The organism is Mycobacterium sp. 852002-10029_SCH5224772, from assembly GCF_001667315.1.
In the GTDB taxonomy this organism is placed as follows: Bacteria; Actinomycetota; Actinomycetes; order Mycobacteriales; family Mycobacteriaceae; genus Mycobacterium.
The window spans coordinates 1-178,380 of sequence record NZ_LZHT01000135.1 but is presented as its reverse complement, the minus strand read 5'-3'; the positions used below and the strand labels follow the sequence as shown (position 1 = coordinate 178,380).

Below are 178,380 nucleotides of genomic sequence, written 5' to 3'. Positions count from 1 at the left end.
GTCCCGGCACCGCAACCGGCGCCGGTGCGGGCAGTGGCAACGCGTCGGGATCGACCCACGGGGGCCGGGGAATTATGGACCGCTGCCCGGGCCTGCGCCGGGTGCGGCTGCGTCGCCTGATGCGGAACTTGGTCAAACGCCACCACCGGCGGAGGCGCCTGGAGCGGGAGCGGGTGGATAGATGCTGACGCGCTTCGTTCGGATCCAGCTGGCGGTTTTCGCGATCGCCGGGACTATCGGCGTGATTTCGATGGTCCTCTTCTACATCCAAGCGCCGACCCTGCTGGGCATCGGTCGTATGACGGTGACGCTGGAGCTGCCGGCCACCGGCGGCCTGTACCAGTTTTCCAACGTGACCTATCGCGGGGTTCAGCTCGGCAAGGTCACCGCGGTGGGTTTGACGCCGACCGGTGCGAAAGCGACGCTGTCGCTGAGCACTTCACCCAAAGTCCCCGCGGACCTGACGGCGGAGGTGCTCAGTGTCTCCGCGGTGGGCGAACAGTACGTGGACCTGCGGCCCAAAACCAATTCGCCGCCCTACCTGCACGACGGGTCGGTAATCTCCGTGCGCGACACGACGATTCCCCAGCCGGTCGCCCCAATGCTCGAACAGGTCAATGCCTTGGTCCAAAGCATCCCGAAGGCCAAACTCGGCCAATTGCTCGACGAGTCTTTCCAGGGCTTCAACGGTACCGGTTACGACCTGGGCTCACTGATCGATTCCTCGAATACACTGTCCCGCGACGCCAACGGTGTCGTCGACCGCACCCGGGCCCTCACCGAAGACACCGGGCCGCTGCTGGATACCCAGGCGCGCACCACCGATTCGATCAGAACGTGGGCGCGTAGCTTCGCCGGCATCTCGGATGTGTTGGTGAACAACGATTCCCACTTCCGAACCATCCTGCAGAACGGTCCGGACACTGCGAACGAAGCATCCCGGCTCCTCGAACAAATCAAACCGACGCTGCCGGTTTTGCTCGCCAATCTGACCACCATCGGACAGATCGGCATCACCTACCACCCCTCGATCGAGCAGCTGCTGGTGTTGCTGCCGTCGGGGGTTGCCATCGAGCAGGCCGCTCAGGGTGAAAACCATCCCGACGGTAGGGCTTACGGCGACTTCGCGGCCACGGTCGACGATCCACCTATTTGCACGGTCGGCTTCATGCCGCCCAACACCTGGCGATCCCCGGAAGACCTCAGCGACATCGACACACCGGACGGGTTGTATTGCAAACTCCCGCAGGATTCACCGATCGCGGTTCGCGGTGCCCGCAACTACCCCTGCATGGGTCACCCGGGTAAGCGCGCGCCTACCGTTGAAATCTGCAACAGCGACAAGCCGTACATGCCGCTGGCGATGCGTCAGCACACCACCGGGCCCTATCCATTGGATCCGAATCTGATTTCCCAGGGCGTCCCCCCCGATGACCGGATTACCGTCAACGACAGAATCTTCGGCCCGGTCGAGGGAACGCCGCTGCCCCCGGGGGCGTTGCCGCGCGGCGACGCGGCGGGGCCGCGGGGAGAAAATCCACCGCCGGGCACGGTGGGAGCAGCCGTACCCCCCGTGCCGTCGTCCGGACCAACGCTGGCGCCGATGTCGAGAATGTCGGCTGATATTCCGGCTTTTGCGCCACTCGATGTCGCTGCACCGGGCGAGCTTCCGGCACCACCGCCACCTCTGCTGGCGCCCGCACTAGAGCCCGCGCCACCGGATCAGGTCGACGGTGGACAGCCCCAGGCCGCACCAAGCTCGTTCGGAGCCAACGCATCTAAGCCCGCGCCCTCGGTCGTGGTGGCAAAGTACGATCCGCACACCGGTCGTTATGTCGGTCCGGACGGAAAGCTGTACCAGCAGTCGGATCTCGTCGCTCCGAACGCGCCCAAGACGTGGAAGGACATGCTTCCCACCTGAATCCGCCCCTGAGACGATACGGGCCGCGAAGCGGCCCAAAGGGGGCGCGACGATGAAGCTATGGCCGCCCGGTCAGGAGAGCTGGTCCAGGCGCAACGGCATCGCAACATCAAGCCACTGGTTTTGCCCGCAGGCACCGCTTGGGCCGACCGTCTTGTCCTTGCCCGAGAGGACTCGCGACCCGAGTTGCCATCCGCCATTGTCGTTTACGGGAAAGAAAAAGTAGGTCTGTACCCCGGTGAACGTGCTGCCGTCTTCGCACCGTTCCCAGTTCGGCACTTCGCGTCTCACCTTCCACATCTCCCCATCGTTCATGTAGAGGGGGGCGGTCCATCCCTGGTCGCTCGTCACCTGGCCGTGGCATTCCTGGGTCGAGTCGCACGTCGAACTGATGGTCCATACTTGGTAGACCGTCGGCTCACCCTTGTACTGATCGTTGGTCTGGGCATAATCGCCAATGGACGTGGCACGGAAAGTTCCGTTGATGGCCACGTCTTCCTTGGTTATCGCCAGGGCGGTGGGTGCAGTGCTCAAACCGCCGAATGCAGTGGCAGCCACCAGCGTTGCGGTGGTGATTGTTTTGACTGAACGCATCAGGTGCTCCTCGAAGCGCGTAATCCGAGAGTGCCTATGGCACCTTTTCGCCGTCGGTTGCGGCGTTCTCGAGCGATGACGTTACACCGCTTCGCCCGGCCCGGTAACGGTAACGGTGACAAGATCTGCCACGCTCACCCGGACGGAACGAACTTCGAGATCAGCCAGGAACCGTCGACTTTTCTCAGCGAGACCAGAATGCTGCTCTGCGTCTTCTCGGGATCCTTCTTTTGCACGCTTGCCGTGGTTTGGTCGACGAAAACCAGCACGGTGGCCGAATCGGGATGCAATTCCGAGACCGCGGCCCGAATCACCTTGGCGGTCGCCGTCAGTTGCCCCTTTTCCGCCGTCGGCGCGACGACATCGTCGCTGAATTTGCTGTAATAGGTCAGAAAGTCGCCGGTGAGATGGGATTTCGCGTTGTTGAAATCGAGGTTCAAATGTTCGTACGAATACGACAACGCCGCCACGGCACCATCTGAGGCCGCCTGGATCGCCCGGTGCGCCGCCGCGTCGCCGACCTGCTGATCCGGCCGATACAGAAAGAAGTACACGCCCGCGGCCACTCCCACCGCGGCAATGACAAACGTTGTCGCGACGATCGAACGCCACCTTGCCAAATACCGGCGGGCGCGACGCCGAATCGCTCTGAGCCGTCGCGAGCGTGCCGGTCCGTCGCTGGCGGGTGGGCTCGCGTTCTCCTCGGCTGGTGAAGTCTCCACGTCGTCAACCGCCTCGTCGGTGCCGTTCGGCGACGAGCCATGTTCTTCGGTCATCGCAGGAAATCAACTTTCGACATCTTGAGCTGGCCGCCGTCGCGGTCCAGGTTGACGCTGAGCCGAAACAAGGCCGGTGGCGGTTTGGCGTTATCCGGCCCAGTGGGAATGGTTTTCGCCGCCACCAGCACGACTCCAGAATTGTCGCTCAACGACTCGACGGCGACGGCTTCGATGCTGACCGTGGTGCCGATCTTCGTTTCCTCGGCCTTCTGGACTATCAGGGTCGACAGCACAGATAGCTGGTTCTTCTGGTCGCCGGTGGAGGCATCGATCGTGCGCTGGACATCCTCCTTGGCATGCTCGGGGTCAATCGACATGAATGCCGTGATCCCTTGCCGCGCGGCCCCACTGAACTCCGCGGCGAGTTGGCGATTATGCACCGCGATGTGATGCTGCCACAGCATGTAACCGCTCGCGGCCGCAGACGTGGAGAAGAGCACGATGCCGACGCCGACAGCTACTGTTTTCCGCCGCGGGCGCCGGAGCCACCCTGGACGGCGAAGCCGCCCACGGCGCCGCAACCGTAGCCGTTTCCGGGTCGACTTCGCAGGGCGCTGTTCGACCTCCTCGGCATCGTCGTCCGTGGCCCCGGTTTCGGCTGCCCCGCGCAGCCGTAAAAGGCGTACGCGAGCAGCCTCGGCGCGCGCTTCCGCCTTGGCAACTTCGTCTTCTGCGTCCGTTTCTGACGGGGCCGCTACGCCGCTGTCGGCCCCTGCGCTTGACTGTGGTTCGTCGGGATCGGTCACATCCCTCGGGTCACCACAATCGTCGGCGTTGAGCCCCTCCGGATCGTGCACGGAGAAGCAGCTTATCACTGGAACCTAGGCTCGACGCCGTCATCGGACGGCTGCCTTCGTGGCCCTTACATGCGGAAATACTCGGTCGCCGGGGGACCGGGCGGCGATGCGTTTGGGAGGGCCCGGCGCCGCCCACTGTTCGGTCCAAGTGATCTTCTCCAAGCAGGAGAATTTTCTTTTCACGTGTGGCAGAGTAATCGGGTGCGATCAATCGTGGCTCTGGTTGCCGCGTTGCTCGGCGCCGGTGTGGTGGCGGCACCGCCAGCCTCGGCCGGGCCGAGTATCTGCGACTACCCCGCCTGCACCCCGGGCATCATGCCCCATCAGGTTCTGGGTGCGCCGTGTGACAACACCACTTACTACGCCTTCGGTGTCGCCGACGGATACGTTTCCTTCGCGTCGGAGCCCGGGCGGTTGATGTTCTGCGGCTCGCCGAGGCGATACCAGCCTCGATGGTTCCGCTCACCGCCCATGGCGGGGGTCAAGGACGAAAACGCCGACTGCACGAACTATCTGAACTATGTCGCGCAGGCGCCCGATGGCCTGTTCCTGATCTGTATTGCTCACGACGGCATATCCAGCTGGGTCCGCGCCGACACGTAGCCCGCTTCAGTCGCGGGTTTCCCGAGGCAGACCGAGCAGTCTGCGGCTTAAATCGGTCACCCGATCGAGCAGTGTGTCGTCGTCGATGTCGGCGACCAGCGGATGCATGACCGCGGTGCTGAGCGCGCCGGAGAACATCGCCGCCTCGATCCGGCCGTCGAGACCCGCATCGCTCAGTAGCACCTGATACAGGCGGTCCATGAAAAGCTGAAACGGCTTGTGCTCGGCCAGCAGTCGGACGACGACGGGGTCGAATTGCAGCGTGCGCACCAGCCGGCGGTCGCGAACGGCCATCTCAATCACACCCACCAATAAGGCATCTCGTGCTTGCGGCCCGTCGTCGTAGGCTTCGGCCGCCTCGAGTGCCGGCGCGAGGCGGCCGAGTTCACGCTCGGTCACGGCGATGACGATCTGCTCTTTGGTCCGGAATTGATGGTAGACAGCAGCTTTCGTGATGCCGACGGCGTCGGCGATCATCTGCAGCGACGTACCGCTGACCCCGTGGGTGGCGAACAGGTCCAACGCGGCATCGAGCACCCGCGTCCGGGCCGCACTGTGCCCGATCAGCCAGAATTGCTCACCGGTGACCGGCTGCCGTGCTGTGCCCACCCACCGAGACTAGACGACGCTATTGACCAAGGCTAGCCGATCGGCTAGCTTCGCTGACTAGCCGTGTGTAGAAACCGATTTGGTGCGGGAGGCAGTGCCCATGTCCGACGTCGACGAAGGCGATGCACAAGGTCCGGGGTTGGTGCGCGCGGGGCTGCGACGGACCGATGGCGAGCTGATCCTGCTCTGGACGCTGCCGGTGGCGCTGCTCCTATGGATCGCCGGCTTTCTCCTCTTTCCCGGCTTCAATCCGCCGATGGCACCGTCGATGCCGGCGGACCAGGTCGCCGCGTTCTATCGCGATCCGGCGCACCTTCCGCAGATCCGCTACAGCATGATCGTGTTCAACTGGTTCGGGGTGTGCCTCGTCCCTATTCTGGCGCTGATCGTGCTGCAGATCCGCCGCATGGCGCATCGGACACCGATCTTCTCCTACGCGATGTTGGGTTGCGTGGCCGGCGGCCCGACGCTCTTCCTCGTGGCCAATGTCTGCTGGCTGTTGGCCGCCTTCCGCCCGGAACGCAGCCCCGAGCTGACCCAGCTGCTCAATGATTTCGGCTGGATGACCTTCACCATCCTGGTCCCGTTCCTGATCGGACAGAGCGTAATCCTGTCCCTGGCAATCTATTTCGATGACCAGCCGAGCCCGGTGCTCAACCGTTGGGTGGCCCACTTCAATCTTCTGGTGGCGGCAGCGCTGGTGCCCGCCGCCTTCGTCGGCGTGTCATTGACCGGCCCGCTGGCGTGGGACGGGTTCTTGTCCTTCTGGGTGAAGAACATCGCCATCGGCGTCTGGATCGTGGTGATGGGCGTGGTGTTGGGACAGGCCATCTATCGGGAGCGCGCCGAGAACGCCGGACGCCCAGACGAACTGGTCACCGCATGAGCGCGGTGATCGCACCGCCGGCGACGCCGGGCCCTGTGCATCAGCGGATCGCCTGGCATCTACGCCACAATCCCAAGCGCGAACTGTGGCTGGCGTGGTGGACGCTCGTCGTCTTCTACAACGTCTTCTTCCCGATGTTCTTCATCGTCGCGCAGGTCCAACCGCCGCCGCAGCCCACCTGGGACCACGCGATGCAGGTGCACTGGTTCTCCGAACGGCACCTCGGAATACCTTTAGGCTTCGGCGTCATATTCGTCATCAGCGGCATGATCGCGATCAATAACGCCCTCATCGCGTATTCGATGCGGCGCATGTCTGTCAGTCCGGCGTTCGGGTATTCGTATCTGATCATCTACTCGCTCAGTGCGGTTCCCGGCATGCTGTTGCTCTGTATCGCGTTGATCGTCGGCACGCTGCGACCCGACCGAGACCCCGCGGCGATCGAATGGCTCTACGACTTCGCCTTCCTGTCATTCGACGGCACCATGGGGGTGTTCCTGATCGGATCGCTGATCTGGATGGTTGCGATCCTGCTCGACAAGAATCGGGTGTTCCCGAAGTGGTTCGGCTACCTCAACCTGTGCAACGCGCTGACCGAGGTCGTCGTGGCACCGTGCTGGATCTTCCGGCGGGGAGTGTTGGCCTGGAATGGCCAGATCGCCTGGTGGCTGGACATGGTCGTGTTCGGCATCTACCAAGTGACCTTCATCGTCATGCTGTTCCAGATGATCCGCCGCGAAGACTTCGGTACCGGCCCCCTGCCCAACCGCGCCCGCAAAGAGGCGGCCGCACAATGACGGACGTCGCCGAGCGGAACAAGCGTGCCGTGCCGGGTCAGCCGGACATGTGGGCCTTCGTGTTGTTCGAAACGCTGGTCTTCACGGCGTATTTCGGCTTCTACCTGTTCTACCGTGCCCGACATGCCGAGCTGTTCTTGCAGTCCCAAGCGCACCTGGATGTGCGGATCGGGGTCTTCAACACGCTCGTTTTGTTGCTGAGCTCATGGTCGGTGGCGCGCTGCGTTCAGTCGGCCCGCGCCGGCGCCTACCGGGCGGCGCTCAAAGACGTGCACATCACGGCCGCGTTCGCCGCGGTCTTCCTCTTTTTCAAGGTGTTCGAGTGGGCCCGATTGGTCGGCAGCGGAAACGGATTCGACAGCAACGACTTCTTCACCTATTACTTCTTTCTCACCGGGATCCATTTCGTGCACCTGCTGATCGGCTTCGTCGCGCTCGGCGTCATCGTCTATCAAATCCGCAGGGCGGCGCGAAAAGCCCAAGGGCCCCAGGAGGCCCAGCAGCTCGTCGAAACCTGCGCAACCTATTGGCACACCGTCGATTTCCTATGGGTGCTCATCTTTGCGCTGCTGTACGTGGTGAGGTGATCGGAATCAAATTCAACAAGCGGCTGATGATCGTATGGCTCGTCCTCTCGGCGCTCACGCTGGCCTATCTCTGGATAGATCACTCCGCCTGCGGATTGCTCAAGTCCAGCGCGGTGGTGACGTCGAGCGTCATCGTGATCGCACTCGTCAAGGTGCGCATCATTTTTCGCGAGTTCATGGAGGTGCGAAACGCTCCGGTCGTGCTGTGCCGGCTCACCGATGCGTGGGTGGTGCTGATCGCCGCCGTCTTGCTCGGCTGCTACTTCGTCGGTATGCAGACCTGATTCAAGCCACAGGTGCGACCGCGTCGGCGGTCGTGAACGTCAGGTGCAGCTCGCTCAAACCCCGCAGGATGTACGTCGGCTCGTAGTTGTAGCGGCGCTCGGCGCTCGGCCCGTGGTGGGCCCCATCGATCTCGATGTGCGACATCCGATCCAGGAGACGCTCGATCGAGACACGGCCCTCGACGCGGGCGAGCGGTCCACCCGGGCACGAGTGCACGCCGCGGGCGAAGGCCATGTGCTCGCGCACGTTCTTGCGGTTGATGTCGAACTCGTGCGGGTTGTCGAACCGGCGCGGGTCGCGATTGGCGGCGCCGGGCAAAATCATCACCACGGTGCCCGCGGGGATGTCGACACCGCCGATGGTCGTGGCCTTACGGGCCAGGCGGGAATCGCTTTTCACCGGGCTCTCCATCCGCAGCGACTCTTCGATGAACGCGGGGATCAGGCTGCGGTCCTCGCGCAGCTGCTGCTGGATGTCGGGCCGGTCGCCGAGCACCTGCAGGGCGGCGCTGAGCAACTTGGCGGTGGTTTCCTGCCCGGCGGCGAAAAGGAAGGTGGCCGAGCGAACCACGTCGATGACCTCGGGCGTCGACCCGTCCGGGTACTTCGCTTCCGCCAGGAAGGTCAGCACGTCCCCGCGCGGCTCGCGACGCCGATCCTCGATGTAGTGACAGAACTTGTCGTCGAGCCATTCCAACGGGTTGATGCCGACCGACTCGTGGTCCAAGGCGCCCACCCGCGCGCCGGGGCGATCGGCACCCAGGACGGTGCGGAACTGCGTGTGGTCTTCTTCCGGGACGCCCAGCAGGTCGGCGATCACCAACGTGGCGAACGGCTTTGAGTACTCAGCGATGAACTCGCACTCACCGTTGTGCAGGAACTCGTCGAGCTGACGGTCGGCGAGGCGCCACATGAACTCCTCGTTCTGCTTGAGCCGGCTCGGGGTCAGCAGCTTGGCCAGCACCGACCGGGCCTTCGTGTGATCGGGCGGATCCATGGTCACCATGTGCTCGAACATGGGGAACGAACTGCGATGCTCGTCGATCTGTGCGCTGATGTCGTCGCCTTCCGGCGTGAACGGCAGCGGTGGGAACGGCCCGCCGAGCGCGACGATGTTGGAGAACGTCTCGGGATCCTTGTAGATCTCGGTGGCTTCCTCGTAGCCGGTGATGGCGACGACGCCGTAGTGCGGCAGGCGCAACACCGGGTTCTGACTGCGCAGGTAGTCGAAGTAAGGATGCGGATCCGGGACCAGAGTCGGATCGGTGAAGAAGTCAATCGAGTCGAAGTTGCTCATCGGAGTGCGTCCCCCTGGGCTGGGTTTACCGGTGGTGTTCGGCGGCAAGCGGTACCGCCGCGTGATTCAGAGATCCAAAATGTGCTGAGCACCTGCTTAGCATGGCGGTAATGTCAGGGTCAAGATGAGGGCGCCGCGCCACGATACGATCCGTGTGGTCGGCATGGGATGGCACACAGTACGGAGCAGGGATATGACATCTGCCCGCAGGATCGGGGCGCCGGACGCGAAAAATCGCGCCTTGTTGCTCGATGCCGCCGAGCAGCTGATGCTCGAAGAGGGCTATGCCGCGGTGACGTCGCGGCGTCTGGCGGGCCGGGCGGGATTGAAACCTCAGCTGGTGCACTACTACTTCCGCACCATGGAGGAGTTGTTCCTCGAAGTCTTCCGGCGCCGCGCCGAGGAGGGCCTTGCGGCGCAGACCCAGGCGCTGCGGTCGGATCAGCCGTTGTGGGCGGTGTGGCGGTTCGGGACCGATCCTGGGTTCACCCAGATCTCGATGGAATTCATGGCGCTGGCCAACCACCGCAAAGACATGCGAGCCGAAATCGCGTACTACGCCGAACGTTTTCGCGAGGAACAGCGGCAAGCGGTGGCCGACGCGCTGCAGCGCTACGGCGTGCAGAACAAGGACGTGCCGCCGGTGGTATGGACTGTGCTGATGACCAGCCTGTCGCGGTTCCTGGTGCTCGAACAGGCGATCGGCATGTCCGGTGGCCACGCCGAGACCGTGGAGCTGGTCGAAAGTTACCTGCGTCGCCTGGAAGGCGAGCCGCGGCCCATCGAAGGTATCCCGCAGACCTGGGTCGTTCACCAGTGCCGAAGCGAGCAAAGTACGCCTTTGGGTCCATCCTTGGATACGACGACGGATCCGTCTACCGCCAAGTCGCAGTGAAGGTTCGGCGCCCCGGGTTCGGTACCTGTGCTCGCCACGACCATCGCATACACGTCGGGTTTCGACAGGTCGAGCTCGTAGCTCCACGGCTTGCCCGGCGCGAGGTCGACGTCGACGTGCGGCGTGAACGAGTAGGGGTTGTGGCTGTAGTCGGCAAAAATGGCCGGCTCATGGTCCAGGTAGTAGATGCTGGTGTAGATCGGATTCTGCGCGGTGACCGTGTACTTGACGTGATGCATGACCGGGTCGTCGGCGTGTGCCCGGCCACTGCCCGCGAGGACACCGGCGGTCACTAAGAGGGAAGTCAACGAGACGGCGGACGCGACGTACGCCGCCGTCCTCAGGTTGATGGTCATGACGCTCCTCGGGCTGCCGGGCGGGATTTGGTGTTGCGGTTCATGACCCGTTCGGCGGCCTGCCAGTGTGGGTCGGCAACCCATAGCCGTGCAAAGGATGCTATCGCCTCGTCAGCAGGAACTCCCCGAATCACGCGCTTTATCTCCGCCGCCGGCCGGCGGGCCAGCGACCTCGCGATGGCTCGCCATCCTTCGTCGGGCGAGTCGAACACGCCGCGGGGCAACACCCGGTCCACCAGACCGATCCGCTCGGCATCAACCGCGCTGAGGGCGGTTCCCGAACCGGCCAACAGGAGCGCCTTGCTCTTCCCGACCAGCGCGGCCAGCCGCTCGGCTCCGCCCCAGGCGGGCATGATCTCCAGCTGCACTTGGTTGAACGCGATCTTGATGTCGTCGGCCGCCACCCTGATGTCGGCGGCGACAGCGACTTCGGCGCCGCCGCCGAATGCGTGGCCGTTGAGTGCGGCGATGACCGGCGCGGGGAAGTCTGCCAACTGGTCGCAGATGGAACGCATCCGCCGTGCCATCGCTGCGGCGTCCGCTTCGGTCCGCAGTGCGCTCAACTCCTTGAGGTCACCGCCGGACACGAAAGCGTGCTCTCCGGCCCCTTTGATCACCAGCGCTTCGGCGCCCGCCGCCGCGTCGAGCGCCTTCTCGAGTTGTTCCATGGTGTCCAGCGCGATGGCGTTGCGCGCGTGGGGGCGATCGATGGTGACTACCGCCAGCCCATCGTCGATCTCTAGGTCGACCATGCGTCATCGCTCCTCGGACAAGAAACCCGATATTGGCATTCTCTTTTCGCGAGAATAACATCATCGCTGCAGGCCCAAGAACTTTCGCCAGCCAGGATGGAGGTGATTCGGTGCGGAACCGAATCGTGATCGCCGCCGCGGCCCTTGCCGTGGCCCTTCTTGGGGCGTGTACGTCACGGTCATCACCCCAAATCTCGAGTTCGGCTTCAGTGACCGTCAACGGCCACGAGCGGAATTTTCACATCGTCAAGTGCGGTCAGAGGGAATGGACTCGGATGATCGACATCGGCAGCAATTTTGCCGGAGCCAAGGTCGTCGTCGACGAGAATGCGCAACCGGCGGCGGCCGAGTCTGTCCACATCCGGAACGTTGGCGGGTTCAGCGGGATGTACTCCCGGGGCGGCGACAGCAACGCCGACATGAGCATGACCGGTGACAAATTCACCGTGAGCGGCACCGCGAACGGCTACAGGACCGACAAACCCAGTGAACCGGCTACCGCGACGTTCAAGATCGTCGTGACGTGCTGACACCGCGCCGAACCGGGCTCGGCGACGCCCACGTTGCGGTTGGGCACCAGTAGAGAATAGTATTCTCACAAATCAAGAAGGAGGATTCCATGGGCCAGTTGTCCCACAAGGTGGACGTTCCGTTCCCGATCTTTGACGCGGATAACCACCTCTACGAGCCGCCGGAGGCGCTGACCAAGTTTCTGCCCAAGGAGTACAAGGACTACGTCCAGTACGTGCAGATCAACGGTCGTACCAAGATCGCCATCCGCGGCCAGATCAGCAACTACATTCCCAACCCGACCTTCGAGGTCGTCGCCAGGCCGGGCGCCTGGGAGGAGTACTTCAAGTACGGCAACCCCGACGGCAAGAGCAAGCGCGAGCTGTTCGGTGAGCCGATGCGCGCCATCCCGGCGTTCTTCGAGCCCGGCCCGCGCCTGGAGACGATGAACGAGCTGGGCCTGGACAAGACTCTGATGTTCCCGACCTTGGCCAGCCTCTTGGAGGAGCGTCTGCGTGACGACCCGCTCGCTATCCACGTCCTGGTGCACGCGCTGAACGAGTGGCTGGACGAGGTCTGGGGCTTCAACTACCAGAACCGCATCTTCACCACACCCGTCATCACCTTGCCGATCGTCGAGAAGGCGATCGAGGAGCTGGAGTGGGCGGTCAAGCGTGGCGCCCGCGCCATCCTGGTTCGCCCGGCTCCGGTCCCCGGCTTCCGCGGTCCGCGGTCGTTCGCGGTGCCCGAGTTCGACCCGTTCTGGGAGCGGGTTGTCGAGCACGACGTGCTGGTCGGCATGCACTCCAGCGACAGCGGCTACTCCCGGTACACCTCCGAGTGGGATGGCGCCGACCAGGAGATGCTGCCGTTCCAGACCAACGCGATGGGCATCCTCAACGAGTGGCGGCCGATCCAGGACTCGGTGGGGTCGTGGGTGATTCACGGCGCGCTCTACCGGCATCCCAAGCTGAAGGTCGCGATCGTCGAGGCCGGTTCGAAGTGGATGACCCCGTTGCTGGACGGCCTGGCCGAGGTCTTCCGCAAAGCGCCGGAGGCGTTCCCGAGTGACCCGGTCGAGATGGTCAAGAGCCGGATTCACGTCAGCCCGTTCTTCGAGGACGGTATCGACGATCTGGTCAAGCTGGTCGGTGTGGATCAGGTGCTGTACGGCTCGGACTGGCCGCACCCCGAGGGGCTGGCGGAGCCGACTTACTACATCGAGGCGTTGTCGCACCTGTCCGCCGAGGACCAGGCGAAGATCATGGGCGGCAACCTCGGTCGACTCGTCACGGTGTGACCCGCGCTGCGACGATCAAGGGCGCGAAGCGCCCGATGAGGAACAGCCCCAGATGACCGGGGCCGTTGCCGGGCGGCGACGATGCGGGACGTGAAGCGCCCTGAGGAGGAGCCGGCCAATCAGCCGTGGCAGACCATCCCCGAGATGGTCTTGAGCGCGGCGGACCGCTTCGGCGATGCGGAAGCAGTCGTCGACGGTCCGCTGCGCCTCACCTTCAGCGAAGTCGTCCAGCGGATACGTTGTGCCGCAGGGTCGTTCGCTGATCTCGGCATCGCCAAGGGCGACCGCGCCGCGATCTGGGCGCCCAACTCGGCGGAGTGGATCATCGCGGCATTCGGGCTGCTCACCGCGGGTGGCGTCCTGGTGCCGGTCAACACGCGGTTCAAAACCGAGGAAGCCGGCGACATCATCGCCCGCAGCGGAGTCAAGGCCGTCCTGGTGCAGAAGGGCTTCCTGGACCAGGACTACACCGCGCCTGCGGGGACTCCGGTCATCGATCTGAAGTCCGACTTCCTTTCCAGCGGTTCGCCATTCGAGCGGCCGGTGAGCGGCACCGACATCTCGGACATCATCTTCACCTCGGGCACGACCGGCCGCCCCAAGGGCGCGATGCTGAATCACCGCCAAACGCTGCGGATGTACGAGGAGTGGGCGACGCTCGCGGATCTGCGCGAGGGCGATCGCTATCTGCAGATCAACCCGTACTTCCACACGTTCGGTCTCAAGGCGGGACTGGTGACGTCCTTCCTGCGCGGCGCGACGATGCTGCCCGTCGCGGTTTTCGACGTCGAGACGGTGGTGGATCTCATTGAACGCGAACGCATCACGATGCTTCCCGGTCCGCCGACGCTGTATCACTCATTGCTGACCGTCGGCGACAAGTCCAAGCTGTCGACGCTGCGGGCCGCGGTGACCGGCGCCGCCGACATCCCGGTCGAACTGGTCCGTCGCATCCACGGCGAGCTGCCCTTCCAAAGTTTGATGACCGGTTACGGGCTCACCGAGGCCGGCAACGTCACGCTGTCGCGGCCCGGCGATTCCTTCGAGGATGTCGCCACTACCGCGGGCGTGCCGTGTGAGGGGGTCGAGGTGCGCATCGCCGACGACGGCGAGGTGCTGGTCCGCGGCTACGGCGTCATGCAGGGCTACCTCGACGATCCGGCCGCCACGGCCCAGGCGATCGATGCCGACGGTTGGCTGCACACCGGAGACCTGGGAAGTTTCGACGACGGGTCCGATGGTGGCGACCCGCCGCGCCCGGCCCCGCCGGGCTCGCAATCGCCACGTGGCCGGCTGCGCATCGTCGGTCGCAAGAAGGACATGTTCATCGTCGGCGGATTCAACGCCTATCCGGCCGAGATCGAGGGTTTCCTGCTCAACCACCCGGCAGTCGCGCAGGCAGCCGTCATCGGTGTCCCCGACGAGCGGATGGGGCAGGTCGGCAAAGCGTTCGTGGTCCGCAAAGGCGACGTCAGTGCCGACGAATTGATCACCTGGTGCCGCGACCGCATGGCCGGATTCAAGGTGCCGCGCACGGTACAGTTCCTTGATTCACTCCCACTCAATGCGACGGGGAAGGTGATGAAGGATCAACTTCGATGAACAACGGTGACATTCATTCGATGGTGATCGCGTCGGACTACCGTATCCCGGATCCGTCCCGCGTATGGCCGCTGCTGGAACGCAACAAAGCGGCGCTGGCCGACATCGGCGCGCACCACGTGCTGGTCTACACCTCGACCCACGACTTCGGCCGTGTCCTGGTGATGATCGGAGTCCACAGCCGTGAGCCGATCGTCGAGCTGCTGCGCTCCCGGGTCTTCTTCAATTGGTTCGACGAAGCAGGCGTCGACGACATCCCGGCGGTATTCGCCGGCGAGATCGTCGACCGGTTCATCGCCCAGCCGCCGAAAACCCCGGCGGCCCCCGGCGTCGTCGTGGCCGCCATCGCGTCCGTCAACGACGTCACCCTGCTGACCTCCGAAGTCAGCACCGCGATAGACAGATTCACCACGGCGGGAATCCGAAAAACCTGGGTATTCCAGGCTTTCGACGATGATCACGAAGTGCTGATCCTGCAGGAGTTCCCCGACGAAGAAAGCGCGCGGCAGTGGATCGACCACCCCGACGCCGCCGCGCAGTGGATGTCGGGAGCGGGCATCGGCGCCTACCCTCCGCTGTTCGTCGGCCGGTTCTTTGACATGATGCGCATCGAGGCGGACTGAGGATTCGCCGGTGTTCGTGTGCCTGTGTAACGGGGTCACCAGCCAGACCGTGACCGATGCCGTCGAGTGCGGGGCGTCGACCACCAACGAAGTCGCCCAGGCGTGCGGAGCGGGCACCGATTGCGGTCGCTGCCGGCGGACGGTGCAGGCCATACTGCGATCCTCCTCGCCAGAGCACACACCCAACTCGACCTGAGGCGAGCGGCGCCGCGTTGTCAGCGGCGCGGACTGCCATCCGGTGACGTCGGTCGGACGAGTTCGACGAGCAGGCGGGGAATCTCGAGCCGCGGCAGTACCACCTCGACGAAAACCATGCGGTCTTTGTGTTGGGCGGCGGCGGTCAACGCGTCGTCGAGTTCCCCGTACGTCTGGACCCGGAACGCCAGGTGATCGGTGACCCCCAGCGCGTGGGGAACGTCCGTCCACTTCCAACTGACGATGTCGTTGTACGGCGCGGTCTCGCCGTGGATGGCGCGCTCAACCGTGTAGCCGTCGTTGTTGACCACCACGATGACGGGGGAGAGCCCCTCGCGCGAGAAGGTGCCGAGCTCCTGGACGGTCAGTTGCGCGGCGCCGTCCCCGATGAGCAACACCGTCCGGCGGTCCGGATGCGCCACCGCGGCCCCCAGCGCGGCGGGCAGCGTGTAACCGATTGAGCCCCATAGCGGTTGACCGATGAAGGTGACTCCCTGCGGTAACCGGTGGTCGGCCATGCCGTAGAAGGAGGTGCCCTGGTCGGCGAGCACCACGTTGCCCGGTGTGAGGGCCCGACAAAGCCGATCCCACAACATCTTTTGGGTAAGGGGTTGTTCGCGCGGCGGGGGCGGCGGGGGCGGCTCGGCCGGCGGCAACGCCACCGGTGGCGACGAGATCTGGCGCCGGACCAGGATGGTGGCCAGTGCTTCCAGCGCGGCGCCCATCTCCAATGGCGCGAAGACTTCTCCGGCCACACTGCTTTGGTACTGGGCGACGTCGATGGTCCGGGCCGGGTCGACCCGCTGGCTGAAGAAGCCGCTCACCATGTCGGTGAACACGACTCCGGCGGTGACCAGCACGGGCGCCTCTTCGATCGCGGTGCGCACCGCCGGCGCGCTGGCCGATCCCGCGTAGATCCCCAGGAAATTCGGTGAGCTCTCGTCGAGCAGGCTCTTGCCCCACATCAGCGTGGCGTGCGGAACGACATCCGCAGAAAGCAACGCCTCGAGCTCTTTGATCGCTTGCAGGCGATGGACCAGCAAGTCGGCGAGCACGGTGAGCCGGTGGTCGCCGATGAGTTCGGTCGCGGCCTCGACGAACATCGCCAGCGCGCGGGGGCTGGTGCCACCGGTGTAGCGGGGCAGCGGAGCATCGGGCGGTTCGGTGGGAAAGCGGGCCACGTCGGCGGACAGCAGGATGTATCCGGGTCGCTTCTGCTCGCGCACCTCGCACAGCACCCGGTCGATCTCTCGGCGGGCCGTTGCGGGCATGAGATTGGCTTGAGCGCACGTGATTTCGCGGCTTACCCGGAAGAAGTGCTCGAAGTCACCGTCGCCGAGCGAGTGGTGCAGCGCCCGGCGGGTGCCCTGGGCGTCCTTGGAGGGGCCCCCGACAATGTGCACGACGGGCACCTGCTCGGCGAAGCTGCCCGCGATCGCGTTGGCCGCGGACAGCTCACCGACACCGAATGTCGTTACCAAAGCCGACATTCCGCGCAGCCGCCCATACCCGTCGGCGGCATACCCGGCATTCAGCTCGTTGGCGTTGCCGACCCACCGCAGGGTCGGGTGGGCGATGATGTGGTCGAGGAACTCCAGGTTGTAATCACCGGGGACGCCGAAGATTTCCGAGACGCCGAGTTCGGCGAGACGGTCCAACAGATAGTCACCGACGGTGTATGCGGGATCGGTCGCGGCATCAGTCACAGCCCCGACGGTACGCTCGGCCGAATCCATTCCGGGCGCGTCGCCGGGCCAGTATCGTGCGGGCCATGGCACTCAAAGAATCCCGCGACATCGTGATCGAAGCCAGTCCCGAGGAGATTCTGGACGTCATCGCCGATTTCGAGGCGATGCCGGATTGGTCGGAACCGCACCAGAGCGCGGAGGTCCTCGAGACGGGCGACGACGGGCGCCCCCGCCAAGTGAAGATGAAAGTCAAGGTCGCCGGGATCACCGACGAACAGGTGGTCGCCTACACCTGGGCGGACAACGTGGTGAGCTGGACGCTGGTCAGCTCGTCGCAGCAGAAGGCGCAGGACGGGAAGTACACGCTGATACCGCAGGGCGACAACACTCTGGTGAAGTTCGAGCTGCTCGCGGATCCGAATGTGCCGCTGCCCGGCTTCGTGCTGAAGCGTGCCGTGAAGGGGACGATCGACTCCGCCACCAAGGCGCTGCGCGAACGGGTGCTCAAGGTGAAGAAGGGCCAGTAATCACGGTGGGCGGCGGCGGCCCGCTGGCCGGGGTGAAAGTCATCGAACTCGGCGGCATCGGACCGGGCCCGCATGCGGGAATGATGCTCGCCGATCTGGGGGCCGACGTGGTGTGGGTGCGGCGGCCTGGCGGTCTCGAAATGCCGACCGAGGACCGTGACTTGCTCCACCGCGGCAAGCGCGTCGTCGACCTGGATGTCAAGACGCGGCCGCAGGCGCTGCTGGGCCTGGCCGCCAAGGCCGACGTGCTGCTGGACTGCTTCCGGCCCGGCACGTGCGAGCGGCTCGGTATCGGTCCGAAGGATTGCGCGGCGGTCAATCCGCGCCTGATCTTCGCGCGGATCACTGGCTGGGGGCAGGACGGACCGCTGGCGCGCACGGCGGGCCACGACATCAACTACCTGTCGCAGACCGGCGCGTTGTCGGCGCTCGGCTACGCCGACCGGCCGCCGATGCCGCCGCTGAATCTGGTCGCCGACTTCGGCGGCGGCTCGATGCTGGTGCTGCTCGGCATCGCCGTCGCGCTCTACGAAAGGGAACGTTCGGGCAAGGGACAGGTCATCGACGCGGCGATGGTCGACGGGGTCAGCCTGCTTGCCCAGATGATGTGGACGATGAAGTCCACTGGCGCACTGCGCGACCGACGCGAATCGTTCCTGCTCGACGGCGGCGCCCCGTTCTACGGTTGCTACGAGACCGCCGACGGCGGATACGTGGCCGTCGGCGCCATCGAGCCACAGTTCTTCGCGGCATTGCTGAAAGGGCTTGGCCTGTCACCCGAGGACGTGCCCGGCCAGCTCGACCGGGACTCCTACCCGCAGATGCGCGACGTCTTCACCACACGGTTCGCCAGCCGAACCCGTGACGAATGGGCACGGACGTTCGCCGGCACCGACGCGTGCGTCACCCCGGTGCTGACGTGGACCGAAGCCGCGACCGACGACCACCTGCGGGCGCGGTCCACGGTGATCACGGCGCACGGCGTCGACCAGGCCGCACCCGCACCGCGCTTTTCGCGGACCCCGCCAAGCCCGGTCGCGCCACCGCCGGCGACGACCACACCGCTTGACGAAATCAACTGGTAGACAGTCGATTACGCCGATCCATCCCATAACCGGGCTGGCGTTGCTAAATTTGATCTCAGTGGCCGTAAAAGCATCACGCGAATTTGTCGTCAACGCGCCGCCAGAAGTTGTCATGGAGGCGCTGACAGATGTCGGCGTCCTATCGTCGTGGTCACCCCTGCACAAACACATCGAAGTGATCGACCGTTATCCCGACGGCCGCCCCCACCACGTCAAGACCACCATCAAGATCCTGGGGCTGGTCGACAAGGAGATCCTGGAATATCACTGGGGCCCCAACTGGGTCTGCTACGACGCCAAAGGCACTTCGCAGCAGCACGGTCAGCATGTCGAGTACAACCTCACACCCGAAGGCCTCGGCCAGACCCGGGTGCGTTTCGACATCACCGTCGAACCCGGCCGGCCCATGCCCGCGTTCATCGTCCGGCGGGCGAGCGAAAGCGCTCTCGACGGGGCGGAAAAGGGATTGCGCGAATTGCTGATGCGCGGCAGCCCGTCAGCCGAGTCGGAATAGTCGTCGTCGGTGGTTTTCGGCCTCCGTCGGCAACGAAGCTGTTGTTAACTTGTAGGTAGTGGCCGTACAAGCATCGTCCGAAATCGTTATCGACGCGCCCGCAGATGTGATCATCGACGCGCTCGCCGACATGGACAACGTGCCGTCGTGGTCCGCGGTGCACAAGAAGGCGGAAGTCGTCGACAGGTATCCAGACGGACGACCGCGCCACGTCAAGGTCACCATCAAAGTGATGGGCATCGTCGACACGCAGCTGCTCGAGTACCACTGGGGGCCCGATTGGATGGTGTGGGATGCCAAAAAGACCATCCACCAACACGGCCAGCACGGCGAGTACAACCTGATCCGCGAAGGCGACGACAAGACGCGGGTGCGATTCGCCATCACTGTCGAACCGTCAGCGCCACTTCCTGAGTTCGTGGTCAGCCGAGCCCGCAAGAAAATCCTGCGCGCAGCGCTCGAGGGACTGCGAAGGCGCGTTATGGATGGTCCGCCTAGGTAACGGCGCGCAGGGCTCCCAGCCGCCTGATCGCCTCATCGAGCGTGTCGTCGCGCTTACAGAAGGTGAAGCGCACCAAGTGATTCCACACGTCGGCCGACCCGTGTGTGGCGTCCGGATCGCAGAACGCCGACATCGGGATGGCGGCGACCCCGACCTTTTCCGGTAGCGCCGCGCAGAACGCGGTGCTGTCGTCGTAGCCCAGCGGGCGCGGATCGGCGCACAAGAAATACGTGCCGGCGCTGTCGTGCACCTCGAACCCGATGTCGATCAGCCCAGCGGCCAGCCGATCGCGCCTGGCCTGCAAAGTGGCGCGCAGGCGGTCCACCCACGCGCCCTCCTTCTCCAACGCCAGCGCCACCGCCGGCTGGAATGGCGCGCCGCCGACATAGCTCAGATATTGTTTGGCCGCGCGTATTCCGGCGATGAGTTGTGCTGGGCCGCAAGCCCACCCGATTTTCCAGCCGGTGCAGTTGAACATCTTGGCCGCGCTGGAGATGGTGATCGTTCGCTCGGCCATGCCGTCGAAGCCGGCCAGCGGCACGTGTTGCCGCCCACTGGGGGAGGTGTACACCAAGTGTTCGTATACCTCATCGGTGATCACCAACAGGTCGGCCGCGACGGCGACCTCCGCGATGGCGGCCAGCTCGGTCGCGCTGAGCACTGTGCCGGTCGGGTTGTGCGGTGAGTTGACGATCAGCGCGCGGGTCCGTGGTGTCACCGCCCGGCGCAGCGCGTCGGCGTCCAGCGCGAAACCACGGCCGTGGGGGACCAGCGGCACGGTCACCCGCCGCGCGGAGGCCATCGCCACCACCGGCGAGTATGAGTCGTAGAACGGCTCGATGAGCAACACCTCCGAGCCGGGCTCGACCAGACCGATCACCGCCGCGGCGATGGCCTCGGTCGCCCCGACCGTGACCAGCACCTCGGTGTCGGGGTCGTACCCGATGCCGTATTGGCGCTGACGCTGGGCGGCGATCGCGTGCCGTAGCGGCGCGATGCCGATTCCCGGCGGGTACTGGTTGACGCCGTCGGCGATGGCCTCCTGGGCGGCCTTCAGCATGGCCGGCGGCCCGTCCTCGTCGGGAAAACCCTGGCCGAGGTTCACCGCACCGATCCGCGCGGCCAGCGCCGACATTTCAGCGAACACCGTGGTCGCGTACGGACGCAGTCGCGAGACCGTCATGGTCGTCGAGCTTAGGGCCCGGCGACTACGCGCGCCGGTGCGGCTGGCCGCACAGTCGGCGACGAATGTGAGGCTGGGCGCACACAGGGTTGATATCCGGGACCGTGCCGCTGACCAGCGGTGACCTGCTCAACCAACAGGTTGGCCGGGCCCTGCTGTTAGGGTGGCGGGGGACCTAGTCTTGAAGACGGGATTCGAACCCTATTCGCGAACAGGAAGTCGTCATGTCCGAAGAAGCTTTCATTTATGAGGCCATCCGCACACCGCGGGGCAAGCAACGCCACGGATCGTTGAACGAGGTCAAGCCCGTCAACCTGGTCGTCGGCCTGATCGAGGAAATGCGCACCCGGTTCCCCGACCTGGACGAGAACCTGATCAGCGACGTCATCCTCGGTTGTGTCTCCCCGGTCGGTGACCAGGGCGGCGACATCGCCCGCACTGCCGCACTAGTAGCCAAGCTGCCCGAGACCACCGGCGGCTTCCAGCTCAACCGGTTCTGCGCGTCGGGTCTGGAGGCGGTTAACCTGGCCGCGCAGAAGGTGCGTTCCGGCTGGGACGACCTGGTGCTCGCAGGTGGTGTGGAGTCGATGAGCCGGGTGCCGATGGGCTCCGACGGCGGCGCCTGGGCGCTGGACCCGGAAACCAACTATGCGGTCGGGTTCGTGCCGCAGGGCATCGGTGCCGACCTGATCGCGACCATCGAGGGCTTCTCCCGCGACGACGTCGACCGCTTTGCGTTGCGCAGCCAAGAGAAGGCCGCCGCGGCCTGGTCGGGCGGCTACTTCGCCAAGTCGGTGGTCCCGGTGCGTGACCAGAACGGCCTGGTGATCCTCGACCACGACGAGCACATGCGTCCCGACTCCACCCTGGAAGGTCTGGGCAAGCTCAAGACCGCGTTCGATGGTATCGGCGAGATGGGCGGCTTCGACGACGTGGCACTGCAGAAGTACCACTTCGTCGAGAAGATCAACCACGTGCACACCGGCGGCAACAGCTCCGGCATCGTCGACGGCGCCGCGCTGGTGCTGGTCGGTTCGGAGGCCGCCGGCAAGTCGCAGGGTCTGACTCCGCGGGCCCGCGTGGTGGCGACCGCCACCAGCGGCGCCGACCCGGTCATCATGCTCACCGGCCCGACACCGGCCACCCGCAAGGTGCTCGATCGCGCCGGTCTGACCCTCGATGACATCGACCTGGTCGAGATCAACGAGGCGTTCGCGTCGGTGGTGCTGAAGTTCCAGAAGGACCTGAACATTCCCGACGAGAAGCTCAACGTCAACGGCGGCGCCATCGCGATGGGCCACCCGCTGGGCGCCACCGGCGCCATGATCACCGGCACCATGGTCGACGAGCTCGAGCGCCGCAACGCGCGTCGTGCCCTGGTCACACTGTGCATCGGCGGCGGCATGGGTGTCGCCACCATCATCGAGAGGGTTTAGGGCCATGGCAGAGAACACTATTCAGTGGGATAAGGACGCTGACGGCATCGTCACCCTGACGCTGGACGACCCCACCGGGTCGGCCAACGTGATGAACGAGCACTACAGCGAGTCCATGCACAACGCCGTCGAACGCCTTGCCGCCGAGAAGGATTCGATCACCGGTGTGGTGATCACCAGCGCAAAGAAGACCTTCTTCGCCGGCGGCGACCTGAAGGGCATGATCAACCTCGGCCCCGAGAACGCCGGCGAGGCGTTCGACACCGTCGAATCGGTCAAGCGCGACCTGCGTGCCCTGGAGACCCTGGGCAAGCCGGTGGTCGCCGCCATCAACGGCGCCGCGCTGGGCGGCGGACTGGAGATCGCGCTGGCCTGCCACCACCGGATCGCCGCCGACGTCAAGGGATTGGTCGTCGGCCTGCCCGAGGTGACGCTGGGCCTGCTGCCGGGTGGCGGCGGGGTGACCCGCACCGTGCGTATGTTCGGCATCCAGAACGCCTTCATGAACATCCTGTCGCAGGGCACCCGCTTCAAGCCGGACAAGGCCAAGGAGATCGGCCTGGTCGACGAGCTCGTGGGCTCGATCGACGAGCTGGTGCCCGCCGCCAAGGCGTGGATTAAGGCCAACCCCGACTCGCACGAACAGCCTTGGGACAAAAAGGGTTACAAGATGCCGGGCGGCACCCCGGCCAGCCCGGGGCTGGCCGGCGTCCTGCCGTCGTTCCCGGCGTTGCTCAAGAAGCAACTCAAGGGCGCCCCGATGCCGGCGCCGCGGGCCATCCTGGACGCGGCCGTCGAGGGCGCGCAGGTGGACTTCGACACGGCCAGCCGCATCGAAAGCCGTTATTTCACTTCGCTGGTCACCGGCCAGGTTGCCAAGAACATGATCCAGGCGTTCTTCTTCGATCTGCAGCACATCAACGGCGGCGGGTCACGGCCCGACGGCATCGAACCGGTCAAGATCAACAAGATCGGCGTGCTGGGCGCGGGCATGATGGGCGCCGGCATCGCCTACGTGTCGGCCAAGGCCGGATTCGACGTGGTGCTCAAGGATGTCAGCCTCGAGGCCGCGCAGAAGGGCAAGGCCTACTCGGAAAAGCTTGAGGCCAAAGCACTCCAGCGGGGCAAGACCACCGAGGAGAAGTCCAAGGCGCTGCTGGACCGCATCACGCCCGCGGCGGACCCCGCCGACCTGGCGGGCGTCGACTTCGTGATCGAGGCCGTTTTCGAGAACCAGGAACTCAAGCACAAGGTGTTCGGTGAGATCGAAGACATCGTCGAGCCGAACGCGCTGCTGGGGTCGAACACCTCGACGCTGCCGATCACCGGTCTGGCGACCGGCGTCAAGCGCCAAGAGGACTTCATCGGGATCCACTTCTTCTCACCGGTCGACAAGATGCCCCTGGTCGAAATCATCAAGGGCGAGAAGACTTCCGACGAGGCCCTGGCCCGGGTGTTCGACTACACGTTGGCCATCGGCAAGACCCCGATCGTCGTCAACGACAGCCGTGGGTTCTTCACCAGCCGGGTGATCGGCACGTTCGTGAACGAGGCGCTGGCGATGCTGGGCGAGGGCGTGGCCGCGGCCAGCATCGAGCACGCGGGCTCGCAGGCCGGATATCCGGCGCCGCCGTTGCAGCTGTCCGACGAGCTCAACCTGGAGCTGATGCACAAGATCGCCGCCGCTACCCGCAAGGGCGTCGAGGACGCGGGTGGCACCTACGAGCCGCACCCGGCCGAGGCGGTGGTCGAGAAGATGATCGAGATCGGACGGCCCAGCCGTTTGAAGGGCGCCGGCTTCTACGAGTACGCGGACGGCAAGCGGACCCGCCTGTGGCCGGGCCTGAGCGAGACGTTCAAGTCGGGCAGCGCGGACATTCCGTTGCAGGACATGATCGATCGCATGCTGTTCGCCGAGGCACTCGAGACGCAGAAGTGCCTGGACGAGGGCGTGCTGACCTCGACCGCCGATGCCAACATCGGCTCGATCATGGGCATCGGCTTCCCGCCGTACACCGGTGGTAGCGCGCAGTTCATCGTCGGCTACTCCGGTGCCGGCGGTACGGGCAAGGACGCCTTCGTGGCCCGCGCCAAGGAACTGGCCGCCAAATACGGCGACCGCTTCCTGCCGCCCGCGTCACTGAGCTGAGTCCTGCCGCTTCCACGAGCAGACGCGAAAGCCCCCGAAACAACGAGGTTTCGGGGGCTTTCGCGGTGTGTCGTCCCGAAAGCTACCGGCGCCTTTGGAACAGGTAGTACCGAGCCGGGGTCTTCTCGGCGCGGTCCAGCTCGCGTTCCGCACCCGCCGACAGCAGCGCCCAGCTTTGGGCGAAGCGTCGTTCCATCTCGGCGTGATCGACGCCGCGCACCCCGACCCGGCCGCCGGGCACGAACGCGACGATCAGCAGTCGCGCATCGGGGGCGGCCACGGCGCTGATCTCCCGGACGTAGGCGTCGCGATCCGCGTCGCTCATGTTATGCAGGCAACCGTTGTCGACGATCAACTCGAAGTTCGCACCGATCCCGGCCTGGCTCAGCTGTGTGACGTCGGCTTGGACGAAGTCCACCGCCGCGCCGGCCGCGCCGGCCTTGGCCCGCGCCCGTTCGAGGGGCTTGGCCACGAAGTCGACAGCGGTGACCTTCCAGCCGTGCTGGGCGAGGTAGATCGAACAGTCACCGGTACCGCATCCGAGTTCCAGGGCGGACCCGGCGGGAAGCGCGGCGGCGTCGCCGGTTCCCTCGACCAGGTCCCGCACGCTTTGCGCGAGCGGATGACCGTCCCACGGGGTGAAACCGATGCGGTAAAAGATCCGAAACAGCGTCTGTTTGGCAGCCATAGCTCACCTTAAGCCGCGCGGCCGGTCACCCTCTATCGGGTGGCGGCGGCGATTCGGCGCCATTCCGCGCGCGGGAAGGCTCGTGGATCGGCGCGCAACACCTGGACGCAGACATGATCAGCGCCCGCGGAACGATGCTCGGCGACCCTGCCCATGATGGCGTCTTCGTCACCCCAGGCGATGATCGCGTTGAAGAGGCGATCGCTCACCTGCGACACATCCTCTTCGGAAAAGCCGCTGCGCAGCAGGTTGTTCGCGTAGTTGGGCAATGCCAGATACGATCGCAGCCAATCGGTTCCGATCTGGCGTGCCTCGTCGGCGCTGTCGGTCAGGATCGCCGTCTGCTCCGGCAGCAGCAGGGGGCCCTGGCCCAAAACCGAACGGGCAGAAGCGGTGTGGTCGGGAGTGACCAGGTACGGGTGGGCGCCTCCGGCGCGGCTCGCGGACAGCTTCAGCATCTTCGGTCCAAGCGCGGCAAGAACCCGCCGCTCGGTGGGGACCGGCCGCGGCGCGGCATCCAATCCGTCCAGGAACGACGCCGTCGCCGCCAGTGGTTTGCGGTAGCGTCCGGGCTGGCCGGCGTCGATCAGCGGGGCGTGGCTGACGCCGATTCCCAGCAGGAAGCGGTCCCCGTGCTCGGCGGTCAGCGTCGCATAGGATTCGGCGACGTCGCCGGGCGAATGCATCCACAGATTCAGGATGCCGGTGGCGATCACGGTCCGCTTGGTCGCGGCGAGCAGATGACCCACCGAGTCGAACACCGGCCCGCCGACGTCGGGTATCCATAGCGCGGTGAAACCGAGTTCATCGAGTTCGGCTGCCGCGTCGGCGGATTCGCCCGGGTCGCCGTAGCGCAGCTGACTGCTCCAGATCCCAACGCCCGTCAGTTCCATCTGATGCCTTCCCTTCGTGGCATGCGCGCCGCGGCTGCTCGGGTCCGCGGTCTACTGGACATGCTGTCAGACGTCACTTCCGGAGTATTCGGGGACCGGCATCGAATCGTGCATGCGGACGCCCTTGGTGTTCAGCTTGGCCAACGACCGGGACAGCGATCCCGGCATCGCCGAGATCAGTTGGGCACCACGGGTTAACGCCCAGACTCCAGTTCGGGAACGGGGGATGATGCCCTTGGCGGCGCCGCGGGCGAAGGACCGGCTGCGATGCACCGGTTCGCGCATCTGCAGTTCGTAGGCGGCGAAGGCGCGCAGGTGGTCGCCGTCGGCGCGGGCGAGTTCTCCGGCCAGCACGTAGGCGCCGAGGACGGCAAGACTGGTGCTGCCGCCCACCGCCGGGCCGGGGCAGTATCCGGCGTCACCGACCAGGGTGACACGGCGGCGCGACCACCTGTCCGTGCGCAGCTGGGTGATGGAGTCGAAGTAGAAGGTGGGCGTGCGCTCGATTTCGGCCAGCCAGCTGTCCACCTGGTCATGCATTCCGGCGAAGGCGTCGTGCAGTAACTCCTTCTGCCGCAACACATCATGGTGGTCGTAGTCCAATTCGTCCTGGCTCCGAAAGAGAAACACCGCCCGCGCGTCGTCCAAGTGATCCGCGGTGTAGATCCCGGCGAAGCGGCCGACACCGACGTGGCCGACCATCTCGCCGGGGCCGACCAGCGTCTTGGGTGCCGACACCACCGACAGATATCCGCCGAGGAAACGCGTCAGGCCGGCCTCCTCGCCGAAGGTGAGGTGCCGAACGTTGGAATGCAGGCCGTCGGCGCCGACGATGACGTCGAAGGCGCGTGCCGGGGCGTGCTCGAACGTCACGGTGCCGTCGTGTTCGATCGCGGTGATCGAGTCGCCGAACAGGTACTCGACGTCGTCGCAGGCGGCGTCGTAGTAAATCTCGCTGAGGTCGTCGCGCATGATTTCCAGGTGCCGGTCGGAACTGGCGGCGTAGATCTTGGTGAGGTCGACCTCGGTGGGCCGGCCCCGGCCTTCTCGGTACAACGCCAACCGGTTCGTTCCGGTGGCCAGAGCCTCGAGGCGCGGCAGGACGCCCATCTTCGCCGAGATCTCCATTGCGGGGCGGAACAAGTCGACGGCGTGACCGCCGGTCTTGCGCAGCGTCGGTGCGCGCTCGACGACGGTGACGTCGAAGCCGTAACGGGACAGCCAGTACGCCAGCACCGGGCCGGCGACGCTGGCGCCGGAAATCAGTATCCGCACGATCCACCTCCCGTACTTACTTAACGATCGGTAAGCATAGCATCCCGCTTACCGATCGGTAAGTCAGATAAACTCGGGAAGTGAGCAGGCCCCGATCAGACACGCGAGAGCGGATTCAAGAGGTCGCTCGCGAGCTCTTCTTGCAGCGGGGCGTGCAGCGCACCAGCCTGCAGGACATCGCCAACCAGCTGGGCATCACCAAACCCGCGTTGTACTACCACTTTCCGTCACGCGAGGACCTGGTGCGCAGCATCCTGGTGCCGCTGATCGACGAGGGCGAGCGATTCGTCGCCGACCACGAGAGCCGCGGCGATACCGACGCTCGCGAGTTACTAGAGGGCTATTTCGATTTCCACTACCGGCACCGCCGGGACCTGGTGCTGTTGCTGACCGAGTTGTCGACGCTGATCGACCTGGACCTCATCGACACCGTCCTCGCGTGGCGCGAGCGGTTGGCCAGGCTGGTGTTCGGTGAGACGCCGACGCTGGCGCAGTCCACCCGCGCGGTCGTCGCGTTCGGCGGTTTGCAGGACTGCTGTGTTCAGTTCCCCGATGCGCCACAGGAGGAGTTGCGCGAGAAGTCGGTCGCGGCCGCACTCGGCGCGCTGCGCGGATGAGGTCTGGCCGGGCTACAGTCCGTTGATATGCGCTTCGGTCTCTTCATTCCGCAAGGCTGGCGAATGGATCTCGTCGGCATCGAACCCGACAAACACTGGGCGGTGATGCGCGACCTGGCCGACCACGCGGACCAGGGCAACTGGGACTCGCTGTGGGTCTACGACCATTTCCACACCGTCCCGGTGCCCACCGGTGAAGCCACCCACGAAGCGTGGTCGCTCATGGCCGCCTACGCGGCCACCACATCGCGGATCAAGCTCGGCCAAATGTGCACGGCGATGAGCTACCGCAACCCGGTCTACCTCGCCAAAGTCGCCGCGACCGCCGACATCATCTCCGGTGGCCGCATTCAGATGGGGATCGGCGGCGGCTGGTACGAACACGAATGGCGCGCTTACGGTTACGGATTCCCGACGGCGGGCGTGCGGTTGGGTCGCCTCGACGAAGGCGTCCAGATCATGCGCGACGCCTGGCGCGACGGCAAAGTCAGCTTCGACGGCAAGCACTACCAGGTGGACGGCGCGATCGTCGCTCCTAAGCCCCTGCAGGACAGCGGAATCCCGCTGTGGATCGCGGGCGGCGGCGAGAAGGTGACCTTGCGTATCGCCGCCAAATACGCGCAGTACACCAACTTCACGCCCGAGCCCGACGCATTCGCCCACAAGTCGGAGGTGCTGGCCGGGCACTGCCGCGACGTGGGCACGGACTTCGACGCCATCGTGCGCTCGGTCAACGTCAACGCCGTCGTCGGGACGTCGGAGGCCGACGTCAAAGACCGGATGCAACGGGTGCGCGACCGCATGGTCGGGTACGTCGGCGAGGCGTCCGCGGATGCGATGATCGCCGGCACCAGCGGGCCGGACTCGGCAACGGGCACGCCGGAACAGGTCATCGAACGCCTGACGAAGATCCGCGACCTCGGGTGCGACTACGCCATCTGTTATTTCCCCGAGGCCGCCTACGACCGGTCCGGCATCGAGCTGTTCGAAAGCCAGGTCATTCCCGCGCTGACCTAGGAGATCCCAGTGCTTCGGCGCTCTACTGCGGACATTGGGGTTGGTTCATGAGGGTGGGCATCGTCGGCGGTGGCTTCGCGGGTTTGGCCGCCGCTATCGCATTCCGGCAGGACGATCACGACGTCACCGTGTACGAGAAGGCGGCCGCACCCTCCGCGATGGGTGGCGCCATCGCGCTCGCACCAAATGCGTTGACGTGCTTGTCGATTCTGGGAGTCAGACACAATGTGGTGACCGAACCGTGGTCCCGAATGGCAGCCACGGTGCGCGCCCGCGACGGCCGCATTTTGGTCAGACGCACCCTTGCGCAACTCGCCGGAGGCGATGAGTTCGCGACCGTGCCGCGCGCTCAGTTGATCGCCTGGCTGGTTGCCGCGCTGCCCTCACGGTGTGTGCAGTACTCGGCCAGTGTCAGCCATGTCGCCGCCGACGGCACGGTTGTGGTCGGCGGCAGTGGACAGCGGTTCGATCTGGTGATCGGTGCCGACGGTCTGCGAAGCATTGCGAAGAAGCTGCTGTTCGCGGACGCGCCGCCACCGCGCGCGACCGGCATCACCGGCTGGGCCTGGACAGTGGACCGCGAACTCGCAACCGGCTTTGGTCCGATCTGGGGCAGCACAGCGGATTTCGGAATCTTGCCGTTGGTCGACGGCCGCACCTATGTCTACGGCGGCAGCCGGCGACGGGACACGGACTTGCGGTCCTTCCTTGACTGGCCCCAGCCCCTGCCTGCACTGATCCAGGCCGCGACCGCGGACGAGATAATCACCCCGGAGATCTTCGAAGCGAGACGACCACGTCAACTCATCAGGGGCAGTGTCGTGCTCATCGGCGACGCCGCGCACTGCATGCGTCCCACATTCGGCCAGGGCGCCGCGCTGGCGATGGAGGACGCCATAACGCTGGCTCGCTATGGCGCGCCCGGGCTGGCGCGACGCCGGCTGCGCATGCTCGCGTTGTACGGCGCGTCAAAAGCGGGGTCACGATTCACGGCGCCGGGCAGCGCCGCCCGGGAAAGCGCTCGCAACGGGGCGCTTCGATTCATGCCTGACCCGTTGTTCGGCGCCCTGGCGGGCTCAGTGAGCCGGTGGCGCATCCCGCGCGCTACACGTCGCTGGTGACGTACCGCGTCTTGGCCGGGGGCGCCGCGAGCAACGGAGGAAGCTGCGTCAGCTTGCCTTCGCCGGCCCGAAACGCGCGGTAAGCCTCGTCGTGCTCGACCGTCTCCCAGATTTCGTAGATCAGCCAGTGCGCTTCGTCGTCCTCGTCGACGAGCACGTCGGTGCGGACGTTCCCGTCGAACGCGCGGGTGTCCAGCAGCGCCCGGCCCATCAGCTCGCGCCCCGCGGCGACCTCGTCGGGCTTGAACCTGAGCTCGAGTATCACGGTGACCGTCATGGCGCCAACATATCTTCCCGCCGCGGCCCAGCGGTGTTCGGCCGTTGTGCGATGACGAGAATGTGGTTTCCACTTTTCGGAAGGCTGTTATACGGTTTAGTGAGTTCTGTTGGCGGATTGTGGATGTCCTGGAGGATCCCTCGATGCAGAAGGCGCTAGCCCCCGAGATCTCTACCTGGCCGGATGAGAGCCCGCAGCTGATCGGCAGCCGATGCGGCAGCTGTGCGGCCACCACCTTCCCGGTGCAGCAGTGGTGCCCGCGTTGCAGCGCCGGCGAGATGTCCGACGTGTTGTTGCCGCGCCGCGGGACGCTGGTGGCGTGGACGACGCAGGGCTTCCCGCCCGGAGCCCCCTACCTCGGCCCGGCCGGCAAGGACTTCGTGCCGTTCGGCGTCGGCCTGGTTCAGCTCGATGACGTCATCCGCGTCGAAGGGCGGTTGACCGAGAACGACCCGGCCAAGCTGCAGTTCGGCCAGGAGGTTGAGCTCACCATGGTGCCGTTCGCCACCGACGACGAGGGCGCCGAAATCATCACCTTCGCGTTCCAGCCGGTCTAGGGGCGGGCGCCACCAAGCCATCCAACGGGTCGCCCCCGTCTACCCAGGAGGATTTGAGATGACCAACGACGTCGCCATCATCGGCGTGGGCCTCCACCCGTTCGGCAGGTTCGAGAAGACCGCGATGCAGATGGGCGCCGAGGCGGTGCAGCTGGCGCTCAAAGACGCCGGCGTGGACTGGAAGGACATCCAGTTCGGTTTCGGTGGCAGCTACGAGGTCTCCAACCCCGACGCGGTGACCCGCCTGGTCGGGCTGACCGGAATCACGTTCACCAACGTGTTCAACGCCTGCGCCACCGCGGCCAGCGCCATCCAGCAGACCGCCGACACCATCCGGCTGGGCAAGTACGACATCGGCATCGCCATCGGCCTCGACAAGCACCCTCGCGGTGCGTTCACCGACGACCCCGCCAAGCTGGCGCTGCCGCAGTGGTACGCCAACAACGGGCAGTTCGTCACCACCAAGTTCTTCGGCATGAAGGCCAACAAGTACATCCACGACCACAACATCTCCCAGGAGACGCTGGCGCGGGTAGCCAACAAGAACTTCCGCAATGGTGCGCTGAACCCGAATGCGTTCCGGCGCAAGGAAATTTCCGTCGAGGAGATCCTCAAGTCGCCCGCGCTGAACTACCCGTTGACGCAGTACATGTTCTGTGCACCCGACGAGGGCGCCGCCGCGGTGATTATGTGTCGCGCCGACATGGCCGAGAAATTCACCGACAAACCGGTGTATGTGCGCGCCAGTGAAATCCGCACGCGCACGTTCGGCGCCTATGAGGTGCATGCCACCTCGGCGCCGCTCGACGAGGATCCCTCGCCGACGGTGTATGCGGCTAAGGCGGCCTACGAGGAGGCCGGCATCGGACCCGAAGACGTCGACATAGCGCAACTGCAGGACACCGACGCCGGCGCCGAGGTGATCAACATGGCCGAGACCGGCCTGTGTGCCGACGGCGAGCAGGAAAAGCTACTGGCTGACGGCGCCACCGAGATCCACGGCTCGATACCCGTCAACACCGACGGCGGGCTGATCGCCAACGGCGAGCCGATCGGCGCGTCGGGGCTGCGGCAGGTGCACGAACTGGTGCGGCAGCTGCGCGGGGAAGCGGGGGAGCGTCAGGTGCCCGGCAACCCGCGCGTCGGGCTGGCCCAGGTGTACGGGGCGCCTGGCACCGCGTCGGCGACGATCCTGTCTCTGTAGCGCCCCGCCGCGCAGACGCAAAGGCACCCGAAACAACGGAGTTTCGGGTGCCTTTGCGTCTGCCCGAGCTAAATGGCCGGGCCGAGGAGGTCGTCGGCGTCGCGGATGATGTAGCCATAGCCCTGCTCGGCCAGGAAGCGCTGCCGGTGCGCCGCATATTCGGCGTCCAGGCTGTCGCGCGCCACCACGGAATAGAAGATGGCACCCCCGCCGTCGGCCTTGGGCCGCAGCAACCGGCCCAGCCGCTGCGCCTCCTCCTGGCGTGAACCGAAGGTTCCCGAAACCTGCACGGCCACCGCGGCTTCCGGCAAGTCGATGGAGAAGTTGGCGACCTTGGACACCACCAGCGTGTTCACCTCGCCGCGGCGGAAGGCGTCGAACAGCTCTTCGCGTTCCTTGGTCCGCGTGGAGCCCTGGATCACCGGGGCGCCCAGTTCGGCGCCCAGCTCGTCGAGCTGATCGAGATACGCGCCGATCACCAGGGTCTGCTCACCCTGATGCCTTGCCAAAATCGATTTGACCACAGCGATTTTGGTGTGCACCGTCGAGCACAGCTTGTAACGCTCCTCGGGCTCCGCGGTGGCGTACATCATCCGCTCGTTGTCGGTCATGGTGACGCGCACCTCGATGCACTCCGCCGGGGCGATCCACCCCTGCGCCTCGATGTCCTTCCACGGCGCGTCATAGCGTTTGGGGCCGATCAGGGAGAACACGTCGCCCTCGCGGCCGTCCTCGCGGACCAGCGTTGCGGTCAGCCCCAGGCGCCGCTTGGACTGCAGGTCGGCGGTCATCCGGAACACCGGCGCCGGCAGCAAGTGGACCTCGTCGTAGATGATCAGCCCCCAGTCGCGGCTGTCGAAGAGCTCGAGGTGCCGATACTCGCCCTTGGTGCGGCGGGTGATCATCTGGTACGTCGAAATCGTGACGGGCCGGATCTCCTTGCGCTCACCGGAGTATTCGCCGATCTCGTCCTCGGTAAGCGACGTGCGAGCGATCAGCTCGCGTTTCCACTGCCGCGCCGCGACGATGTTGGTGACCAAAATCAGTGTCGTCGCACCGGCTTTCGCCATCGCCGCGGCGCCCACCAGTGTTTTACCGGCGCCGCAGGGAAGCACCACCACACCGGATCCGCCGGACCAGAACGAGTCGGTGGCCATCTGCTGATAGTCGCGCAGGTGCCAGCCGTCCTCGGCCAGGCTGATCGGATGCGCCTCGCCATTGACATAGCCCGCGAGATCCTCGGCGGGCCAACCGATCTTGAGCAGCATCTGCTTGACCCGGCCGCGCTCGCTGGGGTGGACGATGACGGTGTCGTCGTCGAGCCGAGCACCGAGCATCGGTGCGATCTTCTTGTTGCGCAGCACCTCTTCGAGCACCGCGCGGTCCAGGCTTACCAGGGTGAGTCCGTGTGCCGGGTTCTTCACCAGCTGCAGGCGGCCGTAGCGGGCCATGGTGTCGACGATGTCGACCAGCAGCGGCTGCGGCACCGCGTAGCGGGAAAAGCTGACCAGGGCGTCGACGACCTGTTCGGCGTCATGGCCGGCGGCGCGGGCGTTCCACAGCGCCAGCGGTGTGATGCGGTAGGTGTGCACGTGTTCGGGCGCGCGTTCCAGCTCGGCGAACGGCGCGATGGCGGCCCGCGCCGCACCGGCCTGCTCGTGGTCCACTTCGAGCAGCACCGTCTTGTCGGACTGCACGATCAACGGTCCGTCAGCCATGGTCAGCGCCACTCCTCCTCATCGGTTCGCTCTGCATCGTCGTCGGCGTGCATACCATTATCGGCCGGAGGCCGACACCACCGACGTGATGCGGTGGATGGCGAAGTCGCGCAGCCTTCCCGACGCCGAATCAAAGGCCACCAGCTGACCGCCCCGGACGGCGATCGGCGACACGACGCGCTGGGTGGCCACGCCGGCCGCGTCTAGATAACCGATCACCAGGGTGTCTTGTTCCTTGGCCGCGCGCTGCAACAGGGTCATGGTGGCCGCGGGATCGACGCGGATATTGCCGAATGGTGCGGCGGTGACCTTGCGCAGGACCGCCACCACCGCGTTGAGGCCTTCGCTGTTGGGACGCCGCACGGGGCGGTACGGCCGGCGTTGCTGCGGCGCGGCCACCCGGGCGCCACGCGGCCGGACGTCGACGATGGCGCCCGTGGAGTCTTCGGCCGCCGGGGCAAAACCGGCGGCCCGCAGCGCGGCGAGCACCTCAGCGATCGGGGCCGGCGACACCGCCACCGTGGGGGCCAGGGCGCGCAGCTGTACATCCTCGGTTGCGGGTGCGGCCACGGCCTGGGCCAGCAGCGCCGGATCCTCGCAGCGCACGAACGATGCGGCCATGCCGATCCGCAACTGTCCATGCCTGCGTGCGACGTCGTCGATGAGGTAGGTAAGCCCTTGGGGTACCGGCGTTTTGGAATGTTTGGTGAAAAGTGAATGCATCCAGTCGCTGGTCTTGCCGACATCGAGCGCATGCCGGATGGACTGCTCGCTGACGCGGTACACCATCGCGGTGCCGGCCGATTCGACGGTGGCCACGGTGGCGAGTTGCTCGGCCAGGTCGCGCTGCAGCGGGCCGGGCACGACAACGGTCAGGTCCGCCTGCACCAAGAAATGATCGACCGGTTTGGGCAGCGCTCGGGTCATCGCGTCGACCGCGGCCTGCGGATCGTTGTCCGCGTCCAGCAGCGCCCGACCGGGCGTGCTGATCGCCCCGCGCCCCACCAGGCCCATGGCGTGGCTTTCGGTGAGCAGATCCCCGACGGGCCCGGGCTGTAACCGTTTGGCCCAGCGCGGACGCCGCCAGATCAACGCGGCCGATGCGTGCGCCGCGTCGACGCCGGCACCGGACGGGAGCTCGGACAGCATGCCGAGCAACAGCCGGCGATCCAGCGGTGCGGCCGTGGAGTACAGCGCATCAGTAAGGGCCCCATAGGGTTTGGCGTCGGGGCTGCGAGTGCCGATCAGCGCCGGCCGGCTGGGCAGATCGAGCCAGCTGCTGGCCAACAGCTGCCAGCGCTCGGCGGTGGAGAGCGCGCTGAACCGGTCGGTGGCGATCGTCGGCGCCCAGTACGGTGCCTCGCCGGAGAGGGGTTCGGGATCAGGCATGCCGCTGGCGATCAATCCGGCCGCGGCGGCGACTTCGAGGATCAGACCCAGCCGCGGCTCTTCGATGCCGGTCGCCTTGCTCAGCCGCTTGACGTCCCGAATTCCCAGCCCGCCGCTACGCAGCTCGGAAACCGGTGCGGCGGAAAGTGTTTCGAGCAAGACGTCGAGCTCCCGCAGCAGGTCGATGGCGGCTCCGGCGGCCGTCGCGTCGGCATCGTCGGGGGTGGTGGTCGACACCACCGGGTCGGGCGCGGTCAGCTGCATGGGGCCGGGTTGCTCGCCGCGCAGCACCTGTCCCACGTGGCGGGGCAGGATCACGGTCTCGGCGTCGATGCGTCGCAGCAATCCCATGGCCAGGAGCTGGGGCACCGGGCGGTCCGCGGGCGCTCCTGGCGCGGCGTCACGGGTGCGTCCCATCGGGGAACCTTCGAGGAGTTTCTCCAGCACGTCGCGCTGTGCCTGGTTGAGGTCGTCGATCAGGCCGGCGATCTGCTCGGCGGCGCGCGAGGTGTCCTCGAGGATGACCTGCCCCGGGTGCCACGGCATCACCGTCGCGGCATCCGGGGCAACCCGCAGCGCGGTCTCGCCCCAGACCAGGACGCGTTGCCGGAGGTCGTCGACCGCGTCGAGGACGTCGTCTTCGGAGGCGCGGTCGCCGATGAGCGCCTGCAGCTTCGCGGTCGGCACCGGTTCCGCGTCGGCCTGCAGCACCAGCAGCGCGTCCAGCACGGCGAGCCGCAGGAAGTCGAGGTCGTCGGTGGCAGCCTTGATCGACTGGCGGGCCTGGGCTCGTGCTGCCAGTGCGGCGATGCTGCCGGGCGGGGGCTGGGCGAGGTCCGGCCGTAATTCCAGCAGTCGGATCAGGCGCTCATCGGATAACTCGGCCAGCCACGACCCCAGCGGGATATCCGGGGTGTTGTCGGTCATCGCTGACCAGCGTAAAGCAGGGCACGGATACCGAGCAGACGGCGAAGAGGCGGCAGCGCAGCGACTCGAACCTACGGTCTTGCGCCGCGCGCTTGTGGGTCACCTGTCAGAATGGACCTCGTGGCTGACACTGCTGAGAGCAAAGCTCGCAAAACCAAGTACGTCGACAACGGCTGGCCGACGACGGACCCCGACGACCACGCGGTCAGTGAACTTGTGACCGACCGGACGGGTGCGCTGTCGCCCTTCGGCGAGCTGACGTTCCCGCTGCCCTCCACCGAGCTGCCCTACCTGCACCCGGTCACCGTCGTCAATCGGTAGGTCTCCACATGGCTAGGGCCTCTGAGGCCGCCAAAGCCTCGGCGACCTGGGCGCCGGGAGAATCGGGCTCGGGCGCGCTGTCACACGTGGACGAGCAGGGGGCCGCACACATGGTCGACGTCAGCGAGAAAGTGGCCACCAAACGGACCGCCGTCGCCGCGGGTGTCCTGCGCACGTCGGCGCACGTCGTGACGCTGATCTCGACCGGGGGCCTGCCCAAGGGCGATGCGCTGGCCACCGCGCGGGTGGCGGGTATCCAGGCGGCAAAGCGCACCAGCGATCTCATCCCGCTCTGCCATCAGCTCGCGCTGACCGGCGTCGATATCGACTTCGCCGTGGCGGAGTCGGACATCGAGATCACCGCGACGGTGCGAAGCACCGACCGCACGGGGGTGGAGATGGAAGCGTTGACCGCCGTTGGCGTCGCAGCCCTGACGCTCTACGACATGATCAAAGCGGTCGACCCGGCCGCGCAGATCGATGACATTCGAGTCCTGCGCAAGGAAGGCGGCAAAACCGGAATGTGGACGCGGTCATGAACACCCGATCGGCCCGCGTCATCATCGCCTCGACCCGGGCGTCGGCCGGACAGTACGAAGACCGATGCGGACCGATCATCGCCGAATGGCTGACGCAGCGGGGCTTTTCGCCCGTGCAGCCGGAGGTTGTCGCCGATGGGCCGCCGGTGGGTGATGCGCTGCGCAAGGCGATCGACGACGACGTCGACGTCATCCTCACCTCCGGGGGCACCGGCATCTCGCCCACGGACAGCACCCCGGACCAGACCGTGGCCGTCATCGATTACCTGATTCCCGGCCTGGCAGAGGCGATCCGCCAGTCGGGTCTGCCGAAGGTACCGACGTCGGTGTTGTCCCGCAGTGTGTGCGGTGTGGCGGGGCGGACCCTGATCGTCAACCTGCCGGGTTCTCCCGGCGGGGTGCGCGACGGGCTGGGGGTGCTCGCCGACGTGCTCGACCACGCGCTCGATCAACTCGCCGGCAAAGACCACCAGCGATGACGCAGGTCGTGCGCGCAGCCATAACAGAGCACCCGATTGTGCTGGCCGAGCATGAAGAACTCGTGGGCCACCAGTCGGCCGGCGCCATTGTCGGGTTCGTCGGCATGATCCGCGACCACGACGTCGGGCGCCGGGTGGTGCGGCTGGAGTACTCCGCGCACCCCTCGGCGAGCCAGGTCATGGCCGATGTGGTGGCCGAGGTGGCCGCGCAGTCCAGCGGCGTGCGCGCCGTCGCCGCCAGCCACCGCATCGGTGTGCTGCACATCGGGGAGGCGGCGTTGGTGGCCGCGGTCGCCGCCGACCATCGGCAGGAGGCGTTCAGCACCTGCGCGCAACTGGTGGACACCATCAAGGCGCGACTGCCGGTGTGGAAGCACCAGTTCTTCGCCGACGGCACCGAGGAGTGGGTGGGCTCGGCCTGACGCCGCAACCGTGCCCGACACGCCCCGAACAGGAGGGTTTTCGGGGCGTGCGGGGAATCTGTTGGTTGCTAGAGCCTCAGGCGTCGGACGGCGGTTGCGCCAGGGCGTCCAACGCGTCGTTTCCCTGAAGGTCCTGTGCCCGAATCGCTTCCCACAGTTGCTGGGTGTAGCCGGCGTCGGAGGCAAGCTCGGGCATGCCGACCGGGACGAAACCGTGGAAGTCCGAGTCGGCGACGGGCGCGTCCGCCGGAGGTGCGGGCGGCATCGCGTCGGCCGGGGGTTCAGGCGGCAGATCGGCCGGGGGCGCGGCATCCGCGGGGGGAGCCGGCGGCAGATCGGCGGGGGGCGCCGGCAGGTCTGCCGGCGGAGCGTCCGGCGGTGCCGGACGGTCAAAGGAGGCCAGCTGTACCGGGGCGGGCGCCGGAGCGTCCGCGGGCGGGGCCAGCGGCGCCGGTGCGCCGTTGAGGCCGGGCGCATCCAACGGCGCGTCCAGGCCGGCCGGGGCGGGCGCCTCGCGCGGGCTGGGGGCCGACAGCGGGCCGCCGCAGACGGGCCAGGCGCCGCGACCCTGGGTCGCCAGTACTCGCTCGGCGACGGCGATCTGCTGTTCCTTGGTGGCAAGTTCGGCCGACGGGGCGTATTGGCCGCCGCCGTGTGAGGACCACGTGCCGGCGCTGAATTGCACACCGCCGTGGTAGCCGTTGCCGGTATTGATGGCCCAGTTGCCGCCGGACTCGCAACGGGCTACCTGATCCCATTCGCCGTCGGTGGCCGCGGCCGCCTGGCCGGCTAGGGCGATGCTGCCGCCACCAAGCACTGCGCCGGTAAAGGCGATCTTGGCGACGTTGACACTGGATGCGGTGGGCTTACGGTGACGTCCGCTCATGCGCGCCGATCTATTCCTCTCTCGTCACGCGCCTGCGAGGTCAGCTGTCGGGTTCGGGTTGGAGAGGCCACCCGGCCGACGTAGTCGTCGAAGCGACGACGCCGGCTTCACCCCTAGGAGCCGCGAGCGGCCCCAGTCCGATCACGGTGGACCGGTGGGTCCCCCGTCTCCATCCATGAGTTGGTCGCCCCCGCCTATTGGATGGAGTTCGGCGCGATAGGGAGGGGAGGTCCGCCAATCGGGATGGCTGGCGAGCCTTCGGAGACCGTAACGGTTTCTGTTGGTCGCGTCACGTCTGGCGACACCTGGCGTTTCGCTCTCGCTCATCTGCGAAAACCGCAGCAACACACGGTGTTTGCGCAGGTCATCACACCCGAGATCGGAGCGTGACCGCGCCGTTATCGTTCCGTTACGTGATGTATTTCACAGTTTCAGCCGCCGGAGAATGGCGGCAGAACGTCGATCGTGTCGCCGGGCCGCAACGCCGTGGTCTCGTCGCGGACGGCGACCCCGTCGCACAGGTACGAGCTTCGGCTCAACACGGTGGCAAGCCCGGATCCTCGAACGGCGAGCCGCTCGACAAGCTCGCCGACCGTGGTGCCCGGGCGCACGATCAGGGTCTCCGCCTCGACGCCCGCGGCCGCGCGGGCGGCCGCGAAGTAGCGCACGCTCACCTGGATGCCGTTTGCCTGGACGGGGGTCTGGCCCATGGGGTTAGCCACCGATCGCACTCATCGGGCGGTCGGGCTGGATGAAGTTCGGGTCGTTGATGCCGTGGCCGGCCGGCTTGCCCCACATCGCGGTACGCCACGCGGCCTCGATCGCCTCGTCGGGGGCGCCGTTGCGCAGCAGCCCGCGCAGGTCGGTCTCCTCCTTGGCGAACAGGCAGCTGCGGATCTGGCCGTCGGCCGTCAACCGGGTGCGGTCACAGGTCGAGCAAAAGGCGTGCGACACCGATGCGATGACACCCACCTTGCCGCCCGGCGTGTCCCCGCTCTCATCGACCAGCCAGAGCTCGGCGGGAGCCGAACCGCGCGGGGCCGGGTCGGGCCGCAACTGGAAATGCGGGCGCAGCGCTGCCAGCACGTCGTCGGCGGTCAGCGTCTCATCGCGGCGCCATTGGTGCCCGGCGTCCAGCGGCATCTGCTCGATGACGCGCAACTGATAGCTGCGCTCGAGGCAGAACCGCAACAGCTGCACCACGTCCTCGCGTCCGGTCGCGGGATCGAGCACGGCGTTCACCTTCACCGGCGCCAAGCCGGCCTCGTGGGCGGCGGCCAGGCCGGCCAGTACGTCGTCGAGCCGGTCACGGCGGGTGATGGCCGCGAAATGCTCCCGGTCCACGCTGTCCAGCGAGATGTTGACGCGGTCCAGGCCGGCCTTGGCGAGCCCGGCGGCCCGCCGCGCCAGCCCCACGCCGTTGGTCGTCAGGGAAATTTCGGGACGGGGCGCCAGGCCGGCCGCCGCGGCGACCACCTCTTCGAGGTGGCGGGCCAGCAAGGGTTCGCCGCCGGTGAACCGCACGCTGGTGACCCCCAGCCGCGTGACCGCGATGTGCATCAGCCTGGCCAATTCGTCGGCAGTGAGCAGTTGCTCGCCCGGCAACCAATCCAGGCCCTCGGCCGGCATGCAGTAGGTGCACCGCAGGTTGCAGCGGTCGGTCAGCGAGATCCGCAGGTCCTTGGCGACACGCCCGTAGGTGTCGACCAGCGGGCCGGCCGACGGTGCCGGGCCGGCAACGGCGCGATCGCGGGCCGGGCCGTCGGGGCGGCTCCGAACCGTCGGGAAATTCAAGGCCGTCAGGGTCATGCGGCCACCGGTGGCGCGTGGTGAAGCGGCGAGTCGAGGGGAACGATCTCCTTGCCCAGCGGCATCAGCGACACCGGAATCAGTTTGAGATTGGCCAGCGCCAGCGGAATGCCGACGATCGTCAGCGCCATTGTCACCGCGCTGACCAGATGACCGATCGCCAGCCACAGCCCGAACAGCACCACCCAGAGGATGTTTCCGATCAGGGCGCCGGAGCCCGCCGTCGGCTTGTCGACGATCGTGCGGCCGAAGGGCCACAGCGCGTAGGAGGCGATGCGCAGCGACGCGAAGCCGAACGGGATGGTGATGATCAGCAGAAAGCTGATGAGCGCCGCAACGAAGTATCCGGCGGCCATCCAGAGGCCGCCGAATAGAAGCCAGATGATGTTAAGGATCAGGCGCATATCTCCTCCGCGGGTAATACCAAGCGTACCGACTGACCAATAACGGGGGTGCTCGTTGGGCACGCATCCGAGTAGGATCAGACTCTTAATACGGCGTCCTGCGCAGGCGGGACGCTATTGTGTTGCCTTTTTCTATTGATCCGTTAGACAAGCAGGTGAGACCAGTGCCGACCGGCAAGGTTAAGTGGTACGACGCTGACAAGGGCTTCGGCTTCCTGTCGCAAGAGGACGGCGAAGACGTCTACGTCCGTTCGTCGGCGCTGCCCGCCGGGGTGGAGGGGCTCAAGGCTGGCCAGCGGGTGGAATTCGGTATCGCTTCCGGACGCCGCGGGCCGCAAGCGTTGAGCCTCAAGCTGATTGAGCCGCCGCCCAGCCTCACCAAGGCGCGGCGCGACGCGCCTGCCGAACACAAGCACAGCCCCGACGAGCTGCACGGCATGGTCGAGGACATGATCACGCTGCTGGAAAGCACCGTGCAGCCCGAGCTGCGCAAGGGCCGCTACCCGGACCGCAAGTCCGCTCGGCGGGTGTCCGAGGTGGTCAAGGCCGTGGCACGGGAACTCGACGCCTAACGCGCCGAAACTCAGCCGATTTGCAGGCGATGGCTCGGTGACGAGCCGCAGATGGGGTACTCAACGTCCCATGACGGTCGTCTAGCAAGGAGGCTTCGATGGCACAGCAAGCGCAGGTCACCGAGGAACAGGCGAGAGCACTCGCCGAGGAGTCTCGCGAAACCGGTTGGGACAAACCGTCGTTCGCGAAGGAGTTATTCCTTGGCCGCTTTCCGCTGGAGCTGATACACCCGTTCCCCACGCCCAGTGAAGCCGACGAGACCCGCACCCGCGCGTTTCTCGACAGCGTGCGCGCATTTCTGGAGACGGTCGATGGGAGCGTCATCGAACGGGATGCGCAAATTCCTGACGAGTACGTGAAGGGTTTGGCCGACTTGGGCTGCTTCGGGATGAAGATCCCCGCCGAATACGGGGGCCTGGGCATGTCGCAGGTGGCCTACAACCGGGCGCTGATGATGGTGACGAGCGTTCATCCCAGCCTTGGCGCGCTGCTGTCGGCCCATCAGTCCATCGGGGTGCCCGAGCCGCTCAAACTCGCCGGAACCCCGGAGCAGAAACAAAAGTTTTTGCCGCGCTGCGCCGCCGGGGCGATATCGGCGTTCTTGCTCACCGAACCCGATGTGGGCTCCGACCCCGCCCGGCTGGCGTCGACAGCGACCCCCATCGACGACGGGCAGGCCTACGAACTCGATGGCGTGAAGTTGTGGACTACCAACGGTGTGGTCGCCGAACTGCTGGTGATCATGGCCCGGGTACCCCGCAGCGAAGGGCGCCGCGGCGGCATCAGCGCCTTCGTCGTCGAGGCCGATTCACCCGGAATCACCGTGGAGCGGCGCAACCAATTCATGGGCCTGCGTGGCATCGAAAACGGCGTCACCCGACTGCACCGCGTTCGTGTCCCGCGCGAGAACCTGATCGGCGCCGAAGGCGACGGCTTGAAGATCGCGTTGACCACGCTCAACGCCGGACGGTTGTCGATCCCCGCCAGCGCGACGGGCTCGTCGAAGTGGGCGTTGAAGGTCGCGCGCGAATGGTCCGGTGAACGTGTGCAGTGGGGCAAACCGCTGGCCGAGCACGAAGCGGTGGCCCGCAAGCTTTCGTTCATCGCCGCGACCAACTACGCGCTCGACGCCGTGCTCGAGTTGTCCGCGCAGATGGCTGACGAAGGGCGCAACGACATCCGGATCGAGGCGGCGCTGGCGAAGTTGTGGTCCAGCGAGATGGCCTGCGTGATCGCCGACGAGGTCATGCAGATTCGGGGCGGGCGCGGCTATGAGACCGCGGAGTCGCTGGCCGCGCGCGGGGAACGCGCCGTGCCCGTCGAGCAGGTGTTGCGCGACCTGCGGATCAATCGCATCTTCGAGGGCTCCAGCGAGATCATGAGGCTGCTCATCGCCCGCGAGGCGGTCGACGCCCACCTCGCCGCGGCGGGCGACCTCGCCAAGCCCGACACCGGGTTGCGGCAGAAGGCCGCCGCGGCGGTCGGAGCGAGCGGATTCTACGCAAAGTGGTTGCCGCAACTGGTTTTCGGTGAAGGGCAGCGGCCACGGGCATACCACGAGTTCGGTCCGCTGGCCTCACACCTCCGGTTCATCGAACGCTCCAGCCGCAAGCTCGCCCGAAACACTTTCTACGGGATGGCGCGCTGGCAGGCCAAGCTGGAGCAGCGGCAGGGATTCCTCGGACGCGTCGTCGATATCGGTGCCGAGCTGTTCGCGATGTCCGCGGCGTGCGTGCACGCGGAGTCACAACGCGCCGCCGATCCGGTGGTCGGTCAGCAGGCCTACGAGCTGGCCGAAACGTTCTGCGCCCAAGCAACCCTGCGGGTGGAGACGCTGTTCCGCGGGTTGTGGGACAACACCGACGGCAGCGATGTGCAGCTCACCCGCAACCTGCTGCAGGGCCGATACAGCTGGCTGGAGGCCGGGATCATCGATCAGTCCGAGGGCACCGGGCCGTGGATCGCGCATTGGGAAGAGGGTGCGTCGACCGAAACCAATTTGGCCCGCCGTTTCCTATCGGGTTAGTCAGCGCGCCGAACGTCGACTTGACGGGCGAAACTCCTGGAATCAGCACCAACGCGTCGACGTTGGGGATTGGGGCAGAATCGTCGTCATGGCCACCTACGTCGCCGGGACGGGCGACTTCACCCGTGACACCAACTACATCAACACTCGCATCACTGCCGATGGGCGCGACGGCTACCCGGTCGAGCCCGGGCGGTATCGGCTCGTCGTCGCCCGCGCGTGCCCGTGGGCCAACCGCGCCATCATCGTCCGTCGATTGTTGGGCCTCGAAAGCGTTCTCTCCATTGGTTTTTGCGGTCCCACCCATGACGAGCGCAGCTGGACGTTCGATCTCGATCCCGGCGGTGTCGACCCGGTGCTGAAGATCCCACGGCTGCAAGACGCCTACTTCAAGCGATTCCCCGACTACCCCAAGGGCATCACGGTCCCGGCGATCGTCGATGTACCGACCGGGGCTGTGGTCACCAACGACTTCGCGCAGATGACGTTGGATCTGTCGACGGAGTGGTCGGCCTACCACCGCGACGGCGCACCCGAGCTATACCCCGAGCGACTGCGCGCGGAAATCGACGAGGTGAACAAGCGGGTCTACACCGAGATCAACAACGGTGTGTACCGATGCGGGTTCGCCGGCTCGCAGCAGGCCTACGACGCCGCTTACGACCGGCTGTTCGCCGCCTTGGATTGGGTGAGCGATCGACTGACCGATCAGCGTTACCTGGTGGGCGACAGCATCACCGAGGCCGACGTGCGGTTGTTCACCACCCTGGCCCGCTTCGACCCGGTGTATCACGGGCATTTCAAGTGCAATCGCAGCAAGTTGAGCGAGATGCCGGTGCTGTGGGCGTATGCGCGCGACCTGTTCCAGACGCCGGGCTTCGGGGACACCATCGACTTCGTCCAGATCAAGCAGCACTACTACATCGTCCACGCCGACATCAACCCCACCCGCATCGTGCCCAAGGGCCCCGACCTGTCCGGCTGGCTATCCCCGCACGGACGAGAGAGATTGGGCGGCAATCCCTTCGGGGCGGGAATGCCCCCGGGCCCGCCCGTCGAAGGGGAGCGGGTACCCGCCGGCCACGGAGCCTGAGCCTTGACCCGGGCCTACCCGGTCGCCGCCCGTCGAGTTGTTGAGGGGAATTACGGCTTGAATTCGCCCCGCGTTTGGTGGCAATAACTCCACGCTCGGCGCTCAAGAGCTCAGAACGTCAGCCGCACAGACCATTCCGCGTGCGGGACATCGCGGAGCTCGCCTGCGGGGTCCACCGCCAACGTCAGCAACTGCACGACGATCCCGGCGAGGCGACCGCGATGCGGGTCGACTGGGGGAATGGTCACGGCGAGCCGGGTGCCCGGCCGAAAGATGGTGCTGGTGGTGTTCGTCGGATCGTCATACACCTGTACCAGGCGCCAGGGCGCCCGGTAGATGGCATCGGGCACCGAGAGCTGAATCGGATAGCGCTCGCTGACCTGGAGCTCACCCTGGGTCTGCGGCGTCTCACAGTCTTCGAGGTCGAGCACGTTGCAGTAGAGGTAAGGCCCCACCCGGGTCAGGTGGCCGTGGGAATACGCGCTGATCTCGGGGCGGTGCGGACCGGAGCGGCCGACCAGCAACCACGTGCCGACCCCGACGCCCACACAGACCAGGGCCACTACGCAGGCCAGCAGCACGGCTAGGCCGCGGCTGATTCGGGATTTCACTCGGCGACCACCGCCGGGTTGCCGAGACCGCGGCGCGTGCCCTCCTGCTCGACCATGATGGGCCTATTACCTCCCAGGCCGGGAATCAGCGAGTTACCGCGGAAGCTGACGAGCGTCTGCGCCAGGCCCAGGATGAGCAGGGCAGTGACCGCGGTGAAACCGACCCACAGTTCGGTGTACACCAGGACACCCACGGCGCCACCGAGGACCCAGGCCAATTGCAGCGTCGACTCCGAGCGCCCGAACCCCGATGCACGGGATTCCTCGGGCAGATCGTGCTGCAACGAGGCGTCCAGCGAGGCCTTGGCGATCGCGCTGGCCCCCGACGTCACCAGCGTGGCGATCGCGGCCAGCATCAGGTTGCCGGTCACCGAGGCCGCCAACGCGACCGCGCTCACCGCCAGCGTGCAGCGCACCACCAGTACGGCGGGCCTGCCCAGTTTCAGGCGCGCGCTGGTGAAGTTGCCGACGAAGTTGCCGATGCCGGCCGCGGCGCCGATCACCCCGAGTATGGCGATCTGCCCCCACCCGCTGGCGTCATGCGCTTTGGCGACGAATGCGGGATACAAGAACAGGAACCCCACCATGACCTTGATGGTGCAGTTGCCCCACAGCGACGTAATGATGTTGCGGCCCAACGGCTGCCGCAGCGTTGCGGTGGCCTGCTTGGGAACCTTCTTGAATTCTTCGGACCAGCTTCGGCGCAGGGGTTCGCTGTCCTGGCGGTAGCTCAACGTGGCGGGAACCTCACCGGCGGTCACCTCGACCCAGCGCGGAATCCGCATCGAGAGCAACGCGCCGGCGATCGACACCGCGATCACGACGAACAACGCCCCGGGCAGCTTGAACAGGTGGGTGCAGACGAATTCGACGCCGCCCGCGATGGCACCCCCGGCGATGGTGCCGCCCAGCAGGCCGAACATGGTCAGCCGCGAGTTGACCCGCACCAGGTCGATAGTCGGCGGCATCACCCGCGGGGTCACGGCGCTGCGCAGCACGCTGAACGACTTCGAGAACACCATCATGGCCAGCGCGCACGGATACAGCACCATCGACGGGTAGCTCCCGCTGGCGCCGTCGTAGTTCATGATCAGCACCAGCGCCAATGCCGTGCGAAGGGCGAACGACGCGGCGAGCGCGACGCGGCGGCCGTGCTGCAGCCGGTCCAGTGCCGGACCGATGAGGGGCGCGATCACCGCGAACGGCGCAATGGTGATCAACAAATACAGCGCGACCCGCCCCTTGCTCTCCCCGGTCGCCGCGGCGAAAAACAAGGTGTTGGCCAGCGCCACGGCCATCGCGGCGTCCACCGCGAAGTTGGCCACCGAGGGCCACGTCAGCGCCGTCAAACCCGACTTGTCGGCGCCGTCGGCCGTCGCGGCGCGCTGCACCATCCAGTACATGCGGGAACCCATTTCGCGGCTGCGCAGCGCCGCGGCGCGGGTGACGGTGATCCGCTCGCCGGGAGCGGGGCCGCTCGGCGGCGCGCTGCTGCTGCGTTCCGGTGCCGGCTGGTGGCCCAGCGGAGGTAGATAGCGGTTGGCGCTCGGCATCGGCGATGGGCGGCGTGTCCGGCGCTGAGCGCTGTCGCCGGCAGGATAGTTGGCCGCGCCCGGATGTTGTGCGGCAACGCCATTGGGGGCCCGGCGACCCGGCGTGGAGGCCACCCGGCCCGGATCGTCTTGCCGCCGCCCAGACACCCCCCGATTCTCCCCTATGCCGGCGACATGCGTCTGCAGGTAACGGGGCGTGGCTCGTCAACCTAGTATTGGAACCGCAATGCAGACAGAAGACAGCGTGACCAGACCCGTCGAGGGATCCTCCGTGGCGACCGCGGGCGAGTGGCCCGACGGGGTGGCGGCGGTGCTCACGGGCGCGGCAGACCAGGCCAAGGCCGCCGTTGTGGAATTCAGCGGGCCGGAGATGCTCGGTGACTACCTGGGCGTCAGTTACGAGGACCCGAACACCGCCACCCACCGGTTCCTGGCGCATCTCCCCGGTTACCAGGGGTGGCAGTGGGCCGTCGTCGTGGCCGCGTATCCCGGGGCCGATCACGCCACCGTCAGCGAAGTGGTGTTGGTCCCGGGGCCGACGGCGTTGCTGGCACCGGAATGGGTGCCGTGGGAGCAGCGGGTGCGGCCCGGCGACCTGAGCCCCGGGGACTTGTTGGCCCCCGCCTCCGACGATCCTCGGCTGGTTCCCGGCTACACCGCCAGCGGTGACCCACAGGTCGACGAGACCGCCGCCGAGATCGGGCTGGGTCGACGCTGGGTGATGAGCGGCGAGGGCCGCGCGGAGACGGCCGAACGGTGGCGCACCGGCGATTACGGTCCCGACTCGCCGATGGCGCGATCCACCAAGCGCGTGTGTCGCGACTGTGGTTTCTTCCTGCCGTTGTCGGGTTCCCTCGGGGCGATGTTCGGGGTCTGCGGCAATGAGCTGTCGGCCGACGGGCACATCGTCGACAAGCAGTACGGCTGCGGTGCGCATTCGGACACTCCGGCGCCGGCGGGCACCGGGTCACCCGCGTACGAGCCCTATGACGACGGCATGCTGGACGTCACCCAGCCGCCGGTCGAGCCGACCGCGCCAGCCGAGCCGTCGGAGTCGTCAGAAGACGAGCCGGAGTCGGTGACCGAACCGCTGGAAGCCGAGACCGAGACGCCGGAATCCGAGCAGGAGTCCCAGTCCGAGCCGCAGACCGAGACGCCGGACTAGCTTTGCTCCGCGGCGGCCTTGATGCGCGCCAATGAGGCGTTCATGCCGTCGAGCAATTCGTGCTCGAAGTTGTCGGTGCCGCCGAAGAGCGCTTTGACCGACAGGTTCGAAAACGCGGTGACACCGTTTTCGGCGTGGCGGCTCTCGATGACCCGGGTGCCCTCCCCGCTGGGTTCGAGCTCATAGCTCCAGATGGTGTTGTTGGTGTCGACGCGGAACGCGAGCTTTCGATCCGGGACGATCTCGACCACCGTGCAGGTGGTGGGCCAGAACATTCGGTTGCGGCGATTGAGGTTGAGGGTGCGGGTGCCCTGACGCACCGGGCCGAACGGCTTCATCCAACGGCACTGCGGGCTCCACTCCGGCATTCGGCGAAGATCGGAGATCAATTCCCAGACCTTGGCAACGGGTGCGTTGATGTCGACATGCGCTTGCAATAGCGGGGCTACCATCGGTCCTCCAACAGCTCAGCCAATCATTATTGTTCGAGGTAATTCTCGAGTCCGGCCTGCGCGCCGCGCGCACCGCGACGAGCCGCCGCGAGTTGCATCAAGAAGATGCTCGTGCCGAGCAACCCCACGCCCAGCCCGGCCAGCGTCACCGGGCGCCAACCGTGCAGGGAGGGCACCAGGAACGCAGCGGCCGCCGCGATGACCCACCCCAGCGCTCCGAGCGCGATGAACGGCCACGCGTGCACCAGCACCGCCGGCAGTGGCGGCGCCGCGCGGTTGTGGCGAGGTTCGGCGGACATCGCGATTAACATAGCCCGCCGCCGGTGCGGGCGCGTGGCCCACCCGAGTGCCGAAATGGGTGATCGAAAATCCCCGAGCAGACCGGGATGAGCGCGCAGCTAAGCGTTTCGATGAAATTCCGTGCGGTGTGGTGAACACCCGGTTGGTGTCCCGGTTTCTCAGCTTCCCGTGTAGCCTCGCGCCATGCCTGACAGCGATGCGCGGCTGGCCAGCGACCTGTCACTGGCTGTTATGCGGCTGGCCCGCCAACTGCGGTTCCGCAACCCGTCGTCGCCGGTGTCGCTGTCCCAGCTGTCGGCGCTGGCAATGCTGGCCAACGAAGGCCCGATGACGCCCGGAGCCCTGGCGATTCGCGAACGGGTCCGCCCGCCGTCGATGACGCGGGTGATCGCCTCGCTGGCCGAGATGGGTCTGGTGGACCGCGCGCCGCACCCCGTCGACGGCCGGCAGGTGCTCGTCTCGGTCTCCGAGTCGGGGGCGGAGCTGGTCAAGGCCAACCGTCGCGCCCGGCAGGAGTGGCTGGCCAAGCGGCTGTCGACGCTGGACGCCGACCAACGTGACATCCTGCGCAGCGCGGCCGATCTGATGTTGGCGTTGGTCGACGAAAGCCCGTGAGCGTCGGAGCCGATGCCGGCACTGTGCACGACGTCGACGACCCCGCCGACCCGAGGCTCGATGATTTCCGCGACCTGAACAGTGTCGATCGCCGTCCCGACCTGCCGTCGGGCAAAGGGCTGGTGATCGCCGAAGGCGTGCTGGTGGTGCAGCGCATGCTCGCGTCCCGGTTCCGCCCGCATGCCCTGCTGGGCACCGACCGTCGGCTCTGCGAGCTCAAAGACGACCTGGCCGGCAGCGGCGTGCCGTTCTACCGGACCTCCGCCGACGTCATGGCGCGGGTGGTCGGCTTTCACCTCAATCGCGGCGTGCTGGCGGCCGCCCGACGGGCACCGGAGCCCACCCTCGCCGAGGTGATCGACGGTGCCCGCACCGTCGCGGTGCTCGAAGGGGTCAACGACCACGAGAACCTGGGCTCGATTTTCCGCAACGCGGCAGGGCTCGGCGTCGACGCGGTGATATTCGGCAGCGGGTGCGCCGACCCCTTGTACCGGCGCGCCGTCCGGGTGTCGATGGGCCACGCGCTGCTGGTGCCGTATGCGCGAGTGACCTGTTGGCCCGCCGAGCTGATGACGTTGAAGGAGAACGGATTTCGGCTTCTGGCGATGACTCCACAGGACACGGCGTGCCCGCTGGCGGAGGCGATGACGGCCGCGCACGACGACCGGGTCGCGGTGTTGGTGGGCGCCGAGGGTCCCGGGCTCACGCCGGCCACCTTGCGGTTGAGCGATGTGCGGGTCCGCATCCCGATGTCGCGGGGGACCGATTCGCTCAACGTCGCAACCGCGGCCGCCCTGGCGTTCTACGAGCGGTCCCGGCTGGGTGACAGCGTGGGCCACGCGACGGCGAAAGGCACCGATGAACGGTCAGGCTAGGCTTCGGCTGGTGAAAGACGAGTCCGTGCCCTGGGCAACGGGTTTGACGGTGACCGCGTTCGTCGCGGCTGTCACCGCCGCGGCGATCGTGGTGCTCAGTCTGGGGTTGGTCCGCGTGCACCCGCTGCTGGCCGTCGGGCTCAACGTCGTGGCCGCCGGGGGACTGGCGCCGACCCTGTGGGGGTGGCGGCGCACCCCGGTTCTGCGCTGGTTCGTGCTGGGCGCCGGGGTCGGTGTGACGGGAGCGTGGGTCGCGCTGCTCGCCTTGGCGGCGGCGGGTCGCGCTTAGTGGTGATCGCGAGCGCGGCGTAGCCGGGCGAAGCGGGTCGCCATCATCGGTCTTAGTGGTGATCGCGAGCGCGGCGTAGCCGGGCGAAGCGGGTCGCCATCATCGGCCCTACCGCTGCCCGGCCGAGCGCACGCCGAGCAACACGTCTTCCCACGCCGGGATGACCGGCTTGCCCCGGCGGGTGTGCACAGGCTTTTCGTCCGGCTCCGGTACCGGCGCCTCCGCGACAGGCGGCTTCGCCGGCTCTTCGAAGTCCACGTGGGCCACCCGCGCCACCGGTCGCAGCGGACGCTCGAAGGTCGGATCGATCAGCGCGCTGGCCGCGTCGTCGATGGCGGTGACCGTTCCGCCGTGGGCGCCTGGAACGAAGCAGAAATGCGCGAGGTTGTCGGACCGTCCGACCTTCCACGCGAGCTGCACCGTCCAGCGGCTGTCTTCGTTGCGCCAAGCGTCCCAACTGAGCTTGTCGTGGTCGAGCCCCCGCGTCACCAAGGCGGAGCTGACGGTCTCCAGCAGGGTCAGCACGGCGGGACCGTCGGCCAGCATGGGGTGTGCGGCGGTTGCCAGCTCGGCGGCGCGGAACCGTTCCAGCAGCACGGGGTGAGCAAAGCGGCGGATCCGGGACACATCCGAGCCCGACGCCGCGGCGACCTGCTCGACGGACGCGCCGGCGCGGATCTTGGCCTGAATTTCCTTGGGGCTGAGCATATTGGTGACTTCAATCTCGAGCTGCGGTTGTTCGGGGTCCTGGGCTGCGTCGCGCAGAACGGCTCGCAGGCGGTCGTCGGCCGCCAGCGTGAACTGCTCCGCGGGATCTTCGCTCTCGCAGATGACGTATTTGCTGTCGGCATCGAGCCCAACCACTTTGAGTTCCCGCATGGCTATCTCCTCGCAGGCTCCGTGCAGGTCAGCGACGGACCCGTCACGGCGCACTTTAGTCCAGCGACCGCCCATCATCTGTGCTGACACGCTGGGCGGGCACGCGCCGATTGGCCCGGCGTTCGGTGTCTATTCGTCCGCCTCCTCGGCCGCCCGTGCCGGGCGGCGTCGGCACCGGACTAAAGCCGCTCGACCACCCAGTCGACGCACTGGGTGAGGGCGCTGACGTCGTCGGGATCCACCGCCGGGAACATCCCGACCCGCAGCTGGTTGCGGCCGAGTTTGCGGTACGGCTCGGTGTCGACGATGCCGTTTGCCCGCAGGATCTTCGCCACGGCTGCAGCGTCGACGTCGGCGACGAAGTCGATGGTGCCCACGACCTGCGAGCGCAGCGCCGGGTCGGCGACGAACGGGGTGGTGTAGGCCCGCTCTTCGGCCCACGAGTACAGCCGGCCCGAGGACTCCGCGGTGCGCTTGACGGCCCAGTCCAGCCCGCCGTTGCCCAGCATCCAGTCGACCTGCTCGGCCATCATCGCCAAGGTGCCGATCGCCGGGGTGTTGTAGGTCTGGTCCTTGAGGCTGTTCTCCACCGCGATGGGCAGCGACAGGAAGTCGGGGACCCAGCGCCCGGATGCGGCGACGGACTCGACGCGGGCCAGGGCGGCGGGGCTCATGACGGCCAGCCACAGGCCGCCGTCGCTGGCGAAGTTCTTCTGCGGCGAGAAGTAGTAGGCGTCGGTCTCGGTGATGTCGACGGGCAGGCCACCGGCACCGGACGTCGCGTCGATGACGACCAAAGCGTCACCGGATTCGGCGGGACGGCGCACCGGCACCGCGACGCCGGTCGAGGTCTCGTTGTGCGCCCAGGCGATGAGGTCCACCGAGGGATCGCTCTGCGGCTCGGGCGCGCTACCCGCATCCGACTTGATGACGACGGGATCGCCGACAAAGGGGTTCTTGGCCACCGCGGAGGCAAACTTCGAGCTGAATTCCCCGTAGGAGAGGTGCAGCGAGCGCTTGTCGATCAAACCGAACGCCGCGGCGTCCCAGAACGCCGTCGCGCCGCCGTTGCCCAGAATGACCTCGTAGCCATCCGGCACCGAGAACAGCTGGGCGAGCCCCGACCGAAGCCGGCCCACCAGATTCTTGACCGGCGCCTGCCGGTGCGAGGTTCCGAACAGCGGCGCCGCTGTCGTGGTCAGCGCCTGCAGTTGTTCGGGCCGGACCTTGGACGGGCCACACCCGAAGCGGCCGTCGCGGGGTTTGATGTCAGCGGGGATCTCGAGCTGGTCAGCCATGCTCATCAGGGTAGTGAGCCGCCCTGGCCGGGCGAGGCGGCGGGCCGACCGTGGGTGCTCGCCGCCACGGTAAAAAGCCTGCTCGGGGTGCGCCGAGCGTTTCACCCGCTGTGATCCAGGGCATACAAAATCGATGACCACTGGTCAGGTCACAGTGCGCCGGAGGGGTCTAGGAAATATCCGGTACCTCCGGTACTGTCTGGACATAGCACGTCCAAATGTAAACCTCGTTGAGGAGGCCTAGATATGGCTAGGACGCGATTGGTCCGGCGTTGGCGCCGCAACATGGAAGTGCGCGACGACGCTGACTACGTCAACATGCTTGCCACGCTGTCCGAGGGGTCGGTGCGGCGCAACTTCAACCCATACACCGACATCGATTGGGACTCACCGGAATTCGCCGTCACCGACAACGATCCGCGGTGGATTCTGCCGTCGACCGACCCGCTGGGCCGCCATCCCTGGTACCAGGCGCAGCCGGAAGAGCGTCAGATCAAGATCGGTATGTGGCGGCAGGCCAACGTGGCCAAGGTCGGCCTGCACTTCGAATCCATCCTGATCCGCGGCCTGATGAACTACACGTTCTGGGTGCCCAACGGGTCGCCCGAATACCGCTACTGCCTGCACGAGTCGGTCGAAGAGTGCAACCACACCATGATGTTCCAGGAGATGGTCAACCGGATCGGCGCCGACGTGCCGGGCATGCCGCGGATGCTCAAGTGGCTTTCGCCGCTGGTTCCGCTGGTGGCCGGGCCGTTGCCGGTGGCGTTCTTCATCGGCGTGCTCGCGGGCGAGGAACCCATTGACCACACGCAGAAAAACGTTCTGCGCGAAGGCAAAACGCTGCACCCAATCATGGAGCGGGTGATGGCGATTCACGTCGCCGAGGAAGCGCGACACATCTCCTTCGCGCACGAATTCCTGCGCAGGCGGTTGCCCGAATTGACCGCGAGGCAGCGATTTTGGACAGCACTGTATCTGCCGCTCACCATGAAGATGTTGTGCAGGGCAATTGTCGTGCCGCCCAAGGCTTTCTGGCACGAGTTCGACATCCCCCGTGAGGTCAAGAAGGAGCTGTTCTTCCGGTCGCCGGAATCGCGCAAGTGGCTCAGTGACATGTTCGGCGACGTGCGGATGCTGGCGTATGACACCGGCCTGATGGAGACGCGTTCCGCGAGGCTGATGTGGCGGCTGTGCAAGATCAACGGCAAGCCCTCGCGCTATCGCAGCGAACCGCAACGCCAGCACCTGGCCGCGGTGCCGGCCGCATAACGAGTCCGGTTTGTAGGTTTCATGCCGCACGTTATTACCCAGTCGTGCTGTAACGACGGGTCCTGTGTTTTCGCATGCCCGGTGAATTGCATCCACCCCTCACCGGACGAGCCCGGCTTCGCCACCGCGGAGATGCTCTACATCGATCCGGACGCCTGCGTGGACTGCGGTGCCTGCGTGAGCGCCTGTCCCGTCGGTGCCATCGCGCCCGACACTCAGTTGGATGCCAAGCAGCTGCCCTTCGTCGAGATCAACGCGTCGTTCTATCCGAAACGGCCCGAGGGCGAGAAGCTTCCGCCGACCTCGAAGCTGGCCCCTGTCATCCCCGCCGCCGAAGTGCGGGCCCGCCGCCGGCCGCTGACCGTGGCCATCGTCGGATCGGGGCCGGCGGCGATGTATGCCGCCGACGAACTACTCACCCAGCATGGCGTGTGCGTCAACGTCTTTGAGAAGTTGCCCACCCCGTACGGGTTGGTGCGGGCCGGGGTGGCGCCCGATCACCAGAACACCAAGAGGGTCACCCGGCTCTTCGACCGCGTCGCCGGCCATGACCGTTTCCGGTTCTACCTCAATGTCGAAATCGGCAAGCACCTCAGCCACGACGACCTGCTGGCTCACCATCACGCCGTGCTGTACGCCGTCGGCGCGCCCGACGACCGTCGCCTCGACATCGAGGGCATGGGTATGGCCGGTACGGGGACCGCGACCGAATTGGTCGCCTGGATCAACGGGCATCCTGAATTCGCCGATCTGCCAGTCGATCTCAGCCACGAGCGGGTGGTGATCATCGGCAACGGCAACGTCGCCCTCGATGTCGCCCGGATACTCACGGCGGACCCCGACGACCTGGCCCGCACCGATATCGCCGACCACGCGCTGGCGGCATTCCGCGACTCGGCGGTGCGCGAGGTGGTGATTGCCGCCCGGCGCGGCCCCGCCGAGTCGGCGTTCACGTTGCCCGAGCTGATCGGGCTCACCGGCAGCTCCGAGCTCGTGCTCAGCGCGGCCGACCACGAGCTGGTCGCGGCCGATCTCGCGGCGGCGTCGGATGCCTTGACGAAAAACAAGCTGGAAATCTTGAGCACGCTCGGCGACGCTTCGGCGCCGGCGTCACGCCCGAGGATCAGGCTGGCGTACCGGCTTACCCCAAATCGGGTGCTGGGAGAGCAGCGCGCGACCGGTGTGGAGTTCTCGGTCACCGGCACCTTGCCAAGGACGACAGCGGTGCGCCGCCTGAATACGGGTCTGGTGTTGACGTCGATCGGCTACCGCGGCAAGCCAATTCGTGATCTTCCCTATGACGAATCGTCGGCCGTGGTGCCCAACGACGGGGGGCGCGTCGTCGACCCCGTCTCCGGCGCGGCGGTGCCCGGCGCGTACGTCGCCGGCTGGATCAAGCGGGGGCCGAGCGGGTTCATCGGGACCAACAAGTCGTGCTCCTTTCAGACGGTGCAGGCCCTGGTCGCCGATTTCAACGCCGGCACGCTGACCGACTCGGCGGCCAAGCCCGAGGCGCTGACCGCCCTGGTGCACGCGCGGCAACCCGACGCCGTCGACGCGGCGGGATGGCGTGCCATCGACGCCGCCGAAATCGCGCGCGGCGGCGACGGCCGCCCCCGCAACAAGTTCACCGACGTCGCGGCGATGCTCGCGGCGGCAGGGACCGCGCAGCCGGCGCCGCCGCAGCGACGCCGGCTGCTGGACAGGCTGCTCGGCTAACCGGCGCCCTGCCCGGACATCGCCGCCGTGATCTCTTCCATGCTGACCTCGCGGACCGGCTGCCCCAATGACCAGTGGTGACCGAACGGGTCGGCGACCACGCCGTAGCGGTCACCCCAGAACTGATCCTCCAACGGCGCCACCACGCTGGCACCGGCGTCCAGCGCCCGCGCAAAGCTGGCGTCGACGTCGGTGACGGTGAGGTGGATGGTCACCGGGGTGCCACCCAGCGATGTCGGTGTCATCGACTTGCCACCGCACATCTCCGGGAAGTCGTCGTTAAGCATCACCGTGAAGCCGTTGATGCGCAGCGCGGCGTGCACCAGTTTGCCGTCCGGACGCGGCACGCGCCCTATTTCCTCGGCCCCAAAAGCCTTGACGTAGAAGTCGATTGCCGCGGCGGCATCGTCGACCACGAGGTGCGGGGACAGTGCGGGTTCGATCTTGATTGCCATGCTGGTTCTCCTTGCTGTCGGTTCCGTTGCCTGCCCGCTTAAGGCAGGTTCACGACTTATGACTGCGTCGGCGACGCAAACTCATCGCGACGGCGACCATTAAATCGCCGGGTACCGACAACCAGGGAGGCCTCAGGCGTTGGTGAGGCTGCGGTCCCAACCCTCGACGGATTCGGGACTGCGCGGAGCGGGGCCCACGTAGATGGCCGACGGCCGGACCAGCTTGCCGAGCCCCTTCTGCTCGAGGATGTGGGCGCACCAGCCCGCGGTGCGCCCACAGGTGAACATCGCCGGCATCATGGTTGCCGGCACCCGGGCGAAGTCCAGAATGACCGCGGCCCAGAACTCGACGTTGGTCTCGATGGCCCGGTCCGGGCGGCGCTCACGCAGCTCGGCGAGGGCGGCCTGCTCCAGCGCGACGGCGACCTCGTGACGCGGCGCGGCCAGCCGCTCGGCGGTGGCGCGCAGCACCCGCGCTCGCGGGTCCTCCGCCCGGTACACCCGGTGCCCGAAACCCATCAGCTTGTCGCCGCTGTCCAAGATCTTCTTGACCAGGCCGCGCGCGTCGCCGGTGCGCTCGACCTCTTCGATCATCGGCAGCACCCGCGCCGGCGCCCCGCCGTGCAGGGGGCCGCTCATCGCGCCGATCGCCCCCGACAGCGCCGCCGCCACGTCGGCGCCGGTGGAGGCGATGACGCGCGCGGTGAATGTCGAGGCGTTCATGCCGTGCTCGGCGGCCGAAACCCAGTAAGCGTCAATCGCTTCGACGTGGCGCGGATCCGGCTCGCCCTGCCAGCGCGTCATGAAACGGGCAGTGACCGTTTCACATTCGTCGATCACCCGCTGCGGTACGGCGGGCTGATAGATGCCGCGCGCGGACTGCGCGACGTAGGACAGCGCCATCACCGATGCCCGGGCCAGCTGGTTGCGGGCGGTGGCGTCGTCGGTGTCCAGCAGCGGCTTGTACCCCCAGATCGGGGCGAGCATCGCCAGACCCGCCTGCACGTCGACGCGCACGTCGCCGGTGTGGATGGGCAGCGGGAACGGTTCGGCGGGCGGCAGCCCGTGGCCGAACTTGCCGTCGACCAGGAGCGCCCACACGTCGCCGAACGTCACATGTTGACCCACCAGGTCTTCGATATCGACACCGCGATAGCGCAGTGCGCCGCCGTCTTTATCCGGTTCGGCAATCTCGGTGGTGAAGGCGACCACGCCTTCGAGGCCGGGGACAAAGTCTTCGGGGACCACAGTCATGCCGAAAATTCTCGCACCCCGCGCTCGGGCGGACGCTACCGGCCGGTAGCAACCGCCGGTAGCGTTGAGGCGATGGCAGGACCAGACCCCGAGCGCCGAAAAGAGCACCTGCACAGAATGCGTGTGGAATACGGATCGGCGGAAAAGGACGGCAGTTCAGATCTCGACGCGGACTGGCTGGACGACGGTTGGGTTTCGTTGTTGCGCAGCTGGATCGCCTACGCCGAACGGTCGGGTGTCGCCGAGCCCAACGCGATGGTCCTGGCGACCGTCACCGCCGACGGCAGGCCGGCGAGCCGCTCGGTGTTGTGCAAAGGCGTTGACGAGACCGGAATCACCTTTTTCACCAACTATGACTCAGCCAAGGGGGACGATCTGGCCGCGACGCCGTACGCATCGGCGACGTTTCCCTGGTACCAACTCGGCCGCCAGGTCCACGTCCGCGGCCCGGTGAGCAAGGTCACCGCGCAGGCCACCGAGGACTACTGGTCCAAGCGGCCGCGCGGGTCCCAACTGGGCGCCTGGGCATCGCATCAGTCGCAACCGATCGCCTCGCGGGCAGGCCTGCTCAGCCGGCTGGCGGAGGTGAGCGCGCGCTTCGCCGATCGCGAGCAGGTTCCGGTGCCGCCGAGCTGGGGTGGCTATCTCATCGCGCCGGAGGTGGTCGAGTTTTGGCAGGGGCGGGAAAACCGATTGCATAACCGCATCCGGGTCAGCGGCGATCGCGTCGAGCGCCTGCAGCCGTAGCGCGCCGACTGCTGACATGACCAGCAGACCCCACCCCGGACGGGCGCCGCGCCGCCATAACGACTACCTTCAGCTGTAAGCACCAAGTCAGGGGCAGCCATATCATCCGGAAGCGCGAAGGGGTTCTCGTGGCCGACACCGACGACACCGCCACTCTGAAGTACCCGGGCGGTGAGACCGACCTGGATATCGTCAGCGCCACCGAAGGTGCTGACGGCATCGCGCTGGGTTCGCTGTTGTCGAAGACCGGCTACACCACGTTCGACAACGGCTTCGTCAACACCGCGTCGTGCAAGAGCTCCATCACCTACATCGACGGCGACGCCGGAATCCTGCGTTACCGCGGCTACCCGATCGAGCAACTGGCCGAGAAGTCGACGTTCATCGAGGTGAGCTACCTCTTGATCTACGGCGAGCTGCCCAGCAAGCAGCAGTTGGCCGAGTTCACCAAGCGGATTCAGTTGCACACCATGCTGCACGAGGACCTGAAGCGGTTCTTCGACGGTTTTCCGCGCAACGCCCACCCGATGCCGGTGCTGTCCAGCGCCGTCAACGCGCTCTCGGCGTACTACCCGGATTCCCTCGACCCGACGGACAGCGAGCAGGTCGAGCTGTCCACGATCCGGCTGCTGGCCAAGCTGCCGACGATCGCGGCCTACGCGTACAAGAAGTCGGTCGGTCAGCCGTTCCTCTACCCGGACAACTCGCTGACGCTGGTGGAGAACTTCCTGCGCATGACGTTCGGGCTGCCCGCCGAGCCCTACAAGGCGGACCCCGAGATCATCCGGGCGCTGGACATGTTGCTCATCCTGCACGCCGACCACGAGCAGAACTGCTCGACGTCGACGGTGCGGTTGGTCGGGTCGTCGCAAGCCAATCTGTTCACCTCCGTCTCCGGCGGAATCAACGCGCTGTGGGGGCCGCTGCACGGCGGCGCCAACCAGGCGGTCCTCGAGATGCTCGAGCAGATCCGCGAAAGCGACGACAACGTCGGTGAATTCGTCCGCAAGGTGAAGAACCGCGAGGCCGGCGTCAAACTGATGGGCTTCGGCCACCGCGTCTACAAGAACTACGACCCTAGGGCCCGCATCGTCAAGGAACAGGCCGACAAGATCCTGGCCAAGCTCGGCGGCGACGACGACCTGCTCAGCATCGCCAAGGAGCTCGAAGAGGCGGCGCTGACCGACGACTACTTCGTCGAGCGCAAGCTGTACCCCAACGTCGACTTCTACACCGGCCTGATCTACCGCGCCCTCGGGTTCCCGACCCGGATGTTCACCGTGCTGTTTGCGTTGGGCCGGATGCCCGGCTGGATCGCGCACTGGCGTGAGATGCACGACGAGGGCGACAGCAAGATCGGTCGCCCGCGCCAGATCTACACCGGCTACACCGAACGCGACTACGCGACGATCGACGCGCGGTAGTCCTCTCGCCCCGCGAGCGTGCGTGTCTGTACGCCGACACGCCGCAAATGCTGTACACCCCCAACGTCAGCCCGACGCGAGCACTGCCATCGCGGCGTTGTGCCCGCCGATGCCCGACACCGCTCCGCCGCGACGGGCGCCCGAGCCGCACAACATGATTCGTTCGTGAGCGGTGGCCACACCCCATTGCCGCGCCGGGGTGTCCAGCGGGTCGTCATCGTCGGCGAACGGCCAGCACAGGCCGCCGTGGAAAATGTTGCCGCCGCTCATCCCCAAGGTGCGCTCCAGATCCGACGTGGTCGTCGTCTCGATGCACGGGCGCCCCTGCGCATCGCGCAGCAGCAGGCCTTGAATAGGTTCGGCCAGAACGGAATTCAGCGATGTCAGCACCTTGTCGGTGAGCCGGCCGCGCAGCGCGTCGGGGTCGGAGTAGCTGAACAGCGCGTGCGGGGTGTGCAGGCCGAAGACCGTCATCGTCTGGGCGCCCGAGCCGCGCAAGTCGTCTGACAGGATGCTGGGGTCGGTCAGGGAATGGCAATAGGCCTCGCACGGCAGGGGATTCGGCGTTTGCCCCGCGGCCGCCTGCGTGTAGGCCACATCCAGTTGCGTCCAGGTCTCGTTGACGTGAAACGTCCCGGCGAAGGCCTGCTCGGGCGTGACGGCGCGGTCGCGTAGCCGGGGCAACCGCCGCAGCACCATGTTCACCTTGACCTGCGAGCCGGCGGCGGCTGGCGGCGCTGCTTCGCCGAGTAGCTCCGCCAGCACCGTCGGCGTCACACCGGCGAGGACGAACCGGGCCCGGACCCGGTGCTCCTGCTGTCCGGTGCGATAACGCACCTCGCCATTCGGATCGACGGCGTAAACCTCTGCGCCGGTGAGTATTTCAGCGCCGTGGCCGACGGCGGCCGTGGCCAGGGCGGTGGTCAGCGCGCCCATCCCGCCGATCGGGACGTCCCAGTCGCCGGTGCCGCCGCCGAGCACGTGATACAAGAAGCAGACATTCTGCGTCAACGACGAATCGCCGAGGCGGGCGAAAGTGCCGATGAGCGCGTCGGTTCCCATCACCCCGCGAACCACGTCGTTGCCGACCGCGTCGGCGATGGCGTTGCCGATCGGTTCCTCGATCATGGCCCGCCAGGCGGCCGCCGCGGCGCGATCGGTCGCCACGACGCAGCGGCGGGCCTCCTCGCGGCGGCGCAGCGGTTCGAGCATTGTCGGCCACAACCGTTCGGTCACCAACCGGCAACGTTGGTAGAAGGCGGCGAAGCCGTCCGCGTCGTCGGCCGCGCCGATGGCGGCAAACGTCGCTCCGGGCGCCCCGATGAGCAGGCCGCTGCGCCCGCCGGTGGCGGGGTCGGGCGTGTACGACGAAAAGGGCCGCCGGGCCAGGCGCACCCGGGCGCCCAGGTCATCGACGATGCGGCTGGGCAGCAAGCTGACCAGGTACGAGTAACGCGAGACCCGGACCCCGACACCGTCGAAGGCGTGCGCCGAGACGGCCGCGCCGCCGATCCACTCCAGCCGTTCCAGCAGGCGTACCCGCAGGCCCGCCCGGGCCAGATAGGCCGCCGCGACGAGGCCGTTGTGCCCGCCTCCTACGACGATGACGTCTAAGCCGTCAACGCCGGCCGCGTGGTCGCTCAGCTCAGGTAACCCTCGACCTCGTCGGGCGGGCGCACCTCCGCCTCGCGCGGGTCTGCGCCGCTTTCGCGCAGTGCCCGGCGCTGCCGCAGCAGATCCCAGCACTGGTCGAGTTCGATCTCCATTCGCCGAAGGCGGTCATGTTCCTCCGACGTGTCGATGTCACCGTGTTGCAGCTGGGCGCGAAGCGCCTTTTCCTCGGCGACCAGGTCGCGGATGTGTGCCAGGGTGTCGTTGTCGGTCGGTTTGCTGCCGTTGGCCATCGCTCCAGTCTGCCCGACTCGGGAGACGGCTGACAGCCAGCGCAGCTAGCTGGGTCCGGGGAGTCGCAGCACCAGCCGCGCACCGCCCAGCGGGCTGCTTTCGAGCTCGGCAGTCCCGCCGTGCAGCTGGGCCTGCTGGGCCACCAACGCCAATCCCAGGCCCGACCCGGAATGGGAGGCCGTCGATCCGCGGGAGAACCGGGCGAACACGACTTGGCGCTCGTCCTCGGGCACGCCGCGTCCGTTGTCGTCGATGGCGATCTGCACGCCGACGCGGGAGCTGACCGCCGACAGCTCGACGCGGGTTGCCCCGCCATGCTTGACGGCATTGGCGATCGCGTTGTCGACGGCAAGGCGCAATCCGGCCGGTAACCCGACGATGATGCAGGTGGGCGAGGGCACCAGCGAGACGTCGAGCCCGGGATAGATCCGGGTGGCGTCGTGGGCGGCGCGGTCGAGCAGCTCGGTGATGTCGACCGGCACGTGATCGTCGGACGTCGACAGTTCGCCCTGGGCCAGCCGCTCGAGGGCGCTCAGCGTGGCCTCGATTCGCGACTGGGTGCGGATGACGTCGCCCAGCACTTCTTTGCGTTGGTCATCCGGCATGTCCAGGGTGGACAGCACTTCGAGGTTGGTACGCATCGCGGTCAGAGGAGTGCGCAGCTCGTGCGAGGACACCGCGGCGAAGTCGCGTGCGGACGCGAGCGCGTCCTTGGTCCGGTCCTGTTCGGTCCAGATGCGCTGCAGCATGCCCCGCATGGCCTCGGCGACCTCGACCGCCTCGGTGGCGCCGCGCACCGCCACCTGCGGCCGTTCGTCGGCGTCGATCGAACGGGCTTGCTGGGCCAGCCGCTTGAACGGCCGCACCGCGAAAGCCGCCAGGAGCCAAGCGAATACGGCCGCCGCGCCGATCGACAGCGCGCAGATCAGGATCACCCGGCGGTGCAGGTTGTTGATTTGGGCGATCGTGTCGTCATAGGTGGCGCCCACCTCCACCGTCGCCGGTTGTGGCGTGCGGACCTCCAGGGTTCGCACTCGATAGCGCACGCCGTTGATATGGGTGTCGGCGTAGCCCTCGGCCAGCGGGGGCAGCGTGACGTCGGAATTGGACTTGACCTCGCCGTCGCGCCGCACGGTGATGACGGTGTCCTGGTCGTTGGGGGCGCGCGGTATCTGGCTGAGCCCGCGCGGCAGGAAGGGGATGGCGAAGCCCGCCGCCTCGTCCAGGCGCCGATCCAGCCGTTCCTTCCAGGCGCTGGTGATGCCGAACCACACGACCGCCCCTGCGATCACCACCACGATCGCGGTGCCGATCGCCGTCGCGACCGCGACCCGGGCACGTAGCGACGGCGTACGGGTCAGGATCCGGGACAGGAAGTTCATGGCCGCTCGACCGGGTTACTGCATGCGCAGTACGAATCCCACGCCGCGCACGGTGTGCAGTAGCCGGGGGCCTCCGTTGGCCTCCAGCTTGCGGCGCAGGTATCCGATGAACACGTCGACGACGTTGGTGTCGGCGGCGAAGTCGTACCCCCACACCAGCTCGAGCAGTTGTGCGCGGGACAGCACCGCGGTCTTGTGTTCGGCCAGCACCGCCAGCAGGTCGAATTCCCGCTTGGTCAGGTCGACGTCGACGCCGTTGACCCGGGCACGCCGGCCCGGGATATCGACTTCCAGCGGCCCCACCGTGATGGTTTCCGACGAGGACGACGCGACGGAGCCCCGGCGGCGCAGCAGCGCCTTGACCCGCGCGACCAATTCGGCCAGCACGAACGGTTTGACCAGGTAATCGTCGGCGCCGGCCTCCAGGCCCGCCACCCGGTCGTCGACCGAGCTGCGGGCAGAGAGCACGCAGACCGGGACGTCGTTGTCCATGGCGCGCAGCGCGGTGACGACGCTGACGCCGTCCAGCACCGGCATGTTGATGTCGAGCACGATCGCGTCCGGCCGGGTCTCGGTGGCGCTGCGCAATGCCTCGGCGCCATCGACCGCGGTCGACACCTCGAATCCGGACAGCCGCAGGCCACGTTCCAGCGACGCGAGCACATCGGAGTCGTCGTCGACGACCAAGACCCGCGGTGAAGTAGCTCCTGTGTCCATGTCGCCCATTTTGCCTGATTGTTGCTTGCGGCTGTGGGAGGCGCGACCTGGGCGCGAGCTGGGCGCCACCTTGGCGCGAGCAGACACAAAGCACCCGACAGGCCGAGGAAAAGGGTGCTTGTGTGTCTGCTCGTGAAAGCTCAGGGCAGACCGATGTTGCGGTAGCGCTGCAACCGGGCTGCCAGCCGCTCGGCGGCGGGGATCCCGCGCAGCGTATGCACCTCCGCGGCGATGGCCCGCGACAATCGCCGCGAGAACTCGACCGGCTCGTCGGCGGCATCGGGGTGTTCCGCGACGACCACGTCGACGATTCCGGACGCCAACAGATCTGCCGACCGAATGCCTTGTGCCGCAGCGAGTTCGGCGGCGTGATCGGTGTCGCGGAAGACGATGGCGCTGGCGCCTTCCGGCGGTAGCGGCGCCAGCCAGCCATGCAACGCGGCCAACACCCGGTCGGCGGGCACCATCGCCAGCGCCGGCCCGCCGCTGCCCTGGCCCAACAGCACCGACACCGTCGGGGTATCCAGCGTCACCAGCTCGGCCAGGCTTTGGGCGATCTGGCCGGCGAGCCCACCCTGTTCAGCCTCGGCCGACAGCGCGGGCCCCGCCGTGTCGATCACCAGCACCAGCGGCAGACGCAACTCGGCGGCCAGCGCCATGCCGCGCCGTGCCTCGCGCAACGACGCTGGGCCTACCGTGCTTGCCCGGCCGCCCGCTATCCGCTGCTGGCCGAGCACCACGACGGGTTGGCCGGCGAATCTGGCCAGCGCCAACAGCGTGGTCGCCGCCTCTCCTCGGCCGGTCCCCGACAACAGCACCTCGTCGGTGGCGCCGTGCCGCAACAGAAGTCCGACGCCGGGCCGGTCGGGCCGCCGCGATGCCACCACGGAGTCCCACGCCGCGACGTCGGGCGTCGGTTCGGGCGGCGGCGGCGCGGGCAGTGGTCCGGCAGGATCGGCGACGACGGTCAACGCGCGGTCCAGCGTGCGGCGCAGCTCGTCGAGCGGGACGACGCCGTCGATCACGCCGTGCCGCTGCAGATTCTCCGCGGTCTGCACGCCCTCGGGAAAGGGCTCGCCATAGAGCAGGTGGTAGACGCGCGGCCCAAGGAATCCGATCAATGCGCCCGGTTCGGCGAGCGTGACATGGCCGAGCGAACCCCACGAGGCGAACACGCCACCGGTGGTCGGGTTGCGCAGATAGACCAGGTAGGGCAGGTGCGCCTGGGTGTGCAGCCGGACGGCCGCCGCGATCTTCACCATCTGCAAAAACGCGACCGTGCCCTCTTGCATGCGGGTGCCCCCGGAGCTCGGCGAGGCCAGCAGCGGCAGACCCTCCGCGGTCGCACGCTCTATCGCGGCGGTGATCCGTTCGGCCGCGGCCACCCCGATCGAGCCGCCCAGAAAGCCGAATTCGGAGACCACCACCGCGACCCGGCGCCCGCCGATGCGCCCTTCGCCGGTCAGCACCGATTCGTCCAGACCCGTAGCGGTCCGAGCGTCAGCCAGCTCTCGCGCGTAGGAGGCGCTGCGCGGCACCGCGAGCGGTTCACCATCCCAGCGGATGAAGGATTTTTCATCCAGCACCGCATCGCGTAGTTGACCAGCCGTGATACGACTCACGTGACGAGGCTATATAGGGTGGCTGCCATGATCGGTGTCAACCAGGCCGAAGCCGTTTTGACCATCGAGTTGCAGCGCCCCGAGCGCCGCAACGCGTTGAACTCCCAGCTCGTCGAGGAGCTGCGCGAGGCCGTGCTGAAGGCCGGCGACGGCGCTACGCGCGCGATCGTGCTCACCGGCCAGGGCACGGTGTTCTGCGCCGGCGCGGACCTGAGCGGTGACGCATTCGCCGCCGACTACCCCGACCGGCTCATCGAGCTGCACAAGGTGTTGGACGCGACCCTCATCCCCGTGATCGGCGCCATCAATGGCCCGGCCATCGGCGCCGGCCTGCAGCTGGCCATGCAATGCGATCTCCGGGTCGTCGCGCCGGACGCCTTCTTCCAGTTTCCGACGTCGAAATACGGTCTGGCCCTTGACAACTGGAGCATCCGACGACTGTCGTCACTGGTCGGTCACGGCCGGGCCCGCGCGATGTTGCTGGCCGCGGAAAGGCTGACAGCCGACGTGGCACTGCAGACCGGCATGGCCAACCGCATCGGCACGCTCGCCGAAGCGCAGGCCTGGGCCGCCGAGATCGCCGGCCTGGCCCCGCTGGCGATCCAGCACGCCAAGCGGGTGCTCAACGACGACGGCGCCATCGAAGAGGCCGGGCCGGTGCACAAGGAGCTCTTCGACAGGGCCTGGAGCAGTCAAGACGTCATCGAAGCCCAGGTCGCCCGCATAGAGAAGCGGCCACCGAAGTTCCAAGGGGCCTGACGAACCATGCGGGGGACGCTACGGCTGGTCGCCGGCACGGCGTCGCTGGCGGGCGGGGGTTGGCTGGTGCGTGCGCTGCACGGTGCACCCGATGCCCTCGGCGCCCACCCCGCTTCGATTGCCGCGGTGGCGGCCGGGTCCCCGCACTATCGCGACGGCGCCTTCGTCAACCTCGAGGCCGCCTCGGAAACCAAGATGGACCGCGAGCAACTGCGGCTCATCGCGTGGGAGCTGGTGGGAAACCGGGGTGGGAGCCGGCCCCGGGGGCCGATTCCGCTGACGGCGCCGGGAGTCTTCGGCTCGGATCCGAGCCGGTTGGCCGTCAGCTGGTTCGGCCACTCCACGGCGCTGCTGGAGATCGACGGCTACCGGGTGCTCACCGATCCGGTGTGGAGCGACCGGTGTTCACCGTCGGACGTCGTCGGGCCGCAGCGGCTGCATCCGCCGCCGATTCAGCTCGAGGGGCTGCCCGCCGTCGACGCGGTGGTGATCAGCCACGACCACTACGACCACCTCGACATCGACACGATCAGGGCGTTGGCCCGCACGCAGCGGTCCCCGTTCTTCGTCCCGCTCGGTGTCGGCGCCCACCTGCGCAGGTGGGGGATACCCGAGCACCGCATCGTCGAGCTCGATTGGCACCAGACCGCAAAGGTCGACGAGCTCACCGTGGGTTGCGTGCCGGCGCGGCATTTTTCGGGACGCTTTCTGGACCGCAATACGACGCTGTGGGCGTCGTGGGTCTTTCTTGGGCCGAACCATCGTGCGTACTTCGGCGGCGACACCGGCTACACCAAGAGCTTCGCGCAGATCGGCGCCGAGCACGGACCGTTCGACCTGACCCTGCTGCCCATCGGGGCGTACAACACGGCCTGGCCCGACGTGCACATGAACCCCGAGGAGGCGGTGCGGGCGCACCTGGATGTCACCGACGGTGGACTGCTGGTGCCGGTGCACTGGGGCACTTTCCGGTTGGCGCCCCACCCGTGGGCGGAGCCGGTCGAGCGGCTGCTCGCCGCTGCGGAGCCCGCGCGGGTGAACGTGGCGGTGCCCGCCCCCGGTCAGCGCATCGATCTCGCGGCCCCGGTGAAATCGAACCCGTGGTGGCAGTTCTGATTCCTGCGGCGCGCATCGTCACCGGGCTGGAGCCCATTGCCCGCCTCCTCCTCGCGCCGCCTGCGGCGCGCATCGTCACCGGGCTAAGGTCGCGCCATGACCAAACGCGCGGCCGCGGCCGCCATCTCGGTACTGCTCGGCTTGACGGGATGCGGCCCTGTGCAGCCGACCGCCGGGCCGTCGTCCACACTGTCTGACGTCCCGCCCAACCAGGTGTCCGGTCTGGCGATTCCCGCCGGCCGCATCGACGATGCCGTCGCCAAGGTCGACGGGCTGGTCGGTGACCTGATGAATAGCACCGGTGTCCCGGGAATGGCGGTCGCCATTGTTCACGGCGGGAAGGTGTTGTACGCCAAGGGGTTCGGCGTCAAGGACGTCGGCAAGGGGCAGGGGCAGGACAACAAGGTCGACGCCGACACCGTCTTCCAGTTGGCCTCGGTGTCCAAGTCGGTGGGTGCGACGGTGATCGCGCACGAGGTCAGCGACAACGTGGTCGCCTGGGACACCCCGGTGGCCTCCAAGCTGCCGTGGTTCACGCTGAGCGATCCCTACGTCACCAGCCACGTGACCATCGCCGACATGTATTCGCATCGCTCCGGGCTGCCCGACCACGCCGGCGACAAACTCGAAGACCTGGGCTACGACCGTCGTCAGACCCTCGAGCGGCTTAGGTACCTGCCGCTGGATCCCTTCCGGATCAGCTACGCCTACACCAACTACGGGATCACCGCCGGTGCGGAGGCGGTGGCGGCCGCGGCGGGCAAATCGTGGGAGGACCTGTCCGACGAGGCGCTCTACCGTCCCCTGGGAATGACGTCGACGAGTTCACGCTTCGCCGATTTCATCGCCCGTCCCAACCATGCGGTCAACCACATCAAGATCGCCGACAAGTGGGAGGCCCGTTTCCAGCGGGACCCGGATCCCCAGTCACCCGCCGGCGGCGTCAGTTCGTCGGTGAACGACATGGGCCGCTGGCTGATGATGTTGCTGAGCAACGGAACTCACAATGGCCAGCGGATCGCCTCGCCGGAAGCCCTGTTGCCCGCCACCAGCCCGCAGATAGTGTCGGCCCCCGCGACGACACCCAAGGCGCGCACCGGGTTTTACGGATACGGCTTCAACGCGTCGGTCGATTCCTCGGGCCGCACCGAATACAGTCATTCCGGCGCTTTCGATTTGGGGGCGGCGACGAACTTCGTGGTGATGCCCGCGGAGGACGTGGGCATCATCGCGCTCACCAACGGCGCGCCCTACGGCATCCCGGAAACGCTGACCGCCGAATTCATGGACCTCGTTCAGTACGGCCAGATCCGCGAGGACTGGGGTCCCTTGTACCAGAAGGCGATCGGCTGGCTGAACAATCCGGTGGGCTCGCTGGTCGGCAAGCAGCCCCCGGCCAACCCCGCACCGGCCAAACCGCTCGGCGACTACGCCGGCGTCTACGCCAGCGACTACTGGGGTCCGGCCGTCGTGACCGAACACGACGGCGCCCTGCACTTGGCGATGGGCCCGAAGAACCGGACGGTCACCCTCACCCATTGGGAGGGCGACACCTTCACCTTCCCGCTGACCGACGAAAACGCCCCACCCGGAACGCTTTCCAAAGCGGTGTTCTCCAATAACACCCTCAACCTCGAGTACTACGACTCCGAGAAGCTGGGGACGTTCGCCCGATGAGCGCATCGGTGATCAAAGGCCTGACCGATGCCGAGGTGGCGCAGCGGGTTGCCGACGGCAAGAGCAACGCCCTACGGAAACGCGCGACGCGCAGCATCCCCGATATCGTGCGGGCCAACGTGTTCACCCGCATCAACGCGATCCTGGGGGTGCTGCTGCTGATCGTGCTGTCAACGGGTTCGCTGATCAACGGAATGTTCGGCCTGTTGATCATCGCCAACAGCGTCGTCGGGATGGTGCAGGAAATCCGGGCCAAGCAGACGCTGGACAAGCTCGCGATCGTGGGTCAGGCGAAACCCTTGGTGCGCAGGCAATCCGGGACGCAGGCGGTGTCACCCGAAGAGGTGGTGCTCGACGACATCATCGAGCTCGGCCCCGGCGATCAGGTCGTCGTCGACGGAGAGATCGTCGAAGAGGCGAACCTGGAAGTCGACGAGTCGCTGCTGACCGGCGAGGCCGACCCGATCGCCAAAGCCGTTGGCGACGCGGTGATGTCGGGCAGTTTCGTCGTCGCGGGCACCGGCGCCTACCGGGCCACCAAGGTCGGCCCGGACGCCTACGCGGCCAAGCTGGCCGAGGAAGCCAGCAAGTTCACGTTGGTGAAATCCGAACTCCGCAACGGCATCAACCGCATCCTGCAGTTCATCACCTACCTGCTGGTGCCGGCCGGCCTGCTGACGATCTACACCCAGCTGTTCACCACGCACGCGGGCTGGCGGGAGTCCGTGTTGCGGACGGTGGGTGCCCTGGTGCCGATGGTGCCCGAAGGACTGGTGCTGCTGACGTCGGTCGCGTTCGCGGTCGGGGTGGTCCGGCTCGGCCAGCGCCGCTGCCTGGTGCAGGAGCTGCCCGCCATCGAGGGTCTCGCGCGGGTCGACGTGGTCTGCGCCGACAAGACGGGCACCCTGACCGAAAGCGGTATGCGGGTCGCGCGGGTCGACGAGCTCGACGTGGCCGGCCAGCCTGACCGGATCGCCGACGTGCTGGCCTCGTTAGCCGCAGCCGACCCGCGACCCAACGCGAGCATGCGCGCGATCGCCGAGACCTATCACGAGGCCCCCGGCTGGACCGCCACGGCGACAGCACCTTTCAAGTCGGCGACCAAGTGGAGTGGCGTGTCCTTCGAGGGCCACGGCAACTGGGTGATCGGGGCGCCCGACGTGCTGCTCGAGCCGGCGTCGGCGGCGGCCGAGCAGGCCGAGCGAATCGGGGCGCAAGGGTTGCGGGTCCTGTTGGTGGGCGCCGGTGACGTGGCCGTCGATCACCCGAACGCGCCGGGCGACGTCACCCCGGTCGCGCTCGTGGTCCTGGAACAGAAGGTCCGTCCCGACGCCCGTGAGACGCTGGATTACTTTGCTGATCAAGGTGTTTCGGTCAAAGTGTTGTCCGGGGACAACGCCGTCTCGGTCGGCGCCGTCGCGGACGAGCTCGGGCTGCATGGCCAGACGATGGACGCGCGCCAACTGCCCTCAGAACCCGCGCAATTGGCCGACACGCTGGACACCCACACCACCTTCGGCCGGGTGCGGCCGGACCAGAAACGCGCCGTTGTGCACGCCCTGCAATCGCGTGGGCACACCGTCGCGATGACCGGCGATGGCGTCAACGACGTGCTGGCCCTCAAGGATGCCGATATCGGTGTCGCGATGGGCGCCGGCAGCCCGGCTTCCCGCGCCGTTTCGCAGATCGTCTTGCTGGACAACAGGTTCGCCACGCTACCGTACGTCGTCGGCGAGGGACGGCGGGTGATCGGCAACATCGAACGGGTCGCCAACCTGTTCCTGACCAAGACGGTGTATTCGGTGCTGCTGGCGTTGTTGGTGGGCATCGAATGCCTGTTTTCCAAAGCGCTGAAGGCCGATCCGTTGCTGTATCCGTTCCAGCCGATCCACGTCACCATCGCGGCGTGGTTCACCATCGGAATACCGTCGTTCATCCTGTCGCTGGCGCCCAACAACGAACGCGCCGAGCCGGGGTTCGTGCGCCGAGTGCTGAGCTCGGCACTGCCGGGCGGGCTGATCGTCGGGACGGCGACCTTCGCCTCGTACCTGGTCGCTTACCCCGGTCGTCACGCCAGCTTCCAGCAACAGGATCAGGCGTCGACGGCGGCCCTGATCACCTTGCTGATGACGGCGCTGTGGGTGCTCGCGGTGGTCGCACGTCCCTACGAGTGGTGGCGGGTGGCGCTCGTAATCGCTTCGGGCCTGGCCTATGTGGTGATCTTCAGCCTCCCACTGGCCCGCAAGCAGTTCCTGCTGGATCCGTCGGACGTCACGGTGACCTCGACCGCGCTGGGAATCGGTCTGCTGGGCGCCGCCGCGGTCGAGGCCATGTGGTGGATCCGGGCCAGAATGCTGGGTGTACAGCCGCGGCTGTGGCGCTGACCACAGCGAACTCACCGGCAGCCGGTTTCAGCGGACAAGTACGATGCCGAGGAAAAAGGAGGGCGCATGGGATTCCTGGACAAGGCCAAGGATCTGTTGTCGCAGAACGCCGACAAGGTCGAGATGGCCATCGACAAGGCGGGCGAGTTCGTCGACGAGAAGACGCAGGGCAAGTACTCCGACACCATCCACCAGGTGCAGGAGCAGGCGAAGAAGGCCACCGGTGAGCCGGACGCGGGCGACCAGCAGAACTGAGCCATGGCCAAGCTTTCCGGATCCATCGATGTCCCGCTGCCACCCGAGGTGGCCTGGCAGCACGCCTCCGACCTGTCCCGGTACAAGGATTGGCTGACCATCCACCGGGTGTGGCGCAGCACATTGCCCGACGAGATCGAAAAGGGCACGGTCGTCGAGTCGATCGTTGAGGTCAAGGGCATGCACAACCGGATCAGATGGACGGTGGTGCGCTACAAGCCGCCCGAGGGCATGACGCTCGACGGCGACGGTGTCGGCGGGGTCAAGGTCAAGCTGATGGCCAAGATCGCGCCCAATGGGGACGGCTCCATCGTCAGCTTCGACGTGCACCTCGGCGGCCCGGCGCTGTTCGGCCCCATCGGCATGATCGTCGCCGCCGCCTTGCGTGGCGATATCAACCAGTCGCTGAAGAACTTCGTCGCGGTGTTCACCGGATCCGACCCGAGCACCAATGGGCATCGCTGATGGTCGGCGCCGATGAGTTTCCGACTCGGTAGCAGTCGATAGTGTGAACCCCTTTTTCCGGGGACACACCACCAGGAGGTGACCATGCCTATCCGTGACAGCGCCCCACTGGGGGCTCCATGCTGGATCGATCTGACCACATCCAACGTCGCCCGCGCCCAGCAGTTCTACGGCACGGTCTTCGGCTGGACGTTCGAATCCGCCGGGCCCGAGTACGGCGGATACGTCAACGCCGCCAAGGACGGCCATCCGGTCGCCGGCATCATGGCCAATCGGCCCGGTGCCGAGTCTCCGGACCGCTGGGTCACCTACTTCCACACCGCCGACATCCAGACCACGCTGTCCGCGGTCACCGGGGCCGGCGGTTCGGTGTGCATGGCGATGGAGGTGCCCGCCAAGGGCCACATGGGCCTGGCGACCGACCCTGCCGGCGGGATGTTCGGCTTGTGGCAGCCGCTGGAGCACCGCGGTTTCGAGCTCATCGGGGCGGCGGGCTCGCCGGTCTGGCACCAGCTGACCACGCGCGACTACGGTGCGGCCCTCGACTTCTATCGCGACGTCCTCGGCTGGCAGACCCAGCCCGTGTCCGACACCGACGAATTCCGCTACACCACAGCGCGGTTCGGCGACGAGCAATTACTCGGCGTGATGGACGGCGCCTCATTGTTGCCGCAGGGCGTCCCGTCGAACTGGGTGATCTTCTTCGGCGCCGAGGACGTCGACAAGACCCTGCGGCTCATCGCCGACAACGGCGGCACGGTGGTGCGCGACGCCGAGGACACTCCGTATGGCCGGCTGGCCGCCGCGAGCGATCCGACGGGCGCCCCCTTCAACCTGTCCTCGTTGCAGACCTGACGCCTCGGATGCCGCGGGACGGCATCGGAGTCGGTTAACCTCGCTACCATGACTCGCCGACTGCGACCGGGTTGGCTGGTGGCGCTTTGCGCCGTGGTGGTTTCGGCCAGCGCGTGGCTGCCGTGGCTGAGGACGGCAGTCAACGGTGGGGGCTGGGCCAACGCCATCGGAGGCGCCCACGGGAACTTGGAACTGCCCGCCGGGTTCGGGGCCGGCCAGCTCATCGTGTTGCTGGCGTCGACGCTGCTGGTGGCCGGCGCAATGGTGGGTCGTGGCTTGTCGGTGAGGCTCGCTTCGGTTGCCGCGCTGGTGATTTCATTGCTCATCGTGGCGCTGACGGTGTGGTACTACAAGCTCAACGTCAACCCGCCGGTGTCGGCCGAATACGGCCTCTACGTCGGCGCGGGAGGGGCGGTCTGCGCCGTGGCGTGCTCCATCGCGGCCGTGATCGCGGCGTTGGCCTCCGGGCGGTCGGGGCGCTGAACCGTCAGGGCGACGGGAACTCGTGCTTTCCCGAAGCGGCGCTGTTGTCGGGTTCGTTGACGCCGAACACGAAGGGCGCGAACACGATTTCGCGCCCGTCCGGGTCGCGGTAGGTCGCCGCGCCCGTCGCCGCCCAGTAGGGATGCTGATCCACGGGCTCGACGCCCGCGGCGAGTAGGCGGGCCAGGGCCGCCTGCTGCCCCTGGTGGTCGGGAAAATACAGGCAGAGCTGTTCGTGGTGGTCCACCGCGACGGCCTCGACGGCCTCCACGATTTCCATGGTGAGGTTCCAGCTGGGTAACCCGAAGATCGCGCCGTTGCTGCCGTAGCTGTCCTCGAACGTTTCGTAGAGCGGCAGCCCTACCAGATCGCGGTAAAACCGCACCGTGTCAGCGAAGTGCGAGGAGCGTCGCGCGAAGCGGATGGCACCGATCGGGGCCAACTGCAGCGGCCAATGCGTGGCGCGGTGATGTTTTGGTTTGTCGTCGCTCATCACAGTCCGATCGCATCCGCGGCCGACTCGGCCGTTCCCCAGCGCCGCAACTCCGAACCGGCCGCCCAGGTCGAGTGGGTGCCGCTGGAAATCCGTTCCGGCAGCGGGAGTTTGCACACCGGCCCGTCGCCCACGCGGGCGGCGTCGAACACCAGGCAATACGAGGCGTCGGTGTTCATGTCGGTGGTGAGGGTGACCAGGTAGCCGTCGTCTTCGGTGACACCGCCGAGGCGCGGTGCCATCGCGGTCTCGCTGCCGAAGACGCCGTCCCCGAACGAGAACCCTTCCTCGGTTCCGGTGAGCAGGTCGTGTTTGACCAAGCCGTCGAACAAGAACCAGCCGGGTTTCCCGGTGGCGGCATAGGCGTAGCGGTAGTCGACGGCCGCGTGGTCGGGGTTGATCGTCCCGAACTCGGTGATCGATTCCGAGAGCTGCTCTTCTCTCACTGCGCCGGTGACCAGGTTGAAACGCCACCGATGCAGCCGAGCCTGCAGGCGATCCAGGGCCAGGAATCGAAACAGCTTGTCCCACTTGGTTCCGCCAGCGTCCAGCGGGGAGGGATCGCCTTCGAAGAAGCCGTCCAGGACGATCTCGTCGCCATCCTCGTAGGCGTTGGTGAAATGCAGCACGAACGTGGGATCGGCCTCGAACCACCGAATGTCACCGCTTCCGCCGCGGCGCGGGATCACCGCGAACCGCGACGGAATGTCGGGATAGAAGCACGGCAGGTGCACATCGTGTTCGAGCAGCTGCGGATCCCAGAACAACGGGAAATCGTTGAGAATGACGTAGTTTTCGGTGAACGCCATGTCGTGGGGGAGCCGTGGCCCGGGGAGCGGGATGTCGACGTAGTGGGTCAGCTCTTTGCGCTCGTCGACGACCCCGTAATGCATGTACGGGGCTTGCTTGCTGTAGTTGAAGAAGAGAAGTTCACCGGTCTTGTTGTCTACCTTGGGATGTGCGGACACGCCCCACTCGCCGGGAAAGCGCCCGTGCCACGACTCCTTGCCGAGCGTGTCGGCCGAGTATGGGTCGATTCGGTACAGGTCGCCGCACTGGTAGAAACTGGTCAGCGCGATGCCGCGGTGCACGATGACGTCCGTGCTGGACGCGTCCTTCATCCTGGTACGTGCGCCCCACCCTTGCCGGCGTTGGGCAAGTTGCACGGGCTCAGCCAGACCCGGCCACAGCGGTCCGCCGGCCTCGTTCTCGGCCAGCCACCCGTCGGTGCGGATAAAACGGTTGCGGTAGAAGGCCTTTCCGTCACGAAAGCCAACCACGTGCACCATACCGTCCCCGTCGAACGGGTGATAGGTCTTCAGCGCGGGATGCAACGGGTTCTCGGTGTTACGCAGGTAGACCCCGTCCAGATCGCGCGGGATTTCACCCTCGACGGCGACAAGATCGTCGGCGTCCCATTCGGTGGTTTGCGGCCGCCATGGTCCCGTCCGGTAGGGGTGGTCGTCGTCCTCGGGCAGGGTGGACAGGAACTTGCCGACGATCTCCACATCCATCATCGGTTACCTTGGCTGACAACGAAACTCACGGTGGTGGCGGTGCTGCCGCCGAAATTGAGGGTGCCGAAGGTGTGCGCGCCGTCGATCTGATAGTCGCCGGCGGTGCCGCTCACCTGCCTGGCGGCGTCGAGCAACATCCGCACCCCGGAGGCGCCCACCGGATGCCCGCCGCCGATCAGCCCGCCGCTGGGGTTGATCGGCAGCCGGCCTCCGATCTCGATCTCGCCGTTTTCGATCGCCTTCCAAGACTCGCCCGGGCCGGTCAGGCCGATGTGGTCGATGGCCAGGTACTCGCTGGGGGTGAAGCAGTCGTGGACCTCGAACCCGTCGATGCCGTCGAGGCTGCACCGGGCGCGCCGCAGCGCGTCGAGCACCGCGGCGCGCACATGCGGCAGCACGTACGGATCGTCAACGGCGCGGTCCAGTTTCTGCCGCAGACCCAGCCCGACGGTGCGATGCCCCCAGCCGTCGATGCGGCCGACCGGGCGTGCACCGGGGTGATCGCGCAGATAGGCGTCGTTGACGAGCACCAATCCCGCGCCGCCGTCGGTCATTTGGCTGCAGTCGAAGCGTCGCAGCCGGCCCTCGGTGATCGGGTTGGCCGCATCGTCGTCGGTGATCGGGTCGGGTACGGACCAGCCGCGGGTCTGGGCCTTGGGGTTGCGCCGGGCGTTGGCGAAGTTGAGCTGGGCGATGGCCCGCAGGTGCGCGTCGTCCAATCCGTAGCGCCGGTCGTATTCGTCGGCAACCTCGGCGAACATGGACGGCCACAGGTACCGCGCGCCGGCGCCCTCGTGACCTGTCCACGCCGCCGCCCCCAGATGCTGGGCGGCGGCGTCGCCGGGCACCGTTTTCTCCAGCTCGATCCCCACCACCAGCGCGGTGTCGTAAGCGCCGGATCGCAGATCGGCCATCGCCGCCAGTGCCGCCACGCTGCCCGACGCGCACGCGGCTTCGTGGCGCGTCGCCGGGGTGTCCCAGAGGCCGTCGCACACCGTGGCCGGCATCGCCCCGAGGTGGCCCTGGCTTGCGAACATCTCGCCGAAGGCATTGCCGACGTGCACCACTCCGACGTCGGCGGCGTCGATCTTGGCCGAGGCCAGCGTGGCGTTGACGACCTCGGCGGTCAACGCGGCGAAGTCATGGCCTTCCTTGGTGAGATTGCGAGCGAAATCGCTTTGGTAACCGCCGAGAATCCACACACCGGACGAGCCCGCCATACGCCGACGGTACTCCGGGACGTGCGGGTTGTTGAGGCCTATCGGCGGGCCGGCGCCGGCTTGCGCCAATCCCTGGGAGGGCCGAAAAGGACGGCCCCGTCGGCTCTCGGGCTGAACCGACGGGACCTAGGCGGGCGCGAAGGCCGGCCGACGCACTCGCCTACTGTTGGATCATTTCCCCCGAGGGGTGCCGACAAACATGTGGCCTCAATCACTTTGACGCCTGGCGGCCGACGGCACCCGGCCCGGTTAACGACGATGCACCTCTTGCGGGTGTGCGCCGAGCCCCGAAGGCACCGCCGGCTGGAAGCCTGAGCTGGGGCGATGCGATGGGGTTGTCCCGACGCGCAGTGCTTGTGACAACGAGGGGTCAAGCCACATTGTGCGTCGCACCGGGTGGCGGCGTAAGCCGAATTGCGCATTCGCCGGGATTCGTTTGGCGGCCGTCCAGCAAAGCAGCCGAGACCTTTGGCGGTGGCTGGCGTCAACCTCAGTGAGACCGGCGGTCGCTTGTCAGGGTTGCCCGGCTCGTCGCGACCGGACGACATCCGTGGGTCGGGCGGCTGCGGTTCATCGTGACATCGCGTGGGTCGCCCCCCTGCCGAGGCAACTCCCCGGATGGCAAAGCAAAAAAACCGCTCGAGCACACCGTATCGGCCATCAGCTAATTGCGGGAGACCGCGATTCGGCGGCGGCTCGGTGCGTTGCGACACGGTCACGGATGCATACCTATCGGCTCATCGCTGGTCACATCTGTCCCGCAGATCACTATCGTCACATGAGCCAACTATGGACGTCGATGCGGTGTCCTACCCCTCGAAAGGTGTTACATGTCGGCGATTCTTCGAAGTGTGTCGCTATCGATGGCGTCGGCGGCCGCTATCGGATTCGTCCTCGTGGTGGGGCCCGCGCCTACCGCGAACGCAACGCCGTGCGGCGCTCCCGAAGCGAACGTCGAACCTCCTGCCGCGCAGCCGGCCATGCCCGCGCCTCAGCCTGTCGTCCAGCCGCCGACCGGGCGCAGGCCCACTCACACGAATGACCAGGCGCCGTTGCCGAGGCTGGGTCCGCTGATCTCTTCGTTGCTCAAGCCGGCGACACCGGGGCAGCGCTACTCGGCACCCGTCCACCCGCGGGCCGAGGGGCCGACGCCCGGACCCGGCCCCTCCGCGCCGCTGCAACAGCAAGCCGAAGTGTTGCCGCCGGGACCCAACCCGCCCGCGGTCCCGCAACCGCCGAATGCCAACCCGCTGCGGCCGAACGCCGCCCCGATGCCCCAGCCGCAACCCGAGCCGGGACCGCCCCCTCCTTCGATCGCGGGCGCCCCGACGTCCCTCGTGGACTGGGTGACCGGACCCGACGGACCCAACAAAACTCTGCAACGTTTTGGTATCTCCGGCACCGACCTCGGGATTGCCTGGGACAACGGCGATCCCGTCAACCGTCAGGTGCTGATGGCCTTCGGTGACACCTTCGGCTACTGCAAGGTGCACGGCCAGCAGTGGCGCTACAACACCCTGTTCCGCAGCAACGATCGCGACCTGTCCAAGGGAATCCACATCGCCGACGGCGTGCCGAACGACAAGTATTCCGGTTCGCCGGTATGGGCGCCCGGACTTTCCAAACAGGTCGTCAACACCATCCACAAGGCCGCGCACGAGACGGGAATCATCCCGACCGGGGCGATGTCGATGGGCAGAACGCAGTACATGAGCTACATGTCCATCCGCCAGTGGGGCCGTGACGGCGAATGGTCGACGAACTATTCGGCAATCGCGCGGTCCAACGACAACGGCCAGAACTGGGGGATCTTCCCCACCACGATTCGCACGGCCTCCGCGGATGCCATTCCGGGAGCAGGGTTTACGCCTGGAAACGAGAATTTCCAGATGGGCGCGTTCTTGAAGGGTAAGGACGGTTACCTCTACCAGTTCGGGACGCCGTCGGGACGTGGCGGCGCGGCATTCCTGTCGCGCGTTCCACCGAATCAATTGCCCGACCTGACCAAGTACCAATACTGGAACGGCGACAACGGCGGGCATTGGGTGGCGAACAATCCCGGCGCGGCGACGCCGATCTTCCCGGCGCCGGTGGGCGAGATGTCGGCCCAGTACAACAGCTACCTCAAGCAATATCTGGTGCTCTACACCGACGGCGGCAGCAACGACGTCATCGCGCGGACCGCGCCGGCACCGCAGGGGCCATGGAGTCCCCCGCAACCGCTGGTGTCCTCGTTCCAAATGCCCGGCGGCATCTATGCGCCGATGATCCATCCCTGGTCGTCGGGACGGGACCTCTACTTCAACCTGTCGCTGTGGTCGGCATACGACGTGATGCTGATGCACACCGTGTTGCCGTAAAAACGTCGCCGTCGAAGATACGATGGTCTGGTGAGAGGAGGGCGACGATGATCGCCTTGGAGTATCACGACAACTGTTGCGGCCTCGCTGATCCGCTCACTCCTCTCGCCGCGGCGGCGCTACCCGATGGCGTGCCTACCTCGTCGGCGGGCGAACTCCCCCGGCGGGAGGACGCTGACGGTGTGGATGCCCACACGGTGTTCGATGGGCACCGCCCGGATTACTGGACCGTCGGCAGGCCGGGGCTCCGAGACATCGAGGTGTGTATCGAGAGCGCCCGCGCGGACGGCGCCATCAGCTTGGGGCTGGTGGTCAACGGTCTGGATTGCAGCGGGCTCCCCATTGACCAGGCGCTTTCGCTCGCAGACGCCCGGGGGGATGCGGGCGTCTGCGGCGTCAGCTGCCGGGGAGGCGGACACCTCAAAGCCAGTTGATCAGCGACTGACGGGATTTCGCGGAGCGAGGTCACGCGGTATCGGCTACGGGGGCAGCGGAATCCACCGCTTGCCATCCGTAGTCCATCCACACGGCAGGTAGTTCCAGTGCGCCGGCGGTTCGAAATCGAAACTCAGGCACTTCGGCCCAAGGACCGTGGGGCCAGGCGGCGGGGGCTGCGGCGGGTTCTCAGCGTGTGCGATCGCCCCGCTGAGCATCAAAGCCCCAACGGCCATCAGTGTGGCGACCAGCTTCCGCATCGCAGGCTCGGCAAGTGCTATGCCGCAACGAAGCGACGGTCGCTACGTTTCTTCCCCTACACGCACGGTATCGATGGTAGTCCGCATTTCTGCGCTTTGTGGGACTTGATCGCTTCGCCTCGAGCCAACCAAGGGGCGGCCGAGGGACGCCGATACGCTCGGCCACACCGGTGCCGGTTCATCCGTCGGCGACCCGCGCCAGATCCGGTTCTGGCAACCGCTGCGGAGTGATCAGGGCGAACCAGCGTCCGCGCAAGGTCCCACTTGCGGCGCAGACCTAATCCCTGGCCGAGGCGTCACAAAAAATAAAGTACGATTGTGATCTGTACTCAGCTGGTTGGGAGAGGCTGTTGTGGCATAACCGCCGCGCAAGTGTTGGCACTGCGATGAGGGTTCCCGATGGGGGTTCCTCTTTGTTCTCAGCGCTGAACACGTGTGGGATCACCTCCCGCGGCGGCGCACGTCACGCCCCTACAAAAAATCGTCAGCCGGCGCGGGTTCGGTCGTGCCTCGCAACGCTCATGGCTGAGCAAACGCGTCAAGATAGCTGGCGCTCTATCGAAGTCATCGCCAATAGGCACAATCGCCGCGTCGAGTCCTATCTGCAGCGTCGGCGGCACCGCCCGTGGCGCAACCGGGGTTCCTAGCCTTCGAGCCTTCATGTCGACGACGATCGGCGCTGCTTCGCCCCGCCGATGATGCACAGCACAGCGGCGAAAATGTTAGCCCACTAGCAAATTCGCACCGTAGCAACGTATCTGGTCGCGGCATCGGCACAATCATGTCGGCTCTGCTGTGGGATGCATGTGCCGGTCGTTGAATCAACCTGCGCTACAACACTAACGGCACACCGCCGATGCCGCAGCGGATCACCGCTCCGACGATCTGGCCAAGCTGCGTGGCGACAGGATGCGATTTCAGAAGTTCGGTTTATCAAATCAATCAGGCGATGCGGCGGTCGACTCACGTTGCCCTTGAGTGTCGCGTTCTGAGTTATGAGGTATAGCAATGGATTTCGGAGCCTTGCCGCCGGAGGTCAACTCCGGTCGAATGTACTCTGGTCCCGGGTCGGGGCCGATGCTGGCCGCCGCGGCGTCGTGGGACGGGCTGGCAGCTCAGTTGCACTCCGCGGCGGCATCTTACGAGTCGGTGATCTCGAACCTGACCGGCGGTTGGCGGGGTCCTTCGTCGGGCATGATGGCGGCCGCGGCGGCGCCGTATGCGGCATGGATGAGCGCGACCGCCGCGCAAGCCGAGCAAACCGCCAATCAGGCGAGAGCGGCGGTGGTCGCGTACGAGGCGGCGTTCCTCGCAACGGTGCCGCCACCGGTCATCGCGGCCAATCGTGCGCAGTTGATGGGGTTGATCGCCACCAATTTTCTGGGTCAGAACACCCCGGCGATCATGGCCACCGAGGCCCAGTACGCCGAGATGTGGGCCCAGGACGCGGCGGCGATGTACGGCTACGCCGGTTCGTCGGCGGCCGCCGCACAGGTGACGCCGTTCGCCCCGCCGCCCCGAAGCACCAACCCGGCCGGAACCGCGGGGCAGGCCGCCGCCGTCGCGCAGGCTACCGGCGGTTCGGCTGCGACGAACACGGAATCGGCACTGCCGCAACTGATGTCGGCGGTGCCCCAATCGCTGCAGGTCCTGACCGCGCCTAGCGCCGCTGCCGCGGCCGATCCACCGTCGCTGCTGTCCGCATTCGACTCGGCGCTCACGGGTCCACTGGGTCCGGTGTCGCTGTTCGGCATCGGTGGAAGCCCGTATCTGCTGGGCGTCGAAAACTACCTGGTGCCCCAGAACGTGGCGAATGTGAACAGCGCCGGGCAGAGGCTGGACCGGGACCGGTCGACGCTGAGCCGGCTCGGGGGCGGGGCCGATTCCGGGACGCGGGTGGTGAGCTCACCCGGGCCCGGTGGAGCCGGAATGTCAACGGGGGTGGGTCGTGCCGGCGTGGTCGGACGTTTGTCGGTGCCGCAGGCATGGACCGCTGCCGCCCCGGAAATCCGCCCGGTCGCGGTGGTATTGCCGCAAACGACTCTCGTCGGCGCACCGGCGGCCCTCGCGGCGGATGGACAGGGAACGATGTTCGGCAACATGGCCGCGTCGGGCCTGGCCGGGCGTGCCATGTCCGCGACTGGGACGGGCCCTGCACGCGCGATGGGCTTCGGCAGCACTGCTTTCGGGCGGTCTGCGACCACGGCCACCATCATCGTCATCAACGCCGACGACACGCAGGATTAGCCGCATTTTCACCACACCGCTTTTCGCGAAAATTAAGGAATAGCAATGGATTTTGGAGCATTACCACCGGAGATCAACTCCGGTCGGATGTACGCCGGTGAAGGCCCGGGCGCAATGTTGGCCGCGGCGTCGGCGTGGGATGGGTTGGCCGCCCAGCTGCACTCTGCGGCAACATCGTATGAGTCGGTGATCTCGAACTTGACCAGCGGTTGGCAGGGGCCGTCCTCGCTGACCATGGCGGCTGCGGCCGCGCCGTATGTGGCGTGGATGAGCGCCACCGCCGCCCAAGCCGAGCAGGCCGCCTCCCGGGCCAGAGCCGCCGCGGCCGCCTACGACGCCGCGTTTACGGCGACCGTGCCCCCGGTCGCGATCGCGGAAAACCGCAGCCGGCTGGCGTCACTCGTGGCGACCAACGTCTTTGGGCAGAACACCGCCGCGATCGCGGCCACCGAAGCGGAGTACGGGCAGATGTGGGCGCAAGATGCCGCGGCGATGTACGGCTACGCCGGATCCTCGGCGATCGCCGCGCAGATGACGCCCTTCAATGCGCCACCGCAAACCACCAACCCGGGCGGGGCCGCCGGTCAATCAGGCGCGGTCGCCCAGGCCGCCGCCGCTGCGCCCACCAACGCGCAGGCGGCTTTGTCGCAGCTGATGTCGTCGACCCCGCGAACCCTGCAAAGCTTCGCATCGCCCTCCGCATTGCAGGCGGCGGATCCGTCGTCATTGGCAACGTGGTTGAACAACCTGAATTCCACGCCGTTGGCGAGGATCGCCGCGAACGTCGAGTTCGTCACCAAAGCCATCCGCCCGGTCAACGACACGTTGCTGAGCCTCAGCTTGGGCCTGGTGGCAACGGCACGGACCTGGAGCGACACGGCGGTCGAACTCGAGGGGCCGATCTTCGCGGCGCTCGGTTCGAGCACCCAGGCGGTGGGCGCCGCCGGCGCGTCGGCAGTGTCTGCGGGTGTCGGCAGTGCGGGTCTGGCGGGCGCGTTGTCGGTGCCGCCGAGTTGGGCCGTGGCCAGCCCCGCGGTCAAGCTGGCCGCCACCGTGTTGGAGTGCACCACCGTGGGTGCCGCTCCTGCGGTCGCGGCCAGCGCGGGTTCCCTCGGTCAGATGGCGTTGGCGGGCTTGGCCGGAGGTGCGCTGGGCGGTGCCGTACCCCGCGCGGTCAGCGGAAGCGCCGCCCAGGGGTTGGGCCGTCGTTCGTCGGACAACGACGCCAAGACCCCGGACAAACTGAAGGCCGTCCTGGCGGAACTGCAGGAGGCGCCGGAGTCCGTTCAGCACTGGCACACCGACAAGGCGCATCTGGAAAGCCTTTTGGATCAGCTGTCGAAGAAACCGGGCGTCCACGCCGTGCACTTGTCCTCCGCCGACAAGTCCAAGGCCACACCGCCACGGGCCACGTGGGGATAGAAAGATCAGTGTGGCGGCGATGCCCTAGGCGACAGACTGCCGACCTGGCGTAGCGGCGCGCCGCCACGCCCTATTCGTAAGCAGGCGTAGCCCGTTGAGGGCAACGAGGATGGTCGAACCTTCGTGCCCGGCCACGCCCAGGGGCAGCGGTAGGTGCCCGACCAAGTCCCAGGCCACCAGGACGCAGATGATGCTTGCCGCGATGATCAGGTTGGCGATCACGACTCGGCGTGCGCGGCGAGCCAGCGCAATGACGGTCGGAATGGCAGCCAGATCGTCGCGAACGGTGACCGCGTCGGCGGTGTCCAGAGTCAAATCGGAACCGGATCGGCCCATGGCGAAGGAAGTATGCGCAGCAGCCATCGCGGGCGCGTCGTTGACGCCGTCGCCGACGACCAGAACGCGATGACCTTCGCTCTCCAGCTTGGTGACCGTGCTGACCTTGTCCTCGGGAAGCAACTCGGCCTGCACTTCGCCGATGCCAACGGTCTCAGCCAAGCGGGCAGCCGCCGAACGGTTATCACCAGTGATCAGTACCGGACCACCCGTCGTCATCGACGTAATGGCGCTCACGGCAGCAACGGCTTCGTCTCGCACGCGGTCATGCAACTCCAGCGCGCCAGCGGGGTCACCATCGACGAAGACGACGACCGCGGTGCCGCCTTGCTGCTCGGCCCTGATCACGGCTGGCAGCTGGTGCTCTGGCGTCGTGCTCGGACTGGTGACTTCTACTTGGCGGGTGCCGACGCGTGCGCGCACCCCGCGCCCCGGCAGTGCCTGGAAGTTCTGCGCTGCGGCGATTGTCAGCCCTTGACCGCGAGCGGCGGCAACGATTGCACGCCCAAGCGGATGCTCGCTGCCGGTCTCGGCGGCAGCGGCCAGTGCGAGAAGTTCGTCGGAGCCGATGCGATCGGGGTTCAGCGCCACAACATTGCTCAGCTGCGGGGTGCCCTCGGTCAGTGTTCCTGTCTTGTCCAGCGCGACGATTGTGGTGTCAGCTAGGTGCTCCATGGCGACGGCGGACTTGATCAGCACGCCGTGGCGACCTGCGTTCGCGATGGCCGACAGCAATGGTGGCATCGTCGCAAGTACGACCGCGCACGGTGACGCCACGATCATGAAGGTCATCGCCCGCAACAGAGTCGGCTGCAAGTCAGCGCCTGCCAGCAGCGGGATCGCGAACAACGCCAGCGTCGCCGCGACTACCCCCGTCGAATAACGCTGCTCAACCTTCTCGATGAAGAGCTGCGTCTTGGCTTTGGTGGCAGAGGCTTCGGCCACCAAAGCGACGATGCGGGCGACCACCGTTTCCGACGGGTCATGCGTCACCTTCACGCGAAGAGCACCCGAGCCGTTAAGCGTGCCTGCGAATACCGCATCGTCCACCCGCTTCACGGCAGGAACCGACTCGCCCGTGATGGTGGATTGGTCAACATCGGAGGTCCCATCGACCACTACGCCATCCGCCGACACTCGTTCACCCGGTCGGATGAGCACTAGATCACCGACACGAACGTGCTGGGCCGGTACGGCATGTTCAGTGCCGTCGGGGCTTACGACGACTGCCTGCTCGGGAGCGAGGTCGAGCAACCCATTGACCGAGTCCTGGGTGCGCTTGGTGGCGACATCCTCCAAGGCACCCGAGGTCGCGAAGATGATGATGAGTAGCGCGCCGTCGAAGATTTGCCCTATTGATGCAGCGCCAACTGCCGCCACCACCATCAGCAGGTCCACATCCAGTGTCTTGGCCCGCAATGCCTGTAGCCCATCCCATGCCGGCGCCCAGCCTCCGGCGGCGTAGCACGCGAGATACAGCGTCCACCACAGTGGTGACGGAGCATGAGCTACCTGGGCGACCAACCCGGCCAAGAACAGCACTAGCGCCAAGGCCGCCCACCGCACCGACGCCACGGCCAATAGCCCGCCTAACCGAGTTTGACGAGGTTGCGCGCCCTGGGAACCGATACGTTCGAGCGTGGTTACGGTCATCGAGGCCGTCTCCTACCGAGGTCATCATGCATAGACATGTATACATGTAGAAATCTACATGTATAGTCGCACTCACGTCCATTTGTGCTTGAATATGTGTCATGGGACATGGCGTTGAGGGGCGTGCCACGCCCGCCGCCACCCTCGATTCAGCGGCGGCGTTGAAGGTGGCGGAGACCCTTCAGGCTCTCGCTTCCCCAAACCGGCTACTGATCTTGACGCGGCTTCGTCAATCACCATGCAGTGTCACCGATCTGTCCGCCGCAGTCGGTATGGAACAGCCCGCCGTCTCGCATCAGTTGCGATTGCTGCGGGCGCTCGGCTTGGTCGCGGGCGATCGAGCCGGACGAAACATCGTGTACCGGCTATACGACAGCCACGTCGCACAGCTGCTGGATGAGGCCATCTACCACATTGAGCATCTCCGCCTAGGGGCGCGAGACACCACGGCTTAGGCGGGCTACTTCGACAAAGCCGGAGGCGAGCGGGCTCCCTTCGGAACGTAGCGGAGAAGCTTCTGCCGGATGCGACCGTTGGCCACCCGACACTCCCGAGACCCCGCCCCGATTCCTGTTGTCGTAGGCGGGGTTTGTCGTCGCTTCCACCCCTGAAAGTCGCACGGCGCAAGCCGGTACTTTCCCTCCCGTCTCGCATAATCCCTTGTGCCACAACATGTCTCAGTCTTCGGCTTGCACCCCCGAGTGGCAAGATGGCTCGCATGACAGCCGCAGCCAGCGATCACACCACCGCCGCCCATCCGCGCACCCGCTCGATGGAGTCTTGGCGCGCTCGCAAGGCCTTCATGGCGAGCCGCGGTGAGGTGGACGGCCCTCGTGTCGCCGAGTGCGACTCTGCGCTGTCCTGGTGGCGCACAAGGGCGTTCCTCATCCGCGAGATGAGCCTGACCGAGGAGCGGGCCGACTGGCCGCTGGACCTCATCGACCGGCACGCCGAGGCCGAGCGCACCGAGGCCGTGGCTCGGTGACCGCGCGGCGCTACACGGCCTGATACCTCTGCTCGGCCACGGCTCACTCCCTGACCTAGGGAGTGTCAAGAATCAACCGAAGTAACTGTCAACCATCAGCCGAAACACTGTCAGACATCACCCGAAGTAGAAATGTCACGCATCAACCGACGTCATACACGCGTTTGGTGCCCCCGGCAGGATTCGAACCTGCGACACCGGCTTTAGGAGAGCCGTGCTCTATCCCCTGAGCTACGAGGGCGAGGGTGTGGGACCTATCGAGAATAGGTGTTGACAACCCTAGGGACGATTCATGCTAGTCGGCAGTCCGCAGGTTCGCGGAATCAGGCGTTTGCTAAGCGATGCCCGTGATGTTGGTGAGTCCGATGAGGCGGTTCGTTGATCGCCGGGTAGACGAGGAATCTCGGGTCGTCGATGGGCCAGTTCGTCACGAACGGGGCGGCCACCCGGTCCAGAGTCGCTTCTCGATCATCCCATGCCGGGGATGGTGTTGACCGTCGGAGTCAGCCGCCGCTTGGCTCGGTCGATAAGGTGGTGCGGGGTGCTGACGGTGGCCATCGAATCTCTTCATCTCCGTTGGGCCACACCGGATTCGGCTTAGGTGAGTATTGATGACGCCCTGGATCGCAAGATCTGTTCGGCCTCACCACAGATCCGTTCCAGCACCTCGGCGGCGGGACGTATCGGGTCGATCGATGCGGCACCCTGCCCGTAGGCGATCGGATCGGTCTCCGGGTTGGGTTCGTCGACCAGGAACGGATTTTCGCCGGCCATCTCCTCGCGGCGCTGCTCCAACTCGGCTTCCCGGAGCGCCCACTCGTCGGTGAACCGATTGCGGCGCACGCGTTCCCCGATGGAGCGCGGCCACGGCAGGCCGCTGACGATGTCGTAGGCGCGAGTGCGAATCGTGTCGGTGCCATCGGAAGCGACGATGAGTTTCTTGTGCGCGTCACGGACCTCGGTCACCTCGGGAGTGGCCAGGAAGGCGGTGCCCATCACGGCTCCGTCCGCGCCGGCGGCCAGCGCGCCGGCGAACGTGCGTCCGCCGCTGATGCCGCCTGCCGCGAGGAGCGGGACATCGGGATGCCGGGTGGCCACGGCGGACAGCAGCGGCAGCAACGCCATCGTCCCGGTGTGTCCACCGGCCTCGGTGCCCTGCGCGACGAGAACGTCGGTGCCGGCCTCCACCGCCCGATCCGCGTCCTCGAGCGTCTGGACCTGGCAGATCGTGCGGGCTCCGGCGGCGGCCGCCCGCCCGATCCACGGTTTCGGGTCGCTGAAGGAGAAGACGACGGCCGGGGGCGCCGCGGCCAGGGCGGCATCGAACAGTGGCGCGCCAAAGCCCAGGAACGGGGTGATGAAGCCGACCGCGAAAGGACGATCGGTCTGAGCGCGGATCGCCGTCACCTGAGTGTCGATCCAGTCCGGTCCCTTCGGGTTCATGCCTCCGAATGAACCCAATGCGCCCGCCGACGAGACCGCCGCGGCGATCGTCGCCCCACTGTGCATCGCCATCGGCGCGGACATGACCGGGTACCGTAGGCCGAACATCTCGGTGAATCGCGTGCGCAACATCGACTCAGATCACCTCGCTAAATTTTTCAGACTGCAACTTGAATGATTGTTCACTGATTCGTGTGTACGAGTTCATCAACTCCAATTGGCGGGCGTGGAAATACATAAGATTTGGCCGTCTTTGAGTTCTATGATCTGTGCTTCGCACCGGCCAGGAAATCCAGCAGCAATCGGTTGATCTCCTCGGTCGCTCCTGCTGCAGCCAGTCGCCGGCATCCTCGGTGTGCAGCACTTTCCCGTTGGTCTCGATGTCGCGTTCGGTTATCGCCGTCATGTCACGACCATTCCTTCATCGCACCGGCGCCAATCATGACTTCACCCCTGTCAGATGTTCTTTTATTTCCTATTCATCTCAGGGCGTTCGAGGAATGTGGTTTGTTATTCGATGGCTCGGGCCAGCCGATATTCGGTTGGAACGCACTTGAAGCCTGCAGCCACCAGCTCCAGTCCTCCGGCAGCAGTAAGAACTCGGCTTTGACGCCGAGTTCCCGGGCGGCCCACACCGGCCAGTGCGGGTTGGCCAGCGCCGGGCGGCCGAGCAGCACCACGTCGATCTTGTCGTCGCGGATCGCCCGGTCGGCGTCGGCGGGCACACCCAGGTTCCAGCTGACCGCCACGGGGATGCCGACCTCGCGGCGGGCTCGCGCGCCTCGCTCCACCCACGCCGAGGGCTGCAGGAACAACGGATCGCGCACATCGTCGGTGTTGCCGCCCATCGACAGGTCGACCAGATCCAGGCCGTGCTCTTTGAGCCAGCCCATCACCTGCAGCGATTCCTCGAACGTCACCCCGCCGGGATGGAAGTCATCAGAGCCCAGCCGGGCGGTCAACGGCAGCCGCTCGGGCCACACCTGCCGCACCGCGTCGAGCGCTTCGAGGAGAAACCTGGCCCGGTTGGCCAGGCTGCCGCCGTAGTCGTCGGTGCGGTGATTGGCCAGGGGCGAGTAGAACTGTGAGGCCAGATAGCCGTGTGCGAAATGCAGCTCCAGCCACTGGTAGCCGGCCTGCAGGGCCCGGGCGGCGGCCTCGGCGTACTGCCGGTGTACCGCACCGATCTCCTCGCGGGTCAGCGCATGCACCGGATAGGTCCGCTTGCCGAAACCGTAGGGAACGTCCGACGGCCCCACCACCTGCCAGCCCTCCGGGTCATCCGGCGCCAATTGGCGCCCCAACTCCCCGGCCACCCACGGCTTGACCTCACTGCCGTTGCGCCCGGTGTGGCCCAACTGAATCCCGGGCACCGCACCCATGTCCTTGACCATCGCCGTGACCCGGGCATGGCTTTCGATCTGGTCGTCGTCGTAGATCCCGGCGCAGTGCACCGAGGTGCGACCCTCCGGCGCGATCGCCACCTGCTCGGCGAAGATCAGCCCGAAACCACCGGCGGCCCGCGCACCCAGATACATCAGGTGAAAATCGTTCATCTTGCCGTCCACCGACCGGTACATCGTCATCGGCGACATCCCGATCCGATTCCGCAGCGTCACATCCTTGAGCCCGAACGGACTGAACAAGTCGGGCATGATCACTCCCGGCCCGTGTTGACCAGTGCGGCAAGGTCTTGCGGTCCGGCCGGGTAACCGCCCGCGGCCTGGATCTGTGCGGACCACCCGCCCACGATGCGAAGCAGTTCGTCGAGATCGTCACCGAGGGCGGCAATGATCGGGGCGCACCCGTCGTCGGTGGTCACCTCGACCGCCTCGCGGGCGGTCCGTCCGCTGTCGGTGAAGGCGCCGTCGCGGACCAGCCCCCGCGACTGCAGCCGCTGCTCGGCCGCATCGAGGTCCCCGTCGCTCCAGGCTCTGGTGCGCACATAGCTGCGCGGTGGCACCCCCCAGTAGAGCTCGGTGATCAGGCCGATCTCCACCGCATCGAAACCGGCGGTGGTCCAGGCGTTGACGTGGACATCGCCGCGATATTCCCGCAACTGGTCGGCCAATCGCCACGCGTCGGCCAGCGGCCCACCGGGCAGGCCCTGGGCGACCAAACCGGAGAACAGCGGATTGCCGGCTAGGGACAGCCGCTCGGTCGCCCGGTGCAGCAGTTCGACCGCCCGGTCGAGCCCCTCCGGCGCGGCGCCGAGGATGCGCCGAAGTTGCTGCACCGCACCGTCGGTGCGGGCCGCGCAGATCGTCTGTGCGTCGGTCAGGGTCCAGCCGTAATTGACCGCCGGTATCACCGCCGCCGGGTCGAATACCCCGAAAGCCGCGGCGATCACCGCGCCGGGCACCTGCCCCATCACCGAGCCGCGGCTGCAGAAATAGGCGGGGCCGTCGGGCATCTCGACTTCGCCCGCCTTGCCCGGGCTGGGGCCGAATCCCAGTGCCGCATAGCCCTGGTGGCACTCCGGGGAGAAGTACACCTGTCCGGCGAAGGGTTCAATCGCCAGAGCGAGGGCTCGAGACGGCGGGACGTTCATGCGGAATCTCCTCGGGGTGCGGCATTCGTGGTTGTGAAGGCCGTTGCGCTTTGCACTGTCGGCTTACGGTTTACCCGTCGTGGTTTCGTGTCTGCTGCCGTGCCGGTTTGCGTCCGCGGCGGGACGGTTTCTTGGCCCCATTCCGTTGGGCACGCAACACGACACAGCATCGGTCCTCACGCGGCGCCAACACCGCCCGCCCAGGGCTCTCGCCGGTCGCCTTGAGCATGCCGCGGATCAGTTGCAGGTTGAGACCGCACACCAACTCGCGGTACTGGCCCGCCAGAAAATGGAAAGGACAGTTACGCAATTCAATGTCGCCATCGGCTCTCGGAGCAGGTTCGTACCCGCACACGTGCAGCGCATCGTTCATACCCTTGTCTGCCACGCTGGCCCGGCCGGCCTGGCGTGCCGCGGCCGCCAGCGCCGAGGCAACCTTTCCCGACTCGTCGGCGTCCACGGCTTCGGCGAGCAGCTTGGCTAACAACCGATAGTTGCGCGGTGGCACGCTCGCCCACAATTCCTGTTGGGTACGCGCGTATCGCTTGGCGGGACGCCCGGCCCCGGGACCTGACCGGCCGGAGGGCCGCGCATAACTCACGGCCAGGATCCCCGCCTCGGCCAGCTTGTCGAGGTGGTAGGCGGCGAGCGTGCGGCTGATGCCCACGGCTTTCGCGCTGTCGTCGCGCCCCACCGGCTCGTCACGCGAGGCGACGTATTCGTAGAGGCGGCGTCGGATGGGATCGTCCAGGCTGCTCAGCCCGGGCACGGCATCAAGGCCATCGCCTGCACTGACATCCATATAGCCAATCTAACACCAGCGGATCTTGACGAACCTGGTCAAAGGATCCAAAATCTAAAAATAATAATGCTTGATGATACACAAAGTTGGGGTGGTCGCGGCTTGGGGACACCAGATGCGGCCCGCGGTCGGCCTAGCATGGTGGGTCTCTAAAAATGATGAATATTGCTAGTACGAAGGGGACTGAAAGGACCAGAACCCCAATGGAATTGGGCATACACTTTATCGATTATCTGCCCGGCGATCCGTCGAAGCTGAGCTCGACGTTGGCGCTGGCAGCCAAGGCCGCCGAAGACGGCGGTGCGACGATCTTCACTGTGCAAGATCATTTCTTTCAGATGGAGCAGGTCGGACGCGCACAGGATCCTTGCCTCGAGGGCTACACGGCACTCGGTTTTTTGGCTGGGCAGACCGAGAAGATCGCATTGGGGATGATGGTCACCGGCGTCACATACCGCTATCCCGGAGTGCTGGCCAAAACAATCACCACCCTCGATGTCCTCTCGCGAGGCCGGTCGATGTTGGGTCTCGGAGCCGCCTGGTACGAACGCGAGCACGTCGCGTTGGGCGTTCCGTATCCACCGCTAGCTCAGCGATTTGAGATGCTGGAGGAAACGCTGCAGATCTGCCGGCAGATGTGGAGCGACAACGACGGGCCCTATGTCGGCAAGCACTATCAGTTGGCTGAGACGATCTGTGAGCCGAAACCGATTCGACGCCCCCCGATCCTGATCGGCGGTGGGGGCGAGAAGAAGACACTGCGGTTGGTGGCGCAGTACGCCGACGTGTGGAACCGCAACGGTGCGGTGCTGACATCGGACGGACTCGAGCACAAGATCGATGTGCTGGCGCGTCATTGCGACGCGGTGGGCCGTGATCCCGCCGAGATCCGGAAGACCGTAGGTGTATTTGCCGACCCTTTCCGCGACCTTGACGGTTACCTCAAAACTGTCGAGCACTACATCAAGCTGGGCATCGCTTTGATCCACGTCGGTCCGCTCCCCGGCGATCCGGACCCTGTCGGGTTCATTCGTCGCGTCGGGGACGAGCTGGTGCCCAAGTTAAAAGCCATGTGCTGACCGCCTGTCCGCTGAATGGGCGGCTAGCAACCCATCTGGGTGCTGTCATCGAGGTCTGTCGTCGCCATGCCGTTGGTGCCCAGCGCCTTTCGTGTGTATGCGACGCGGCCGACCGCTCGTACCTGATATTCGTGTGTCGGTTCTAACATTAATACATCTTGACGAATCGCACTCTGGCGGATCAGACTCTAAAAGTAACCTTCATTATTGAAACATCGGTAGCTCTTTGAAGTCAGAATGTAGATGACCATTAGCCGCGACCCCTGCGTTTCACCGTCGACAACGCGGGTGCACCCCGCTCGTCACGTCAGATCGACCCAGCAGCGCGAGAAGTGAGTGGGTAAACCGTGTGGTTTGTCCTTCGATGCCAAGACGCGGGGTGCCAATACCGGCGTCGTCGACGGTCGGGCGTCATGAGTGCCTCTGGCGATCGTGCCCGACGTGGCGAGGGAGGAAGCAAAATGTCCGCTGAACAGATACCGGCTGAGACGCTTCGCGAAGGAACGTGGTTCAAGACTCCCGACGGGCTGACCGCATATGTGACCATCATCCACGTCAATGAGCCTCATGGCGAGGTGGCGGTGACTTACCGTTCACCGGTGGTCTTCGGCACCCACGTCTACAGATTGGGAAGTCTGGTGCCCTTGACTTCGGCGCCGACCGTCCCGCTTCGATGAACGAACATCTGCCCAACCTCGCCGGTGCGGTCAACGATCGTGTATCGGGAACATGAGCCGCTTCCGTTGACTGGATGCGCCGTTTGGTTTCCAAATATATTGTCGGCCAAGCAATCTTGAGTAATCACGCCATATGACTGGTTTCGAACACCCGATTAACTCTCGAAAGCCCGAGGTCCCATCATCTGAAAGGCCGAGTGGGATCCGGCTCAACCACCGTTACTTCGTGGTGTCGGCGCTCGGCCAGCCTCCGGAATGCAATCGGCTCAACCCGCGCGGGATCGCACCGTTTCGCTGCCTCGATCCGCTGCGCTGGGTCACAGCCAGCTGCGGTGCGCTCTAGGTGGCGCGATAACCGGTTGTGTCGCAGTCCCGGTTCTCGAAGACGAGAAGATACGGCGTCAGCGCAGTTCGGCGATCACCTTCGAGAAGTTCTCGATGTTGTTGTCCTGCACGGTGAAGGACGACACACCGTACTTTTCCCGGTATGCGCACAACGTGTCGGCGATCTCGCGGGGGGAACCGCTGAGCACCGAGGGCTGGGACAGGATCTCCTCATCGGACAGGTCCGGGGCGTAGCTGCGGGTCAGCTTCAAATCGGGCTCAGTCTCGCCGGCGCGCGGCATCGCCGTGATCGCCAGATTCAGCTCGAGTGAATCGAACCGATCCCCGGCGGCGTTGCGGACGAAGTCGACCCGCTCGGCGAACGAGTCCTCGACGTCGCGGACCTTAGAGCCGGTCAATCCGATGATGTCGGCGTTGCGGGCCGCGATGGTCAGCACCCGGTCACCATTTCCGGCGATGATCAGCGGCGTCGACGGGTGGTGTTCCTTCAAGTACTTCGTCATGTGCTCGAGGTAGTCGACCCGGGCGCCGGCGCTGGGATAGGGGATCTCGGCCGCTTCGAACTCTTCCCGGACGTAGCCGGTGCCGAGCCCGATCTCGAGACGGCCGTCGCTGAGCAGATCCAGAGCTTGCATGTCCCGGCTGAGCAGGGCCGGCTTGTAGAACGCGGAATTGAGCACATACATGCTCAGCTTCAGCGTCGTGGTGACCATCGCGACCGCGGTCAGGGTCGGAAACGGCGCCGCCGCGCCCAAATGGTCGGGCACGCAAAGAATATCGAAGCCAGCGTCTTCGGCACGTTTGGCTTTGTCGAGCAGCGCCTCGCGCGACTTGAAGAACCGCATGCTCATTCCGAAGCGAAAATCCTTGGCCACCAACAACCTCCGTTTAACGATCCGACGACATTGACCAACTACGAGCGGCGTCCGCCAGCCCCTGGATCAGGGCACTGGTGACCGACGACAAACCGTCATCGCCCGGCAGCGGGCTGCGCGGGCTGATCCCCCGGACCCGCGCCGAGAGCTCCAGCTGCGTTCCGCCCTCACGCACCCGATTCACCGGGTTCCGCGCGTGCAGGCCGCGCAATTCCGGTGGAACGTCGTCGAGGTCGGTGATCACCTGGTAACCGGTCAGCCGGATGTGACGGGCCAAGTGGGCGGCCAATTCCCGGTTGTGGCCGCCGGCCAGCAGTTGGGTGCTGCGACCGTCGCGGCCATAGCCATGCAGCGACACCGCGACGTCGACATGGTCGAGGAACTCGGCGAGCCGCGGCGACTCGGCCGGATCGAACAGGGCCGACGGCAGGTGATGCGGATAGCGTTCGGGATGACGCACCACATACACCGAAGCGCCGGCGGCCTCCGCGGCACGCTCGGCGATCACATCGGTCATCTCTTCCAGCCCGCCACCATGGATGGCGAGAAAGCCGAAACGCGAACGCAATTGGCTGCTCTCGCTCATCCTCGGCTCGCTCAACAACGCTGAAAGCGACTGTGGCGCAAGTGCGGTCGCTGACGCCGATTTCGGCCGAGGCCAGCCCGCGGGGTCCCAGCGGCGTAGGAAGTCGACCCAGCGTTGCGGCAACCCATGCTGGGTGGCGCCGTCGATGATCTTGGGCAGGTAGCCCGGGCGCGGGGGCCCCGGCGTCACCCGGTGGTCGATGTAGACCCACGCCGGCGCCGGCCCGCCGTCGGTGTGCACGGTCATCTCGTCGCGGCGGTAGCGCACCGGCACACCCTCGGCGCTGTCCAGCGTCGCCAGGTCACCGTCGGAGATCTGCCAAACCACCCCGTACACGTGGTTACCGGCGAGCGGTTCGACGGTGGCCACGCCGCGCTGGTTGATCAGCCAGTCGTGATCGGCCAGCACCGCAGGCCGCGGATCGGCGGCGTCGGGACAGCGCCGCGCCATCTGCCTCACGCACAGGTTCGAGCCGTATGCGAAGTACAGATGCCGCAGGGCCGGCATTCAGCCGGTCACCGTCAGCCAAACGAGCACCATGTTAAGCAGACTAATCAATATGCCGACGCCCCAGCCAAGAATCGTCGTGATGCGGTGATTGACGTCGCCACCCATCAGGTCGCGATTGCTGGTCAGCTTGATCAAAGGCAGCACCGCAAAAGGTATTCCGAACGACAGCACCACTTGGGACAGGACCAGTGCGCGGGTGGGGTCGAATCCGACCGCCAGGATCACCAGGGCGGGCACCAGGGTGACCACTCGCCGCACCACCATGGGAATCGACCGGTGCAGCAACCCCTGCATGATCATGGCGCCGGCGTAGGCGCCCACCGACGAGGACGCCAGACCCGACGCGAGCAGACCGATCGCGAACAGCACCGCGATGGTCGCGCCCAGCGTGGTGTGAATGGCGGCATAGGCGCCCTCGATGGAGGCGCTCACGTTGCGATCCTGCAGGTTGATCGCGGCGACCAACAGCATCGCGGCGTTCACCGTGCCCGCGACCGCCATCGCGAGGACGACGTCCCAGCGGGTGATGCGCAGCAGCAGGCGGCGATGCGATCCGTCGTCGGGATGCCCGTGCCGGTCCAGGACCAGGCCCGAATGCATGTACACCGCATGCGGCATCACGGTGGCCCCCAGGATGGCGGCGGCCAGCAGCACGCTCTCGGTGCCGCGGAATCTCGGCACCAGCCCGCCGAACACGTCGTGGGGAGGCGCCGTCTTGACGAAGAAGCTCGCCGCGAACCCGATCGCGATGACCAGCAGCAAGCCGGTGATGACCCGCTCGAAGATGATCTGCCCGCGTCGGTCCTGAATGCCCAGCAACAGCAAGGCCACCACGCCGGTGACCAGCCCGCCGACCATCAGCGGCAAACCGAACAGGATGTGCAGGGCGATGGCCCCGCCGACGACTTCGGCCGCGTCGGTGGCGACCGCCACGAGTTCGGCCTGCGCCCAATACACCAGCCGCAGTGGACGGCTCATCCGCCTGCCCAGGGCGGCCGGCAACGAGCGCCCGGTGACCAGCCCGAGCTTGGCCGACAGGTACTGCACCAGGCCCGCGAGGACGTTGGCCGCGACGATCACCCATAGCAGCAGGTAGCCGTACTGCGAACCGGCGCTGACGTTGGCCGCGACGTTTCCCGGGTCGACGTAGGCGATCGCGGCGACGAACGCCGGGCCGAGCAGATACCAGTTGCCCTTGAGCGAGCCCTGGGTGCGCTGCGCCAACGTGCCGACCTCGATTCACTTCACCGAATAAGAAAGTGAGGTTAGTCGAACATCCTGACGGCACGCGCAGCGGCGGTCGCGTTTCCTGGCCCCGCGGCTCACTCCGGAAGGTAGAGCCCCTTGCCGGTGATCAGCGGCAAGTCGAGAGTCGTCACGATTCCCGGCGGGGCGGCCACCACCGCGGGGATCGCGTTGACGACACGCATCGCGGTGGCCACCAATCCCGCGTGGTTGTGATCGCCCTTGCGGCTGCTCAGGCAGATGTCCATGGCGTAGGACGGTTCACCGGTGATCTCGATGCGGTAGGAGCCGCCGTGCTGTGCGGGCTGCGGCCACTCGGGGCACAGGTCCTCGCGCAGCCGGGTGACGTGTTCGAGGACGACGGCGGGCTGGCCGTTGACCACGCCGGACACCTCGAAGCGCAGCGCCGCGGCGGTGCCCTTGGCGATGTGACCCGAGGCGATGTCGAAGTCCTCGGGGGCCGGTACGCGAACGTGTGACTGGGTGACCTCGTCAAGTGAAATACCAAGGCCCGCCGCCATTTGCCGGATCACCGAACCCCAGGCCAGGCTGAGCACACCGGGCTGCAGCAGCATGGGAATGTCGTCCAGTGGCTTACCGAAGCCCATCACGTCGAACATGACCGCGGCGCTGTCATAGGTGGCGTAGTCGATGATCTCCATGCACCGGATCTGCTGGATGCTCTGGCAGGTGCCGGCCAGCGCCAGCGGCAGCAGGTCGTTGGCGAAGCCGGGATCGATGCCGTTGACGTACAGGCTTGAATTGCCTTCGCGCGCGGCGTCTTCCAGCGGCTTGATCATCTCCTCGGGGATCACCTGCCACGGATACTGCAAGAACACCGGGCCGCTGCCGACGATGTTGATCCCGGCCGCCAACACGCGCCGGTAATCCTCGAGCGCCTCGGGCAGCCGGTTGTCGGCCAGCGCGTTGTACACGGCGCATTGGGGCCCGGTGGCGAGTACGGCGTCCAGGTCGGTGCTGGCGAGCACACCGGTCGACTCCGCGAGGCCGGCTAGTTCCGCCGCGTCTTTACCGGCCTTGGCGTCCGAGGACACCCAGACGCCTTTCAGTTCGAACCCCGGATTGGTGATGAGCGCCCGCAGCGCGTGGATACCGACGTTGCCGGTGCCCAGTTGGACGACGGGGATGGGCATGACGTGCTCCTTAGCGGTCGTGGGTCACAGATCCGGGACGGGGATGTCGAGATTGGGAAAGGTGAGGCCGCCGTCGACCTCGAGCGTCTTGCCGGTCAGGAAGTCGCCCGCCGGGGAGGCCAAATAGACTGCGGCAGCGGCAATGTCGACCGGATCGCCGAGACGGCGCATCGGCGTGGCCTTCTCCATCGGTGCCCGCAACTCGTCGTTGGAGGCCACCACGTCGAGCGCGGAGGTGAGGATCGATCCCGGTGCGATCGCGTTGACACGAATCCTCGGGCACAGATCCAGCGCGGTGAGCCGGGTGTAGTGCGACAGCGCGGCCTTGGCGGTGCCGTAGGCCGCGAAGCCGCGTCCGGCCAGCCGGCCCATCGTTGAGGTGATGTTGATGATGCTGCCGCCGCCGGAGTGCTCGAGCATCAACGGCACGGCCGCGAGGGTCAGCGCGTGGGCGGTGCCGACGTTGAACGTGAAGGCGTCTTTGAGATCCTTCGTCGAGGTCGTCAGCAATGTGTTGGGCATGGTTCCACCGACGTTGTTGACGACGATGTCTAGTTTGCCGAAGGCTTCGACGGCCTGACCGGCCAGCTCTGCGGTGGACTCGGGATGCGCCAGGTCGGCGGCCACGATGTGGGCCCGGCGCCCGGCGGCGCGGACCTGTTCGGCGACGGCCTCTAGTTGAGATTCAGTTCGCGAGGCGATGAGAACATCCGCGCCTGCCTCGGCGAAGGCCAACGCAATGGCGGCCCCGAGGCCACGGCCTGCACCGGTGATGACGGCGACTTTGTCGTCGAGACGGAACCTGTCAAGGATCATTGCGGCCTCTCCTGTTTTCGGTGTCAGCCGACACCGTAGCAAGCCGCGCCGCCTCGGATCGGACATTTCTAGAACAAGTTCTACTTTTTCGTCGTCCCAGGCGATGCGGCCTGCCGGTCACTGCGCTGCCCCGCCGCGGTCGCGTCAGCGACTCGCGCGCGGTGAACGCCCTCATGCAAAGCGCCATCGGCGCCGACCAGGATGGCTTGGCAGACGACGAGTACTCCCGGTGCCGGAGTCATCAACGCCATCGCCCGACCTGACGAGCCGGTCGCCGTGTCACTCGGCGGGCAGGTCGAATCCTTTGCTGGTGATCGCCGACGACGCGACGTCATGGTGGGCTTTCGCCCACGCCGCGGCCGGGCGTCACGGCGTTCAGCGGAGAGCGCCGAACAATTTGCTGAACGTTCACCTTGTTACTGTTAGTTTCATAGCTGCGAGACGGGCTGGTCGGCGACCTGTGGCCACTGGCCGGCCGCGATCATGTGTCATCCCGACCGTAAGGAAACGCATTGAAATTCAACCGATTTGGCGCCGTGCTGAGTGTCCTGGGTGCTGGTGCGCTGGCGTTGTCGGGCTGCGGAAGCGATAACAACGCGACTGGGGCCGGTGGGCCGAACGGTTCGACGTCGAGCAAGGTGAGTTGCGGCGGCAAGCAGGCCCTCAAGGCCAGCGGGTCGACGGCCCAGGCGAACGCGATGACCCGCTTTGTCAATGCGTTCGAACAGGCCTGCCCGGGCCAGACGCTGAACTACACGGCCAACGGATCGGGGGCGGGAATCAGCGAATTCACCGGAAATCAAACCGATTTCGGTGGCTCGGACTCACCGCTGGCGGCCAACGAGTACGCCGCCGCGCAGCAGCGTTGCGGTTCGCCGGCGTGGAATCTGCCGGTCGTTTTCGGCCCGATCGCCATCACCTACAACGTGACGGGCCTCGATTCGCTCAGCCTCGACGGACCCACGGCCGCCAGGATCTTCAACGGCGCGATCACGACATGGAATGACCCCGCGATCCAAGCGCTCAACGCCGGTGTCACGTTGCCCGCCGAGCCGATTCACGTCGTCTTCCGCAACGACCAGTCGGGCACCACCGACAATTTCCAGGAATATCTCGACGCCGCCGCGGACGGGGCGTGGGGCAAGGGCGCCGGGAAGACCTTCAAGGGCGGCGTCGGTGAGGGAGCCAAGGGCAACGACGGCACGTCGGCGGCGATCAAGGCCACGGAAGGATCCATCACCTACAACGAATGGTCGTTTGCTCAGGCGCAGAAACTGACCATGGCCAAGATCGTGACTTCGGCCGGCCCGGATGCGGTGCCGATCAGCACCGAGTCGGTGGGCAAGACGATTGCTGGGGCCAAAATCTCCGGCCAGGGAAGCGACCTGGTGCTCGACACGCTGTCGTTCTACAAGCCCAAGCAGCCCGGCTCCTACCCGATCGTCCTGGCGACCTACGAGATCGTGTGCTCGAAGTACCCCGACTCCGGGGTCGGTACGGCGGTGAGGGGGTTCCTGCAAAGCACCCTCGGCGCCGGGCAGAACGGCCTGGCCGACAATGGCTACATCCCGATCCCCGACGCGTTCAAGGCGAGACTGGCTGCTTCCATCAACGCCATCACATAGCCTGAGGTGGTCGTGACACGAGGAACAGCAACCAGCCCGTCGACCGCGGAAGAGCCGGCATCAACGGCGTTGAGTGCACGCGTAGCGCGGCGGGGCGACCGGCTGTTCAAGCTGGCCGCCGCTACCGCCGGTTCGACGATCGTGGTCGCGATCCTGCTGATCGCCGTGTTCCTGTTGTTGCGCGCCCTCCCGTCGTTGCGCGTCAACCACGCAAACTTCTTCACCAGCGCTGAGTTCAGCACCAGCGCCCACCACCTCGCCTTCGGTATCCGCGACCTGCTCATGGTCACGGTGCTCAGCTCGCTCACCGCGCTGGTGCTGTCCGTTCCCATCGCGGTCGGTATCGCCGTGTTCCTCACCCAATACGCGCCGAAGCGCCTGGCGCGCCCGTTCGGCGCGGTGGTGGACCTGCTGGCCGCGGTGCCGTCGATCATCTTCGGGCTGTGGGGGATCTTCGTCCTCGCTCCGCGGATCGAGCCGGTGGCGGCGTTTCTCAACCGCCACCTGGGATGGTTTTTCCTGTTCAAACAGGGCAACGTTTCGCTGGCCGGCGGCGGCACGATCTTCACCGCCGGCGTCGTGCTCTCGGTGATGATCCTGCCGATCGTCACCTCCGTCTCGCGCGAAGTCTTTCGGCAGACCCCCCACATCCAGATGGAGGCGGCGCAGGCGCTGGGCGCCACCAAGTGGGAGGTGGTGCGGATCACCGTGCTGCCGTTCGGCCGCAGCGGCGTCATCGCGGCGTCGATGCTGGGGCTGGGTCGTGCGCTGGGCGAGACCGTCGCGGTGCTGATCATTTTGCGCTCGGCCGCGCGCCCGGGTCACTGGTCGCTGTTCGACGGCGGCTACACGTTCGCCTCGAAGATCGCGTCGGCGGCCGCGGAGTTCAGCGCGCCGTTGCCCACCGGCGCTTACATCTCGGCGGGATTCGCGCTGTTCGTCCTGACGTTCATCGTCAACGCGCTCGCGCGTGCGATCGCCGGCGGCAAGGTCAACGGATGACGCGCAAAGCCGGGAGCGGCGCTCGTGACGGTTGACGTGCATGACCGGCCGGTCAAGGCCGAGGTGTTCAGGCCGCTCAGCTTCCGGCGGCGGATCACCAACAGCGCCGCGACGACCTTCTTCCTCGCCTCGTTCCTCGTCGCGCTGGTGCCTCTGTTCTGGGTGCTGTCGGTCGTGGTCGAACGAGGCTGGTACGCCGTGACGCGGTCGGACTGGTGGTCCCACTCGCTGCGCGGCGTGCTGCCGGAACAGTTTGCCGGCGGGGTGTACCACGCGCTGTACGGGACGCTGGTGCAGGCCGGGGTGGCCGCCGCCCTGGCCGTGCCGCTGGGCCTGATGACCGCGGTCTTCCTGGTCGAATACGGCACTGGCCGCCTGGTGCGGTTGACCACTTTCATGGTCGACGTGCTGGCCGGGGTCCCGTCGATCGTCGCGGCGCTGTTCATCTTCAGCCTCTGGATCGCCACCCTGGGCTTCCAGCAGAGCTCCTTCGCGGTGTCGCTGTCCCTGGTCTTGCTGATGCTGCCGGTGGTGGTGCGCTCCGCCGAGGAAATGCTGAGGTTGGTGCCTGATGACCTGCGCGAGGCCAGCTACGCGCTGGGTGTGCCGAAATGGAAGACCATCGTGCGGATCGTCTTTCCGATCGCGATGCCCGGCATCGTCTCCGGCATCTTGTTGTCCATCGCGCGGGTGATCGGCGAGACCGCGCCGGTGCTGGTGCTGGTCGGCTACAGCCGGTCGATCAACTTCGACATCTTCCACGGCAACATGGCCTCGCTGCCGCTGCTGATCTACACCGAACTCACCAACCCCGAACACGCCGGTTTCCTGCGGATCTGGGGTGCGGCGCTGACGCTGATCATCATCGTCGCCGTGATCAACGTCGTCGCCGCGGCTACGCGCTTCCTGGCTACCCGCAAACGCTGACCGAAACGCGTCGGGTCAGGACTTCGAGGCCGCTTTCTTGGCCGGAGCCTTCTTGGCTGCCGTCTTTTTTGCGGGTGTCTTCTTGGCGGCGGTTTTCTTGGCGGCGGTCTTCCTCGCGGTGGTCTTTTTCGCCGGTGCCTTGCCGTCACCGGAACGCGCCTTCACGCTGGCCTCCAGCTGGGCCAGCAGATCGGAGACGTCTTCGGTCTCGTCCAGCTCCTTGGGCTGCTCCTCGGTGGTAAACGCCTCTCCGCCTTCGAGTTTGGCCTGTACCAGCTCGTGCAGCTGCTCCTGGTAGTCGTCGTGGTAGCGGTCGGGGTTGAACTCTTCGGCCATCGAATCCACCACCTGCCCGGCCATTTTGAGTTCGGCGGGCTTGATCTCGACCTTCTTGTCGAGGATCGGAAAGTCCGGGTCACGAATCTCGTCGGGCCACAACAACGTATGGATCACCATCACGTCGCGCTTGCCGAAGTCCTTGACCCGCAACGCCGCCAGCCGGGTCTTGTTGCGCAGCGTGAAATGCACGATCGCCATCCGGTCCGACTCGGCAAGCGTCTTGGCCAGCAGCACATAGGATTTCGACGACTTGGAGTCGGGTTCCAGGAAATAGCTGCGGTCGAACAACATCGGGTCCACGTCGCTGGCCGGCACGAACTCCAGCACTTCGATCTCGCGGCTGCGTTCTTCGGGCAGGGTGGCGATGTCGTCGTCGGTGATGAGGACCATCTGGCCGTCGTCGGATTCGTAGGCCCGGGCGATGTCACGGTATTCGACGACTTCGCCGTCCACCTCGCACACGCGCTGGTATCGGATGCGGCCGTTGTCCTTGGCGTGCACCTGGTGGAACTTGATGTCGTGGTCCTCGGTGGCGCTGTACACCTTGACCGGAACGTTCACCAGCCCGAACGCGATGGAACCTTTCCAGATGGAGCGCATGTACGTCAGTATGCCCGTACTGTTCGCTGCCTAACAGCATCCGCGCCGTCGCGCCGCTGCTCAGACGCCCGCGAGCGTAACGGCACGGCGAGATTGTGCTCGAACTTTCGCCGTGGCGTTACGTCCGGCAGCGCGCGGGCCCCCCGCGAGACGCCTAGGGGTGCGGGTTTGCCTGGGCCCGTAGCGCGGCGCGATCGGGAAGATCGGCACCGGCCCGCGAGACGGTCAGCGCCGACGCCAGGCCGGCGGCCTCGAGTGCCGCAGTGAGCGCGTCGAGCCCGATCCGGCGCAGGGCGGATCGCCGGTCGGCTCCCAACAAATCCACTGCCCACAGCGCATCCAACAAGCCGACCATGAACGCGTCGCCGGCGCCCACGGTGTCGATCACCCGGACCGGCCTGGCCTGCACCCGGGCATCGCCGGCCGCGCAGAACGCGATGGCGCCGCGGCCGCCCATGGTCACGACGACGACCGCGGGCCCCGACGCCAGCCAGCCTCGGGCGGTGCGCAGCGGATCGCGGTCGGGGTCGATCCACCGCAAGTCGTCGTCACTGACCTTGACGATGTCGCTGCGCTCGACCAGATGCGCGATGCGGGCCTGCGCCGCGTCGCGGTCGGCGATCAGCGACGGTCGCACGTTGGGGTCGAAGCTCAGGGTGGCCGAGACGCGGTAAGCGTCGAGCAGCGCCGCGACCGCCAAGCACCCCGGTTCGCGCACGGCGGCGATCGATCCGGTGTGCACCAGCGAGGGCGGCGCGACCTCGGGCGTGCCGGAAAGCTGCCATTGCAAATCGAATGTGTAAGTGGCCGAGCCGTCGTCGGCTATCGTCGCGACCGCGGTCGGTGTGTGTTCGGCCGAGACACTTCCCGGGACGAGTTGCACGCCAGAGGATTTCAGGTACGCGACAATGCGCCGGCCGGATTCGTCGTCGGCGATGTGGGTCAAGAAGTCGACGCCGCGCCCCAGCCGGCTCAGCCCCACCGCGACGTTGAGCGGGCTGCCGCCGACGTGCTCGGCGGTGCCGCGCCGCTCGACTCTGTCGATCAACGCTTCACCGATCACCAGCGCGCGGCCCATAGACTCACACTATGAGTTCGACGGCGGGGCCGCGGGTCAAGCTGACCAACGCCGAGAAAGTGCTGTATCCCGCCACCGGAACGACCAAGAGCGACATCTTCGACTATTACACGCGGATCGCCGAGGTGATGATTCCGCACATTGCCGGGCGTCCGGCCACGCGCAAACGCTGGCCCAACGGCGTCGAACAGGAATCCTTCTTCGAGAAGCAACTGGCCTCGTCGGCGCCCGACTGGCTGCCGCGCGCCAGCGTGACCCACCGATCCGGGACGACCACCTACCCGATCATCGACGACCCCGCCGGCCTGGCGTGGATCGCCCAACAGGCGGCGCTGGAGGTCCACGTGCCGCAGTGGCGGTTCGTCGCCGAGTGGACCCGCAGCCGGGCCGAAGAACTCAAGCCCGGCCCGGCGACGCGATTGGTGTTCGACCTCGATCCGGGCGAACGCGTGACGATGGCCCAGATGGCCGAGGTGGCGCGCGCCGTCCGCGACCTGATCGCGGGGATCGGACTGACCACCTTCCCGCTGACCAGCGGCAGCAAGGGCTTGCACCTGTACGCGCCGCTGCAGGAGCCGGTGACCAGCAAAGGCGCCACGGTGTTGGCCAAACGCGTTGCGCAACAGCTGGAAAAGGCGATGCCCAAGCTGGTCACGTCGACCATGACCAAGAGCCTGCGGGCGGGGAAGATTTTTCTGGACTGGAGCCAGAACAACGGCTCCAAGACGACGATCGCGCCGTACTCGCTACGCGGACGCGAACATCCCACCGTCGCGGCGCCGCGCACCTGGGACGAACTCGACGACCCATCGCTGCGCCAGCTGCGGTATGACGAGGTGCTGGCCCGGGTCGCGCGCGACGGCGACCTGCTTGCGGAGCTGGACGAGGATGCGCCGGTCCCGGATCGGCTGACCAAATACCGCAGCATGCGCGATGCGATGAAGACCCCCGAGCCGGTCCCGGCGGCGAAACCTGCTATCGGGCAAGGGAACAGCTTCGTCATCCAAGAGCACCACGCCCGCCGGCTGCACTACGACTTCCGGCTGGAACGCGACGGCGTGCTGGTGTCCTGGGCGGTGCCCAAAAACCTGCCCGACACCACCTCGGTGAATCACCTGGCGGTCCATACCGAAGACCATCCCCTGGAATACGGCGGCTTCGAAGGTGTCATCCCCAAGGGCGAATACGGTGCCGGCAAGGTGATCATCTGGGACTCCGGAACCTACGACGCGGAAAAGTTTCAGGACGATGAGGTCATCGTCAACCTACGCGGCAGCAAGATCTCCGGACGCTATGCGCTGATTCAAACCAACGGCGACCAGTGGCTGGCGCACCGGATGAAGGACCAGAAGGTCTTCGAGTTCGACACGATCGCCCCCATGTTCGCCACCCATGGTTCGGTGAAGGCACTGAAGGCAAGCCAATGGGCGTTCGAGGGCAAATGGGATGGCTACCGGCTTTTGATCGAGGCCGACCACGGCGCCGTGCGGATACGGTCGCGACGCGGGCGCGAAGTCACCCAGGAGTACCGCGAACTGCATTCGCTGGCAGACGATCTCGCCGACCATCACGTGGTCCTCGACGGCGAGGCCGTCGTACTGGACTCCTCGGGGGTGCCCAACTTCCACCAGATGCAAAACCGCGGCAGGGGTTCACGGGTGGAATTCTGGGCGTTCGATCTGCTTTACCTCGATGGCCGCTCGCTGCTGCGGGCCCGCTACCGGGATCGGCGAAAGCTGCTGGAAATGCTGGCCGCCGGCAGCAACCTCCTCGTCCCCGAGTTGCTGTCGGGCGACGGCAAACAGGCGCTGGAGCATTCCGGGGAGCGCGGCTGGGAGGGGGTGATCGCGAAGAAGCGCGACTCCACCTATCAGCCGGGCCGCCGCTCGTCGTCGTGGATCAAGGACAAGCACTGGAACACCCAGGAAGTTGTCATCGGCGGCTGGAAAGCCGGCGAAGGTGGACGCAGCAGCGGTATTGGCTCACTGCTGATGGGCATCCCCGGCGCGGGCGGGCTGCATTTCGCCGGGCGCGTCGGCACCGGATTCACCGAACGTGACCTGGCCAATTTGAAGAAGACGCTCGCACCACTGCACACCGACCAATCCCCCTTCGATCCGCCGCTTCCCAGAAGCGAAGCCAGGGGCGTGACGTTCGTCGAGCCGGTTCTGGTGGGGGAAGTGCGCTACAGCGAGTGGACACCGGATGACCGGTTACGCCAATCGAGTTGGCGCGGTTTACGGCCGGACAAGGAGGCAAGTGAGGTGGTGCGCGAATGAAATGGGTTACCTACCAAGGTGAGTCGGGCGGTGAACGCGTCGGCGTCCTGTCGGGTGACACGATCCATGCCATGCCGTCAGGCGTGACGCTCCTCGATCTCGTCGCTCGTGGTTCACAGGGATTCGCGCAGGCGGGTGAGGATGTGCAGCGTTCCCCGGCGGCGGTCGTCCCGCTGGCGGACGTGAGATTGTTGGCACCGATTCCGCGTCCACCCTCGGTCCGCGATTCCCTGTGCTTCCTCGACCACATGCGCAACTGCCAGGCCGCGCTGGGCGCCGGCCGGGTACTCGGCGACTCGTGGTACCGCATACCCGCGTTTTACTTCGCCTGCCCGGCAACCATTTTGGGTCCGTATGACGACGCCCCGACGGCGCCCGGAAGTGCGTGGCAGGACTTCGAATTGGAGATCGCCGCGGTGATCGGAGCCGGCGGCAAGGATCTCACCGTCGACCAGGCGGAACAGGCGATCATCGGCTACACGATCTTCAACGACTGGTCCGCCCGCGACCTGCAGCAGATGGAGAGCCAACTGGGGATCGGGCAAGGCAAGGGTAAAGACAGCGGGGTCACGCTGGGCCCCTACCTGGTGACCCCCGATGAACTCGAGCCGTATCGCCGGGACGGCAGGTTGGACCTGCGGGTCACCGCCCTGGTCAACGACGTCGTCATCGGTTCCGGCTCGACCGCCCAGATGGATTGGACCTTCGGCGAAGTCATCTCCTATGCGTCGCGCGGCGTCACCCTTGCTCCCGGGGACGTCATCGGGTCCGGGACGGTACCCAGCTGCACGCTGGTCGAGCACCTCAATCCCGCTGCGCTGGAATCGTTTCCGGGTTGGCTGCACGACGGCGACGTCGTCACGCTCCAGGTCCAAGGACTCGGGGAGACCCGACAAAGGGTGCGCGCAAGCGGCGCGCCGCACCCGTTGGCCGCGCGGCCCAATCCGGACGCCGCGCCCGCCCCGCGGCGGGTCAACCGCGCCCGTGCGCGAGTGCCCTACACGCGGGGGTTGCACGAGGTCGCCGACCGGGTGTGGGCCTGGACGCTGCCCGACGGCGGCTACGGATGGAGCAACGCCGGGCTGATTGCCGGCGACGGCGCCTCCCTGCTGGTGGACACGTTGTTCGACCTGGCGCTGACCCGCGAAATGCTCACCGCGATGCGGCCCATCACCGCGTCCGCGCCGATCACCGACGCGGTGATCACGCACTCCAACGGGGACCACACGCACGGCAACCAACTGCTCGATCCCTCGGTGCGGATCATCGCCGCGCGCGGCACCGCCGAGGAGATCGAACACGGGATGGCCCCGGAGATGCTGGCCATGGCGCAGACCGCCAACCTCGGGCCGGTCGCCACCCCGTACACGCGAGAACGCTTCGGGCACTTCGACTTCAGCAACATCACGCTGCGCAACGCCGACCAGACGTTCGAGCGCAACCTGGCCGTCGAAGTCGGCGGGCGGCGCATCGATGTGCTGAATCTGGGTCCCGCGCACACCGCCGCCGACTCGGTGGTGCATGTCCCGGACGCCGGGGTGCTGTTCGGCGGCGACCTGTTGTTCATCGGCTGCACGCCCATCGTGTGGGCCGGCCCGATCGCCAACTGGGTCGCGGCGTGCGACGCGATGATTGCGCTGGACGCGCCGACGGTGATACCCGGCCACGGCCCGGTCACCGATCCGGATGGAATCCGCGCGGTGCGTGGCTATCTCGTGCACGTCTCCGAACAGGCTGAGGCCGCCTACCGCAGGGGCCTGTCGTGGGCCGAGGCCGCCGACACCATCGACCTCGGTGAGTACGCGACGTGGCTGGACGCCGAGCGCGTGGTCGTCAACGTCTACCAGCGATACCGCGAACTCGACTCGCAGACACCGCAATTGGAGGTCATGGCCCTGCTCGTGATGCAGGCCGAATGGCTGGCCAAACGAACCTCGTGACCGTTCTCGCGGCCGCGAAAGTGCAACTGCCAACGCATTTCTCGAGACGAGGTGCTGCGTTGCACTCTCGCGGTCAGGACTTGATCGCCCGCACAAAACTGATCGTCGCGGCGGGGGCCTGGTGCTCGGCTTCCCCCAGTTCCGGCAGGCCCGCCTCCGAAAATAGGTCGGCCAGCCGGAATGTGGAGGTCTCCCATCCGTTGGCCTGCAAATGCGCGGCCACGTCGGTGTGCTCCCCGGGATAGGTCAACGCGGTGATGTCCAGATCGAGTCCCTGCCGTCGCCAACCCTCGGCCATGCGCCGGGATTGTTCCTGCATCTGCGGCGAGGTCCCGGCGACGGCCCCGAAGTCGGCGGCGAACCGGCTGCCCTCGCTGGACAACGGAATGATGGTATCCAACAACCGCACCTCCGCCTCGGGCGGAAGGAAGCCGATCAGCACCAAGGCAGCCGATAGGCGCGGGAATCCAGGCCCGACGCCACGATCACGACCTGGCGCAGGCCGGCCTGTCCGGCCGCAGCGAAATAGTCGTCGTACAACAGCGCCCGCGCGGCGAAGGTGTCGACGAACCGCGAAAACCCCACGCCCTTTTCGATGTCGGAGGAATCGAGTTCGCCGGTCGCCAACTTGGTGAACTCGTGCCATGGCTGCTCCTTCGATGTGTGGCCAAACCACGGTATGCCCGGTCGGTCGCCTACGGTCTCGGTATGCCTTCAGTGAAACTCGAAACCCTCGAGGACAACATCGCCTGCATCACCCTGAACCGGCCCGAACGCCTCAACGCCATCGATGGATCGTTGATCGACGGCGTCGATGACGCCTTGGACACGCTCAGCACAGGCGAGTTCAGGGTGGCGATCCTGACCGGCGCCGGGCGTGGGTTCTGCGCCGGCGCCGATTTGAGCGGCACCGGGCAGCCCTGGACGCAGAACAAGCCGACTACCCCGGCGTTCAAGGTCAACTACGACGCTCAGGTCCGGCTGGCCAACCTCTACACCCGGATCTACGAACTCGACATCCCGGTGATCGCCGCCGTCAACGGTGTCGCCGTCGGCGGTGGCCTGGCGTTCACGTTGGTCAGCGATATCCGGGTCGCCTCGGATCAGGCCCGGTTCGGCTCGGTGTTCATCAAGGCCGGCTTCTCGTCGATGGACATGGGCACCAGCTACCTGCTGCCGAAAATCGTGGGCGCCGGGGTAGCACGCGAACTCATGCTCACCGGTCGCATCATCGACGCGGCCGAGGCCTACCGCATCAAACTGGTGCATGAGGTAGTCGCGCCCGACGACCTGATGCCCGCCGCGCTCACGCTGGCCCGCTCGATCACCCAGAACAACGCTTATGGCGTGTGGCAGACCAAGATTGGGCTCAACGCGGCGCTGGACGCGCCCAGCCTGCGCCATGCCATCGAGATCGAGAACCGCACCCAGATCCTCACCGGCTTCACCAACAACCCGGTCGAGGCCGCCAAGGCTCACCAAGAGAAACGCGCGCCGCGATGGGATCCGCTGTGACGAGATAGCGACCGCCGCTAGTTCGATGGCGGCGGCCCGCTCCGCGCGGCTTCGCCGCGCTTGCGACCGCCGCTAAAGCTTCGCGATCACGTTCTCCGCGAACATCTCCAGGTTGCGGATCTTGCTCTCTAACGGCTCGGTGTCATTTCCCTTGATGTAGGGGATGCGGAAGCCCACGATGACGTCCGTGACGCCCTTGTCTTCGAGCCGTTTGATGCCGTCGGCGGTGTAGGCGTCGGCAGAGATGACGTGGATCTCGAACGGCCCGGTCTTGCCTGCCTCCTCGCGGAATTTCTTCAGCTTGGCAAGGAGGTGGTCGAGTTCCTCGGGGTCGCCGCCGCCGTGCATCCAGCCGTCCAACCGGGCCGCGCGCCGCAGCGCCGCGTCGGCGTGACCGCCGATCAGGATCGGGACGGGTTTGGTCGGAGCCGGTGTCATCTTGGTCTTGGGGATGTCGTAGAACTCGCCGTGGAATTCGAAGTAGTCACCCGAGGTGAGGCCCTGGATGATCTCGATGCATTCGTCCATCCGCTTGCCCCGCTTGGCGAAAGGGACTCCCAGCAATTCGTAGTCCTCAGGCCACGGGCTGGTACCGACGCCGAAACCCACTCGGTTGTCGGTCATCGCCGCCAGCGACCCAATTTGCTTGGCCACCAACGCCGGCGGCCGGATGGGCAGCTTGAGGACGAAGAAGTTGAACCGAAGCTTCGAGGTGACCGCGCCCAATGCCGATGTGAGCACAAAGGTTTCGATGAACTCCTTGCCGTCCAGGAACTCGCGGTTGCCGTCGGGGGTGTAGGGGTACTTCGAGTCGGATTCGAAGGGATAGGCGATGCTGTCGGCGATCGTCATGGCGTCGTAGCCGGCGGCCTCGGCGGCCTTGGCCAGCGGGATGTAGAACCGAAAGTCAGTCATCGCCTCTGCGTAGGTAAACCGCACGTCATCTGCCTTCCTGGAGGGGTCGTCACACGACATTAGAACGTGTTCTAGTTTCAGCACAACCGGCAGATTGGTGCGCCTAGAACCGGTTGGAACGCGTTACAGCTGGTTTTCGGGGCCGATGACCGCCCACACCGTCTTGCCCGACGATGTCGGCGTGCTGCCCCACGCCCGCGACAGCGCCTCGACGATCGCCAGGCCGGACACGTCGATGCCCTTCGGCGGGGACGGAAGCCGCACGGCGGGCGTGTTGCTGGCGTCGGACACCGCGATGGTCGCCGCCGTGCCCTGCGCCTCGATCCGCATCGCCGGGACGCTGGCGGTGTGCTCCAGCACGTTCTCCACGAACACGTTGACGACGACCAGGGCGACGGGGATGAGCTTGGCCTGCGACCACGTGGTGAGCCACTCGCGGACCAGGCGCCGCGACTCGCGCAGGCTGGTCAGATCGGCGGGCAACTGGGCATCGGCACGCGGTACGGCGCGACGGCCGTTTTGGCCGAGCGCCTTGATCGCCGCCTTCTCGCTGGAATACACCGGCATGAAATGGGCGATACCGCTGCGGTTGATCTCCTCGCGGGCCGACCGGTTGGTGCAGACGAACACGATCGGAACGTGGGCTGCGCTGCCGATCTGCCAGTAGGCGCCCATGAACGTCGACCATGCAGGTTCGGCGTTCAGCTTGAGCCCGGAGACGTTGACGATGACGGCGGAGGCCCCGTTCGACGTCGCCTTGATGAGGCGGTCGCGCAGTGCGCTGGAGTTGGCGCCGTCAAGCACACCATCGACGGTCAGAACGGCTATGGAGTCATCCGTCCGCGTCGCGACGGCCAACGAGCTGGCCGACTCAGCCACCGGGCTCATCCCAGCTCGATCGGGACGTCCGGTTTCATTTCCCGCTCCTTGTGTGTTCTGCCGGGCCGACTGCTTGAGTATCCGCCCTCAGCGGTAAAAGTCTAGTTCGCGACCGACCGGCCTCGATGCAGCGACAAGCAGCAGGCTGCAATCGGGATCCCCCCGGACTCATGCCGCAGTCCCGCAATGAATGATCATGCGCCCCCTCGGTGCCCGTCGAGACGCCGATTCGCATCCGCCCCGAACGCGCCATGGAGTTCATTGCCCAGCACGCGCTTTCCTCGGGGTTACCACGCGGTGAGCGTGGCCAAACTTTCTGGTATGGCCGATAAATAGGTCATTTCCTGCAGAAACGTGCTGGCCGGCGTCAGCCGACGACGCGGTGCCGGTGCCAGTTCACCCGGTGCTCAGCGTGTACGGGGGAGCGCCCATGCCGGCGACCGAGTGCGTGCCCCAGGGTGTCGCTTCGACAATGCGCGCCGGCGCGCTGCGCTGACCCACCGTCAGCGTGGCATTCCGCGCTTGTTTGAGGTCGTCGGCTGGCGAGCCAAAGACCGTTCCCTGCCAGTGGTAGCGCCCGTCGATCGGGTCCAAATGGCCCTTGAGCCGGACCCGCACCGGATGGCGGTTGCCGGCGATCTCCAGTGTCGCGGCGCCGTCGTAGGTGTCATCACCGGCGGGCACGCTGGCCGAAAGGTCGAAGGCGGACGCCACCGGTGGGGGTTCGTCCGGCCGCAGTTGGGCGCGTTCGTTGAAGACATGCTGGCTGCTGGCACGCACCTCGATGCGGCGGCTGCCGGTGCGCTTCATGAGTTTCAGGCACTCGACGATGTAGCGGGCTTGCGCGCCGGGATCGGGTCCGGCGATGAAGAAGTAGTTGGGAAATCCGCGCACCGCCACCCCGCAGAACGGTTCCATGCCGTCGTGCCAGGCCTGGCGGAGGGGCAGCCCGCCCGCGCCGGTCAGCATCTCATCGGCGACGTGATCGGAGATCGAGAATCCGGTGCCGTAGATGATGGCGTCGACGCGATGGTGGACGCCATCGCCGGTGCGCACTCCTGACGCCGTCACCGCCGAGATGGGGGACGAAGCGATCCCCACCGACGGACGCGGCGCGTTCGCTCGGGCGCGGCGCCGCAGCCAGCGTGTGGCGCGGGTTGTCCACAGCGGCACTTCGGTGACAACGCGACGCGGCGCGTGGGGAAAGACGGTGACGGATGCCGCCGCTTCGGTGAGCCGACCGAGGTGGTGGCCGGCCGTGGCGTCGGTGCCGATGACCGCGATGCGTTTGCCGGACGGGTCGAAGGCCGGATCCCATGCCGCGGCGTGAAACGACTCGCCGCGAAACTCGTCACGCCCGACGGTGCGCGGTAGCCACGGAACGTAGACGCCTCGGCCGGGGGCGACGACCACATCGGCCCGAACGATCTCGCCACCGGCCGTCGTCAACAGCCAGGTGTCGGTGTCATCGTCGAACCGCGAAGTGACGACGTCCCGGTCGGGCGGGTCGAGCAGGACCAGGTCGGTGAACCCGGCGCCTACCAAGGCGTCGCGGGCGCTCTGACCGCCGCCCGCCGCGCCGACAATGGCGATGTGGCAGCGGGATTCGCCGCCAGCACGCGGCTGCGTCACAGAAACCTGCTGCGCTTCCAGCCGCGGCGGGCGAGGCGTCCCATCAGGCCCACCTCGGTCAAAAACGCGGCCAGCGGCGCGAACCCGGCAACCTGAATGTCGCGGCGATGCATGCTGGTGCGCGCAATCCTTCGGGCCCGCTGCGGGTCGAGACCCGTTCGCGCATAAGGGACCGGGTTGCTGAACAGATAGTTGAAGAAGTAGCCGCCCACCCCGTTGATGTTGGCCATGAACCAGCGGTTGAACCGGGGCATTTCGGCCACGCGTTTGCGCGCGCCGTCGCGCGCGAATTGGATGTGGCGCGCCTCTTCGGTCACGTGAATACGCATGAGCCGCTGAATGATTGGCTGGAGTTCGGGGTCGTCCATCATCTGCCGCTGCAGCGAGTCGAAGATTTCCTCACCGATCAGGGCGGCCACCCACAGCATCGAGCCGCGCTGAAAAGCCAGCGGAAGCGCGTTGATGATCATCCGGTGAAACAGCCGGGGGCGCACCGGCTTTGCGCCGATGCGCTCGATGGCCTTGCCGAACATGACCATGTGCCGCGTCTCGTCGCCCAATTCGGTCAGTTTGTAGTGCGTCGACTTACTGGTCGGGTCTTCGTGCAGGATGGTGCGCAGCAGCGATTGGTTGAGCATGTTCTCAAACCAGATCCCGGCTGAGAGCGTGTTGACCAACTCCTGGCGGGACAGCTCGATCTGCTGTTCGCGGGTCATCTCGTCCCACATGGGGGTGCCGTAGAGCGACACCAGCCGCGGCGGCAGATAGAACTTGTCCGGGTCCAGCGGGGCGTCCCAATCGATATCGACGACGGGCTCATAGGACTTCTTGACCGAACCCTTCAGCAACCGCTCCGAGAACTCTTCACGACTCGGCCCGATTGGCTTCACCGGAATGGTCATGGCGCTGGCGTCCCTCCATTGGGTGCTTAGACAGTACCCATGGTACCGGGTACTTCAGGTCCCGACTAGGCCTTTGCGGTATCGATTCGGCAAGGTGTTTGACCAGCGACGCGAGTCAGGAGAGTTCATTGGGCCGGCACATCCACGTCATCGGCATCGGCGCCGGGGACCCCGACTACGTGACGGTGCAGGCGATCGAGGCGCTCAACGACACGCAGGTGTTTTTCGCGATGGACAAGGGCGAGCGCAAGAGCGACCTGGTGGCGCTGCGACGCGAGATCTGCACCCGGTTCATCCGCGAGCCGGGCTACCGGTTCGTCGAGCTGCCCGACCCCAAGCGCGCAGATGATGCCGAGTACCGCGATGCCGTCGCCGATTGGCATGCCGCACGCGCACAGGTCTGGGCCAAGGCCATCTCGGCCGAGCTGGGCCCGCACGGCGTCGGCGCCTTTTTGGCCTGGGGCGATCCCTCGCTCTACGACAGCACCCTGCGCATCCTCGATGCCATCAAGGCAGCGGCCGCACAGGTCGATTTCACGTTCGACGTGATCCCGGGCATCACCGCGGTGCAGGCGTTGACCGCCCGCCATCGCATCCCGCTCAACGAGGTCGGTGAACCCGTTCTGATCACCACCGGCCGGCAGTTGCGCGCGCATGGGTTGGCCGGGTCGGCCGTCGTGATGCTCGACGCGGACTGTTCTTTTCAGGTATGCCCGCCTGAGACCCGAATCTGGTGGGGCGCCTACCTGGGTACCGACGACGAGCTGCTCATCGCGGGCACGGTCGGGCAGGTGGGGCCCCGCATCGTTGCGCTGCGAGCCGAAGCGCGCGCCCGACACGGCTGGATCATGGACACTTATTTGCTGCGACCGGCACACTGAAACCGTGCCCGAACTGCCCGAGATCGAAGCGCTGGTCGACCATCTACGGCGCCACGCCGTGGGCCTGCCCGTCGGCCGGGTCGATGTCGCCGCCCTGTCCGTGCTGAAGACGTTCGACCCGCCGGTCAGCGCGTTGCACGGCCAGACCGTGGTCGGGGCCGACCGCTGGGGCAAATACCTGGGGCTTCGGACGGACGATCTGTTTTTGATTGCCCATTTGTCCCGGGCGGGCTGGTTGCGGTGGTCCGAAAAGCTGGCTGCGGCGCCGCTGCGACCCGGCAAGGGGCCGATTGCGCTGCGGGTGCACCTGGGCACCCCCGGTGAGGCGCCCGGCTTCGATCTGACCGAGGCCGGCACTCAGAAGCGGCTGGCGGTGTGGCTGGTCGGTGACCCGCAGCAGATCCCGCAGATCGCCGCCCTCGGGCCGGACGCGCTGGAACTCGGCCCCGACGATCTGGCCCGCGTTCTGGCCGGCAACACCGGCCGGATCAAGACGGTCATCACTGACCAGAAGGTGATCGCCGGCATCGGCAACGCCTACAGCGACGAGATTTTGCACGTCGCGAAGATCTCGCCCTTCGCCACCGCCGGCAAGCTGTCCGAGAAGCAGCTCGCCACGCTGCACGACGCGATGCTCACGGTGCTCACCGACGCGGTGAGCCGCTCCGTCGGCCAGGGCGCGGCAACGCTCAAAGGCGAGAAGCGTTCCGGATTGCGCGTGCACGCCCGCACGGGGCTGCCCTGCCCGGTGTGCGGGGACACTGTGCGCGAAGTATCGTTCGCGGACAAGTCTTTTCAATATTGTCCGACGTGTCAGACCGGGGGCAAAATCCTGGCCGACCGGCGGATGTCGCGTTTGCTGAAGTAGTCGCCCGACTCCGGACTTGACACCTGTCGATATGCTGCCCCGATGACTCGCCAGAAGATCCTCATCACGGGTGCCAGCTCCGGGCTGGGCGCCGGCATGGCGCGCGGCTTCGCCGCCAAGGGCCGCGACCTTGCACTGTGCGCCCGTCGCACCGACCGGCTCGATGAGCTCAAGGCCGAGCTGACGCAGAAGCATCCGGGCATCACCGTCGCGGTCGCCGCGCTGGACGTCAACGACCACGAGGCCGTCCCGAAAGTGTTTGCCGAACTCAGCGACGAGCTGGGCGGCATCGACCGGATCATCGTCAACGCGGGTATCGGCAAGGGCGCCAAACTCGGCTCCGGCAAGCTGTGGGCCAACAAGGCGACCATCGAGACCAACCTGGTGTCCGCGCTGGTGCAGATCGAGACCGCGCTGGAGATGTTCAACAAGAACGGTTCGGGCCACCTGGTACTGATTTCGTCGGTGCTCGGCAACAAAGGTGTGCCGGGCGTCAAGGCGGCGTACGCGGCGAGCAAGGCCGGCGTGAGCTCACTGGGCGAATCGTTGCGCGCCGAATACGCCAAGGGTCCCATCAAGGTTTCTGTCATCGAGCCCGGTTACATCGAGTCGGAGATGACGGCCAAGTCGAACAGCACAATGTTGATGGTGGACAACGAAACTGGTGTCAACGCGCTCGTCGCCGCCATGGAGCGGGAGCCCGGCCGGGCGGCGGTGCCGTGGTGGCCGTGGGCGCCGCTGGTGCAGTTGATGCGGGTGCTGCCGCCGCAGCTGACCAAGATGTTCGCCTGAGCGAGAGCCGTTTGCCGCGGGGGGCTAGCTGCTGCGGCCTCGTTCGCTGCGGTAGCGGCGGACCAGGGCATCAGTCGAGCTATCCGATTGCGGCGCCGGCGAGTTGTCCGCGGTGAGCACCGGGAGCAGCGCTTTGGCTTGAGTTTTGCCCAGCTCCACACCCCACTGGTCGAACGAGTCGATTCCCCAGATCACTCCCTCGGTGAAGACCTGATGCTCGTAGAGTGCGATCAGCTGGCCCATGACCGACGGGGTGAGCCGGTCGGCCAGAATCGAGGTCGACGGCCGGTTACCGGGCATTACCTTGTGCGGCACGATATCTGCGGGTGTGCCTTCGGCGGCGATCTCTTCGGCGGTCTTGCCGAAGGCCAATACCTGGGTCTGGGCGAAGAAGTTGCTCATCAACAAGTCGTGCATGCTGCCGTCGCCCTCGGCGGTGGGCAGGTCGTCGATGGGTTGGCTGAAACCGATGAAGTCCGCGGGCACCAACCGGGTGCCTTGATGCAGCAACTGATAGAAAGCGTGCTGTCCGTTGGTTCCCGGTTCGCCCCAAAAGATTTCACCGGTGTCGGTGGTGACCGGGCTGCCGTCCGCGCGGGTGGATTTGCCGTTGGATTCCATGGTCAGCTGTTGCAGATAGGCGGCAAACCGTGCCAGGTCGTTGGAGTAGGGCAGCACCGCACGTGATTGCGCGCCCATGAAGTTGGAGTACCACAGGCCGATAAGCCCAAGCAGCACAGGCGCGTTGGACTCCAGCGGAGTGGTCTTGAAATGCCGGTCGACGATGTGGAATCCGGAGAGGAAGTCCGCGAAGGCTTCCCGGCCGATGACGGCCATCACCGACAGGCCGATCGCCGAGTCCACCGAGTAGCGGCCTCCGACCCAATCCCAGAAGCCGAACATGTTGTCGGTGTTGATCCCGAAGTCGTCGACGAGGCGCCTGTTGGTGGAGACGGCCACGAAGTGCTGCGCTACCGCGGCGTCGCCGAGGGCGTCGGTCACCCAGCGACGCGCGGCCGTGGCGTTGGTCAGGGTTTCCAGCGTCGAAAAGGTCTTCGACGCGACAATGAAAAGTGTTGTGGCGGGGTCTAAGTCGGCCAGGGCGGCGATCAGGTCGGCGGGGTCGACGTTGGAGACGAAGCGCGCCGAGATGCCCGCATCCGCATAGTGACGCAGGGCCTGGTAGACCATCACCGGTCCGAGGTCCGATCCGCCGATGCCGATGTTGACGACGGTGCTGATCCGCTTCCCGGTGGCTCCGGTCCATTCACCGCTGCGCAACCGGTCGGTGAAATCGCCCATCCTGTCCAGCACGGCATGCACGTCCTCGACGACGTTTTGGCCGTCGACCACCAGCTCGGTGTCCCTCGGCAGCCGCAGCGCGGTGTGCAACACCGCACGATCCTCCGAGGTGTTGATGTGGACCCCGGCGAACATCTGGTCGCGGCGCTCTTCGAGATGCGCGGTGCGGGCCAGATCGACCAAGAGCCGCAGCGTTTCTCGAGTGATTCGGTGCTTGCTGTAGTCGATGTAAAGGTCACCCACCGAGACATTCAACTCGCGCCCGCGATCGGGGTCCTCGTCAAAGAACTGGCGCAGATGGGTGTCGCCGATTTGTTCATGATGCCTGCGCAGGGCGTCCCACGCCGGGGTGGCGGTGACGTCGGGGAGGAGGTGCACAAAGGTCATGCTTCGACCCTATGGGCTCTGACGTGAAGGAGCCAGGTGCGGCGCTGAGCCCGGCGCCGGCCGCCGGTTAGTGACCGAGCCGGCCCCTGCCCAGCCGCAGCAGCAGTATCGCCAGGTCCTTACCGTCGGGGCCGAGCTCGCTGTAGCGGTCGATGACCTTCATCTCGCGGCTATGGACAAGTCGCGTGCCGCCGGAGGCCATCCGGGCTTTGCCGATCGCCTGAGATACCTCGGTGCGCCGCTTGACCGCGGCGAGGATCTCGGCGTCCAGCCGATCGATCTCCTGACGCAAGTCGTCGATGTCGGTGGCCTCTTGGGCCTCCACCACCTCGATGTTCATCTCTGCTGCCTCCGCGCCGTCGTCGTGATGTGTGGGTTCTGGACTCATGCAGTATCGGGCCTCACAGAAGAAGAGCCCCGGGTGCCGAAAGCGGGCCCGGGGCTCTGCGGAAGCAGTTAGACCACGGGCACCGCGGAACGGCACCCGTGGGGAAATCGGCGGCGCCACTCCTGGGTCGAGGAGCGTCGTCGACACTGCACATTGAGCACCAAATGAGTGTGCCACTAAAAACAGTGTGCGCGCAAAAAAACATGTCTAAGCTGCGCTTTTTGGACTCGGGTGCAATTACGGCACCGGACCGGAAGCGGTTTAGAAAATGCATTCCGACACACCGAAGTTGCGGCAGTCCGCTTGGCACGTCTAAGGGCACCCGAGCCACTCGCCCGGTTTGGTGCTGGGCCTGCTTCGTGTCACTGGGCGGCGGTCGGTTTGCACCGACATGAGTGTGCAAGCAACCGATGTCGACCTCCGAGCCGGACCGACTGCTCGACGGCCTCAACCCACAACAGCGCCAGGCGGCAGTGCCCGAGGGTTCACCGGCTGCTGATCGTGGCGGGGCGGCGAGATCCCGCCCATCACCTTCACCAACAAGGCCGCCGCGGAGATGCGTGAACGCGTGGTCCGGCCGGGGGCCCCGCCGGACCGAGCTCCGGCGGGATCACACCGTGGCGAGCGCCCGCGGGAACAGTACGTTGTTTTCCTTGTGCACATGCAGGTGCAGGTCGGATTCGATCTCTGCCAGACCGGCCAACATCGCCGTGTACGACCCACAGGCATCCGAGGGGACAGCGTAACCGCTGGTGAGGTCGCGCAGCTCTGCCAGCAATTCACCGGCGATATCGTGCTGTTTCATGTTCTGCTCCAGCGCGGTGCGCAGTTCATCGGAGACCGCGGCGTCACCGCGGGTGCTCAGCTCGGGGAAGATCGTGCTCTCCTCGGTGCGCAGATGAGGCTCAACTTTTTCGCGCAGTTCACCGAACGTGTCTCGGACCTGCCGGAGTTCGGGGTGGCTGTCCCCATGCACCCGGGCCACCTTGTCTACCAGCGCCGACATCCGCGGGAATTCGTCCCACAGGAACCGGTGGTGCGTGTCGACGATGTGCTCGATCAATGCTGCGTCGGCCATATCCGCCCAGTCGGCGCGCGGCCCGGCGACCTCGCCGTTCAACGCGGTGAGAACCTCGTCGACGTCGATCTGCGCCTCGTTGCACGCCGCACCTATCGGGCGCTGGCCATGACAGCAGTAGTCGATGCCGAAGCGGTCCAGGATCCGCGTGCGCGAAGGGTCGGCGGTGATGACGTCGCCGAGAATGGTCTCGGACGTGTAGGTGGCCATCGCAATCTCCTTGGGGTCGGTGGGGCAGGTCGCAGCTCTAATTAATACACACTCAATTGTATTTATTCTCGGGCATGGCGCCAAGGCCAAGCCTGCACCGGGTGTCACCATCTGGCGGTAGGTTGGGAACGCCATGACCGGATACCTGACTGACGCTGTGACAAGCACATTTTCGTCCCCTCAAGCATCCTCCGCCGGCGAGGGGCTGCTCGAGGGCCTCAACCCGCAACAACGCCAGGCGGTGGTGCACGAGGGTTCCCCGCTGCTGATTGTGGCGGGGGCGGGGTCGGGCAAGACCGCGGTGTTGACGCGTCGCATCGCCTATCTGATGGCGGCGCGCGGGGTCGGGGTCGGCCAGGTGCTGGCCATCACCTTCACCAACAAGGCCGCGGCCGAGATGCGTGAACGGGTGGTGCGGCTGGTCGGTAACCGGGCCCGCGCCATGTGGGTGTCCACGTTTCACTCGACCTGCGTGCGCATCCTGCGCAACCAGGCGTCCCTGATCGAGGGCCTCAATTCGAATTTCTCGATCTACGACGCCGACGATTCGCGGCGGCTGCTGCAGATGATCGGGCGCGACATGGGGCTCGACATCAAGCGCTACTCGCCGCGGCTGTTGGCCAACGCCATCTCCAACCTGAAGAACGAGCTGATCGACCCCGCCGACGCGGTCTCCAACCTGACCGATGATTCCGACGAGTTGTCCCGCACGGTGGCGAGCGTCTACAGCGAGTATCAGCGGCGGCTGCGGGCAGCGAACGCATTGGACTTCGACGACCTGATCGGGGAAACCGTGGCGGTGCTGCGGGCCTTCCCGCAGATCGCCCAACATTACCGGCGGCGGTTCCGGCACGTGCTCGTCGACGAGTACCAGGACACCAACCACGCGCAGTACGTGCTGGTACGCGAGCTCGCCGGCCGCGGCAGTGACGAGGTGCCGCCCGCGGAGCTGTGCGTGGTCGGCGACGCCGACCAGTCGATCTATGCGTTTCGCGGCGCCACCATCCGCAACATCGAGGACTTCGAGCGCGACTATCCCGACGCGACAACCATTCTGCTGGAACAGAATTACCGGTCGACGCAAAACATTTTGTCGGCGGCCAACTCCGTGATCGCCCGCAATTCCGGGCGCCGTGACAAACGCCTGTGGACCGCCGAAGGCGCCGGCGAGCTGATCGTCGGCTACGTCGCCGACAACGAGCACGACGAGGCCAGGTTCGTCGCCGAGGAGATCGACGCGCTGGCCGAGAAGGGCGAGATCACCTACAACGACGTCGCCGTCTTCTACCGCACCAACAACTCGTCGCGGTCATTGGAAGAAGTTTTCATCCGCGCCGGGATTCCCTACAAAGTGGTTGGGGGAGTGCGGTTCTACGAGCGCAAGGAGATTCGCGACATCGTCGCCTATCTGCGGGTGCTGGACAACCCGGGAGACGCGGTCAGCATGCGGCGCATCCTGAACACCCCGCGCCGGGGCATCGGGGATCGCGCCGAAGCCTGCGTGGCGGTGTACGCCGAGAACACCGGGGCCGGCTTCGCCGATGCGCTTGTCGCGGCAGCCGAAGGCAAAGTGCCGATGCTTAATTCGCGCGCGGAGAAGGCGATCGCGGGTTTCGTCGAACTGCTTGACGAGCTGCGGGGCCGCCTGGACGACGATCTCGGGGACCTGGTCGAGTCGGTGCTGGAACGTACCGGGTACCGCAGGGAGTTGGAATCCTCCACCGATCCCCAGGAACTGGCGCGGTTGGACAACCTCAACGAACTCGTCAGTGTCGCACACGAATTCAGCACCGACCGGGCGAACGCCGCCGCGCTCGGTGAGTCGCTGCAAACCCCCGACGATGAAGACGTGCCGGATACCGGGGTGCTGGCGGAGTTCTTGGAACGGGTGTCGCTGGTTTCCGACAGCGACGAGATCCCCGAGGATGGCGCCGGCATGGTCACGCTGATGACCCTGCACACCGCGAAAGGCCTGGAGTTTCCGGTGGTGTTCGTCACCGGCTGGGAGGACGGGATGTTTCCCCACATGCGGTCATTGGACGATCCGGTCGAACTGTCGGAGGAGCGGCGACTGGCCTACGTCGGCATCACCCGGGCCCGTCAGCGGCTGTATGTGAGCAGGGCGATCGTCCGGTCATCCTGGGGACAGCCCATGCTCAACCCGGAATCACGGTTCCTCAGGGAGATTCCGCAAGAATTGATCGAATGGCGCCGCACCGCGCCCGCCCCGTCGTTCAGCGCGCCGGTGAGTGGCGCCGGACGATTCGGCACGCCGCGCGCGGCGCCCACCCGCTCCGGGATGAGCAAACGACCGCTACTGGTGCTCGAAGCCGGGGACCGGGTGACGCACGACAAGTACGGGCTCGGCCGGGTCGAAGAAGTCTCCGGCGTTGGCGAATCCGCGATGTCGCTGATCGACTTCGGTAGCGCGGGACGGGTCAAACTGATGCACAACCACGCCCCGATCAGCAAGCTGTAGCCAGACGACGACCAACCGCGTCGAACGTGCACTCAGCGCGAAACAATCGCGAAACCTTCGCTGTCAGTGCACGTTCGGCGAAGGTCAGGCTTCCAGCCAGCGTTTGGTCTGCGGCAGCATCACCAGTACCACCGTCGAGATCGGCAACAGCGGCAGCAGGTGCACCACCCACGCGACACGGGCCCCGGCGATGAACACGCCGATGTAGGTGAGGAAAGCGACGAGCGCGCCGGCCAACAGCAGGTAGCGGCTGACCGGCCGCCGCTGCAGCAGCGCGATCACACCCGTCACCGTAGTGGCGCCGAACACCAGGGCGAGAAATGCGACCGCGATGCAGAACAGGCGGTCGGTGCGCCACCAACCGGCGATCAGATCGGTGGCCACCACCGATGTGGCCCACCCGCTGACGATGCTCACCGCGCAGGCGGCCACCGCCGTTCGGTCGCTGGGCTCGAAGGCCGGCACCCCCGCATAACCCGTCCGTCCCGCGCCGGGGCCGCCCCGGTAGGGCGGTGGTGGCGGTGCGAAGTGACTGGTGGGGGCGTCCGGCGTGATGGGGATAGGGCCGGTCGGCGCACGCCGGATGATCCGTGTCCGTGAATCGGAGGGCTCCGCAGTGGACTCGGGTGGACGCGGACCGGAAGGTTGGTCGTTCGGCGCGGTCACCTCAACCAGCGTAGTTGCCGACCATAAGACCACGCTTAGCCAGCCAGGGCACCGGATCGATCCGCTCGGTGCCGCCCTGCAGCACCTCGAAATGCAGGTGCGGGCCAGTGGAATTGCCCCGGTTGCCCATGGTGGCGATCTGGTCGCCGGCCATCACGCGCTCGCCGACGCTGACCAGGGTGGTGTTGATGTGACCGTAGAGCGTGACCGTGCCGTCGGCGTGCCGCAGCTTGACCAACATCCCGTAGCCGCCGGCCGGGCCGGCCTCGACGACGACGCCGTCGGAGACCGCCAGGATCGGTGTGCCGATCGAGTTGGCCAGGTCGATCCCGGCGTGCAGCACGCCCCAGCGGTAACCGAAGTTCGAGGTGAATATCCCCTTGGTCGGCATCACGTAGAGCGGTTGTTGCAATCGCGCCTCGCGCTGAGCGCGGTCGTTGGCGAAGGCGACACCCCTGGCGAGCTCCTGGTTGTGCAGCGCGGCCTTGGCCGCCGGCTCCACGGCGATCACCTGGGGGCCGCGGACGCTGTTGCTGCCCGACCCGCCGGTGAGCGAGGACGCGTTGGCGGTCAGCACCGCGTCAGTCTTGGGGGTGTCGGCGTGGCCGGTAGCCGTATGGGCGGCCGCGGCGGCGGCGCCGGCGGCCATCGCCGAGATCAGCAGGCGGCCCCGGGCCGCGCTGGTCGGCTGCTTGCGGTGCTGCCCGCCGCGCCGGGTGGCGCCGACGACATCGGTGTCACGCGGGTGATCGAGACGCCGCTCGGTGCGGGGCCCGACGGTCACCCGGGGCAGCACCTCGGTAGCGGGTGCGGCCAGCCACCGGGGCCTCAGGTCGTCGGTCTCGTGGAGGTCGTCGAGCTCGGGCGCCAGCAGCACCTGCGCTGCGTTGTCGAACGTCGAGTCGTTGCTGAGGTCCAATCCGGCGTGATCGCTGACGTCGTCATTGGGAACGCTGAAATCAACGTCATCGAAGTAAAACCCGTCGAGCGGGAGGATCTCCGTGACTTCGTTTCGATGGGGTTCCGCGGACCGGGCACCCGCTGCGCGACTCACCCTCAAGACGCCTGTTGACACGGCAGAGGGCCGGGCAAAACGGTGCTGGGACAACGTGAAATGTCCTCGTATCGTGACCATAACGTTATCTGGACCCTAGGAAGGTATCCGCTGACCCGCGGGACTGGCAACCTCGTCGCAGAATCCGGGCCGAATTGTGATTTGGATCACGCGGAGGGTCAATCCACCTCTCGTGAGCTGTGCCACATCGGCGGACGCGGCGGTAAAAGCCATTTCGCGGGTGGATACAGTTCGTCCGTGCGAGTTGCCGGATGCGGAACCGCCCACCAAGAGGCCTAGCAGTTGAGTCGAGCGAAGACAGAGAGTCCATGGACCTTTTCGAGTATCAAGCAAAAGAATTGTTCGCCAAGCACAACGTACCGACTACGCCGGGACGCGTGACCGACACCGCCGAGGGCGCTCGGGAGATCGCCGCCGAGATCGGTCGCCCGGTGATGGTCAAGGCGCAGGTGAAGGTCGGCGGGCGCGGCAAGGCGGGCGGCGTCAAGTACGCGGCGACGCCCGACGACGCCTACGAACACGCCAAGAACATCCTCGGTCTCGACATCAAGGGACACGTCGTCAATAAGCTGCTGGTCGCCGAGGCCAGCGACATCGCCGAGGAGTACTACATCTCCTTCCTGCTCGACCGCGCCAACCGCACCTACCTGGCCATGTGCTCCGTCGAGGGCGGCATGGAAATCGAGGAGGTGGCCGCCACCAAGCCCGAGCGGCTGGCCAAGGTTCCGGTGGACGCCGTCAAGGGTGTCGACCTGGCGACCGCGCGTTCCATCGCCGAGCAGGGCCACCTGCCGGCCGAGGTGCTCGACGCCGCGGCGGTCACCATCAACAAGCTGTGGGAGGTCTTCGTCGCCGAGGACGCCACCCTGGTCGAGGTCAACCCGCTGGTGCGGGATCCGGAAGACCGAATCCTGGCGCTGGACGGCAAGGTCACCCTGGACGCCAACGCCGACTTCCGCCAGCCCGGCCACGCCGAGTTCGAGGACCGCGACGCCACCGACCCGCTGGAACTCAAGGCCAAGGAGCACGACCTCAACTACGTCAAGCTCGACGGCCAGGTCGGCATCATCGGCAACGGTGCGGGCCTGGTGATGTCCACGCTCGACGTCGTCGCCTATGCGGGCGAAAAGCACGACGGGGTCAAGCCGGCCAACTTCCTGGACATCGGCGGTGGCGCGTCGGCCGAGGTGATGGCCGCGGGTCTCGACGTCATCCTGAACGACAAGCAGGTCAAGGCCGTGTTCGTGAACGTGTTCGGGGGCATCACATCGTGCGACGCCGTCGCCAACGGGATCGTGACCGCGCTGAACATGCTCGGTGACGAGGCGAACAAGCCGCTCGTGGTCCGGCTCGACGGCAACAACGTCGACGAAGGCCGGCGCATTCTGGCCCAAGCCAACCACCCGCTGGTGATCCAGGCCGAGACCATGGACGCCGGTGCCGACAAAGCCGCCGAGCTGGCGAACAAGTAAGGGACCCAAGCCATGTCGATCTTTTTGAACAAAGACTCCAAGGTCATCGTCCAGGGCATCACCGGCGGTGAGGGCACCAAGCACACCGCGCTCATGATGAAGGCCGGCACCCAGGTGGTGGGCGGGGTGAACGCCCGCAAGGCGGGCACCACCGTCTCGCACGTGGACCCCGTCGGCAAGGACGTCGAGCTCCCCGTCTTCGGCACCGTCGCGGAAGCGATCAAGGAGACCGGCGCCAACGTGTCGGTCGTGTTCGTGCCGCCGAAGTTCGCCAAGGACGCGATCATCGAGGCCATCGACGCCGAGATCCCGCTGCTGGTCGTCATCACCGAGGGAATTCCGGTGCAGGACAGCGCCTATGCGTGGGCCTATAACGTCGACAAGGGGCAGAAGACGCGCATCATCGGGCCGAACTGTCCCGGCATCATCACCCCAGGCGAGGCGCTGGCCGGCATCACCCCCGCCAACATCAGCGGGCCCGGCCCGGTCGGGCTGGTGTCCAAGTCGGGCACCCTGACCTACCAAATGATGTACGAGCTGCGCGATTTCGGCTTTTCCACCTCGATCGGTATCGGCGGTGACCCGGTGATCGGTACCACCCACATCGACGCCATCGAGGCCTTCGAGAAGGACCCCGACACCAAGGTCATCGTGATGATCGGTGAGATCGGCGGTGACGCCGAAGAGCGCGCGGCCGACTACATCAAGGCCAACGTGTCCAAGCCGGTCGTCGGCTACGTCGCGGGATTCACCGCACCGGAAGGCAAGACGATGGGCCACGCGGGCGCCATCGTGTCCGGCTCGTCGGGCACCGCGGCCGCCAAGAAGGAAGCCTTGGAGGCCGCCGGCGTCAAGGTCGGTAAGACCCCTTCGGAGACTGCGGCGCTGGCCCGGGAGATCCTGCAGAGCCTGTAGTTCGTACCGAGACTGCGGTCAGATCGCGACTTCACTTTGAATGCGCGATCTGGCCGCGGTTTCGTTTTGGTTTCAGGTATCGGTTAGCCTGACGAACTAACAGTTGCCAGGAGGTTTGTAATGCCGGTCGATCCGCGTACTCCGGTGCTCGTCGGCGTCGGCCAGTGCACCGAGCGCATCGACGACCCCGATTATCGGGGCATGTCGGCGGTCGACCTCGCGACGGCGGCCGCGCAGGCGGCTCTTGCTGACACCGGCGGCAGAAGTGTTGCGAAGGCCGTCGACACTGTCTTCGGGCTGCGGCAGTTCGAGATTTCCGGACCGATGCCGGCGACGCTCGGCAAGTCGAACAACTACCCGCGTTCGGTGATGAACCGTCTCGGCGGCGACCCGACCCGTGTGGTGCTCGAACCAGTCGGTGGGCAGGGTCCGCAGAAGCTGGTCACCGAAGCGTGTAACGCGGTCGCCGCGGGCGACGCCGAGGTCGTGCTGATCATGGGCTCGGAGCCCGGGTCGACGGCGCGCTATTTCGCCAATCGTGATGACAAGCCCGACTTCACCGAACACGTTGATGGCCAACTCGAGGATCGCGGCCACCAGATCTTCAGCTATATCGACGAATACACGATCCAGCACGGCCTGACCGGGGCGCCCGTGCAATACGGGCTTATGGAGAACGCCCGCCGCGCCCGCCTTGGGCGCAGCGTGGCCGACTATCGGCGCGAGATGGCCGAACTGTTCGCCCCGATGTCCAAAGTTGCTGCCAAGAACCCGTTTTCGTCATCGCCGGTCGAGCGATCGGTCGACGAGATCGTTACCATCACCGACGACAACCGGATGATCTGTGACCCGTACCCCCGTCTACTCGTTGCCCGCGATCAGGTCAACCAGGGCGCCGCGGCAGTGCTGATGTCAGTGGAGGCCGCATCCCGGCTCGGTGTGGCCGAGGACAAGTGGGTTTATGTGCACGGACACTCGGACATGGTCGAGCAGGCGATGCTTGATCGCGTCGACCTCGGCGCCAGCCCGGCGGCGGTCCATGCCGCCCGAGAAGCGTTGCGGGTGGCCGGAATCGGCGTCGACGACATCGCCACCTTCGATCTGTACAGCTGCTTCCCATTCCCGGTGTTCGTCATTTGTGAAGCCCTGGGCATCGACGGCGACGACCCGCGCGGGCTGACCTTGACCGGCGGATTACCGTACTTCGGCGGTCCCGGAAACAGCTACTCGCTGCACGGTATCGCCGAGACGGTCGCGCAGATGCGGGACAGGCCAGGGCAATTCGGCCTCGTCGGCGCCAACGGCGGCATTATGAGCAAGTACTCGGTCGGTATCTATTCGACCACGCCGGTGGACTGGCGCACCGATAACTGCGCGGAACTAAAGAAGGAGATCGACGCGCTGCCGAAGGTCGACGTCACGAAAACGCCCGACGGCGCGGCGGCGATCGAGACGTACTCCGTGCGCTACGACTGGCCGACCCGCACCGGCATCATCGTCGGCCGGCTCGTCGCGGACAACACGCGATTCATGGCCACAACCGATGACGACGACCTCGTCGCATTGATGTGCGACGGCGATCCACTCGGTGCGGAGATCTTCGTGTGGTCGACCGACAACGGTAACCGGGCGTCGCTGGGCTAGACCCGTGGGATTCGCGCGGGCTCAGACCAGGGCGGCCAGTTTGCCGGCGAGCCGCTCGACGTAGGCGGCGACCTCAGCCTCCGGCTTATCCGGCAGGCCGAACAGGACCTCGGTCACCCCGAGCTCGGCCCACTTGGCGAGCTTCTCGGGAATCGGCTTGAAGTCGAGAGCCACGATCTGCGGAGCGCCGTCGCGGCCGGCGGCCGCCCAGGTGTCCTGCAGCAATTTGACCGGTTCGTCGATGTCGAAGTCGCGCGGAGTGGTGATCCAGCCGTCGGCGCTGCGCGCGATCCACTTGAAGTTCTTTTCGGTGCCCGCGGCGCCGACTAACACCGGGATGTGCGGCTGCACCGGCTTGGGCCAGGCCCAGCTGGGACCGAACTTGACGAACTCGCCGTCGTATTCGGCTTCTTCCTCGGTCCACAGCGCCCGCATCGCTTCGAGGTATTCACGCAGCATGGTGCGCCGCCGCCCCGGGGGCACGTTGTGGTCGGCGAGTTCGTCGGTGTTCCAACCGAACCCGACGCCCAGGCTGACGCGGCCGCCGGAGAGGTGGTCAAGGGTGGCAATACTTTTCGCCAACGTGATCGGGTCGTGTTCGACCGGCAGCGCCACCGCGGTGGACAGCCGCACCCGCGACGTGACGGCGCAGGCCGCGCCCAGGCTCACCCACGGGTCCAGCGTGCGCATGTAGCGGTCGTCGGGCAGCGACGCGTCACCGGTTGTCGGGTGCGCCGCCTCCCGCTTGATCGGGATATGCGTGTGTTCTGGCACGTAGAAGGTTTGAAAGCCGTGGTCGTCGGCAAGCTTCGCGGCCGTCGCCGGAGAGATGCCACGGTCGCTGGTAAAAAGCACAAGCCCGTAATCCATGCAGAGAATTAGAACGTGTTCTACCTCTGCTGAGCAAGCTCTGGTGATACGGACCGTCTCGCCGGAGGTTCGCGGTACCGCCCCCGCGGGCCCCGCCGTGCAAACCAGTGGCAGCGGCACCGGTTACCGCACGTGCGCTAGCGTGGGTGATCGACCGCGTCGCACCGCAGTGACGCGCCTGCAAGCACAGCGTCGCATCGCCACCGTGGCGCCCGCTCGGCACTTAAAGGCACTGGAAGCAACAGGAGGAGCAATGACCTACTCTCCCGGTAGCCCCGGATACCCACCGGCGCAGCCCGGCGGCACCTACGCAGGCGCCACACCCTCGTTCGCCAAAGAAGACGACGGTAAGAGCAAGCTTCCGCTGTACCTGAACATCGCGGTGGTGGTGCTCGGCTTCGTGGCCTACCTCCTCAGCTTCGGGCCCACTTTCACCATCAGCGCCGACCTCGGACCGGGCATTGGTGGTCGCGCCGGCGATGCGGGCACCGCGGTCGTGGTTGCCCTGCTGGCCGCGCTGCTCGCCGGGGTGAGCCTGCTGCCGAAGGCCAAGAGCTACGTCGGCGTTGTCGCAGTCATCGCGGTGCTGGGTGCGCTGCTGGCCATCACCGAGACGATCAACCTGCCCGCCGGTTTCGCGATCGGCTGGGCGATGTGGCCCCTGGTGGCGGCCGTCGTGCTGCAGGCGATCGCCGCAGTCGTCATCGTGTTGCTGGACTCCGGGGTGATCACGGCGCCGACGCCGCGCCCCAAGTACGACCCTTACTCGCAATACGGCCAGTACGGGCAATACGGGCAGTACGGTCAACAGCCCTACTACGGTCAGCCGGGCGGCCAGCAGCATGGCGGCCAGCAGGGGTACGGATCGCAATACGGCGGTGGTTATGGGCCGAGCGGGTCGCCGACCCAGAGCGGCGTTCCGACCGGCGGTTTCGGCGCCCAGCCCTCGCCGCAGTCGGGGCAGCAGCCGTCGGCGCAGAACCAGGGCTCGTCGACACCCCCCACCGGCTTCCCCAGCTTCAGCCCGCCACCTAACGTCGGCGGCGGATCGGATGCGGGTCCGGCGACCAGCAACTACTCCGAGCAGGCCGGCGGCCAATCCTTCGGCCAGGAGCAGCAATCGCCGTCATCGCCGTCTGGGCCAGCGCCGGCCTAACGTGCGCTATCGCGCCTAGTCGGGGACGTGCCCAAGAGTGACACGGCTAGAGGACAACCGGGCAGTGGGCGCTCGCCAGGCGCGTGACCTTGTCAGGGTCGCGTTCGCCCCGGCCGGGGTGGCGTTGGTCATCATCGCCGCGGTCACGCTGATCCAACTGCTGATCGCCAACAGCGATATGACCGGCGCGCTGGGCGCGATCGCCAGCATGTGGCTGGGCGTGCACCAGGTGCCGATCTCGATCGGTGGCCGCGAACTGGGTGTGATGCCGCTGCTGCCCGCGCTGCTCATGGTGTGGGCCACCGCGCGCGGTACGGCGCGGGCCATCTCGCCCCACTCGTCGTGGCTCGTCGTTCGGTGGGTGGTCGCCTCGGCGCTGGGCGGCCCGTTGCTGATGACGGCGATCGCCCTGGCGGTCATCCACGACGCGTCTTCGGTGATCACCGAGCTGCAAACACCGAGCGCGCTGCGGGCGTTCCTCAGCGTGCTCGTGGTCCACGCCGCCGGCGCCGGGATCGGTGTGTGGTCCCGGGTGGCGCCGCGCGCGCTGGCGGCGTCGTCGCTCCCCTATTGGCTGGGCGATTCGCTGCGCGCCACGACCGCCGGCCTGCTGGCGTTGCTCGGGCTCTCCGGGTTCGTGACGGCCGGGTCGCTGATCGTGCATTGGTCGACCATGCAGGATCTCTACGGCATCACCGATTCGATCTTCGGCGAGTTCAGCCTCACCCTGCTGTCAATGCTGTACGCGCCCAACGTGATTGTGGGTGCCGCGGCCGTCGCCGTCGGATCCAGCGCTCATATCGGTTTCGCGACGTTCAGTGCGTTTACCGTGTTCGGCGGCGACATCCCGGCCTTGCCGGTGTTGGCCGCGATCCCCAGGCCGCCGCTGGGGCCGGTGTGGGTTGCGCTGCTCATCATCGGTGCGTCGTCGGGCGTGGCGGTCGGGCAGCAATGCGCGCGGCGTGCGCTGCCGCCGGCCGCCGCGATGGTCAAGCTGCTGGTCGCCTCGGTCGCCGGGGCCTTGGTGATGTCGCTGCTCGCCTACGCCGGAAGCGGCCAGCTGGGTAACTTCGGCCATGTCGGGGTGGACCAGGGCGCATTGCTCCTCGGTGTCTTCTTCTGGTTCGCGGTGATTGGCGGGATCACCGTGGTGATGAGCGGGGGGATCAGGCCTCGTCCCAGACGACTGCGGGCGAAACCCGCGCCCGCCGCGCCGGTTGAGGAAACGGCCGATTTCGCCGATGTTTTCGACGAACGGGCGGCGGAGGAGGACGTCGTCGAGCCTTCTGCGCCCGACGGTGAGCCAGGGGGAGGCGAGACGGAGCCTCCCGCGGCGGAGCGCGATCCCGGGGATGAGGAGACGGAGCCTCCCGCGGCGGAGCGCGATCCCGGGGTAGGCGAGACGGAGCCTCCCGCGGCCAAGCGCGATCCGGAGGAATAGGCAAGTTGCCCACCTCTGAGCGACAACGGCGGTGTGGGAGCGCGATCGTCGGGAGGTTGTCGCTCAGAGGCGGGCAATTGCCCTATCGACCAGTCTGTCGGCGGCTCGACGCCGCCCGCTGAGCCGATTGTCGGGCTCCTGCGCGCGCCCGTGGGGGCGCGCATCGTCGCCCACCGGGTCATTGTCGGGCTCCTGTGCGCGCCCGTGGGGGCGCGCATCGTCGCCCACCGGGTCATTGTCGGGCTCCTGCGCGCGCCCGTGGGGGCGCGCATCGTCGCCCGACTAGGCTCGCCGATGTGGTCGAGCCCCTCCATGTGCCCCCCAACGCGTCGGCGCGGGTAGTGGTACTGGCCTCGGGCACCGGATCACTGCTGAACTCCCTGATCGCCGCCGCCGGCGCGGACTATCCGGCCCGGATCGTCGCCGTCGGCGCCGACCGCGACTGCCTGGCCACCGAGATCGCCGCGGCCGCGTCCCTGCCGACGTTCACGGTCCGGCTCGGCGATCACGCCGACCGCGACGCCTGGGATGCGGCGATCACCGAGGCCACCGCCGCCCACTCACCCGATTTGGTGGTTTCGGCGGGATTCATGAAAATACTTGGACCGCAGTTTCTTTCACGATTTCACGGGCGCGTCATCAACACCCACCCGGCGTTGCTGCCGGCGTTCCCGGGTGCGCACGGGGTTGCCGACGCGCTGGCCTACGGTGTGAAGATCACAGGCTGTACGGTGCACCTGGTGGACGCCGGGACGGACACCGGGCCGATATTGGCGCAGCAATCCGTTCCGGTGCTCGACGGCGACAACGAAGAGACTCTGCATGAACGCATCAAGGTCACCGAACGCAAGCTGCTGGCGGACGTGGTGGCCGCGATCGCAACCGGCGGGCTGACCCTGGTCGGGAGAAAAGCGACGATCGGATGAAAGGCGACAACGGATGAGCACCGACGACTGGCGGGAGAACGCCAAAAGGCCGATCCGCCGCGCCTTGATCAGCGTGTACGACAAGACCGGGCTCATCGACCTGGCCCAGGGGCTCGCCGCGGCGGGCGTCGAGATCGTCTCGACCGGATCCACCGCGAAGAACATTGCCGAGAAAGGCATTCCGGTGACCCGGGTCGAGGAGCTGACCGGTTTTCCCGAAGTGCTCGACGGCCGGGTCAAGACCCTGCACCCGCGCGTGCATGCGGGCCTGCTGGCGGACCTTCGCAAACCTGAGCACGCCGCGGCGCTCGAGCAGCTCGGCATCGCGGCCTTCGAACTCGTCGTCGTCAACCTGTATCCGTTCAGCGAGACCGTCGACTCCGGCGCCAGCATCGACGAATGCGTCGAACAGATCGACATCGGTGGCCCGTCGATGGTGCGCGCCGCCGCGAAGAACCATCCCAGCGTCGCGGTGATCACCGACCCCCAGGGCTATGACGGGGTGCTCGCCGCCGTCCGGCACGGCGGATTTACCCTCGCCGAGCGCAAAAGGCTGGCATCGCTGGCGTTTCGGCACACCGCCGAATACGACATCGCGGTCGCAAGCTGGATGGAGTCAACCCTGGCCCCTGAACATCCGCCCACCGCCTTCCCGAAGTGGCTGGGCCGCAGCTGGAGCCGCTCGGCGATGCTGCGCTACGGCGAGAACCCGCACCAGCAGGCGGCGCTCTACAGCGACCCGAGCGCGTGGCCGGGCCTGGCGCAGGCCGAGCAGCTGCACGGAAAAGAGATGTCCTACAACAACTTCACCGACGCGGACGCGGCCTGGCGGGCCGCCTTCGACCACGAACAGAAATGCGTGGCAATCATCAAGCACGCCAACCCATGTGGGATCGCGATCTCATCGGTATCGGTCGCGGACGCGCATCGCAAGGCCCACGAATGCGATCCGCTGAGCGCGTTCGGCGGAGTGATCGCGGCCAACACCGAGGTCAGCCTTGAGATGGCCGAATACGTCAGCACCATCTTCACCGAAGTCATCGTCGCGCCGGTCTACGAGCCGGCCGCCCTGGACGTCCTGACGCGCAAGAAGAACATCCGGGTGCTGATCGCCTCCGAGCCGCTGACCGGTGGCACCGAACTGCGCCCAGTCAGTGGCGGACTTCTGGTGCAGCAACGCGACGAGCTTGACGCGCACGGGGATAACCCGGCGAATTGGACCCTGGCCACGGGGTCACCCGCCGATCCGGCGACGCTGGCGGACCTGGTTTTCGCCTGGCGCGTGTGTCGCGCCGTCAAATCGAATGCGATCGTGATCGCGGACGGCGGCGCCACCATCGGCGTCGGCATGGGTCAGGTGAACCGCGTCGACGCCGCGCGGCTGGCCGTCGAACGTGGCGGGGATCGCGTGCGCGGCGCGGTCGCGGCCTCGGATGCGTTCTTCCCGTTCCCCGACGGGCTCGAGACACTGACCGATGCCGGAGTGAAGGCGATCGTGCACCCCGGCGGATCGGTGCGTGACGACGAGGTGACGGCGGCCGCCGCCAACGCCGGCATCACGCTGTACCTCACCGGGGCGCGCCACTTCGCCCACTAGTTTTCTCCTGGCTATGCGCTGATATCGGTGTGACCTGGACGCTGCCCAGAGTTCTAGCGGCGAGCGGCCCACTCCGTGATGGGGGTCACAAAAGACGTCCGTCCTCAGTACGATGCGTTCGGGGAGGACCCGACGGCCCCTGCGCACTCACTATCTTTCCCTTCGGGCGGCCGAGGATCGACCTACCTTCCCCTTTTCGATAGGCGGACGGCGGGTCCCGTCCAATCTAGAGAGGAATGAGATGCGCGAGATTACGAAACGAACAGCGGCTTTCTCCGTTGCGCTTGCGGGGTTCGCGCTGATTGGTGGCGGGTGCAGCAAGGCGAACAACGCGGGCCCAACAACCAGTCCTGCCGGCTCTTCGGCGACGTCCTCGGCAACCGCGGGGACATCCGCAAACACGGCGCCATCGGAGAGCACGAGCGCGAGCGGTGCCCCGAGTTCAACGCAGATCAACGGCGCCAACGGCACCCCCTACGTGGTCGAGGGACCGATCTTGGCGAAGTACAACGCCCTTGACGACAAGGCGCGTAAGGACCTAGGTGCACCGACTGGCAACGAGCAGAAGAACCCGGATGGCGGTGTCTACCAGCAATTCGACGGCGGTGTGATCGTTTACAAGACCCAGGCCTACGTCGTGTGGGGCAAGATTCGCGACAAATGGAACCAGCTCGGCGGGTCGCAGGGCCAGCTGGGATATCCGACCAGCGACGAGGTGGACACCCCCGACGGCTTGAAGAAGTCGACATTCGAGCATGGCACCATCACCTGGAAACCCGGGGACGCCGAGGCCACCGTCACGAACGGTTAATCCGTCCGGGCCCGCCGCCGCGGAGCGGTGGGCTCAAGGATCCAGCACGAAGGCCGGGCACTGTGCGCGATGCCCGGCCTTCGCCTGCACGGGCCCTCGGCGGCACGAGCGGCTGACGGCCGAAGGCGGAGTGCGCGTGTCAATACGCGTGAAGTGAACGCCCTTCGCATGACCCGTCTGAGCGCGCGTCGTAGCGTGGAGTGGTGACGTCACCGAACAACCTGCCCCGCACCGTCGGCGAACTGCGTGCCGCCGGTCACCGTGAACGGGGAGTCAAGCAGGAAATCCGCGAAAATCTGCTGACCGCGCTGGCCGATGGGCCGGACGCCGCCACCATCTGGCCCGGCATCCTGGGATTCGACGACACCGTCTTGCCCCAGCTCGAGCGGGCCCTGATCGCGGGACACGACTTCGTCCTGCTCGGCGAACGCGGCCAGGGCAAAACCCGACTGCTGCGCGCGCTGGTCGGATTGCTTGACGAGTGGACGCCGGTGATCGCCGGGGCGGAACTGGGTGAGCATCCCTTCTCGCCGATCACCCCGGAGTCGATCCGCAAGGCCGCCACCCTGGGCGACGACCTGCCGGTCGAATGGAAGCACCGCAGCGAGCGCTACACCGAAAAGCTCGCCACCCCCGACACCAGCGTCGCCGACCTGGTGGGCGACGTCGACCCGATCAAGGTCGCCGAGGGTCGCAGCCTGGGGGACCCGGAAACCATCGCCTACGGGCTGATTCCGCGCGCGCACCGTGGCATCGTCGCGGTCAACGAACTTCCCGACCTCGCCGAGCGCATCCAGGTGTCGATGCTCAACGTGATGGAGGAACGCGACATCCAGGTCCGCGGCTACACGCTGCGCCTGCCGCTGGACGTCTTGGTGGTCGCCAGCGCCAACCCCGAGGACTACACCAACCGGGGACGCATCATCACCCCGCTCAAAGACCGCTTCGGCGCGGAGATCCGGACCCACTACCCGCTGGAGCTCGAGGCCGAGGTCGGGGTGATCGCGCAGGAAGCACACCTGTCGGCCCAGGTGCCCGACTACCTCATGCACATCATCGCCCGGTTCGCCCGCTACCTGCGGGAGTCGAATTCCGTCGATCAGCGCTCCGGGGTGTCGGCGCGGTTCGCCATCGCCGCCGCCGAGACCGTCGCGGCCGCCGCCCGCCATCGCGGCGCGATCCTGGGGGAGACCGATCCCGTGGCGCGGGTGGTCGATCTGGGCACCGTGATCGACGTCCTGCGCGGCAAACTGGAATTCGAGTCCGGCGAGGAGGGCCGCGAACAGGCGGTGCTCGAACATCTGCTGCGCCGGGCGACCGCGGACACCGCGTCGCGGGTGCTGGGCGGCATCGACGTCGGTTCGCTGGTGTCCGCGGTCGAGGGCGGTTCCGCGGTGACGACGGGCGAACGGGTGTCGGCCAAGGACGTGCTGGCCGCGGTGCCCAGCCTGCCGGTGGTGGACAAGATCGCGGACAAGCTCGGCGCGCGGTCGGAGGGTGAGCGCGCCGCCGCGCTGGAATTGGCGCTCGAGGCTCTGTATCTGGCCAAGCGCATCGACAAGGTGTCCGAGGAAGGACAAACCGTCTATGGCTGACCCTTTCAAAGGGCACTCTCTACGTTACTCGGCGTACACCGGCGGGCCGGACCCGCTGGCGCCGCCGGTGGATCTGCGCGAGGCGCTCGAACAGATCGGCCAGGACGTCATGGCCGGCACATCGCCGCGCCGCGCGCTCTCCGAGCTGCTGCGCCGCGGCACCAAGAACATGCCCGGCGCGGACCGGATGGCGGCCGAGGCCAACAAGCGACGACGGGAATTGTTGCGGCGCAACAACTTAGACGGAACCCTGCAGGAGATCAAGAAGCTGCTTGACGAGGCGGTGCTGGCCGAACGCAAGGAGTTGGCCCGCGCGCTCGACGACGACGCCCGCTTCGGCGAACTCCAGCTGGACGCGCTGCCGGCATCGCCGGCCAAGGCCGTCCAGGAGCTCTCCGAGTACAACTGGCGCAGCGGCGAGGCCCGTCAAAAATATGACCAGATCAAGGATCTGCTCGGCCGCGAGATGTTGGACCAACGCTTCGCGGGCATGAAGCAGGCGCTTGAGGGCGCCACCGACGAGGACCGTCAGCGCGTCAATGACATGCTGAACGACCTCAACGATCTGCTGGACAAGCATGCCCGCGGCGAGGACACCCCAGAAGACTTCGAAAAGTTCATGGACTCCCACGGCGAGTTCTTTCCGGAGAGCCCCCGCAACGTCGACGAGCTGCTGGACTCGCTGGCCAAGCGTGCCGCCGCGGCGCAGCGCTTCCGCAACAGCCTGAGTGCCGAGCAGCGCGCGGAGCTAGATGCCTTGGCGCAGCAGGCATTCGGCTCACCGGCTCTGATGGAATCGCTGAATCGGCTCGACGCGCACCTGCAGGCGGCGCGGCCGGGCGAGGACTGGAGCGGGTCCGAACAGTTCTCCGGTGACAACCCGTTCGGCATGGGCGAGGGCACCCAGGCGCTGTCCGACATCGCCGAGCTCGAGCAACTGGCCGAGCAGCTCTCGCAGAGCTATCCGGGCGCCTCCATGGATGACGTCGACCTGGACGCGCTGGCACGCCAGCTCGGTGACGAGGCGGCCGTCGACGCCCGCACGCTTGCCGAACTGGAACGCGCACTGGTCAATCAGGGCTTTTTGGACCGCGGCTCCGACGGCCAATGGCGGCTGTCGCCGAAAGCCATGCGCAGGCTGGGCGAGACGGCGCTGCGCGATGTGGCACAACAACTTTCCGGACGGCGCGGTGAGCGCGACCATCGGCGCGCCGGGGCGGCCGGTGAGCTCACCGGCGCCACCCGGCCCTGGCAGTTCGGTGACACCGAACCGTGGAACATCTCCCGCACGCTGACTAACGCCGTTCTGCGGCAGGCGGGTACGGCCACGCTCGATGGACCGGACGCCCGGTTGAAGATCTCCGTCGACGACGTCGAGGTTTCCGAGACCGAGACCCGTACGCAATCTGCGGTCGCGCTGCTGGTCGACACGTCGTTTTCCATGGTGATGGAGAACCGCTGGCTGCCCATGAAGCAAACGGCGCTGGCCCTCAACCACCTGGTGTGCACGCGTTTCCGCTCGGATGCCTTGCAGATCATCGCCTTTGGCCGCTACGCCCGGACGGTGACCGCCGCCGAGCTTACGGGTCTCGAGGGGGTGTACGAGCAGGGCACCAACCTGCACCACGCGCTGGCCCTGGCGGGCCGCCATCTGCGCCGCCACCCCAACGCCCAGCCCGTCGTGTTGGTGGTGACCGACGGTGAGCCGACCGCCCACCTGGAGGACTTCGACGGCGACGGCACGACGGTGTTCTTTGACTACCCGCCGCATCCGCGGACCATCGCCCACACCGTGCGCGGCTTCGACGAAATGGCGCGCCTCGGTGCGCAAATCACGATCTTCCGGCTGGGCAGCGACCCCGGCCTGGCACGGTTCATCGACCAGGTCGCCCGGCGCGTCGAGGGACGCGTCGTGGTCCCCGACCTCGACGGGCTCGGCGCGGCCGTCGTCGGCGACTACCTACGATCCCGCCGCCGGCGGTAGCGCTCGGCGTGCGACGGAAGGAGAAAATTCAGTGAGCCAGGTTCCCACCATTGAACTCAATGACGGTGTCGGCATCCCGCAACTCGGTTTCGGCGTGTTCCAGATCAAGCCCGACAAGACCGCATCGGCGGTCAAGACGGCGCTGGAAATCGGATACCGGCATATCGACACCGCCGAGATGTACGGGAATGAAAAGGAAGTCCGACAAGGCATCCGCGACGCCGGCCTGGACCGCGGCGAGGTCTTCATCACCAGCAAGCTCAACAACGGCTTTCACAAGCCCGACGATGCGCGGCGCGCTTTCGACCAAACGCTGAAGGCACTGGATTCCGACTACGTCGACCTGTTCCTCATCCACTGGCCGCTGCCCACGCTCTACAACGGTGACTTCGTCTCGACGTGGAAGGTCTTCGAAGAGTTCGCGCGCGACGGACGCGCCCGCAGCATCGGTGTGTCGAATTTCCAAGTCGCACATCTGGATCGGCTCGCCGCCGAAACCGAGACCGTCCCGTCTGTCAACCAGATCGAGGTGCATCCGTACTTCGGCAATGACGACGTCCGGGCGTACGGAAGCGAGCACGGCATCGCCACCGAGGCGTGGGCGCCCCTCGCCCAGGGCAAGGTGCTCGAGGACCCGGTGATCAACCGCATCGCCGACGCCCGTGGCAAGACGGCGGCGCAAGTGGTGTTGCGCTGGCACATTCAGCGGGGCGACATCGTTTTTCCCAAATCGGTGACACCGGAACGGGTCAAATCCAACTTCGAGTTGTTCGACTTTGACTTGGACGGCCCCGACATGGACGCGATCTCAGCGCTGAACAAGGGTGAGTCCGGACGCAACGGCCCCAACCCGGACACCTTCGACTACGTGCCCGGCTGACGCATCCGCTGCCGCGAGGCGGCTACCCGCGCGGTCTGCGGGCTTTGCGTGCGATTCCCACGCCGCCCCAGAGCGAGAAGCCGTGAACGTGGACCGTGGGCGCTCCGGGTGTGCCCTGGCCGATGACGCGGCGATCAAAGTTTCCCATCACGCCACGGCCATGCACCACCACGTTGACTTCGGGCGGCAGCAAAATATTCTGCACGCCCATAATCGACATCGCGTGGATCTCGACCTCGGTCGAGGTGAAGTCGGCGTAGCGCAAATCGACCACGCCGCTGCCGCACAGGGTGAAGGTGGTCAGCTTCTTCGGCACGTTCCATCGGCCCCGCCGCTCGAAGCCGCTCATCAGGGCCAGCAGCAGCGTCGACGGCGCCGGATTGGGTTTGCCGCCGCGGCGCGGACTGATCGGCGCGCTCGGCAGATCGGCCCGCAATCGATCCAGTTCTTCATACGTCGTCGCGGCATACGCCCTGGTCAAGCGGTCTTCGTAGTCGTTGAGCTGCAGGCGGCCCTGCTCGGCCGCGTACGCCAGCAACTGCGCAGTCTGTATGCGATCGGTATCGGCCGCGCGCGACGGTTCGCCGCGTGTGTCCTCCGCATCCCGTTGCGTTGAGTTGCTCATCACCCACGAGCCTACGACGTCCAGGTTTTGCTGCAACAGGATTGGCTAAACTGCAACCTTGCGCCGGCCCGGGCCGTGCCGCCGGCCGTTCGGCCGGACCCGCTCTTTGACATCTGGCTAACTAATCGGTGGCTAACTCGTCCAGCCGGGCGGGCGCTTCTCGAGGAACGCCAACATGCCCTCACGGGCTTCATCGGAGACGAAAAGGCGCGCCGACTCCTGGGCGAGCCGTTCGGCATCGCGGTCGAACCCGTCGAGGACCGCGGCGGTGGTCAGTGCCTTGGAGGCCGCGAGGCCTTGCGGTGAACCACGACCCACATCGGCGAGGAGTCTGTCAACCGCGGCGTCGACGTCCTCGGCGGCCATGGTGATCAGCCCGATCTCCGCCGCCTCGCCGGCGTCGAAGGTCTCGCCGGTCAGGTAGTAGCGCGCCGCGGCCCGCGGCGAAAGCTTCGGCAGCAGTGTCAACGAGATGATGGCCGGCGCGACGCCGATGCGGGCCTCGGTCAGCGCGAACGTGCTGCGCGGCCCGGCGACCGCCATATCGCAGGCACCCACCAAGCCGAAACCGCCGGCCCGGACATGCCCATTGATGGCGGCGATCACCGGCCGTGGTGAAGCGACGATGGCCCGCATCAACGCGGCCATCTCGCGGGCCCGTGCGACGGCCACGTCATATGCCGATGGTGGCGACCCGCTTCGCCCGGCTTCGCCGCCCTCGCGATCGCCACGTGCCGATGGTGGCGACCCGCTTCGCTCGGCTTCGCCGCCCTCGCGATCGCCACGTGCCGATGGTGGCGACCCGCTGCCCCCGCCGCCCTCGCTGAGATCCGCGCCGGCGCAGAAGGTGCCCCCGGTGTGACCGAGCACCACCGCGCGCACCGCCGAATCCGACGCGGCGTCGCGCAGCCCCTGGTGCAGCTGGTTGACCAGCGTGGTGGACAGCGCGTTGCGGTTGTGCGGTGAATTCAGCGTCAGCCGCGCATACGGCCCACCGGTGTCGGCGGGCCCGGCGTATTCGACGAGCGTGTCCATCGGCTGGCCCTCAGTAGCTTCGCGGCAGGCCCAGCGATGTCTGCGCGACGAAGTTCAGCACCATCTCGCGGCTGACCGGGGCGATGCGGCCCAGCCGGGCCGAGGTCAGCATGGCGCCCACGCCGTACTCCTTGGTGAGCCCGTTGCCGCCCATCGACTGCACCGCCTGGTCCACCGACCGGGTAGCGGCCTCGGCCGCAGCGTATTTGGCCATGTTCGCGGCCTCGGCCGCGGCCATGTCGTTGCCGGAGTCATACAGCGTGGCGGCCTTCTGCATCATCAGCTTGGCCAGCTCGACCTCGATGTGGCACTGCGCCAACGGATGTGACAGGCCTTGGTGCGAGCCGATCGGCGTGCCCCACACCTGGCGGGTCTTGACGTACTCGGCGGCCCGATCGAGCGCGAACCGTCCCATCCCGACAGAGCTGGCCGCGCCCATGATGCGTTCGGGGTTGAGCCCCGCGAAAAGCTGTGCGATGGCGGCATCCTCGGCGCCGACGAGCGCGTCGCCGGGCAGGCGGACGTCGTCGAGAAAGACCTGGAATTGGCGTTCGGGGCTGATCAGTTCCATCTCGATGGGCGTGGAGGTGAAGCCCGGCGAATCGGTGGGCACCACGAACAGCGCGGGGCGCAGCTTGCCCGTTTTGGCCTCCTCCGTGCGGGCCACCACCAGCACCGCCTGCGCCTGGTCGATGCCGGAGATGAACACCTTCTGGCCCTTGAGGACCCAGTCGCTGCCGTCGCGGCGGGCGGTGGTGGTGATCTTGTGCGAGTTGGATCCGGCGTCCGGCTCGGTGATGGCGAACGCCATCGTCAGGGTGCCGTCGGCGATACCGGGGATCCAGCGCTTCTTTTGCTCCTCGGTGCCGAACTTGCTGATGATCGTGCCGTTGATGGCGGGCGAGACCACCATCAGCAGCAGCGCGCTGCCGGCGGCCGCCATTTCCTCCATCACCAGCGACAGCTCGTACATTCCGGCGCCGCCTCCGCCATACTCTTCGGGCAGGTTAACCCCGAGGAAGCCGAGTTTCCCTGCCTCCGACCATAATTCGTCGGTGTGCTCGTGCGCGCGCGCCTTCTTCAGGTAGTACTCGCTGCCGTAGTTGGACGCCCACTCGGCTACGGCCTTGCGCAGAGCCTGGCGTTCTTCGTTCTCTATGAAGCTGCTGTCGGTCACTGGGAATCTCCTTCAGATTGGGGCGCTTCCACTCTTGCCAGCACGGCGCCCACTTCGACTTGCTGACCGGTTTTGACGCTGAGCTCGGCGAGCGTCCCGTCGACCGGTGCGGTGATGGTGTGTTCCATCTTCATGGCCTCTAGCCAGATCAGGGGCTGGCCGGCGGTGACGGTTTCGCCGATGGCGGCACCGAGCCGGATGACGCTGCCGGGCATCGGCGCCACCAGCGAGCCCTTTTCGACGGTCGAACCGGGCTCGGGGAAACGCGGCTGCGCGATCAGGTGCACCGATCCGCGCGCGGAATCGACGTAGACGTCGGAATCGTAGCGCCGCACCGAGAAGCCGTGGTCGACGCCGTCAACCCGCAGCACGACGGCTTTCGCCGTGGCCGACACCAGCTGCACGGACGGGTCATCAGGAAGCACCAAACCGGTTCTGGTGAAACGGTATTGAACTTTGATCTCGTCGCCCGCGTCGTCGTGGTAGTCCCTGACCTGATAGACCGACGGTAGGTTGCGCCAGCCGCTGGGAACGGCGCCCAGGACCGGGGCGACGGCGCGGTTGTGCGCGGCGTCGGCGAGTGCGGCCGCGATGGCGGACAGTCGCACCACCGCGGTGTCGCCCAGCGGGGCTGCGAGGCGCGCCAGGTCGTGGGCGTCGAAAAACGCTGTGTCGGTGGCGCCGTCGAGGAACGCGGGATGTCGCAGCACATTCACCAGCAGGTCCCGGTTGGTGCGCACGCCGTGCACGCGGGCGCGGGCCAGTGCATCGGCGAGGACCAGTGCCGCCTGCCGCCGTGTCGGGGCGTAGGAGATGACCTTGGCCAGCATCGGGTCATAGTGGATCGACACCGCGAATCCGTCGACGATCCCCGAATCCAGCCGGATTCCGGTCCGCCCACCCAGCGAGGCGAACTCGGCCCGCACCGAGGGCACCTCGAACGCGCGCACCACACCGGCCTGCGGCTGCCAGCCCCGTGCGGGATCCTCGGCGTAGAGCCGCGCCTCGATCGAATGGCCATGGGCGACAGGCGGTTCAGCGTCGAGCCGGGCGCCGTCGGCCACCGCTAGCTGCAGCTCGACCAGGTCGAGTCCGGTGGTCTCTTCGGTCACCGGGTGCTCGACCTGCAGCCGGGTGTTCATCTCCAGGAAGTAGAACTCGCCGTCATCGTCGGCGAGGAACTCCACGGTGCCCGCACCGGTGTAGCCGATGGCACCCGCGGCCAGCCGGGCCGCGTCGAACAGCTTGGCGCGCATGCCCGGTGTGCGTTCCACCAAAGGGGAGGGGGCCTCCTCGATGATCTTCTGGTGGCGGCGCTGTATCGAGCATTCGCGTTCCCCGACGGCCCATACCGTGCCGTGGGCGTCGGCGAGGACCTGAACCTCGACGTGGTGGCCGGTGGGCAGGTAGCGCTCACAGAACACAGTCGGATCGCCGAACGCGGACTGTGCTTCCCGGCGCGCCGCGGCGACTTCGCCGGCAAGAGACGATAATTCGCGCACCACGCGCATCCCGCGCCCACCGCCGCCCGCGGAGGCCTTGACCAGCACCGGCAGCTGCGCCTGGGTGACGCTGTCGGGGTCGAGCTCATCGAGGACGGGCACGCCCGCGGCGGCCATCAGCTTCTTGGACTCGATCTTGGAGCCCATCGCGCGCACCGCGTCCACCGGAGGCCCGACCCAGATCAGGCCGGCGTCCTGGACGGCGGCCGCGAAATCGGCGTTCTCCGAGAGGAATCCGTAGCCGGGGTGTATCGCGTCGGCGCCCGCGGCGCGAGCAGCCGCGATGATGGCCTCGGCATTGAGGTAGTCGTTGGTCTTGTCCAGCCGCACCCGTGCGTCGGCCTCGGCGACGTGTGGCGCGCCGGCGTCCGGGTCGGTGTAGACGGCGACGGTGCTTAAGCCCAGCCGTCGACAGGTGGCGAACACCCGGCGGGCGATTTCGCCGCGGTTGGCAACCAGGACTCGAGTGATTCCCATGGGGCTCACATCCGGAAGACGCCGAAGTTCGACGTCCCCTTGATCGGGCCATTGGCGATGGCGGACAAACACATTCCCAGTACTGTGCGGGTGTCCCGCGGGTCGATCACCCCGTCGTCGTAGAGCATTCCGGACAACATCAGCGGCAGCGACTCGGCCTCGATCTGACCTTCGACCGCGGCCCGCATCGCCGCGTCGGCCTCCTCGTCGACCTGCTGGCCGCGGGCTTCCGCGGCCGCGCGGGCCACGATCGACAGCACCCCGGAGAGCTGCGCGGCGCCCATCACCGCGGACTTCGACGTCGGCCACGCGAAGAGGAAGCGCGGGTCATAGGCGCGGCCGCACATGCCGTAGTGGCCCGCGCCGTAGGAAGCGCCGATCAGCAGCGAGATGTGCGGGACCGACGAATTGGACACGGCGTTGATCATCATCGCGCCGTGCTTGATCATCCCGCCCTCTTCGTAGTCCTTGCCCACCATGTAGCCGGTGGTGTTGTGCAGGAACAGCAATGGCGTGTTGGAGCGGTTGGCCAGCTGGATGAACTGGGTGGCCTTCTGCGACTCCTCGCTGAACAGCACCCCGCGCGCGTTGGCCAGGATCCCGATCGGATAGCCGTGCAACTGGGCCCAGCCCGTCACCAGCGACGACCCGTACAGGGGCTTGAATTCGTCGAATTCGGAGCCGTCGACGATGCGAGCGATCACTTCGCGGGGGTCGAACGGAATACGCAGATCCGCGGGAACGATGCCGATGAGCTCCTCCGTGTCGAACAGCGGCTCGGTGACCGGCTTGGGTTCCGGTCCCTCCTTGACCCAATTCAGCCGGGCAATGATGCGGCGGCCGATCCGGATGGCATCGGGTTCGTCGACGGCGAAGTAGTCGGCCAAACCCGAGACGCGGGCGTGCATTTCGGCGCCACCCAGCGATTCGTCGTCGGATTCCTCACCGGTGGCCATTTTCACCAGTGGGGGACCGGCGAGGAACACCTTGGAACGTTCCTTGATCATCACCACGTGATCGGACATCCCGGGGACGTAGGCGCCGCCCGCGGTGGAGTTACCGAATACCAACGCGATGGTGGGGATCCCGGCCGCCGAGAGCCGGGTCAGGTCGCGGAACATCCGGCCGCCGGGGATGAAGATCTCCTTCTGGGTCGGCAGGTCCGCGCCGCCGGATTCCACCAGCGAGATCACCGGAAGCCGGTTCTCGAAGGCGATCTGGTTGGCCCGCAGGATCTTCTTCAGGGTCCATGGGTTGCTGGTGCCGCCTTTGACCGTCGGGTCATTGGCGACGATCATGCATTCGACGCCTTCCACCACACCGATGCCGGTCACGGTGCTGGCACCGACCTTGAAGGCGCTGCCCCAGGCCGCCAGCGGGCTCAGCTCGAGGAACGGCGAGTCCGCGTCGACCAGCAGCTCGATGCGTTCACGCGCGGTCAGCTTGCCGCGGTCATGGTGGCGCTCCACGTATTTGGCCCCGCCGCCCGCCAGCGCATTGGCCAGCTCGGTGTCGATCTCGTCGAGTTTCGTGATCGCCGCCGACGCCGCCTCGGTGAACACGGCGTCGTCGCGGTTGAGCGTGGACTGCAGCACGGTCATGACCACCGCCGACGATGCGGAGCGACGCGATGAGAAGGAGGCGGTGTGATCATGATTGGAATCCCAGGAGTTTGGCGGACAGGGCGGTCAGGATTTCGGTGGTTCCGCCGCCGATGCCCAGGATCCTCATGTCCCGGTATTGGCGTTCGACCTCGGATTCGGCCATATAGCCCATGCCGCCGAACAACTGGACGGCTTGGTTCGCGACCCATTCGCCGGCTTCGACGGCGGTGTTCTTGGCGAAGCACACCTGCGGAATCAGGTTCGTCTCACCGGCGAGCTGTCGTTCCACCACGCTGCGCGAGTAGACGCGGGCAACGTCGATGCGGCGGGCCATCTCGGCGAGCGTATTCTGCACCGATTGCCGCGAGATCAGCGGGCGGCCGAACGTCTCGCGATCGCGGCACCATTGCACCGTCAGGTCGAGGCAGCGCTGCGCGCTCGAATATGCTTGCGCGGCAAGGCCGATGCGCTCGGCGACGAAGGCCTGGGCGATCTGGGCGAACCCGCTGTTCTCGGCGCCGACCAGGTTGGCCACCGGCACCCGGACGTCGGTGTAGGAGAGCTCGGCGGTGTCCGAGGATCGCCAGCCCATCTTGTCCAGCTTGCGCGTCACCTCGAAACCGGGCGTGCCCTTTTCGACCACCAGCAGCGAAACCCCGCCTGCGCCAGGGCCTCCGGTGCGGGCCGCCGTGACGACGTAGTCGGCGCGCACCCCGGAGGTGATGTAGGTCTTGGCGCCGTTGACGATGTAGTGGTCACCGTCCCGCATGGCCGCGGTCCGCAGGTGCCCGACGTCGGAACCGCCGCCGGGCTCGGTGATGGCCAGCGACCCGATCTTGTCGCCGGCCAGCGTCGGCCGGACGAATTCCTCGATCAGCCGGGCATCGCCGGAGGCAATCATGTGCGGCACCGCGATGCCGCACGTGAACAGCGACGCGAACACGCCCCCCGGGGCTCCGGCCTGATGCATCTCCTCGCAGATGACGACCGCGTCGGCGCCGTCGCCGCCCCCGCCGCCGGCCGATTCGGGGAAGTTCGCGCCCAGCAGCCCGGCGGCCCCGGCGCTGCGGTGCAATTCGCGTGGAAGCTCGCCGCTGCGTTCCCACTCGTCGACGTGAGGCAGAATTTCGCGTTCGGCAAAGGAGCGCACCGTCTTTCGCAGCTGCTCGCGCTCGGGCGTGGTCCAAAGGTTCATGACAAGAGACTCTCCGGGATGTCGAGGTGGCGGCTGCGCAGCCATTCGCCCAGCCCTTTGGCTTGAGGATCGAATCGGGCCTGGTAGGCGACGCCCTGGCCGAGGATGCCGTCGATGACGAAGTTGACCGCCCGCAGATTCGGCAACAGGTGGCGGACGACATCGAAGTCCGCAGCCTCGGGCAGCAGTTCCTTGAGCCGGTCGACGGTCAGCGTGTGGGCCAGCCATCGCCATTGCTCGTCGGTGCGGACCCAGACCCCGACATTGGCGGAGCCGCCCTTGTCGCCGCTGCGGGCCCCGGCGATGCGGCCCAGCGGCGCCCTGCGCACCGGACCGTCCGGGAGCGGCTCGGGCAGCGGCGGGGGATCGGCCGGAGCCAACGACAAAGTATCGGTGGCACAAGGGATGTCGGTTCGGGTTCCATCGGCGTGCACCGCGACGTGGGGTACCTGATCGGCGTCGACGTAGCCGGGGGTGAACACGCCGTAGACCTGGCCGTCCCCCGGCGGGGCGGTGACGTGGAATCCCGGATAGCTGGCGAGCGCCAATTCGACCGCGGCCGAGGAGAATTGGCGTCCGACGTTGGCGGGGTCGGGGTCACGCACGACGCAGTGCAGCAGGGCGCTGGCCGCTTCTTCGGTGTCGGCGTCGGGGTGGTCGGTGCGGGCCAGGGTCCACTCGAGTTCGGCGGGCTTGACGGTGAGCGCGGCGTCGAGTTGGCGGCGCACCAAGTCGGCCTTGGCCTCGATGTCCAGGCCGGTGAGCACGAAGGTCATCGAGTTGCGGAATCCGCCGATGCTGTTCAGCGACACCTTGTAGGTGGGCGGCGGGGCTTCCCCGCGCACACCGCTGATGCACACCCGGTCGGCGCCGTCGGACGACAGCTCGATGGTGTCCATCCGGGCGGTGACGTCGGGGTTGGCGTAGCGCGCCCCGGTGATCTCGTAGAGCAGCTGGGCGGTGACGGTGTCGACGCTGACCAGGCCGCCGGTGCCGGGGTGCTTGGTGATCACCGAGGATCCGTCGGGGTAGACCTCGGCCAGGGGGAAACCGGCGTGGGTGAGGTCGGCGACCTCCGTAAAGAAGGAGTAGTTGCCGCCGGTGGCCTGCACACCGCATTCGATGACGTGGCCGGCGACCACCGCGCCGGCGAGCTGGTCGTAGTCGGTGCGGTCCCAGCCGAAGTGCGCGGCGGCCGCTCCCACGATCACCGAGGCGTCGGTGACCCGGCCGGTGACGACGACGTCGGCGCCGTCGCCCAGGCAGTCGACGATGCCCCAGGCGCCCAGGTAGGCGTTCGCGGTCAGCGGGCTGCCCAGACCCAGTTCCGCGGCGCGCGGCAACAGGTCGTCGCCTTCCACGTGGGCGATCCGGGCGTCGATACCCAGGCGCTCGGCCAGGGCGCGGATCGCGTCGGCCAGGCCGGCCGGGTTGAGGCCGCCGGCGTTGGCCACGATGCGGACGCCGCGGTCGCGGGCCTCGCCCAGGCAGTCCTCGAGCTGTGTCAGGAAGGTCTTGGCGTAGCCGCGCTCGGGGTGCTTCATCCGGTCCCGGCCCAGGATCAGCATGGTCAGTTCGGCCAGGTAGTCGCCGGTCAGGTAGTCGACCTCGCCGCCGGTGAGCATTTCGCGCATGGCCGAGAGCCGGTCGCCGTAGAACCCGGAGCAGTTCGCGATCCGGACGTAAGCACCGGAAGCAGAGGCCATGCCTGTCCTCCATTCAGGGATTCACCGGTGAGACCCACCAACCAACCGGTAGGTTAACGGGTACCGCGGGTGTCACGTCAAGGATCCCACTTCGTTGCGGGTGCCCCAGGGCCAATCCCTCCGTGGAGCGCGTGGCTTCCGTCCGTTTTGGCGACGAGCGGACCAGCGACTATCCTGATACGCGATCGTCGCCCGTTCGGCCTCCTCGGCCACGCCGCGCGACATGCCGAACCGCAAGCCACATTGAGGAGTTAGGCCCGACCATGGCCGTACCCAAGCGCAGAATGTCGCGCGCGAACACCCGTAGCCGGCGCGCGCAGTGGAAGGCCGAGAAGACCGAACTCGTCGGTGTCACGGTCGCAGGTCAGCGGCACAAAGTGCCGCGCAGGCTGCTCAAGGCGGCCCGCCTCGGTCTGATCGACCTCGACCGCCGCTGACCCGTTGGCGGCGGCCCGCTGCACCCGGCTTCGCCGCGTTTGCGACCGCCGCTGACCTGATGGCGGCGGCCCGCTGCACCCGGCTTCGCCGCGTTTGCGACCCCCGCTAAGCGCCTCACCGGCGCGCCTCTCAGGTCAGTCTCAGGCGGTGCGACGAAACTAGGGGTCGTGCGAATACTGGTCGTCGACGACGATCGCGCGGTGCGCGAGTCGCTGCGCAGGTCATTGTCCTTCAACGGCTACTCGGTCGAGTTGGCCCATGACGGAGTCGAAGCCCTCGAACTGATCGCCAGCGATCGCCCCGACGCGCTCGTCCTGGATGTGATGATGCCGCGGTTGGATGGCCTCGAGGTGTGCCGTCAGCTCCGCAGCACCGGTGACGATCTGCCGATCCTGGTGCTCACCGCGCGCGATTCGGTCTCCGAGCGGGTCGCCGGGCTGGACGCCGGCGCCGACGACTATCTGCCGAAGCCGTTCGCCCTGGAAGAGCTGTTGGCCCGGATGCGGGCGCTGCTGCGCCGGACCAAGCCGGAGGATGACGCCGAATCGGTGGCGATGACGTTCTCCGACCTCACCCTGGACCCGGTGACCCGCGAGGTCACCCGCGGCGAGCGTCGAATCAGCTTGACGCGCACCGAATTCGCGTTGCTCGAAATGCTGATCGCCAATCCGCGCCGCGTACTCACCCGCAGCCGCATCCTCGAGGAGGTATGGGGATTCGACTTCCCCACCTCGGGCAATGCGCTGGAGGTCTACGTCGGCTATCTGCGCCGCAAGACCGAAGCCGATGGTGAGTCCCGGCTGATCCACACGGTGCGCGGGGTGGGTTACGTCCTTCGGGAGACACCACCGTGACGATGCAATTCCAATGATCAAGTTCCACCGGCCTCAGCGCCCACCCATGCGCCCACCGCTGCGCGCCACCCCGTCGCTGTCGTTGCGGTGGCGGGTCATGCTGCTGGCGATGTCGATGGTCGCCATGGTCGTGGTGCTGATGGCCTTCGCGGTCTACGCCGTCATTTCGGCGGCGCTCTACAGCGACATCGACAACCAGCTGCAAAGCCGGGCGCAACTGTTGATCGCGAGCGGTTCACTGGCCGCGGACCCCGGCAAAGCGATCGAAGGCACCGCCTATTCGGACGTCAACGCGATCCTGGTGAACCCGGGCCACGCGATCTACACCGCCCAGCAGCCGGGTCAGACCCTGCCCGTCGGTGCGCCGGAAAAGGCGGTCATCCACGGCGATCTGTTCATGTCGCGGCGTACCGCCGGCGATCAACGGATCCTCGCCGTGCACCTGCAGAACGGCACCTCGTTGCTGATCTCCAAGAGCCTCAAGCCGACCGAGGCGGTGATGAACAAGCTGCGGTGGGTGCTGCTGATCGTCGGCGGCGTCGGGGTGGCCGTCGCCGCGGTCGCGGGCGGCATGGTCACGCGCGCCGGGCTGCGCCCCGTGGCCCGCCTGACCGAGGCGGCCGAGCGGGTGGCGCGCACCGATGACCTGCGACCCATCCCCGTGTTCGGCAGCGATGAGTTGGCCCGGCTCACCGAGTCGTTCAACCTGATGCTGCGCGCGCTCGCCGAGTCGCGGGAGCGGCAGGCGCGGCTGGTCACCGACGCCGGGCATGAACTGCGCACCCCGCTGACCTCGCTGCGGACCAACGTCGAGCTGCTCATGGCGTCGATGGAACCGGGAGCGCCGCGGCTACCCGAACAGGAGATGGTCGAGCTGCGCGCCGACGTGCTGGCGCAGATCGAAGAATTGTCCACTCTGGTAGGGGATTTGGTGGACCTCACCCGCGACGACGCCGGCCAGGTGGTGCACGAGCCGGTCGACATGTCCGATGTGGTCGATCGCAGCCTGGAGCGAGTCAGGCGGCGCCGCAACGATATTCACTTCGACGTGGACGTGACGCCGTGGCAGATGTATGGCGATGCGGCCGGGCTCTCGCGTGCGGTCCTGAACCTGTTGGACAACGCGGCCAAGTGGAGCCCGCCCGGCGGCCACGTCGGTGTCACCATGCGACAACTCGACGCCTCACACGCGGAACTGGTGGTCGCCGACCACGGGCCCGGCATTCCACCGCAAGAGCGTCGCCTGGTGTTCGAGCGGTTCTATCGTTCGACGACGGCACGGGCCATGCCCGGGTCCGGTCTCGGGCTGGCGATCGTCAAGAAGGTCGTGCTCAACCACGGCGGATTGCTGCGCGTCGAGGACACCGTCCCGGGCGGCCAGCCGCCGGGGAGCTCCTTCTATGTGCTGCTGCCGGGGCGGCCGCTGCCGCCCGCGGCATACTCCGCGTCCGAGCCCCAAACCGGCCAGGTAGGCGTCACGACCGATCCCACCGTGCCGGGGGCCGGCGACGAGGCGAACTCTCGGGAATCGGCGAACGTTATCTCAGTGGACTCTCAGTCCGCGCGGGCAAGGTAGGTCTGCGGCTACTGTTGAGCCCAGCCGTCGACTTGCCCAAACACTGAGATAGAGGAAGAGCGACTTAGCGACATGACGAATGACCCGAGGTATTCGCCACCGCCGCAGCAGCCGGGATACCCGCCCGCGCCGAATCAGACTGCGCACGTCCCGAGCCATGCGGGGTCCTCAGGCTATGCCCAGGGACAACAGCAGCCGTACAACCAGCAGTTTGACTGGCGCTATCGGTCCCAGCCGTCGCAGCCGACCCAGTTCCGTCCGCCCTACGAACCGTTCAGCAACACCGGGCCGGGCCGGATCCCCGGGGCGGGCCCGATACCCGGAGGCGCCGGTGCGGGCCCGATTCCCGGCATGCTGCCCGGAATGCCCGCTGCGCCGGAACCGCGAAAGCGTTCTCGCGCAGGACTTTTGACCGTCGGGGCGTTGGCCATCGCGGTGGTGTCGGCCGGTATCGGCGGCGCAGCGGCGACGGCCATCGAGCTCGGCAACCACGCGACGGGCAACGGGGGCGGGCGCATCGTGGGGGCGGCGCCCAGCGTCCCGGCCGCAAACATGCCGGCGGGCAGCGTCGAACAGGTCGCCTCCAAGGTGGTGCCCAGCGTCGTGATGCTGGAGACCGACATCGGGCGACAGTCCGAAGAGGGCTCCGGCATCATCTTGTCGACCGACGGGCTGATTCTGACCAACAACCACGTCGTCGCGGCCGCAGCGGGACCGCCGAAGGCTGCCGGGGGTCCGCCCGGGGCTCCGCTGCCTCCCGGCGGTCCGGGCGGTCCGGGCGGCCCAACGCCGAAGACCACGGTGACCTTCTCTGACGGTCGCACTGCCCCGTTTACGATCGTCGGCGCGGACCCCACCAGCGACATCGCCGTGATCCGCGTGCAGGGCGTCTCCGGGCTCACGCCCATCTCGCTGGGCTCGTCGTCGGACCTGCATGTCGGTCAGCCGGTGGTGGCGATCGGGTCGCCGCTGGGCCTGTCGGGCACGGTGACCACCGGGATCGTCAGCGCGATGAACCGGCCGGTGTCCACGACCGGCGAGTCGGGCAATCAAAACACCGTGCTGGACGCGATTCAGACCGATGCCGCGATCAACCCCGGTAACTCCGGCGGCGCGCTGGTCAACATGAGCGGCCAGCTGGTGGGCGTCAACTCGGCGATCGCCACCCTGGGCGGCGAGTCGCCGGACGCCCAGAGCGGCTCGATCGGTCTGGGCTTCGCGATACCGGTCGATCAGGCCAAGCGCATCGCCGACGAGCTGATCGCTACCGGCAAGGCGTCGCACGCCTCTCTCGGCGTTCAGGTGACCAGCGACAAGGGCACCCCGGGCGCCAAGGTTGTCGACGTCGTCGCGGGTGGCGCGGCCGCGGCCGCCGGAGTGCCCAAGAACGTGGTCGTCACCAAGGTCGACGACCGCCCGATCAACAGCGCCGACGCCCTGGTGGCGGCGGTGCGCTCGAGGGCGCCCGGCGACAAGATCTCGCTGACGTTCTCCGACCCCGCCGGCGGCGGCAGCCGGACTTTGCCGGTCACTCTCGGAAAGGCGGACCAGTAGTGAGAGTGGACGAACCCTCGGCGACGGGATTGTCGGAGCTCGGATATACGGTTGCACCCATGGAAACGGGTGCGGAATTGGTAGTTGGCCGGGCTCTGGTCGTAGTGGTCGACGATCGCACCGCCCACGGGGACGAGGACCATAACGGCCCGCTGGTCACCGAGCTGCTGACCGAGGCGGGATTCGTCGTCGACGGTGTGGTCGCGGTCGCCGCGGACGAGATCGAGATCCGCAATGCGCTGAACACCGCCGTGATCGGTGGGGTGGACCTGGTTGTCTCGGTCGGCGGGACGGGTGTCACCCCGCGCGACGTCACCCCGGAGGCCACCCGCGAGATCCTGGATCGCGAAATACTTGGTATCGCAGAGGCTATCCGCGGCTCGGGGCTGTCCGCGGGCATCGTCGATGCGGGATTGTCGCGCGGTCTGGCCGGTGTGTCCGGCAGTACGTTGGTGGTCAACCTGGCCGGCTCCCGCTATGCGGTGCGCGACGGAATGGCGACGCTGAATCCGTTGGCGGCCCAGATCATTGGACAGTTGTCGAGCCTGGAGATTTGATTCGCGTGCACCGGGGTCAGTTGTGACCAGGCCTTCCAGTTCCGACGACGAATCGGTTTCGGCTCAGGAATCGACGGACCGGCTCGACCCCGACGCCTACGAGCACGAGCAGTGGTTGCGGGAGAACGTGCCCCCACACCACGGTTGAGCAGGGGACTCGATTGAGGGTCTGGTCGCCGAGTCACGACGCGGTCAACCTTTCGTGACCAATCGTCCGGAAAATGTGTGCTGGCGCACAACCTGGCATAGCGTTTTCTGGGGCGGCAGCGCGTTGCCCTGGTAGATAGCGCTACAGGAGGTTGTGCGCATGTTAAAGGGATTCAAGAGCTTTGTGATGCGCGGTGACGTGATCACCGTGGCCATCGGTCTGGTCGTAGCCCTGGCCTTCTCCAACCTCGTCAAGGCCTTCACCGACAGCGTGATCAACCCGCTGATCGCGGCTGTGCAGCCCGGTACCAAGTTCGGATTGGGTTGGCAGCTCGGCGACACAGGCAGCAAGGCAACCTTCCTCGACATCGGATCGTTCATCTCGGCGATCATCTATTTCGTCGTCTTCATGACGGCCGTCTATTTCATGATCGTGGTGCCTTACAAGCACATCCAGGCCCGCCGTGGGGTCACCGTGTTCGGTGAGGAACCGGCGACCAAGGCGTGCGCGGAGTGCAAGTCCGACATCCCGGAGGCCGCGCACAAGTGCAAATACTGCGCCAGCGTCCAGACGGCCGCCTGACCCAGCGCATTGGGGGTGCGGTGCTGCGGCGACGCACTCAGTGCAGGGTGAGCGTCACCGCTTGACCCAGTGCCGAGCCCGCCACGGTGTTCGCCACGCGAGCCGGCAGCGCAACCAACACCACGCGGTCGCCGTCGGCGACCTGGAGCTTTTCCTTGGCCGACACGAGCACCACGACGGCGTCGGTGGCCACCACCTTGGGGGCGGCGGCGTGGGCGCTTTCCGGCGAGCCCGTCGCCGGTGCGGCCAGTACATCGACCACGTCCCCGACGCGAACAAGGTCGATCAGGGCGCCGTCCGCCAGGTGCAGCGGCACGATGCGGGCGCCGGGTCCCGCCTTGGATCCGAGTGCGGCCTCGGCCAGCCGGCCGCCCAGTAACCGGACGTCGGTCAGCACCTCGCCGCGTCTGGTCGGGCCGGCCAGCGTCGAACCCACCACGGCGCCCACGTCGCCTCGGGCCCCGTCGGGAACCGTTGAGGCCAAACGCTTTTCGAGTCGGACATCGGTGGCGGTCAACGCGGCACCGGGCCGCAGGTCATGCTCGGCGACCACCACCTGCGCGTAGTCACCGTCGGGATTGGACCGCAGCGTCGCGATCCCGGCCAGCACGACGAGCCCGCCCGCGGCGACACGGCGCGCCAGCACCGTACGGCTCCAGTCCGGTCGCAACCACAGCGACAGCCGGGTCAATACGCTTGGGTTCAGCGATGATTCGCCCACGCCGCAACGCTAGGCGCAACGCGGTGCTCGGGCCGACGCTCAGCGGCGCCCGTGTGGATAACCCTCAGTTGGTGGCGGCGGCGGTGGACGGCGTGGAGCTGCTGCTCGACTTCTCACCCGAGCCGGACTTGTCACTGGAACTGGACTTTTCGCTCGAACCCGAGCTCGATCCCGAATCGCTCGACGAGGAGCCATTGGTGGAGGTGCTCGACTTCTTGCCGGACTCGCGGCTGTCGGTGCGGTAGAAGCCGCTGCCCTTGAACACCACACCCACGGAGTTGAAGCGCTTGCGCAGTCGACCGGAGCAGCGTTCGCAGGTGGTCAGCGCGTCGTCGGTGAAGGCCTGCACGATGTCGAAGCGATCGTCGCACTCGGTGCACTGATAGCTGTAAGTCGGCACGAATACCTCCGGATGATTGCAAACCTTGGTTAGCACTCTAGCGTCTCAAGTGCTAGAACCGCCACGTGACCCGTCTCATTCCCCATGTCTCAATGCGGATCGAGGGCGATTAATCCTCCCTGCGGCGTGAGCGCGTGGGTCATGGGAACGTCGTGCGGAGCGGCCGGGATCTCATCGAGCAATTCCGCGTCGCGGACCACCGCGACCAGCGGCGCTCGGGGGTCGCGGCCGCCCAACGAGCGATCGTAGAAACCCCGGCCCCGGCCCAGCCGCACACCGCCGCGGTCCACCGCCAGCGCCGGTACCAGCACCAGGCCCGCCTCTGCCAGGGCCGACGCCGGCAGCCAGGGCTGCGGGGGCTCGAGCAATCCCCACCGGCCGGTGGTCAGCGTGCCGGGCCGGTATTCGCCCCACGACAGCGGCAGCGGCGTGTTGTCGGCGGTGGTGCGCGCAACCGGCAACAGCACCCGCCCGGCGCGGTGCAGCAACATGTTCAGCAGCTCGATCGACCCCGGCTCGGTGCCCACCGGCACGTAGGCGCAGACCGTGCTGTCGCTGGTCATCCTGTTTTCCAGGGCTTCCAGCTTTTCCCGCAACAGCTGCGCTTCAGCGGCCCGAACGTCGTCGGCAACGCGGCGCCGGGCCGCCAGTAGCTGTTCGCGCAACGCGGCCTTGCCCGTGGTCGCCATGCGTCAACCATGACAGCCAGGACTTTGCCCGCGCCACATCGACTCGGCAAAGAGGATGCGGGTTATCGTGTGAACGATGTCATGCCCAAACGTGGTGGTGCCACGCACGGCTGTTGTGCCCGCCGCCGGTCTCGGTACCCGCTTCTTGCCGGCGACCAAAACGGTCCCGAAGGAACTGCTGCCAGTCGTCGATACCCCGGGCATAGAGCTGGTCGCCGCCGAGGCGGCCGAAGCCGGTGCCGAGCGCTTGGTGATCATCACGTCCGAGGGCAAGGACGGCGTCGTCGCGCATTTCGTCGAAGACCTGGTGCTGGAAAGCACTTTGGAGGAGCGCGGCAAAACGGCGATGCTCGACAAGGTCCGCCGCGCGCCGCGGCTGATCAAGGTCGAGTCCGTCGTGCAGAGCGAACCGCTGGGGTTGGGCCACGCGATCGGGTGCGTGGAATCGCGGCTGTCCGACGACGAGGACGCAATCGCGGTGCTGCTGCCCGATGACCTGGTGTTGCCGACGGGCGTGCTGGGGACGATGTCCAAGGTGCGGGCCCACTACGGCGGCACCGTGTTGTGTGCCATCGAGGTGACTCCCGAAGAGGTCGGCGCCTACGGCGTTTTCGACGTCGAGCCGGTGCCCGACGACGACAATCCCGACGTGCTCCGGGTCAAGAGCATGGTCGAAAAGCCCAAGGCCGAGGAGGCGCCGTCGCTGTTCGCCGCGGCGGGACGATACGTGCTCGACCGCGCCATCTTCGACGCATTGCGCCGCATCGAGCGCGGCGCCGGCGGCGAAGTCCAACTCACCGACGGGATCGCGCTGCTGATCTCGGAGGGCCACCCGGTTCATGTGGTCGTGCATCGCGGATCTCGACACGACTTGGGAAATCCTGGCGGCTACCTCAAGGCTGCGGTTGACTTTGCATTGGATCGTGACGACTACGGCCCGGATTTGCGGCAATGGTTGGTGTCGCGATTAGGCCTGGCCGAGCAGTAGCCCGGCGGTAACCCGGCCGGCGGGCCGCCCGCCCGTCAGGGCATTGAGGGCGGCGCCCGTCAGGGCATTGAGGGCAGAGAGGCGCGCTGTGCGTTCTGTGGAAGAGCAGCAGGCCCGGATCACGGCTGCCGCGGTGGCGCCGCGGCCGATACGTGTGGCGATCGCCGAGGCGCAAGGCTTGATGTGCGCCGAGGAGGTGGTCACCGAACGCCCGATGCCCGGTTTCGATCAGGCCGCGATCGACGGCTACGCGGTGCGCAGCGTCGATGTGCTGGGCGTCGGCGAGGTGGGCAGCGATAGCCTTCCCGAGCCGATCGACGACTCACCCGAGAACGACGCGCGCGACGGGCTGGTGCTGCCGGTGATGGGAACGGTCGAGGCCGGTTCCCGCACGCCGAGCCGCTTGCAGCCGCGCCAGGCCGTCCGCGTGCAGACCGGAGCCCCACTGCCCACGCTGTCCGATGCGGTCCTGCCGATGCGCTGGACCGACGGCGGAACGTCGCGGGTGCGGATCTACCGGGGGGCGCCGTCGGGGGCCTACGTACGGCGTGCCGGCGACGACGTCCAGCCCGGTGACGTCGCGGTGCGTGCCGGAACGGTGATCGGCGCGGCCCAGGTCGGACTGCTGGCCGCGGTCGGCCGCGAACGCGTGTTGGTCCATCCGCGGCCGCGGGTCACGGTCATGGCGCTGGGCGGCGAATTGGTCGACATTTCCCGTACCCCGGGAAACGGCCAGGTCTACGACGTCAACTCCTATGCGCTGGCGGCGGCGGCCCGTGATGCCGGTGCCGAGGTCAACCGCGTCGGGATCGTCAGCGGCGGCCCCAGGGAGCTGCGCGACGTCATCGAGGGCCAGATCAATCGCGCCGAGGTCATCGTCGTCGCCGGTGCTGTCGGCGGCGCCGCGGCCGAAGCGGTGCGCTCGGTTCTCTCCGAACTCGGGGAGATAGAAGTGGTGCGGGTCGCGATGCATCCCGGTTCCGTCCAGGGCTTCGGGCAGCTGGGCCGCGAGGGCGTTCCGACGTTTTTGTTGCCGGCCAACCCGGTGAGCGCGCTGGTGGTCTTCGAGGTGATGGTGCGCCCGCTGATCCGGTTGTCGCTGGGCAAGCGCCAACCGATGCGCCGTATCGTGCAGGCGCGCACCCTGTCGCCGATCACGTCGGTCGCCGGGCGCAAGGGCTACCTGCGCGGCCAGCTGATGCGCGACCAGGAGAGCGGGGAGTATCTGGTGCAGGCACTCGGCGGCGCCCCGGGCGCGTCATCGCACCTGTTGGCCACCCTGGCCGAGGCCAACTGTCTGGTGGTGGTGCCCAGCGGCGCCGAGCAGATCCGCACCGGCGAGATCGTCGACGTCGCCTTCTTGGCTCAGCGCGGCTGAGCGGAACGACTGCACCCACGGTGAACCTGTTGCGCTCCACTTCTCGTCATCCGGGTTGGCCCATGAGCGTTGGACCGCTGCGGGTTCCGGCGGGTGTGGTCCGGCTGCGGGCGGTGCGGCTGCGCGACGGCGCGCAGTGGAGCCGGATCCGGCTGACCGACCGCGCGCATCTGGAGCCGTGGGAGCCCAGCGCCGAGGGCGACTGGACGGTCCGGCATGCCGTGGCCGCCTGGCCGGCGCTGTGCTCCGGGCTGCGGGCCGAGGCCCGGCAGGGTCGCATGCTGCCCTACGTCATCGAACTCGACGGGCGGTTCTGCGGCCAGCTGACTGTCGGCAACGTCACGCACGGGGCGTTGCGGTCGGCGTGGATCGGCTACTGGGTGCCGCGGTCGGCCACCGGCGGCGGGGTGGCGACCGCGGCCCTGGCCCTGGGGCTCGATCACTGCTTCGGGCCGGTCATGTTGCACCGGGTCGAGGCCACCGTGCGCCCGGAAAACGCCGCGAGCCGGGCCGTGTTGGCAAAGGTGGGGTTTCGCCAGGAGGGCGTGTTGCAGCGCTACCTGGAAGTCGACAAGGCCTGGCGCGATCATCTGTTGATGGCCATCACCGCCGAAGAGGTCACCGGATCGGTGGCATCGGGGCTGGTCAAAGCCGGCAACGCAAGTTGGGTGTGATTGCCGTTCATTAATGAGGCCCCTTCGGCGGCGTGCCGGGGGAGAGGCGAATTATTGCCGGTTTGGGACTAGCGCGACACGAGTGACTCGTGGTGCTTGTGGGAGGCAAATTACAGGTGTGTAATTGTCCTGGTCGTCATGACCCGGCCGCGTTGGCCACCTATGGGCTTCGCGGGGGATGAGAACGACAGAGAGCAGGTCATCATGCCAAGCATCCCGCAGTCATTGTTGTGGATATCGCTCGTGGTGCTGTGGCTGTTTGTCTTGGTGCCGATGCTCGTCAGCAAACGCGACGCGGTGCGCCGCACCAGTGACGTGGCGTTGGCGACCCGAGTCCTCAACGGCGGGGCCAACTCCCGGCTGGTCAAGCGCAGCGGCCCGGCCGCCGGCCATCGCAGCGACCCCGACTGGCAGCCGCCCGAAGACTCGGCCGACACCGACCTCGACGAGCGCGACCTCTCCGAGACCGACGACCACGACCGGGAACTGGACGACGACGCCGACACTGACGAGCTGAGCCGTCGCCGCCCGGTGGTCATGAAGATGGCGCTGGCCGAGCCTGCCGAGTCCGCCGAGCCCGATTACCTCGACGTCGATGTCGTCGAGGATTCGGCCGCGCTTCCCGTGGGGGCCAGCGATTCTGCGGCCGAGGTCGTCGATGAGGAAGCCGTCGAGCCCGCCGAGGACGACGACGCCGACACCGAGGTCGTCGCCAAACACGACGATGAGGACGAGGACAGCTACGAATACGTCGAGGACTCGTCCGGTTTGGAGCCCGCCGCCGAGAGCGACGACGCCGACGACGAGGCGCCGGCCCCGATCCCGCGCAACGCCGCCCGCCGGCGCCGGCTGGACGCCAAGACCGCCGCCGCGGTCAGCGCCCGCAAGTACGCCTTCCGCAAGAAGGTGTTGATGGGGATGGCGGTCTTCCTGATCGGCTCGGCCACCGCGGCGTTCAAGGTCTCGCCGAGCGCCTGGTGGGTGTGCGGCACCGCCACCGCGATCACCCTGCTGTACCTGGGTTACTTGCGGCGCCAGACGCGCATCGAGGAAAAGGTGCGCCGCCGCCGGATGCAGCGGATGGCGCGGGCGCGCCTCGGCGTCGAGAACGCCTACGACCGTGAGTACGACGTGGTCCCGTCGCGGCTGCGGCGCCCCGGCGCGGTGGTGCTGGAAATCGACGACGAGGACCCGGTCTTCGAGCACCTGGACTACGCGATGGCGATGCGGACCTACGGTTTTCCCCGCGACTTGCCGCGCGCCGTCGGCGAATAGTGCTCGCGTTTCGGCGGTTGGTGCCGCGGCTGGTAGCCTGCTAGCGATCAGGGGCTATGGCGCAGTTGGTAGCGCGACTCGTTCGCATCGAGTAGGTCAGGGGTTCGATTCCCCTTAGCTCCACAACGTGATGAGTCGAGCCATAGGTGACAGACAAGTCGCGAGATCGGTTACAGATTCCCCGGCCATCGGCCGGGGTTTTTGTTTTTTGCGCCAAAATTTTTGTCGGGGCGATGTGGTGGGGGCTCAGGACGTGGTGGCCGGCTTTACTGATCTCGGTGACGGTTTGTGTGGTCATCAGGATCAGAATTGGGGTGTGGGCGTGGATGATTCCGACGCCGAGGTGGTGTAGGCGGCTGCCGTGGCGCAGGGTGCGTTCGCCGCACGGGAGGCCGCAGCGGTAGCCGAGCTCGCACCAGCACCGTGCAGATTCTTGGCTGTCGCGGAGGTCGGTACCGTCGACTGATCCGGGTACGTGCCGAGCAGCCGGTCCGCGGTTCCGCTGGTGGTGACGGTGAACCAGTAGTGTTCGTTTTTGAAGTGATGCCGTCGATGGTTGCGCCAGATCGACCGATACACACCGCTTTTCGCCTTGTAATCGGTGTGGATGAGGTAATGCGTCCACTCATAGGCCAGCCCGAGGGCGGTCAAGAAGACCAGGTACGTCAGCCCGAGGCCGAGTCGAGGGAACGCGAACAACGCGACCGCGACGGCCGTCGGGATCACCCATAGCAACGTCTGCCACGGTATGAAGATGAGCTCAATTTCTCGCGGGTCGCAATGATGCTCGCGATGTTTGCGTGCCAGCAAGGGATCGACGACCAAGCGACCGACAGTGCGCGGCCGCCAGTGCAGGATGGCGACGTGGATGATCCACTCGAAAACGGGAAAGCCCGCGACCATGAGTGCCGGCAGCACGACGTCGGTGAGCTGCCAATCACCGACGAGGACCCGGGCTGCCAGCGCCCCGCTGAATATCAGTGCGATGACGCAGGGGGAGGGGTGGCGCCAAAACTCCCGCCCCGCCCCAGACAAGGTGAAGTTGCTACGTACCTGTGTTGTCATTACTCCTCTTCCATCCCAGACAGGGCGGTGAGCAGCCCCCGGGTGGCTGGCTCGAGTAGTTCGGTCGCGGCGCGTTTGGCACCCGCCGGATCACCGGCGGTGATCGCCTGTGCCACTTGCCGGTACAGCTCTGGGCGATTGACCTCGGCGGCCATCACGGTGTTAAGGGCCGGGAGTGCGGGTTCGTACGTGGCGCGCAGGGTGTTGAACATCAGCCGGAAGACGATGGAGTCGGCGGCGTCGACGACGTGGTCCCAGAAGGTCAGCGCGGCGCGTTGACGTTCCGTCGGATCCTCTTCGGCGGCCAGCGCGTCCACGGCGGCGTCGAGAAGGCCGGCCGCCTGCGGGCCGCTGCGTTCGGCAGCCAGTTCGGCGACTTTGGGGCCGTTGTGCAGCCGGGTCTCCAGAATGCTGCGCACGACCGCCACGTCGAGCTCGTCAGCACGATCCCCACCGCGGAGTAACAACCGGGGCAGTAGGTCCAGGCCCGCGTGACGGCGGTAGTCCCGCACGGTGGTGGCGTCTCCCTGCCGAACCTCGACCAGGCCGGCGGCGGTGAGGCGCTTGAGCGCCTCACGAACCACCGGCCGGGACACTCCCAGCACCTCCGCGAGTCTGCGCTCACTGGGCAGCATCTCCCCGGGCGCCAGTTCACCGCTGAGTACGTCAGACATGATCTGCTCGAAGACGTGTTCAGGTATCGATCGTCGAGTCACCGGCCGCAGCGCCATACGCCCCACCATGCCGGGTAATTGGTCCAGACGTCAAGTGGTCAGACCAGTCCGTGCGTTGTCTAGGCGTTGGATGCGTCGGAATGCCGCGTTCGCGCAATGGATACGCACCGCCAGCGACCTCTGTTAGTCGGCAGCCTCGGCGCATAGAGTTGCCGTGCAACGCGACCCAGCACACGCCGTCCCCGTGGGGGTGATCGATGGCTGCCGACACGCTGCCACCCGGTCCTCGACTGCCGATGGCAGTTCAAACTGCTGAGTGGATCGCCCGTCCGTGGGAATTCATGGAACGCGCCGCCGCCCGATACGGCGACACGTTCACCATGAAACTGCTCGGTGAAGGGCCAATGGTGATGGTGTCGCATCCAGACGCGGTGCGGCAGGTTTTCACCTCGCCTCCGGAATTGGTGCTCGCCGGGGAGGCAAATCGCATCCTGCTGCCGGTGCTGGGCCAGAACTCGGTTCTACTGCTCGATCGCGACGCGCACAAAGAACAGCGACGACTTCTCATGCCGGCGTTTCGCGGCAACCACTTGCAGAACTACATGAGCACGATGACCGCCATCGCCGAGGCCGAGATTGCCGGCTGGCCACGTGGTGTGCCGGTGCGGCTGCATCCCCGCATGCAAGCGTTGACGCTTGAGGTCATTCTGCACCTGGTGTTCGGGCTCGAGCGCGGGCCAAGCATGGACCGGCTGCGCCAGGCGCTACAGCGCATGCTCGCTCTCACAACCAACGGCGTCGCGCAGATGCTTCTCTTACTGGTAGGGCCCCAGAAAATGAGGACCGCGCTCACTCGCAGGTTGCTGGCCGAAGTGGATCGGCTGCTACACGAAGAGATCGCCACTCGCCGACGGCAAGAGGATCTTGATACCCGCACCGACGTCCTTTCGATGCTGTTGAAGGCGAAGCACGAAGGCGGTAATCCGATGAGCGACCTAGAGATTCGCGATGAACTCATCACGTTGCTACTGGCAGGCCACGAAACAACAGCATCAGGACTGGCGTGGGCGGTCGAGCGGATCATCCGTCACCCGGATGCGCATTCGCGACTTATCGAAGAGGCGCAAGCCGGCGACGGCCAGAGGTATGTCGATGCCGTGGTGAAGGAGACACTGCGGATGCGACCAGTGCTCGCCCTGGTAGGCAGGCGGCTCACCGAACCCATGGAGTTCGACGGGTTTTCGCTGCCTGCCGGCGTAAAAGTCGCACCGTCGATCTATCTGATGCACCGCCGCCCCGACATCTACCCCGACCCGAAAGAGTTTCGTCCCGAGCGGTTTCTCGACAACCGTGCAGGAACGTATACGTGGATTCCGTTCGGAGGAGGCGCGCGCCGTTGTCTTGGAGCAACTTTCGCCGAATGTGAGATGCGGATTGTGCTTGGCGCATTATTCAGCACCACCCGGGTGCGCCCCGTCGACGTCAAAGCCGAGCCGATACACCGCCGGTCGATCACCCAGGTGCCGGGTCGCGGGACCACGGTAGTGCTGGAATGACTCAGTTACGCAGCTGTCCACAAACCGGCCCCTTCGGCACTGTTAGGCCGAAGGCGATGGGGGAGGCTCACTGGACCGCATAGTCCGACGACCGGCGACCTCGTCCAGGTCCTCTTAGCGCAAGTCGCCATGCAATGACCATCCCGGACGAGCCAGCGTGGTTTCGAACCGGTGACGCTACGGCGTGTCGCGGTTTCACCGCCAGTCGATTCTGAGACCGTTGGACATGCTCGCGATGGAACGCAAGGGGGCGGCGTGAGCCCGATTCAGATTTTCTTCGTCTCAGCTCTGGTGGTCATGCTCGCAGCCGGGATCGTGGCGACCGTGTTCTCCGAAAAGCTGTTCCGCCCTGAAGCGACCCTGGCGATTGTGTTGACGGTGGTTATTGTCGCGGGCTGGGTCTGGCGGATGCCACGGGGGTGGTACACGATGTCGCAAATCGCTTGGCGCTACCGGTTGAAGACTTGTCAGGTCCGGGAGGTTGCCGACGAGCTCGGTATCAGGGCCTTCAACCGTGGTGCGCTGGTCCCTCCCTCGCAGCGGAAGAAGATGCATCCCGAACTGATGCGTCTGAAGAAGCGCAAGACGGTGCGCGAGCCGAGGGCAGCGAAGGACAGCCGATCGGTCTACGAACCCTCAGCCGCGCAGTCAAGTTTCCTGGAGGAGGCCGATCGCATGCAGTTCTCCGGTCAGGAGCTATTGCGACATCTGCGTCCGGGCATCGCACATTTCGACGCAGACGTCGAGGACGAGGCAGTCTGACGAAACCAGCTGGGACCGCAGCCTCCCGGAAGCCAAATGGGGGCTGATCGCAGGTGCCGGCTCCACAGTTCGGCTCAAGCGCCAGATTCCCTACACCAAGGCCATGGAGATGATCCTGACAGGCGATCCGCTGACGAACGGCCGAGGCCTACCACTTCGGTCTGGTGGGTCATGTGGTGTCGACAGGCCAGTCGTTGGACAAGGCCCGCGAGATCGCATCTCGCGTTGTGGCCAACGGCCCGTTGGCGGTTCGCAACGCCAAGGCGTCGGTGATCAACAGTGGGTGGATCGATGAGGAAGACGCGCGACGAATCGAGCAGCGATTGGTTGTCGAGGTGGTTCGCTCCGAAAATGCCAAGGAAGGGTTGGCCGCCTTCGCCGCCCAACGTGAGCCGCGATTCACGGGTCGGTAGCTAGCGCTCAGCGCCCGGCGTGAGCACGCACCGACGGCGCGATCCAGTCCTCGAGGAACCTCCGCAACTCCAACCCGGTGCGCGGCGGACGCCCGGGATCCACGATCAATGACTGCAGTGTGCGCAGCATGATCTCGACCAGCTCGTCGAGGCGGCCCTCGGCGAATCCGGCTGCGGCCCAATCGACGTCGAAGCGCTGCAGGATCGACCGGCCGAACGAGATGGCCATGTCCGAGGTGACGCCCGCGGTGAACGCGCTGGCCTTGCCGGGCTGGAAAACCAGGCTGAGGTACTTGTCGTGGGCGAGTTGCTCAAAGGTGTAGGCGATACCCTCGACCACCGCCTCGGTGGGATCGGTGATCGAACCCAGGTGCGCCGCAAGCCGATCCAGGAACCCGTCGACCGACGACAGCGCCGTCGCGCCCAGGAGCGTCTCGTGGGTGGGGAAGTACCGGTAAATCGTCTGCCGGGTCACCCCGAGCGTCGACGCGACCTCCGAGACGCTGACCATCCCACGCTCGTCGATGGCGCGTCGCGTCACGGTCAGGATCCGCGCGACCGCCTCATCGTCGTCGGCCGGGATATTTCCCGACCAGCCGTGCCGGCGCATGGCGTGATCGTCGCACACGTGGGTCCAACACGCCTTGACAATACAACCGATAGTGATTGTATGGTCTGCAGCGGCGAAGGTGAAGGAGACCAGGATGACGACGATCGACAGCCCGGTGAGCGGCACCGACGAGACATTGACCCGGCGCGGCCTGCGTCACGCCCAGGAGAAGACGACCGACCTGGCCGAGCGCGAACTGCGGGTGCCGCTGCACTACTACCGCGACCCCAAGATCACCGAGATCGAGAAGTCGCAGATCCTGCGCCGGGTGCCGTTGGCCATCCTCCCGTCGGCTCAAGTGCCGAACGCCAATGATTTTGTCGTGCGCTCCGTGCTGGGCGACTCACTGCTAGTGACCCGCGACCGTTCCGGCGCCAGCCACGTGTTACTCAACTATTGCCGGCACCGGGGCGCGATGCCGGCCTGCGGCTCGGGCAACGCGTCGCGCTTCGTGTGCCCGTATCACGCCTGGACGTACAAGAACACCGGTGAACTGTTCACGGTCCCGGGCAAGGCGGGCTTCGACTCGATGAACACGAAGGACTACGGCCTGGTCGAGTTGCCCTCCGAGGAGCGGCACGGCTTCATCTGGGCGGTGCTGACCGCCGACGCGACCATCGACCTCGACGAACACCTGGGCGACTTCGGTGCCGAGCTGGCGTTGTGGAACTACGCGTCCTACGGCTACCACACCGAGCGCGAATTCATCTCCGACGTGTCATGGAAGGGCGCCCTGGAGGCGTTCGCCGAGGGCTACCACTTCCCGTACGTGCACGGCGAAAGCCTCATCGGGCAGAACACCCTGGCCAACACGATGGTTTACGACGAATTCGGCAAGCACCACCGCATCGGATTTCCGTTCACCTGGATCACCAACGCGAACACCGATCCGACGGCCTCGCTCGAACCCGTGGCGAACATGGGGGTGATCTACTGGGTGTATCCGAACCTCATCTTGGCCAACAGCCCGGTAGGGGTGGAGATCATCGACATGCTGCCCGCCGGCGAGCCGACCCGCTGCACGGTGCGCCACAGCTGGATGGGCCGCATCCCGGCCACCAACGACGAGATGAGCGCGGCCTACGACGCGGTCTTCGAGGGGGTCCATGCCGCGGTTCGTGACGAGGACTTCGCCATGCTGCCCCAGTGCGGCGAGGGCGTCCGGCACGCCCAGCACGACCACATGATCATCGGACGCAACGAAATCGCCGTCCAGCACATGATCAAGGTGTTCGCCCAAGAACTCGGTGTCGCGCTCGCCTGACCGCCGTTGGCATCGGTTGCGATTGTCGCAGCCCATCGCGGGTACTGATCCTCTGAACCCAAATGACCGAGAGGATCTCATGGCGCACCCCGACCGCGACGCAGGCGACGAGTTGCTGCAAGAACTCCTGTGGACCTACGGGCCGTGCGGGCAGGAGGACGAGGTCCGCTCCGTCATTGCCCGCGAACTGCAACCCGTCGTCGACGACATGTGGACGGACGACTCCGGAAACCTGATCGGATACATCGCCGCCAACGCGTCGACCACCGACGCCGGGGCGCCCAACCACCGCCATCGGACGGAGGCCATACCCGGCACCGCGACGCGGGTGATGGCGCACATGGACGAACTGTCCATGATCGTCAAGCGCGTGGAATCGAATGGCACCCTGCATCTGACGCAGCTGGGCACGATGTACCCGGGCAACTTCGGACTGGGCCCGGTCGCCGTGCTCGGTGACAACGAAACCCTCACCGCGGTACTGACTCTCGGCTCCGAGCACACCACCCAGGAAAGCTCGCGAATCTGGGAGACCAAACCCGATCAGGGCGACCGCGCACTGGACTGGCATCACGTGTACGTGTTCACCGGCCGCAACCCCGATGAGCTGTCCGCCGCGGGAGTGCACGCCGGCACCCGGGTGTGTATCGATCGCAGCAAGCGATCCGTGGTCGAGATCGGCGACTACGTCGGCGCGTACTTCCTCGACGACCGCGCCGCGGTCACCGCGCTGCTGAAGACCGCCCGCATGCTGCGCGAGCGCGACCAGCGACCCGCCGACGACGTCTATCTTGTGTTCACCACCAACGAGGAGATCGGCGGGGTGGGAGGCACCTATGCCAGCGCCACCCTGCCCGGCCACCTCACGCTCGCTCTGGAAGTCGGCCCCACCGAACGCGAATACAACACCAGCGTCGCCGGCGGACCGATCATCGGCTACAACGACGCGCTGTGCGTATACGACAAAGAGGTCGCCGACCGGCTGCTGAGAATCGCCGACGACCGTGGCCTGTCCCCACAGCCGGCCGCGCTGGGCGCTTTCGAATCCGACGCATCGCACGCCAAGGCCACCGGGCAGACCGCGCGCGCCGGCCTGCTGTGCCTGCCCACGCTGAGTACCCACGGCTACGAGGTCATCGCTCGCAGCGCGATCGACGACATGGCCGCGATCGTGGTCGATTTCGTGCTCGAGCCAAGCCAGCAGATCGCCTGAGCGCCGCCTGATCCAGCTGCGGAGCAGTGGGGCGAAAACCCGATATTCGTGCTGGTCAGCTTGCTAGGCTGGCGACGCTTTCGGACATAGGACGATGGGGTGGCACGTGGCAAGGGTGGTCTCGCAGCTGAGCGGTTCGCTCGAAAGTGAATCCCCATGACGCGCCCGCGAATTCGCGCACGCGCTCCGCTGCGGATCTCGTTCGCCGGGGGCGGCACCGACGTGCCACCGTTTCCGGCGACCGAAGGCGGCTGTGTCCTGTCGGCGACCATCGATCGCTACGCCCAGGGATCGCTTGCCCCGCGCACCGATCGCCGCGTCAGCATCGAGTCGGTGGACTTCAAGACCACGCACGAGATGACGCTCGACAGCGAGATTCTCTACGACGGCAGTCTGGATCTGATCAAGGCCGCGGTGCGCAGGTTCGGCCGTGACGGCACGGACGGCTACGACCTGGTACTGCGTTCCAGCGCTCCGCCGGGCTCGGGGCTGGGCTCGTCGTCGACGATGATGGTCGCGCTCACCGGCCTGCTCGCCGAGCATTACCGGGTACCGATGGGCGAATACGAGACGGCCCAACTGGCGTGTGCGATCGAACGCGACGACCTGGGCATCGCGGGCGGCCTGCAGGACATGTACGCCGCGACGTTCGGCGGCTTCAACTTCATCGAGTTCACCGACCGGGTGATCGTCAATCCGCTGCGGATCCGCGACGAGACCGCCTTCGAACTCGAGCTCAGCCTGCTGCTGTGCTACACGGGCATCACCCGCGACTCCTCGCGGGTGATCGAGGACCAAACCCACCGCGCCACAACGGGTTCAGATGACACCCTGGCGGGCCTACGGGCCCAGAAAGACTTGGCCGTCGCGATGAAGGCGGCGTTGCTGACGGGCAAGCTGAACGACTTCGGTGCGCTGCTGGGCGAGGCGTGGACCCAGAAGAAACGCATGTCGCCCTACATCACCAACGAGCGCATCGACGACCTCTACGAGCTGGCCCTGAAAAACGGGGCGCTGGGCGGCAAGCTCACCGGGGCCGGTGGTGGGGGATACATCCTGCTGTTCTGCGACTTCGCCAAAAAGCACCGCCTCATCGAAGCCCTCGAGGGAGCGGAGGCCAGCATCAACGAATTCGCCTTCGAGAGCAAGGGATTGACGACATGGCTGGCATGACGGGCTCGGACGTTGTCTCACCCAGCGTGGAGCTGGTCCAGCAGCGCTTGGCTGAGACCATCGAGGTCAAGCAGCAGATGCAACAGGGTGATTGCGCCGCGCAGGCCGTCGGGGTGGCGCGCGTGATCATCGGCTCGCTGCGCACCGGGGGAAAGGTGATCTTCTTCGGCAACGGCGGCTCGGCGCAAGACGCCGGACATCTGGCGGCAGAACTCATGGGCCGCTTCGCATTTGACCGCCCCGGCCTGGCCGCGATCAGCCTTCCCGACGCCACGGCGGCGATCACCGCGATCGGAAACGACTACTCCTACGACGAGGTGTTCGCCCGCCTGGTCCTCGCCGCCGGGCGCCCCGGGGATGTGGTGATCGGGCTGACCACGTCGGGCAACTCTCCCAACGTCGTTCGCGCGCTCGAGGTCGCCGGCCAGGCGGGGATGACGACCGTCACGCTCACCGGCGCGCGCGGCGGCAAGGTGGCTGACGCCGCCGAAATCTGCATCCGGGTTCCCAGCGAGGACACCGCGCGGATTCAGGAGGCATGCCTGCACCTGGGCCACTCCATTTGCGAAATGGTCGAAGCGGCGCTGTTTCCCAGGCCGTCCTGAGATTGATGGCCGCACCCGATTTGCGCGACGTGCGCACCGTCTTCCTGGACCGCGACGGCACCGTCAACGTCAAGGCAGCCGAGGGCGAATACATCCGATCGCCCGCCGACCTGGTTCTGTTGCCGGGCGCGGCCACGGCGCTGGCCGCCCTGAACGCCGCCGGTTTGCGGACCGTGCTGGTGACCAACCAGCGGTGGCTCTCCGAACCGGGCTCCGATCCAACACATTTCGCCGCCGTCCAGACGCGTCTGCAACAACTGCTTGCAAAGGAAGGCGCGCGGATCGATGCCGCCTACCACTGTCCGCACGCGACGAACAGTTGCGAGTGCCGCAAACCCGGCACCGGCATGTTGTTACGCGCGGCTGCCGAACACGGTATCGATCTCACGGAATCGGTGATGATCGGGGACAGCGACATCGACATGCGGGCGGGCCGGGCGGCCGGAACGGCGACCATCCTGCTTCGCTCCGGTGGCGAGGCGTCCGTCGATGCCGACACGGTGGTCGACGACCTCGTCGCGGCCGTCGGGCTCATCTTGGATGCCCAAGCGGCGCTTTAGCTCATGAACACGCCCCGCATCCTTGCCGCAGCCCCAACCTGCTCCTAACCTGGCAACATCCGACCGCGTCCAGGAGTGTCGGGCCTGGCGCACCAGACGAGGGCAAGCAGACGGGGCAGGTCATGGCACCATCGCGATGCGCACAGCGGTGTCGCGACGGCGCGGGCGGCGGTCCGTAGCGGTGGCCGGACTGACCGGCGCCCGGGTGGACGAGCTGGCGACGATGGACATCTTCAAGGGATGTCCTGCCGAAGACCTCGTGCCGTTGGCGGGGCGCCTGCAGCCCCGGCGCGCCGCGGCCGGCGAGGTGCTGATGCGGCAGGGGGAGCAGGCTGTCTCGTTTCTGCTGATCTCCTCGGGTAGCGCCGAGATCAAACACGTCGGTGACGACGGCGTGGTGATCGTCGAGCATGCGTGCCCGGGCATGATCGTCGGCGAGATCGCCCTGCTGCGCGACATCCCCCGCACGGCGACGGTGACCACGGCCGAGCCGCTGACCGGCTGGATGGGTGATACCAGGGCCTTCGCCAGCATGGTGCACATCCCGGGCATCACGCCACGGCTGCTGCGCACCGTGCGCCAGCGTCTGGCTGCGTTCATCACGCCGATCCCGATTCGAGTTCGCGACGGCACACACCTGCTGCTGCGCCCGGTGCTTCCCGGTGACAGCGAGCGCACCGTGCACGGACACATCTACTTCTCCAGCGACACGCTGTATCGGCGCTTCATGACCCCGCGCCTTCCCACCCCGGCGTTGATGCACTACCTGTCGGAGGTCGACTACGTCGATCACTTCGTGTGGGTGGTGACCGACGGCAGCGACCCGGTGGCCGACGCGCGCTTCGTACGCGACGGGAACGACCCGACGGTCGCCGAAATCGCGTTCACCGTCGCCGATGCCTATCAGGGCCGGGGCATCGGCACCTTGTTGATCAGCGCACTGTCCATCGCGGCCGACGTCGGCGGCATCGAAAGGTTTTCCGCGCGAATGCTTTCCGACAACGGGCCGATGCGCGCGATCATGGACCGCTACGGCGCCGTCTGGCAGCGCGAAGACATCGGCGTGATCACCACCGTGATCGATGTGCCGCACCCGCGCCACCTGCCGTTCGGCCATGACGAGGCCGAACAGATCAGGCGGGTGGCCCGGCAGGTGATCGAGGCGGTCGGCTGACGGCGTGCGTGGGAAGCCGGGTGCGGCCGCGTCTTGTGCTATCAACTCCTCATGCGGCCCTTCCGGATTGGCCCGGCGGTGGCTTTGGCCGCCGCGCTGGCGGTTGCGGCCTGCGGACATTCACCCCGGACCGCCCCGTCGGGCACTCACACGACCTCGGCTCCGGCGACCGCCGCTGCCGTCAACCCCGCCAACATCAAGCGCGTGGTTCGCGCCCTGCCGCCCGGTTACGAGGTGACGACGGGAATCCCCGGCGCGGCCTCGCCGCGGGTGATCTGGGGCCTCGGGGCCGACGCGCGGCCCAAGCCGGCCCGATGCGGGATACTCGCCGACCCCGGGAACGGGCGCGACCAGTCCGCGCAGGGCGTGTCGGGCTCGGGTAGCGGCGGCATCGTCCACGCGGTGGTGGTGGCTGTGCCGGAGCCCGTGGGCTTTCCGGAAGACGCGGTCACCGCGTGTGGCCAGTGGTCGGAGACCGCCGGACACACCGTGGCGCGGGTGCACCTCACCGACGCACCGCATATCGATAGCGCCGAAACGCTGGGCATGGTGGCCGACATCAAGTCTTCGGTCGAGTCGGGCACCGAAATAGACTCGCGCGTCTACACATTCATCGCGTACCTGGGTAACTACTACGCGTTCACCACGCTGACCACCGATCCCGGTTCGGCACTTCCGCTGCTGCCGCCGCAATTCGCCGCCGATCTGCTCGCCAAAACGGTGTCCACGTTGCGCAGCTGAGCTATCCGCTTCGGTAGATTGGCCACGATGTCCAAGCTGCTGCTCGCGGTCGCCGCTGTCTGCATGCTCGCGGGCTGCTCATCGGCCACTCATCCGGCGAAGGTCGACATCAACAAGGTCGTCGACGTGAAATCAAGCTTCGGACCCGACTACAACGTCAGCGACATCAGCGAACGGGGCATCGATCCGAAGCTGCTGTCCGGCCGGAAGCTGCCCGAGGGATTGATCTTCGACCCCGCGAACTGCGCGAAAGTGGCGAGCGGGCCGGAGATGCCGGCGGACCTGCAGGGCAACATGGCCGCCGTCACCGCCGAGGGCCGCGGCAACCGGTTCGTGGTCATCGCGCTGGAGACCTCAAAACCGTTGCCTGTCAACGATCCCGGGAAGGACTGTACCAAGGTCACCTTCTCCGGGACCCAGATTCGCGGCGGTGTCCAAGCGGTCGACGCGCCGCAGATCGAGAGCACCCGCACGCTGGGCGTGCATCGCGTCCTACAGGCGCTGACCCCCGGCGGTCCGCGCACCGGCGAGCTGTATGACTACTCGGCCCAATTCGGCGACTACCAGGTGATCGTCATCGCCAACCCGCTGGTGGTTCCCGATCAGCCCGTCGCCCCGGTCGACACCCAACGCGCCTGCGACCTGCTCGTCAAAGCCGTGGCGGCCGTGCGCGCCTGACGCCTCGGCTTGATGGCGGCGGCCCGCTGCGCCCGGCTTATGTCAATTGTGGCGACCCGCTGCGCCCGGCTCCGCCGCGCTTGCGATCGCCACGGCCGCGCTTGCGACCGCCGCTAGCGCACGCCGCACGGCCGGAACTGGATACTCACCCGCGGGCCGACGGGTGCCGCCGTCTTGGGTACGGCGTGCTCCCAGGTGCGTTGGCACGACCCGCCCATCACCAGCAGATCCCCGTGCGCCTGCGGCAGCCGCAGTGACGGGCCGCCGCCGCCACGGCGCCGCATCGCGAATGCCCGGGTGGCGCCCAGGCTGACGATCGCCACCATGGTGTCCTCGGAACTGCTGCGGCCGATCGTGTCGCCATGCCAGGCCACGCTGTCGGAGCCGTCGCGATAGCAGCACAGCCCCACCGTGGTGAACGGCTCACCGAGCTCGCCGGCGTAGATGTCGTTGAGCCGCCGGCGCAGCCGGGCCAACGCCGGATGCGGCGGATCGTCGGCCGTGAGGTCGTGAAAGCTCACCAGGCGCGGCACATCGACCACCCGGTCGTACATCTGCCGGCGTTCCTCGCGCCACGGCACCGTCGACAACAAGGCGTCGAGCAGCTCATCCGCATCGGTGAGCCAGCCGGCGCGGATTTCGATGAACGCGCCGTCGCCGAGTTGCCTGCGCTCGGTGTGCTGGAACAGGGAGCCTTGAGCCGCAACCTCCACGCGAGCCAGTTTATCGCACATCCGTTCGATGGCACGGGCCCGCGACGGGCGTGTGACGCGACCGTCCAGCGCCCGCCGCCGCTACGGTTGAGTCGTGGGTGAGGTTGAGCTGGGCACCAAATCCGAGGTCGGCGCGCTGCGCACGGTCATCGTGCACCGTCCCGGCGCCGAGTTGCTCCGGCTCAACCCGCGCAACGTCGACCAGCTGCTTTTCGACGGCCTCCCGTGGGTCGCCCGTGCGCAAGACGAGCACGACCAGTTCGCCGAGGTGTTGCGTTCCCGCGGGGTCGAGGTGCTGCTGTTGTCGGACCTGCTCACCGAGGCGCTGACGCACAGCGGAGCCGCTCGGATGCAGGGCGTCGCGGCCGCGGTCGACGCGCGACGACTCGGAGTGCCGCTGGCGCAAGAGCTTTCGGCGTACCTGCGGGGACTTGAGCCGGCCCGGCTGGCTCAGGTCCTGATGGCCGGCATGACGTTCAACGAGTTGCCCGCGGACACCCGCACGGACGTGTCGCTGGTGCTGCGCATGCACCATGGGGGCGATTTCGTCATCGACCCGCTGCCCAACCTGGTGTTCACCCGCGACTCGTCGATCTGGATCGGCCCACGGGTGGTGATCCCGACGCTGGCGCTGCGGGCCCGGATTCGCGAGGCGTCGTTGACCGACCTCATCTATGCCCATCACCCGCGGTTCACCGGGGTGCGGCGCGCCTACGAGTCGCGCACCGCTCCCGTCGAGGGCGGTGATGTGCTGCTGCTCGCGCCCGGCGTGGTCGCGGTCGGGGTCGGGGAGCGAACCACCCCCGCCGGCGCGGAAGCGTTGGCGCGCAGCTTGTTTGACGACGATCTGGCGCACACGGTGCTCGCGGTGCCGATCGCGCAGCGGCGCGCGCAAATGCACCTGGACACGGTCTGCACGATGGTCGACACCGACACGGTGGTGATGTACGCCAACATCGTCGACACGCTGTCGGCGTTCACCATCCAACGCACGCCCGACGGCGTGGCCATCAGCGACGAGGTCCCCTTCCTGGAGGGTGCGGCCAAGGCGATGGAGATCGACAAGCTGCGGGTGATCGACACCGGGCTGGATCCCGTCATCGCCGAACGCGAGCAGTGGGACGACGGCAACAACACGCTGGCGCTGGCTCCCGGCGTCGTCGTCGCCTATGAACGCAACGCGCAGACCAATATTCGCTTGCAGGACGCCGGTATCGAAGTGCTGACCATCGCGGGATCGGAATTGGGCACCGGCCGCGGCGGCCCGCGCTGCATGTCGTGCCCGGTTAGCCGCGACCCAGTCTGACACCACCGCGAAAGTGCAACAGGCGACGCGTTTTCCACGTCGGGTGGTGCCACCTGCACTGTCGTGGGACGGCGCAGAAAGCTAGCGCCAGCTGGGCAGCCAGATTTCCATGTTCCACGTCTGCTGCGAAATCGGCAGTCCGGTGAGCACCGGGAACAGCCAGGCGAAGTTCGTCACCACCAGGGCCACATAGGCGCAGACGGCGATCAGCCCCAGCGTGCGTCGTTCCGAGTTCACCCCGGGCCCCCGGGCGGGCGCTCCAGGCGTGTAGAGGATGTCGCCGCAAATCAGCGCGATGGCCATCACCAGGAAGGGCGCCATCGTCGCCGCATAGAAGAAGTACATCTGCCGGTCGATGTCGGCGAACCACGGTAGCCAGCCGGCGCAATAGCCAACCAGCACAGCGGCGTAACGCCAATCACGGCGCACCAGCATGCGCCACAACGCGAAAATCAAGACCGGCACCGCCAGCCACCACATCGCCGGAGTGCCCACCAGCATCTCGGCCTTGACGCACGACTGCGCGCCGCACCCGGGCACGTTCTGCTCGTCGATGGCATAGAGCACCGGCCGCAACGACATCGGCCAGCTCCACGGTTTCGATTCCCACGGGTGATAGTTGCCGGCCGCATTCGTCAAGCTCGAGTGGAATTGGAAAGCCTTGGCGGAGTAGTGCCACAGCGATCGGATGGCATCGGGCAGCGGGATCACCGAATGCGGGCCGATCGTCTGGCCCACCTCGTGGCGATCGATGGCCGTCTCGGAGGCGAACCACGGCGCATAACTGGCCAGATACACCAACACCGGGATGAGACCCAGCGCATAACCGGTGGGGACGAGGTCGCGGCGCAGGGTCCCCAGCCAGGGCCGATCGACCTGGTACTGGCGCCGCGCGGCCACGTCGAATGCCAGCGACATCACGCCGAAAAACACCACGAAATACAGGCCGGACCATTTTGTGCCGCAAGCCAATCCGAGCAGCACTCCGGCGCTGAAGCGCCACCACCGCACGCCCAGCCGCGGGCCCCATGCCGTGTCCAAGTTGCGGCCCTGCAGCAGCACGACGTGCATTCGCTGCCGAACTTGGTCGCGGTCGACGATCAACGCGCCGAACGCGGCGACCACGAAGAAGGTCAGGATGCCGTCGAGCAGCGCGGTCCGCGACGCGACAAAGCTGACGCCGTCGCAGATGACGAGCACCCCGGCGATCGCGCCGACCAGCGTCGATCGGCTGATCCGCCGGACGATCCGCATCACCAGCGCCACCATGACCACGCCGAGCAGTGCGCCGGTGAACCGCCAGCCGATGCCGCTGTAGCCGAAGATCGCCTCGCCGATCGCGATGAGCTGCTTGCCCACCGGCGGGTGGACCACCAGACCGAACCCGGGATTGTCTTCCACCCCGTGGTTGTGCAGTGCCTGCCAGGCCTGCGGGGCGTAATGCTTTTCGTCGAAGACCGGCGTGCCGGCATCGGTGGGCGAACCGAGGTTGAGGAAGCGGGTCACCGCGGCCGCCACGGTGATCACGCCGGTCACCACCCAGCCGCGGACGTGATCGGTGGGCCCGAAATCGGCCACCGGAACCCGCGGGCCCGGGCTGACGACGGGCACCACACGCTCGTTTTCGGCGCCCTTCATGTTCAGGGGGGATTCGCGGGGCGGGGCAGTCATCGGTGTCGATCGTAGGCTGTCGATCATGACCACCGGCCGCCTGTTGCTGGGCGCGACTCCCTTGGGCCAGCCGTCGGACGCCTCGCCTCGCCTCCTGGACGCGTTGGCCCGCGCCGACGTGGTGGCCGCCGAGGACACCCGCCGGGTCCGGACGTTGGCCAGTGCCCTGGAGGTGAAAATCACCGGCCGGGTGATCAGCATGTTCGACCGGGTCGAGGCCACCCGGGTGGACTCGCTGATCGAGGCGATCAAGGCGGGCGCGACCGTGCTGGTGGTCAGCGACGCCGGGATGCCGGTGATCAGCGACCCCGGCTACCGGTTGGTGACGGCGTGCGTACAGGCCGACCTGCCGGTGCACTGCTTGCCGGGGCCCTCGGCGGTGACGACCGCACTGGCCCTGTCCGGCCTGCCGGCGGAGAAGTTCTGCTTCGAGGGGTTCGCGCCCCGCAAGAAGGCGGCGCGGCGAACCTGGCTGGATTCGCTGGCCGACGAGCGACGCACCTGTGTGTTCTTCGAGTCGCCGCGCCGGCTACCCGCCTGTCTGCAGGACGCGGTCGAGCGGCTCGGCGGCTCGCGCCGGGCCGCGGTATGCCGGGAATTGACCAAGGTGCACGAGGAAGTGGTGCGCGGATCGCTCGACGAGCTGGCGGCGTGGGCGGCCGACGGGGTGCTCGGCGAGATCACCGTGGTGCTGGCCGGCGCGACGCCGCGCGCCGACCTGCCGTCACTGGTGATCCAGGTCGAGGAGCTGGTCGCCGGCGGTGCTCGCGTCAAGGACGCCTGCGGTGAGGTGGCGGCCGCGCATCCGGGGGTGCGCTCGCGCCAGCTCTACGACGCGGTGCTGCAGTCCCGCCGCGACTAGCCGGCCGGGCTCGCGGCCGCGATCGACGGCAGCCCGACGATGGGCGAGGCCTTGTGCAGGCATTCGGCCCACTCGGCGTCGGGGTCGGAATCGGCGGTGATCCCGCCGCCGACTCCCAGCACCGCGCCACCCGCATTGTCGAATTCGACGGTGCGGATCGCGACGTTGAGTTCGCAACCGGCGGCGGGGGATGCCAACCCGATTGTGCCGCAATAGATTCCGCGGCGGTGCGGTTCCCACTGCGAAAGCAGTTGGCGGGCACGGTGTTTGGGTGTCCCGGTGACCGACGCCGGCGGGAAGGTGGCGTCCAGCAGCGCCGACGTCGGCAACTCGGCGGGAACCTGGGCGGCCACCGTGGACACCAGGTGCCACACGCCGGGTGCGCGCCGCACCACCAGCAGCTCCGGCACGGTCACCGAGCCGACGGTCGCCACGCGGCCAAGGTCGTTGCGGACCAGATCCACGATCATGATGTTTTCGGCCACCTCCTTGGCCGAGGCGCGCAGCGCCGACGGCCAGGCGTCCAGCGGCAAGGTGCCCTTGATCGGGCTGGACATGACGGCCGTCCCGCGTCGCCGCAGGAACAGCTCCGGCGACAGCGACGCCACCGCCCCCCACGGGCCCGCGACGTAGGCCGCCCGGGCCGGAGAGGTGCGGGCGACGCCGTCGATGAAGAAGTCCAGCGGGGAACCGGTGACCGTGCCGGTGACCTGGGTGCATACGCACGCCTGGTAGACCTCGCCGGCGCGGATGGCTTCCAGACAGGCAAGCACCCCGTCGCGGTGGGGCGCCCCCGGGGGCGCCCCCCCCCCCCCCCCGGCCCCCCCCCGGGGGGGGGGGGGGCCGGGGCGGGGGGGGGTGGTGGGTGGGGCGGCGGGTCGCGGGGGGGG

General features: G+C 66.8%; 174 protein-coding genes, 2 tRNA genes, 4 pseudogenes and 1 riboswitch. Of the genes and pseudogenes, 102 read left to right on the top strand and 78 right to left on the bottom strand.

Features of this window, described 5'->3' with window-relative positions; translation table 11 throughout:
* The first annotated feature begins 181 nt into the window (after window positions 1-181).
* Window positions 182-1,921, top strand: coding sequence for an MCE family protein (locus A5775_RS24480; RefSeq protein ID WP_067258563.1), 1,740 nt, complete (start codon window positions 182-184; stop codon window positions 1,919-1,921).
* Between the two features lie 72 nt (window positions 1,922-1,993).
* Here the strand turns inward: A5775_RS24480 and A5775_RS24475 are convergent, their stop codons facing one another.
* The 3 genes from A5775_RS24475 to A5775_RS24465 all read right to left on the bottom strand — a co-directional run bounded on the left by A5775_RS24475 (window position 1,994) and on the right by A5775_RS24465 (window position 4,091).
* Window positions 1,994-2,515, bottom strand: coding sequence for a hypothetical protein (locus tag A5775_RS24475; RefSeq protein ID WP_067258559.1), 522 nt, complete (start codon window positions 2,513-2,515; stop codon window positions 1,994-1,996).
* A 134-nt stretch (window positions 2,516-2,649) separates the two neighbouring features.
* Entirely contained in the window at window positions 2,650-3,291 is a 642-nt protein-coding gene (locus A5775_RS24470; RefSeq protein WP_067258556.1) for a hypothetical protein, read from the bottom strand.
* A complete protein-coding gene (locus A5775_RS24465; RefSeq protein ID WP_067258553.1) occupies window positions 3,288-4,091 on the bottom strand; it encodes a hypothetical protein in 804 nt (267 codons plus the stop codon). Before A5775_RS24465 ends, A5775_RS24470 begins: the two co-directional genes overlap by 4 nt.
* 213 nt (window positions 4,092-4,304) lie before the next feature.
* Between A5775_RS24465 and A5775_RS24460 the strand changes: the two genes are divergently transcribed.
* Window positions 4,305-4,694, top strand: a complete 390-nt coding sequence (locus A5775_RS24460; protein WP_067258549.1) for a hypothetical protein — start codon at window positions 4,305-4,307, stop codon at window positions 4,692-4,694.
* 6 nt (window positions 4,695-4,700) lie between these two features.
* Here A5775_RS24460 and A5775_RS24455 read toward each other — a convergent pair whose 3' ends face one another.
* Complete coding sequence (locus tag A5775_RS24455) at window positions 4,701-5,303, bottom strand: TetR/AcrR family transcriptional regulator (RefSeq protein WP_067258546.1); 603 nt, start codon at window positions 5,301-5,303, stop codon at window positions 4,701-4,703.
* Between the two features lie 100 nt (window positions 5,304-5,403).
* On the opposite strand from A5775_RS24455, the gene A5775_RS24450 reads away from it, so the two are divergent.
* The 4 genes from A5775_RS24450 to A5775_RS24435 are packed head-to-tail and all read left to right on the top strand — an operon-like array spanning window position 5,404 to window position 7,857.
* Window positions 5,404-6,189 carry a hypothetical protein gene (locus A5775_RS24450; RefSeq protein WP_067258544.1) on the top strand — a complete coding sequence of 262 codons (786 nt, stop codon included), beginning with the start codon at window positions 5,404-5,406 and terminating at the stop codon, window positions 6,187-6,189.
* Entirely contained in the window at window positions 6,186-6,986 is an 801-nt protein-coding gene (locus A5775_RS24445) for a hypothetical protein (protein ID WP_067258540.1), read from the top strand. The genes A5775_RS24450 and A5775_RS24445 overlap by 4 nt, the downstream gene beginning before the upstream one ends.
* Entirely contained in the window at window positions 6,983-7,573 is a 591-nt protein-coding gene (locus tag A5775_RS24440) for a cytochrome c oxidase subunit 3 family protein (protein ID WP_067258537.1), read from the top strand. Before A5775_RS24445 ends, A5775_RS24440 begins: the two co-directional genes overlap by 4 nt.
* Window positions 7,573-7,857, top strand: a complete 285-nt coding sequence (locus tag A5775_RS24435) for a cytochrome C oxidase subunit IV family protein (RefSeq protein WP_067258635.1) — start codon at window positions 7,573-7,575, stop codon at window positions 7,855-7,857. The genes A5775_RS24440 and A5775_RS24435 overlap by 1 nt, the downstream gene beginning before the upstream one ends.
* A gap of 1 nt (window position 7,858) precedes the next feature.
* Here the strand turns inward: A5775_RS24435 and A5775_RS24430 are convergent, their stop codons facing one another.
* Complete coding sequence (locus tag A5775_RS24430) at window positions 7,859-9,154, bottom strand: cytochrome P450 (protein ID WP_067258535.1); 1,296 nt, start codon at window positions 9,152-9,154, stop codon at window positions 7,859-7,861.
* A gap of 193 nt (window positions 9,155-9,347) precedes the next feature.
* Between A5775_RS24430 and A5775_RS24425 the strand changes: the two genes are divergently transcribed.
* Window positions 9,348-10,049, top strand: coding sequence for a TetR/AcrR family transcriptional regulator (locus A5775_RS24425; protein WP_067258530.1), 702 nt, complete (start codon window positions 9,348-9,350; stop codon window positions 10,047-10,049).
* Here the strand turns inward: A5775_RS24425 and A5775_RS24420 are convergent.
* The gene (locus A5775_RS24420; RefSeq protein WP_067258527.1) at window positions 9,965-10,405 is read right to left on the bottom strand and encodes a hypothetical protein; all 441 of its coding nucleotides are present in this window, start codon (window positions 10,403-10,405) and stop codon (window positions 9,965-9,967) included. The genes A5775_RS24425 and A5775_RS24420 overlap by 85 nt on opposite strands.
* Window positions 10,402-11,157, bottom strand: a complete 756-nt coding sequence (locus A5775_RS24415) for an enoyl-CoA hydratase/isomerase family protein (protein WP_067258524.1) — start codon at window positions 11,155-11,157, stop codon at window positions 10,402-10,404. The genes A5775_RS24420 and A5775_RS24415 overlap by 4 nt, the downstream gene beginning before the upstream one ends.
* Window positions 11,158-11,267: 110 nt before the next feature.
* Here A5775_RS24415 and A5775_RS24410 point away from each other — a divergent pair, with 110 nt between their 5' ends.
* The 5 genes from A5775_RS24410 to A5775_RS24390 all read left to right on the top strand — a co-directional run bounded on the left by A5775_RS24410 (window position 11,268) and on the right by A5775_RS24390 (window position 15,388).
* Window positions 11,268-11,687, top strand: a complete 420-nt coding sequence (locus A5775_RS24410; RefSeq protein ID WP_067258522.1) for a lipoprotein LpqH — start codon at window positions 11,268-11,270, stop codon at window positions 11,685-11,687.
* Between the two features lie 89 nt (window positions 11,688-11,776).
* On the top strand, window positions 11,777-12,967 hold the full coding sequence (locus A5775_RS24405) for an amidohydrolase family protein (RefSeq protein ID WP_067258519.1): 1,191 nt from the start codon (window positions 11,777-11,779) through the stop codon (window positions 12,965-12,967).
* A gap of 81 nt (window positions 12,968-13,048) precedes the next feature.
* Complete coding sequence (locus tag A5775_RS24400; protein ID WP_082953159.1) at window positions 13,049-14,569, top strand: FadD3 family acyl-CoA ligase; 1,521 nt, start codon at window positions 13,049-13,051, stop codon at window positions 14,567-14,569.
* Window positions 14,566-15,192, top strand: coding sequence for a fatty-acid--CoA ligase (locus A5775_RS24395; protein WP_067258516.1), 627 nt, complete (start codon window positions 14,566-14,568; stop codon window positions 15,190-15,192). Before A5775_RS24400 ends, A5775_RS24395 begins: the two co-directional genes overlap by 4 nt.
* A gap of 10 nt (window positions 15,193-15,202) precedes the next feature.
* Window positions 15,203-15,388, top strand: a complete 186-nt coding sequence (locus A5775_RS24390) for a bacterioferritin-associated ferredoxin (RefSeq protein WP_067258512.1) — start codon at window positions 15,203-15,205, stop codon at window positions 15,386-15,388.
* Between the two features lie 19 nt (window positions 15,389-15,407).
* On the opposite strand, the gene A5775_RS24385 is transcribed toward A5775_RS24390, so the two are convergent.
* On the bottom strand, window positions 15,408-17,123 hold the full coding sequence (locus A5775_RS24385; protein WP_067258509.1) for an alpha-keto acid decarboxylase family protein: 1,716 nt from the start codon (window positions 17,121-17,123) through the stop codon (window positions 15,408-15,410).
* A 35-nt stretch (window positions 17,124-17,158) separates the two neighbouring features.
* Between A5775_RS24385 and A5775_RS24380 the strand changes: the two genes are divergently transcribed.
* Genes A5775_RS24380 through A5775_RS24365 form a run of 4 tightly spaced genes read left to right on the top strand, consistent with a single transcriptional unit; the run spans window position 17,159 to window position 19,703 of the window.
* The gene (locus tag A5775_RS24380) at window positions 17,159-17,602 is read left to right on the top strand and encodes an SRPBCC family protein (RefSeq protein ID WP_067258506.1); all 444 of its coding nucleotides are present in this window, start codon (window positions 17,159-17,161) and stop codon (window positions 17,600-17,602) included.
* Window positions 17,603-17,607: 5 nt separating this feature from the next.
* Entirely contained in the window at window positions 17,608-18,687 is a 1,080-nt protein-coding gene (locus tag A5775_RS24375) for a CaiB/BaiF CoA-transferase family protein (RefSeq protein WP_067258503.1), read from the top strand.
* 58 nt (window positions 18,688-18,745) lie between these two features.
* Entirely contained in the window at window positions 18,746-19,201 is a 456-nt protein-coding gene (locus A5775_RS24370) for an SRPBCC family protein (RefSeq protein ID WP_082953158.1), read from the top strand.
* A 58-nt stretch (window positions 19,202-19,259) separates the two neighbouring features.
* A complete protein-coding gene (locus A5775_RS24365; RefSeq protein WP_067258496.1) occupies window positions 19,260-19,703 on the top strand; it encodes an SRPBCC family protein in 444 nt (147 codons plus the stop codon).
* On the opposite strand, the gene A5775_RS24360 is transcribed toward A5775_RS24365, so the two are convergent.
* A complete protein-coding gene (locus A5775_RS24360; RefSeq protein ID WP_067258491.1) occupies window positions 19,696-20,886 on the bottom strand; it encodes a pyridoxal phosphate-dependent aminotransferase in 1,191 nt (396 codons plus the stop codon). The two genes, A5775_RS24365 and A5775_RS24360, sit on opposite strands and share 8 nt — an antisense overlap.
* A 224-nt stretch (window positions 20,887-21,110) precedes the next feature.
* Between A5775_RS24360 and A5775_RS24355 the strand changes: the two genes are divergently transcribed.
* Both A5775_RS24355 and A5775_RS24350 read left to right on the top strand, forming a co-directional pair.
* Complete coding sequence (locus A5775_RS24355; RefSeq protein WP_067258489.1) at window positions 21,111-22,322, top strand: acetyl-CoA C-acetyltransferase; 1,212 nt, start codon at window positions 21,111-21,113, stop codon at window positions 22,320-22,322.
* A 4-nt stretch (window positions 22,323-22,326) separates the two neighbouring features.
* The gene (locus tag A5775_RS24350) at window positions 22,327-24,471 is read left to right on the top strand and encodes a 3-hydroxyacyl-CoA dehydrogenase NAD-binding domain-containing protein (RefSeq protein ID WP_067258486.1); all 2,145 of its coding nucleotides are present in this window, start codon (window positions 22,327-22,329) and stop codon (window positions 24,469-24,471) included.
* An 82-nt stretch (window positions 24,472-24,553) separates the two neighbouring features.
* Here A5775_RS24350 and A5775_RS24345 read toward each other — a convergent pair whose 3' ends face one another.
* The 3 genes from A5775_RS24345 to A5775_RS24335 all read right to left on the bottom strand — a co-directional run bounded on the left by A5775_RS24345 (window position 24,554) and on the right by A5775_RS24335 (window position 27,327).
* Complete coding sequence (locus A5775_RS24345; protein WP_067258482.1) at window positions 24,554-25,159, bottom strand: class I SAM-dependent methyltransferase; 606 nt, start codon at window positions 25,157-25,159, stop codon at window positions 24,554-24,556.
* A 32-nt stretch (window positions 25,160-25,191) separates the two neighbouring features.
* Window positions 25,192-26,052, bottom strand: a complete 861-nt coding sequence (locus A5775_RS24340; protein WP_067258479.1) for an LLM class F420-dependent oxidoreductase — start codon at window positions 26,050-26,052, stop codon at window positions 25,192-25,194.
* 66 nt (window positions 26,053-26,118) lie between these two features.
* Window positions 26,119-27,327, bottom strand: coding sequence for an FAD-dependent monooxygenase (locus A5775_RS24335; RefSeq protein WP_067258475.1), 1,209 nt, complete (start codon window positions 27,325-27,327; stop codon window positions 26,119-26,121).
* An 80-nt stretch (window positions 27,328-27,407) separates the two neighbouring features.
* Here A5775_RS24335 and A5775_RS24330 point away from each other — a divergent pair, with 80 nt between their 5' ends.
* From A5775_RS24330 to A5775_RS24320, 3 genes are read left to right on the top strand one after another with little or no spacing between them, the layout of a single operon-like run.
* Complete coding sequence (locus tag A5775_RS24330; RefSeq protein WP_082953157.1) at window positions 27,408-27,944, top strand: TetR/AcrR family transcriptional regulator; 537 nt, start codon at window positions 27,408-27,410, stop codon at window positions 27,942-27,944.
* A gap of 27 nt (window positions 27,945-27,971) precedes the next feature.
* On the top strand, window positions 27,972-28,961 hold the full coding sequence (locus A5775_RS24325) for an LLM class F420-dependent oxidoreductase (protein WP_067258469.1): 990 nt from the start codon (window positions 27,972-27,974) through the stop codon (window positions 28,959-28,961).
* Window positions 28,962-29,008: 47 nt separating this feature from the next.
* A complete protein-coding gene (locus A5775_RS24320; RefSeq protein ID WP_082953156.1) occupies window positions 29,009-30,082 on the top strand; it encodes an FAD-dependent monooxygenase in 1,074 nt (357 codons plus the stop codon).
* Here the strand turns inward: A5775_RS24320 and A5775_RS24315 are convergent.
* Window positions 30,066-30,359: a putative quinol monooxygenase gene (locus A5775_RS24315; RefSeq protein WP_067258462.1), complete on the bottom strand. Its 294-nt coding sequence runs from the start codon at window positions 30,357-30,359 to the stop codon at window positions 30,066-30,068. The genes A5775_RS24320 and A5775_RS24315 overlap by 17 nt on opposite strands.
* A gap of 143 nt (window positions 30,360-30,502) precedes the next feature.
* Between A5775_RS24315 and A5775_RS24310 the strand changes: the two genes are divergently transcribed.
* Complete coding sequence (locus A5775_RS24310; protein WP_067258628.1) at window positions 30,503-30,916, top strand: Zn-ribbon domain-containing OB-fold protein; 414 nt, start codon at window positions 30,503-30,505, stop codon at window positions 30,914-30,916.
* Between the two features lie 58 nt (window positions 30,917-30,974).
* On the top strand, window positions 30,975-32,120 hold the full coding sequence (locus tag A5775_RS24305) for a thiolase family protein (RefSeq protein WP_067258457.1): 1,146 nt from the start codon (window positions 30,975-30,977) through the stop codon (window positions 32,118-32,120).
* Between the two features lie 68 nt (window positions 32,121-32,188).
* Here A5775_RS24305 and A5775_RS24300 read toward each other — a convergent pair whose 3' ends face one another.
* Both A5775_RS24300 and A5775_RS24295 read right to left on the bottom strand, forming a co-directional pair.
* The gene (locus tag A5775_RS24300; protein WP_067258624.1) at window positions 32,189-33,838 is read right to left on the bottom strand and encodes a DNA repair helicase XPB; all 1,650 of its coding nucleotides are present in this window, start codon (window positions 33,836-33,838) and stop codon (window positions 32,189-32,191) included.
* A gap of 57 nt (window positions 33,839-33,895) precedes the next feature.
* A complete protein-coding gene (locus A5775_RS24295; protein WP_067258451.1) occupies window positions 33,896-36,154 on the bottom strand; it encodes a helicase-associated domain-containing protein in 2,259 nt (752 codons plus the stop codon).
* Between the two features lie 120 nt (window positions 36,155-36,274).
* Between A5775_RS24295 and A5775_RS24290 the strand changes: the two genes are divergently transcribed.
* From A5775_RS24290 to A5775_RS24275, 4 genes are read left to right on the top strand one after another with little or no spacing between them, the layout of a single operon-like run.
* Window positions 36,275-36,475 (top strand): hypothetical protein, encoded by a 201-nt coding sequence (locus A5775_RS24290; RefSeq protein WP_197512897.1) that lies wholly within the window; start codon window positions 36,275-36,277, stop codon window positions 36,473-36,475.
* Window positions 36,476-36,483: 8 nt separating this feature from the next.
* Window positions 36,484-37,014: a cyclic pyranopterin monophosphate synthase MoaC gene (moaC, locus tag A5775_RS24285; RefSeq protein WP_082953155.1), complete on the top strand. Its 531-nt coding sequence runs from the start codon at window positions 36,484-36,486 to the stop codon at window positions 37,012-37,014.
* Window positions 37,011-37,493 carry a molybdenum cofactor biosynthesis protein B gene (locus A5775_RS24280; RefSeq protein WP_067258617.1) on the top strand — a complete coding sequence of 161 codons (483 nt, stop codon included), beginning with the start codon at window positions 37,011-37,013 and terminating at the stop codon, window positions 37,491-37,493. Before moaC ends, A5775_RS24280 begins: the two co-directional genes overlap by 4 nt.
* Window positions 37,490-37,915, top strand: a complete 426-nt coding sequence (locus tag A5775_RS24275; RefSeq protein WP_067258445.1) for a molybdenum cofactor biosynthesis protein MoaE — start codon at window positions 37,490-37,492, stop codon at window positions 37,913-37,915. Before A5775_RS24280 ends, A5775_RS24275 begins: the two co-directional genes overlap by 4 nt.
* Window positions 37,916-37,991: 76 nt before the next feature.
* Here the strand turns inward: A5775_RS24275 and A5775_RS24270 are convergent, their stop codons facing one another.
* The 4 genes from A5775_RS24270 to A5775_RS24255 form a co-directional block, all read right to left on the bottom strand.
* Window positions 37,992-38,801, bottom strand: coding sequence for a transglycosylase family protein (locus tag A5775_RS24270; protein ID WP_067258441.1), 810 nt, complete (start codon window positions 38,799-38,801; stop codon window positions 37,992-37,994).
* Window positions 38,802-38,814: 13 nt separating this feature from the next.
* A riboswitch (cyclic di-AMP (ydaO/yuaA leader) is annotated at window positions 38,815-39,025 on the bottom strand.
* A gap of 207 nt (window positions 39,026-39,232) precedes the next feature.
* Window positions 39,233-39,511, bottom strand: a complete 279-nt coding sequence (locus A5775_RS24265; RefSeq protein ID WP_067258438.1) for a MoaD/ThiS family protein — start codon at window positions 39,509-39,511, stop codon at window positions 39,233-39,235.
* Between the two features lie 4 nt (window positions 39,512-39,515).
* Window positions 39,516-40,610 (bottom strand): GTP 3',8-cyclase MoaA, encoded by a 1,095-nt coding sequence (gene moaA, locus A5775_RS24260; RefSeq protein WP_067258435.1) that lies wholly within the window; start codon window positions 40,608-40,610, stop codon window positions 39,516-39,518.
* On the bottom strand, window positions 40,607-41,014 hold the full coding sequence (locus A5775_RS24255) for a YccF domain-containing protein (RefSeq protein ID WP_067258431.1): 408 nt from the start codon (window positions 41,012-41,014) through the stop codon (window positions 40,607-40,609). The genes moaA and A5775_RS24255 overlap by 4 nt, the downstream gene beginning before the upstream one ends.
* 164 nt (window positions 41,015-41,178) lie before the next feature.
* Here A5775_RS24255 and A5775_RS24250 point away from each other — a divergent pair, with 164 nt between their 5' ends.
* The 3 genes from A5775_RS24250 to A5775_RS24240 all read left to right on the top strand — a co-directional run bounded on the left by A5775_RS24250 (window position 41,179) and on the right by A5775_RS24240 (window position 44,706).
* Window positions 41,179-41,586 carry a cold-shock protein gene (locus A5775_RS24250; RefSeq protein WP_067258428.1) on the top strand — a complete coding sequence of 136 codons (408 nt, stop codon included), beginning with the start codon at window positions 41,179-41,181 and terminating at the stop codon, window positions 41,584-41,586.
* Window positions 41,587-41,684: 98 nt separating this feature from the next.
* Entirely contained in the window at window positions 41,685-43,613 is a 1,929-nt protein-coding gene (locus A5775_RS24245) for an acyl-CoA dehydrogenase family protein (protein WP_067258425.1), read from the top strand.
* Between the two features lie 88 nt (window positions 43,614-43,701).
* Complete coding sequence (locus tag A5775_RS24240; RefSeq protein ID WP_067258422.1) at window positions 43,702-44,706, top strand: glutathione S-transferase family protein; 1,005 nt, start codon at window positions 43,702-43,704, stop codon at window positions 44,704-44,706.
* Between the two features lie 110 nt (window positions 44,707-44,816).
* Here A5775_RS24240 and A5775_RS24235 read toward each other — a convergent pair whose 3' ends face one another.
* Together A5775_RS24235 and A5775_RS24230 are read right to left on the bottom strand one after the other, a co-directional pair.
* Window positions 44,817-45,305: a DUF2771 domain-containing protein gene (locus A5775_RS24235; protein WP_156660838.1), complete on the bottom strand. Its 489-nt coding sequence runs from the start codon at window positions 45,303-45,305 to the stop codon at window positions 44,817-44,819.
* A gap of 8 nt (window positions 45,306-45,313) precedes the next feature.
* Window positions 45,314-46,984: an MFS transporter gene (locus A5775_RS24230; protein WP_156660837.1), complete on the bottom strand. Its 1,671-nt coding sequence runs from the start codon at window positions 46,982-46,984 to the stop codon at window positions 45,314-45,316.
* 130 nt (window positions 46,985-47,114) lie between these two features.
* Here A5775_RS24230 and A5775_RS24225 point away from each other — a divergent pair, with 130 nt between their 5' ends.
* Window positions 47,115-48,035 (top strand): DUF3027 domain-containing protein, encoded by a 921-nt coding sequence (locus A5775_RS24225; protein ID WP_156660836.1) that lies wholly within the window; start codon window positions 47,115-47,117, stop codon window positions 48,033-48,035.
* Here A5775_RS24225 and A5775_RS24220 read toward each other — a convergent pair.
* Together A5775_RS24220 and A5775_RS24215 are read right to left on the bottom strand one after the other, a co-directional pair.
* Entirely contained in the window at window positions 48,032-48,487 is a 456-nt protein-coding gene (locus tag A5775_RS24220; RefSeq protein WP_067258407.1) for an SRPBCC family protein, read from the bottom strand. The two genes, A5775_RS24225 and A5775_RS24220, sit on opposite strands and share 4 nt — an antisense overlap.
* A gap of 26 nt (window positions 48,488-48,513) precedes the next feature.
* On the bottom strand, window positions 48,514-48,786 hold the full coding sequence (locus A5775_RS24215; RefSeq protein WP_067258404.1) for a DUF2530 domain-containing protein: 273 nt from the start codon (window positions 48,784-48,786) through the stop codon (window positions 48,514-48,516).
* 184 nt (window positions 48,787-48,970) lie between these two features.
* On the opposite strand from A5775_RS24215, the gene A5775_RS24210 reads away from it, so the two are divergent.
* The 3 genes from A5775_RS24210 to A5775_RS24200 are packed head-to-tail and all read left to right on the top strand — an operon-like array spanning window position 48,971 to window position 50,566.
* Complete coding sequence (locus A5775_RS24210) at window positions 48,971-49,402, top strand: MarR family transcriptional regulator (protein ID WP_067258402.1); 432 nt, start codon at window positions 48,971-48,973, stop codon at window positions 49,400-49,402.
* Window positions 49,399-50,277 (top strand): RNA methyltransferase, encoded by an 879-nt coding sequence (locus tag A5775_RS24205; RefSeq protein ID WP_067258399.1) that lies wholly within the window; start codon window positions 49,399-49,401, stop codon window positions 50,275-50,277. The genes A5775_RS24210 and A5775_RS24205 overlap by 4 nt, the downstream gene beginning before the upstream one ends.
* Window positions 50,261-50,566 carry a DUF2537 domain-containing protein gene (locus A5775_RS24200; RefSeq protein WP_067258396.1) on the top strand — a complete coding sequence of 102 codons (306 nt, stop codon included), beginning with the start codon at window positions 50,261-50,263 and terminating at the stop codon, window positions 50,564-50,566. The genes A5775_RS24205 and A5775_RS24200 overlap by 17 nt, the downstream gene beginning before the upstream one ends.
* Window positions 50,567-50,674: 108 nt before the next feature.
* Here A5775_RS24200 and sepH read toward each other — a convergent pair whose 3' ends face one another.
* Together sepH and serC are read right to left on the bottom strand one after the other, a co-directional pair.
* Window positions 50,675-51,445, bottom strand: a complete 771-nt coding sequence (gene sepH, locus A5775_RS24195; protein ID WP_067258393.1) for a septation protein SepH — start codon at window positions 51,443-51,445, stop codon at window positions 50,675-50,677.
* 179 nt (window positions 51,446-51,624) lie between these two features.
* On the bottom strand, window positions 51,625-52,743 hold the full coding sequence (gene serC / locus A5775_RS24190; RefSeq protein ID WP_156660834.1) for a phosphoserine transaminase: 1,119 nt from the start codon (window positions 52,741-52,743) through the stop codon (window positions 51,625-51,627).
* A gap of 246 nt (window positions 52,744-52,989) precedes the next feature.
* Between serC and A5775_RS24185 the strand changes: the two genes are divergently transcribed.
* The gene (locus A5775_RS24185) at window positions 52,990-54,015 is read left to right on the top strand and encodes a diiron oxygenase (RefSeq protein WP_067258386.1); all 1,026 of its coding nucleotides are present in this window, start codon (window positions 52,990-52,992) and stop codon (window positions 54,013-54,015) included.
* 21 nt (window positions 54,016-54,036) lie between these two features.
* Window positions 54,037-55,734: a 4Fe-4S binding protein gene (locus A5775_RS24180; protein ID WP_067258382.1), complete on the top strand. Its 1,698-nt coding sequence runs from the start codon at window positions 54,037-54,039 to the stop codon at window positions 55,732-55,734.
* On the opposite strand, the gene A5775_RS24175 is transcribed toward A5775_RS24180, so the two are convergent.
* Window positions 55,731-56,189, bottom strand: a complete 459-nt coding sequence (locus tag A5775_RS24175) for a VOC family protein (protein WP_067258379.1) — start codon at window positions 56,187-56,189, stop codon at window positions 55,731-55,733. The genes A5775_RS24180 and A5775_RS24175 overlap by 4 nt on opposite strands.
* 132 nt (window positions 56,190-56,321) lie before the next feature.
* The gene (locus A5775_RS24170; protein ID WP_067258374.1) at window positions 56,322-57,443 is read right to left on the bottom strand and encodes a citrate synthase 2; all 1,122 of its coding nucleotides are present in this window, start codon (window positions 57,441-57,443) and stop codon (window positions 56,322-56,324) included.
* 72 nt (window positions 57,444-57,515) lie between these two features.
* Between A5775_RS24170 and pdxH the strand changes: the two genes are divergently transcribed.
* Window positions 57,516-58,190: a pyridoxamine 5'-phosphate oxidase gene (gene pdxH, locus A5775_RS24165; RefSeq protein WP_067258371.1), complete on the top strand. Its 675-nt coding sequence runs from the start codon at window positions 57,516-57,518 to the stop codon at window positions 58,188-58,190.
* Window positions 58,191-58,318: 128 nt separating this feature from the next.
* Window positions 58,319-59,614: a citrate synthase gene (locus tag A5775_RS24160; RefSeq protein WP_067258367.1), complete on the top strand. Its 1,296-nt coding sequence runs from the start codon at window positions 58,319-58,321 to the stop codon at window positions 59,612-59,614.
* 66 nt (window positions 59,615-59,680) lie between these two features.
* On the opposite strand, the gene A5775_RS24155 is transcribed toward A5775_RS24160, so the two are convergent.
* The 5 genes from A5775_RS24155 to A5775_RS24135 all read right to left on the bottom strand — a co-directional run bounded on the left by A5775_RS24155 (window position 59,681) and on the right by A5775_RS24135 (window position 65,240).
* Window positions 59,681-61,258 carry an NAD(P)/FAD-dependent oxidoreductase gene (locus tag A5775_RS24155; RefSeq protein ID WP_231995262.1) on the bottom strand — a complete coding sequence of 526 codons (1,578 nt, stop codon included), beginning with the start codon at window positions 61,256-61,258 and terminating at the stop codon, window positions 59,681-59,683.
* Window positions 61,255-61,518 (bottom strand): DUF2630 family protein, encoded by a 264-nt coding sequence (locus A5775_RS24150; protein ID WP_067258610.1) that lies wholly within the window; start codon window positions 61,516-61,518, stop codon window positions 61,255-61,257. Before A5775_RS24150 ends, A5775_RS24155 begins: the two co-directional genes overlap by 4 nt.
* Before the next feature lie 45 nt (window positions 61,519-61,563).
* Window positions 61,564-62,901, bottom strand: coding sequence for a sensor histidine kinase KdpD (locus A5775_RS24145; RefSeq protein WP_067258363.1), 1,338 nt, complete (start codon window positions 62,899-62,901; stop codon window positions 61,564-61,566).
* Window positions 62,902-62,916: 15 nt separating this feature from the next.
* A complete protein-coding gene (gene prrA / locus A5775_RS24140; RefSeq protein ID WP_067258360.1) occupies window positions 62,917-63,627 on the bottom strand; it encodes a two-component system response regulator PrrA in 711 nt (236 codons plus the stop codon).
* A gap of 131 nt (window positions 63,628-63,758) precedes the next feature.
* Entirely contained in the window at window positions 63,759-65,240 is a 1,482-nt protein-coding gene (locus A5775_RS24135; protein ID WP_067258356.1) for a carboxyl transferase domain-containing protein, read from the bottom strand.
* 27 nt (window positions 65,241-65,267) lie between these two features.
* Between A5775_RS24135 and A5775_RS24130 the strand changes: the two genes are divergently transcribed.
* From A5775_RS24130 to A5775_RS24095, 8 genes are all read left to right on the top strand, one after another.
* The gene (locus A5775_RS24130) at window positions 65,268-65,999 is read left to right on the top strand and encodes an enoyl-CoA hydratase (protein ID WP_067258352.1); all 732 of its coding nucleotides are present in this window, start codon (window positions 65,268-65,270) and stop codon (window positions 65,997-65,999) included.
* A gap of 6 nt (window positions 66,000-66,005) precedes the next feature.
* Window positions 66,006-67,115: an MBL fold metallo-hydrolase gene (locus A5775_RS24125; protein WP_067258348.1), complete on the top strand. Its 1,110-nt coding sequence runs from the start codon at window positions 66,006-66,008 to the stop codon at window positions 67,113-67,115.
* A gap of 96 nt (window positions 67,116-67,211) precedes the next feature.
* Entirely contained in the window at window positions 67,212-68,792 is a 1,581-nt protein-coding gene (locus A5775_RS24120; RefSeq protein WP_067258344.1) for a serine hydrolase, read from the top strand.
* Entirely contained in the window at window positions 68,789-71,176 is a 2,388-nt protein-coding gene (locus tag A5775_RS24115) for a cation-translocating P-type ATPase (RefSeq protein WP_067258341.1), read from the top strand. The genes A5775_RS24120 and A5775_RS24115 overlap by 4 nt, the downstream gene beginning before the upstream one ends.
* Window positions 71,177-71,242: 66 nt before the next feature.
* Window positions 71,243-71,431 carry an antitoxin gene (locus A5775_RS24110; RefSeq protein ID WP_067258336.1) on the top strand — a complete coding sequence of 63 codons (189 nt, stop codon included), beginning with the start codon at window positions 71,243-71,245 and terminating at the stop codon, window positions 71,429-71,431.
* Window positions 71,432-71,434: 3 nt separating this feature from the next.
* Window positions 71,435-71,896 carry an SRPBCC family protein gene (locus A5775_RS24105; RefSeq protein WP_067258332.1) on the top strand — a complete coding sequence of 154 codons (462 nt, stop codon included), beginning with the start codon at window positions 71,435-71,437 and terminating at the stop codon, window positions 71,894-71,896.
* An 84-nt stretch (window positions 71,897-71,980) separates the two neighbouring features.
* Window positions 71,981-72,751 (top strand): VOC family protein, encoded by a 771-nt coding sequence (locus A5775_RS24100; protein WP_067258607.1) that lies wholly within the window; start codon window positions 71,981-71,983, stop codon window positions 72,749-72,751.
* Between the two features lie 48 nt (window positions 72,752-72,799).
* On the top strand, window positions 72,800-73,234 hold the full coding sequence (locus A5775_RS24095; RefSeq protein WP_067258329.1) for a hypothetical protein: 435 nt from the start codon (window positions 72,800-72,802) through the stop codon (window positions 73,232-73,234).
* A 4-nt stretch (window positions 73,235-73,238) separates the two neighbouring features.
* Here A5775_RS24095 and A5775_RS24090 read toward each other — a convergent pair whose 3' ends face one another.
* From A5775_RS24090 to A5775_RS24080, 3 genes are read right to left on the bottom strand one after another with little or no spacing between them, the layout of a single operon-like run.
* Window positions 73,239-73,727, bottom strand: a complete 489-nt coding sequence (locus tag A5775_RS24090) for a VOC family protein (protein WP_067258326.1) — start codon at window positions 73,725-73,727, stop codon at window positions 73,239-73,241.
* On the bottom strand, window positions 73,727-75,241 hold the full coding sequence (locus tag A5775_RS24085; protein WP_067258322.1) for a carotenoid oxygenase family protein: 1,515 nt from the start codon (window positions 75,239-75,241) through the stop codon (window positions 73,727-73,729). The genes A5775_RS24090 and A5775_RS24085 overlap by 1 nt, the downstream gene beginning before the upstream one ends.
* A complete protein-coding gene (locus A5775_RS24080; RefSeq protein WP_067258319.1) occupies window positions 75,241-76,464 on the bottom strand; it encodes an acetyl-CoA acetyltransferase in 1,224 nt (407 codons plus the stop codon). Before A5775_RS24080 ends, A5775_RS24085 begins: the two co-directional genes overlap by 1 nt.
* A gap of 830 nt (window positions 76,465-77,294) precedes the next feature.
* Between A5775_RS24080 and A5775_RS24075 the strand changes: the two genes are divergently transcribed.
* Both A5775_RS24075 and A5775_RS24070 read left to right on the top strand, forming a co-directional pair.
* Window positions 77,295-78,824, top strand: coding sequence for a DUF4185 domain-containing protein (locus tag A5775_RS24075; protein ID WP_067258315.1), 1,530 nt, complete (start codon window positions 77,295-77,297; stop codon window positions 78,822-78,824).
* 47 nt (window positions 78,825-78,871) lie between these two features.
* A complete protein-coding gene (locus A5775_RS24070; RefSeq protein ID WP_067258312.1) occupies window positions 78,872-79,258 on the top strand; it encodes a hypothetical protein in 387 nt (128 codons plus the stop codon).
* 45 nt (window positions 79,259-79,303) lie between these two features.
* On the opposite strand, the gene A5775_RS26340 is transcribed toward A5775_RS24070, so the two are convergent.
* Window positions 79,304-79,519, bottom strand: coding sequence for a hypothetical protein (locus A5775_RS26340; protein WP_082953154.1), 216 nt, complete (start codon window positions 79,517-79,519; stop codon window positions 79,304-79,306).
* 1,008 nt (window positions 79,520-80,527) lie between these two features.
* On the opposite strand from A5775_RS26340, the gene A5775_RS24065 reads away from it, so the two are divergent.
* Window positions 80,528-81,766 (top strand): PPE family protein, encoded by a 1,239-nt coding sequence (locus tag A5775_RS24065; protein WP_067258308.1) that lies wholly within the window; start codon window positions 80,528-80,530, stop codon window positions 81,764-81,766.
* Window positions 81,767-81,811: 45 nt separating this feature from the next.
* Window positions 81,812-83,188 carry a PPE family protein gene (locus A5775_RS24060; RefSeq protein WP_067258306.1) on the top strand — a complete coding sequence of 459 codons (1,377 nt, stop codon included), beginning with the start codon at window positions 81,812-81,814 and terminating at the stop codon, window positions 83,186-83,188.
* A gap of 24 nt (window positions 83,189-83,212) precedes the next feature.
* Here A5775_RS24060 and A5775_RS24055 read toward each other — a convergent pair whose 3' ends face one another.
* Window positions 83,213-85,177 (bottom strand): heavy metal translocating P-type ATPase, encoded by a 1,965-nt coding sequence (locus A5775_RS24055; protein WP_067258303.1) that lies wholly within the window; start codon window positions 85,175-85,177, stop codon window positions 83,213-83,215.
* A 101-nt stretch (window positions 85,178-85,278) separates the two neighbouring features.
* Here A5775_RS24055 and A5775_RS24050 point away from each other — a divergent pair, with 101 nt between their 5' ends.
* Window positions 85,279-85,632 (top strand): metalloregulator ArsR/SmtB family transcription factor, encoded by a 354-nt coding sequence (locus A5775_RS24050; protein ID WP_067258300.1) that lies wholly within the window; start codon window positions 85,279-85,281, stop codon window positions 85,630-85,632.
* Window positions 85,633-85,895: 263 nt separating this feature from the next.
* On the top strand, window positions 85,896-86,162 hold the full coding sequence (locus A5775_RS24045) for a hypothetical protein (protein ID WP_067258603.1): 267 nt from the start codon (window positions 85,896-85,898) through the stop codon (window positions 86,160-86,162).
* A gap of 165 nt (window positions 86,163-86,327) precedes the next feature.
* On the opposite strand, the gene A5775_RS24040 is transcribed toward A5775_RS24045, so the two are convergent.
* The 6 genes from A5775_RS24040 to A5775_RS24020 all read right to left on the bottom strand — a co-directional run bounded on the left by A5775_RS24040 (window position 86,328) and on the right by A5775_RS24020 (window position 90,958).
* Window positions 86,328-86,403 (bottom strand) — tRNA-Arg (locus A5775_RS24040).
* 356 nt (window positions 86,404-86,759) lie between these two features.
* A complete protein-coding gene (locus A5775_RS24035; RefSeq protein ID WP_067258296.1) occupies window positions 86,760-87,737 on the bottom strand; it encodes a nitronate monooxygenase family protein in 978 nt (325 codons plus the stop codon).
* Window positions 87,738-87,741: 4 nt separating this feature from the next.
* Window positions 87,742-88,011 (bottom strand): hypothetical protein, encoded by a 270-nt coding sequence (locus A5775_RS25610; protein WP_156660833.1) that lies wholly within the window; start codon window positions 88,009-88,011, stop codon window positions 87,742-87,744.
* Window positions 88,012-88,084: 73 nt separating this feature from the next.
* On the bottom strand, window positions 88,085-89,260 hold the full coding sequence (locus A5775_RS24030) for an NADH:flavin oxidoreductase/NADH oxidase (RefSeq protein ID WP_067258599.1): 1,176 nt from the start codon (window positions 89,258-89,260) through the stop codon (window positions 88,085-88,087).
* Window positions 89,261-89,262: 2 nt separating this feature from the next.
* Window positions 89,263-90,156 carry a hypothetical protein gene (locus tag A5775_RS24025; protein WP_067258292.1) on the bottom strand — a complete coding sequence of 298 codons (894 nt, stop codon included), beginning with the start codon at window positions 90,154-90,156 and terminating at the stop codon, window positions 89,263-89,265.
* 70 nt (window positions 90,157-90,226) lie between these two features.
* The gene (locus tag A5775_RS24020; RefSeq protein WP_067258289.1) at window positions 90,227-90,958 is read right to left on the bottom strand and encodes a metalloregulator ArsR/SmtB family transcription factor; all 732 of its coding nucleotides are present in this window, start codon (window positions 90,956-90,958) and stop codon (window positions 90,227-90,229) included.
* A gap of 203 nt (window positions 90,959-91,161) precedes the next feature.
* On the opposite strand from A5775_RS24020, the gene A5775_RS24015 reads away from it, so the two are divergent.
* Both A5775_RS24015 and A5775_RS24010 read left to right on the top strand, forming a co-directional pair.
* Window positions 91,162-92,037 (top strand): LLM class F420-dependent oxidoreductase, encoded by an 876-nt coding sequence (locus A5775_RS24015; RefSeq protein WP_067258286.1) that lies wholly within the window; start codon window positions 91,162-91,164, stop codon window positions 92,035-92,037.
* A 461-nt stretch (window positions 92,038-92,498) separates the two neighbouring features.
* Entirely contained in the window at window positions 92,499-92,714 is a 216-nt protein-coding gene (locus A5775_RS24010) for a hypothetical protein (protein ID WP_067258283.1), read from the top strand.
* A gap of 401 nt (window positions 92,715-93,115) precedes the next feature.
* Here A5775_RS24010 and A5775_RS24005 read toward each other — a convergent pair whose 3' ends face one another.
* The 5 genes from A5775_RS24005 to A5775_RS23985 all read right to left on the bottom strand — a co-directional run bounded on the left by A5775_RS24005 (window position 93,116) and on the right by A5775_RS23985 (window position 98,245).
* Window positions 93,116-93,940, bottom strand: a complete 825-nt coding sequence (locus A5775_RS24005; RefSeq protein ID WP_082953152.1) for an LLM class F420-dependent oxidoreductase — start codon at window positions 93,938-93,940, stop codon at window positions 93,116-93,118.
* A gap of 7 nt (window positions 93,941-93,947) precedes the next feature.
* Complete coding sequence (locus A5775_RS24000) at window positions 93,948-95,027, bottom strand: poly-gamma-glutamate hydrolase family protein (protein ID WP_067258279.1); 1,080 nt, start codon at window positions 95,025-95,027, stop codon at window positions 93,948-93,950.
* Window positions 95,028-96,269, bottom strand: a complete 1,242-nt coding sequence (locus tag A5775_RS23995) for an Nramp family divalent metal transporter (RefSeq protein WP_197512906.1) — start codon at window positions 96,267-96,269, stop codon at window positions 95,028-95,030.
* An 83-nt stretch (window positions 96,270-96,352) separates the two neighbouring features.
* Window positions 96,353-97,429: a diacylglycerol kinase gene (locus tag A5775_RS23990; RefSeq protein WP_067258273.1), complete on the bottom strand. Its 1,077-nt coding sequence runs from the start codon at window positions 97,427-97,429 to the stop codon at window positions 96,353-96,355.
* Window positions 97,430-97,453: 24 nt separating this feature from the next.
* Window positions 97,454-98,245 (bottom strand): SDR family oxidoreductase, encoded by a 792-nt coding sequence (locus A5775_RS23985; protein ID WP_067258268.1) that lies wholly within the window; start codon window positions 98,243-98,245, stop codon window positions 97,454-97,456.
* 512 nt (window positions 98,246-98,757) lie between these two features.
* Between A5775_RS23985 and pstS the strand changes: the two genes are divergently transcribed.
* The 3 genes from pstS to pstA all read left to right on the top strand — a co-directional run bounded on the left by pstS (window position 98,758) and on the right by pstA (window position 101,799).
* Window positions 98,758-99,870: a phosphate ABC transporter substrate-binding protein PstS gene (pstS, locus tag A5775_RS23980; RefSeq protein WP_067258263.1), complete on the top strand. Its 1,113-nt coding sequence runs from the start codon at window positions 98,758-98,760 to the stop codon at window positions 99,868-99,870.
* 69 nt (window positions 99,871-99,939) lie between these two features.
* Window positions 99,940-100,872 (top strand): phosphate ABC transporter permease subunit PstC, encoded by a 933-nt coding sequence (gene pstC / locus A5775_RS23975; RefSeq protein ID WP_369827913.1) that lies wholly within the window; start codon window positions 99,940-99,942, stop codon window positions 100,870-100,872.
* A gap of 24 nt (window positions 100,873-100,896) precedes the next feature.
* Complete coding sequence (pstA, locus tag A5775_RS23970) at window positions 100,897-101,799, top strand: phosphate ABC transporter permease PstA (protein WP_067258256.1); 903 nt, start codon at window positions 100,897-100,899, stop codon at window positions 101,797-101,799.
* Between the two features lie 15 nt (window positions 101,800-101,814).
* On the opposite strand, the gene A5775_RS23965 is transcribed toward pstA, so the two are convergent.
* Window positions 101,815-102,738 carry a Ku protein gene (locus tag A5775_RS23965; protein ID WP_067258252.1) on the bottom strand — a complete coding sequence of 308 codons (924 nt, stop codon included), beginning with the start codon at window positions 102,736-102,738 and terminating at the stop codon, window positions 101,815-101,817.
* Window positions 102,739-102,892: 154 nt separating this feature from the next.
* Complete coding sequence (locus tag A5775_RS23960) at window positions 102,893-103,816, bottom strand: carbohydrate kinase (protein WP_067258248.1); 924 nt, start codon at window positions 103,814-103,816, stop codon at window positions 102,893-102,895.
* 11 nt (window positions 103,817-103,827) lie between these two features.
* Here A5775_RS23960 and A5775_RS23955 point away from each other — a divergent pair, with 11 nt between their 5' ends.
* Window positions 103,828-106,095, top strand: a complete 2,268-nt coding sequence (locus A5775_RS23955; RefSeq protein WP_067258245.1) for an ATP-dependent DNA ligase — start codon at window positions 103,828-103,830, stop codon at window positions 106,093-106,095.
* Complete coding sequence (locus tag A5775_RS23950; protein WP_067258241.1) at window positions 106,092-108,035, top strand: fumarylacetoacetate hydrolase family protein; 1,944 nt, start codon at window positions 106,092-106,094, stop codon at window positions 108,033-108,035. Before A5775_RS23955 ends, A5775_RS23950 begins: the two co-directional genes overlap by 4 nt.
* A 73-nt stretch (window positions 108,036-108,108) precedes the next feature.
* Here the strand turns inward: A5775_RS23950 and A5775_RS25995 are convergent, their stop codons facing one another.
* On the bottom strand, window positions 108,109-108,477 hold the full coding sequence (locus A5775_RS25995; protein WP_067258238.1) for a hypothetical protein: 369 nt from the start codon (window positions 108,475-108,477) through the stop codon (window positions 108,109-108,111).
* Window positions 108,477-108,671: pseudogene (locus tag A5775_RS25990) on the bottom strand (class I SAM-dependent methyltransferase); the annotation flags it as partial. The pseudogene A5775_RS25990 and the gene A5775_RS25995, both read right to left, overlap by 1 nt.
* Before the next feature lie 72 nt (window positions 108,672-108,743).
* Between A5775_RS25990 and A5775_RS23935 the strand changes: the two are divergent.
* Window positions 108,744-109,550 carry an enoyl-CoA hydratase/isomerase family protein gene (locus A5775_RS23935; protein WP_067258592.1) on the top strand — a complete coding sequence of 269 codons (807 nt, stop codon included), beginning with the start codon at window positions 108,744-108,746 and terminating at the stop codon, window positions 109,548-109,550.
* A gap of 72 nt (window positions 109,551-109,622) precedes the next feature.
* On the opposite strand, the gene A5775_RS23930 is transcribed toward A5775_RS23935, so the two are convergent.
* The 4 genes from A5775_RS23930 to A5775_RS23915 all read right to left on the bottom strand — a co-directional run bounded on the left by A5775_RS23930 (window position 109,623) and on the right by A5775_RS23915 (window position 113,878).
* Window positions 109,623-110,489 (bottom strand): LLM class flavin-dependent oxidoreductase, encoded by an 867-nt coding sequence (locus A5775_RS23930; RefSeq protein ID WP_067258231.1) that lies wholly within the window; start codon window positions 110,487-110,489, stop codon window positions 109,623-109,625.
* Window positions 110,490-110,588: 99 nt separating this feature from the next.
* Window positions 110,589-111,353: an STAS domain-containing protein gene (locus A5775_RS23925; protein ID WP_067258227.1), complete on the bottom strand. Its 765-nt coding sequence runs from the start codon at window positions 111,351-111,353 to the stop codon at window positions 110,589-110,591.
* 387 nt (window positions 111,354-111,740) lie between these two features.
* Entirely contained in the window at window positions 111,741-112,976 is a 1,236-nt protein-coding gene (locus A5775_RS23920) for a DUF4873 domain-containing protein (protein ID WP_197512893.1), read from the bottom strand.
* Window positions 112,973-113,878 (bottom strand): diiron oxygenase, encoded by a 906-nt coding sequence (locus tag A5775_RS23915; RefSeq protein ID WP_067258223.1) that lies wholly within the window; start codon window positions 113,876-113,878, stop codon window positions 112,973-112,975. The genes A5775_RS23920 and A5775_RS23915 overlap by 4 nt, the downstream gene beginning before the upstream one ends.
* A 128-nt stretch (window positions 113,879-114,006) precedes the next feature.
* Here A5775_RS23915 and cobF point away from each other — a divergent pair, with 128 nt between their 5' ends.
* The 4 genes and pseudogenes from cobF (at window position 114,007) to A5775_RS23900 (ending at window position 116,419) form a co-directional block, all read left to right on the top strand.
* A complete protein-coding gene (gene cobF / locus A5775_RS23910) occupies window positions 114,007-114,759 on the top strand; it encodes a precorrin-6A synthase (deacetylating) (RefSeq protein WP_067258220.1) in 753 nt (250 codons plus the stop codon).
* A 4-nt stretch (window positions 114,760-114,763) separates the two neighbouring features.
* Window positions 114,764-115,006, top strand: a pseudogene (locus A5775_RS26100) (DNA-formamidopyrimidine glycosylase family protein); the annotation flags it as partial.
* 153 nt (window positions 115,007-115,159) lie between these two features.
* Window positions 115,160-115,627, top strand: coding sequence for a zinc finger domain-containing protein (locus A5775_RS25980; RefSeq protein ID WP_231995261.1), 468 nt, complete (start codon window positions 115,160-115,162; stop codon window positions 115,625-115,627).
* 42 nt (window positions 115,628-115,669) lie between these two features.
* The gene (locus A5775_RS23900; protein WP_067258211.1) at window positions 115,670-116,419 is read left to right on the top strand and encodes an SDR family oxidoreductase; all 750 of its coding nucleotides are present in this window, start codon (window positions 115,670-115,672) and stop codon (window positions 116,417-116,419) included.
* A gap of 24 nt (window positions 116,420-116,443) precedes the next feature.
* Here the strand turns inward: A5775_RS23900 and pgi are convergent, their stop codons facing one another.
* Together pgi and A5775_RS23890 are read right to left on the bottom strand one after the other, a co-directional pair.
* Window positions 116,444-118,108 (bottom strand): glucose-6-phosphate isomerase, encoded by a 1,665-nt coding sequence (pgi, locus tag A5775_RS23895; RefSeq protein ID WP_067258207.1) that lies wholly within the window; start codon window positions 118,106-118,108, stop codon window positions 116,444-116,446.
* Between the two features lie 67 nt (window positions 118,109-118,175).
* Window positions 118,176-118,496, bottom strand: a complete 321-nt coding sequence (locus A5775_RS23890; RefSeq protein ID WP_082953151.1) for a chorismate mutase — start codon at window positions 118,494-118,496, stop codon at window positions 118,176-118,178.
* 410 nt (window positions 118,497-118,906) lie between these two features.
* On the opposite strand from A5775_RS23890, the pseudogene A5775_RS25975 reads away from it, so the two are divergent.
* Window positions 118,907-119,070: pseudogene (locus tag A5775_RS25975) on the top strand (hypothetical protein); the annotation flags it as partial.
* A 36-nt stretch (window positions 119,071-119,106) separates the two neighbouring features.
* Here A5775_RS25975 and ric read toward each other — a convergent pair.
* Window positions 119,107-119,784: an iron-sulfur cluster repair di-iron protein gene (gene ric / locus A5775_RS23885; RefSeq protein ID WP_067258199.1), complete on the bottom strand. Its 678-nt coding sequence runs from the start codon at window positions 119,782-119,784 to the stop codon at window positions 119,107-119,109.
* Window positions 119,785-119,917: 133 nt separating this feature from the next.
* Between ric and pcrA the strand changes: the two genes are divergently transcribed.
* Window positions 119,918-122,263 (top strand): DNA helicase PcrA, encoded by a 2,346-nt coding sequence (gene pcrA / locus A5775_RS23880; protein ID WP_067258197.1) that lies wholly within the window; start codon window positions 119,918-119,920, stop codon window positions 122,261-122,263.
* Between the two features lie 84 nt (window positions 122,264-122,347).
* On the opposite strand, the gene A5775_RS23875 is transcribed toward pcrA, so the two are convergent.
* Entirely contained in the window at window positions 122,348-122,929 is a 582-nt protein-coding gene (locus A5775_RS23875) for a hypothetical protein (protein WP_197512889.1), read from the bottom strand.
* Window position 122,930: 1 nt separating this feature from the next.
* On the bottom strand, window positions 122,931-123,983 hold the full coding sequence (locus A5775_RS23870; RefSeq protein ID WP_082953150.1) for a M23 family metallopeptidase: 1,053 nt from the start codon (window positions 123,981-123,983) through the stop codon (window positions 122,931-122,933).
* Window positions 123,984-124,312: 329 nt separating this feature from the next.
* Between A5775_RS23870 and sucC the strand changes: the two genes are divergently transcribed.
* The 3 genes from sucC to A5775_RS23855 all read left to right on the top strand — a co-directional run bounded on the left by sucC (window position 124,313) and on the right by A5775_RS23855 (window position 128,035).
* On the top strand, window positions 124,313-125,476 hold the full coding sequence (gene sucC / locus A5775_RS23865; protein WP_067258190.1) for an ADP-forming succinate--CoA ligase subunit beta: 1,164 nt from the start codon (window positions 124,313-124,315) through the stop codon (window positions 125,474-125,476).
* A 12-nt stretch (window positions 125,477-125,488) separates the two neighbouring features.
* Entirely contained in the window at window positions 125,489-126,391 is a 903-nt protein-coding gene (gene sucD, locus A5775_RS23860; protein WP_067258186.1) for a succinate--CoA ligase subunit alpha, read from the top strand.
* A 120-nt stretch (window positions 126,392-126,511) separates the two neighbouring features.
* Window positions 126,512-128,035 (top strand): acetyl-CoA acetyltransferase, encoded by a 1,524-nt coding sequence (locus tag A5775_RS23855; RefSeq protein ID WP_067258183.1) that lies wholly within the window; start codon window positions 126,512-126,514, stop codon window positions 128,033-128,035.
* Between the two features lie 21 nt (window positions 128,036-128,056).
* Here A5775_RS23855 and A5775_RS23850 read toward each other — a convergent pair whose 3' ends face one another.
* Window positions 128,057-128,905: an LLM class F420-dependent oxidoreductase gene (locus A5775_RS23850; protein ID WP_067258179.1), complete on the bottom strand. Its 849-nt coding sequence runs from the start codon at window positions 128,903-128,905 to the stop codon at window positions 128,057-128,059.
* A 253-nt stretch (window positions 128,906-129,158) separates the two neighbouring features.
* Here A5775_RS23850 and A5775_RS23845 point away from each other — a divergent pair, with 253 nt between their 5' ends.
* The 8 genes from A5775_RS23845 (at window position 129,159) to A5775_RS23810 (ending at window position 139,295) form a co-directional block, all read left to right on the top strand.
* Window positions 129,159-130,061 (top strand): DUF5336 domain-containing protein, encoded by a 903-nt coding sequence (locus tag A5775_RS23845; protein WP_067258176.1) that lies wholly within the window; start codon window positions 129,159-129,161, stop codon window positions 130,059-130,061.
* Window positions 130,062-130,098: 37 nt separating this feature from the next.
* Window positions 130,099-131,502: a DUF6350 family protein gene (locus A5775_RS23840; protein WP_231995259.1), complete on the top strand. Its 1,404-nt coding sequence runs from the start codon at window positions 130,099-130,101 to the stop codon at window positions 131,500-131,502.
* A 296-nt stretch (window positions 131,503-131,798) separates the two neighbouring features.
* Complete coding sequence (purN, locus tag A5775_RS23835) at window positions 131,799-132,428, top strand: phosphoribosylglycinamide formyltransferase (protein ID WP_067258169.1); 630 nt, start codon at window positions 131,799-131,801, stop codon at window positions 132,426-132,428.
* A 13-nt stretch (window positions 132,429-132,441) separates the two neighbouring features.
* Window positions 132,442-134,025 carry a bifunctional phosphoribosylaminoimidazolecarboxamide formyltransferase/IMP cyclohydrolase gene (gene purH / locus A5775_RS23830; protein ID WP_067258165.1) on the top strand — a complete coding sequence of 528 codons (1,584 nt, stop codon included), beginning with the start codon at window positions 132,442-132,444 and terminating at the stop codon, window positions 134,023-134,025.
* Window positions 134,026-134,266: 241 nt separating this feature from the next.
* On the top strand, window positions 134,267-134,836 hold the full coding sequence (locus tag A5775_RS25760; protein ID WP_197512886.1) for an LGFP repeat-containing protein: 570 nt from the start codon (window positions 134,267-134,269) through the stop codon (window positions 134,834-134,836).
* Between the two features lie 200 nt (window positions 134,837-135,036).
* On the top strand, window positions 135,037-136,431 hold the full coding sequence (locus A5775_RS23820; RefSeq protein ID WP_067258163.1) for an ATP-binding protein: 1,395 nt from the start codon (window positions 135,037-135,039) through the stop codon (window positions 136,429-136,431).
* Window positions 136,424-138,415: a VWA domain-containing protein gene (locus A5775_RS23815; protein WP_067258158.1), complete on the top strand. Its 1,992-nt coding sequence runs from the start codon at window positions 136,424-136,426 to the stop codon at window positions 138,413-138,415. The genes A5775_RS23820 and A5775_RS23815 overlap by 8 nt, the downstream gene beginning before the upstream one ends.
* Before the next feature lie 31 nt (window positions 138,416-138,446).
* Window positions 138,447-139,295, top strand: a complete 849-nt coding sequence (locus A5775_RS23810; RefSeq protein WP_067258154.1) for an aldo/keto reductase — start codon at window positions 138,447-138,449, stop codon at window positions 139,293-139,295.
* A gap of 22 nt (window positions 139,296-139,317) precedes the next feature.
* Here the strand turns inward: A5775_RS23810 and A5775_RS23805 are convergent, their stop codons facing one another.
* The 7 genes from A5775_RS23805 to A5775_RS23775 all read right to left on the bottom strand — a co-directional run bounded on the left by A5775_RS23805 (window position 139,318) and on the right by A5775_RS23775 (window position 148,616).
* The gene (locus tag A5775_RS23805) at window positions 139,318-139,920 is read right to left on the bottom strand and encodes a DUF1707 domain-containing protein (protein ID WP_067258151.1); all 603 of its coding nucleotides are present in this window, start codon (window positions 139,918-139,920) and stop codon (window positions 139,318-139,320) included.
* 132 nt (window positions 139,921-140,052) lie between these two features.
* Window positions 140,053-140,955, bottom strand: coding sequence for an enoyl-CoA hydratase family protein (locus tag A5775_RS23800; RefSeq protein WP_067258147.1), 903 nt, complete (start codon window positions 140,953-140,955; stop codon window positions 140,053-140,055).
* Window positions 140,956-140,965: 10 nt separating this feature from the next.
* Entirely contained in the window at window positions 140,966-142,132 is a 1,167-nt protein-coding gene (locus A5775_RS23795; protein ID WP_067258136.1) for an acyl-CoA dehydrogenase family protein, read from the bottom strand.
* On the bottom strand, window positions 142,129-144,111 hold the full coding sequence (locus A5775_RS23790) for a biotin carboxylase N-terminal domain-containing protein (RefSeq protein WP_067258132.1): 1,983 nt from the start codon (window positions 144,109-144,111) through the stop codon (window positions 142,129-142,131). Before A5775_RS23790 ends, A5775_RS23795 begins: the two co-directional genes overlap by 4 nt.
* 5 nt (window positions 144,112-144,116) lie before the next feature.
* Window positions 144,117-145,706: an acyl-CoA carboxylase subunit beta gene (locus A5775_RS23785; protein WP_156660835.1), complete on the bottom strand. Its 1,590-nt coding sequence runs from the start codon at window positions 145,704-145,706 to the stop codon at window positions 144,117-144,119.
* A 55-nt stretch (window positions 145,707-145,761) separates the two neighbouring features.
* Window positions 145,762-146,910 (bottom strand): acyl-CoA dehydrogenase family protein, encoded by a 1,149-nt coding sequence (locus A5775_RS23780; protein ID WP_067258129.1) that lies wholly within the window; start codon window positions 146,908-146,910, stop codon window positions 145,762-145,764.
* Complete coding sequence (locus A5775_RS23775) at window positions 146,907-148,616, bottom strand: acyclic terpene utilization AtuA family protein (RefSeq protein ID WP_067258126.1); 1,710 nt, start codon at window positions 148,614-148,616, stop codon at window positions 146,907-146,909. Before A5775_RS23775 ends, A5775_RS23780 begins: the two co-directional genes overlap by 4 nt.
* Window positions 148,617-148,879: 263 nt before the next feature.
* Between A5775_RS23775 and rpmF the strand changes: the two genes are divergently transcribed.
* From rpmF to A5775_RS23745, 7 genes are all read left to right on the top strand, one after another.
* Entirely contained in the window at window positions 148,880-149,053 is a 174-nt protein-coding gene (rpmF, locus tag A5775_RS23770; RefSeq protein ID WP_003872812.1) for a 50S ribosomal protein L32, read from the top strand.
* A gap of 168 nt (window positions 149,054-149,221) precedes the next feature.
* On the top strand, window positions 149,222-149,908 hold the full coding sequence (gene mprA, locus A5775_RS23765; RefSeq protein WP_067258123.1) for a two-component system response regulator MprA: 687 nt from the start codon (window positions 149,222-149,224) through the stop codon (window positions 149,906-149,908).
* Window positions 149,909-149,921: 13 nt separating this feature from the next.
* A complete protein-coding gene (locus tag A5775_RS23760) occupies window positions 149,922-151,484 on the top strand; it encodes a HAMP domain-containing sensor histidine kinase (RefSeq protein WP_067258120.1) in 1,563 nt (520 codons plus the stop codon).
* Window positions 151,485-151,556: 72 nt separating this feature from the next.
* The gene (locus tag A5775_RS23755) at window positions 151,557-153,038 is read left to right on the top strand and encodes a S1C family serine protease (RefSeq protein ID WP_067258115.1); all 1,482 of its coding nucleotides are present in this window, start codon (window positions 151,557-151,559) and stop codon (window positions 153,036-153,038) included.
* Window positions 153,039-153,097: 59 nt separating this feature from the next.
* The gene (locus A5775_RS23750; RefSeq protein WP_067126636.1) at window positions 153,098-153,595 is read left to right on the top strand and encodes a molybdenum cofactor biosynthesis protein B; all 498 of its coding nucleotides are present in this window, start codon (window positions 153,098-153,100) and stop codon (window positions 153,593-153,595) included.
* 22 nt (window positions 153,596-153,617) lie between these two features.
* Window positions 153,618-153,743: a hypothetical protein gene (locus A5775_RS26095; RefSeq protein ID WP_255362180.1), complete on the top strand. Its 126-nt coding sequence runs from the start codon at window positions 153,618-153,620 to the stop codon at window positions 153,741-153,743.
* Between the two features lie 159 nt (window positions 153,744-153,902).
* Window positions 153,903-154,325 (top strand): MscL family protein, encoded by a 423-nt coding sequence (locus A5775_RS23745; RefSeq protein WP_067258112.1) that lies wholly within the window; start codon window positions 153,903-153,905, stop codon window positions 154,323-154,325.
* A gap of 37 nt (window positions 154,326-154,362) precedes the next feature.
* Here the strand turns inward: A5775_RS23745 and A5775_RS23740 are convergent, their stop codons facing one another.
* The 3 genes from A5775_RS23740 to A5775_RS23730 all read right to left on the bottom strand — a co-directional run bounded on the left by A5775_RS23740 (window position 154,363) and on the right by A5775_RS23730 (window position 156,135).
* On the bottom strand, window positions 154,363-155,046 hold the full coding sequence (locus tag A5775_RS23740) for an SAF domain-containing protein (protein WP_067258109.1): 684 nt from the start codon (window positions 155,044-155,046) through the stop codon (window positions 154,363-154,365).
* A 64-nt stretch (window positions 155,047-155,110) separates the two neighbouring features.
* Entirely contained in the window at window positions 155,111-155,446 is a 336-nt protein-coding gene (locus A5775_RS23735) for an FmdB family zinc ribbon protein (RefSeq protein WP_067258106.1), read from the bottom strand.
* Between the two features lie 89 nt (window positions 155,447-155,535).
* The gene (locus tag A5775_RS23730) at window positions 155,536-156,135 is read right to left on the bottom strand and encodes a 5-formyltetrahydrofolate cyclo-ligase (protein ID WP_067258103.1); all 600 of its coding nucleotides are present in this window, start codon (window positions 156,133-156,135) and stop codon (window positions 155,536-155,538) included.
* A gap of 76 nt (window positions 156,136-156,211) precedes the next feature.
* On the opposite strand from A5775_RS23730, the gene A5775_RS23725 reads away from it, so the two are divergent.
* From A5775_RS23725 to A5775_RS23705, 5 genes are all read left to right on the top strand, one after another.
* Window positions 156,212-157,123 (top strand): UTP--glucose-1-phosphate uridylyltransferase, encoded by a 912-nt coding sequence (locus A5775_RS23725; protein WP_067258100.1) that lies wholly within the window; start codon window positions 156,212-156,214, stop codon window positions 157,121-157,123.
* 88 nt (window positions 157,124-157,211) lie between these two features.
* Window positions 157,212-158,501, top strand: a complete 1,290-nt coding sequence (glp, locus tag A5775_RS23720; protein WP_067258097.1) for a gephyrin-like molybdotransferase Glp — start codon at window positions 157,212-157,214, stop codon at window positions 158,499-158,501.
* Window positions 158,502-158,521: 20 nt separating this feature from the next.
* Window positions 158,522-159,175, top strand: coding sequence for a GNAT family N-acetyltransferase (locus A5775_RS23715; RefSeq protein ID WP_197512884.1), 654 nt, complete (start codon window positions 158,522-158,524; stop codon window positions 159,173-159,175).
* A 204-nt stretch (window positions 159,176-159,379) separates the two neighbouring features.
* Window positions 159,380-160,450 (top strand): gephyrin-like molybdotransferase receptor GlpR, encoded by a 1,071-nt coding sequence (gene glpR, locus A5775_RS23710; RefSeq protein WP_067258573.1) that lies wholly within the window; start codon window positions 159,380-159,382, stop codon window positions 160,448-160,450.
* 50 nt (window positions 160,451-160,500) lie between these two features.
* Window positions 160,501-160,573 (top strand) — tRNA-Ala (locus A5775_RS23705).
* A 180-nt stretch (window positions 160,574-160,753) separates the two neighbouring features.
* Here A5775_RS23705 and A5775_RS23700 read toward each other — a convergent pair.
* Both A5775_RS23700 and A5775_RS23695 read right to left on the bottom strand, forming a co-directional pair.
* On the bottom strand, window positions 160,754-161,515 hold the full coding sequence (locus tag A5775_RS23700; protein WP_082953149.1) for a sterol desaturase family protein: 762 nt from the start codon (window positions 161,513-161,515) through the stop codon (window positions 160,754-160,756).
* Window positions 161,515-162,246 carry a FadR/GntR family transcriptional regulator gene (locus A5775_RS23695; RefSeq protein WP_067258090.1) on the bottom strand — a complete coding sequence of 244 codons (732 nt, stop codon included), beginning with the start codon at window positions 162,244-162,246 and terminating at the stop codon, window positions 161,515-161,517. Before A5775_RS23695 ends, A5775_RS23700 begins: the two co-directional genes overlap by 1 nt.
* A 200-nt stretch (window positions 162,247-162,446) precedes the next feature.
* Here A5775_RS23695 and A5775_RS23690 point away from each other — a divergent pair, with 200 nt between their 5' ends.
* The 3 genes and pseudogenes from A5775_RS23690 to A5775_RS25195 form a co-directional block, all read left to right on the top strand.
* Window positions 162,447-163,745: a cytochrome P450 gene (locus A5775_RS23690; RefSeq protein ID WP_082953148.1), complete on the top strand. Its 1,299-nt coding sequence runs from the start codon at window positions 162,447-162,449 to the stop codon at window positions 163,743-163,745.
* A gap of 255 nt (window positions 163,746-164,000) precedes the next feature.
* The gene (locus A5775_RS23685; RefSeq protein WP_231995257.1) at window positions 164,001-164,507 is read left to right on the top strand and encodes a formate dehydrogenase; all 507 of its coding nucleotides are present in this window, start codon (window positions 164,001-164,003) and stop codon (window positions 164,505-164,507) included.
* A pseudogene (locus A5775_RS25195) lies at window positions 164,482-164,920 on the top strand (enoyl-CoA hydratase-related protein); the annotation flags it as partial. The gene A5775_RS23685 and the pseudogene A5775_RS25195, both read left to right, overlap by 26 nt.
* 7 nt (window positions 164,921-164,927) lie before the next feature.
* Here A5775_RS25195 and A5775_RS23675 read toward each other — a convergent pair.
* Window positions 164,928-165,530 carry a TetR/AcrR family transcriptional regulator gene (locus tag A5775_RS23675; protein WP_067258566.1) on the bottom strand — a complete coding sequence of 201 codons (603 nt, stop codon included), beginning with the start codon at window positions 165,528-165,530 and terminating at the stop codon, window positions 164,928-164,930.
* Between the two features lie 94 nt (window positions 165,531-165,624).
* Here A5775_RS23675 and A5775_RS23670 point away from each other — a divergent pair, with 94 nt between their 5' ends.
* From A5775_RS23670 to A5775_RS23635, 8 genes are all read left to right on the top strand, one after another.
* Complete coding sequence (locus tag A5775_RS23670; RefSeq protein ID WP_067258081.1) at window positions 165,625-166,794, top strand: aromatic ring-hydroxylating dioxygenase subunit alpha; 1,170 nt, start codon at window positions 165,625-165,627, stop codon at window positions 166,792-166,794.
* 79 nt (window positions 166,795-166,873) lie between these two features.
* Window positions 166,874-168,007: a M42 family metallopeptidase gene (locus A5775_RS23665; RefSeq protein WP_067258078.1), complete on the top strand. Its 1,134-nt coding sequence runs from the start codon at window positions 166,874-166,876 to the stop codon at window positions 168,005-168,007.
* Between the two features lie 156 nt (window positions 168,008-168,163).
* Window positions 168,164-169,180, top strand: a complete 1,017-nt coding sequence (locus tag A5775_RS23660; protein WP_067258075.1) for a GHMP kinase — start codon at window positions 168,164-168,166, stop codon at window positions 169,178-169,180.
* Window positions 169,168-169,785 (top strand): SIS domain-containing protein, encoded by a 618-nt coding sequence (locus A5775_RS23655; RefSeq protein WP_197512882.1) that lies wholly within the window; start codon window positions 169,168-169,170, stop codon window positions 169,783-169,785. Before A5775_RS23660 ends, A5775_RS23655 begins: the two co-directional genes overlap by 13 nt.
* 5 nt (window positions 169,786-169,790) lie before the next feature.
* Window positions 169,791-170,345 carry an HAD-IIIA family hydrolase gene (locus A5775_RS23650; RefSeq protein WP_067258070.1) on the top strand — a complete coding sequence of 185 codons (555 nt, stop codon included), beginning with the start codon at window positions 169,791-169,793 and terminating at the stop codon, window positions 170,343-170,345.
* A gap of 136 nt (window positions 170,346-170,481) precedes the next feature.
* Complete coding sequence (locus tag A5775_RS23645) at window positions 170,482-171,519, top strand: GNAT family N-acetyltransferase (protein WP_156660831.1); 1,038 nt, start codon at window positions 170,482-170,484, stop codon at window positions 171,517-171,519.
* A gap of 51 nt (window positions 171,520-171,570) precedes the next feature.
* Window positions 171,571-172,260, top strand: coding sequence for a DUF5642 family protein (locus tag A5775_RS23640; RefSeq protein ID WP_067258065.1), 690 nt, complete (start codon window positions 171,571-171,573; stop codon window positions 172,258-172,260).
* 27 nt (window positions 172,261-172,287) lie between these two features.
* On the top strand, window positions 172,288-172,938 hold the full coding sequence (locus A5775_RS23635) for a DUF5642 family protein (protein WP_067258061.1): 651 nt from the start codon (window positions 172,288-172,290) through the stop codon (window positions 172,936-172,938).
* Window positions 172,939-173,051: 113 nt separating this feature from the next.
* Here A5775_RS23635 and A5775_RS23630 read toward each other — a convergent pair whose 3' ends face one another.
* Window positions 173,052-173,651 carry an alpha-ketoglutarate-dependent dioxygenase AlkB gene (locus tag A5775_RS23630; RefSeq protein WP_197512881.1) on the bottom strand — a complete coding sequence of 200 codons (600 nt, stop codon included), beginning with the start codon at window positions 173,649-173,651 and terminating at the stop codon, window positions 173,052-173,054.
* A gap of 94 nt (window positions 173,652-173,745) precedes the next feature.
* On the opposite strand from A5775_RS23630, the gene arcA reads away from it, so the two are divergent.
* The gene (gene arcA / locus A5775_RS23625) at window positions 173,746-174,957 is read left to right on the top strand and encodes an arginine deiminase (RefSeq protein ID WP_067258055.1); all 1,212 of its coding nucleotides are present in this window, start codon (window positions 173,746-173,748) and stop codon (window positions 174,955-174,957) included.
* A gap of 81 nt (window positions 174,958-175,038) precedes the next feature.
* Here arcA and A5775_RS23620 read toward each other — a convergent pair whose 3' ends face one another.
* Window positions 175,039-176,571: a dolichyl-phosphate-mannose--protein mannosyltransferase gene (locus A5775_RS23620; RefSeq protein ID WP_197512900.1), complete on the bottom strand. Its 1,533-nt coding sequence runs from the start codon at window positions 176,569-176,571 to the stop codon at window positions 175,039-175,041.
* 82 nt (window positions 176,572-176,653) lie between these two features.
* Between A5775_RS23620 and rsmI the strand changes: the two genes are divergently transcribed.
* Entirely contained in the window at window positions 176,654-177,490 is an 837-nt protein-coding gene (gene rsmI, locus A5775_RS23615; RefSeq protein ID WP_067258051.1) for a 16S rRNA (cytidine(1402)-2'-O)-methyltransferase, read from the top strand.
* Here rsmI and A5775_RS23610 read toward each other — a convergent pair.
* On the bottom strand, window positions 177,487-178,380 hold an 894-nt coding region (locus A5775_RS23610; RefSeq protein WP_369827906.1), incomplete at its 5' end, for an aminodeoxychorismate synthase component I. The genes rsmI and A5775_RS23610 overlap by 4 nt on opposite strands.

Bases quoted from the DNA above. Each gene is read 5' to 3' on its own strand.
- A5775_RS24480 (WP_067258563.1), top strand. From the start codon at position 182: ATGCTGACGCGCTTCGTTCGGATCCAGCTGGCGGTTTTCGCGATCGCC.
- A5775_RS24475 (WP_067258559.1), bottom strand. From the start codon at position 2,515: ATGCGTTCAGTCAAAACAATCACCACCGCAACGCTGGTGGCTGCCACT.
- A5775_RS24470 (WP_067258556.1), bottom strand. From the start codon at position 3,291: ATGACCGAAGAACATGGCTCGTCGCCGAACGGCACCGACGAGGCGGTT.
- A5775_RS24450 (WP_067258544.1), top strand. From the start codon at position 5,404: ATGTCCGACGTCGACGAAGGCGATGCACAAGGTCCGGGGTTGGTGCGC.
- A5775_RS24445 (WP_067258540.1), top strand. From the start codon at position 6,186: ATGAGCGCGGTGATCGCACCGCCGGCGACGCCGGGCCCTGTGCATCAG.
- A5775_RS24440 (WP_067258537.1), top strand. From the start codon at position 6,983: ATGACGGACGTCGCCGAGCGGAACAAGCGTGCCGTGCCGGGTCAGCCG.
- A5775_RS24430 (WP_067258535.1), bottom strand. From the start codon at position 9,154: ATGAGCAACTTCGACTCGATTGACTTCTTCACCGATCCGACTCTGGTC.
- A5775_RS24425 (WP_067258530.1), top strand. From the start codon at position 9,348: ATGACATCTGCCCGCAGGATCGGGGCGCCGGACGCGAAAAATCGCGCC.
- A5775_RS24420 (WP_067258527.1), bottom strand. From the start codon at position 10,405: ATGACCATCAACCTGAGGACGGCGGCGTACGTCGCGTCCGCCGTCTCG.
- A5775_RS24415 (WP_067258524.1), bottom strand. From the start codon at position 11,157: ATGGTCGACCTAGAGATCGACGATGGGCTGGCGGTAGTCACCATCGAT.
- A5775_RS24405 (WP_067258519.1), top strand. From the start codon at position 11,777: ATGGGCCAGTTGTCCCACAAGGTGGACGTTCCGTTCCCGATCTTTGAC.
- A5775_RS24400 (WP_082953159.1), top strand. From the start codon at position 13,049: ATGCGGGACGTGAAGCGCCCTGAGGAGGAGCCGGCCAATCAGCCGTGG.
- A5775_RS24395 (WP_067258516.1), top strand. From the start codon at position 14,566: ATGAACAACGGTGACATTCATTCGATGGTGATCGCGTCGGACTACCGT.
- A5775_RS24385 (WP_067258509.1), bottom strand. From the start codon at position 17,123: ATGGATTCGGCCGAGCGTACCGTCGGGGCTGTGACTGATGCCGCGACC.
- A5775_RS24380 (WP_067258506.1), top strand. From the start codon at position 17,159: ATGGCACTCAAAGAATCCCGCGACATCGTGATCGAAGCCAGTCCCGAG.
- A5775_RS24360 (WP_067258491.1), bottom strand. From the start codon at position 20,886: ATGACGGTCTCGCGACTGCGTCCGTACGCGACCACGGTGTTCGCTGAA.
- A5775_RS24355 (WP_067258489.1), top strand. From the start codon at position 21,111: ATGTCCGAAGAAGCTTTCATTTATGAGGCCATCCGCACACCGCGGGGC.
- A5775_RS24350 (WP_067258486.1), top strand. From the start codon at position 22,327: ATGGCAGAGAACACTATTCAGTGGGATAAGGACGCTGACGGCATCGTC.
- A5775_RS24345 (WP_067258482.1), bottom strand. From the start codon at position 25,159: ATGGCTGCCAAACAGACGCTGTTTCGGATCTTTTACCGCATCGGTTTC.
- A5775_RS24340 (WP_067258479.1), bottom strand. From the start codon at position 26,052: ATGGAACTGACGGGCGTTGGGATCTGGAGCAGTCAGCTGCGCTACGGC.
- A5775_RS24325 (WP_067258469.1), top strand. From the start codon at position 27,972: ATGCGCTTCGGTCTCTTCATTCCGCAAGGCTGGCGAATGGATCTCGTC.
- A5775_RS24320 (WP_082953156.1), top strand. From the start codon at position 29,009: ATGAGGGTGGGCATCGTCGGCGGTGGCTTCGCGGGTTTGGCCGCCGCT.
- A5775_RS24315 (WP_067258462.1), bottom strand. From the start codon at position 30,359: ATGACGGTCACCGTGATACTCGAGCTCAGGTTCAAGCCCGACGAGGTC.
- A5775_RS24310 (WP_067258628.1), top strand. From the start codon at position 30,503: ATGCAGAAGGCGCTAGCCCCCGAGATCTCTACCTGGCCGGATGAGAGC.
- A5775_RS24305 (WP_067258457.1), top strand. From the start codon at position 30,975: ATGACCAACGACGTCGCCATCATCGGCGTGGGCCTCCACCCGTTCGGC.
- A5775_RS24300 (WP_067258624.1), bottom strand. From the start codon at position 33,838: ATGGCTGACGGACCGTTGATCGTGCAGTCCGACAAGACGGTGCTGCTC.
- A5775_RS24295 (WP_067258451.1), bottom strand. From the start codon at position 36,154: ATGACCGACAACACCCCGGATATCCCGCTGGGGTCGTGGCTGGCCGAG.
- moaC (WP_082953155.1), top strand. From the start codon at position 36,484: ATGGCTAGGGCCTCTGAGGCCGCCAAAGCCTCGGCGACCTGGGCGCCG.
- A5775_RS24280 (WP_067258617.1), top strand. From the start codon at position 37,011: ATGAACACCCGATCGGCCCGCGTCATCATCGCCTCGACCCGGGCGTCG.
- A5775_RS24275 (WP_067258445.1), top strand. From the start codon at position 37,490: ATGACGCAGGTCGTGCGCGCAGCCATAACAGAGCACCCGATTGTGCTG.
- A5775_RS24270 (WP_067258441.1), bottom strand. From the start codon at position 38,801: ATGAGCGGACGTCACCGTAAGCCCACCGCATCCAGTGTCAACGTCGCC.
- A5775_RS24265 (WP_067258438.1), bottom strand. From the start codon at position 39,511: ATGGGCCAGACCCCCGTCCAGGCAAACGGCATCCAGGTGAGCGTGCGC.
- moaA (WP_067258435.1), bottom strand. From the start codon at position 40,610: ATGACCCTGACGGCCTTGAATTTCCCGACGGTTCGGAGCCGCCCCGAC.
- A5775_RS24255 (WP_067258431.1), bottom strand. From the start codon at position 41,014: ATGCGCCTGATCCTTAACATCATCTGGCTTCTATTCGGCGGCCTCTGG.
- A5775_RS24245 (WP_067258425.1), top strand. From the start codon at position 41,685: ATGGCACAGCAAGCGCAGGTCACCGAGGAACAGGCGAGAGCACTCGCC.
- A5775_RS24240 (WP_067258422.1), top strand. From the start codon at position 43,702: ATGGCCACCTACGTCGCCGGGACGGGCGACTTCACCCGTGACACCAAC.
- A5775_RS24220 (WP_067258407.1), bottom strand. From the start codon at position 48,487: ATGGTAGCCCCGCTATTGCAAGCGCATGTCGACATCAACGCACCCGTT.
- A5775_RS24215 (WP_067258404.1), bottom strand. From the start codon at position 48,786: ATGTCCGCCGAACCTCGCCACAACCGCGCGGCGCCGCCACTGCCGGCG.
- A5775_RS24210 (WP_067258402.1), top strand. From the start codon at position 48,971: ATGCCTGACAGCGATGCGCGGCTGGCCAGCGACCTGTCACTGGCTGTT.
- A5775_RS24200 (WP_067258396.1), top strand. From the start codon at position 50,261: ATGAACGGTCAGGCTAGGCTTCGGCTGGTGAAAGACGAGTCCGTGCCC.
- sepH (WP_067258393.1), bottom strand. From the start codon at position 51,445: ATGCGGGAACTCAAAGTGGTTGGGCTCGATGCCGACAGCAAATACGTC.
- serC (WP_156660834.1), bottom strand. From the start codon at position 52,743: ATGGCTGACCAGCTCGAGATCCCCGCTGACATCAAACCCCGCGACGGC.
- A5775_RS24185 (WP_067258386.1), top strand. From the start codon at position 52,990: ATGGCTAGGACGCGATTGGTCCGGCGTTGGCGCCGCAACATGGAAGTG.
- A5775_RS24180 (WP_067258382.1), top strand. From the start codon at position 54,037: ATGCCGCACGTTATTACCCAGTCGTGCTGTAACGACGGGTCCTGTGTT.
- A5775_RS24175 (WP_067258379.1), bottom strand. From the start codon at position 56,189: ATGGCAATCAAGATCGAACCCGCACTGTCCCCGCACCTCGTGGTCGAC.
- A5775_RS24170 (WP_067258374.1), bottom strand. From the start codon at position 57,443: ATGACTGTGGTCCCCGAAGACTTTGTCCCCGGCCTCGAAGGCGTGGTC.
- pdxH (WP_067258371.1), top strand. From the start codon at position 57,516: ATGGCAGGACCAGACCCCGAGCGCCGAAAAGAGCACCTGCACAGAATG.
- A5775_RS24150 (WP_067258610.1), bottom strand. From the start codon at position 61,518: ATGGCCAACGGCAGCAAACCGACCGACAACGACACCCTGGCACACATC.
- A5775_RS24145 (WP_067258363.1), bottom strand. From the start codon at position 62,901: ATGAACTTCCTGTCCCGGATCCTGACCCGTACGCCGTCGCTACGTGCC.
- prrA (WP_067258360.1), bottom strand. From the start codon at position 63,627: ATGGGCGACATGGACACAGGAGCTACTTCACCGCGGGTCTTGGTCGTC.
- A5775_RS24130 (WP_067258352.1), top strand. From the start codon at position 65,268: ATGATCGGTGTCAACCAGGCCGAAGCCGTTTTGACCATCGAGTTGCAG.
- A5775_RS24125 (WP_067258348.1), top strand. From the start codon at position 66,006: ATGCGGGGGACGCTACGGCTGGTCGCCGGCACGGCGTCGCTGGCGGGC.
- A5775_RS24120 (WP_067258344.1), top strand. From the start codon at position 67,212: ATGACCAAACGCGCGGCCGCGGCCGCCATCTCGGTACTGCTCGGCTTG.
- A5775_RS24115 (WP_067258341.1), top strand. From the start codon at position 68,789: ATGAGCGCATCGGTGATCAAAGGCCTGACCGATGCCGAGGTGGCGCAG.
- A5775_RS24110 (WP_067258336.1), top strand. From the start codon at position 71,243: ATGGGATTCCTGGACAAGGCCAAGGATCTGTTGTCGCAGAACGCCGAC.
- A5775_RS24105 (WP_067258332.1), top strand. From the start codon at position 71,435: ATGGCCAAGCTTTCCGGATCCATCGATGTCCCGCTGCCACCCGAGGTG.
- A5775_RS24100 (WP_067258607.1), top strand. From the start codon at position 71,981: ATGCCTATCCGTGACAGCGCCCCACTGGGGGCTCCATGCTGGATCGAT.
- A5775_RS24095 (WP_067258329.1), top strand. From the start codon at position 72,800: ATGACTCGCCGACTGCGACCGGGTTGGCTGGTGGCGCTTTGCGCCGTG.
- A5775_RS24090 (WP_067258326.1), bottom strand. From the start codon at position 73,727: ATGAGCGACGACAAACCAAAACATCACCGCGCCACGCATTGGCCGCTG.
- A5775_RS24085 (WP_067258322.1), bottom strand. From the start codon at position 75,241: ATGGATGTGGAGATCGTCGGCAAGTTCCTGTCCACCCTGCCCGAGGAC.
- A5775_RS24080 (WP_067258319.1), bottom strand. From the start codon at position 76,464: ATGGCGGGCTCGTCCGGTGTGTGGATTCTCGGCGGTTACCAAAGCGAT.
- A5775_RS24075 (WP_067258315.1), top strand. From the start codon at position 77,295: ATGTCGGCGATTCTTCGAAGTGTGTCGCTATCGATGGCGTCGGCGGCC.
- A5775_RS24070 (WP_067258312.1), top strand. From the start codon at position 78,872: ATGATCGCCTTGGAGTATCACGACAACTGTTGCGGCCTCGCTGATCCG.
- A5775_RS26340 (WP_082953154.1), bottom strand. From the start codon at position 79,519: ATGCGGAAGCTGGTCGCCACACTGATGGCCGTTGGGGCTTTGATGCTC.
- A5775_RS24065 (WP_067258308.1), top strand. From the start codon at position 80,528: ATGGATTTCGGAGCCTTGCCGCCGGAGGTCAACTCCGGTCGAATGTAC.
- A5775_RS24060 (WP_067258306.1), top strand. From the start codon at position 81,812: ATGGATTTTGGAGCATTACCACCGGAGATCAACTCCGGTCGGATGTAC.
- A5775_RS24055 (WP_067258303.1), bottom strand. From the start codon at position 85,177: ATGACCGTAACCACGCTCGAACGTATCGGTTCCCAGGGCGCGCAACCT.
- A5775_RS24050 (WP_067258300.1), top strand. From the start codon at position 85,279: ATGGGACATGGCGTTGAGGGGCGTGCCACGCCCGCCGCCACCCTCGAT.
- A5775_RS24045 (WP_067258603.1), top strand. From the start codon at position 85,896: ATGACAGCCGCAGCCAGCGATCACACCACCGCCGCCCATCCGCGCACC.
- A5775_RS24035 (WP_067258296.1), bottom strand. From the start codon at position 87,737: ATGTTGCGCACGCGATTCACCGAGATGTTCGGCCTACGGTACCCGGTC.
- A5775_RS25610 (WP_156660833.1), bottom strand. From the start codon at position 88,011: ATGACGGCGATAACCGAACGCGACATCGAGACCAACGGGAAAGTGCTG.
- A5775_RS24030 (WP_067258599.1), bottom strand. From the start codon at position 89,260: ATGCCCGACTTGTTCAGTCCGTTCGGGCTCAAGGATGTGACGCTGCGG.
- A5775_RS24025 (WP_067258292.1), bottom strand. From the start codon at position 90,156: ATGAACGTCCCGCCGTCTCGAGCCCTCGCTCTGGCGATTGAACCCTTC.
- A5775_RS24020 (WP_067258289.1), bottom strand. From the start codon at position 90,958: ATGGATGTCAGTGCAGGCGATGGCCTTGATGCCGTGCCCGGGCTGAGC.
- A5775_RS24015 (WP_067258286.1), top strand. From the start codon at position 91,162: ATGGAATTGGGCATACACTTTATCGATTATCTGCCCGGCGATCCGTCG.
- A5775_RS24010 (WP_067258283.1), top strand. From the start codon at position 92,499: ATGTCCGCTGAACAGATACCGGCTGAGACGCTTCGCGAAGGAACGTGG.
- A5775_RS24000 (WP_067258279.1), bottom strand. From the start codon at position 95,027: ATGCCGGCCCTGCGGCATCTGTACTTCGCATACGGCTCGAACCTGTGC.
- A5775_RS23990 (WP_067258273.1), bottom strand. From the start codon at position 97,429: ATGCCCATCCCCGTCGTCCAACTGGGCACCGGCAACGTCGGTATCCAC.
- A5775_RS23985 (WP_067258268.1), bottom strand. From the start codon at position 98,245: ATGATCCTTGACAGGTTCCGTCTCGACGACAAAGTCGCCGTCATCACC.
- A5775_RS23965 (WP_067258252.1), bottom strand. From the start codon at position 102,738: ATGCGCTCCATCTGGAAAGGTTCCATCGCGTTCGGGCTGGTGAACGTT.
- A5775_RS23960 (WP_067258248.1), bottom strand. From the start codon at position 103,816: ATGGGCCGCGCGCTGGTGATCGGTGAAGCGTTGATCGACAGAGTCGAG.
- A5775_RS23955 (WP_067258245.1), top strand. From the start codon at position 103,828: ATGAGTTCGACGGCGGGGCCGCGGGTCAAGCTGACCAACGCCGAGAAA.
- A5775_RS23950 (WP_067258241.1), top strand. From the start codon at position 106,092: ATGAAATGGGTTACCTACCAAGGTGAGTCGGGCGGTGAACGCGTCGGC.
- A5775_RS23935 (WP_067258592.1), top strand. From the start codon at position 108,744: ATGCCTTCAGTGAAACTCGAAACCCTCGAGGACAACATCGCCTGCATC.
- A5775_RS23925 (WP_067258227.1), bottom strand. From the start codon at position 111,353: ATGAGCCCGGTGGCTGAGTCGGCCAGCTCGTTGGCCGTCGCGACGCGG.
- A5775_RS23915 (WP_067258223.1), bottom strand. From the start codon at position 113,878: ATGACCATTCCGGTGAAGCCAATCGGGCCGAGTCGTGAAGAGTTCTCG.
- A5775_RS23900 (WP_067258211.1), top strand. From the start codon at position 115,670: ATGACTCGCCAGAAGATCCTCATCACGGGTGCCAGCTCCGGGCTGGGC.
- pgi (WP_067258207.1), bottom strand. From the start codon at position 118,108: ATGACCTTTGTGCACCTCCTCCCCGACGTCACCGCCACCCCGGCGTGG.
- A5775_RS23890 (WP_082953151.1), bottom strand. From the start codon at position 118,496: ATGAGTCCAGAACCCACACATCACGACGACGGCGCGGAGGCAGCAGAG.
- ric (WP_067258199.1), bottom strand. From the start codon at position 119,784: ATGGCCACCTACACGTCCGAGACCATTCTCGGCGACGTCATCACCGCC.
- pcrA (WP_067258197.1), top strand. From the start codon at position 119,918: ATGACCGGATACCTGACTGACGCTGTGACAAGCACATTTTCGTCCCCT.
- sucC (WP_067258190.1), top strand. From the start codon at position 124,313: ATGGACCTTTTCGAGTATCAAGCAAAAGAATTGTTCGCCAAGCACAAC.
- sucD (WP_067258186.1), top strand. From the start codon at position 125,489: ATGTCGATCTTTTTGAACAAAGACTCCAAGGTCATCGTCCAGGGCATC.
- A5775_RS23855 (WP_067258183.1), top strand. From the start codon at position 126,512: ATGCCGGTCGATCCGCGTACTCCGGTGCTCGTCGGCGTCGGCCAGTGC.
- A5775_RS23850 (WP_067258179.1), bottom strand. From the start codon at position 128,905: ATGGATTACGGGCTTGTGCTTTTTACCAGCGACCGTGGCATCTCTCCG.
- A5775_RS23845 (WP_067258176.1), top strand. From the start codon at position 129,159: ATGACCTACTCTCCCGGTAGCCCCGGATACCCACCGGCGCAGCCCGGC.
- purH (WP_067258165.1), top strand. From the start codon at position 132,442: ATGAGCACCGACGACTGGCGGGAGAACGCCAAAAGGCCGATCCGCCGC.
- A5775_RS25760 (WP_197512886.1), top strand. From the start codon at position 134,267: ATGCGCGAGATTACGAAACGAACAGCGGCTTTCTCCGTTGCGCTTGCG.
- A5775_RS23815 (WP_067258158.1), top strand. From the start codon at position 136,424: ATGGCTGACCCTTTCAAAGGGCACTCTCTACGTTACTCGGCGTACACC.
- A5775_RS23805 (WP_067258151.1), bottom strand. From the start codon at position 139,920: ATGAGCAACTCAACGCAACGGGATGCGGAGGACACACGCGGCGAACCG.
- A5775_RS23800 (WP_067258147.1), bottom strand. From the start codon at position 140,955: ATGGACACGCTCGTCGAATACGCCGGGCCCGCCGACACCGGTGGGCCG.
- A5775_RS23790 (WP_067258132.1), bottom strand. From the start codon at position 144,111: ATGGGAATCACTCGAGTCCTGGTTGCCAACCGCGGCGAAATCGCCCGC.
- A5775_RS23780 (WP_067258129.1), bottom strand. From the start codon at position 146,910: ATGAACCTTTGGACCACGCCCGAGCGCGAGCAGCTGCGAAAGACGGTG.
- A5775_RS23775 (WP_067258126.1), bottom strand. From the start codon at position 148,616: ATGGCCTCTGCTTCCGGTGCTTACGTCCGGATCGCGAACTGCTCCGGG.
- rpmF (WP_003872812.1), top strand. From the start codon at position 148,880: ATGGCCGTACCCAAGCGCAGAATGTCGCGCGCGAACACCCGTAGCCGG.
- A5775_RS23760 (WP_067258120.1), top strand. From the start codon at position 149,922: ATGATCAAGTTCCACCGGCCTCAGCGCCCACCCATGCGCCCACCGCTG.
- A5775_RS23755 (WP_067258115.1), top strand. From the start codon at position 151,557: ATGACGAATGACCCGAGGTATTCGCCACCGCCGCAGCAGCCGGGATAC.
- A5775_RS23750 (WP_067126636.1), top strand. From the start codon at position 153,098: ATGGAAACGGGTGCGGAATTGGTAGTTGGCCGGGCTCTGGTCGTAGTG.
- A5775_RS23745 (WP_067258112.1), top strand. From the start codon at position 153,903: ATGTTAAAGGGATTCAAGAGCTTTGTGATGCGCGGTGACGTGATCACC.
- A5775_RS23730 (WP_067258103.1), bottom strand. From the start codon at position 156,135: ATGGCGACCACGGGCAAGGCCGCGTTGCGCGAACAGCTACTGGCGGCC.
- A5775_RS23725 (WP_067258100.1), top strand. From the start codon at position 156,212: ATGTCATGCCCAAACGTGGTGGTGCCACGCACGGCTGTTGTGCCCGCC.
- glpR (WP_067258573.1), top strand. From the start codon at position 159,380: ATGCCAAGCATCCCGCAGTCATTGTTGTGGATATCGCTCGTGGTGCTG.
- A5775_RS23700 (WP_082953149.1), bottom strand. From the start codon at position 161,515: ATGACAACACAGGTACGTAGCAACTTCACCTTGTCTGGGGCGGGGCGG.
- A5775_RS23695 (WP_067258090.1), bottom strand. From the start codon at position 162,246: ATGGCGCTGCGGCCGGTGACTCGACGATCGATACCTGAACACGTCTTC.
- A5775_RS23690 (WP_082953148.1), top strand. From the start codon at position 162,447: ATGGCTGCCGACACGCTGCCACCCGGTCCTCGACTGCCGATGGCAGTT.
- A5775_RS23675 (WP_067258566.1), bottom strand. From the start codon at position 165,530: ATGCGCCGGCACGGCTGGTCGGGAAATATCCCGGCCGACGACGATGAG.
- A5775_RS23670 (WP_067258081.1), top strand. From the start codon at position 165,625: ATGACGACGATCGACAGCCCGGTGAGCGGCACCGACGAGACATTGACC.
- A5775_RS23665 (WP_067258078.1), top strand. From the start codon at position 166,874: ATGGCGCACCCCGACCGCGACGCAGGCGACGAGTTGCTGCAAGAACTC.
- A5775_RS23660 (WP_067258075.1), top strand. From the start codon at position 168,164: ATGACGCGCCCGCGAATTCGCGCACGCGCTCCGCTGCGGATCTCGTTC.
- A5775_RS23655 (WP_197512882.1), top strand. From the start codon at position 169,168: ATGGCTGGCATGACGGGCTCGGACGTTGTCTCACCCAGCGTGGAGCTG.
- A5775_RS23650 (WP_067258070.1), top strand. From the start codon at position 169,791: ATGGCCGCACCCGATTTGCGCGACGTGCGCACCGTCTTCCTGGACCGC.
- A5775_RS23645 (WP_156660831.1), top strand. From the start codon at position 170,482: ATGCGCACAGCGGTGTCGCGACGGCGCGGGCGGCGGTCCGTAGCGGTG.
- A5775_RS23640 (WP_067258065.1), top strand. From the start codon at position 171,571: ATGCGGCCCTTCCGGATTGGCCCGGCGGTGGCTTTGGCCGCCGCGCTG.
- A5775_RS23635 (WP_067258061.1), top strand. From the start codon at position 172,288: ATGTCCAAGCTGCTGCTCGCGGTCGCCGCTGTCTGCATGCTCGCGGGC.
- rsmI (WP_067258051.1), top strand. From the start codon at position 176,654: ATGACCACCGGCCGCCTGTTGCTGGGCGCGACTCCCTTGGGCCAGCCG.